The organism is Pseudomonas sp. J452, from assembly GCF_024666525.1.
Taxonomy (GTDB): domain Bacteria; phylum Pseudomonadota; class Gammaproteobacteria; order Pseudomonadales; family Pseudomonadaceae; genus Aquipseudomonas.
Map to the genome: position 1 here is coordinate 398,549 of NZ_CP088294.1, position 230,686 is coordinate 629,234.

Consider the following 230,686-nt stretch of genomic DNA (forward strand, 5'->3'; position numbering starts at 1 on the left):
AGGACGTCAGTTTCCCCGCCGAGGAGCACGGATTCTCCGCATGAACACCGTCAAGAGCGTACTCGAACTGCGCGCCGCCGTGGCGCGCGCGCGTGGCGAAGGCAAGCGCATCGCCTTCGTGCCGACCATGGGCAACCTGCACGAGGGCCATATCGCCCTGGTGGAGAAGGCCGGCCAACGCGCCGACTTCGTGGTCGCCAGCATCTTCGTCAACCCGCTGCAGTTCGGCCCCAACGAAGACCTGGCCAAGTACCCGCGCACCCTGCTCGCCGACCAGGAAAAACTGGTCGCCGCCGGTTGCCACCTGCTGTTCCACCCGGATGTAGAAGAGATGTACCCCAACGGCATGGACGGCCAGACCCTGGTCAGCGTGCGCGGGGTTTCCGAAGGCCTGTGTGGCGGCAGCCGCCCCGGCCACTTCGATGGTGTCGCCACCGTGGTGAGCAAGCTGTTCAACATGGTTCAACCGGATCTGGCGATCTTCGGCGAGAAGGACTTCCAGCAGCTGGCGGTAATCCGCACCCTGGTGCGCGACCTCAACATGCCGATCCAGATCATGGGCGAAGCGACCGTACGCGCCGCCGATGGCCTGGCCCTGTCGTCGCGCAACGGCTACCTGAACGAGGAGCAGCGCGCCAGCGCACCCGCCCTGTACCGCACCCTGAACCAGCTGGCCGAAGCCATCCGCGGTGGCCGACGCGACTTCGCCGAGCTCGAGAGCGAAGGCAAGGCCGCCCTCGGCGACGCGGGCTTTCGCCCCGACTACCTGGAAATCCGCGAAGCCGGCAGCCTGCGCGCGGCCAGCGCCACGGACAGCCAACTGGTGATTCTCGGTGCGGCGTTCATGGGCGCTACACGGCTGATCGACAACCTGGCTTTCGAGCTCTGAAGCCAGGCGATCTGTGACCTTGAACACTGTTCGGGGTTCGGGCAAACTCTGCCGCCGCCCGAGGTACTGACGAGGAAATTGCCATGCACGCCATCATGCTCAAGGCCAAACTGCACCGCGCCATCGTCACCCATGCGGTGCTCGACTACGAAGGTTCCTGCGCCATCGACGGCGAATGGCTGGACCTCTCCGGCATCCGCGAATATGAGCAGATCCAGCTGTACAACGTGGACAACGGCGAACGCTTCACCACCTACGCCATCCGCGGCGAGGAAGGTTCGAAGATCATCTCGGTCAACGGTGCTGCCGCGCACAAGGCCGGCGTCGGCCACCGCCTGATCATCTGCGCCTACGCCCACTACAGCGAGGCCGAGCTGGCCAACTTCCAGCCGCGCGTTCTCTATATGGGCGCCGATGGCGAGCTGAGCCACACCAGCAACGCGATTCCCGTACAGGTCGCCTGAGCCGGACCTGTAACGCTACACTGCAAGCCCGGAACCTTCCGGGCTTTTTTACAGGCCATTGAAAACGTTGGCGAGGCAGCCGAGGCTAGGCGAGAACGACCGAAAAAGCGCAGTTTACGCGCTGTAAATGAGCATTTTGAGGTCGTTCTCAACGACGAATCGGCAACGCAGATAGTTTTCAATGGTCTGTAAATGCTCGACAGCACACCGGCCGCATAACAAGGAAACAGCTGCCCATGGCGTACCACCAGCACCCGCTCGACGTCACCACCCTGCCCGCCTGGCAGGCCCTGCGCCAGCACCGCGAGGACATGCAGCAGTTCAGCATGCGCGATGCCTTCGCCAGCGACGCCAAGCGTTTCGAGCGCTTCTCCATGAGCACCAGCGGCCTGTTCCTCGACTACTCGAAGAACCTGATCAGCCAGCAGACCCGCGACCTGCTGGTCAACCTGGCCAAGGAAGCCGGCCTCGAACAGGCCATCGAGGCGCTGTTCAATGGCGAGCAGCTGAATGCCTCGGAAGGCCGCCCGGCCCTGCACACCGCCCTGCGCCGGCCGATCGGCGACTGCGTCAAGGTCGATGGGGTCAACGTGATGCCCGACGTGCACCGCGTGCTGCACCAGATGACCGACATAGTCGGGCGCATCCACAGCAACATGTGGCGCGGCTACAGCGACAAGACCATCACCGACGTGGTCAACATCGGCATAGGCGGCTCCTTCCTCGGCCCGCAGCTGGTCTCCGAAGCGCTGCTGCCGTTCACCCAGCACGGCGTGCGCTGCCACTACCTGGCCAATATCGACGGCAGCGAGTTCCATGAACTGGCCGCCAAGCTGAACGCCGAAACCACTTTGTTCATCGTTTCCAGCAAATCCTTCAGTACCCTGGAAACCCTGAAGAACGCCCAGGCCGCGCGCACCTGGTACCTGGCCCGCGGCGGCACCGAGGAGAAGCTCTACCGCCACTTCATCGCCGTCACCAGCAACAAGGAAGCGGCGATCGCCTTCGGCATCCGCGAGAAGAACGTCTTCCCCATGTGGGACTGGGTCGGCGGGCGCTACTCGCTGTGGTCGGCCATCGGCCTGCCAATCGCCCTGGCCATCGGCATGTCCAACTTCAAGGAACTGCTGTCCGGTGCCTACAGCATGGACACGCATTTCCGTAGCACCCCGTTCGACAAGAACATGCCGGTGCTGCTGGCCCTGCTCGGCGTGTGGTATGGCAACTTCTGGGGCGCGCAGAGCCACGCGATCCTGCCGTACGACCATTACCTGCGCAACATCACCAAGCACCTGCAGCAGCTGGACATGGAGTCCAACGGCAAGCGCGTGCGCCAGGACGGCAGCCCAGTCAGCACCGACACCGGTCCGGTGATCTGGGGCGGCGTCGGCTGCAACGGCCAGCATGCCTACCACCAGTTGTTGCACCAGGGCACCCAGCTGATTCCGGCCGACTTCATCGTGCCGGTGGTCAGCTACAACCCGGTGGCCGACCACCACCAGTGGCTGTACGCCAACTGCCTGTCGCAGAGCCAGGCGCTGATGCTCGGCAAATGCCGCAACGAGGCCGAGGCCGAGCTGCGCGCCAACGGCCTGAGCGAAGACGAAGTACAGCGCCTGGCGCCGCACAAGGTGATCCCCGGCAACCGCCCGAGCAACACCCTGGTCCTGGAACGCATCAGCCCGCGGCGCCTCGGCGCGCTGGTGGCGATGTACGAGCACAAGGTATTCGTACAGAGCGTGATCTGGGGCATCAACGCCTTCGACCAGTGGGGCGTGGAGCTCGGCAAGGAACTCGGCAAGGGTGTCTACCAACGCCTTACCGCCTGGGACGCCGCACCGGCCGAGGATGCCTCGACCCAGGGGCTGATCGACTTCTTCCGCGGCCGTCACCGCGGCTGAAAATCACCGGAAAAGCTATTGCGCTTGCCCATACGGCGTTGAAAGCCGACTCGGACTGCTCATTTACACACGTAAACTCCGCGTCCTCGTCGGCTTTCGCCTTGTCTGGCCTGCGCTCATAACGCTTTACCGGCGATTTTAGCCCCCCATCTTGTAGCCCGGATGCAATTCGGGATCGAGGCCGCCTGCTTCCCGCATTTCATCCGGGCTACGGCCGCACAGCGATAAAGGAAAGTCGCGCAGCACTTGAACCCGGCAAGGGCCTGGGTGCACCCTAGCGAGCACCGCGGACGGATAACAACAAGGACCCGCCATGTTCGAAATCAGCCTTCACCCGGTCAAGGATGACGTGCGCCAGCGCACCCACCTGGATAACGACGCCTATCTGCGTCTGTACCGCCAGTCCATCGAGCAACCCGATGCCTTCTGGGGCGAACAGGCCAGGCAGTTCCTCGACTGGTCCAAGCCCTGGGACCAGGTGCACAGCAGCGACCTGGCCAAGGGCCAGGCCGAATGGTTCAAGGGTGGCCAGCTCAACGTGGCGCACAACTGCATCGATCGCCACCTGGCCGAGCGTGGCGAACAGATCGCCATCATCTGGGAAGGCGACAACCCCAGCGAATCGGCACACATCACCTACAACAAGCTGCACAGCCATGTCTGCCGCCTGGCCAATGTGCTCAAGCAGCGCGGGGTGAAGAAAGGCGACCGGGTGTGCATCTACATGCCGATGATTCCGGAAGCGGCCTACGCCATGCTCGCCTGCACACGCATCGGCGCGGTGCACTCGGTGGTGTTTGGCGGCTTCTCCCCGGACGCCCTGCGCGACCGCATCCTCGATGCCGACTGCCGCACCGTGATCACCGCCGACGAGGGCGTGCGCGGCGGCAAGTATGTCCCCTTGAAAAAGAACGTCGACCAGGCCCTGCAGAGCTGCCCGGCCGTCAGCACCGTGGTGGTGGTCGAGCGCACCCAGGGCGAGGTGGATTGGGTGGAAGGCCGCGACCTCTGGTACCACGAGGCCCTGCGTGAAGTGTCCGGCGACTGCCCGGCCGAGCCGATGGACGCCGAAGACCCGCTGTTCATCCTCTACACCTCAGGCAGTACCGGCAAACCCAAGGGCGTGCTGCACAGCACCGGCGGCTACCTGCTCGGCGCGGCAATGACCCACAAGTACGTGTTCGACTACCACGAAGGCGATATCTACTGGTGCACCGCCGACGTCGGCTGGGTCACCGGGCACAGCTACATCGTCTACGGCCCGCTGGCCAATGGCGCCACCACCCTGATGTTCGAGGGCGTGCCGAACTACCCGGACGCCTCGCGCTTCTGGCAGGTGATCGACAAGCACCAGGTCAACATTTTCTACACCGCCCCCACCGCCCTGCGCGCGCTGATGCGCGAAGGTGAAGGCCCGGTGCAGAAGACCTCGCGCAGCAGCCTGCGCCTGCTCGGCTCGGTCGGCGAGCCGATCAATCCGGAAGCCTGGGAGTGGTACTACCACGTGGTTGGCGAATGCCGCTGCCCGATCGTCGACACCTGGTGGCAGACCGAGACCGGCAGCATCCTGATCACCCCGCTGCCCGGCGCCACCGACCTCAAGCCCGGCTCAGCCACCCGCCCGTTCTTCGGTGTGCAACCGGTATTGCTGGATGACCAGGGCAAGGAAATTGAAGGTGCCGGCTCCGGCGTGCTGGCGATCAAGGCCAGTTGGCCGAGCCAGATCCGCAGCGTCTACGGCGATCACCAGCGCATGATCGACACCTACTTCAAGCCCTACCCCGGCTACTACTTCACCGGCGACGGCGCGCGCCGCGACGAGGACGGCTACTACTGGATCACCGGCCGCGTCGACGACGTGATCAACGTCTCCGGCCACCGCATCGGCACCGCCGAAGTGGAAAGCGCCCTGGTCCTGCACGACGCCATCGCCGAAGCCGCAGTGGTTGGCTACCCGCACGACATCAAGGGCCAGGGCATCTACGCCTTCGTCACCCCGGTGCTCGGCGCGCAGCTCAACGACGCGCTCAAAGCCGAGCTGCTGGCACTGGTCAGCAAGGAGATCGGCAGCTTCGCCAAGCCGGAGCTGATCCAGTGGGCGCCGGGCCTGCCGAAGACCCGCTCGGGCAAGATCATGCGGCGCATCTTGCGCAAAATTGCCTGCAACGAGCTGGACAACATGGGCGATACCTCGACCCTGGCCGACCCCAGCGTGGTCGACGGTCTGATCGACAAGCGCCTGAACCGCTGAAACGCAGCGGCCCCTGCCGTAATGGAGGGGCCGCGACAAGGAAGTACGCTGTTGGAACTGATTCGCCGCCATATCGAAAGCCAGGTACTCAGCCTCACCGGCCTGGCCCTGGGCCAGATCGACTTCGAGCAACCAGTCGGTGACCCTGGCCTGTTCGGCCCCGACTCGGCGTGCTGGAAAGTCCATGGCGACTTCACCAGCATGATGATCGGTGGCATCAGCGCCCTGCTCCTGCAAGCCCTGCATCCCCTGGCCCTCGCCGGGGTGTGGGACCACTCGAATTTTCGCGATGATCTGCTCGGCCGCCTGCGCCGCACCGGCCAGTTCATCTCCGGCACCACCTACGGCAGCCGGCGCGACGCCGACTGGCTGATCGACAAGGTACGCACCATCCACCTGCAGGTGGTCGGCACCGCGCCGGATGGCCGCGCCTATGCCGCCAGCGACCCACAGCTGCTGACCTGGGTGCATGTGGCCGAAGTCTCCTGCTTTCTCAAGGCTCACCTGCGTTACCGCGACCCGTTGCTGAGCAGCGCCGAACAGGACCGCTACTACGCCGAAGTGGCCAGCATTGCCGAGCGCCTCGGTGCCGCAGACGTGCCGCACTCCTGCGCCGAGATCGAGCAGTACCTGGCCACCATCCGCCCGCAGCTGTTGTGCGATGAGCGCTCGCGGGAAATCCTGCGCATCCTGCAGGCCGCCCCGGCGCCCAGCGCGATTGCCGCGCCCATGGGCAAGTTGATGCTGCAGGCCGGTTACGACCTGCTCCCGGACTGGGCCCAACAGCAGTTCGGCCGCGCCTTCGGCCCCCTGCGCAGCCGCCTGATCCGGATAGCCGTCGGCCGCGTCGCCCGCCTGCTGCGCTGGGCCGTGCGCGGCGCCGCCGTACACCGCGCGCACCAGCGCCTGGGCCTAGCCATTCGCCGTTGAGCCGCCCGCCGCCGGAGTCGGACTGGTAAACTGCCCGCCCCTTATTTCGAGACGCCGCGCATGCACTCTCTCAATCAGGCGCTGCGCGCCGCTCTCGCCCAGCGCCAGGACCTGCTCGGTGAACTGCATGAGCAGGGCAGCGACTGCTATCGCCTGTTCCATGGCAGCCAGGAAGGCGCCCCCGGCCTCACCGCCGACCGCTACGGCCCGCAGCTGCTGGTGCAGAGCTTCCACCAGAGCCTCGAACGCGACGCCCTGCTCGACCTGCATGCGACCGTCCAGCAGCAACTCGGCCACGACCTGAAACTGGTCTACAACGACCGCTCGCAAGGCAATTCGCGCATCGACCGCAGCGACCCGGTATACCAGGCCGAACCGGCCGCCCTAGAAGACCAGATCGGCCATGAGTGGGGCCTCAACTACCGGGTGCGCGGCCGTCATCCGGGGCAGGACCCGCTGCTGTTCCTCGACCTGCGCAACGCCCGCGGCTGGGTCAAGGCGCACAGCGCCGGCAAGTCGGTACTCAACCTGTTTGCCTACACCTGCGGCGTCGGCCTGTGTGCCGCGGCCGGTGGTGCGAGCGAAGTGGTCAACCTGGATTTTGCCGAAGGCAACCTGGCGGTCGGCCGCGAGAACGGCCTGCTCAACCCGCAGCTACCACCCATGCAGTTCATCCAGTCCGACTACTTCCCGGCCATCCGCCAGCTGGCCGGCCTGCCGATCAGTGCGCGGCGCGGGCACAAGCTGCCGCATTACCCGCGCCTGGCGCAGCGCCAATTCGACCTGGTGCTGCTCGACCCGCCGGCCTGGGCCAAGAGCGCCTTCGGCACCGTCGACCTGCAGCGTGACTACCAGAGCCTGCTCAAGCCGGCGATCCTCGCCACCGCAGCCGATGGCACGCTGATCTGCTGCAACAACCTGGCGCGGGTGGCCATGGACGACTGGCGCGAGCAAGTGCTGCGCTGCGCGGAGAAGCTCGGTCGACCGGTGCGCGACTGGCAGGTGCTGCCGCCGGCGGCGGACTTCCCCTCGCACGATGGCCAGCCACCACTGAAGACCCTGATCCTGCACTTCTGAGACCAGCTTACGATCTCTCGCCGGGTGCACCGCGCACCCTGCAGGACTGCTCGGCGCAGCCCGACAGCGGTCTACTGCAGGTAGCTGAGCAGGGCGTGGCAGTCCACGGCGAAATGGTCGGCCAGTTCCGGCCAGGGGTTTTCGGCCAGGTTGACCAGCACACCGCAGGCCCCGGCGGCGCGGGCGCAGTCCAGATCGAAGCGGTAGTCGCCGACCATCACCAGTTGCTGCGGCGCCACCTGCCAGTGCCCGGCCAGCTGCAGCAGACCGCCGGGATGCGGCTTGGGCGGGGCTTCGTCGCGACCAACCACGTCGCTGCTGGCGAAACAATCACCGAGGCCGATCGCCTGCAGGGTCAGCAGCGCCAGCTCGTGGGCGTTGCGGGTGAGGATGCCGAGGCGGCAATCGCGCTGCTGCAGCTCGCGCACCAGCGCCACCGCTCCCGGCGCCGGCTGCGCGGCCAGGGCCAGCTCGCGTTCGTGTTCGAGCAGCCAGGCATGCTTGGCCGCTGCCTCATTCGCAGGCAGGGCGGCCAGGTGATGGAGGATGTCGTCGCTGACGGGGATCTCCAGGGCACGTTTGATTGCCTCGAAGTCGTGCACGGCGATGGTCAGGGTGCCGTCCATGTCGAACACCCAGTGCTGGCTACTGCGCAGCCTACCGACGCTCATGGCCGTAGGGCGGGTGAAACCCGCGTCCGCGAAGCGCGGATTTCACCCGCCCTGGCTGTCACTTCCAATCCTCGCGCAGGCGGGTCAGGCCTTCCTGGCTGACCGAAGCCACCAGTTGGCCGGCACGGTTGAAGATGCTCGCCCGCGAGAAACCGCGGGCATTGCCGGCCCAGGGGCTGTCCATCGCGTACAGCAACCAGTCGTCCATGCGCAGGTTGCCGTGGAACCACAGGGCGTGATCGAGGCTGGCGACCTGCATGAACTTCTGAAACACCGAGACGCCATGCGGCTGCATCGAGGTGGTCAGCAGATTGAAGTCACTGGCGTAGGCCAGCAGGAACTTGTGCAACTGCGGCTCGGCCGGCAGCGCACCGGCAGCACGGAACCACACGTGCTTGATCGGCTCGCACGGCGCGGGAGCGAAGGGGTTGATGCGCGTCACCGGGCGGATCTCGATCGGCTTGTCGCTGGTCATGCGCTCGCGCATGCGCTCCGGAATCAGCTGTGCCACCTGGCGCGCCAGCTCGGTTTCCGAAGGCAGGCCTTCCGGGCCGGGCACATCGGGCATCGGCAGCTGGTGGCTGAAGCCCTGTTCGTCGTACTGGAAGGACGCCGCGCAGGAGAAAATCGGCTGGCCCTTCTGGATCGCCGTGACCCGCCGGGTACTGAAGCTGCCACCGTCACGAATGCGCTCGACTTGGTACACCACCGGCAGGCTGGCATCGCCGGGGCGCAGGAAGTAACCATGCATGGAGTGCACATGGCGCGCTTCCTCCACCGTCTGGCTGGCCGCCGACACGCACTGGCCGAGGACCTGGCCGCCGAACAGCTGGCGAAAGCCGAGATCCTGGCTCAGGCCGCGGAACAGGTTTTCCTCGATCTGCTCCAGGCTCAGCAGGGCCACCAGATCTTCCAGCACTTGACTCATGATTCCCCTCCCTCGGGGCGACGCAATTCGGGGTAAGCCGGCTGCGAGGAGAGACGTTCATCCCACACTGCACGACCAATGGTGAAATGGTAAAGGCTTTGCCAGCGGCTGTCGGCCAGTTCGAGCAATTCATGCACCTGATCGTCGAAGAAACAGCCGATTCCGGTACCGGACAGGCCTGCCGCCTCGGCTTCCAGGTACAGCAACTGGCCGATCTGCCCGCATTCCCAGTACAGCCGTGGATAGTGCCAGGCGCCCTCGTCCAAGGCCTGGTCGAAGCGCGCCAGCATGGCCAGGGCCACGCAGCCGTCGCTGGCGATGTCCTGGCCACAGGACAGGAAGCCGGCCAGGCCACGGGCATCGCCGGTCAGCAGGCGGTACAGCGGCAGCTCGGCATGCGCGCGCTGCCAGGCGAAATCTGCACGCAGCCCCTCTGGCTGGGCTTGCCCGTCGCCCCGCGCCAGCCAGTACAGGCCGGGCTCCAGGCCCTGCACGCGGTGGACGAACAGCAGCAAATCGACCTGTGCCGGCGCGCCGAGCACGGCGAAGGGCACTGGCGAATTGCCCGGCAGCAGGCGGCGCAACCAGGCGAACAGCAGCTCGGCGTGAATGCCGCTACGGCCGTCGAAGGCCTGGGCGCTGCGCCGCCGGTGCAGGATCGGCCGCAGCGGCAGGCCGGGATTGTCCGTGGCCAGCAGGCCAGGCGCCGCCGCCCACTCAGCCGGCGGCAGTCCTGGCGCGCGGCACAGCGCCTGCACCCGCGCCAGCTCCGGCCAATCGCGGTAGTGGCGCGACAGCCGATTAGGCTGCCCGGCCAGTTCCAGCGCGGCCAGGCCGCCCAGCAGGCTGCTCGGCAACTTGAACTCGCCAGGCTGCGGCGGGCCGATCCACAGCAGGCAGTCGGCATGTTCGGTTTCGTGGAAGCCCTCGCGATCCAGGCCGAACAGGCCGTCCAGGCGACCTTCCGCCACCCCGCGCAGCAGGCGCACCTGCCAGCCGTGGATGGCGGCGGCGATGCTGATGCAGGCCAGGGCGTGGCCGAGGTCGTGCTGGCAGTAGCGATAGGCGCGCTCGCCGTACTTCCACGCCTCGCGCCAGGGGATGCTGGCCAGGCCGAGGAGGAAGCCACCGGGCGGCAGCGTCTCGGCCAACTGATTGGCCAGCACGGCCGGCAGCTCGGTGCGCAACTCCAGGGCATGCTGATCCGGTGCGTAATGGGCCAGCATGCCGGCCTCGCCCAGCACACCGGCGGGCAGCAGCAGGTAGGCCTCGGTCGGGTGCAGGTTGCCGGACGACGGATTGACCCGCAGCGCCCAGCGATTGCCGCCGGCCTCCTTCCAGGCCGACAGCGCCAGGCTGTCATATAGCAGTTGTGAGAGGCTGGCGCGGTTCAGTTCGGCTGGCGCGCCGAGCGGCTCGGCAAACACCGCGTCGTAGCCTGGCGACTCCTCCTGCGGGCGCTGCCACAGCTCGATCAGCCGCGCCCCGCCGTAGCGGCGGAACGGCGCCGGCTGGGTCGCCCAGTCGAGCTGGCCAGGCCCCGGCGCGTAGGCATCCGGGCGGTGCTTGCTGAGCTGGTGGTAGGCGCGTACGGCCTGTTCGGCATTCATCGGGCGACGGCTCCTTGAGCCAGTGACAAGGCCCACAGCATACTGCCTGCAGCGTGATCACGAGAGCCGCCCGATGCACCTGCCGCTGGTCTACCACGACGACTACAGCCCGCCCTTCCCTGCCGGCCATCGCTTCCCGATGGAGAAGTTTCGCCTGTTGCGCGATCACCTGGTGGACAGCGGCCTGACGGCCGACAGCGAGCTGCAGCGCCCGCAGATCTGTCCGCCCGAGGTGCTGGCCCTGGCCCACTGCCCGGCCTATATCGAGCGCTTTCTCGCCGGCGAGCTGACCGCGCAGGAGCAGCGCCGCCTCGGCTTGCCCTGGAGTGAAGCGCTGGCCCGGCGCACCGTGCGCGCGGTGGGCGGCTCACTGCTGGCTGCCGAACTGGCGCTGCAGCACGGCATCGCCTGCCACCTGGCCGGCGGTACCCATCACGCGCACTTCGACCACGCCTCGGGCTTCTGCATTTTCAATGACCTGGCGGTGGTAGCCCTGCATCTGTTGGAAAGCGGCCAGGCCGGGCGCGTGCTGATCTTCGACTGCGACGTGCACCAGGGCGACGGCAGCGCGCGCATCCTGGAAAACGTGCCCGACGCGATCACCGTGTCGCTGCACTGCGAGAAGAACTTCCCGGCACGCAAGGCGGTCAGCGACTGGGACATCGGCCTGCCGATCGGCATGGGCGACGCCGACTACCTCAAGGTGGTCAACGACAGCCTCGGCTACCTGCTGGCCCTCTACCAGCCGGATATCGTGCTGTACGACGCCGGCGTCGACGTGCACCGCGACGACGCTCTCGGCTACCTGCAACTGACCGACGCCGGTATCGCCGCCCGCGACGAGGCGGTGCTGCGCCATTGCCTGGAGCGCGAGATCCCGGTGGTCGGCCTGATCGGCGGCGGTTACGACAAGGACCGCGCGGCCCTGGCCCGGCGCCACGGCATCCTCCACCACAGCGCGGCGCGGGTGCTGCAGGCGCTGCGGGCCTGACCTTCGTGGCTAGCCGCCGGGCCGCCGGCATTGCTAGGATCGCCGCCTCACCGACAGGATGTTGCCCATGCCAGCCCAGCCCGCCACCGCCCAACACGTCTACTGCCGCTACTGCGGCACGGCCATCGGCCGGCTGGACAATCACTGCCCGGCCTGCAACGCCGGGCAGAACCTCAAGCCGCGCAACCAGCTAGTCGCCGGCCTGCTCGCCCTGTTTCTCGGTGGCCTGGGTATGCACCGTTTCTACCTGGGCCAGTGGTGGGGCATGTTTTACCTGCTGCTGTGCTGGAGCGGCATTCCCATGCTGCTCGCCCTGGTGGAGGCGATCACCTTCCTGGCGGCCGACAAGGACGACTGGAAAGAGCGCTACGGCCATACCGACGGCAGCAGCTGGTTGCTCGCCATCGTCAGCGTCGGCCTGCTGCTCATCGCCGTCGCGTTGCTGCTGGCCATCATGATCGTGACCCTGAACGATCCCGCCGCCCCTACCGACTTCAGCGAGCTGCTGCTGGAGCGGCCGGACTGACGCAGGCGGCCACCGATTGCTGATGTAGAATCGCCGCCTCTATCGCCGCTCGTCACTCGCCATGCCTGCAGTTACGCCTCCGCAATCGCCCACTGTCGCCATCATCGGTGGCGGCCCCGCCGGGCTGATGGCCGCCGAAGTGCTGGCCAATGCCGGCGTGCGCGTCGAGCTGTACGACGCCATGCCCTCGCTGGGGCGCAAGTTTCTCCTGGCCGGCGTCGGCGGAATGAACATCACCCACGCAGAGCCGAAAGCGGCGTTCATCGGCCGCTACCGCGAGCGCCGCGAGGAAGTCGCCAGCCTGCTCGCCGACTTCGATGCCGACAGCCTGCGTGCCTGGATTCATGGTCTGGGCATCGACACCTTCGTCGGCACCTCCGGGCGCGTATTCCCCAGCGACATGAAAGCCGCACCGCTACTGCGCGCCTGGCTCAAGCGCCTGCGCGAGGCCGGCGTGCGCCTGCACACGCGCAGCCGCTGGCTGGGCTGGAACAGCGATGGCAGCCTGCGCCTGCAGACCAGCGAGGGCGAACAGGCGATCCACGCCGACGCCTGCGTGCTGGCCCTCGGCGGCGGTAGCTGGGCGCGCCTGGGCTCGGATGGCGCCTGGGTGCCGCTGCTGGAACAGCGCGGAGTGAGCATCGCCCCACTGCAGCCGGCCAACTGTGGTTTCGAGGTGGCGGGCTGGAGCGCCCTGCTGCGTGACAAGTTCGCCGGCGCCCCGCTGAAGAACGTGACCCTGGCCCTGGCCGACGAGGCGCCGCGGCGCGGCGAGTTCATCCTCACCGCAGTCGGCGTGGAGGGCAGCCTGGTGTATGCCCTTTCGGCCGCCATCCGCGAGCAGATCGAGCAGACCGGCAGCGCCACCCTGCACCTCGACCTGCAACCGGATCGCTCGCTGGAGAAGGTCTGCCAGTTGCTGGCCAAGCCGCGCGGCTCGCGCTCCATGGCCAAGCACCTGCACAGCCAGCTGGGACTCGACGGGGTCAAGGCCGCGCTGCTGCGCGAGCTGACCAGCGCCGCGCAATTCGCCGAGCCGGACCTGCTGGCGGCGGCGATCAAGGCCCTGCCGCTGTGCCTGCTACGCCCACGACCGCTGGACGAGGCGATCAGCAGCGCCGGCGGCGTGCCCTTCGCCGAACTGGATCAGCAGCTGATGCTGCGTCAGCTGCCCGGGGTGTTCTGCGCCGGCGAAATGCTCGACTGGGAAGCGCCGACCGGTGGCTACCTGCTCACGGCCTGCTTCGCCAGCGGTCGTGCGGCCGGGCTGGGCGCCCTCACATGGCTAGAGAGCCAGACCGCCCCGTAGATACTGTTATTCAGCACAAGCTTTTGTAGGAGCCAGGGGAACGCCTAGTCCTTGCTGGCGATCAGCGGGACGCTGTCTGCCTATCGCCAGCAAGCTGGCTCCTACAGGATCAGGCCAAGGGGGGATGACGCCGTGTTCATCCACCACCAGGCCCGCACGCTGGATCGATAAAGCGCGATCCAGCCTACGCAGCTCCATAGATTTCTAGCGCGCATAAAAAACCCGGCAGTTGCCGGGTTCTTTAATTGTCTGCCACTCAGTACTCGGCATTGCCCTTGAGCTGAGCTTCGGCAGCCCTGGCCAGGTCCGGCGGCAGGAAGTCCTGGTCCGGGTTGTAGTCCGGCTTGAGGAAGCCGGACAGCGCATCCAGGTCGGACGGTGCCAGGGTGCCGGCGGCCTGTTTCAGGCGCAGGTTGTTGAGGATGTAGTCGTAGCGCGCATCGTTGTAGTTACGCACCGAGCTGTACAGCTGACGCTGGGCATCGAGCACGTCGACGATGTTGCGGGTACCGACCTGATAGCCGATTTCGGTGGCTTCCAGGGCGCTCTGGTTGGAGATGATCGACTGCTTGCGCGCCTGTACGGTTTCCACGTCGGTGTTCACCGCGCGGTGCAGGTTGCGGGTGTTCTCGACGATCTGCCGGCGCAGGCTCTCACGCTCCTGCTCGACCTGGGTCAGGGTCTGGTAAGACTCGCGCACTTGCGAGCTGGTCAGACCGCCGCTGTAGATCGGGATGTTCAGCTGCAGGCCGATGGTGGTCTGCTCGGCATCGCCGTCATAGACCGACAACGCGTCGTTGTTGTTGAAGCCCAGCGAGTCGTTGTCGCCCTTCTGGTACTGCGCCACGGCGTCGAGGGTTGGCGCATGGCCGGACTTGCGCTGGCGCAGGGTCTCCTCGGCTGCGTCCACCGCATAGTTGCTGGACTGCAGATTGAGGTTCTGCTGGGCGGCGGTATCGACCCAGGCCTTGGCATCGTTCGGCACCGGCACCAGGATCGGCAGGGTGTGCTGAATACCTTCGATGGCGGAGTATTCGTTGTTGGTCAGGGTGACCAGGGCCTGGAAGGCGTCCTGCACATTGCGCTCGGCGATGATGCGGTTGGCGCGCGAGGTGTCATAACCGGCCTGGGCTTCCAGCACATCGGTCTTGTCCGACAGGCCGACGTCGAAACGCTCGTTGGCCTGGTCCAGCTGGCGCTTGAACGCGGCTTCTTCGGCCTTGGTCGAGGCCAGGGTGTCCTGGGCGCGCAGCACCGCGAAGTAGGTCTCGGCACTCTGCAGGATCAGGTTCTGCTCGGTGGCCGACAGGGCCAGGCTGGCCTGTTCGTTGGTGGCTTTGGCCGCCTGGTACTGGAACCAGCGGTCGGCACGGAACAGCGGCTGACTCAGGCTGGCGCGGTAGGAGGTACCACTGCGCGAGGAATCCAGGTCACCGATAGTGCGATCGACCTGGGTGTCGGTGTTGGTCATGTCGGCGCCGGCGGACAGGTTCGGCAGCAGGCCAGCACGGGCCTGCGGTACCACTTCGCTGATGGCGCCGTAGTTGGCGCGGGCGGCGGCCAGGTCGGCGTTGTTCTTCACCGCCTCGTTGTACACGGTCACCAGACCGGTTTTGCTGCCAGCCGGGGCGTCAGCGGCCCAGGCCATTCCGGATGCGGCGGAAGCTACTGCGAGCGCCAGAGAGAGTCTGCGTAGCATGATCAATCCTAGATACGAGTGAATCGGGCAAGGCTAAGGGGGCGGCCCGCGGTGGTCAAGGCACAGCAGGCACGACGATAGCCTAGTTTGCAATAAGCTTTGTTGCTGGCTTGCAACAATACTCTACTCGTCGGTTTAGTTTGTCGTTTTTTTAACCCTGCCTAGCCCACTCAGGCGACCAGCGCATTGGTGTTCTCGCCGCCGCTTGATTAGACTGCCGACTGTTCTTGTCGGGGTGCCCAGAAGCATGGGCTGAGATCGGAAAGTTCCGGATCCCGTTGAACCTGATCAGGTTAAGGCCTGCGTAGGGAACAAGATGTACTCGCCACGGCGAGCCCCTCTCGGCACCGGCCCCGGTGCACCCGCGCTGCCCCTCCGCCCCAGGTTCGCTCCGACACCAGCCAGGAGTCAGCCGATGCGTGCCGAGCAAGCCAAGAATCTGAGTGAGAGCGCCCAGGTCGACCAGCAGTCGATCCAGCCCTTCCCCCGTTCGCAGAAAGTCTATGTGCAGGGTTCGCGCCCGGATATCCGCGTGCCGATGCGCGAGATCAGCCTGGACGTGACCTCCACCGCCTTCGGCGGCGAGATCAACGCCCCGGTCACCGTCTACGACACATCCGGCCCCTACACCGACCCAACCGTGCAGATCGACGTGCGCCAGGGCCTGGCCGATGTACGCAGCGCCTGGATCGACGACCGTGGTGACACCGAGAAGCTGCCGGGCCTGTCCTCCGAGTTCGGCCAGCGCCGCCTGAACGACGCCGAGCTGACCGCCATGCGCTTCGCCCACGTGCGCAACCCGCGCAAGGCCAAGGCCGGCGCCAACGTCAGCCAGATGCACTACGCCCGTAAAGGCATCATCACCCCCGAGATGGAATACGTCGCCATCCGCGAAAACATGAAGCTGGCCGAGGCTCGCGAGGCCGGCCTGCTCAAGGAGCAGCACGGCGGCCAGAGCTTCGGCGCCTCGATCCCGAAAGAGATCACCGCCAAGTTCGTCCGTGAGGAAATCGCCCGCGGCCGCGCCATCATCCCGGCCAACATCAACCACGTGGAGCTGGAGCCGATGATCATCGGCCGCAACTTCCTGGTGAAGATCAACGGCAACATCGGCAACTCGGCGCTGGGCTCTTCGATTGAAGAAGAAGTGGCCAAGCTGACCTGGGGCATCCGCTGGGGCTCGGACACGGTGATGGACCTGTCCACCGGCAAGCATATCCACGAGACCCGCGAGTGGATCATCCGCAACTCGCCCGTGCCGATCGGCACCGTGCCGGTCTACCAGGCCCTGGAGAAGGTCAACGGCGTGGCCGAGGACCTGACCTGGGAGCTGTTCCGCGACACCCTGATCGAGCAGGCCGAACAGGGCGTGGACTACTTCACCATCCACGCCGGCGTGCTGCTGCGCTATGTGCCGCTGACCGCCAAGCGCGTGACCGGCATCGTCAGCCGCGGCGGCTCGATCATGGCCAAGTGGTGCCTGGCGCACCATAAAGAGAACTTCCTCTATACGAACTTTGAGGAAATCTGCGAAATCATGAAGGCCTACGACGTCAGCTTCTCGCTGGGCGACGGCCTGCGTCCGGGCTCGATTGCCGACGCCAACGACGCCGCGCAGTTCGGTGAGTTGGAAACCCTCGGCGAGCTGACCAAGATCGCCTGGAAGCACGACGTGCAGACCATGATCGAAGGCCCCGGCCATGTGCCGATGCAGCTGATCAAGGAGAACATGGAGAAGCAGCTGGAGTGCTGCGACGAGGCGCCCTTCTACACCCTCGGCCCGCTGACCACCGACATCGCACCCGGCTACGACCACATCACCAGCGGCATCGGCGCGGCCATGATCGGCTGGTTCGGTTGCGCCATGCTCTGCTACGTCACGCCCAAGGAGCACCTGGGGCTGCCGAACAAGGATGACGTGAAGACCGGCATCATCACCTACAAGATCGCCGCGCACGCCGCCGACCTGGCCAAGGGTCACCCGGGCGCGCAGATCCGCGACAACGCGCTATCCAAGGCGCGCTTCGAGTTCCGCTGGGAAGACCAGTTCAACCTCGGCCTCGACCCGGACACCGCGCGCAGCTACCACGATGAGACCCTGCCCAAGGACTCGGCCAAGGTCGCGCACTTCTGCTCCATGTGCGGGCCGAAGTTCTGCTCCATGAAGATCACCCAGGAAGTGCGCGACTACGCCAAGGAGAACGGCCTGTCCGACGAGAGCCTGGCGGTCGAGGCCGGCTTCAAGGAGCAGGCCGAACGTTTCAAGGGCGAAGGCTCGGTGATCTACAAGCAGGTCTGATCCCAACCCCGGATGTGCGGCCACGCCAAGCGTGGACCGCCATCCGCAGGGTGCGCACCACAGCCTGCTGGCCTGGGTCTGCGGGTTGACCCTGCGCCATCAGCGGGACAAGGTCTAGTCGGCCATCGGCGCCACCCGCCGCATCAATGATCGAGAATCTGGTACTTCGCCGCCTGTTCGCCCATGACTTCATCACGCAGTTGGGCGATCCGCAGCCACAGGCGCTCCAGCAGCTGCGGATTGCGGGCCTGGAAATCGCGATTGAAAATCACGAAGTAGTCCTTGATCACGAAGGGCTGCGCCAGCTGCTCGATATCCTCGAAACCATGCTGACGAATGGCCTCGCTACCGGCCTCACGCAGGGTGACATAGCCCGCCAGGCGTCCAGCGCGCAGCTTTGCCAGGTTGCGCCGGGCACTGGGTTCCTCCTCAAAGGTAACGCCATGGGCCTGCAAATCCTTGACGATGGACCAGCCGCGGTTGACCCCCAGAGGCATATCCAGCCCGCTGAAACGCTGACCATCCCACTCCAGTGCCGAGCCGCGCAGGCGGAACAACACATAGGCCTGTGAACTCACACTGCGCGCGGAGTCGGCCACACCATCCTTGAGTGGATAGGCAAAGCGCGTCGCCCGCTCAGCGTTGTAGGAATACAGCAGCGCTCCGTCCTGGCGGCCAGACTCGACCGAGGCCAGCACCCGCAGGGTTGGGGCGCGTTTGAGGTGCAGCTGGCAGCCAATATCGTCCGCCGCACGCTGCACCAGTTCAATCGCAAGCCCAGGCTGCTCGGGGACGATCTCACTGTCGCCCATGATCAACGGCGGGATCGGGTCGATGCTGTAGGTCAGCGATATCTCACAGGCCTGGGCCTGAAAACAGCTTCCCAGACCAACGACAACCCCCAGTATCAGCGCACGCATAACATCCCCTTGCTTGAGCAACAGGCCTGAATGGCAGCAGGTTCATTTTCAGTGCACGGCTGCCAGAGCAGTCTAGTCAACAAGCCCGGCAAGGGCCCAGGGCGCGAAGAAGCACGCCCCGGCTATCCGGTTAGCCACGCCCGGGGAAGTAGAACGGCTTGAGAATGCCGTTCAGGCGCGGATAGGGAATACGCAGCTCCGGATGGCCGCTGCTGTAGGGGGCGATGCGCGCCACCTCGTACTTGAGCATCACCGCGCCAAAGGTCAGGGCAATGTTGTCGGTGCGTTCGAATGGCCAGCTGGCCTGGTAGTCGAGGTCCTGATCGAGGCCGTTGGCCTTGAGCCAGGCCTGGTGGGCCAGTTCGGCGGCCTGCCAGAAAGCCGGTTCTTCGCCGGGCAGGAGCATGTCCTGCAGGCTGAGCACGCGTTTGAGCCGGCGGTCGTAGTTCAGGTAGGCGCGCCCGGGGATGCCATGGGCGCCGCCGGTGAAGCGGTAGCTGGACAGCTCGATGATCAGCAGACGGCCATGCTGCTGCAGCACCTTGGCCTGCAGGTAGCTGCTCCAGCCCGGTTTGGCCGTAGCGAGGAAGTCGCGTTCGTAGCTGGCCAGCGAGCTCGGCGGCGGGTCGCCCGGCAGTTCGATGGTCAGCCCGAGCAGCTCGCGCTCGATCTGGGCCTGCAGCTCGGGCAGGTCCTTGGGCAGTTGCAGGTCGATATTCACCAGCGGACAGTCACTGCCCGTGCAACCCGGCATGCGGTGTTCCCAGGCCTCACGGCTGGTGGCCAGGGGCTGGCTGTCGCGTGCCGGCAGCAGGCCCTGGCAACCGGCCAGGAACAGGGTGAGGGCCAGCAGGCTGGCAAGGGTGATGGGGCGCATGGGTATTCCTTGGGCGACAACGGGCAGTTCGACTGTGCATACCGCCCGGTGTTCCCGACGGCGCGGGCGTCATTGTCGCCGCCCGCGCCCTTCCCTCCAAGCCCAACAGGTTTCCGCTCCTTAAACATGGAGGGGATTGCCCGCGCCATGCCTCGGCTCAGAAGCCGAAGTCGCGGCGCACCTGCAGATAAACCCGGTCGCGCTGGTCGAACTGGCCGTACTGGGTACGCTCGCCACCGCTGAAGCCAATGAACCCGGTCTCGACATACCACTGGTTCCATGGCCGATAGCCGAGGTTGGCCTTGAGCATGTGGCTGCTCTGCGTGTCGTGGTTGTACAGCCACAGCAACCCGGCATTCAGGCGCTGCTTGGACCAGTCCTTGAGCACGGCCGCCGAGGCCTCCCAGGTATTGCTCTGCTCCAGGCTGGACGGCGCATCGTGGCGATGGCTGACGGTGGCCTGCAGGTTCACCGTCCACTCGTTGCGGGTCATGTCGAGGCCGAGCAGCGCCGCCGATTTGGGCACGTTGTCGGCACCCGTGGGGGTCTGCAAGGGTTCGTGGAATAGGTGCACCAGGTCGCCACGCACCACCCAGTCGCCCGCCGGGCGGGCGAAGGAGGCACCGACCAGACTGCGCCGCCGCTGTTGCTCGACCTGCCGCCCTTCCTCGACCACGTACAACGGGTCGGGACTCAAGCCGTCGAACAGGTAGAAATCCAGGTCGGTGCCGTCGACCAGAGTCTTGCCGCGCCAGCCGATATCCGCCCGCTCGTGTTCGTCGTCCTCGGGCAGGCCTTGCGGTTGCCCGGCGACAGCGAAGTCGGCACCAGCCGGGGCGAAGCGGGTGGTTTTGCTGCGCGGCGCCAGCACGAACTGCTGTTCGAGGTTGTCGCCATAGACTTCCACCACCGCCATCGGCCGGGTCTGCCGGCCCAGGGAGTAGTCATCGATATAGGGCAGGAGGAACTCGCGCAGGTCCAGCGGGTTGAGCACGTCGACCAGGCGGAAATAGTCGCCACGGCCCCAGGCGATCTGCTGCTGGCCGAGGCGCCACTGCCAGCTGTCGCCGGCCCAGGTGACATACAGCTCGCGCAGGTCCTGGTCGGACTGCATGCGCTCTTCCAGCCGGCCGCCGGCATCGTCGTACTGGCTGCGATAACGCCCCAGCAGCACACTGTCGAGGGTCCAGTTGCCCTCGCTGATGCGGCTCTCCAGCATGGCTTCGAGGCGATGGCCGGAACTGCTGCTGCCGGTGGTGTCGTGGTGATAGCCGTCTTCCAGATGGCCGCGATTGCTCAGGGTGGCCGCGGCCAGCGGCAAGCTGGCCAGGCCGAGCAGGCCGATAAGCGCTGCACGCATCAACGGATCCCGTTGCGCAGGGCGCGCTCGCTGAAGTTCTGGTCGGCCAGGCCGAGGTTGTAGTCGGCCTCGGCGCGCACCAGGCGGGTCGAGCCACCTTCCAGCAGGTTGCTCATCCGCGACTCCTTGACCGTCCAGAAGCCCTCGATCTGCGCCACTTCGAGCACTTCGAAGGTCTTGATCTGGCGGCCGCCACGAAAGAACTCGTCGCGCAGGATCAGCCCGCGCTCACGGTCGACATACACCAGGCGACGGCTGTAGCCGGTGCGCGGGTTCTCCAGGCCGTCGGCGGTGGTCGCCTCGATCACCTGCACCGGGCGGCCCTGGTAGGTCTCCTCGCGCAGCAGCTGGTACTGGTAGTCATCGACGCGCATACGCTCGATGTCGGCGAAGGAGAAGTCGGTACCGAGGAACGGACCTTCCTTGGAGTTGGTGGCGATGCGCCGGGTCTTGCGCAGGGCCGGCAGGTAGAGCCACTGGTCGTCCTCGCGGGCCGCAGACTCGGCGTAGCTGTGCATGAGGATGCCGGTGCCGGCGGTGTCGCTGGGCGCGGTGAAATACAGGGTCGACTTGCGCTCCTCGCCGTACTCCTTTTCCAGCATCAGCAGCTGGCGTTCGCGGACGAAACCGTCGGCCATGGTCTGCACCAGGGTCACCGCCGAGCGGCGGTCGGCGCCTTCGTCGCGGTCACGCACCTCGCGCATGATGGTGGTCGGGTCGAGGCTGTCGGCCAGGGCCGGAAGGCTCAGCGCGAGGCCGAGGCTGTAGAGAAACATACGCATGGAAAACTCCTTAACGACAATCCACTGTCAGGTAACTGGTGGGGCTGGACGACCAGGTGGCCGTGCCCTCGATGCGGTAACCGGCGACGCTTGGCGCTGCCATCTGGCCGCGCCCGAGGGCGACCAAATTGAGGCGTTGCAAGTCCGGTCGGGCGAGGTCCTGCAGGTCGCGGCTGCGCAGGCTCTCGGCGATCAGGTAGAGCTGCGCCACCTCGTCGCGGCTGGCCGGCAGGCTGGCTTCGCCATTCAGCACGCGCTTGAGGTAGATCAGGATGTCCGCCGCCGAATAGGCCTGCAGACTCTGCTCACGCAGCGCAACGGTGCTGCGTTCGAGCTGTTGCAGGGTGGCGACCGGCTCCGGCTGCGCAGCCTCGGCCTGCAGCTGCCACTCGCTGAGGCTGAGGCCCTGCAAGGCGCCGCTGGCGTCTGCCTGCACCCGGCACTGGCCGCCGAAGTCGGTCGCCAGCTGGCGGGCATAACGGCGCAGCAGCTCGGCCTGCTCGGCCTCACTGTAGGGGTGCGCCAGGCGCAGCCAGAAGTGCGTCGCGTCATGCGTCGCCGTGACCAGGCGCGGGCCGAGCAGCGGATGCTGCTCGACCAGCCCGGCCAGGGTCTGCAGGCCCGCAGGCGTCAGCTCGCGAGTCTCGATCAGCCGGCGAAAGCGCACATCGTCGCCCTGCACGGCAATCGCATTAGTACTGGCCAGGCTGTCCAGGGCGCGAATCGGCGTGCGCCCCGCACCATCCTGCAGCGTCCACAGGTTCTGCGTGGCTCCCACCAGTTGCTGCAGGTGGGCGGCCTGGTACAGGTCGCCCCCCGGATACAGGGTCAGCGCCAGCCAATCCTGCGCGCCAGCCGGCAGGGCCAGGCACAGCAGCCAGAGCAGGTGCTTACGCATTGGCCGGCTCCGTCTGCTGGGCGGCGCTCGTCAGCGGCGCCTCACGGGTACCGACGAACACCGGCAGCACCAGCAGGGCGAACAACGCGCTGAACAGCATGGTCAGGGCGATAAACAAGCCCAGATTGACCAGCGACTGATAGCCCGACATGCACAGCACCAGGAAGCCCAGACCCAGTGCCAGGGTGTTGAGCAGAATCGGCTTGCCGCAGTGCTGCAGGGCATACTGGGTGGCTTCCTGCACCGTGCCCTGGCTATGGCGCATGGCAGCGATCACGTGGATCGCGTAGTCGATGCCGATACCGAAGGTGATCGCCGCGATGATCGAGGTGCCGATATCCAGGTCGGTATCGGTCAGCGCCATCAGCGCGCTGATGCCCACCAGGGTGAACAGCAGCGGCAACAGGGCGACGAAGCCCAGGCGGATCGAGAGGAACATGACCATGACCATTAGCACGATCAGCGCCGGCGACGACAGGATGCTGTTGATCTGCCCCCAGACCACCGCATCGGTAGTCGCTACCAGCACTTCACCGTAACCGGAAACCCGTACCGTCATGCCGGCCGGCAGCACCTGCTGGGCATAGGCCAGCACGTCCTGCTTCACTGCGCCGACCTCCGAGGAGCGGTCGGTATGCAGGATGGCCAGCACCCGGCCGTTCTGGAAGCGGCGGTCAACCACGTCGAACAGGTCGCGGCCGTTGGCGTTCTCGTAGAGCAGGAAGTACTGCGCCAACAGCGGCCCGCTGATGTCCGCGGGCAGGCGGTACTGCTCGGCGGCGAAACTGTCCTGGGTGACCTGGTGCAGGCGCTTGACGAAATCCGCCGCCGAGTAGGTGAAGCCGACTTCACTGCGTGCGCGCAGATGCTCCTGGATCTTGGCCACGGCCTGGATCAGTGCCGGGTCCTTGAAGGCGTCAACCTGCTGGCTCTCGATCATCACACTGATCGGCGTGGTCCCGCCGAACTTGGCATTGATCGCCGCGTCGTCCTGACGGATGTGGCTGTCCTCTTCGAAGTAACCGATCACCTGGTTGTCGACGCGGAGGTTCTCCACCACGTACCAGCTGCACAGCACGATCAGCACCAGCATGCCCAGCGCCAGCTTCTTGCCGTAACGGGTGAAGTGGCCGAGGCGGGCAATCATGCGGTCCAGCTTGTCGCTGACCAGCAGGCCATGACGCGGCGGCTCGGCCTTCCACAGGATGACGATGGCCGGCAGGAAGACGAGGGTGATCAACCAGGCGAAGAAGATGCCGAGGCCGGTGAAGATGCCGAACTCGCGGATGAAGGTGACGTCGGTCCAGACCAGCGAGAAGAAGCCGACCAGGGTGGTCATGCAGGTCACGAACATCGGCCAGAACAGCTGCTGCATCACGCTGAAGGCGGTGTCGATGCGCGCCTGGCGATCCGGGTTGGACGGCAGGTTGCGGTAGTAGTCGGCGAGGAAGTGAATGGCGTCGCACACCGCAATCGAGATGATGAACACCGGCATGATCGAGGTGATGATGTTCTGCTTCACCCCGCAGGCGGCCATCAGGCCGAGGGTCCAGATCAGGCTGAAGATGGCGATCAGCAACGGCGCCACCACGCCCTGCAGGCGACCGAAGCTGACGAACAGCACCAGCAGGATCACCAGCAGCACCGCCGGCAGCAGGGTCTGGTTGTCCTGCTCCATGTTCGACGCAGTTTGCGCGGCGATCATCGGCGGGCCGCTAAGGTAGATGCGGTCGTCGCTCTTGACCTGGTCGGTGATCGCGACAATGGCCTGGTAGGCCTGCAGCATGGCCGGCGAGTCATCCTGGGCGATGTTGAACTCGACCTGGATGCTGGTGGCGCTGCCGTCACGCGCTACCAGGCTGTCGAGGAACAGCGGGTTGCCCAGCGTTTCGTCACGCAGGGCCGCGAGGCCGGCCTGATCCTGCGGAACCCGCGGCATCAGCGGATGCACATCGAGGGCGCCATCGAGGGTCAGCATGTTCTCGATGGTGACCAGGCTGCGCACCTTGCGGATCGGCACCAGGCGCGTCTGCAGGCTGTCCAGCCAGGCTTCCTGGGTGTGACTGAGTGCACCGCTCTCGACCAGGCGCGCCTTCAGCGCGGCCAGGCGCGGCTGGTCGGCGGGCTCCAGACCGTCAGCGAGGATGGCGTCGACCTCGGCCTGCAGGCGCGGGTCGCTGCGCAGGGCCTGCAGCTTGTCGCTGTCAGCCGGCTGTACCAGGTCGATGGCCTGGAAGGCCCGGGTCAACTCGGCGACCAGCTTGAGGCTGGCGGGGTTGAAGATATTGCCCTGGGGGTTTTCCAGGGCAATGATGGCCTGCTCGCCGGTGTTGGAAAACAGCCGTTTGGTATCGCTGTCGGCCACCCGGCTAGGGTGGCTCTTGTCGATCATGTAGGGGGTGCTGTTGACCTCCAGGCGGCCCATCGCGACCACCGCCAGGGCGGAGATCAACAACAGCAGGCCGAGCATCAGCCAGGGCCGATGCAACATCCAGGAGAGCAGTTCGACTGCGCGCGCCTTCATGCCGCCGCTCCTTCGCCGGTGTAGGCGTCCAGGCGCAGGTCGTCCTTGGCCTTGCTACGGTTCTGCGCATCCGCCACCAGGTTGGCCCAGATCACCGTCTTGTGAATTTCGCTGGTGCCGCCGGCGAAGAACAGGCCGATGGAGTCGCGCAGCAGGCGCTCGTAGTGGTGGTCGCGGCGGTAGCCGTAGTTGCCGTGGATGCGCATGGCATTCAGGCAGGCCTCATGCATCGACTCGCTGGCCAGCACCTTGATGATCGAAGCGAGGGTCGAGCAGTCGCGGCCCTGTTCCAGTTCGGTCAGGCCGCGGCCGACCACGCTGCGCAGCAGCTCCAGTTGGGTGTAGGCCTGGACGATGTGGCCCTGCACGTACTGGTTGTCGCTGATCGGCCGGCCAAAGGCCTCACGCTTGAGGCTGTATTGCAGGCACTCGTCGATCACCGGCTGCATGCAGCCAACGATGGACACGCCAGTGAAGATGCGCTCGACCAGGAAGCCGAAGTACAGCACGCGCAGGCCCTGGCCCTCGATGCCGACCAGGCTGGCGGCATCCAGCGCCACGTCGTCGAAACTCAGGCTGCCGATCGGCGTGCCGCGGTTGCCCATCAGCTCGAACGGCGTGGATTGGGTAAGGCCCGGCTTGGCGGTCTCGGTGATGAAGCAGGAGATGGCGTTGGCACCGCCCTCTTCGAGGCGGGCGAAGGTCATGCAGATATCCGCCACCGGGGCGTTGGTGATGTTCCACTTCATGCCGTTGAGGCGGTAACCGCTGCCATCGCGGCGCGCCGCCAGCTTCAGCGAACGCACGTCGGAGCCGCAGCCCTGTTCGGTGATGGCGAAGCAGCCAATTTTCTCGCCACTGATCAGCGGCGGCAGCCAGCGCTGCAGTTGCTCCTCCGTGCCGTAGCTGATCAGCGCCGCCTGCACCAGAGCCACCTGGGCGACGAAAGAGACCAGCACGCCCATGTCCTGGCAGCCCTCGGAGAAGCCTTCCAGCGCAGCGGAAAATTCCCAGATGCCTAGGCCCTGGCCACCGTACTGCTTGGGCATGTGTACGCCGAACAGGCCGCTGCTACCCAGGGCCAGCCACAGTTCGCGGTCGAAGCCCAGTTCGCGATCGCGCTGGGACGAGGTGGGGCGCACCAGCTCGCGGCCGACGGTCAGGTAGTGGGCGCGGATGTCTTGCTGTTGTTCGTTCCAGATACCGTTCATGTTCATGCTCCTGTGTGCAGAGGGGTCTGCTGCTTGGCGGCGCGCAGCTGGGAAAGGAATTCGTCGCCTTCGAGTTCGATCAGCGCCTCGATCTGTGCCACCCGCTCGTGGTCGATGGCGTCCAGACGCAGCCAGAAGGGGTGCACCTCGCGGCCCTGATAGCGGTTGGCGTAGAGATGCTCGGCCGGGATGCTGGCGTCGCGTGCCGGCATCACCTGCGGGCGGAAGCCGAAGAAACCGAGGTTGCGCAGGGTGACCTGGCGCTCACCGTCACCAACCATCGCGACCACGCCGCTGTCGGCCTTGCACAGCAGGCGGCCGTAGGCGCTTAGCAGCAGCATGCCGGCCTTGGCCTCCAGCAGCGGATCGCCGATCTGCGCCTTGGTCACCCGACCGATCTCGCGCACCTGCTCCACCGGCAGCTCCTGCAGCTCGGTGATCTGTGCATAGAGGTCACGACCGAAGGCGGTCTCTACGCCAAAGGCCGGGCGCTGCGCGTCGTCGAAGCGCTTGCCGCGGGCAATCGGCGCCTTGAGCGTGGAATAGGCCAGCAACTGCTGGTCGCTCTCGCGCACCAGGACGATGTGCACGTCCTCCTGCGCCAGGTGCTCCAGCGGCTCGGCGTGCAGCTGGCGGCTGGAAGCCACCTGCGGGTTGATGAAGCCGACCTTGGCGTAGTGGACAAAGGCGAAACGCAGCAGCTGGCGGGTCAGGTTGTTATCCAGCTGGTAGTTGGGAATCGCGTAAGTGGCGATGCCGGCGCGGCGGTCGATGCAGAACTGCTGGTAGCTGCGCAGGCCGCCCAGCAGCGGCGCCTGGTAGTGCTTCACCGAACGCTCGAGGAAGAACGCATCGGGCCGCTCCGGCGGTAGCTGGCGCCACTGTGCCAGGGCCTGACGGCCCTGCTCCAGCAGGCGCTGGTGTTCGCGCTCGGCCTGGGCATCGCGGCGCCGGGTCAGTTCCCAGACGTCGACATAGATGGCCTCACGTACCGCGCGGCCATTGAGCAGATCGATGATCAACGCGGTGGCCAGGGTGCCGAACAGGTGGGCGGCGATGCCCAGCTGCGAGGTGTAGTCCTTGCCGGCCAGATGGCGATCCAGCTCGGCGTACATATCCAGCGGCACGCACTCCACCGGGATCAGATAGGAACAGGCCTGCATCGGATCGAGGGTGGCCACCTGCTCGGCGCTCAGCTGGTTATCCAGCACCGCCAGGTCCGGATTGCGGTAGTCGAACACCGGGATGTACTGCGCGGCGGCCATGTCGTAACCACAGACAACCGGTTTGTACTGACGCTGACAGACGCGGTGCAGCAGGTACTTCATTTCCAGGCCGGAGCGGCCGGTGACATCGATGGCGTCCACCACCACGTCGGCTTGGGCGACCATGGCTTCGACGTTGTCCGGCGTCACGCCGTGGCCGTGCAGCTCCAGCTTGATGTAGGGATTGATCTGGCGTACGCGCTCGGCAAATACCTCGACCTTGGTCCGGCCGATATCGCTGACCACCATGTTCTGCCGGTTGGCGTTGTTCAGCTCATAGCTGCCGTTGTCGGCCAGGATCAGGTGCTCGGCACCGCTACGCACCAGCAGCTCGATCACGCTGCCGCCGGTGGAGCCGCAACCGGCGATGAGGATCACCGCCTCGCGCAGGCCACACTGCTCGTCCGTGCTGATGAACCCGGCGTTACGCAGGGTAAGTTCGCGATAAAACTGATCGTGATCCAGGGGGGGGAGTGGGTGACTCATCGTGGCGTCCTGCGGAGTAAGGGAGGCGGGCATCCTATGCAGCGCTTTAATGGCACAACAAGGAGCAAAAAGCCTCCGCTGCCATTAACGACAAACACGACTAACTATATGTTTTTATTGATATTTTTATCTGTGATCACAGATGTTAGAGGTGCACAAACGACAACCGCCCCGAAATGGGGCGGTTTGTCATGCAATCGTCATCGAAAAAAGTGCTCGCGGAGGCTCTAGGACCTGCCCTAGCCCACGAGTTTGTGCAGATTATCCGGCACCGTGGTCAGCTCCCAGAGGAAGCTGTCGAGCTTGAAGGTGGACGTGCGGATTTTTTCCTCGATGTCGTGCAGCTCACGACAGACTTCCTGGTAGCGCTGTTCGCGGCGCACGGCGGCCAGGGCCTCGCTGATCCGTTCCGGCTGCGCGCCGATGTATTCGCGCACGCGTTTGCCGCCCTTCTGCGGGCGCACCAGGTAGAGGTAGCGCTGCTGGTGCCAGTAGGGCGTGGCGGCGATGCGCGGCGAGTCCTGCAGGGCCTCGAACTCGGCCAGCAGGTTCATGCGCAAGGATTTGAGGCTGTCGAGCTGCTCGGAGATACGCCAGACCTTCTGCCCCAGGCTCTCCTGGTCGCCGAGCTTGTCGGCATGGCTCTCGCGGTGGGAGATGTCGGTGATGGTCAGCAGGCTGCCGCGGTCGCGGCCGTCGACGCTGGGAATCGGCGCCGCGCTCATCTGCACCCAGCGCACCTGGCCGTCGCTGGCCTGGATACGCATGGGATAGCGCTCCGCCGACGGGCCCTGGCGGCGCTGCATCAGCACCACTTCCACCAGGTCGGCGGAGATGACCTGGGCCAACGGCCGGCCCAGAGCCTCGGCCGGCGAGTAGCCGAGGAAGTGCTGCATGAAGGGGTTCATGTAGGTGATGCGGCCGGAAGGGTCGAGGACCACCAGGCCCTCCTGGGCCTGCTCTACCAGGTTCTGGTAGCAGCGGGTGTCGCCAGTGCTGTAGCAACTGGCCACCTGCAACTGCGGCTCGGCGCCGAATTCGGCGTCGGTATAAGCCACCGGGATATCCGTGTCCGGATCGTATTGCCGGAGCAGATCGATCAGCTCTGCAGCGCGCATTCCCTACCTCCCCGTTGAAATCGATACCGACGGCCGCGAGTATACTCAGCGGCAGTCCATGAAAAAGTCTGCTATTTCCGATAATTGCTGAACAGCACGGCATATCGACGTCACACTAACTTGCTTGAATGGCCTGCAGGCGACAGCACTGGGCCGTAGCGTCAACCCTTGCCAAAGCGCGGTTGCCGCGCGCACATTCACCAGTAGCCCGCCGCTGGCGGCTGGATTTTCTGCAGGGCCGGGGCCCTGCCACGAGGGGGAATTGCATGTCACATGCCGATGTCGAGGTGCTCCAGCGCGAGACCTGCTTCAAGGGCTTCTATCGCCTGGACCGCCTGCATCTGCGCCACCGCCAGTTCGCCGGCGGCATGGGCCCGCAGCTCAGCCGCGAGCTGTTCGTGCGCCACGACGCCGTCTGCGTGCTGCCCTACGACCCGCAGCGCGACAGCGTGGTGCTGATCGAGCAGTTCCGCGTCGGCGCCATGGACAAGAGCGCCAACCCCTGGCTGCTGGAGCTGGTGGCCGGGCTGATCGACAAGGACGAGGAGCCGGAAGAGGTGGCCCGCCGCGAAGCCATCGAGGAAGCTGACCTGACCCTCGGCGCGCTGTGGCCGATCACCACCTACTACCCTTCCCCCGGCGGCTCCGACGAGCGCGTCTACCTGTATGTCGGCCGCTGCGACAGCCAGGGCGCCGGCGGCGTGCATGGCCTGGCCGAGGAAGGCGAAGACATCCGCGTGCATGTCTGGCCGCTGGAAGATGCCCTGCAGGCGGTCAAGGACGGGCGCATCAACAACGCCGCCAGCATCATCGCCCTGCAATGGCTGGCGCTGAACCGCGCGGAAGTGCGGGGGCTGTGGTCATGAACCTGCTGCGTGAGCGTTACCGGGTCGACCTGGTCGAACTGCAAGCCGCTTGCGAAGCCAACTATGCGCGCCTGCTGCGCCTGCTGCCGGACATGCGTGCGGCGCAGGGCGAGCGCCGCGTGGCCCTGAGCCAGGGCGACCAGTTGCTCGGCGTGCTGGTGCTGCAGGTGCTGGAAGCCTGCCCCTACACCACCACCCTGCAGGTGCGCCAGGAACACAGCCTGCCGTGGCTGCCGGTGCCCAAGCTGGAAGTACGGGTCTACCACGACGCGCGCATGGCCGAGGTGGTCAGCGCGGAAAACGCCCGGCGCTTTCGCAGCATCTACAGCTACCCGAATGCCGCCATGCACCAGCCGGACGAGAAGACCCAGCTCAACCTGTTCCTCGGCGAATGGCTCAGCCACTGCATGGCCTGTGGCCATGAACTGGCCAGCGTGCGCTGAGAGCCGACCTACGATCGCCTGGCCGTCGGCCAACGCACCGCCGCACACCGATCAATTTCTAGCCAGACACCCCCGAACACCCCGGCTTTCGCCGCAGAAACGCCCGGCAAACGTGGCAAATGTGACCCGTTCACGTTTGCCGGGTTTACCGAATCGCATTTCAGCCACCATAATCCTGAGAACCTGTTCAGGAGTCGCACCTTGTCGCGCCCCGCTACCCTTGCCCATGACCCCTCGGTGCTGATCGTTCAGCTCTCCGACAGTCATCTGTTTGCCGAAGAAGACGGCAAGCTGCTTGGCATGAACACCTGCGACAGCCTGCAGCGGGTGATCGAGCGCGCACGCGAAGAACAGCCGCACATCGACCTGATGCTGGCCTCCGGCGATCTGTCGCAGGATGGTTCGCTGGCGTCCTACCAGCGCTTTCGCGAGCTGACCGATCCGGTTGCGGCAAAGGCCCGCTGGTTCGCCGGCAACCACGATGAGCTGCCGAGCATGCGCGCCGCCTGCAAAGACAGCGATCGACTGGAGCCGATCCTCGACCTCGGCAACTGGCGCATCACCCTGCTCGACTCCTCGATTCCCGGTGCCGTGCCCGGCTTCCTCGGCGACGACCAGCTCGAACTGCTGGAGCAATCGCTCAACGCCGCGCCCGAACGCCACCACCTGGTGTGCTTCCACCATCACCCGGTTTCCATCGGCTGCAACTGGATGGAGCCGATCGGCTTGCGCAACCCGGATGCCCTGTTTGCCGTGCTGGCCAAGGCGCCGCAGGTCAAGGCCATCCTCTGGGGGCATATCCACCAGGAATTCGACCAGCAGCGTGACGGCGTGCGCCTGCTCGCCTCACCGTCCACCTGCGTGCAGTTCGCCCCCGGCAGCGAGGAATTCCAGGTCGACACCACGGCACCCGGTTACCGCTGGCTGCGCCTGCATGCCGACGGCCGGCTGGAGACCGGCGTGTCGCGGGTCACCGGCATCCAGTTCGTCGTCGACTACAGCGTCAAGGGCTATTGAGCCTGTAGGAGCCAGCTTGCTGGCGATCAACGAGCTATCCGTTGCATCTATGTGGCAGGTTAACCAGGAGGCCGCCAGCAAGCTTGCTCCTACGAAGAGCACCTGATCAGGCCGCTCCCTCGTCCAAACCATGTCTGTCAACGGTTGCAGCCTGCCGCCCCCGCTTGTAGCCTCCCCTCCCCATGACCAGCATCCTTTATATCCACGGCCTCAACAGCTCACCGGCCTCGACCAAGGCCAGCCAGCTGCTGCGGGTTGCCGAACACGGCGGGATCGCCCAGCACCTGCGCGTACCGGCCCTGCACCACCACCCGCGCCAGGCCATGGCCCAGCTGCAGGCGGCCATCGCCGAACTGGGCCGGCCGCTGCTGGTGGGCAGTTCGCTGGGCGGCTACTACGCCACCTACCTGGCTCAGCAGCATGACCTGAGCGCCCTGCTGATCAACCCGGCGGTACGCCCGCACCGGCTGTTCGGTGGCAAAGAAGTCGAGCAGACCAATCATTACAGCGGCGAAACCTGGCTGTTGACCCACGACCATGTGCAAGCCCTGGCCGAGCTGGAAGTGCCGCCCCCGCAGGACGCCCAACGCTATCGCGTGTGGCTGCAGACCGCCGACGAGACCCTCGACTACCGCCAGGCCGAGGATTACTACCAGGGCTGCAGCCTGGATATCCAGGAAGGCGGCGACCACAGCTACCAGGGTTTTGCCGGCCGCCTGCCGGAAATCCTCGAACTGGCTGGCTTCGACCGCTCAATCTGGCAAGATTTCGACTTTTCCACCCTTTGAGCCCGCCGGGCTGCCAACGCGCAGCCCGTCTAGCGCCCAGATCAACTGACGACAAGAGACCCCATGGCCCAGCAGACAGCTTGCACTCATACCCTTTTCTCCCTCGCGACGGAGGCCATTTCGCTACGGAGCAAGGAAGGAGGAGTGAGGTTTGGTGCGCCAAATGAACGACGACTGACACTGCGCCGTAGCGAAATGGCACCGTCCCTTCGGGTTGCGCCAGAAATTTCGCCATGCGGCGTTGCGGGACTTGCCAAGGGGATGCCATTGCCAGCGTCCCGCGCCTTGCCTGGCGAAATTTCTGACTGCAACGCGGGGGAGAAAAGGGTATGAGTGCAAGCTCTTACAACGCCGATGCCATCGAAGTCCTCTCCGGCCTCGACCCGGTGCGCAAGCGCCCGGGCATGTACACCGACACCTCGCGGCCCAACCACCTGGCCCAGGAAGTCATCGACAACAGCGTCGACGAGGCCCTCGCCGGCCACGCCAAATCGATCCAGGTGATCCTCCACGAGGACAACTCCCTGGAAGTGCTCGACGACGGCCGCGGCATGCCGGTGGACATCCACCCGGAAGAAGGCGTGCCCGGCGTCGAACTGATCCTCACCAAGCTGCACGCCGGCGGCAAGTTCTCCAACAAGAACTACCAGTTCTCCGGCGGCCTGCACGGCGTCGGCATCTCGGTGGTCAACGCGCTGTCGACCCAGGTGATCGTCACCGTCAAGCGCGACGGCAACGAGTACCAGATGAGCTTCGCCGACGGCTTCAAGGCCAGCGACCTGGCCGTGGTCGGCACGGTGGGCAAGCGCAACACCGGCACCAGCGTGCACTTCTGGCCAGACGCCAAGTACTTCGACTCGCACAAGTTCTCGGTCAGCCGCCTCAAGCACGTACTGAAAGCCAAGGCCGTGCTCTGCCCCGGCCTGGCCGTCAGTTTCGAGGACAAGGCCAGCGGCGAAAAAGTCGAATGGCTGTATGAAGACGGCCTGCGTTCCTACCTGGTGGATGCCGTCAGTGAATTCCAGCGCCTGCCCGAGGAGCCCTTCGTCGGCAGCCTGGCAGGCAATAAAGAGGCGGTGGACTGGGCCCTGCTGTGGCTGCCGGAAGGCGGCGACGCGGTGCAGGAAAGCTACGTCAACCTGATCCCCACCGCCCAGGGCGGCACCCACGTCAACGGCCTGCGCCAGGGCCTGCTGGATGCCATGCGCGAGTTCTGCGAGTTCCGCAACCTGCTGCCACGCGGGGTCAAGCTGGCCCCGGAAGATATCTGGGAGCGCATCGCCTTCGTCCTCTCGATGAAGATGCAGGATGCACAGTTTTCCGGGCAGACCAAGGAACGCCTGTCCTCGCGCGAAGCCTCAGCCTTCGTCTCCGGCGTGGTCAAGGATGCCTTCAGCCTGTGGCTCAACGGCCACCCCGAGCTCGGCCAGCAGCTCGCCGAGCTGGCCATCAGCAACGCCAACCGCCGCCTCAAGGCCGGCAAGAAGGTCGAGCGCAAGAAGATCACCCAGGGCCCGGCACTGCCCGGCAAGCTGGCCGACTGTGCAGGGCAGGACCCGATGCGCTCCGAGCTGTTCCTGGTCGAAGGGGATTCCGCCGGCGGCTCGGCCAAGCAGGCGCGCGACAAGGAGTTCCAGGCGATCCTGCCGCTGCGCGGCAAGATCCTCAACACCTGGGAAGTCGACGGCGGCGAAGTGCTGGCCAGTCAGGAAGTGCACAACATCGCCGTGGCCATCGGCGTCGACCCGGGTTCGGCCGATCTTGGCGAACTGCGCTACGGCAAGGTGTGCATCCTCGCCGACGCCGACTCCGACGGCCTGCACATCGCCACCCTGATCTGCGCGCTGTTCGTCCGCCACTTCCGCCCGCTGGTGGATGCCGGCCACGTCTACGTCGCCATGCCGCCGCTGTACCGCATCGACCTGGGCAAGGAGATCTTCTACGCCCTGGATGACGCCGAGCGCGACGGCATCCTCGATCGCCTGGTCGCCGAGAAACGCCGCGGCAAGCCGCAGGTCACCCGCTTCAAGGGTCTCGGCGAGATGAACCCGCCGCAGCTGCGCGAAACCACCATGGACCCCAACACCCGCCGCCTGGTGCAGCTGACCCTGGAAGACTTCGAGGGCACGATCGAGATCATGGACATGCTGCTGGCGAAGAAACGCGCCGGCGATCGCAAGAGCTGGCTGGAGTCGAAAGGCAACCTGGCCGAGGTTCTGGCGTGAGATTGAGCAGCGCCCTGCTCGGTCTGCTGCTGAGCGCCTCGCTCAGCGCAGCCGACGCGCCTGCAGTGGGCGAGCTCGAACTGCTCGCCGAGCATCCGCTGCAAGGCATGGACGGCGGCCATCTGTCCGGCCTGGCCCGCTGCGGCGACGAGTGGCTGGTGGTCTCCGACCGCGAGGACGACCGGCTATATCGCCTGCAGGTGCAAAGCGATGCCTGGCAAGCTCAGGCCGAAACCTTCAGCGCCCCGCCACCGCCCGCCAGCGGCCTGCCCTGGGGCCTGCGCGCACGCACCTGGGCGACCGGCCTGCTGCGCGGCGGCAACCTGGATTTCGAAAGCCTGACCTGCGACAGCGCCGGCAACCGCTACCTGCTCAGCGAAGCCCATGCCAGCGTGTTGCAGATCAGCCCGAGCGGCAGCGCCGACTGGCTCAAGCTGCCCACCACCCTGGTCCGTCAGGCCCGCGCCAGTGGCATGCTGCTGCACCACAACGCCCTGTTCGAAGGCCTCGCCATCGAGCCCAACGGCGAGCGTCTGTGGCTGGCCGCCGAACGTGAGCGCCGCGGCCTGTTGGTCCTGCACCGGCTGAATGGCAGCTGGCGCTGCACCGGCGGCTGCGTGCTGCTCAGCGAAGCAGGGCAACAGCCTTCGCTGGTCGAGCCGGACAGCGGCGCAACACAGCCCGTCGACTTCAGCGACCTGCAACTGTTCAACGGCAAGCTGTTCAGCCTGGAACGCGGCGCCCACCGCATCTGCCGGCGCAATCCCAATGATGGGCTGCTGGAGAAATGCTGGTCGTTCGCCGCCGCGGCCCTGACCGAGGCGCGCCGCTATCCGCAACCCTATGGCGCCGCCGAAGCCCTGTGGCTGGACGAAAGTAGCGCCTGGATCGGCCTGGACAACGATGGCCAGGCCCGCGGCGATGGCGAAAGCCGGCCCCTGCTCTGGCAGTTTGCCGCGCCCAAAGATGGCTGGAGCGCGCCATGAGCGAAGAGCGACCAGCCGGCCAGCGCGCCGGGCGTATCATGCTGATCTTCGCCTGGATCTTCGCCCTGGCGCTGGCCACCTACTGGTTCGGCAACTGGGAAGACCAGCGCGCCAATCCCAACCGCGCCCCGCAGTCACTGCATGGCGATGGCTATATCGAAGTGCGCCTGGCCAGCGGCCGTGGCGGCCACTACCTGCTGGACGGCAAGATCAACGGGCAGACCCTGACCTTCCTCCTCGACACCGGCGCCAGTGCCGTGGCGATTCCCGCCGAGCTGGCTGCCCGCTTGCAGCTGGAGCCCGGTACACCGGTGCAGATTCGCACCGCCAATGGCACGGTGACCGGCTCGCGCACGCGCCTGGCCTCGCTGCAACTGGGCGATATCCAGCTGCACGATGTGGCCGCGCTGATTACCCCCGGCATGGACGGCGACGAGGTGCTGCTCGGCATGAGCGCCCTCAAGCAACTCGAGTTTACTCAAAAGGGCGGCACCCTGGTGCTGCGCCAATCGACTTCACTGAAATGACCCTGAGGCACGCATGAGCGACTCCCTCGATTTGAGCCTGGAAGGCGTGGAACGACGTTCCCTCGCCGATTTCACCGAGCAGGCTTATCTCAACTACTCCATGTACGTGATCATGGACCGCGCCCTGCCGCACATCGGCGATGGCCTGAAGCCCGTGCAACGACGCATCGTCTATGCCATGAGCGAGCTGGGCCTGGACGCCGATTCCAAGCACAAGAAATCGGCGCGTACCGTCGGTGACGTGCTCGGCAAGTTCCACCCGCACGGCGACAGCGCCTGCTACGAGGCCATGGTGCTGATGGCCCAGCCGTTCAGCTACCGCTACACGCTGGTCGACGGCCAGGGCAACTGGGGTGCGCCGGACGATCCGAAGTCCTTCGCCGCCATGCGCTACACCGAGGCGCGCCTGTCGCGCTACTCGGAAGTGCTGCTGACCGAACTAGGCCAGGGCACCGTCGACTGGGTGCCGAACTTCGACGGCACCCTCGACGAACCGGCCACCCTGCCGGCGCGCCTGCCGAACATCCTGCTCAACGGCACCACCGGCATCGCCGTGGGCATGGCCACCGACGTGCCGCCGCACAACCTGCGTGAAGTCGCCGCCGCCTGCGTGCGCCTGCTCGACGAGCCGAGCGCCACGGTCGAGCAGCTGTGCGAACACATCCTCGGCCCGGACTTCCCCACCGAGGCGGAAGTCATCACCCCGCGCAGCGACCTGCTGAAGATCTACGAAACCGGCAAGGGCTCGGTGCGCATGCGCGCCGTGTACCGCGTCGAGGACGGCGACATCGTGGTCACCGCCCTGCCGCACCAGGTTTCCGGCGCCAAGGTGCTGGAGCAGATCGCCGCGCAGATGCAGGCCAAGAAGCTGCCGATGGTCGCCGACCTGCGCGACGAGTCGGACCACGAGCACCCGTGCCGCATCGTCATCATCCCGCGCTCCAACCGGGTGGATGCCGACGAGCTGATGCAGCACCTGTTCGCCACCACCGAGCTGGAGTCCAGCTACCGGGTCAACACCAACGTCATCGGCCTCGACGGCAAGCCGTCGGTGAAAGACCTGCGCACCCTGCTCACCGAGTGGCTGGTGTATCGCGTCGGCACCGTGCGCCGGCGCCTGCAGTTCCGCCTGGACAAGGTCGAGAAGCGCCTGCACCTGTTGGAAGGTTTGCTCACCGCCTTCCTCAACCTGGATGAAGTGATCCACATCATCCGCACCGAGGATTCGCCCAAGCCGGTGCTGATGGAGCGCTTCGGTCTCACCGAGATCCAGGCCGACTACATCCTCGACACCCGCCTGCGTCAGCTGGCGCGTCTCGAGGAAATGAAGATCCGTGGCGAGCAGGACGAGCTGGCCAAGGAACGCGCCAAACTGCTGGCCCTGCTCGGCAGCGAGACCAAGCTGAAGAAGCTGGTGCGCCAGGAAATCCTCGACGACGCCGAGAAGTACGGTGATGACCGTCGCTCGCCGATCGTCGCCCGCGCCGAAGCCAAGGCCCTCAGCGAAAACGAGCTGATGCCGACCGAACCGGTCACCGTGGTGCTCTCGGAAAAAGGCTGGGTGCGCTGCGCCAAAGGCCACGACATCGACGCCACCGGCCTGTCGTACAAGGCCGGCGACGGCTTCAAGACCGCCGCGCCGGGCCGTTCCAACCAGTTCGCCGTATTTATCGACAACACCGGGCGCAGCTACTCGCTGCCGGCGCACTCGCTGCCCTCCGCACGTGGCCAGGGCGAGCCGCTCACCGGCCGCCTGCAACCGCCACCGGGCGCCACCTTCGAGTGCGTGCTGCTACCGGACGACAACGCCCTGTACGTGATCGCCTCCGACGCCGGCTACGGCTTCGTGGTCAAGGGCGAGGACCTGCAGGCCAAGAACAAGGCCGGCAAGACCCTGCTGACCCTGCCCAACGGCGCACTGGTCGTGCCGCCCAAGCCGCTGGCCAACCGCGAGGAAGACTGGCTGGCGGCGGTGACCACCGAAGGCCGCTTACTGCTGTTCAAGGTCGCCGACCTGCCGCAACTGGGCAAAGGCAAGGGCAACAAGATCATCGGCATCCCCGGTGAGCGCGTGGCCAGCCGCGAGGAATACCTCACCGACCTGGCCGTGCTGCCCAACGGTGCCACCCTGGTATTGCAGGCTGGTAAGCGTACCCTGTCGCTCAAGCCGGACGATCTGGAGCACTACAAGGGCGAGCGCGGCCGGCGCGGCAACAAGCTGCCACGCGGCTTCCAGCGGGTCGACGCGCTGCTGGTCGAGGTACCCAACAGCTAAAAGCCTGTTTGCGATATTTCCGCCAGGCCATGGCCGGGACGTGAGCCGGTAGCCCGGACTTCAGTCCGGGGCACGTCAACCGGCTCCCGGACTGAAGTCCGGGCTACATCGCTGCCACTCAAAAGACCGTAAACAGGTTCTCTAAGAGGATCGAAGACATGGACGCCGCCACAGCCGAGCTGCGCTGGCAGGAGGACCCGCAGGGCCAGACGCACTTGTGCGTCAGCGGCCAGTGGACCCTGCACGCGCACAAGCCGGACCTGCAGGCGGTGTTCGATGCCTATTCGGCCGTAGGCGCCGAGCTGCCCGTGCGGGTCGCGGTCAGCGCCTGGGACAGCAGCCTGCTGGCCCTGCTGCGCCGCGTGCAGCGCCTGGCTGAGGAGCGTCAGCTCAGCCTGCACTGGCTGGAGCTGCCCGATGGCGTGGAACGCCTGCTGCAGATGGGCAGCGCCCACCCGATCAAGGCCGCCGCCAAAACCAGCGCCAGCGGCAATCCCCTGACCCGCATGGGCCAGGGTTTTCTCGACCTGCTGACCACCCTGGGCAACAGCTGCACCTTCCTCGGCGAAGTCTGCCTGGCTCTGCTGCGCCTGCTGCAGGGCCGCTCGCGCCTGCGCGCCGGCGATTTCTGGCTGGCCCTGCAGCAATGCGGCCCCGGTGCCTTGCCGATTGTCGCGCTGATCGCCAGCCTGGTCGGGCTGATCCTCGCCTTCGTCGGCGCAGCGCAGTTGGAGGCCTTCGGCGCCCAGCTGTACATCGCCAACATGGTGGCCATCGGCATGACCCGCGAGATGGGTGCACTGATGACCGCGGTGATCATGGCCGGGCGCACCGGCGCGGCCTACGCCGCCGAACTGGGCAGCATGCAGGCCAACGAGGAGATCGATGCCCTGAAGACCTTCGGCTTCCCGCCGCTGGACTTCCTGGTGCTGCCGCGCCTGCTGGCGCTGCTGGTGGCCATGCCGCTGCTGTGCGTGTTCGCCGACGTCCTCGGCATCCTCGGCGGCTTCATCATCGGTGCCGGGCTGTTCGACATCTCCGCCACCCAGTACCTCAACCAGAGCCTGGAGATGCTCAGCCTCACCGACTTCCTGCTCGGCATCTTCAAGAGCCTGGTGTTCGCCGTGCTAATCGGCCTGATCGGCTGTCATTACGGCCTGGCCAGCGGACGCAACGCCCAGGCCGTGGGCCAGGCCACCACCCGCGCGGTGGTCAGCATCATCGTCGCCCTGGTGGTCAGCGATGCGCTGATCACGCTGATCTGCACCCAGTTGGGGATCTGACATGAGCGAGCCCGTGCTGATCGTCGAACAGCTGGACGCCGGCTACGGCACGCGAGTGATCCAGCACGACCTCAACTTCAGCATCCAGCCTGGCGAAGTGTTCGTCATCATGGGCGGCAGCGGCTGCGGCAAGAGCACCGTGCTGCGCCACCTGATCGGCCTTCAGGCACCGCTCGCCGGGCGCGTGCTGTTCCACGGCGAGGACTTCTGGGCGCAGGACGAGGCGCGCCGCGCCGAGCTGCTGCAGCACTTCGGCGTGCTCTACCAGAACAGCGCGCTGTGGGGCTCGATGACCCTGCGCGAGAACATCTGCCTGCCGTTGGAAACCTACCGCCCCAACCTCGGCCGCGCCGAGCTGGATGAGCTGGCCGCGCTCAAGCTCAACCTGGTCGGCCTCGGTGGCTGCGACGAGCTGTACCCGGCCGAACTGTCCGGCGGCATGCGCAAACGCGCGGCGCTGGCCCGCGCCCTGGCCCTCGATCCGCAGGTGCTGTTCTTCGACGAACCCTCGGCCGGCCTCGACCCGATCAGCTCCAAGGCCCTCGATGAACTGATCCTGCAGCTGCGCGACAGCCTCGGCTCCAGTATCGTGCTGGTCACCCACGAGCTGCCGAGCATCTTCGCGGTGGCCGACACCTGCCTGTTCCTCGACGGCCAGAGCGGCACCCAGATCGCCCTCGGCGCCCCGCGTGAACTGCTGGCCAACGGCCCGCAGACAGTACAACGCTTCCTCGGACGCAACGGCACATTCCTCAAGGCGGAGGACGCATGAGCGAAACACGCAAACCCTTTCTGATCGGCAGCTTCCTGCTCGGCGGCCTGGTGCTGCTGGTGGCCGGCGCTCTGCTGCTGTCGCGGGACAGCTGGTTCAGCAAGCCCAACGAGTACGTGGTGTATTTCACCGGCGCCCTCGACGGCCTGGATGTCGGCGCCGACGTGACCTACCGCGGCGTGAAGATCGGCAGCGTGCGCGAGATCCGCCTGTCCTATGACCGCAAGCTCAAGGACGTGGTGATGCCGGTGATCATCCAGGTCGACCCGAAGAAAGCCGCCAGCCAGCGCGGTTTCGACCAGGTGGTCGAGCAGCTGATCAAGCGCGGCCTGCGCGCCCAGCTGCAGACCCCCAGCCTGCTGACCGGCAAGGCCATCGTTGCGCTGGACATGTTCCCCGAGCAGGCCGGCTACGTGTTCAGCCCCAGCGATGTCGACCTGCCCAGCATCCCCAGCGTGCCCTCGCGCATCGACCAGGCCGCCAATCTGCTGCAGGACCTGGCCAGAAGCCTGAGCGAAGTACCGCTGGGCGAGCTGATCGAGTCGGCTAACCGCACCCTGCAGGCGATCGAGAAGCTGAGCAGCTCCGATGACCTGCACCAGGGCCTGAGCAGCCTGTCCGCCACCCTGGCCAACCTCGACCGCCTGAGCCAGCGCCTGGAGCAGCAACTGCCCGGCCTGCTCGACTCGGCGCAGCGCAGCAGCGGCGAACTCAACGCCACCCTGGTGGAAATCCGCCAGGCCGCTGCCAGCACCCGGCAGACCCTGGAACAGGCCAACGGCTTGCTGCTCGATGGCCGCCAGAGCATCGGTCCGCAATCGACCCTGCAATACGAACTCGGCAACACCCTGCAGGAGCTCAGCCGGGCCAGCAAGGCCCTGCAACGCACGGCCGAGACACTGGAACAGCAACCGCAATCGCTGATCTTCGGGAAACCCCAGCCATGAGCCAACGCCTGCTGCCTTTCGTCCTCCTGCTGCTCGGCGCCTGCAGCAGCGCGCCACCCCAGCAGTTCTACCAGTTGCAGGGCAGCGCCACGCCGCCCACGCAGGGTGTCGATGGCCCGGCCGTGCTGCTCGGCCCGCTGCAGCTGGCCGACTACCTGCAACGGGAAAGCCTGATGCAGCGCCACAGCCTTCAGCGTCTCGACATCAGCGCCAGCGGCCGCTGGGCCGGCAGCCTGCAGAACGATATCGGTCAGCTGCTGCTCGCTACCCTGGCCAACGATCTGCAGAGCAGCCGCCTGGCACTCTATCCGGATCGCATCGGTTTCCCGGCGCAGGCGCAGATCATCCTGCATATCAGCCGCCTCGATTCAGGGCCGCAGCAGCCGGCGGTGCTGGAAGCTCGCTGGCGCCTGCTGGATGCCCGCGGCGAACAGCGCGCCAGCGACCTGCTGCACCTGCAGCAGGCCCACGACGGCAGCCTGGACGGCCAGGTGGCCGCACAGGGCCAGTTGGTCGAACAGCTCGGCCAGCAATTGGCCAAAGCCGTGCGCGCCCTGCCGGCAGCGCTGCTCGGCAACCCCGCTGCAGCGGCCCGCTGAGCAGCGCAGGCTGGAGTCCGGCGGCGCTTTGACGGATGATACGCGGCCGCAGGCAAACCCCTGCCCGCTCGCGTATGACTGCCGGCCGCCACCCGCGGCCCCCTGGGTGAAAAGATGACCGTGTTGCGCCTCCCCTTTGTTCTCCTGCTGACCGGCCTGCTCGGCCTGGCCGGCTGTACGGCGCATCAACCTATCCCGCTGTACCAGCTGGATGGCGGCAACCCTGGCGTACCGCAACAGACTCAGGGCCTGGCCGTGCTGCTCGGGCCGGTATCGATCGCCGACTACCTGCAGCGCGAAGCCTTCCTCCAGCGCCAGGCCGACGGCAGCCTGGTGCCCGCCGACGATGCGCGCTGGGCCGGCAGCCTGGCCGCCGATATTGACCAGCTCCTGCTGCGCCAACTGGCCGCCCGACTGGACAGCCAGCGCCTGGTGCTGGCCCCGAGCAATCCCGGTTTCAGCCCCGATGTGCAGGTGCTGCTGAGCATCAGCCGCCTGGATTCCGGCCCGCAGCACCCGGCCGTGCTGGAGGCCCAGTGGCGTCTGCTCGACCGCAGCGGCCAACTGCGCGACAGCCGCCTGCTGCGCCTGGAACAGGCCCACGCCGGTAGCCCGGCCGAGCAGGTACGGGCGCAGAGCCTGCTGCTGCAGCAACTGGTCGAGCAACTGGCCGGCGCCATCGAACCGCTGCGCAACCAGCCCACGGCGCAAAGCAAACCGGCACCAACGCCGCCAGCGCCGGTCAAACCCAAGCAGCAGCCGAAGATCCCCATGGTCGGCCCGACCCGCAGCAACACGGAAGTGCTGCGCTTCTGAGCCACCGATTTACCCAAGCTGTGCGGCTCTGCCTTTGCTAGTGTCGCGCCCGTTATAGAGCCTACGAGAACGTTAGCCATGGCCCGCAAGAAAGCCGCCGTCGATTTCGAACAATCCCTCGCCGACCTGCAGCAGTTGGTCGAGCGCCTGGAAGGTGGCGAACTGTCGCTGGAAGACTCGCTGACCGCCTTCGAACAAGGTATCGGCCTGACTCGCGACTGCCAGGCCGCCCTGGCCCAGGCCGAGCAGAAGGTACAGATCCTCCTGGAACGCGACGGCCAATTGGAGGAAGCCCCCTTCGACGCGGACGACCAGGCATGATCGCGACCTACCAGCAGCGCTGCCAGACCCGCGTCGACGCGGCCCTGGAAAGCCTTTTCGATGCCCCGCGCAGTGAACTGGCACGGCTCTACCAGGCCATGCGTTACAGCGTGGAGGGCGGTGGCAAGCGGGTACGCCCGCTATTGGTGTATGCCGCCTGCGAAGCCTTGGACGGCGATCTCGACCGCGCCGATGGCGCCGCCTGTGCGGTGGAGCTGATCCACGCCTACTCGCTGGTGCACGACGACCTGCCGGCGATGGACGACGACGACCTGCGCCGCGGCCAGCCGACCACCCACATCGCCTTCGATGAAGCCTGCGCGATTCTCGCCGGCGATGGCCTGCAGAGCCTGGCCTTCGAAGTGCTGGCCGACCCGCGCCGTAACCCGGCGGACGCCAACCTGCGCCTGTCCATGGTGCTCGGCCTGGCGCGCGCCGCCGGCCCGGCCGGGATGGTCGGTGGTCAGGCCATCGACCTCGGCTCGGTCGGCCAGCGACTCGACCAGGCGGCCCTGGAAGTCATGCACCGGCACAAGACCGGCGCACTGATCGAAGCCAGCGTGCAGCTCGGCGCCCTGGCCAGCGGCAAGGCCGACGAAGCGGTGCTGCGCTCGCTACAGGCTTACGCCCGCGCCATCGGCCTGGCGTTCCAGGTGCAGGACGACATCCTCGACGTGGAAAGCGATACCGCTACCCTGGGCAAGACCCAGGGCAAGGACGAAGCCAACCACAAGCCGACCTACCCGGCCCTGCTCGGCCTCGACGCCGCCAAGGCCTACGCCCTGGAACTGCGCGACCAGGCCCTGCACGCCCTGCGCCCGTTCGGCAGCAGCGCCGAGCCGCTGCGCGCGCTGGCCCGCTATATCGTCGAACGCCGCAGCTAAGCCACTTAACCCTAGCCCGGACAACATTCCCTGGATTGCATCCGGGCTACCGATTGCGCCGGTCGAACCTTGTTTGGGCAGTTCCCGGCGCTTCGGGTAAACTGCCGCATCTTTTGTACGCCTATAACGATCAGCCTGATGCCCACGACTTTCCACGAGATCCCCCGCGAGCGCCCTGCCACGCCCCTGCTCGACCGCGCCGAGACGCCGGTCGGCCTGCGCCGCCTGGCCGAGAGCGAGCTGGAAACCCTCGCCGACGAGCTGCGCCAGTACCTGCTGTACAGCGTGGGCCAGACCGGCGGGCACTTCGGCGCCGGCCTCGGCGTAATCGAGCTGACCATCGCCCTGCACTACATCTTCGACACCCCGGACGACCGCCTGGTGTGGGACGTCGGCCACCAGGCCTACCCGCACAAGATCCTCACCGGGCGCCGCGAGCGCATGGCTAGCCTGCGCCAGAAGGACGGCCTGGCAGCCTTCCCGCGCCGCAGCGAGAGCGAGTACGACACCTTCGGCGTCGGCCACTCCAGCACCAGCATCAGTGCGGCATTGGGCATGGCCATCGCGGCCAAGCTGCAGAACAGCCGGCGCAAATCGGTGGCCGTGATCGGCGACGGCGCGCTGACCGCCGGCATGGCTTTCGAGGCGCTTAACCACGCCTCAGACGTCAAAGCCAACATGCTGGTGATCCTCAACGACAACGACATGTCGATCTCGAAGAACGTCGGCGGCCTATCCAACTACCTGGCCAAGATCATCTCCAGCCGCACCTATTCGAGCATGCGCGAAGGCAGCAAGAAGATCCTCTCGCGCCTGCCCGGCGCCTGGGAGATCGCGCGCAAGGTCGAAGAGCACGCCAAGGGCATGCTGGTGCCCGGCACCCTGTTCGAGGAGCTGGGCTGGAACTATGTCGGCCCGATCGACGGCCACGACCTGCCCACACTCATCGCGACGCTGCGCAATATGCGCGACCTGGACGGCCCGCAGTTCCTCCATGTGGTGACCAAGAAGGGCAAGGGCTTCGCCCCGGCCGAGGTCGACCCGATCGGCTACCACGCGATCACCAAGCTGGAGCCGATCAAGGCTCCGGTTGTCGAAGCCAAGAAGCCGAGCGGGCCGAAATACTCCAGTGTGTTCGGCCAGTGGCTGTGCGACATGGCAGCGGCAGACCCGCGCCTGGTCGGCATCACCCCGGCAATGAAGGAAGGCTCCGACCTGGTGGCCTTCGCCGAGCGCTTCCCCGAGCGCTACTTCGACGTGGCCATCGCCGAGCAGCATGCGGTGACCCTGGCCGCCGGCATGGCCTGCGACGGCGTCAAGCCGGTGGTGGCGATCTACTCGACCTTCCTCCAGCGCGCCTACGACCAGCTGATTCATGACGTGGCCGTGCAGCACCTCGACGTGCTGTTCGCCATCGACCGCGCCGGCCTGGTCGGCGAAGACGGCCCGACCCACGCCGGCAGCTTCGACATCTCCTACCTGCGCTGCATCCCCGGCATGCTGGTGATGACGCCGAGCGACGAGAACGAACTGCGCCAGATGCTCACCACCGGCTACCACTTCGATGGTCCGGCGGCGGTGCGTTACCCGCGCGGTAGCGGGCCGAACACGCCGATCGACCCGGCGCTTGAGCCGCTGGCAATCGGCAAGGGCCTGGTGCGTCGGCGCGGGCAGAAAACCGCGCTGCTGGTATTCGGCGTGCAACTGGCCGAAGCGCTCAAGGTCGGCGAGACGCTGGACGCCACGGTGGTCGACATGCGCTTCGTCAAACCGCTGGACGAAGCCCTGGTGCGCGAACTGGCGGCCAGCCATGAACTGCTGGTGACCATCGAGGAGAACGCCATCATGGGTGGCGCAGGCTCGGCGGTCAGCGAATTCCTCGCCCAGCAAGGCCTGCTCAAGCCCGTGCTGCACCTGGGTCTGCCAGACAGCTACGTGGAGCACGCCAAGCCGGCGCAGATGCTCGCCGAATGCGGCTTGGACGAAGCCGGCATCGAAGCGGCCGTGCGCGCCCGCCTGGCCCAGCTCTAAGCACAGGGCCGGCGAGCGGGTTTCACCCGCCCGACTCTGTAGGAGCCAGCTTGCTGGCGAGCGCAGACCATCCGCCCTAACCGACGCATCCGCAGCCCGATGATCGCCAGCAAGCTGGCTCCTACAGGCGAGTTGGCGATTTACTTGAGCGGCGCTCATGTCGCCGCGAATCGAGCCCGCTTGTTTTTCATACAGCCACGCACTAAGGTGCGCGGCGTTTTTCATTTCCGCCACGGTGCGCCGCTGCTCTCAGCACGGCGTTAAACGGGAAGCCGGTGCGCTCCATCGAGGAGCCATCCCGGCGCTGCCCCCGCAACGGTAATCGACGGCAGGTTGCCACCTGCACGCTGACCATAAAAGCCACTGGAGTCATCCGGGAAGGCGGATCAGCGCGAGTCGAGAGCCCGGAGACCGGCCTTGGCGGATCGACTGGTGTTGCGGAGGGCATCACCGTCAAGCGCTGGCTACGGCCAGAGCTTGTCCTGCCCTTCTCAAAAGTCTGCCGACCTTTGAGGATTTATCGATGAAGTTGTCCCGCCTTTCCATTGCCGTGGCCCTGCTGCCTTGCACCCCGGTCTACGCCGCATCCAGCCAGGATGATGCGCTGAAGCTGTCGGAAACCCTGATCAGCGCCAACCGCGACGTGCAGCAACGCAGCGCCAGCAGCGCCGCCAGCACGGTGTTCACCCGCGCCGATATCGAGCGCCTGCAACCATCCTCGGTGACCGAGCTGCTCCAACGCGTGCCCGGCGTCCAGGTCACCGACAACGGCAGCGGCAGCCTGGCCAGCCTGTATATCCGCGGCACCAAGTCGGCGCAGAGCCTGGTTCTGGTAGACGGCATGCGCATAGGCTCGGCCAGCTCCGGCGACAGCAATCTGCAGCACCTCAATATCGAGCAGATCGAGCGCATCGAAGTGCTGCGCGGGCCGCGTTCGGCCATGTACGGTGCCGATGCCATCGGCGGCGTGGTGCAGATCTTCACCCGCCGCAGCAGCGGTGAAGGGTTCAAGCCATTCGTGCGCGTGGGCTATGGCAGCCGGGGTACCTGGCAGCGCAGCGCCGGCATTTCCGGTGGCGATGAGGCCACGCGCTTCAGCCTGGCCGGCAGCCTCGACGAGACCAACGGCATCGACCGTACCGGCACCTCCTACGAAGCCGATCAGGATCACGACGCCTACCGCAACAAGGCCTTCAGCCTGAGCCTCAGCCACAGTTTCAGCGACAACCTGGAAGCGGGCGTCAGCGTCCTCGACCAGCGCGGCCGCACCGAGTTCGACAACCCCTTCGGCCGCTTCGACATGACCACCTTCGAATCGGTGGAACAGGACCCGTACAGCGACTTCACCGTCAGCAGCGTCTCCAGCTACTTTGACGCCCAGCTCAACGACAGCTGGAACAGCCGCCTGGAAGTCGGCCACAGCGAGAACCGCGAAGAGAGCCTGGATAAACTCAGCGACGAGCGCGGCGTGTTCAACACCTACCGCGACTCGGTCAACTGGCTGAACACCCTGAGCCTGAGCGACAGCCACAGCCTGATGCTCGGTGCCGACTGGTACCAAGACCAGCTCAACAGCAACACCGCCTTCGCCGAGCAACAGCGCTGGAACCAGGCCGCCTTCATCCAGCACCGCTACGACGGCGAGCACTTTTCCACCGAACTGGGCCTGCGCCACGACAAGAACGAGCAGTTCGGCAGCGAAAACACCTGGAGCGGCGCCCTGACCCTGCCGCTCGACGAGCGCAACGACCTGATCGCCTCCTACAGCGAAGGCTTCCGCGCACCGACCTTCAACGACCTGTACTACCCGGACTACAGCAACCCGAACCTCCAGCCGGAACACTCCAAGAGTGTCGAGCTGCAGTGGCGCAGCCAACTGGCCGCCACCACCCGCCTGGAGGCCTCGGTCTACCGCACCGACATCGAAGATGCGATCGCCAACGACCAGGACTTCATCCCGCAGAACATCGCCAAGGCGCGCATCCATGGTTTCGAGGCCGCGCTGCAGCAGGAACTGTTCGGCTGGCAGGGCCAGCTGGGCGTGGCCTTCGTCGATCCGCGCGACCGCGACAGCGGCCACACCCTCAACCGCCGCGCGCGGCGCACCCTGAGCCTGGATCTGGATCGCAGCTTCGGCGATGTCGCCATCGGCGCCAGCTGGCAGGCCGTGAGCAGCAGCTACGACGACCCGGACAACCAGTACCAGCTGGCCGGTTATGGCCTGCTGGCCCTGCGCAGCAGCTGGCAGGCCACCCCCGAGCTGAAGCTGGAAGCCAAGCTGGATAACCTGCTGGACAAGGATTACAGCCGCTCGCTGTACGAGCATGAGGGTGAGCGCTACAGCTACAGCCAGGAAGGCCGCAGCGCCCTGATCGGCTTCGTCTGGACGCCGGAGCTGTAACGCAGCAGAGCCATATAGGGACGTCGCGCCGAGCAACGCTCGTCGGGCTTCGCCGCTACGCGCCAATCCAGCCTGGGCTAGAACGTAGGGCGGGTGCAACCCGCGTTGCCGATGACGCGGGCTACACCCGCTCTACCGTGCCTGGGCCAGCAACTCGCAAAGCTTCTCGGTGGCCGCCAGCATCTGAAAGCTGGGCCGTTCCAAGCCTTTGTCCGGCACCGCCCAGAGCTGCTGGCGACGGGTTGCCCTGAGTTGCGGCCAGGCCTGCCAGCTCTGCAGCTCGGCCACGCTGCCGGCGAGAATCACCGCCGGATCGCGTTGCAGCACCGCCTCGACGCTGACCTGCGGCGCCGCCAGTTGCAGCTCGGCGAAGACATTCTCGGCGCCGCACAGGCGCAGGGCATCGCTGATGATCTGGCCACCGCCGACGGTGTACAGCGGCTGGTGCCAGACCTGGTAGAACACCGGCAACGGCGGCTCGCGGCGATAGGTCTGGCGCAGGCGCTGCAGGCCGGCGCGGAAACGCTCGGCCAGCTCACGACCCTGGCGCTCGCGGCCGATGCGTGCACCGACTGCGGCGAACTGCTCGGCCAGCTCCTGCAAGTCATGCGGTTCGCCGATATGCAGGGGGATGCCGGTGCGGCGCAGTTGTTCGCGCTGGCTGGGCGTCACGCTGTCCGGCCAGAGCAGGATCAGATCGGGCTTGAGGCTGAGCAGGGTTTCCAGCTCCACTTGCTGGTAGCGCCCCAGTGAAGGCAGGCCAACCAGGGCCGGCGGGCGCTCGCCGGCATCCAGCACCCCGACCAGCAAGTCGGCCGCATCCAGTTCGAGCATGATCTCGGTCATCGACGGCGCCAGGCTGACCACCCGCTCCACCGCCGCCAGCGGCAAGGCACAGGCGAGCAGGCAGGCGCCGAGCAGCAGTCGCATCAGGCCAGCTGGCGAGGAATGCGGTACAGGCAGAGCAGCACCACGCTGCTCAGGGCGAGGAGGAACAGCGCTACCGCATGCAGGCCGGTGAACTGCGCCGCAGCGGCGATCCAGGCGGGAAGACCGGCAGCGAGAAAGGCCAGGCGCCGGCGCCGTGCCAGCTCGACCCAGGCCGCCGGCTCATCGGCGCTATCCAGCGCCTGCTGGGTGGCGATCAGCGCGCGCTTGTAGGCGGAGAACAGCGGCAAGGTGATGAACAGGGAAATCATCGCGGCAATGAACAGCGGCATTTCCAGCAGCGCCAGCACCGGCGGCTGGCCACCGAAGAAGAAGCCGAGGAGCAGCAGCGGCGCCAGAGTCAGGGCGAGCTGGCGCCACCATTCGCTGGCCAGCCGGCGGCGCACTTCGGCGCGCGTCACTCGGCCTCTTCCTGGTGCTGCAAGCCGAGCATATGGCCGAGCTTGCCGGCCTTGGTCGTCAGGTACTTGCGGTTGTGCACGTTGAGGCCGATTTCCAGCGGATGGCGCTCGGCCACGCGTACGCCGAAGCCTTCCAGGGCTTTGACCTTGCGCGGGTTATTGGTCATCAGCTTGATCGCGCTGATGCCCAGATGATCGAGCATCGGTTGGCAGATCGAATAGTCGCGCTGGTCGGCGGCGAAGCCCAGCCGCTCGTTGGCCTCGACCGTATCGGCGCCCGCATCCTGCAGCTCGTAGGCGCGGATCTTGTTCAGCAGGCCAATGCCACGGCCCTCCTGGCGCAGGTACAGGAGCACGCCGCGACCCTCTTTGGCGATGGCGCGCAAGGCCGCTTCGAGCTGGGCGCCGCAGTCGCAGCGCTGGCTGAACAGAGCATCGCCGGTCAGGCACTCGGAGTGCAGGCGACCCAGCACGGGAGCGCCATCGTTCACCTGGCCAAGGGTCAGGGCGACGTGCTCCTTGCCGGTCTCCTCATCGAGGAAACCGTGCATGGTGAAAGTCGCGAAAGGCGTGGGCAGCTGGGAGGCGGCGACGAAGACAACGGACACCGGGTGCTCCTGTTGAGTGTTCGGCAGAAAGGCCGGCATTGTACCAGCAGCACCCGCCGGGCTGGCAGCGTGAATTGTGCGGGATAAGGATCGAGCCATTCGATCGATCGCGCCCGCAAGCCGGCAGGCAAGCACTGTAGAAGCGAGCTCTGCTCGCGAAGCTGCTCCGCTGCCGGATTGCCAAGCAGAACTCGCTACTAAATCTTCGATTCCAGCAGCAGCACGCCATTCTCTTCGCGCCAGCGCACGCGACTGAGGAAGCTCATGCCGAGCAGCACTTCGGTCGGCGCATCGCCTTCCAGCACCACGCCCTCGACACCCAGCACTTCGATGCTGCCGACCTTGACCCGGTCGAGCTTGATCCGCCAGCCGCGCACATTGCCGCCCGCCGTGCTGGCCACCATCGGCCGCCCGACCACGCGATAGTCGATGCCCAGGCGGCGGGCCTGCCCCTCGTTCATCGCCACCGAAGTGGCGCCGGTATCGACGAGGAACTGCACCGGATAGCTGTTGAGCGAGCCCGCCACCCAGAAGTGATTGCCAATCCCCCGGGTGATGCTGAGCTGCTCAGTCTGCGGACCGGCACTACCGGCCTGATTGTACTCGCGCGTCAGGTTGAAGTTGCGCTGCACGCCATCCACCAGCAACACCGCGCCCTTGCTGTCGGCACTCAGCACTTTCACCCCACTGGGGCCGGTCTGGCCGGCCTTGACCAGTTTGCGCTGGCCATCGACGACCAGTACGGCGGCATTGGGAAACAGACCAACCACCTGCACCTGGGTCTCGGCATGCAACACGGCGCTCACCACCAGCAACAAACTGGCAATCAGCAACTCAAGGCGACGCATCGGTTTTCTCCATGTCCTTGTCGAAGGGGTACGGCTGCTGCCAGCGCTGGAACAGCGGACGCAGAGCATCGCTCTGCACCAGCTCGGCCATGCGCCGGTCGTAGATCTGCGCCAGCGCTTTACCGCGCGCAGTATCGGCAAAGCCGGGATACAGCGGCAAGCTTGTCAGCTCGGTTATGCGGAAGCGTTCCGGCTGCGTCGCCGTGCGCATGACATCTTCGACTTCGGTCAGGGCATCGATGTAGAAATCGGCATGGCCACGGTCGAGCATGCGCAGGATACCGCTGCGCCGCTCGACCTCCTGGAACTTGCCGAGCCCCGGCAGATAATCCTGATAGTCGTAGCCGCGCATCCAGACCAGACGGTAGCTGCCGAGCGTCTGCAGGGCCGGCAGCGGCTGGCTGGCCAGGCCCAGGGCGCTAATGAGGTCGGTGTCGTAATGCCACTGCGGATAGAGGATGTGTTCCGTCACTTCATCGTGGTAGGAACCGAGCCAGGCATCCGCCTCGCCGCGCTGCACCAGGCCGATGGAGCGGGAATAGGGCACGATCTGCAAGCTCACTTTGACCCCGGCCGGCTCGAATACCTGGCGCAGGATGTCCCAGGCCAGGCCACTGCCATCCGGATTGGTGTGCTCGGCCCAATGCTCGCTGACCAGCCGGATCTCGACCGGTACGCCCTCTTCGGCCTGCGCGATCGACAGGCCCAGCGACAACAGCAGCAAGCCCAGCCAGCAAACGCGCATGAACCCTCCTTACAGCCAGGCGACGCCCCAGACGATCAGCTGCATGCTCAACCAGGCGAATACGCCGGCCAGCACGTCATCCAGCATGATGCCCACTCCGCCATGCACGTGACGATCAATCCAGCTGATCGGCCACGGCTTGAGGATGTCGAAGAAGCGGAATACCAGGAAGCCTAGCAGGATCCAGTGCCAACCTTCAGGCACCAGCCACAGGGTGATCCACATGCCGACCATCTCGTCCCAGACAATGCCCTCGTGGTCATGCACCTTCATGTCCGTAGCGACCCGACCGCACAGCCAGAAGCCGAACAGCATGGTGATGCCCAGCAGCAGCCAGTAGCCCCAGTCCGGCAGCATCTGCCACAGCGGAATGAACGGAATGGCCACCAGCGAGCCCCAGGTGCCCGGCGCCTTGGGCATCAGCCCGGAGCCGAAACCGAAGGCCAGAAAATGCCAGGGATTGCGCCACACCTGCGGCGCCACACGAACCGAATCAGTCACCCGAACTCCCGAAATGTTGATAGCCCGCCCGTGGCGGTTGGATCAGCGCACCACTGTCATCCAGCAGCGCAACCCCGGTGCCGACCACTGCCTGGCCGATTACCACGGTCGCCGGCCAGGCCGCCTGCACGGCAGCCAGATGCTCGGGCGGCAGGGTAAACGCCAATACATAGTCGTCGCCACCGGCCAGCGCACAATCGCGCGCCGCCGTCCCGGCGATAGCTTGCAGGGCAGTCGACAGCGGCACGCGAGCCAGTTCGATATGCAAGGCCAGGCCGGAGGCGGCGGCGATATGCCCGCAGTCCGCCAGCAGGCCGTCGGAGATATCCAGCGCCGCCGTGGCCTTGCCGCGCAGCAGCAGGCCGAGCGCCAGTTGCGGCTGCGGCGCCCAGTAGCGCAGCAGCAGGTAGTCGACCTGTTCCCCCTGCTCTTGGCGCTGAGCCAGCACCAGCGGCAAGGCGCCGGCGGCATCGCCCAGCTCGCCGCCGACGCAGAGCAGGTCGCCGGGGCGGGCACCGCTGCGAGTCAGCGCCTGGCCGGCCGGCAGCCGGCCGAACACCGTGACGGTGAGGCTCAGCGGGCCACGGGTGGTATCGCCGCCGACCAGGGCCAGGCGACAGCCTTGCGCCATCTGCGACAGGCCACGGGCAAACCCCTGCAGCCAGGCTTCGTCCGCCTGCGGCAAGGTGATGGCCAGGGTGAAGCCCAGAGGAGTGGCGCCCATGGCCGCCAGGTCACTGGCCGCCACTGCCAGCGCGCGCTGGCCGAGCAGGAAGGGGTCGGGGGATGCGGGAAAATGCACGCTGGCAACCAGGGTGTCGGTAGACACCGCCAGTTGTTCGCCGGCTGGCAGTTGCAGCAGGGCACAGTCGTCGCCGATGCCCAGGGCGACTCCTTCGGCCGCCTGCGCACAAGGCGCGGCGGCGAAGAAGCGGCGGATTAGCTCGAACTCACCCACCCGGTTGCAGCCCGATCAGCGCTTGTGAGCGCTGACCTCGGCGGCACGCAGGGTAGGCGCGAGCTTGTCCAGCACGCCGTTGACGAACTTGTGTCCGTCGGTGGCACCGAACACTTTGGCCAGCTCGATACCTTCGTTGATCACCACGCGATAGGGCACGTCGACGCGGCTGCGCAGCTCCCAGGTGGACAGGCGCAGGATGGCCAGTTCGACCGGGTCCAGTTCTTCCAGCGGACGATCCAGGCAAGGCGCGATGGCCTCGTCGATCTCGGTCTTCTGGGTGGCCACACCGACGAGGATCTCGTGGAAGTAGCCGCCGTCGACGCCGCTGAAATCGTTGTCGACGCGGAACTGCGCTTCGATCTCGTTCAGCGACTGACCGGCCATGTGCCACTGATACAGGGCCTGCATGCCTAGGCTGCGGGCCACGCGGCGGGTTGCGATCTTGCCCTTGGCCTTGGGCTGCGGAGCGTCCTGGCTGTCGTCGTGGTTAAGGCTCACTTGGCCTCCAACTGCGCCAGCAGGCTGACCATTTCCAGAGCGGACAGAGCAGCTTCGGCGCCCTTGTTGCCGGCCTTGGTGCCGGAACGCTCGATGGCTTGTTCGATGGAGTCGACGGTCAGCACGCCGAAGGACACCGGCACGCCGTATTCCATGGACACCTGAGCCAGACCCTTGGTGCATTCACCGGCGACGTATTCGAAGTGCGGGGTGCCGCCACGGATGACAGCGCCGAGGGCGATGATGGCGGCGTACTCGCCACGCTGGGCGACTTTCTGGGTAACCAGGGGAATTTCGAAGGCACCCGGCGCGCGGATGATGGTGATGTCGCTTTCGCTCACACCGTGGCGCACCAGCGCATCAACTGCGCCACTGACCAGGCTTTCGACGACGAAGCTGTTGAAGCGGCCCACTACCAGGGCGTACTTGCCCTTGGGGGCGATGAAGGTACCTTCGATGGTCTTCAGGGTCATGGCGAGTCTCGTATGGCGTTAAAGAGCCAGTGCGCTAGTGGCAGCGCACTGTAAACATAGGATATGAACAGCCGATCGACAGACCGGCTTATTCAGCGGGCACGTATTCTACTACTTCCAGGTCGAAGCCGGATATCGCGTTGAACTTCATCGGCGAGCTGAGCAGGCGCATCTTGCGCACGCCCAGATCACGCAGGATCTGCGAACCGGCACCGACGGTGCTGTAGGTGGTCGGGCTGGCCGACTTATTCTCGGCACCCTGGCTACGTTCGAGCTGAGCCAGCAGCTCCGGACCGTTGATCGGATTGCCCAGCAGCAACACCACCCCGCTACCGGCCTTGGCCACCTCGGCCATGGCCGCACGCAGGCTCCAGCGCCCCGCCTGCTTGACCAGGAACAGGTCGCGCAGCGGATCGGCGTTGTGCACCCGTACCAGGGTTGGCGTCTCGGCGCAGATGCTGCCCAGGGTCAGGGCCATGTGCACGCTGTCATCCAGGGCATCGCGGTAGCTGACCAGGTTGAACTGGCCCAGCTCGCTGTCGATGGTCTGCTCGCTGACGCGCTGCACGGTGCGCTCGTGGATCAGCCGGTAGTGGATCAGGTCGGCGATGGTGCCGATCTTCAGGTTGTGCTCGGCGGCGAACACTTCCAGCTCCGGACGACGGGCCATGGTGCCGTCGTCGTTCATGATCTCGCAGATCACCCCGCTCGGCTCGAAACCGGCCATGCGCGCCAGGTCGCAGGCCGCCTCGGTGTGCCCAGCACGGGCCAGCACGCCGCCGGGCTGGGCCATCAGCGGGAAGATGTGACCGGGGCTGACGATATCGTCGGCCACCGCACTCCTGGCCACGGCGGCCTGCACGGTACGCGCGCGGTCGGCGGCGGAAATGCCGGTGGTCACGCCCTCGGCGGCTTCGATGGAGACGGTGAACTTGGTGCCGAAACCGGAACCATTGCGCGGCGCCATCAGCGGCAGCTTGAGCAGCTCGCAACGCTCGCGGCTCATCGGCATGCAGATCAGGCCGCGGGCGAAACGGGCCATGAAGTTGATGTGCTCGGCGGTCACGCATTCGGAGGCGATGATGATGTCGCCTTCGTTCTCGCGGTCCTCGTCATCCATGAGGATGACCATCTTGCCGGCGCGGATGTCTTCGATCAGTTCTGCTGCGGTATTCAGAGCCATGAGGGCTATTCCTTCAATTCGTTAGCGAGACGGGTTCAGAAAGCCGTGCTCGGCCAAGAAACCTTCGGTGATGCCACTGGCAGCGGGCTCGGCAGCCTTGTCACCGAGCAGCAGGCGCTCCAGGTAACGGGCCAGCAGATCCACTTCCAGGTTGACCCTGCGACCGGACTGGTAGTCGGCCATGATGGTCTCGACCAGGGTATGCGGCACGATGGTCAGTTCAAATTCGGCGCCATTCACCGCGTTGACCGTCAGGCTGGTGCCATCGACGGTGATCGAGCCTTTCAGCGCGATGTACTTGGCCAGCTCGCGCGGCGCACGCACGGTGAATTGGATGGCGCGGGCATTGTCCTCGCGCTTGACAATCTCGCCGACGCCGTCGACATGACCGCTGACCAGATGCCCGCCGAGGCGGGTGGTCGGCGTCAGGGCCTTTTCCAGGTTGACCCGGCTGCCGATCTTCAGGTCGATGAAGGCACTGCAGGCCAGGGTCTCGCGGCTGACGTCGGCCCAGAAACCGTCGCCCGGCAGCTCGACCGCAGTCAGGCACACGCCGTTGACCGCGATGCTGTCACCCAGTTTGACGTCGCCCAGGTCAAGTTTGCCGGTCTGCACGTACACGCGTACGTCGCCGCCCTTGGGCGTCAGGGCACGGATGGTACCGATGGATTCGATTATGCCGGTGAACATGCGTCCTCCCGGTGGGTGTTGCAATGCAGCATGGATGAACTCCTGTTTTGGTCAAAAACAGGGCAATGCCGATCGATAGGGATTTTCGCGGGCGCAGCAGACGGCACCCTGGGAGGGAATCCCGCTCTCTCTTTATCCGGACTATACCGTCGGCCCCGGAATCGCACCGGGTCTGCTGTCCCTTTCCCGTGGAAAGGCGCTCGCGGGCTAGACACTTAGCGTGCCATTACCGCCGGTGGGGAATCACACCCCGCCCTGAGAACGTTGCAGCCTTGGAGGGCTGCGGCCTGCTTTTTACCACAAAAGCGCGGCCTGCTGTAGGAGATTGCCCGCCGTCTTCGATGGAGCGCTGTCGCGCAGCAAACTCTGTAGGAGCCAGCTTGCTGGCGATGCTTTTGACCTGCCAGGATCGCCAGCAAGCTGGCTCCTACAAGCCTTCATGTAGATTCAATTTTTACATGCAAAACAATGAGTTACTTTGGCTTTATGAAAGCGAGCGCTTGGGTACCGCGATGATCCGCCAGTCGGCGCCGACTGCGCGGATCTCACGGATCTCCAGTTCCTGGGCCTCGGCCATGCGCGCCAGCGGCCAGTCGAGCAAGGGCCGCGCGCTGGAGCCGAGGAACTTCGGCGCGACGAACAGCTGGTACTCATCGACCAGCCCGGCGCGGGCAAACGCTCCGGCCAGGCGCGGCCCGGCCTCGACCAGCACTTCGTTGGCACCGCGACTGGCCAGTTCCATGAGCAGTTTGCGCAGGTCGACATGGCCATTGCTGCCCGGCACGGCGAGCAGCTCATGGCCGTCTTCGAGGAAGCGATCGCGGGCGGACGCGGCGGCGCAGGTGGCGACCAGCGCCGGCCCGGTCTTATAAAACGGCGCCGACAGCGGCACACGCAGGCGGCCGTCGACCAGCACGCGCAGCGGCGGCCGGCTGACTGCCAGGGCCGCCTGCTCGGCGCCCAGTCCCAGTTCATCGGGGCGCACGGTGAGGCGCGCCTGGTCGGTAAGCACGGTATCGGCGCCGGTAAGGATCACGCTGGCCCGCGCACGCAGGCGCTGCACCGCCGAGCGCGCTTCCGGCCCGGTGATCCACTGACTCTCGCCGCTGGCCATAGCCGTGCGCCCGTCCAGGCTCATCGCCAGCTTGACCCGCACGAACGGCAGGCCCTGCTCCATGCGCTTGATAAAGCCGGCGTTGAGCACCCGCGCCTCGGCCTCCAGCACGCCGCTGTGCACGGCGATGCCGGCGTGCATCAGGCGCAGCAGGCCCTTGCCGGACACCTCCGGATTGGGGTCCTGCATGGCTGCCACCACGCGGGCGACACCGGCCGCGACCAGCGCATCGGCGCAGGGCGGCGTGCGCCCGTGGTGGCTGCAGGGTTCCAGGGTGACGTAGGCAGTGGCACCTTGCGCCCGCGCGCCGGCCTGGCGCAGGGCATGTACTTCGGCATGAGGCTCGCCAGCGCGGGCGTGCCAGCCTTCGCCGACGACCTGCCCGTCACGCACGATGACGCAGCCGACGCGGGGATTGGGATGGGTGGAGTACAGACCCTTGCGCGCCAGTTCCAGCGCGCGGGCCATGAATAGCTGGTCGTTCGCGGTTCCGCTCATGGTTTCGCCGGCTCACGGGCCAGGCGATCGATTTCCTCGCGGAACTCGTTGAGATCCTGGAAGCGGCGGTAGACCGAGGCGAAGCGGATATAGGCGACTTCATCGAGCTTCTGCAGCTCGGTCATCACCAGCTCGCCGAGCACCAGCGACTTGATCTCGCGTTCGCCGGTGGCGCGCAGCTTCTGCTTGATGTGGGCGATCGCCTCTTCCAGGCGCTCGACGCTGACCGGGCGCTTCTCCAGCGCACGCTGCATGCCGGCGCGCAGCTTGTCCTCGTCGAACGGCTGGCGGCTGCCGTCCTGCTTGATCAGGCGCGGCATCACCAGTTCGGCGGTTTCGAAGGTGGTGAAACGTTCGCCGCAGGCCAGGCATTCGCGCCGGCGGCGCACCTGTTCGCCCTCGGCGACCAGGCGGGAGTCGATGACCTTGGTGTCGTTGGCAGCACAGAAGGGGCAATGCATGGCGGGAAACGGCCCTATGAAAAGGTGGCTCATGGTAGCGCATCCCTTTGCCAAGACAAGCCAGCGCCTTTGCGGTATACAGGCGCCCGCCCCAGCGCATCCCGCGCTAGTCTTGCCTGTATAAATGCCTTGCCGCCCAGGTTCGCCATGTCGATACGCTTGCTGCTTCCCCTGTTCAGTACCCTGCTGCTGGCCGCCTGCGCCAGTGCGCCGGAAAAACCCACGCCACCCGTCGCGCCGGCGCCAGCACCAGTCGCCGTGACCAAGCCGGCCGTCGTGGTCGAAGCGCCCCTGCCCAGCCATATGCGCGAGCTGCGCGGCAGCCTGCGCACGCCGCCAGCCGGCAGCGAAGTGGAGATGGCCCTGCTGGTGATCGACGAGCGCGACCGCCCGCAACAGCTGCTCGGCAGCCTGAAACTAAGCGGCAACGGCCAGCTGCTGCCGTTCCGCCTGCCATTCAACCCGGCGTACTTCCCCAGCGGCGCACGGGTCGAACTGCGCGCGCGCATCAGCCAGTCCGGGCGCCTGGTCCTGCGCCTGCCGCCGCAGCGCATCAGCCAGGCGCAGACGCAAAGCCTCGGCGAACTGCCATTGGTCAGCGCACCATGAAGGCTCCGGCAGTCCTGCAGGACGCCTTGCGACAGCTGCTCGGTGACGCACGCTTGGTGGCGGAAACTCTGCCCGGCACCGACCTCAAGCTGTGGCTGATCGATGCGGCGAACATGGACCGCTGCTTCAGCCCGGAAGAAACCCGCCTGATCCTCGAGGAGCCGCCCTACTGGAGCTTCTGCTGGGCCAGCGGTCTGGTGCTGGCACGCTGGCTGGCCGAACAGCCCGAGTGGGTACACGGCAAGCGCGTGCTGGACTTCGGCGCCGGTTCCGGCGTGGCCGCCATCGCCGCAGCCAAGGCCGGCGCCCTGGAAGTGGTGGCCTGCGACCTCGACCCGCTGGCCATCGAATCGTGCCGGGCGAATGCCGAGCTGAACGGGGTGGAGTTGAGCTACTCGCTGGATTTCTTCGCCGAGGCAGACCGCTTCGACCTGATCATCGTCGCCGACGTGCTCTACGACCGCGCCAACCTGCCGTTGCTCGACCATTTCCTCAGCCGAGGCCGCGAGGCGCTGGTCGCCGATTCGCGGGTCAAGGACTTCCAGCACCCGCTGTACCAGCGCCTGGGTATGCTCGAAGCCTGCACCTGGCCGGACCTGGCCGAGCCGGCGGAGTTTCGCCATGTCAGCCTGTATCACGCCCAGCGCTGATGGTGATGGTGATGGTGATGGTGTAGGAGCCAGCTTGCTGGCGATCCGCGGCAGCACAAGAGCATCGCCAGCAAGCTGGCTCCTACAAGAGCAGTCCGTAGCCCGGACGCAATCCGGGCTACTTGTATCCGTGCCGACACGCCCGCATTTATAGTTGCAGCCTTTCGCCTTCCCGAGATTCTTCCATGAGCGATACCCCCTACATCTTCGACATTTCCGGCGCCGCCAGCTTCGAACAGCTGGTGATCGAAAACTCCTTCCACAAGCCGGTGCTGGTGGACTTCTGGGCCGAGTGGTGCGCGCCGTGCAAGGCGCTGATGCCGCTGCTGGCGAAGATCACCGAGGAATACCGCGGCGAACTGCTGCTGGCCAAGGTCAACTGCGACATCGAGCAGGATATCGTCGCCCGCTTCGGTATCCGCAGCCTGCCCACCGTGGTGCTGTTCAAGGATGGCCAGCCGGTCGACGGCTTTGCCGGTGCGCAACCGGAATCGGCGATCCGCGAGATGCTCAAGCCGCATGTCGCCGAACCGGCGCCGGAAGCCGCCGACCCCATGGAAACGGTGCAGACACTCTTCACCGAAGGCCGTATCGGTGAAGCCGAGAGCCTGCTCAAGCAGGTCCTCACCGAGAACAACGAAAACGCCGCCGCGCTGATCCTCTACGCGCGCTGCCTGGCCGAGCGCGGCGAACTGGGCGAAGCCGAAGCGGTACTGAACGCGGTGAAAGGCGACGAACACAAGCAGGCCCTGGCCGGTGCCAAAGCGCAGCTGACCTTCCTGCGTCAGGCCGCCGACCTGCCGGACAGCGCCGACCTGAAAGCTCGCCTGGCCCAGGATGGCAACGACGACGAGGCGACCTACCAGCTGGCCATCCAGCAGCTGGCGCGCCAGCAGCACGAGGCGGCGCTGGATGGCCTGCTCAAACTGTTCGTGCGCAACCGCAGCTATGCCGAGGGCATCGCCCACAAGACCCTGCTGCAGGTGTTCGACCTGCTCGGCAACGATCACCCGCTGGTGACCCTATACCGACGCAAGCTGTACCAGGCGATCTACTGAGATGAGCACGCCCTTCCAGCTGCTACTGCGGGTGCGCTACGGCGAGTGCGATGCCCAGCAGGTGGTGTTCAACGCGCGCTATGGCGACTACATCGACGTGGCCGCCACCGAGTTCTACCGCGCGTTGTTTGGCAGCTATCAGTACCTGCTCGACCGGGGCCTGGACAGCCAGGTGGTGCGCATGACCACCGACTGGAGCTCGCCGGCGCGCTTCGATGATGTGCTGCTCATTCAGGTGCAGACCCTGCGCCTGGGCACCACCTCGTACAGCCTGCTGGTGGAAATCATCCAGCAGGCCGAGCAGCGCCTGGTCGCGCGCAGCGAAGTCACCTACGTGATGGTCGATGCGCAGAGCTTCGGCAAAACCGCCATCCCCGCCGACCTGCGCGCACAGCTGGAACACGGCGCGCCGGGCGTGCGGGTCAACCAGGCCGGCTGATTAAATCAACCGATCCAGCGATACAGCGGCGCTTCGGCGCCGCTTTCTATTTGCACCTGCGGGCAATGGCGCAGGCGCACCAGCAGACGCTTGCCGGCCGCGGAACTGCCGGCCAGGGCCGTCAGCTCGCCCAGCAATTGCGGGCCATCCAGACTGCCGGCGCGCTGCAGCAAATCCTGCGTGGCCTGCCACAGGCCGTCCTGAGCTTTTGCCACAGCCGCCACGGGCGCCGGTACCGGCGTGACGGCGCTGTCGCGAGGTAACAGCGCCGCCAGTTGCGCCCAGTCCTCCTGATCCATTTCCACTGACAGATCCACCGGCCACTCGCCGATTCGTCCCTTGATTCGCAGCATCGTCAATTCCTCACTGAATGCCGGGCATGCTGCCATGACGCCGCGAGCGCGCCAAACGGAGCTGGCCAAACTCGTCGAAAACCTGTTATAACATAACTACAAATTTATTCCTTCCGGAGCCTCCACATGCGCCATCTGCTGCTCGCCCTGCCCTTCGCCCTGCTGCCGCTGGCGCTTGCAAACGCTCAGAGCCATGAGCACGACCATGCCGAGCACGGCAGCCTCGACAAGCATGAACACGGCGTGGCCAGCCTGAATGTGGCGCTGGACGGCAACACCCTGGAAATCCAGCTGGAGAGCCCGGCGATGAATATCGTCGGTTTCGAGCATGCCGCCAGCAGCGCAGCGGACCAGGCCAAGGTCGCCGCCGTGCGCCAGCAACTGCAACAACCCCAGGCGCTGTTTGCCTTACCCATCGAAGCCAAATGCACGCTCAAGCAACATGAGTTGCAGGGCGCGCTGTTCGCCGCGTCCGCAGACGAGCACGAGCACGAGCACGAGCACGACGAGCATGGCGCCCACGAGCAGAGCGAGGAACAGGGCCACAGCGATATCAGCGCCCACTACCAGTTCGACTGCGCCACGCCTGCTGCTTTGCAAACCCTGGAGCTGGGCAGTTTCTTCGGCAGTTTCCCCGGAACCGAGAAGCTCGACGTGCAGCTGATCGGCCCCAGCGGCCAGCAGGGTGTGCAGCTCAGTCCGAGCAATACGCGCCTGACCTTCTGAGGGAGGCGGCTGCCTGGATGCAGGGACAGGGCCATTCACCCTCTCCCCAGCCCTCTCCCGTAAACGGGAGAGGGGGCAAAAGCGCATCGCCGCGGTTCGACGCCGCGCATCGCAATGCGAAAAAGATCATGCACAAACTCTTCTATACGATGCGCGACGCACCTGCAGCGCCGTCTACACCTGCTGCGGCAAACTCCCTATGCTGAGCACCTCGTCCGCCATTGGCCCGACCATGTCCGACCCACTGATCGAACTCAACGACCTCGGCTTCGCCTGGCCCGGCCAGGCGGAGTTGCTGGATATTCCCGGTTTCACTCTGCAACGCGGCGAGAGCCTGTTTCTCAAGGGCCCCAGCGGCAGCGGCAAGACCACCCTGCTCGGCCTGCTCGGCGGCGTGCAGCAGCCGGGGCGCGGCAGCGTGAAGCTGCTTGGCAACGAGCTCGCGCGGCTGTCCTCGGGCGCCCGTGATCGCTTCCGGGTCGACCACACCGGCTATATCTTCCAGCAGTTCAACCTGCTGCCGTTCCTCTCGGTACGCGAGAACGTCGAGCTGCCCTGCCGCTTCTCCCAGTCCCGCGCCGTACGCGCCAGCCAGCGCCATGGCAGTGTCGATGCAGCTGCCGCGGTATTACTCGAACACCTAGGACTGAAGGCCGAACTGCTGCCGCGCCGTGCCGACTCGCTGTCGATCGGCCAGCAGCAACGGGTCGCCGCCGCCCGTGCGCTGATCGGCCAGCCGGAACTGGTGATCGCCGACGAACCGACCTCGGCCCTGGATGCCGATGCGCGTGAGGCATTCCTCTCGCTGCTGTTCGCCGAATGCCGCGCCGCCGGCGCCAGCCTGCTGTTCGTCAGCCATGACCAGAGCCTGGCGCCGCTGTTCGACCGCGCCCTGTCGCTGGCCGAGCTGAACCGCGCCAGCCGCGTCGAGGAGGTCTGAGATGCATCTGATCCGCATCGCCCTGGCCAGCTTGGGCAACCGCCGCTTCACCGCCCTGCTCACGGTGTTCGCCATCGCCCTGTCGGTGTGCCTGCTGCTTGCCGTCGAACGGGTGCGCAGCGAGGCGCGCGCCAGTTTCGCCAGCACCATCAGCGGCACCGACCTGATCGTCGGCGCCCGTTCCGGCAGCGTGAACCTGCTGCTGTACTCGGTGTTCCGCATCGGCAATGCCACCAACAATATCCGCTGGGACAGCTTCGAAACCCTGGCCAAACACCCGCAGGTGAAGTGGGCCATCCCGCTGTCACTGGGCGACTCGCACCGCGGTTACCGAGTGCTCGGCACCGACACCGGCTACTTTGAGCATTACCACTACGGCCGTACGCAGCCGCTGCAGCTGGTCGAAGGCAAGCCGTTCGCCGACCTGTTCGAAGTGGTGCTCGGCGCCGAAGTGGCGCAGGCGCTGCACTACAAACTGGGCGACCAGATCGTCCTGGCCCACGGGGTCAGCACGGTCAGCCTGACCCAGCACGACGACAAGCCGTTCACCGTGGTCGGCATCCTCGCCCGCACCGGCACGCCGGTGGACCGCACCCTGCATATCTCCCTGGCCGGCATGGAAGCGCTGCATGTCGACTGGCAGAACGGCGTGCCGGCGCGCGGCGCGGGCAAGATCTCGGCCGAGCAGGCGCGTGAAATGCAGCTGCAACCCAAGGCCATCACCGCCGTTCTGTTGGGTCTGAAAAGCAAGATCGCCACCTTCACCGTGCAGCGCCAGGTCAACGAATACCGCGGCGAGCCGCTGCAGGCGATTCTCCCCGGCGTCGCCCTGCAGGAGCTGTGGAGCCTGATGGGCGTGGCCGAAAAGGCGCTGTTCGTGGTCTCGCTGTTCGTCGTGCTGACCGGGCTGATCGGCATGCTCACGGCCATCCTCACCAGCCTCAACGAGCGCCGCCGGGAGATGGCCATCCTCCGCTCGGTGGGCGCGCGGCCCTGGCATATCGCCGGCTTGCTGGTGCTGGAAGCCTTCGCCCTGGCCCTGGCTGGCGTCTTGCTGGGGCTGGCCCTGCTCTATCTCGGCATCGCCGCCAGCCAGGGCTATGTGCAGGCGCAGTACGGCCTGTTCCTGCCGCTCAACCTGCCCAGTGGCTATGAGTGGCGTCTGCTCGGCGCTATTCTGGCGGCCGCCCTGCTGATGGGCAGCGTGCCGGCCTGGCGCGCCTATCGGCAGTCCCTGGCCGATGGCCTGTCGATCCGTCTATGAGGTTGCCCATGCGTCGCCTGTTGTTTGCGCTGCTGTTGTCCTGCACTACCGCGCTGTGGAGCGCTGCTCCGATGGCCGCAGAACTGCGCGAGCTGACCTGGAGCGAGATGGTGCCCGCCGACGCGCCGCCACAGACTGCCCAGCCGGCTGCACCGCTGCACGACCTGTCGCAACTGGCCGACGCCCTCGCTGCAGAAAGCGGCCCCGCCGCCGCGCAGCAGTCGCCGGCGGCGCCAGTGGTCAAGGCACTCGACGGCCAGCAGGTGAAACTGCCGGGCTACATCGTGCCGCTGGATGTGACCGAGGAAGGCCGCGTCACCGAGTTCCTCCTGGTGCCCTACTTCGGCGCCTGCATCCACGTGCCGCCACCGCCCTCCAACCAGATCGTGCATGTCACCAGCGAACTGGGCGTGCTGATGGATGCGCTGTACCAACCGTTCTGGATCGAAGGCCCGCTCAAGGTCGGCCAGATCAGCAGCGACCTGGCCGAGGCCGGCTATCAGATGCAGGCCGAGAAGATCTATCCGTACGAGATGTGATCAAGGATGTGTCAGATTGACGCACCCCAACCGCTCAACAACACTCCAGCCTATTGAGCCAAGTCAAGAAGTGCCCCCATCAGGTTGGCTGACAATCCGCTCAGCCAACACCTATTCCTAAAACTGATTGGAGCACACCATGCGCAAGTCTCTGCTGACCGCATCCCTACTCGCCCTCGCCGTTTCCGCGCCGCTGGCCCAAGCCTTCGAAGCCGGTGACATCATCGTGCGTGCCGGCGCCATCACTGTTGCCCCGGTGGAAGACAGCAGCGAGCTGCAAGTCGGCGGCGCCGACGTAGCTGGCACCAAGGCCACCGTGGAAAGCGACACCCAGCTGGGCCTGAACTTCGCCTACATGGTCACCAACAACATCGGTATCGAGTTGCTGGCCGCCAGCCCGTTCACCCACGAGGTGGGGGTGAGAGGCGTAGACGCCGCACTGGGCACCCCTGCCGGCACCATCGATGGCCGCCTGGGCGAAACCAAGCAGCTGCCACCGACCCTGAGCGCCATCTACTACCCACTGGACAGCCAATCCGCCTTCCAGCCCTACCTCGGCCTGGGCATCAACTACACCGTCATGTTCGATGAAGACCTGAGCAGCCGCCAGGAAGCCAATGGCTTCAGCAATCTGGACATTGATGACTCGTGGGGCCTGTCCTACCAGGTAGGCATGGACTACATGCTCAGCGACAACCTGCTGCTCAACGCCCAGGTGCGCTACATCGATATCGACGTCACCGCGACCCTCGACCACAACACCCTCGGTGACGTTGAAGTGGACGTGGATATCGATCCTTTCGTGTACATGATTGGCCTGGGCTACAAGTTCTAAGAGCCCGCCAGTCGCGCAAGCAAAAAGCCCCGCCAAGTGCGGGGCTTTTTGCTTGCATCAATCGCCGCGCACTCAGCGCCCCAGCAGCCTGGCCAAGCCGTCCTGCAAGGGCGTCGCCGGGGCCAGCTGGAAGCGCTGGCGCAGCAGGTGGTTGTCCGCCCGCGAATGGCGGATATCGCCGGCACGGGCTGCGGTATGGGTCACCGCCGGCAGGCTGCCGAGCACCCCGCCAATCGCCGCGAGCAACTGGTTGAGGCTGATCGACTGGTTGTGCCCGACGTTCACCGCACCGCTCGCTACCTGCGCCTGAGTCAACGCCTGCACCAGCAGCGGCACCAGGTCGGCGACATAGAAGAAGTCGCGGGTCTGCTCGCCATCGCCGAATACGCAGATCGGTTCTCCGCTCAGAGCACGCTCGGTGAAGATGCTGATCACCCCGGAATAGGGCGAGGACGGATCCTGGCGCGGACCGAATATATTGAAGAAGCGGAAGATCGCCGGTTCCAGGCCATGCTGGCGCTGGTAGAAATCCAGGTAGAACTCGCTGGCCAGCTTGTCCGCAGCATAGGGCGTGAGCGGCGCCTTGGGCGTGTCCTCGCGCACCGCCACGCCTTCACCATTGTTGCCATACACGGCGGCGCTGGAGGCAAAGACCACACGACGTACGCCTGCTTCACGCATCGCTTCGCAAAGATTCAGGGTGCCGATGAAGTTGCTCTGGTGGGTGCTGACAGGGTCATCCACCGAGGCTTGCACCGAGGCCACTGCCGCCAGGTGGGCGACGGCCTGGCAACCAACCACCGCACGGCGCATCAGCGCAGCATCGGCAACATCGCCCTCGAGCAGCTCAAGCCGTGGATTATCCAGCGCCAGGTTGCTGCGCTGGCCGGTGGACAAGTTGTCCAGCACGCGCACTCGGTGGCCGGCGGCGAGCAGGGCATCGGTCAGGTGCGAGCCGATAAAACCGGCGCCACCGGTGACCAGGATCAGGGAATCAGACATGCGTTCTCAACTGTGTCGGTAATAGCGATCGAGCAGGGCCGGCAGGCCGGCCCGCCAGGCACGCGGCTTGATGCCGAAGGTATTGAGGATCTTCTTGCAGGCCAGTACTGCGTGCTGCGGCTCGTCGGCGGCATCCACCCGCGCGGCGTGAGCCTGAGGGCTGACTTCGAGCACCTGCAATTTATGCAGCGGCCGCGCCTCGCTGATGATCGCCTGGCCAAGCGCCAGCGGCGTGGTCGCCTCGTGGCCGCCGTAGTGATAGGTGCCCCACAGCGGAAACTGGCAATCGAGCTGCTTGAGCACGGCGATGATCACCCGCGCAGCATCGTCGACCAGGGTCGGATTGCCGCGCCGGTCATCGGCCATCAGCAGTTGCTGCTCCAGCTCGGCGCGGCGCAGGAAGCGCCCGAGCAGACCATCGGCACTGTCGTCGAGCAGCCAGCCGAAGCGCAGCAGCACATGCCGCGGACAGGTGGCCCGCACGTTCTGTTCGATACGGCGCAGGGCCTGACCGCGAATGCCCAGCGGCACCGGCTCGTCCTTCTCGCTGTAGGCCGTGGCCCGCGAGCCATCGAAGACCCGGTAGCTGGACGGTTGCAGGAGGACGATATTGTGGTGCTGACAAAGCTCGGCGAGGCGTTCGAGCGCACGCTCCTGCTGATTGAAACGCGCCTCGTCGACCGTCTCCGCCTGGAACCAGTCGAAGTAGTAGGCGAGATTGATCAGCGCATCGGGGCGCGTGTCATCGAGCAGTTGGGTGAGGCTGGCGACATCCCAGCCGCCCTCGGGTGGGCGTGGGGCAAGAAAGCCAATATCTTCCTCGGCCCCCAGGCGGATCAGCGCCTGCCCCAGGGCATTGCCGCCGCCCAGCAGCATCAGGCGCATGCGCATGGTGGTGCGGGTTACTCCAGTCACGAAAGGAACAGGCTGCAAGCAGCCAGACTGGCGGTATTTTGCGGGTTTTACCTGGGGTCGTCACCCGCAAACTGCGTTGCGCTGCGTCTTAGTCCACAGAAAGCCGCGGCAGAGCAGCCCTGCCCTGCCGCGGCGCCGCTGTTATTGCACCAGGAAGCTGCGGCTGACCCCGGAGAAGCTGGATATATCTCCGCTGCCCAGCGCCTTGCTGTCACCGTAATGTTTTAGGCGGTATTCGCCCGGCGCAGTGCCCTGGGGGATGGTCCAGCGCAGGGTGGCCTGCGAGGTGCCCCAGAAACCGTCCTTGCGCAGCCAGTGGTACTCGGTGCTCCAGTCATTGTCGCGAGCCACCGTCTGCCAGTTGCCGGCCACCTTGCGCTGCACTTCGAGGAAGGTGCCTTCGGTGCGCAGATTGTTGCGCGGGTGGCCGGTCCAGAACACCGCCTGCGCCGTGTCGCCAACACGATACTGGGCATTGACATCGCGGTCCACCTCACCGAATTGCATGCCCGCCGGCGGATTGTCGTAGAGCACAGGGGTAACGACGCTGAGCTGAGGGTAGATCAGTCTAGGGAGGGCGGGAAATTCCCAATCGTGCAGATCACGCGGCACCAGGGTGCTGACCAGCGCCTGCTGGTCGCGCAGTGCGACGGCCAGGTCATTGAACACCTGCTGGTAGGCCGCCAGGGTCCAGCGCCCGAAGTGGGTGGAGCCGCCCTCGTAGTGCTGCTTGTCGTACTCCTCGGCGGTGGTCACATAGCCGGCGTAGGCATTGGACATACCAGCCACCACCAGCAGCTGGTTGCTGCCGAGCACTCCGCGCACCGTCTCGCGCAGACGCCGCCCGGACATCACGGTGAACTCGCCGGGTACCGCGAGCAGGGCGAACTGACCGATGCGCAGGATTGATGCCGGCAATACTTCTGGGCTCCAAGGAATACCTGACGAGCCAGCTCTGCTTTGCACAAGGAGTATCGGCTTAGGTGCGTGGCAGGTGATTTCTTCCTTAGTCGGAGGAGCGAGGGATTGCATACGATCACGCCACTCTTGCGAAAAGGCGCCGTGGATACCCTCTTCAAATCCCATATTGGCACGGCCGTCCTCAGCACCGGCAGCGAAGGCATTGCCGAGGGCGGCGTTGCAGGTTTTCTGCGGCGGGCCGCCGGTGAACTCGGGGCGCACGCTGATCTTCGAGAAGTCATTGTACTGGTGGCGGAAATCCACACTGCCGGTGAGCTGCACGCTGGCATCGAGATACAGTTGCAGCGCCTTGTCGAACTGGCGGTCGCCGATAATCTCGGTATTGCGCAACTGATCATTGGTCGGCCCGGTGCCATCCAGGTTGAGGTTGGGCGTGGTATCGGCATGGTTGCTCTGGGCAAACGAGGCGACGAAGTCCGGATTGCCCTGAGCCCTGGCCCGCTCCTCGAAACGCCATTCGGCGCGGCCCTTGTTGTCGCTGGTGAGCAGGGTATTGCTATTGCTCATCGAAGTCGGATGCACGGCGAACCAACTGATCATGCCGGCGTCGCGATTGCCCTGGCGCAGGCGCAGCACCAGCATCTCCGGGTCCACCGAACTGCTATAACGCTGGCGTTCGGCCGCTGGATTGTTGTCGTAGGCCGGCTGCGAGCGGTTCTTACTGGCAGTGAGCAGTTCGCCGCGCTTGATCAGTACATGCCCGGGCCTCAAGTTTTCATGCGCCTCGGTGATGGCCTTAACGATGCCGTTGACCTGGACATCGAAGTTCTCCTTGACGAAGCCGAGGATGGTCATGTTGTACAGCGCATAGTGCGACTGACCGCCCGCCCCGCCATGGGTATGGGTGGCGCTGAGCACCAGGTTGTCCTGGGTGAAGCGCTTGTCGATAGCCTTGATACGCTCGACCACCGCCTGGTTGACCGACTGGAACAGCGCACCGGCATCCACATTGACGAACACCACGGCGGGCCCGTCGTCGGGTTCGGCGATGATGTAAGCGCGCGCATACTGGCGGTTATGGATGCCGCTGCTTTTCTGCTCGGGGTTGGCGTACCCAAACATGCCGACCTCGGCGGCGGCGCCGGTAATGTCATGTTTGCCGACGCCGACCAGGTAGTTGTCGCTGTACGCCTGCGCCCACGCAGGCAACAGGGCGCAGCAGGCCGTGAGGAATAACCGGGTCATTCTCCTTCTTGTCATCATGATTCAGCACCTTGAGCGAAACGCTCTGCAAGACTGCAAACGGGTGGCTTGAACTCAGCCGGTGGGTTTCTCAGTCGGCTCGGCTTGCGGCGGACAAAGCTCCGCCCTGCGGCAGGGCCGCAAGCTTGAACCACCAAGTTGGAAATGCATCAAGTACCCTCTCCCGTTCACGGGAGAGGGCTGGGGAGAGGGGTGTTGGCCAAGCCCTCTCCCCCAGCCCCTCTCCCACTTGTGGGAGAGGGGAGCAAGGCTACTGCGTACCTTTGCGGCGCAGGCTGGCCGGGGTGAAGTAGCTTTCCGGCGGCGCCGCCAGGAGGAACTGGCGCGGCGCCTTCTCGTTGTTGCGCAGACCGAGGGCCGAGTAGCTGCGTGCGATCAGGTCGTGGAACACCAGGTTGACCGGGGCGATGGTCGGCACCTCGTAGGCGTTCTTGCTGAACGCCAGGTTGACGTGCCACAGCTCGCCGCGGGCGTCATGGTTCTCCACCATCAGGGCGTACCAGCTGTCCTCATCCAGGTAGAAGCGGCGTTTGGCGTGCACATGGCGCTGGCCTGGGCGCAGGGTCGCTTCGACCACCCACACGCGGTGCATTTCCCAGCGGGTCAGCTCGGGGTTGAGGTGGCCCGGCTGGATCAATTCTTCCAACTTACGCCCCGGCTGCTCCATGGCGTAGTTGTGGTAAGGCACCAGCAGCGCCTGCTTGCCCAGCAGCTTCCAGTCGTAGCGGTCGGTGGCTCCGTTGTACATGTCGGTGTCGTCGGCGTAGATGCCGTCGATCGGCGTGTCGTAGGCCAGGGTCGGCGCGCGCCGTACGCGGCGCTGGCCGGGGTTGTAGATCCACGCCGAACGCGCCTCGGCGACCTGGTCGATGGGCTCATGCACCAGCAGCGCACGGCCGGCATCGCGCGAGGGCGGCAACAGCTCACTGGCGTAGGTATAGAGCTTGTTGTCCAGGCTGCCGGCATCCTTGCTCGGGCTGTAGTAGCTGGACAGCAGCTGGATGCGCTCGCGCAAAATCGAGTAGCTGCCGCTGGGAGTGACCTGGGCGGTGACCGCCACCTCGTCGATATAGCGACCCTGCCAGCGGGCGATGTGGTTCCAGATCGCCTCGCGGCCATCCGCCGGGATCGGGAAAGGCACGCCGGCATAGGCATTCAACAGGCCATTGCCGCCGTCGCCGAGGCTCGCCTGTTCGGCGTTCTTGCGGGTGTTGGCGTAGATATCCGGCGGCGCGGCGAAACTGCGGTGGCTGGGATAGACCGGCACCTTGAACGTCTGCGCATAGGTCTTCAGCAGCGCCTTGACCCCGGGGCTGAGGTTGCCCTCCTCGGCCGCCATGTTCTGCGCATCGATCACCCGCAGCGGCTGTTCGCCGGCAAATGGATCAACATGGAAACTGCCCGGCCCGGCGTAGCCGGCCGGGGCCTGGGTCAGGCCGCCGGTCCACTCGGGGATACCCTTGGCCGCGTCGCCCTGGCGCTCGGCGCCAAAGGGCGTGAGGGGGCCATCCAGCTGCGCCGCCTGCTCGGCGCTGACCTTGGCCTGGGCGGCCAATGGCAGCAGCAGACCCAGCGAAAGCAGGACGGAACGGGCACGCAAAGCATTTCTAGTCATTGTGGTTCCTGCCGTCAGAAGGAGTAGGTGACGTTGAGGGCGACGTGGTCGCGGTCAATCAACGCGTTGTCTTTGCGCGCGCCCCAGAACGAGGTGTAGGCGAGCTTGCCGCCTAGCTTCTGGCCGTACTTGCCGCCCAGTTCGAGGGTCGCCGACTTGCGTCCCTGGATGAAGTTCTCGTTGAGTGACGGCGAAGTGCCGGAGACGTCCTGGCGGAAGGTCAGGCCCGGCAGCAGATCGAGGTTGGGCCGCACGTCCTGGATCAGCCCGGAGACGTTCAGCGTGTAACCCCAGGCGAAGGAGTCCAGGTATTCGTAGTTGACCGTATCGAGCAGGCTGCCCGGCACATGGTTGAACGCCACCTCGCCGAGCATGATCAGGTCATCCAGGCCGAGTACCGGGCCGAAGGTGTGGATGGTCGAAACCGAGCCGGTATACAGCTCGTGGCGCTTGTACAGATCGATATTGCTGCGCGAGTCGTTGGCCGAGCCGTCACCGAACTCGCCCAGGTCGATGCTGCCGCCGCTCGCCCCACCCGCGCCCAGGGCATCACCGGCCAGTTGCTCCAGCTCATAGATCATCGAGGGCTCCAGCGGCGCGTTGGGCCGGTAAGCCAGCTCGCCGGCCACGCTGGTGTCGCCGATGGTGCCGGACACGCTGAGGCCGAACAGGCGGATGTCCTCGGGATAGATGAAGTCGTAGTAGGTGCTGTCGAGCAGGGCCAGGCCATCGACAGTCGAGTCGAGGCCAAAGCCGCACAAGCCGCTGAACTGCCCAGCCGTTCCGTTGCTACAAGCAAACGACTGGCCCTTCTGGATGCTCAGGAACGGCACCTTGCTGTGGTAGTTGAGGTAATACAGGCTGAACTCGGTGTTGTTCCACTCCTCGACCAGGTAGCGCAGGGCCACGCCGAACTGGCCGTCGTCGCGGGCGTCGTGCTCCTCACCATAACGGGCGCCAGCGACTATGCCGCTCTCGCCATTCAGCCCCGGCACCAGCTCGGCCAGGTCGCCCAGGTCATTGCGCAGATCGACCAGCACGCCGTTGCTGCCCTTGCCGAAGTAGTCCTGGTTGTTGAGGAAGGCACCGGTGGGGATCAGTTCGTGGCCTTTCCACTCCAGGCCGTAGAAGGCCTCGACGCTGAGTGCGTCGGTCAGGCCAAGCTGGCCGGAGATCATGTTGGTCGGCAGCAGAGCGTCCTTGAGGCTGGCGTTGGGCAACACCACTCGGCCGATGTCCACCGGGTTGATCACGTTGATCCCGTCGGCGTAGTAGATGCCCTCGCCCCAGTTGATCACCTGGCGCCCGAGTCGCAGGCTGGCCGGCATCTCGCCGATATAGCGGTTGGTGTAGAGGTAGGCGTCGAGCAGGCGCGAACGGTGGCCGGCACGGTTCTCCAGATCGGAGGGGTAACGCTCGTCACTGTCGGTGTTGTGGGTTTCGAAGCCATCGCTACTGGGGTCGTTGTCCATGATCTGGGTGTCGTACCAGGCCGTACCGCGGACGAACAGGCCGTCCTGCTCGGTGCGCACGTGCAGCTCCGAAGTCAGCTTGAACTCGTTGGAGACAAAGCCACGGTCGTAGTACTCGCTGCCATCGTTGTTGTTGGCAAAGATGTTCTGCCCGTTGCTGTAGATGCGCTCGGGACCGGTGGTGCGGTACACCGAGGTGTACTCGGCCACGCTTTCCAGCGAGGTGGTGACATTCGGCCCGGTATCGATCTCGAAGGCCTGGGCCTGCATCCCCCAGATCCCTATCCCGACTGCCAGCGCTATTTTGCTTTTGTTATGCATGCTGCTGCCCCCTAGTGGTGATGTGACGAAATTAGCCGAGTTGCGAGAACCTCCATGGGGCAGATTCGGACAAAAAACGATGCCGAAAGGGCCCCTCAACATCTTCTTCATGTTTGCCGCACGGCCCACCGCGCGGCGCGGCTACACCTGCCGGGCAAAAGCCTGCAAGCTGCTGGCGTAGACGAATTGCAGGGTCTTTTTTAGCTGCACCAGGGTGCGCGAGCGCTGCGGTTCGGGCAGCTCCAGGGCCAGCTTGGTCACCGAGCTGCCGGCCTCGCACAGCAGCAGCGCCAGGCCATGCACCAGCTCGGCATCGGCCGTCGGCTGGGCGGCGCAGATGGCGCTGCCGACCAGCTCGGCGGTGGCCAGGGTGTCGGCACTGTTCAGCGCACGCAGTTCCGGTGACGCGGCGACGCAGCCCCAGACCTCGACGAAGCCGGGATGGCTGACCTGGATATCCACCATAAGGTCGATCAGCCGTTCGATCAGCGCCCCCGGCGCCCCGTCGAGCAGCGCCAGATCGGCCTGCAGGCGCTCGCCGACGCTGCCGGTGTAGCGCTGCCAGACCTCCTGGACGATGGCCAGCTTGGTCGGGAAATACAGGTACAGCGAGGCGATCGGCAGGCCTACCTCGCGGGCGATTTCGCGCATCGACACCGCCTCGTAGCCGCGCGCGGCGATCAGTTCCAGGGCCACCGCAAGGATCGCCTCGAAGCGCGCCTGGCTACGCTCCTGCTTGGGTTCGCGACGGACCCGCGTTACCGGCGGGGTGCTTGACAAAGTTTTGTTGGCCACAGCATTCTCGAAAACATGAGCAATGCTTATGTTTTAGCGTGACTCTCACAAAATGGGAAGAGGCTGATGAATTTGAGGCGAGAACTGTGAGCCAAGACGAGCGCCTGGTACTGGCGGTAGACCTTGGCAGCTCCGGCTGCAAGACCGCGCTGGTCGGCCTCGATGGCCGGGTGCTGGCCTTCGCCTTCCGCCCGGTGAGCAGCCATGTGCTGCCCGGTGCCGGCGTCGAGCAGTGCCCGGAAGACTGGTGGCAGGCCTTTCTCGACAGCGCTGGCGAAGTGCTGCACGACAATCCCGGCAGCGCGGCAGAGGTGGTCGCCATCGCCTGCTCCTGCCAGGGCGAAGCCACCCTGCCGGTGGACCGCGACGGCAACCCGCTGGCCCGCGCCATGCTGTACATGGACATGCGCGGCCAGGCCGCCGTGCAGCGCCAGGTCGGTGGGCGCCTGCCGCGCGTGGCCGGCTACGACCCGCTGAAACTGTGGCGCTGGTTGCGCCTGACCGGCGGCGCCCCGGCGCTGTCCGGCAAGGACCCGTTCGGCCATATCGCCTTTATCCGCGAAGCAATGCCCGAGCTGTACGCGCGCACCGCCAAGTTCCTCAACGTCCTCGACTTCATGAACCTGCGCCTGACCGGGCGCACCGTCGCCACGGTCGACTCGGCCCTGACCACCTGGGGCACCGACAACCGCGACCCGGCCAATATCCGCTACGACGATGGCCTGCTGCGCCTGGCCGGTCTGCAACGCGAACAGTTGCCGGAACTGGTGCGCTGCAGCGACGTACTCGGCCCGCTGCGCCCGGTGGTGGCCGAAAAACTCGGCCTGCCCAGCGGCGTGCCGGTGGTTGCCGGCGCGGTGGACAACAGCGCCTCGGCCCTCGGTTCCGGCGCGGTGGCGGATAACGCCCTGCACCTGTACGTCGGCACCTCGTCGTGGATTGGCGCCCATGTGGCGCAGAAGAAAACCAACCTATTCAAGCAGATCGCCGCCGTGCCCTGCGCCCTGCCCAACCGCTACCTGATGATGGTCATGCAGTCGGCCGCCGGGGCCAACCTGAGCTTCCTGCGCGACCGCATCCTCTACGCCAAGGACGCCCTGCTGCAGGACGAAGCGCGCCCGGATGTGTACCGCATCCTCGACGAAATCGCCGCCGGCGTGCCAGCCGGCGCCCGTGGCCTGATCTACCTGCCCTGGCTGATGGGCGAACGCAGCCCGGTGGACGACGGCAACCTGCGCGCCGGCCTGCTCAATCTGAGCCTGGAGCACGCCCGCGAAGACATGGTGCGGGCCTTCCTCGAAGGCGTGGCGCTGAACACGCGCTGGATGATGGACGCGGTCGAAGGCTTCCTCGGCCAGGCGGCACGGGAAATCACCCTGGTCGGTGGCGGTGGCCAGTCCGATGTGTGGAGCCAGATCTTCGCCGACGTGCTGGGCATCACCGTGCACCAGCCAGAACAGCCAATCCAGGCCAACGCCCGCGGCGCGGCCTTCCTCGCCGGGGTCGGCATCGGCGCCATGCAATTTGCCGATATTCCGCAGCGGGTCGCACTGCGCCGCAGCTTCGAACCGAGCGCCGGCAACCGCCAGCGCTACACCGACAGCTACGCCACCTTCCGCGCCGCGCACAAGGCGCTGGCGCCGTTCTACGCCAGCCTGCACGGAGCCAAGCCATGAACCTCACACAACAGGCCTGCGAACAGGTGGTGCGCACCGCCGTGGCGCTGGCCGACCAGGGTTACCTGGCCGGGGTCGGCGGCAACCTGGCGCTGCGCATCGACGCCGAGCACTTTGCCGTCACCCCTTCGGCCAGCGACTACTACGCCATGGCCCCGGACGATATCTGCGTGCTGCGCCTGAGCGACCTCAAGCAACTCGCCGGCCACGGCAAGCCCTCGGTGGAAAGTGGCCTGCACGCCTGTATGTTCAAGGCTCGCCCGGATTGCCGGGCCAGCGTGCACACCCACCAGCCGGTGGCCAGCGCCTTCACCCTGCTCGACCGGCCATTGCCGATCACCGATGACGAAGCGCGTCGGCTGATCGGCGGCGATGTGCCGATGTGCGCCTACGCCCCCTCCGGCACCAGTTGGCTGGCCAGCAATGTCGGCAAGCGCGTGCGCTTCGACCTGAATGCCTACCTGATGCGCAACCACGGCGCGGTGTGCCTCGGCGCCAGCCTCGACGACGCCTGCCGCGTGGTGCGCCTGCTTGAGCAGGAAGCCGTGCGCTGGTTCCAGCGCGCCCTCGCCGCCCAGCCCGATAACCGCCAGTTCCAGCAGGCCCTGGCTGCGCTGAATTCCTAGCCCCGAATTATTAGAAGAGAACCCGCGATGAACGCCTCCACTCAGCCTGACCCGCAAACCTCCGGCATCTCCCACTGGCCGGACACCGACGCCATCGACACACGCCTCAAGGCGCTGATCAAGCAGCCGATCCGGCCGATCCGCCGGGAAAACATGGACAAGGTGCTCGGCTACTTCGACAACCAGTGCCAGGCCTCCAAGCGCCTCGCCGAACAGGCCGCAACGGTGATCCCCGGCGGCGTGCAGCACAACCTGGCGTTCAACTACCCGTTCGCCCTGGCGATGAAGAGTGCCCAGGGCGCGCACCTGGAAGACGTCGACGGCAACCGCTACATCGACTTCCTCCAGGCCGGCGGCCCGACCCTGCTCGGCAGCAACGATGCGGTGGTGCAGGCAAAGGTCATCGAGACCCTGCGCGACTGCGGCCCGGTCACCGGCCTGCTGCACGAGTACGAATTCAAGCTGGCCGAACTGGTGTGCCGCCATGTGCCGTCGGTGGAAATGTTCCGCATGCTCGCCTCCGGCACCGAGTCGGTGATGGGCGCCATCCGCCTGGCCCGCGCCTACACCGGCAAGAAATGGGTGATCAAGATCGGCGGCGCCTACCACGGCTGGAGCGACCAGCTGGTGTACGGCATGCGCATTCCCGGAACCGGGCGGCGTGAAGCCGTGGGCATCCCGCGCGGTGCCACGTCGCACACACAGGAGAGCTTTCCCAACGACCTTGCGGCGATTCGCCGGCGCCTGCAAATCAACCGCCTGCGCGGCGGCACCGCAGCGATCATCGTCGAGCCGCTCGGCCCGGAAAGCGGCACCCGCCCGGCGCGCAAAGACTTCAACGCCAACCTGCGCAAGCTGAGCGACGAGTTCGGCGCGCTGCTGATCTTCGACGAGGTGGTCAGCGGCTTCCGCGTCGGCCTGTCCGGCGCCCAGGGTTACTTCAATGTGAAACCGGACCTGACCATCTTCGGCAAGTGCCTGACCGGCGGCTACCCGATGGCCGGCGGCATCGGCGGGCGGCGCGAGGTGATGATGCTGCTGGCCGGCGGCATCGGCGGCAAGCAGACCAAGCGCGCCTTCGTCGGCGGCACCCTGACGGCCAACCCACTGTCCTGCGTAGCCGGCTACTACAGCCTGATTGAGATGGAGAAGCGCAACGCGCCCTTCCTCGCCGGTCGTGCCGGTGACCGCCTCACCGCCGGCCTGGCGCAGATCATCGAACGCCGCGGCCTGCCCTACGTGGTCTACAACCAGGGCTCGGTGGTGCACCTGCAAACCTCCGGTGTGCTGCTGCTCAACGTGCGCAACCCGATCCAGCTGCTGCGCGAGGTCAACCCGCGCAAGCACATGATGGAAGAGATGGGCGCCGCCTACATGGCCCACGGCCTGGTGACCCTGGCCGGCAGCCGCATGTACACCAGCGCCGCCGACACCGACGCGATCATCGACGAGGCGCTCAATCGCTTCGACGATGTGTTCGGGCTGGTCTGAGCCATGCACGACGAACTGCTGCAGGCCGGCGCGCGGATGAGCGCCAAGGGCTTTCTCAATGATGCAGGCGACAGCCTGTCGCTGCTGCTGCCGGGCACCGGGCGCATGCTCCTGCTGCTGGCGGGCGAGGCGCCGCGCGAAGTCGAACTGAACCAGGCCGCCACCGGCCTGGCCGCCCTGCACGCGCAGGTCTACCGGCTGCGTGGCGATGCCGGCGCGGCGGCCACCCTGAGCCCGTGCTGGAGCCTGCAACTGGGCGCGCTGAGCGAAGCCATGCCGTCGGTGTTCGACGAGCAGGCGCGGCATATCGGCCGCTCCTGGGCACCAGCCGTTGCCGGGCAACTGCCCGCCGTGCTCGCCGCTGGCGGCAACGCCGGGCTGGTCGACGGTCGCCTGCTGGCCGTCGGCGTCACGCGCAACCGCATGCTGTTCAATGCCGAACTGTTCGAGAAATGCGCCATGGCCTACGTGCTGGCGCGCCTCGGTGGTGGCCGGGTGAAAAAAGTACCGTGGTGGGTGCGCCTGATCGCCGGCCGGCGCCTGATCAAGGACCAGGCCAACGCCGCCACCCAGCACGCCGCCGGACAGGCATCCGCCGAGCTGGGGGCCTATTGAGTAGAGCAGGTGAAACCCGCGTGCAGGCTACGCCGGCTAACGCGGGTTTCACCCGCCCTACTCGATTGCATGGAGCCACTGCGGAAGCCCCCTCTCCCGTTTACGGGAGAGGGCTGGGGAGAGGGTGCTCGTAGGGTGGATGACGCTCTTTTTCATCCACCAATGTCCCGCTCGGTGGATCGGTGAAGCGTGATCCACCCTACGTGATGACGCCCCCTCTCCCACGCGTGGCAGCGGGGAGCTATGGCGCCGCGCAGCACGCTCGTGCTAACTATAAAAAACGGCCCACCCCGGTGGGCCGTCATAACAACAAGAACCAGGCGCTCGACGCCAGATAACGACCTCCTGCCGGAGCGTGCCCATGAAACCCATCGCCGACCCGCGCTATTCCGAGGCCTCCGCGCCGCCACATATCTCGCGCTTCCTCCTGCAGCACGTCGCCGCCATCGGCCGCGACCCGGCCCAGCTCTGCCGTGGCCTGGGCTTCGAGCCGGACGACCTGAAGAAGCCCGACTATCGCCTGTCCTACCGGCAGAGCTACCTGCTGGTGCGGCGCGCCCTGCAAACCCTTGACGACAGCGGCCTGGGCCTGACCGTGGGGCATCGGCAGACGGCCGTGTCCTGGGGTCTGGTGGGCATGGCCATGCTCGCCAGCCCGACCCTGGGCGAGGCACTCGACCTGGCCATCCGCTACCAGCGCCACACCGGCGCCCTGCTCGACTACGAGATGGAGCTGCGCGGCGGGCGCTGCCTGGTGTCCGCCAGCACGCGCTTCTTCGACCCGGAAGTGGCGGTGTTCTACCTCGAAGAAGCCTTCTCCAGCGCCCAGGCCATCGTCCGCCATCTGTCTGGCCAGGACCTGACCATCGACAGGATCGAACTGGAATACCCGCGCCCGCCACACTGGAAACGCTATGCGGAGATCTTCCGCTGCCCGGTCAAGTTCGGCGCCGGGCACAGCCTGATCGCCTTCGACGCGCGCTGGCTGCAACTGCCGCTGCCGACCCGCGACGACTACGTCGCCGCCGAGATCGCCACGCTGCTCGACAGCGCCCGCTGGGAGCAACACGGCAGTTCCGACCTGATCGAGACCATCCAGCGCGAAGTACGCAAGAACCTCTGCCGCCCGCCACAACTGGCCGAACTGGCGCAGCAGCTCAACCTCGGCGAACGCACCCTGCGCCGGCGCATCGATGAAGCCGGGCTGTCCTACCACGGCATCATCGACTCGCTACGCCGGGCCAAGGCCCTGGCCCTGCTCAGCCACCGCGACAGCCGGCTGATCGACGTGGCCAGCGAAACCGGCTTCAGCGACGTACGCAACTTCCGCCGCGCCTTCAAACGCTGGACCGGCGTGGCCCCGCGCGAAGCCCGCCGACAGATCCACCCGGCCTGATCCCCCTACCAACGTAGGGCGGGTGCAACCCGCGGGGAGCGCAACGCGGGTTTCACCCGCCCTACCCACTTGTCCGTTTCTGCCCCCTTTCGCGGCCATCTCGCCCCTGCTGGCCTCATCGACGCTTGGCTAACGTGGACTCATCGCCACTACCCAGAGCGGAGACTCCCGTGAGCACAGCGAACAACAACATTCAGGATTGCGGCGACGCCGTATGCATCATCGGCGGCGGCCCCGGCGGCCTGTGCATGGCCCGTGCGCTCAAGCGCCAGGGCCTGGACTACGAGCAGTTCGAACGGCACAGCGATGTCGGCGGCGTGTGGGACATAACCAACCCCGGCACGCCGATGTACGAGTCCGCGCACTTCATCTCCTCGCGTGACCTCTCGGGCTTCCTCGACTTCCCGATGCCCAAGCACTTCCCCGACTACCCGAGCAACCAGCAGATCCTCGAATACGCCCGCGCCTTCGCCCGTGCCTTCGACCTCTACGACAAGATCCGCTTCAACACCGCCGTCGAGCATGTGGCCAAGCGCGAAGACGGGCGCTGGCAGGTCACCCTCAGCAGCGGCGAGCAGCGCTGCTACCGCGCCGTGGTCTGCGCCACCGGCTGCAACTGGGACCCGAACATGCCGGAGGTCAAAGGCCAGTTCAACGGCGAGATCCGCCACTCGGTGACCTTCAAGAAGGCCGACGAATTCAACGGCAAGCGCGTGCTGATCATCGGTGCCGGCAACTCCGGCGCCGACATTGCCTGCGACGCCGCTACCCACGCCAGCAAGGCCTTTATCAGCCTGCGCCGTGGCTACCACTTCATTCCCAAGCACCTGTTCGGCCTGCCCGCCGATGAGGTCAGCGAGAAAGGTCCGCACCTGCCGATCTGGCTGGTGCGCCCGGTGTTCAGCCTGATCCTGCGCCTGATCAACGGCGACCTGACCCGCTTCGGCCTGCCCAAGCCGGACCACAAGCTGTTCGAGAGCCACCCGCTGATGAACACCCAGCTGCTGCACTACCTGCAGCACGGCGACATCCAGGTGAAACCGGACATCAGCCACTTCGAAGGCGACCATGCGGTGTTCAAGGACGGCAGCCGCGAGGCGCTTGACCTGGTGCTCTACGCCACCGGCTACAAGTGGAGCTGCAAATACGCCGCCGACTACTTCGAATGGAAGGGCGGCCGCCCGCAGATGTACCTGTCGATCTTCAGCCGTCAGCACCACAACCTGTTCGGCATCGGCTACCTGGAAACCAACTCCAGCGCCTACAAACTGTTCGACAACGAGGCCCACGCCGTCGCCTGCTACCTGCGCGACCAACTGCTGCGCCCCGAGCAGGCGCGCCAGTTCGAGCAGCTGATCGCCAACGACAACCCCGACCTGTCCGGCGGCATCAGCTTCGTCAAATCCCAGCGCCACGAGGTGTACCTGGAAGTCCACGCGCTCAAGACGCACCTGCGCAAACTGCGCCAGACCCTGGGCTGGGGCGAACTGGACGACGGCTACTACGCCACCCTGCGCAAGCACCCCGGCTTCCCGGCGGCGCCCCTGCAGCAGGCGCAGCACGCACTCTGAGTAGCCCGGACTTCAGTCCGGAATCCGCCCACCCCGGACTGAAGTCCGGGCTACTGGTAGCGCGCCATGGGCAACATGCCTGGCGGTCGTTAACAGGATATGAACCGGAGCAGTCCCATGAATGAAGTGGTAGTGATTACCGGCGCGGCCGGCGGCATCGGCCAGGCCATCTGCGCCAAGCTGATCCAGCGCGGCATGCGCCTGGTGCTGGTCGACATCCACGCCGAACGCCTGGCCCAAGTAGCCGCGCGCCTCGGCGAACAGGCCACCCCTTTCGCCGCCGACCTCACCGACCACGGCGCCCTGCAGCGCCTGATGGAAACGGTGGAGGAAAAATTCGGCCGCATCGACATCCTCATCAACAACGCCGCCATCACCACCGTCGAACCCTTCGACACGCGCTCGGTGGAAAGCATCGTCGGCGAGCTCAACATCAACCTGATCTCGCCGCTGGTGCTGACCCGCCTGGCCATCCCCCTGCTGCAACGCTCGGCCGATGCACGGGTGATCTCCACGGTATCCATCGGCGGCATCTTCCCGATGCCCGAGTCACCCATCTACAGCGCCAGCAAGTTCGGCCTGCGCGGCGCCATGCTGTCGATCGGCCTGGACCTGGAAGCCAAGGGCATCAAGGTCGGCTCGATCCTGCCGGCCGCCACCGAAACGCCGATGCTACAGAAAGAAGCCATCGACGGCGGCAACGCCCTGCAGTTCATGGACCCGCCGCAACAGCCGGAAGACGTCGCCGACCAGGTCCTGCTGATGCTCGACAAGCCCTGCCTGGAGCGCACGCCCAAGGCCAGCGAATCGTGGATCTCCAGCCTGGCCATGCTCTTCCCCAACCTGCTGCCACGGAGCATCCGCGTGTTCAAGAAACGCGGCGAAAAAGGCATGCAGCGCTACCTGGAATCCCTCGGCGAACGCGGCCTGGCGCAGCGGGTGGATGGGCGCTGGGAGTTGAAGTAGAAGGCTCCGAGGAGAACCAACAAGCCCGCGTTTGCGGGCTTGTTGGTTTCAGGGAGATTCGAGTTTCGTAGTGGGGAAGTATTTCAAGTCCTGACGCACCAAGAGTCAGCCCGACACCGCCGGCTCTGCTCCGATAAATGGCTGCGCCCGCGGGGCTTCACAATCACCGCACCGATGCTAATGTAGAGATTATTACCTAATCAGTATCTCCCTCTACATGAACAATTGGCTGTCCCTGATCATCGCCCTACCGACCGCTAACGCCACAGAGCGTATGCGCGCCTGGCGTGCCCTCAAGAGCAGTGGCGCTGCCGTGCTGCGCGATGGTGTCTATTTGCTGCCCGACAATTGCGCCTGCCGCGAAGCGTTGGAAGCTGTTGAGCGCGACATCCTGGGTAGCAATGGCACAGCCTTTCTGTTGCCCATCGATGATCCCCATGGCGAGCGCTTTATCGAGCTGTTCGACCGTAGCGAGGACTACACCAAGCTGCGCGTCGAGATCGAGGCGTATCAGGCCCAGCTGACTTCGGATAACGCCCTCGCCAGCACCAAGCAGGTACGCAAGCTGCGCAAGGCATTTGCTCAGGTGGCGGCCATCGACTTCTTCCCTGCGGCAGCGCGGCAACAGACCGACATGGCCCTCAAAACCCTGGAAACAGCCATCAGTCGGGCGCTGTCGCAGGATGAGCCGAGCAGTCACGATCAGCCTATCGAACAGCTTGATCGTCGCGACTACCAAGGCCGCCTCTGGGCTACGCGCAAGCGGCCCTGGGTTGACCGCCTGGCCAGCGCCTGGCTGATCCGCCGCTGCATAGATCCGACGGCCAGCATTCTCTGGCTGGACTCGCCCCGCGATTGCCCTGCCGAGGCGCTGGGTTTCGATTTCGACGGGGCAACCTTCAGTCACGTCGGCAGTCGCGTCACCTTCGAAACCCTGCAAGCCAGCTTTGCGCTGGTTGAGCCAGGTCTAAGCCGCATCGCGGCGCTGGTGCATTACCTGGATGTCGGTGGCGCTCAACCCACCGAGGCGGCCGGCATCGAGCGTGTACTGGCCGGCCTGCGCGAAACCATCGGCAACGATGACCACCTGCTGACCGCTGCCTGCGCCATCTTCGATGGGCTACTGGCGGCATTTGTAAAAGACGAGAGCCCTGATGAATGAGACCACACTGCCGCCTGTAGAACAGGATCTGCCGCGTACCGAGCCTGTCAGCTTGCTCCAGGCTTTTTTGTTCTGGCTAAAACTCGGTTTCATCAGCTTCGGTGGCCCCGCCGGGCAGATCTCGATCATGCACCAGGAGCTGGTGGAGCGCCGGCGCTGGATCTCTGAACGGCGTTTTCTGCATGCCCTGAACTACTGCATGCTGCTGCCCGGCCCGGAGGCCCAACAGCTGGCCACCTATATCGGCTGGCTGATGCACCGCAGCTGGGGCGGCGTGATTGCCGGGGTGCTGTTCGTGCTGCCCTCGCTGTTTATCCTGATCGCGCTGTCATGGGTCTATATCGCCTTCGGCGATGTGCCGGTGGTGGCTGGGCTGTTCTACGGAATCAAGCCCGCCGTAACCGCCATCGTGGTGCAGGCTGCTCACCGCATCGGCTCCCGTGCGCTGAAGAACAACTGGCTGTGGGCGATAGCTGCGGCCTCGTTCGTGGCGATCTTTGCCCTTAACCTGCCGTTCCCGCTGATCGTGCTGGGCGCTGCGGTGATCGGTTATTTCGGCGGGCGTTTCGCCCCAGAGAAGTTCAGCATCGGTGGCGGGCATGGCACTAGCAAGCAGTCTTACGGCCCAGCGCTGATCGATGACGACACCCCGACACCGGAGCACGCGCGCTTCCGCTGGCCACGCCTGGTCTTGCTGGCGGCGCTAGGCGTGGCGCTGTGGGCATTGCCCATGGGCTTGTTGACCGCCCTGTTCGGCTGGGAAGGCACGCTGACGCAGATGGGCTGGTTCTTCACCAAGGCCGCGTTGCTGACCTTCGGCGGCGCCTATGCGGTGCTGCCCTATGTCTACCAGGGCGCGGTCGGCCATTACGGCTGGCTGACCCCGACGCAGATGATCGACGGCCTGGCCCTGGGTGAAACCACCCCGGGGCCGCTGATCATGGTGGTGGCCTTCGTCGGTTTCGTCGGTGCCTATGTGCAGCAGGTGTTCGGTGCCGACCAAGCCTTCCTGGCTGGAGCCGTGGCCGCCAGCCTGGTCACCTGGTTCACCTTCCTGCCGTCCTTCCTGTTCATTCTCGCGGGCGGCCCGCTGGTGGAGTCGACCCACAACGAACTGAAGTTCACCGCGCCGCTGACGGCCATCACCGCCGCCGTGGTCGGGGTGATCCTCAACCTGGCGTTGTTCTTCGGCTACCACGTGCTCTGGCCGCAGGGCTTCGCGGGGACTTTCGACTGGCCTTCGGCGCTGATTGCCGTGGCGGCAGCGGTGGCCTTGTTCCGCTTCAAGCGTGGCGTGATCCAGGTGCTGGCGGCCTGCGCCCTGGCCGGACTGGTGGTGCACCTGCTGCAAAACTAAAGAGGTGAGCGATGAGCCGAATCTCCATATGCGAACTGACGGAATGGCAAGCCGCAGGGCGGATGCTCACTCTGCTGGATGGCCAACGACCCCAGCCCAGACTGAATACAATTTGCCCCCGAATACCCTGGGCCATGAAAATGGCTGCCTCGTTCAAGGAATTCGCCGCCATGGCCTCACCGGATAAACAGCAAAAACGTGCCCAGCGGGCCAAAGCCAAGGCCAAGCAGAACCGTTCGGGCAAGGCCAAGGTCAATGTCGTCCATCCGCTGCTGGCCAATCCGCTGATCAACGAGCCGTTCGATGATGTGGCAATCGATCTGAGCACCTTCGACTTCAAAGACATCGAAGAGCACGGTTTCGACCCGGCCGACTTCGACGATCTGTTCGAGGCGATGAAAGCCGCTGAAGGCATCAGCCTGCTGGCGATGTGTCTGGTGTTCCTGCAATACCCGGTGCTGGAGCTGGTGGTCGCGGAGGAAGCGGAAGACGCGGCCACCGACTTCATGATGGGCCTGCTGATCACCTATCGGGCAATTTTCCACGATGAAGACGAAGACACGGCCGTGGCGTGGATCGGCGGCGATGCCTTCCAGAATGCCTATAACGAAGCGTCGTTGATCCTGCAGAAGAAGCACGCCCGCGGCACCCCAGGCGCCCGCGCTTAGCCACGCAGCCCGAAGAAAAAGCCCGCCATTCGGCGGGCTTTTTGTTTTTCAGCCGAACGCGATCAGGCGCTCACATCCGCCCCGGTAACCACCAGCAAGCTCACGCACAAGCCTGCGCCCGTGTTTACAAACTCAAGCTCGCAGCCACAACGCTCGGCGATGGCCTTGACGATGGACAGCCCCAGGCCGCTGCCTTCGCCGGTGGAGTTGCGCCAGAAGCGTTCGGTCAACTGAGCGAGCTTGTCCGGGGCGACTCCAGGCCCGGCGTCGCGCACGCTGAAGCAGACCTTATCCCCGCGCAATTGCACGCTCAGACTGACTGCCGTGCCGGTCGGGGTGTGGCGCTGGGCGTTGTCCAGCAGGTTGCGCAAGGCGGCAATCGCCAGGGTTGGCGGCATCGGCAACAGGCGCTGCGCACTGGCATCGAGCAGCTGCAGCTCGATGGGAGGCTGACCCTGCTGTTGAGCATCGCCGATGGCCATCTGCGCCACTTGCTCGGCGCTGTATTGCAGGTTCTCGTCAAACGGCAGCCGACCCTCGACTCGCGCCAGTAGCAGCAACTGCTCCAGGGTCTGGTGCAGGCGGTCGGCGCCGGCTTCGGCGTTGGCCAGTGCCTGGCGGGCGGTCTCGCCCTCGGTCATGCTGGCCACCTGCAGGTGGGTTTTGATGGCGGTCAGCGGGCTGCGCAGTTCATGGGCGGCATCGTCGGTGAGCCGGCGCTCGCGCTCGATGGCCTGGGCGATACGCTGGAATAGCTGATTCTGGGTGGCCACCAGCGGTTGCAGCTCTTGCGGCAGGCCGTCGATATGCAGCGGCTCGATGCTATCGGCACTGCGCTGGGCCAACGCCTGGCGGATGCGGCGTAGCGGCGACAACTCGCGGCTGAGGCCAAACCAAAGCACCAGCAGGCTGCCGACCAATGCCAGCAGCACCGGAGCGGCGGCAGCCAGCAGAATGGAGCGCTTGAGGGTGTCGCGTTCGTCCAGTCGGTCGGCCGTGGTCACCCGCATATCGCCTTCGACCAGGGTGAAGGTGCGCCAGGTCAGATCACCAATGGTGCGCTCATGAAACCCCGTCTCCGCCATGCCCAAGGCGCTGTCCGGCGCGGCGCGGCTGCTGGCGAGGATCTCGCCGCGCACCGAGCTGATCTGGCAGGCGATGCCTTCGGGAATGCCCAACTGTTCGGTGCTCAGTGGCGTTCCTGATTCCCCCTGTTGTGGAGTCGGCAGCTGGGCCAGTAATCCGGCAACCATACGCGCCGAGGCCGCCAGGCGCTGATCGAGCGAGAGGGTCAGCTGGTTGCGCAGGTCGAACAACATCCACACGGCGGCCAGCGACCAGAGCAGGACAAAGGCCGAGCCGAGAATCAGGGTCAGGCGCAGACGCAAACTCATGGGGCGTTGCTCTCGTCAGGGGTGGTTGCATGCCCGGCCGGCCCCAGGCGGTAGCCCATGCCGCGTACTGTCTCGACGATGCCGTTGCCCAGCTTGCGCCGCAGGTGGTGGATATGCACGTTGAGCGCGTTGCTCTCGACCTCGCCGTCGAGGCCGTAGACCGCATCCTTGAGCTGTTCGCCGCTGAGCACGCGGCCCGGGCTGTGCAACAGCGCCTGCAGCAGCACCTGCTCGCGTCGCGACAGGTCGACCGGCTGCTCATGCAGAAACGCCTGGCAGGCCACCGGGTCGTAACGCAGCGGGCCATGTTCGACCTGCGGGCTGGCGCGTCCGGCGGCGCGGCGCAACAAGGCATGCAGGCGCGCGGCGAGCTCGCGCAGGTCGAAGGGTTTGACCAGGTAATCGTCGGCACCGTCCTGCAGGCCGGACACACGGTCGGCGACCGAGTCACGGGCCGTCAGCAGCAACACGGGCAAGGCCACACCGCGCTGACGCAGGCGACGCAGCAGGCTCAGACCGTCTTCATCGGGCAGGCCGAGGTCCAGCACCAGCGCGTCGAACTCCACCGTGCGCAGCAGCGCCTCGGCCTCGGCCGCGGTCGTCGCGTGCATTACGCGAAAGCCCTGGGCGGTGAGCCCGGCCACGACGCCGCTGGCGATCAGGGCATTGTCTTCAGTCAACAATATGTACATGGAACCGGTCCGTGGAGGAGATTGGAATATCCGTTGCCAGGATTAAACAGGCGTTATCGCTTGGCGCGAAATGATAACCGCCGGCTGCATTCACCGCCGATTATCACATCGTTAATCCTGACTTAACCGCCAACTGCGATGCTGCGCGCCTCGACATTCACAGACGTGGTTATGCATGCGGACGTTCCTGCTGTTTTCTCTGATGTGGGCCTGGCTACTGCAGCCGGTGCAGGCCTCCAGTTTTTCAGCCAACCCACTGCTGACGGGCAACAGCCAGCAGGCCGATTTTCTCCCCGCCGAGCAGGCATTCGACCTCAGCGTCGAACCCCAGGCCAATGGCGAAACCCTGCTGCGCTGGGACATTGCCCCCGGCTACTACCTCTACCAGCACCGCCTGCAGTTCAGCGGCCTGCCCGCCGGGGTCAAGCCCGAGCTGCCGCCTGGGCTGCCCTATAGCGATGAGTTCTTCGGCGACTCGCAGATCTACCGTGACCGCCTGGAGCTGATTCTGCCCGCCGGCAACACTGGCGAGGTTCAGGTCGGCTGGCAGGGCTGCGCCGATGCCGGGCTGTGCTATCCGCCGCAGACCCAGCAGATTGGCCTGCCTGGCAGCAACACGCCGAGCCAGCCAAGCAGCACGCTGGCCGAGGATCAAGCACTCGCCGGCAACCTGCAGAGCCAGACGATAGTCCTGAGCCTGCTGGTGTTCTTCGGCCTGGGCCTGCTGCTGGCCTTTGCTCCCTGCTCGTTGCCGATGCTGCCGATTCTCGCCGGCATTGTGGTGGGCAGCGGTGCCTCGCCGCGTCGCGGATTGGCGCTGGCCTCGGCCTATGTGGTGAGCATGGCGCTGGTGTATGCCGCGCTAGGCGTGGTCGCTGCCTTGATGGGCGCCAACCTGCAAGGCCTGCTGCAGCAACCCTGGCTGCTGGCCAGCTTCGCCGCGCTGTTCGTCCTGCTGGCCTTGCCGATGTTCGGCCTGTTCGAGTTGCAGCTGCCGGCGGCGCTGCGTGACCGTCTGGAGAATGCAGGGCGCAAACAGCAAGGTGGCAGCCTGGTGGGCGCCAGCATGCTCGGCCTGTTCTCCGGCCTGCTGGTCGGGCCGTGCATGACCGCGCCGCTGGCCGCTGCCCTGCTGTATATCGCGCAGAGTGGCGACGCGCTGCACGGTGGCCTGGTGCTGTTCGCCCTGGGTCTGGGTATCGGTACGCCGCTGGTGCTGCTGGTGACCCTGGGCAACCGCTTCCTGCCGAAACCGGGCGCGTGGATGGACCGGATCAAGGTGGTGTTTGGCTTCCTGTTCCTGGTGACCGCGTTGCTGGTGCTCCGTCCGCTGCTGGACGAGTCGATCTGGCTGGGCCTGTGGGGTGCGCTGCTGATTCTGCTGGCCACTGCCCTGCTGCAACTGGCGCGTCAGGTGCGTCAGCACACCAGCCTGAGCAAGGCCGCTGGCGCACTGCTGGGCCTCTGGGGCATGGCGATGCTGCTGGGTGCCGCCGGTGGTGCCAGCGACCCGATGCAGCCGCTCAAGGTGTTCACTGGCACTGCCGTTGCCGCTGCACCGAGCGCGCAGCACTTCATCGACCTGAACGAGCCGGCCGCGCTGGAGCGCGAGCTGGCCGCCGCCAAGGCCGAGGGCCAGTGGGTGCTGGTGGACTACTACGCGGACTGGTGTGTGTCATGCAAAGTCATGGAGAAAACCGTGTTTGGTAACCCCGAGGTGCAGGCCAGCCTGCAGGGCGTGCGCGTACTGCGCCCCGACGTAACCGAGAGCAATGCGGCGAGCCGCGCGCTACTTAGCCGCTTTGAAGTAATGGGCCCCCCCACGCTGCTGTGGATCGGTCCGAATGGTGAGGAACGCCGCTCGCAGCGCATCACCGGCGCGGTGGATGCCGAGCAGTTTCTGCAGATATGGACGACTACCCAGGAGCGTGGTTGATGTTAACGATCAATATCGGACCGCTGGCCCTCAGCACCGCCCATGTGCTGTTGCTGCTCAGCCTGCTGCTGGCGACTTTTACCGGCTGGTATGTCGGCCGGCGTAGCGCGGTAAACCCCGAGAAACAGCTGTTTCGCTTGCTGCTGGTGGCCATGCTGGTCGCCCGAGTGGCCTTCGTTGCAGTGTATTTCGAGCACTACCGCGAGCAACCCTGGCAGGCGCTGGATATCCGTGACGGCGGTTTTATCGCCTGGCCCGGTTTGCTGGCAGCCTTGCTGCTGGGTGCCTGGCTGGCCTGGCGCACGCCGGCCATCAGAACCTCGCTGGCCAGCGCGCTGGCAGTCGGTGTGCTGAGCTGGGGCCTGGGCAGCCTGGCCCTGCACGGCCTGGAGCAAGGCACGCGCTTGCCAGAGCTTTCGTTCAGGGACAGTAGCGGTGCCACCGTGGAACTTGAGGACTATGTCGGCAAGCCACTGGTGGTCAACCTCTGGGCCACCTGGTGCCCGCCGTGCCGCCGCGAAATGCCGGTACTGGCCGAGGCACAACGCGACAACCCGGAGCTGACCATCCTGTTCGTCAACCAGGGCGAAGGCCAGGGTGTGGTCAATCAGTATCTGGAGGCCGAAGCCCTGGGACTGGACAACGTACTGCTCGACAGCGGCGGCCGCCTGGGCCAGCACGTCGGCTCCATGGCCCTGCCCAGCACGCTGTTCTACGACGCCGAAGGTCGCCAGGTTGGCAGCCACCTGGGCGAACTCTCCCGCGCCAGCCTGGCTCGCGCGCTTGAAGTACTGAAGAAGGATCAATAAGCCATGAAGAAACTGCTCAATCTCCCCGTAATGATTTCAGCATTAACAATGCTGACCGTGCCTCTATTGCACGCCGAGGATTGGCCAGCTCCGATCAAAGCCGTCGAAGCGCGCGGTGCCGAAATCATCCAGCGCTTCGATGCTCCGAGCGGCTTGCAAGGCTATGCCGCGCGCTACAACGGCCAGGGCGTCGCCCTGTACCTGACTGCCGATGGCCAGCACGTAGTAGTCGGCAGCCTGCTCAATGCCCAGGGTGAAGACCTCTCGCAGCAGCCGTTGGACAAGCTGGTGTACGAGCCGCTGGCCAAGGAAATGCTCGGCAAGCTGGAGCGCAGCACCTGGATCGCCGACGGCAGCGCCAAGGCGCCACGCGTCATCTATATGTTCTCCGACCCCAACTGCCCCTACTGCAACATGTTCTGGAAGCAGGCGCGGCCCTGGGTCGAAGCCGGTGATGTGCAGATTCGCCATGTGATGGTCGGCATGCTGCGCCAGGACAGCGTCGAGAAGGCCGCCGCCCTGCTCAATGCCAAGGATCAACAGGCGGCGCTGCACGAGCATGAGTCCGCCGGCAAGGCCAGCACGCTGCAAGGGCTGAAGAAGATTCCAGCGGCGATCCAGCAGCAGCTCGACAGCAACCTTGGCCTGATGGCGGAGATGGGCGTAGCGGCTACGCCGGCGATTTTCTACCCGGACGAAAGCGGCCAGCTGCGCCAGCAGCGCGGTGCGCCAAGTCCGGATGTACTCAAACAGATCATGGGGCCGCGCTCCTGATCGCAACATCGCGCGCCGAGCGGTTTCGGTCGATAATCCGAGCCCCAGGCGCGTGGCAATAGAGTGCCCACACCTTAGTCAGAACGACTGACTCAATTTTTTTGTAATGGAGATACACCATGACAACTACTCAAACCCTGCAAGGCAAAATCGCTTTCATCCAGGGCGGTTCGCGCGGTATCGGCGCAGCCATCGTCAAGCGCCTGGCCGCTGAAGGCGCGGCAGTGGCCTTCACCTATGTGTCCTCCGCCGAGCGGGCCAATGCCCTGGCCAGCGAAGTGACTGGCGCTGGCGGCAAGGCCCTCGCCCTCAAGGCCGACAGTGCCGATGCAGCCGCCGTGCAACAGGCCATTCGCACTGCGGTCGAGCACTTCGGCGGCCTGGATATTCTGGTCAACAACGCCGGCGTGCTGGCCTGGGCCAGTACCGAAGAACTGACCCTGGAACAGCTGGATCACACCCTGGCGGTCAACGTGCGCAGCGTGTTCGTCGCCAGCCAGGAAGCCGCCAAACACATGACCGATGGCGGACGGATCATCAACATCGGCAGCACCAACGCCGAGCGCATCCCGGTGGCCGGTGGCGCGGTATATGCCATGAGCAAATCGGCGCTGGTCGGCCTGGCCAAAGGCATGGCCCGCGACCTGGGCCCACGCAACATCACCGTGAACAACGTGCAGCCCGGCCCGGTGGACACCGAGATGAACCCAGCCGATGGCGAGGGTGCCGAGTTCCTGAAAGGCCTGATGGCGCTGGATCGCTTCGGTAAGGCAGGTGAAATCGCCGGCTTTGTCGCCTACCTGGCCGGCCCGGAAGCGGGTTACATCACCGGGGCCAGCTTGATGATTGATGGCGGGTTTTCAGCGTAACCAAGCGCGCCGCAATTGCCTTGAGCAGAGCAGCCAGGCTCAATTAACGCTGACAGCGCCAACAAAAAGCCCGCCAAATGGCGGGCTCTGTTTTTCAGCCGAACGCGATCAGAAGCTCACATCCACCTTGGTCCACAAGGTGCGTCCCGGCTCGTCGATGGCGACCGGATCGGCCGGGTAGCCGAAACCGGCGTCGCCGGCCAGGTTGAGGTGCTCGGCGTAGTCCTTGTCGAACAGGTTATCCACACCGGTGCTGAGCTTGAGGTTGTCGCTGACGCGGTAGGCACCGTTGAGCGAGAGCACGCCGAAACCGGCGCTGCTGCCGAAGTCCTGGCCGACCACGTTGCCCTTGCCTGCGTCCACGCGGTTTTGCGCGGCAACCACGCGCCACAGGGCGCCGGCGCTCCAGGCATCGCGCTGGTAGCTCAGGCCCAGGCGGGTTTCCAGCGGCGGCATTTGCGGCAACGCTTCGCCGTCGCTGCTGTTCTTGCCCCAGGCATAGGCCAGGGTGGCGTCGGTCTTCCAGTTGTCGGTGAGGTTGTAGGCCACGCCCAGCTCGCCGCCCATGATGCGCGCATCGATGTTGTCGGCCTGGGAGCTGCTCATGCCCATCATGTCGGTGCTGTAGCTGAACAGGATGTAGTCGCGTACCTGGCCGACATAACCGGAAGCCCAAGCCTGCAGATCGGCGCTGGCGTATTGCACGCCAAAGTCGAGCTGGGTGGTCTTCTCCGGCTTGATCCCATCGAAGGCGTTGGCGCTGCCGGCCGGACCGGCGTCCGCAGAGAACAGTTCCCAGTAGTCGGGGAAGCGCTGCACATGGCCGAGGCCGGCGTACAGGGTGGTCGGCGAATCGGAAAGGTCATATTCGTAGCGAGCGAAGCCGCTGGGCAACGTATCGGCGCGAGTGTCGCCTTCGGTCGGGTTGGCAACCTGCATCATGCCGCTCCAGGCGCTGGCGCGGTAATCCTTGGTAGTGGCCCGATCCAGGCGCGCACCCGCCACCACGCGATTGCGCTCTGCGGCATACCAGGTGGCTTCGGCGAAGGCGCCGTAGTTATGGCTGACCGCATCCTTGTCCCAGGCAAACTGATCCGTATCGATGTAGGAGTCAGTCATCATGTCGTAATCGGAGTTGCGCCAGCGATGCTCGCTGCGTAGGGCGTCGACACCGGCGACCAGTTCCACGTCGGTCCACTTGAAGGTCGCGGCGAAGCGTCCACCGAGGGTACGGCGGTCGACCTGCGAGGCCATCGGCATGGGCATCATGCTGCTCGGATCGGGATCGCGCAGGCTGAAGTTGTCCATGATGTGGTCGGCGTAGTTGTAGTAGACCTGCGCCTCGAGCTTATCCAGCACGCCGCCCAGGTTGCTCTTCTCGAAGCGCAGGCCGAGGCTCTCGCGCTCGAACTGCGCTCCGTCCATGCTGCGCCCGGCGTAACGAGACTCGCCGTCGCCCTTGCCGGCGGTGAACTCGATCAGGGTGTCGGCGTCCGGGGTCCAGCCGATGGCCAGATCGCCGTTCCACTTCTTCCAGCGCGACGGCACCGTGTCACCGTCGCCATCCTCGTAGTCGTCGGCCTGCGCCTGGTTGCCGACAAAGCGCAGGTAGCCCTGCTCGCCGCCCACGGCGCCATCCAGCACCTTGTCGAAACGGCCGTTGGAGCCGGCCAGCAGGCTGGCATTCAGGCGGCTGCCAAGCTCGCCGAAACGTTCCGGCTCACGCTCGAACAACACGGTACCGGCCGAGGCTCCCGGCCCCCAGAGCACGGTCTGCGGGCCCTTGATCACGGTCAACTGATCGTAGGTTTCCGGCGAGATGTAGGAGCTCGGTGCGTCCATGCGGTAGGGGCAGGCACCGAGCATCATGCCGCCATTGGCGCGCAGGTTGATGCGCGAGCCAAACATGCCGCGCAGCACCGTGTCGCCATTGGTGCCGCCGCTGCGAATGGCGGAGAAGCCGGGAATGGTCTTCAGGTAGTCGGTGGCATCACTGGCCGGCACCGGCTGGCGGGCGTCCTTGGGATCGGCGATCACGGTCAGCGGCGAGCTCTGCTGCACGGCAGTGATCACGGTGGGCGCCAATTCGTTATTGACGATTTCTTCGGCCAGCACCGGGGCGGCCATGGCCAGGGTCAGTGCGGAAAGGACGAACGGCAGACGGCCGGCGCGCGCCGGCGAGAATACGGATGCGGTCATGGTGTTTCCTGAAAATTTGGGCAGCGCTAAACCCTCGATGGGAGGGCGAGTGATGGCGGTTTCAGGAAAACGCTGGTGGCGCCCGTCCAGGCGGCGCCACCAGGAACGGCGGACTGAGCGCCAGCAGTTCGGCGAAGCGCGGGCGCTGGGGTGACGGCGCCACCGCCGGCGCCGGTGGGCTGAAGGGGAAGGATTGCAGGCTGGCCCCGTGCGCGCCGCACTGCATGCAGGGCAGATGCTGACTGGCGGAGCTGTCGTCACCCTGCTCGCTCAGCTGCCACTGCACACCCTGGGATGTGCATAGCAGCATGAAGCCATCGGCACTCATCAGCGGCATGGCCCACAGCGGCATGCTCACGCGCAGCAGCATGCCCACCAGGGCAAAGGCGTAGAGCCAATCGCGGAAACTGCGGCTGAGTGGGTTCAAGGACGACATCCGTTTAGATCGGCGCATTCTAGCGGGCTGAGCGGCAGGCGCAGGGGGACACAGCGTCGCACCCGCCCGCGCTATGTGCGCCAACGGACAGACCAGCCCCGCCGCCGCCGCGCAGACTCACCAGAGCAACGCCGTGCCAGCCTCAGCGCTGGCGTCTTCCCCCGCGTCGCCGCTGCCTGCGTCTGCCGCAGGCCGTCGTCGCGCCCCGCCAAGGACACCATGGACAGTCAATGGACCCGCACCCTGAGCCGCCTATGGCGCAAACCGCCGCCGCCATTCGAGTATGAGCCGGTCCTGCGCGCTGAACTGTTCAGCGCCGAACAGATGGCCAGCCACGGCATCCACCTGGCTCGCCAGCATCGCCTGAGCCCCGGTTCGGCCAGTGACTCGCTGCTGCAGCGCCTGGCCGACAACAGCACCACCCTGGCCAGCAGTTGCGCCACCCTGAGCAGCGTGGCGCCGGCCGTGCGCCGGGCCACGCCGGCGGCGGAGTGGCTGCTGGACAACTTCTACCTGATCGAAGAACAGATCCGCACCGCGCAGAAGCACTTGCCCAAGGGCTACAGCCGCGAACTGCCGCGCCTGGCCAACGGCCCATCGGCCGGCTTGCCGCGGGTCTACGATATCGCCCTGGACACCATTTCCCATGGCGACGGGCGAGTCGACTGCGAGAGCCTGAGCCGCTTCGTCGAGGCCTACCAGAGCTGCGTGCCGCTGACCCTCGGCGAGCTGTGGGCGATCCCGATCATGCTGCGCCTGGCGCTGATCGAGAACCTGCGCCGCGTGGCCGCGCGCGTCATGGCCAACTGGAACGACCGCACCCTGGCCAACGAGTGGGCCGACCAGCTCACCGAAACCGCCGAGCGCGATGCCAAGAGCATCGTCCTCGCGGTGGCCGACATGGCCCGCTCCGCGCCGCCGATGAGCAGCTCGTTCGTCGCCGAGCTGGCGCGCCGCCTGCAGGGGCAGAACGCGGCGCTGATCCTGCCGCTGACCTGGATCGAACAGCTGCTCGGCGAGTCCGGGCAGAGCATCGAGCGCCTGGTGCAACTGGATGCCCAGCAGCAGGCCGCCGAACAGGTCTCCATCAGCAACAGCATCGCCAGCCTGCGCCTGCTCACGGCCAGCGACTGGCAGAGCTTCGTCGAGAGCCTCAGCCGCGTCGAACAGGTGCTGCGCGAAGACCCGGCGCAGGTCTACGTACAGATGGATTTCGCCACCCGCGACCACTACCGCCATGCCGTCGAACGCCTGGCTCGGCATTGCCCGCACAGCGAGGAAGACGTGGCGCACGCCGCGATTGCTCTGGCGGCTGACGCGGCCGCAGGCGACGCCACGGCCGTCAGCGCGCATGTCGGTTACTACCTGATCGGCCAGGGCCGCGCCGAGCTGGAACGCGCGCTCGCCGCCCGCGTGCCGCTGAGTGAAGCCTGGCAGCGCCTGCTGCGCCGTGCCCCGCTGACGATGTTCCTCGGCCCGGTGCTGCTGCTCACCCTGCTGTTCGCCTGGCCTTTTCTCGCCACCCTGCAACGCGGCGGTGCCCCCGACTACCTGCTGGTGCTGCTCGCCCTCCCCGCCCTGCTGATCAGCAGTCGCCTGGCCATCGGCCTGGTCAACTGGCTGGTGACCCTGACCGTCGCTCCGGAGATCCTGCCGCGCCTGGACTACAGCGACAGCATCCCGGCCCAGGCGCGCACCCTGGTGGTGGTGCCCAGCCTGATCGGCAGCAGCAGCGACATCGAGGAACTGGTCGAAGGCCTGGAAGTGCGCTTCCTCGCCAACCGCGACGACAACCTGCACTTCGCCCTGCTCACCGACTTTCTCGACGCCGCCAGCGCCGAACTGCCGCAGGACGCCGAGCTGTTGCAACTGGCCCGCCAGTTGGTCGAGGCGCTGAACCGCAAATACCCCTGCGGCGACTGCGAGCGCTTCTTCTTGCTGCACCGCCCGCGCCGCTGGAACCCCGCCGAGCAGCGCTGGATGGGCCATGAACGCAAGCGCGGCAAGATCGCCGAACTCAATGCGCTGCTGCGCGGGCGCGGCCAGGAACGCTTCAGCCTGATCGTCGGCGCGATCACGGAGCTGCCACCGGTGACCTATGTGATCACCCTGGACACCGACACCCAACTGCCGCGCGATGTGGCCCGTCAGTTCATCGGCGCCATGGCCCACCCGCTCAACCGCGCGCAGTACGACCCGCTGCAACGTCGCATCAGCGCCGGCTACGCGATCCTCCAGCCGCGGGTCGGCATCAGCCTGCCGAGCAGTGCGCGCTCGGCCTATGCCCAGCTGTTCGGCAGCGACGCCGGGATCGATCCCTACACCCGCGCCGTGTCCGACGTGTACCAGGACCTGTTCCAGCACGGCTCGTTCATCGGCAAAGGCATCTACGCCGTGGATGCCTTCGAGCATGCCCTCAGCGACTGCCTGCCGGACAACCGCATCCTCAGCCACGACCTGATCGAGGGCTGCTACGCGCGCTGCGGCCTGCTCAGCGACGTGCAGCTGTACGAGGAACACCCGGCGCGCTACAGCGCCGACGCCAAGCGCCGCCATCGCTGGATTCGCGGCGACTGGCAGTTGCTGCCCTGGCTGCTGCCGTGGACGCCGACCGCCTGCGGCACGCGGGAGCGCAACCGCCTGAGCGCCCTGGCGCGCTGGAAGATCTTCGACAACCTGCGCCGCAGCCTGGAACCACTGGCCTTCCTGACGATGTTGCTGTGGGGCTGGTTCGCGGTGGCCGGGGCGCTGCCCTGGACCCTGGTGGTGCTGGCCCTGGTGCTCACCCAGCCACTGCTCGCCTCGCTCCAGGAGCTGCTGCGCAAAGCCCACGACATGCCCCTGCACCAGCACCTCAGCGCTACCCTGCGCAGCACCGGCCTGCACCTGGCCCGTGCCCTGCTGGCGCTGGTCTGGCTGCCCTACGAGGCGCTGTGCAGTCTCGACGCCATCGCCCGCACGCTGTGGCGCATGCTGGTCAGCAAGCGCCGCCTGCTGCAGTGGAACCCCTCGCGGGAAGTCGAGCGCAGCAGCCGCAACGAACTGCCGGGGCTGTATCGCCTGATGGCCGTCGCGCCCGCGCTGGCCGTGCTGGTCGGCGCTGCCCTGCTGCTGGTGCGGCCAGAGGTGCTCGGCCTGGCCGGGCCCTTCCTGCTGGCCTGGCTGGCCGCGCCGGGGATTGCCTGGTGGCTGAGCCGGGCGACCACCCAGCGCCCGTTCACCCCGACTGCCGAGGAACTGCGCTTCCTGCGCGTACTGGCGCGCCAGACCTGGGCGTTCTTCGACGAGCATGTCGGCCCGGCGGACAACTGGCTGCCGCCGGACAATATCCAGCAAGCACCCAATCTGGTGGTCGCCCACCGCACCTCGCCGACCAATATGGGCATGGCCCTGCTCTCGCACCTGGCGGCCCATGATTTCGGCTACCTCAGCAGCGGCCGCCTGCTGGAACGCCTCGACCAGTCGCTGACCAGCATGGCCCGCCTGCAGCGCCACCGCCGGCACTTCTTCAACTGGTACGACACGCAGAGCCTGCAGCCGCTGCCGCCGCACTACATCTCCACGGTGGACAGCGGCAACCTGGCTGGCCTGCTGCTGACCCTGCGCCCCGGCCTGCTGGCCCTGGCCGATGCGCCGCTGCTGCAGCCGCGCCAGCTCGACGGCCTGGCCGATAGCCTGGCCGCCCTGCACGACTCGCTGGCCGCAGCTGCGTTGGAAACAGCGCCGCTGCAGGAATTTAAGAGCGAACTGGATGCCGCCTTCGCCGCACCGCCCGCCAGCGTCGACGCGGCCCTGCTGCGCCTGCAAAGCCTCAGCCGGCAAGCCGACGCCCTGAGCACCGCACTCAGCCTGCCCGCGACCAGCGATGCACAGTTCTGGCTGAACGCCCTGCAGGCGCACTGCCAGGACCTGCTGCGTGAACTGCTGACCTGCCAGCTGCCGGCCAGCAGCAGCGCCGCGCCGATCAGTACCTGGCGCCAACTGGCCGAGCTCGATGCCAGCCAATGGCCGCTCGCCGCCCAGGCGCGGGTCAGCGCCGTGCGCAATAGCGCCGGCGCGCGGCTGGCCCAGCTGACGCGCCTGGCCGAGCTGGTCGAAGACCTCGCCGACATGGACTTCAGCTTCCTCTATGACCCGCAGCGCGACATCTTCACCATCGGCTACAACGCCGACGAGCAACGCCTGGACGAGGCCTGCTACGACCTGCTGGCCTCCGAGGCGCGGCTGACCAACTTCGTGGTGATCGCCCAGGGCCAGTTGCCCCAGGAAGGCTGGTTCACCCTCGGCCGCCTGCTCACCAGCAACGCCGGGGTGCCGGTGCTGCTGTCCTGGTCCGGCTCGATGTTCGAATACCTGATGCCGCTGCTGGTGATGCCCAGCTACGCCGGCACCCTGCTGGAACAGACCTGCCGCGCCGCGGTGGCCCGACAGATCGAATACGGCAATCAGCTCGGCCTGCCCTGGGGCGTGTCCGAGTCGGGCTACAACACCCAGGACGCCCAGGGCAATTACCAGTACCGCGCCTTCGGCGTGCCGGGCCTGGGGCTCAAGCGCGGCCTTGGCGAAGACAGCGTGGTAGCGCCCTACGCCACGGCCCTGGCGCTGCTGCTGGAGCCCGACGCCGCCTGCAAAAACCTCCAGCGCCTGGCCGGCATGGGCCTGGCCGGACGCTTCGGCCTGCATGAAGCGATCGACTTCACCAGTAGCCGCCTGCCCCGTGGGCAGAGCGCGGCGGTGGTCCGTTCGTTCATGGCCCACCACCAGGGCATGAGCCTGCTGGCGCTGACCGCCCTGCTGCTGGAACGACCGATGCAGCGGCGCTTCGAGTCGGATCCGCAGTTCCAGGCCACCGCCCTGCTGCTGCAGGAGCGCGTGCCGAAAAGCGCCGCGCAGTATCTGCACGCGGCCAATGCCTCGGTCGCCGACACGGCGGCGCGGGTCAGCGAAACCAAGCTGCGCGTGTACAGCGATCCGGAGCGCAAACGCCCCGCCGTGCAGTTGCTGTCCAACGGCCGTTACCACGTCATGCTGAGCAGCGCCGGCGGCGGCTACAGCCGTTGCAACGAGCTGGCCGTGACCCGCTGGCAGGAGGACATCACCTGCGACAACTGGGGCCAGTTCTGCTACCTGCGTGATGTCGCCAGCGGCGCCTACTGGTCCAGCGCGCACCAGCCGACGCTGCAGCGCACCGAAAGCTACGAGGCGATCTTCACCGATGCCCGCGCCGAGTTCCGTGTGCGCGAACGCGGCTACGACTGCCACAGCGAGATCGTCGTCTCGCCGGAAGACGACATCGAGCTGCGCCGCCTGCACATCACCAACCGCGCCCGCGTGCGCCGCAGCATCGAGCTGACCAGCTACGCCGAAGTGGTGCTGGCCACGCCGATCAGCGATGCCCTGCACCCGGCCTTCAGCAACCTGTTCGTCCAGAGCGAACTGCTGCCCACGCTGCAGGCCATCATCTGCACCCGGCGGCCGCGCGCCAGCGAGGAAAGCGTGCCCTGGATGTGCCACCTGCTGGCCGCCCACGGCGTGGATATCCAGGCGATTTCCTACGAGACCGAGCGTGTGCGCTTTCTCGGCCGCGGGCGCAGCGTGGCCAACCCCGCGGCGCTCGACCCGAGCTGCGAGGCGCTTAGCGGCAGCTGTGGCTCGGTGCTCGACCCGATCGTGGCGATCCGCTGCCGCATCAGCCTGGAACAGGGGCAGACGGCGACCATCGACCTGGTCACCGGCCTCAGCCAGAGCCGCGAGGCCTGCCTGCAGCTGATCGACAAGTACCGCGACCGCCACTTGGCCGACCGCGTGTTCGACCTGGCCTGGACCCACAGCCAGGTGCTGCTGCGCCAGCTCAATGCCACGCCGGCCGACGCCCGCCTGTTCGAACAGATGGCAGCCGCAATTCTCTACGTCAACGCCTCGCTGCGCGCCGAAGCCGGCGTGCTCAGCGCTAACCGGCGCAGCCAGTCGGGCCTGTGGGGCCAGGCAATTTCCGGCGACCTGCCGATCGTCCTGCTGCAGATCGCCGACCCCGGCAATATCGAACTGGTGCGCCAGCTGGTACAGGCCCACGCCTACTGGCGGCAGAAAGGCCTGGTGCTCGACCTGGTGATATGGAATGAAGACCAGGCCGGCTACCGCCAGCATCTGCAGGACCTGATCCTGGCCATCGTCACCTCGAGCAGCGAAGCCCACCTGCTCGACCGCCCCGGCGGCATCTTCGTGCGCCCGGCGCAGCAGCTGTCCAGTGAAGACCGCTTGCTGATGCTGGCAGTGGCGCGCCTGGTACTCAGCGACAGCCGTGGCGGCCTGGCCGAGCAGGTGCATCGGCGCCGGGCGGAAGCACCCTTGCCACGCTTCGAGCCGCGCCTGCTGCGCTCGCCGCCGAGCAGCCTGCCGCCCATTGCCGCGGCGCCGGACCAGCCGCTCGGTGCCTTCAGCAGCGATGGCCGCGAATATGTGATCCACCTGGCGCCGGGACAGAGCACCCCGGCGCCCTGGGTCAATGTGCTGGCCAACCCGCAGTTCGGCACGGTGCTGTCGGAAAGCGGCGGCGCCTACACCTGGAGCGAGAACGCCCACGAGTTCCGCCTGACGCCCTGGCACAACGACCCGGTCGGCTATGCCAGCGACGAGGCGCTGTACCTGCGTGACGAGGAGAGCGGCCACTACTGGTCGCCCACCCCGCTGCCACGCCCCGGCAGCGGTGGCTACGTGACCCGGCACGGCTTCGGCTACAGCGTCTTCGAGCACGACGAGGACGGCATCCACAGCGAGCTGTGGGTGTACGTGGCGCTGGACGCGCCGATCAAGTTCTCCCGGCTCAAGGTGAGCAACCATTCGGGCCGCGCGCGGCGCCTGTCGGCCACCGGCTATGTAGCCTGGGTGCTCGGCGACCTGCGGCAGAAAACCGCCATGCACGTGGTCAGCGAAGCCGACCCGCAGAGTGGTGCGCTGCTGGCGCGCAACGCCTATTCCATCGAGTTCCCCGAGCGGGTGGCGTTCTTCGATGTGGATGCGCCGGTGCGCAGCGTCACCGCCGACCGCAGCGAATTCATCGGCCGCAACGGCAACCTGCAGGCGCCGGCGGCGCTGGCCCAGGTGCGCCTTTCCGGGCGCACCGGCAGCGGCCTCGACCCCTGCGCGGCGCTGCAGGTCGGTTTCGAGCTGGCCGATGGCGACAGCCATGAGGTGATCTTCCGCCTCGGCGCGGAACACAGCGCCAGCGCCGCCAGCCGCCTGCTCCAGCGCCTGCGCGGCAGCAGCGCGGCGGCGGCAACGCTGGCTGCGGTACAGGCCTACTGGCACACGACCCTCGGCGCGGTACAGATCAGCACCCCGGAGCCGGCCATCGATGTGCTGGTCAACGGCTGGCTGATGTACCAGGTGATCGCCTGCCGCTTCTGGGCCCGCAGCGGTTTCTATCAGTCCGGTGGCGCCTATGGTTTCCGCGATCAGCTACAGGACAGCATGGCCATGCTGCATGCCGACCCGGCGGCGGCGCGCCGTCATCTGCTGCTGTGCGCCGCGCACCAGTTCGTCGAGGGCGATGTGCAGCACTGGTGGCATCCGCCGCTGGATCGCGGCGTGCGCACCGGCTGCTCGGACGACTACCTGTGGCTGCCGCTGGCCACCAGCCGCTATGTGCAGCTGACTGGCGACCGCAGCGTGCTGGACGAGCCGGTCGGCTACCTCGAAGGCCGGCCGCGCAACGCCGGCGAAGAGTCCTATTACGATCTGCCCAACCGCTCGCCGCTGGTGGAAAGTCTCTACCAGCACTGCCGGCGCGCACTCGACTACAGCCTGCCGCGCGGCGCCCACGGCCTGCCGCTGATCGGCTCCGGCGACTGGAACGACGGCATGAATCGCGTCGGCGAGCAGGGCCACGGTGAAAGCGTGTGGCTGGGCTTCTTCAGCCATCAGGTATTCAGCCAGTTCGCCGGCATCGCCCGCCAGCAGGGCGATGGCGACTTCTCCCGGCACTGCCTGCAGCAGGCGGTCAGCCTGCGCAGCAACCTCGACCTGCACGGCTGGGACGGCGCCTGGTACCGCCGCGCCTACTTCGACGACGGCACGCCGCTGGGTTCGGCGAGCAACGACGAATGCCGCATCGACGCCATCGCCCAGAGCTGGGCGGTGCTCTCCGGCGCCGCCAGCCACGAGCACCAGCTCAGCGCCATGAACGCGCTGGAACAGCACCTGCTGCGCCGCGATGTCGGCCTGCTGCAGCTGCTCGATCCGCCCTTCGACACGGGCCTGCTCGACCCTGGCTATATCAAGGGCTATGTGCCGGGCGTGCGCGAAAACGGCGGGCAATACACCCACGCCGCCGTGTGGGCGAGCATGGCCTTCGCCGCGCTGGGCGACAGTCGGCGCGCCTGGCAACTGCTGCGCCTGCTCAACCCGGTCAGCCATGGCGAGAGCGCGGCCGGCATCGCCCGCTACAAGGCCGAGCCCTATGTGCTGGCCGCCGATGTCTATGGCGTGGCCCCGCATGCCGGGCGCGGTGGCTGGAGCTGGTACACCGGTGCGGCGGGCTGGATGTACCGGCTGGTCGTCGAGTCGCTGCTCGGCGTGCAGCGCCACGGCAACAGCCTGCGCATCCAGCCGGTGCTGCCCGCCGACTGGCCGGGCTTCAGCCTCGATTATCAACTGGGCGGCAGCCGCTATCACATCGACGTGCGCCAGACGGCCAGCGGGGTCGGTTCGGTGTACCGGGACGGGGTGCGACTGGACGGCCCGGACATCGCCTTGCTCGACGACGGCAACGCGCATCGGGTCGAGGTGCTGTACTGCGCCCAGCCGATCGACACACCGCTCGATCTGGTGCGCTAGCGCCTATGGGGTGCAGCGCACCGACGCGGCTTCTGCATAGCTGTCATGGTCGACTGAGCGTCAAACAGGAGAAACACGATGAGCCGAGAACTCGCCGATGTGATCAAGGGCAAATGGCATCAACTGGCCCGCCTCGCTCACATCGTCTGGGACGACCTGACCCTGGATGAGCTGCTCAAGTCCGAGGGTGATGCACAGAAACTGACCGCCCTGGTGCAGCAGCGCTACGACATGACCGAGCGCGAAGCCGAGAAGCAGGTGATCAGTTTCTTCGAGCGGCACCGCACCACTTAACGACCGACCGGAGGGCAGAACCTTCCCTGGAGCCCCACATGTTCTTCCCCTACTTCGTCGTCGCGCGCAGCTCCGGCAACATCATTCGCATCATCCAGCGCAGCAGCCCGCCCGGTGACAGCGATACGGTCATGAATGTGCACGCTTCGACCATGAGCCTGCACCGTTACCAGAGCCTGTTTGACGCCGGCCACGACCTGATCAGCCTGAAATCCGTGCTGCAGTAAGCTCATTTCGTGCAGGCAATAAAAAACCCGGCACTCCTGGGGAGTGCCGGGTTTATCTGACGCGACTGCTTGGTGCTTAGAACCTGTTCACGATCTTTTGGACTAGAGCCAGACAAGGCAAAAACAGGCGAGGAAGCGGAGTTTACGAGCTGTAAATGAGCATTCCGAGCCTGTTTTTAACGCGGTATGGCCGACGGACAGGAGATCGTGGAAAGGTTCTTAGAACGGGATGTCGTCGTCGAAGCTATCGTAGTCCGGAGCCGGTTGCTGCTGAGCGGCCGGCTGCGGCGCCGGGCGCTGCTGCGGGGCGGACTGCTGCGGGGCCGGACGCGACTGCTGCTGACGCGGGGCGTATTCACCGCCGCCTTCGCTGTTGCCACCACGGCCGCCGAGCAGCTGCAGGGTGCCGTTCATGTCGACCACGATCTCGGTGGTGTAGCGCTTGACGCCGTCCTTCTCCCACTCGCGGGTTTGCAGACGACCTTCGATGTAGCACTGGCCGCCCTTGCGCAGGTATTCACCGGCGATCTCGGCGAGCTTGCCGAAGAACACGATGCGGTGCCATTCGGTGCGATCCTGCTGCTGACCGGTCTGCTTGTCTTTCCAGCTGTCGGTGGTGGCCAGGGTGATGTTGGTCACCGCGTTGCCATTGGGCAGATAACGGGTTTCCGGATCGCCGCCGACGTTACCGATCAGAATGACTTTGTTTACCCCACGGGCCATTTTCGTTCTCCTAAGCTGAATGCGTAACCGGCGCCTCTTCGAGCTCCCGCTCGAACAACGCACGATCCAATTGTTGGGTGTCCACTTTGATGTACAGGGCCGCTTCCTCGGCGACAACCACGGCGTCACTGACGCCGGGGATGGCCAGCAGGCGCCCCACCAGTCCGGTATCGGCCAGGGCCGCGGTACTCAGCGGCCGGCGCAGACTGGTCACGTAAGGCGGCTCGCGCATAGTAGCAGCTATAAAAACCCAGAAAAGAGCCAGCAGCGCACATCCGACGAACACAGCGTCGAGGCCACCAATCTGGTACAGCCAGCCACCGAGGATGCCGCCCAGCGCCGCGCCGAGAAACTGGCTGGTGGAGTACACGCCCATCGCCGTGCCCTTGCCACCCGCCGGCGAGACCTTGCTGATCAGCGACGGCAGCGAAGCCTCCAGCAGGTTGAACGCGGTGAAAAACAGGATGATGCCCAGCACCAGCAGGCGCAGGCTGTTGCCGCACAGCCAGAAGAACAGTTCGCACAACAGCAGCACCAGCACCGCGCCGGTCAGCACGCGCTTCATCTGCCGTTTCTTCTCGGCGTAGATGATGAACGGCACCATGCCGAAGAAGCCGATGAGCAGCGCGCTGAGGTAGACCCACCAGTGCTCTTCCTTGGCCAGCCCGCCCTGCTCCACCAGCGCCAGCGGCAGGGCGATAAAACTGGCCATAAGGATGGCGTGGAGAACGAAGATGCCCAGGTCCAGACGCAGCAGGTCGGGGTTGCGCAGGGTCGGCCACAGTGCCTGCCTGGCCACCCCGGACTCGCGGTGCTGCAGGGTGCTGGAGGCACGCGGGACCATGCCGGCGACGATCAGGATGCCCAGCAGGGCCATGCCGGACGTGACCCAGAACAGCCCGGACAAGCCGTAGGCGCGGGTCAGCAGCGGGCCGGTGACCATGGCCACGGCGAACGACAGGCCGATGCTCATGCCGATCATGGCCATGGCCTTGGTGCGGTGTTGTTCGCGGGTCAGGTCGGAGAGCAGCGCCATCACCGCCGCAGAAATCGCCCCAGCGCCCTGCAGCACGCGGCCGGCAATCACTCCCCAGATGGAGTCGGCGGTGGCCGCCAGGGCCGCGCCGGCAGCGAAGATCAGCAAGCCGACGTAGATCACCGGCAGGCGCCCGATGCGGTCGGAGAGGATGCCGAAGGGAATCTGCAGCAGTGCCTGGGTCAGGCCGTAGGCGCCGATGGCCAGGCCGATCAGCAGCGGCGTGGCGCCTTGCAGATCCATGCCATAGGTGGCCAGCACCGGCAGCACCATGAACATGCCCAGCATGCGGAAGGCGAACACCAGGGCCAGGCCGCTAGCCGCGCGCGTCTCGCCGGCGCTCATGCGTTCGCTGTGCGGATCGTGCATCGATAAACCCCATGAAAACGAGGCGGCGATTCTATCAGCCGCAAGCCGTGCGGCACAGGCGTGACGCTTTGCCGCTAGGTGCTACGGAGCCGTATACTTGGCGGTTTCCAGGCGCCAAACGAGGCTGCTGTTCGTGGATAAGATTCTGATTCGTGGGGCGCGTACCCATAACCTGAAAAACATCGACCTGACCCTGCCGCGCGACAAACTGATCGTGATCACCGGCCTGTCCGGTTCCGGCAAGTCGTCGCTGGCCTTCGACACGCTGTACGCCGAGGGTCAGCGCCGCTACGTCGAATCGCTGTCGGCCTATGCCCGGCAGTTCCTGTCGATGATGGAAAAGCCCGACGTCGACACCATCGAAGGCCTGTCGCCGGCGATCTCCATCGAACAGAAGTCCACTTCGCACAACCCGCGCTCCACCGTCGGCACCATCACCGAGATCTACGACTACCTGCGCCTGCTCTATGCCCGCGTCGGTATTCCGCGCTGCCCGGACCACGACCTGCCACTGGAGGCGCAGACCGTCAGCCAGATGGTCGACCAGGTGCTGGCCCTGCCGGAAGGCAGCAAGCTGATGCTGCTGGCCCCGGTGATTCGCGAGCGCAAGGGCGAGCACCTGTCGGTGTTCGAGGAACTGCGCGCCCAGGGCTTCGTCCGCGCACGGGTCAACGGCAAGCTGTATGAGCTGGACGAATTGCCCAAGCTGGACAAGCAGAAGAAGCATTCCATCGACGTGGTGGTCGACCGTTTCAAGGTACGTGAGGACCTGCAGCAACGCCTGGCCGAGTCGTTCGAGACCGCACTGAAGCTGGCCGACGGCCTGGCCCTGGTGGCGCCGATGGATGAGGAGCCGGGCGAGGAAATCATCTTCTCCGCGCGCTTCGCCTGCCCGGTCTGCGGTCACTCGATCAGCGAACTGGAACCCAAGCTGTTCTCCTTCAACAATCCGGCCGGCGCCTGCCCGACCTGCGACGGTCTCGGTGTGAAGCAGTTCTTCGACACCCGGCGCCTGGTCAATGCCGAGCTGACCCTGGCCGAAGGCGCGATCCGCGGCTGGGACCGGCGCAACGTCTACTACTTCCAGATGCTCGGCTCGCTGGCCGCACACTATGGCTTCAGCCTGGAGGTGCCGTTCGAGGAACTCAGCCAGGAAGATCGCCAGGCCATCCTGCATGGCAGCGGCAAGGACAACGTCGAGTTCCGCTACCTCAACGACCGTGGTGACATCGTCAAGCGCGCGCACCCCTTCGAAGGCATCGTGCCGAACCTGGAGCGGCGTTACCGCGAGACCGAATCGACCACCGTGCGCGAGGAACTGGCCAAGTTCCTCAGCACCCAGGCCTGCCAGGACTGCCGCGGTACCCGTCTGCGCCGTGAGGCGCGGCATGTGTGGGTCGGCGAGCGCACCCTGCCCGCCGTCACCGGCCTGCCGATCGGTGATGCCGCCGACTACTTCGGCAGCCTGGCGCTGACCGGCCGGCGCGGCGAGATCGCCGACAAGATTCTCAAGGAAATCCGCGAGCGCCTGCAGTTTCTGGTCAACGTCGGCCTCGACTACCTGACCCTGGACCGCAGCGCCGACACCCTGTCCGGCGGCGAGGCCCAGCGCATCCGCCTAGCCAGCCAGATCGGCGCCGGCCTGGTCGGGGTGATGTACATCCTCGACGAGCCCTCCATCGGCCTGCACCAGCGCGACAACGAGCGCCTGCTCGGCACCCTGCGTCACCTGCGCGACATCGGCAACACGGTGATCGTGGTCGAGCACGACGAGGACGCCATCCGCATGGCCGACTACGTGGTGGATATCGGCCCGGGTGCCGGCGTGCATGGCGGGCGCATCGTCGCCGAAGGTACGGCGGCCGAGGTCATGGCCCACCCGGACTCGCTGACCGGCAAGTACCTGTCCGGACGGGTGAAGATCCGCTACCCGGCGCAGCGCACCCCGCGCAACAAGAAGCTGGCGCTGAAGATCAAGGGCGCGCGCGGCAATAACCTGCGCAACGTCGACCTGGAAATCCCGCTCGGCCTGCTCACCTGCGTCACCGGCGTGTCCGGCTCGGGCAAGTCGACGCTGATCAACAACACCCTGTTCCCACTGGCGGCCACCGCGCTGAATGGCGCCACCACCCTGGAGGCCGCCGCCCACGACAGCATCGACGGCCTGCAGCACCTGGACAAGGTGGTCGACATCGACCAGAGCCCGATCGGCCGCACGCCGCGCTCGAATCCGGCGACTTACACCGGCCTGTTCACCCCGATCCGCGAGCTGTTCGCCGGCGTACCGGAATCACGCTCGCGCGGCTACGGCGCCGGGCGCTTCTCCTTCAACGTCAAGGGCGGGCGCTGCGAAGCCTGCCAGGGCGACGGCCTGATCAAGGTGGAAATGCACTTCCTGCCGGACATCTACGTGCCGTGCGACGTGTGCAAGAGCAAGCGCTACAACCGCGAAACGCTGGAGATCAAGTACAAGGGCAAGAGTATCCACGAGGTGCTGGAGATGACCATCGAGGAGGCCCGCGAGTTCTTCGACGCGGTGCCAGCGCTGGCGCGTAAGCTGCAAACCCTGATGGATGTCGGCCTGTCCTACATCAAGCTCGGTCAGTCGGCGACCACCCTGTCCGGCGGCGAGGCACAGCGGGTCAAGCTGAGCCGCGAGCTGAGCAAGCGCGACACCGGCAAGACTCTGTACATCCTCGATGAGCCGACCACCGGCCTGCACTTCGCCGATATCCAGCAACTGCTCGACGTGCTGCACCGCCTGCGCGACCACGGCAACACCGTGGTGGTGATCGAGCACAACCTGGACGTGATCAAGACCGCGGATTGGCTGATCGACCTCGGCCCAGAAGGCGGCTCCAAGGGCGGCATGATCATCGCCACCGGCACCCCGGAAGAAGTCGCCGAGATGCCGCAGTCGCATACCGGGCACTTCCTCAAGCCGCTGCTGGAGCGTGATCGGGGCTAAACCCGCCGCGCAGCAAAAGGCCGGGCAATGCCCGGCCTTTTTTATGCGTGCTATTCGCTGCTTAGCGCAGACGCTCGCCAGAACAGCTGCCAGCCAATCCACACCTGCACACGCCTTTTCTGCAGACACAAAAAACCGGGCACTGGGCCCGGTTCTTCGCAGACCGTGAGGTCTTACTCGGCGTCTACTGCTGCACCAGCGACCGGACGGTCAACCAGTTCAACATAAGCCATCGGAGCATTGTCGCCAGCGCGGAAACCGCACTTGAGGATACGCAGGTAGCCGCCCTGACGGGTGGCGTAGCGCTTGCCCAGATCGTTGAACAGTTTGCCAACGATAGCTTTCGAACGAGTACGGTCGAAGGCCAGACGACGGTTAGCAACGCTGTCTTCTTTAGCCAGAGTGATCAGCGGCTCGGCAACGCGGCGCAGTTCTTTGGCTTTCGGCAGAGTAGTTTTGATCAGCTCGTGCTCGAACAGCGAAACCGCCATGTTCTGGAACATGGCCTTGCGGTGGGCGCTGGTGCGGCTGAGGTGACGGCCACTTTTACGATGACGCATGGTTCAATTCCTTACCAAACTTCAAGTTCGGTGATCGTGACGATCAGGCAGTCGCCTTATCGTCTTTTTTCAGGCTTGCCGGCGGCCAGTTGTCGAGACGCATGCCGAGGGACAGGCCACGAGAGGCCAGTACGTCCTTAATCTCGGTGAGCGACTTCTTGCCCAGGTTCGGAGTTTTCAACAGTTCTACTTCGGTACGCTGGATCAGGTCGCCGATGTAGTAAATGTTCTCCGCCTTGAGGCAGTTGGCCGAACGAACGGTCAGTTCAAGGTCGTCAACCGGACGCAGCAGGATCGGATCGATCTCGTCTTCCTGCTCAACCACGACCGGCTCGCTGTCACCTTTGAGGTCGACGAACGCGGCCAGCTGCTGTTGCAGGATGGTCGCAGCACGACGGATAGCCTCTTCCGGATCCAGAGTACCGTTGGTTTCCAGGTCAATGACCAGTTTATCCAGGTTGGTACGCTGCTCGACGCGGGCGTTTTCAACCACGTAAGCCACACGACGGACCGGGCTGAACGAGGAGTCCAGCTGCAGACGGCCGATGCTACGGCTTTCGTCTTCATCGCTCTGACGCGAATCAGCCGGCTCGTAGCCACGGCCACGACGCACGGTGAGACGCATGTTCAGAGCACCGTTGTCCGCCAGGTTGGCGATAACGTGATCGCCGTTGACGATCTCGACATCGTGATCCAGCTGAATATCGGCAGCAGTGACCACACCCGAGCCCTTCTTGGCCAGAGTCAGGGTGACTTCGTCACGACCGTGCAGCTTGATAGCCAAACCTTTCAGGTTCAGGAGGATCTCAATGACATCTTCCTGAACACCTTCGATGGCGCTGTACTCATGGAGTACACCGTCAATCTCGGCCTCGACTACTGCACAGCCAGGCATGGAGGACAACAGGATGCGACGCAGCGCGTTGCCCAGGGTGTGGCCAAAGCCACGCTCGAGAGGCTCGAGAGTGATCTTGGCGCGGGTCGAACTGACCACCTGAACGTCGATATGACGGGGGGTCAGGAACTCATTTACCGAAATCTGCATGGATGCACCTATTTTCTAGCCCTTACTTGGAGTAGAGCTCGACAATCAGGCTTTCGTTGATGTCGGCGGACAGATCACTGCGAGCCGGAACGCTTTTGAACACGCCCGATTTCTTCTCAGTGTCTACGTCTACCCACTCAACGCGACCGCGCTGGGCGCAAAGCTCGAGAGCTTGCACGATGCGCAGCTGGTTCTTCGCCTTTTCGCGAACTGCCACGACGTCACCAGCTTTAACCTGGTAGGACGGGACGTTCACGGTCGAACCGTTCACGGTGATCGCTTTGTGCGATACCAGCTGACGGGATTCGGCGCGGGTAGCACCAAAGCCCATACGGTAAATCACGTTATCCAGACGGCACTCGAGCAGTTGCAGGAGGTTTTCGCCGGTAGCGCCTTTACGGCTGGCAGCCAGTTTGTAGTAGCTGCTGAACTGACGCTCGAGCACACCGTAGATACGGCGAACTTTCTGCTTCTCACGCAGCTGGGTACCGTAGTCGGACTGACGACCACGGCGAGCGCCGTGCTGGCCAGGAGCCGATTCGATGTTGCATTTCGATTCAAGCGCGCGCACACCACTCTTCAGGAAGAGATCAGTGCCTTCACGACGAGACAGTTTGCATTTGGGACCAATGTAACGAGCCATTCTTCACTGTCTCCTATTACACGCGACGCTTCTTCGGCGGACGGCACCCGTTATGCGGGATTGGCGTCACGTCGGTGATGCTGGCGATTTTGTAGCCGCAGCCGTTCAATGCACGGACAGCGGATTCGCGACCTGGACCTGGACCCTTGACGTTGACGTCGAGGTTTTTCAGGCCGTATTCCAGGGCTGCTTGACCAGCACGCTCAGCAGCCACCTGGGCAGCGAACGGGGTGGACTTACGGGAGCCGCGGAAACCGGAACCACCGGAGGTAGCCCAGGACAGGGCGTTACCTTGACGGTCGGTAATGGTCACGATGGTGTTGTTGAAAGACGCGTGAATGTGGGCGATCCCATCAACCACTGTCTTTTTGACTTTCTTACGAGTACGAGCAGCAGGCTTAGCCATGACTTATTTCCTGTCGATTCGCGGGCGCAATTACTTGCGGATCGGCTTACGCGGGCCCTTACGGGTACGCGCGTTGGTCTTGGTGCGCTGACCGCGGACCGGAAGGCCACGGCGATGGCGCAGACCGCGGTAGCAGCCCAGGTCCATCAGACGCTTGATTTTCATGTTGATTTCGCGGCGCAGGTCACCTTCAGTGGTGAACTTGGCGACTTCGCCACGCAGCTGCTCGATCTGCTCGTCAGAGAGATCTTTGATCTTTACCGCCGGGTTGACACCGGTGACTGCACAGATTTTCTGAGCAGTAGTCCGACCAACACCGTAGATGTAGGTCAGCGAGATAACAGTGTGCTTGTTATCCGGAATGTTGACGCCTGCAATACGGGCCATTCAGTGGAACTCCAATTGACAGCTACCCACGCCCTGGAAGCCAAGAAATAGGGCGCGCGATATTAGCGCTGTAGTAACAAAGAATCAACCCGGCAGCGCACTAGCTGCCGGGCTCATTACGCGTAACTCACACTCAGCCTTGGCGCTGCTTGTGACGCGGCTCCGCGCTGCAGATCACGCGAACAACACCTTCGCGGCGAATGATCTTGCAGTTACGGCACAGCTTCTTGACCGATGCACGAACTTTCATCAGTAACTCCTAGAACCTTACGGACGCGATGTCAGCGGAGCATTCCGCCGCCATAACCCTTCAGGTTGGCTTTCTTCATCAGGGATTCGTACTGGTGCGAAACGAGGTGAGATTGCACTTGAGACATAAAGTCCATCACAACCACGACCACGATCAGCAACGAGGTCCCGCCAAGGTAGAACGGTACATTCGCCGCAACCACCAGGAACTGGGGCAGCAGGCAAACAGCCGTCATGTACAGAGCACCGAACATGGTCAAGCGAGTCAGCACACCATCGATATAGCGTGCAGATTGCTCACCCGGACGGATACCCGGAATAAAGGCACCGGACTTCTTCAGGTTTTCCGCTACGTCTTTCGGGTTGAACATCAGCGCCGTATAGAAGAAGCAGAAGAAAACGATCCCTGCACTAAACAGCAGAATGTTCAACGGCTGACCGGGAGCGATCGCCTGCGAAATATCCTGCAGCCAGCCCAGACCTTCGGACTGACCAAACCAGGAACCCAGCGAGGCCGGGAACAGCAGGATACTGCTGGCAAAAATGGCCGGAATTACGCCCGCCATGTTCACCTTCAGCGGCAGGTGGCTGGTCTGCGCAGCGAAGACCTTGCGGCCCTGCTGACGCTTGGCGTAGTGCACCGCAATGCGACGCTGGCCACGCTCAATGAACACCACGAAACCGATGATCGCTACCGCCAACAGACCGATGGCAATCAGGGCGAAGATATTGATATCGCCCTGACGAGCAGACTCGAAAGACTGCCCGATTGCCGACGGCAAACCGGCCACGATGCCAGCAAAAATCAGCATCGAGATACCGTTGCCGACACCGCGCTCGGTGATTTGCTCGCCCAGCCACATCATGAACATGGCGCCCGACACAAAGGTCGTCACCGCCACGAAGTGGAAGCCGAAATCAGTCGAAAACGCTACACCCTGACTCGCCAGACCGACGGCCATGCCGACAGCCTGAACGATAGCCAGGATCAAAGTGCCGTAGCGGGTGTACTGGCTGATCTTGCGACGGCCAGCTTCCCCTTCCTTCTTCAACTGCTCCAGCTGCGGGCTGACGACGGTCATCAGCTGCATGATGATCGATGCCGAAATGTACGGCATGATCCCCAGTGCAAAGATGCTCATCCGCTCCAGCGCGCCGCCGGAAAACATGTTGAACAGGCTAAGAATGGTCCCCTCATTCTGTCGAAACAGCTCGGCCAGCCGGTCAGGGTTTATTCCGGGCACCGGAATGTGCGCACCGATCCGATAGACGATGATCGCCAGGAACAGAAAACGCAGCCGAGCCCACAGCTCGGACAACCCGCCATTGCTGAGCGCTGAGAGAGCACCTTGCTTAGCCATTTAGTCCTCGAACTTGCCGCCAGCTGCTTCGATAGCCGCACGCGCACCTTTGGTGACGGCGATACCTTTCAGGGTAACCGCACGAGTAACCTCGCCGGACAGCATGACTTTCACACGCCGTACGTTTTGGTTAATCAGGTTGGCATCCTTCAGCGACTGCACGGTAACGACGTCGCCTTCCACCTTGGCCAGCTCGGAGGTACGCACTTCGGCGCGATCCATGGCTTTCAGGGAAACGAAGCCGAACTTCGGCAGACGGCGGTGCAACGGCTGTTGACCACCCTCGAAGCCCGGAGCGATGGTGCCACCGGAGCGGGAGGTCTGACCTTTGTGGCCGCGGCCACCGGTCTTGCCCAAACCACTACCAATACCACGACCCGGACGATGCTTCTCGCGACGGGAACCCGGCGCAGGACTCAGATCATTGAGTTTCATCGATTAACCCTCGACGCGCAGCATGTAGTAAGCCTTGTTGATCATCCCGCGATTCTCGGGAGTATCCAGGACTTCTACAGTGTGACCGATGCGACGCAGACCCAGACCCTTAACGCACAGTTTGTGGTTAGGGATACGACCGGTCATGCTCTTGATCAGCGTAACTTTGACGGTAGCCATTAGCGGATCTCCTCAACGCTCTTGCCGCGTTTGGCAGCAATGGACTGAGGGGACTGCATGGCCTTCAGACCCTTGAAGGTGGCATGAACCACGTTCACCGGGTTAGTCGAGCCGTAGCACTTGGCCAGAACGTTCTGCACGCCCGCCACTTCCAGCACAGCACGCATGGCGCCGCCAGCGATGATGCCGGTACCTTCAGAAGCAGGCTTCATGAACACGTGGGACGCGCCATGAACTGCTTTCATCTCGTACTGCAGAGTATTGCCACGCAGGTCGACCTGAATCATGTTGCGGCGTGCAGCTTCCATCGCTTTCTGGATGGCAGCAGGCACTTCGCGGGACTTGCCACGACCGAAACCGACGCGACCATTGCCATCACCCACCACGGTCAGCGCGGTGAAGGTAAAGATACGGCCACCCTTTACGGTCTTGGCAACACGGTTAACCTGAACCAGCTTCTCCGTGTAGCCATCGCTCTGCGCATCGTCACGGTTACCGCGATCGCGCTTTTGCTCGTTATTTGCCATAACTTAGAACTCCAGCCCGCCTTCACGAGCAGCATCAGCCAGCGCTTTCACACGGCCATGGTACTTGAAGCCAGAACGATCGAACGCAACCTGGGTAACGCCAGCGGCTTTCGCACGCTCAGCGACCAGCTGGCCAACCTTCTTGGCCGCGTCGACGTTGCCAGTGGCGCCGTCACGCAGTTCTTTGTCCAGAGTCGAGGCGGTAGCCAGGACCTTGGCGCCGTCGGCCGAAATGACCTGGGCGTAGATATGCTGGGAAGAGCGATACACGCAGAGGCGTACGGTTTCCAGCTCGCGCATTTTCAGGCGTGCCTTGCGAGCACGGCGCAGACGAGTTTCTTTCTTTACGCTCATTTGCTATGCCCTACTTCTTCTTAGCTTCTTTACGACGGACGACTTCGTCGGCGTAACGCACACCTTTGCCTTTGTACGGCTCTGGCGGACGGAAGTCGCGAATCTCGGCAGCCACCTGACCAACCATTTGCTTGTCGATACCCTTGATCAGGATATCGGTCTGGCTCGGGGTTTCAGCGGTGATGCCTTCCGGCAGTTGGTAGTCCACCGGGTGCGAGAAGCCCAGAGCAAGGTTCAGCACCTGGCCTTTAGCCTGGGCTTTGTAGCCCACACCAACCAGTTGCAGCTTGCGCTCAAAGCCCTGGCTGACGCCAATGACCATGTTGTTGACCAACGCACGAGTGGTACCGGCCATGGCACGGTTCTGCTGATCGCCATTACGCGCAGCAAAACGCAGCTCACCAGATTCCTGGGTCACTTCCACGGACGAATGTACATTCAGCTCCAGAGTGCCCTTGGCACCCTTAACCGAAAGCTTCTGGCCAGCGAGATTAATCTCGACACCTGCCGGTAGCTTGACGGGGTTCTTAGCAACGCGAGACATGCTTATCCCCCCTTAGAACACAGTGCAAAGCACTTCGCCGCCGACACCGGCAGCGCGCGCAGCGCGATCCGTCATCACACCCTTGTTGGTGGAGACGATGGATACACCGAGACCGCCGCGAACTTTCGGCAGCTGATCGACGGGCTTGTACTGGCGCAGACCAGGGCGGCTGACGCGTTTTACTTCTTCAATGACCGGACGGCCTTCGAAGTACTTCAGCTCGATGGACAGCTGCGGTTTTACGTCGCTGCTGATCTGATAACCCGCAATATAACCTTCGTTCTTCAGAACCTGGGCTACAGCCACCTTCAGCTTGGAAGACGGCATGCTTACGACGGACTTTTCAGCCATCTGGGCATTACGGATACGAGTTAGCATGTCCGCTAACGGGTCCTGCATACTCATGGGCTAGATGCTCCTAAACAAAAAGAACAGCCTTACGGCTGGAACCATCCTGAACCGGCGCACAGAATGCAGGCTCAGGAGAGCCGGACATTCTAGAGACCGATCAAAAATGAATCAAGCCCCAAAAGGGGCTTGATTCATAGAAAGACAAAGCCGGCACTAGGCCGGCTTCGCTTTTATTACCAGCTGGCCTTGACCAGACCCGGCACATCACCACGCATCGCAGCTTCGCGCAGCTTGATACGGCCGAGGCCGAACTTGCGGTACACGCCGTGCGGACGACCGGTGATGCGGCAACGGTTACGCAGGCGGCTGGCGCTGGCGTCACGCGGTTGCTTTTGCAGGGCTACCTGGGCTTCCCAACGCTGCTCCGCAGTGGAGTTAGGGTTGGCGATGACAGCTTTCAGCTCGGCACGCTTCTTGGCGTACTTGGCTACCGTTTGCTGACGCTTCAGCTCACGGTTTTTCATGCTCATTTTGGCCATGATCCAACTCCAATCAGTTGCGGAACGGGAACTTGAATGCACGCAGCAGAGCGCGGCCTTCGTCGTCCGTACGGGCAGTGGTGGTCAGGGTAATGTCCAGACCACGCAGCGCATCGATCTTGTCGTAATCGATTTCCGGGAAAATGATCTGCTCTTTGACGCCCATGCTGTAGTTACCACGACCGTCGAAGGACTTGGCATTCAGGCCGCGGAAGTCACGCACGCGCGGCAGGGAGATCGCGAGCAGGCGATCCAGGAATTCGTACATACGATCGCGACGCAGGGTCACCTTGACGCCGATCGGCCAGCCCTCGCGAACCTTGAAGCCTGCAATCGACTTGCGGGCATAGGTCACGACGGCTTTTTGACCGGTGATCTTTTCCAGGTCAGCAACAGCGTGCTCGATGACTTTCTTGTCGCCGATCGCCTCGCCGATACCCATGTTCAGGGTGATCTTGGTAACGCGCGGAACTTCCATCACGTTCGCCAGCTTCAGTTCTTCCTTCAGCTTGGGCGCGATTTCCTTCCGGTAAATCTCTTTCAGTCGTGCCATGGTGTTCTACCTATGATTCTCAAGCGCCAACCGGCTTTTGGGTGGACTTGAAGACACGAATTTTCTTACCGTCTTCAACTTTGAAGCCAACGCGGTCAGCCTTGTTGGTTTCATTGTTGAAAATGGCGACGTTAGAGACGTGCAGAGGCGCCTCTTTCTCGACGATACCGCCTTGAGCACCCAGCATCGGGTTCGGCTTGGTATGGCGCTTCACCAGGTTGATCCCACCAACGACCAGACGGTCGTCAGCGAGAACCTTGAGCACCTTGCCACGCTTACCTTTGTCTTTGCCGGCGATCACGATGATCTCGTCATCACGACGAATCTTTTGCATGACGGCTTCTCCTTACAGCACTTCGGGGGCGAGCGAGACGATCTTCATGAACTTCTCAGAACGAAGTTCACGAGTCACTGGCCCGAAGATACGGGTGCCGATCGGCTCTTGCTTGTTGTTCAGCAGAACAGCAGCGTTGCCATCAAAGCGGATGATCGAGCCATCAGGACGACGAACGCCGTGACGAGTGCGGACCACGACAGCGGTCATCACCTGGCCTTTCTTCACTTTACCGCGCGGAATTGCTTCCTTAACGGTGACCTTGATGATGTCGCCGATACCGGCGTAGCGACGGTGCGAACCACCAAGGACCTTGATGCACATAACGCGACGAGCACCGCTGTTGTCAGCGACGTCGAGCATGGATTGAGTCTGAATCATATAATTTCTCCGACCCCTAGTCCTTAGACTTCCACGGCACGTTCGACGACTTCGACCAGTGCCCAAGACTTGGTCTTGGCCAGCGGACGGGTCTCACGAATGGTGACCTTGTCGCCAATGCGGCACTGATTGGTTTCGTCGTGGGCGTGCAGTTTGGTCGAACGCTTCACGTATTTACCGTAGATCGGGTGCTTAACGCGGCGCTCGATCAGAACGGTGATGGTCTTGTCCATTTTGTCGCTGACGACGCGGCCAGTCAGCGTGCGGACGGTTTTCTCAGCTTCAGCCATGATTACTTACCTGCCTGCTGGGTGAGCACAGTCTTCACGCGAGCAATGTCGCGCTTCACTTGCGAGAGCAGGTGAGACTGCCCCAACTGACCAGTTGCTTTCTGCATACGCAGATTGAACTGATCGCGCAGCAGACCGAGCAGTTGCTCGTTCAGCTGCTGAACCGATTTTTCACGAAGTTCATTCGCTTTCATCACATCACCGTCCGCTTAACAAAGGAGGTGGCGAGGGGCAGCTTTGCAGCAGCCAGGGCGAATGCCTCACGCGCCAGCTCTTCTGGAACACCTTCGATCTCGTACAGAACCTTGCCCGGCTGAATCTGGGCTACCCAGTACTCGACGCCGCCCTTCCCTTTACCCATACGAACTTCGAGGGGCTTTTTGGTTACAGGCTTGTCCGGGAAAACACGGATCCAGATTTTACCGCCACGCTTAACGTGACGAGTCAGGGCACGACGAGCCGACTCGATCTGACGAGCAGTCAGGCGACCACGTGCGACAGCTTTCAGGGCGAATTCGCCGAAGCTGACTTTGCTACCGCGCTGAGCCAGACCACGGTTGTGGCCAGTCATCTGCTTGCGGAATTTTGTACGCTTGGGTTGCAGCATTTTGCGTACTCCTTACTTGGCAGCTTTTTTACGAGGAGCGGGCGCTTGTGGTTTCAGCTCTTCTTTGAGGCCACCGATGACCTCACCTTTGAAGATCCAAACCTTCACACCGATCACACCGTAAGTGGTGTGCGCTTCGTAAGTGGCGTAATCGATATCGGCACGCAGGGTGTGCAGAGGCACACGACCTTCGCGATACCATTCGGTACGGGCGATTTCTGCACCGCCAAGACGACCGCTCACCTGGATCTTGATGCCCTTGGCACCAATACGCATGGCGTTTTGTACGGCACGTTTCATGGCGCGGCGGAACATCACACGACGCTCCAGCTGCTGAGCAACGCTCTGTGCGACCAACAGACCGTCGAGTTCCGGCTTACGGATCTCTTCGATGTTGATGTGCACCGGCACACCCATTTGCTTGGTCAGGTCCTGACGCAGCTTCTCAACATCTTCACCTTTCTTGCCGATCACGATGCCGGGACGAGCGGTGTGGATGGTGATGCGTGCAGTCTGAGCCGGACGAGCAATGTCGATACGGCTTACGGACGCGCTTTTTAGTTTGTCTTGGAGATACTCACGAACCTTGAGGTCGGCAAACAGATAATCAGCGTATTGACGCTTGTCTGCGTACCAAACGGAGGTGTGCTCCTTGACGATTCCCAGGCGAATGCCAGTGGGATGTACTTTCTGACCCATCTGATCGACTCCGTTACTTGTCCGCAACCTTGACAGTGATATGGCAAGACCGCTTGACGATGCGATCAGCGCGGCCTTTGGCACGCGGCATGATGCGCTTCAGCGAACGCCCCTCGTTGACGAAAACGGTGCTGACCTTCAGGTCATCAACGTCTGCGCCTTCGTTGTGCTCGGCGTTGGCTACGGCCGACTCCAGCACTTTCTTCATGATCTCGGCGGCTTTCTTACTGCTGAAAGCCAGGAGGTTGAGCGCTTCGCCCACCTTCTTCCCGCGGATCTGGTCGGCGACCAAGCGGGCTTTCTGGGCGGAGATGCGAGCGCCCGACAACTTAGCGGCTACTTCCATTTCCTAACCCCTTAACGCTTGGCTTTCTTGTCCGCCACGTGCCCACGATAAGTGCGGGTACCAGCGAACTCGCCGAGTTTATGACCGACCATGTCTTCGTTCACGAGAACGGGGACGTGTTGACGACCGTTATGTACAGCGATGGTCAGACCGACCATTTGCGGCAGGATCATGGAACGGCGCGACCAGGTTTTAACCGGCTTGCGATCATTCTTTTCCATCGCCACTTCGACCTTCTTCAGTAGGTGAAGATCGATAAAAGGACCTTTTTTCAGAGAACGCGGCACTGTCGTATCCCTCTAGTTACTTGCGACGACGGACGATCATGTTGTCGGTGCGTTTGTTACCACGAGTCTTCGCGCCCTTAGTCGGGAAGCCCCATGGAGACACCGGATGACGGCCACCAGAGGTACGACCTTCACCACCACCATGTGGGTGGTCTACCGGGTTCATCGCCACACCGCGAACGGTCGGGCGAACACCGCGCCAGCGCTTGGCACCAGCTTTACCCAGCGAACGCAGGCTGTGCTCGGAGTTCGAGACTTCGCCCAGGGTCGCACGGCATTCAGCCAGTACTTTACGCATCTCGCCGGAGCGCAGACGCAGCGTGACGTAAGCACCTTCACGAGCAACCAGCTGAGCCGAAGCACCAGCGGAACGCGCGATCTGAGCACCTTTACCTGGCTTCAGCTCGATACCGTGAACGGTCGAACCCACCGGGATGCTGCGCAGCGACATGCTGTTGCCAGCCTTGATCGGAGCAGCGGAACCAGCGATCAGCTGATCACCAGCGCTCACGCCCTTCGGCGCGATGATGTAGCGACGCTCACCGTCAGCGTACTTCAGCAGAGCGATGTGCGCGGTACGGTTCGGATCGTATTCGATACGCTCGACAGTGGCTGGGATGCCATCTTTGTCGTTGCGACGGAAATCGACCAGACGATAGTGCTGCTTGTGACCACCACCGATGTGACGAGTGGTGATACGACCGTTGTTGTTACGGCCGCCAGTCTTCGACTTCTTCTCGAGCAGCGGAGCATGAGGAGCGCCTTTGTGCAGCTCCTGATTGACCACCTTGACCACGAAACGGCGGCCAGCGGAAGTCGGTTTGCATTTAACGATTGCCATGATGCACCCCTACCTTACTCAGCACTGCTGGCGAAATCGATGTCCTGGCCCGGCTGAAGAGCGATGTACGCCTTCTTCCAGTCGTTACGCTTGCCAACGCCGCGAGCGGTGCGCTTGCTTTTACCGAGAACATTCACGGTATTAACAGCGGCCACTTTCACGTTGAACAGGCTTTCGACGGCCTTCTTGATTTCCAGCTTGGTTGCATCAGTGGCAACCTTGAAAACGAATTGGCTCTTGCCGTCCGCCAGCACAGTGGCTTTCTCGGAGACATGCGGGCCAACCAGCACTTTAAATACGCGTTCCTGGTTCATCCCAGCAGCTCCTCGAATTTCTTCACGGCAGACACGGTGACCAGCACCTTGTCGTAGGCGATCAGGCTGACAGGATCGGAACCTTGAACGTCGCGTACGTCGACGTGCGGCAGGTTGCGCGCAGCCAGGTACAGGTTCTGGTCGACAGCATCGGACACGATCAGAACGTCGTTCAGACCCATGCCATTCAGCTTGTCCAGGAGAACCTTGGTTTTCGGTGCATCAACGGCGAAGTCTTCCACGACAACCAGGCGATCAGCACGCACCAACTCGGAGAGGATCGAGCGCAGAGCGGCGCGATACATCTTCTTGTTGAGCTTCTGGTCATGGTTCTGCGGACGAGCTGCGAAGGTCACACCACCGCCACGCCAGATCGGACCACGAGTGGTACCAGCACGAGCACGACCAGTGCCCTTCTGACGCCACGGACGCTTGCCGCCACCGGACACGTCGGAACGAGTCTTCTGCTGCTTGCTGCCCTGACGACCGCCAGCCATGTAGGCGACAACGGCCTGGTGAACCAGGGTCTCGTTGTATTCGCTGCCGAAAGTCGCGTCGGAGACTTCGATCGCCTGAGCGTTAGTTACATTCAATTGCATCTCAGCATCTCCCCTTAACCGCGAGCCTTGGTAGCCGGACGCACAACCAGATTGCCGCCAGTAGCGCCAGGAACGGCACCCTTGACCAGCAGCAGATTGCGTTCAGCGTCGACGCGCACAACTTCCAGGGACTGCACGGTCACGCGCTCAGCGCCCATATGACCGGACATTTTTTTGCCCTTGAATACACGACCAGGAGTCTGGCACTGGCCGATGGAGCCCGGGACGCGGTGAGAGAGGGAGTTACCGTGGGTATTGTCCTGACCACGGAAGTTCCAACGCTTGATGGTACCGGCAAAGCCTTTACCCTTGGATTCACCGGTGACATCCACCAGCTGACCAGCTTGGAACAACTCAGCGGTGATCTGATCGCCAGCCTGGTACTCGCCTTCTTCAAGACGGAATTCCCAGACACCGCGACCAGCAGCAACATTTGCCTTGGCAAAGTGGCCAGCCTGAGCCTTGGTTACGCGGGAAGCACGACGCTCACCAACGGTAACCTGCACGGCGCGATAGCCATCGCTTTCTTCAGTTTTGAACTGGGTGACGCGATTCGGCTCGATCTCAATGACCGTAACCGGAATGGAGACACCTTCTTCGGTGAAAATGCGGGTCATGCCGCACTTACGACCGACTACACCAATAGTCATGTTGTAAACCTCATGAGTGTACGGGGCTTTCACCCGCTATGGCCGCCCATTTCAGAGCGTTACACGACTAAAACCCCAAGGTTTTAGCCGAGGCTGATCTGCACTTCCACGCCAGCTGCAAGGTCGAGCTTCATCAGCGCGTCAACGGTTTTATCCGTCGGCTGGACGATGTCCAGAACACGCTTATGAGTGCGAATCTCGTACTGATCACGCGCGTCTTTGTTGACGTGCGGAGAAGTCAGTACGGTGAAACGCTCCTTGCGAGTAGGCAGAGGAATAGGACCACGCACCTGAGCACCAGTACGTTTCGCGGTTTCCACGATTTCCTGGGTGGATTGATCGATCAGGCGATGGTCAAAAGCCTTCAACCGAATACGGATTTGTTGGTTTTGCATTTTGACCTCAGACTCTATCTCTGCTATCCCCAACGGACGGACTACGCCCGTTAAAAGGAGGCGTGATTGTACGGATGCGCCCTGGGGGTGTCAACTTTTGTCCAGAAAACAGAAAAGGCCCCGAAGGGCCTTTTCCTTTACCGCGACAATCGATTACTCGACGATCTTGGCAACCACGCCAGCACCAACGGTACGGCCGCCTTCGCGAATCGCGAAACGCAGACCATCTTCCATGGCGATCGGCTTGATCAGGGTGACAACCATTTTCACGTTGTCGCCCGGCATTACCATTTCAACGCCTTCCGGCAGTTCGCACGAACCGGTTACGTCGGTGGTACGGAAGTAGAACTGCGGACGGTAGCCCTTGAAGAACGGAGTGTGACGACCGCCTTCTTCTTTGGACAGCACGTACACTTCAGCTTCGAACTTGGTGTGCGGCTTGATGGTGCCCGGCTTGGCCAGAACCTGACCACGCTCTACGTCGTCACGCTTGGTGCCGCGCAGCAGAACGCCGCAGTTCTCGCCAGCACGACCTTCGTCGAGCAGCTTGCGGAACATTTCAACGCCGGTGCAGGTGGTCTTGGTGGTGTCACGCAGACCAACGATCTCGATTTCTTCCTGGATCTTGACGATACCGCGCTCTACACGACCGGTAACTACAGTACCGCGGCCGGAGATCGAGAATACGTCTTCGATCGGCATCAGGAACGGCTTGTCGATGGCACGAACCGGCTCTGGGATGTAGCTGTCCAGAGTTTCAACCAGCTTCTTAACAGCGCTGGTGCCCATTTCGTTGTCGTCCTGGCCGTTCAGAGCCATCAGAGCGGAACCGATGATGATCGGAGTGTCGTCGCCCGGGAAGTCGTAGGTCGACAGCAGGTCACGAACTTCCATCTCAACCAGTTCCAGCAGCTCGGCGTCGTCAACCATGTCAGCCTTGTTCAGGAAGACCACGATGTACGGAACACCTACCTGACGGGACAGCAGGATGTGCTCGCGGGTCTGCGGCATCGGACCGTCAGCAGCGGAGCAAACCAGGATCGCGCCGTCCATCTGGGCAGCACCGGTGATCATGTTTTTGACGTAGTCGGCGTGGCCCGGGCAGTCAACGTGCGCGTAGTGGCGAACAGCCGAGTCGTACTCAACGTGAGCGGTGTTGATGGTGATACCGCGAGCTTTTTCTTCCGGGGCGCTGTCGATCTTGTCGAAGTCAACGCGAGCCGAACCGAATACTTCGGAGCAAACGCGGGTCAGAGCTGCGGTCAGGGTGGTTTTACCGTGGTCAACGTGACCGATGGTGCCTACGTTGACGTGCGGTTTGTTACGTTCAAACTTTTCTTTAGCCACGACAGTGAACTCCTTGCCTAAAGGGCTGAATCAGCCTTGTTTTTTGGTTACAGACTCGACGATGTGCGACGGAGCCGTATTGTATTTTTTGAATTCCATAGAGTAGCTCGCGCGACCCTGAGACATGGAACGGACGTCGGTCGCATAACCGAACATCTCACCCAGCGGAACTTCGGCGCGAATTACTTTGCCGGAGACCGTGTCTTCCATACCCAAGATCATGCCGCGACGGCGGTTAAGGTCGCCCATCACGTCACCCATATAGTCTTCAGGGGTAACAACCTCTACCGCCATGATCGGCTCAAGCAACTCACCACCGCCCTTCTGGGCCAGTTGCTTGGTTGCCATGGAGGCAGCCACCTTGAACGCCATCTCGTTGGAGTCGACGTCGTGGTAGGAACCATCAAACACGGTAGCCTTCAGGCCGATCAGCGGATAGCCGGCAACAACGCCGTTCTTCATCTGCTCTTCGATACCCTTCTGGATAGCCGGGATGTATTCCTTAGGAACCACACCACCCACTACTTCGTTCACGAACTGCAGACCTTCCTGACCTTCGTCAGCAGGAGCAAAACGGATCCAGCAATGGCCGAACTGACCACGACCGCCGGACTGACGAACGAACTTGCCTTCGATTTCGCAGTTCTTCGTGATGCGCTCACGATAGGAAACCTGAGGCTTACCGATGTTGGCTTCGACGTTGAACTCACGGCGCATCCGGTCAACCAGGATGTCCAGGTGCAATTCGCCCATGCCGGAGATGATGGTCTGGCCAGTCTCCTCATCGGTCTTGACGCGGAAAGACGGGTCTTCCTGAGCAAGCTTGCCCAGAGCGATACCCATTTTTTCCTGGTCGTCCTTGGTCTTAGGCTCTACGGCAACCGAAATAACCGGCTCCGGGAAGTCCATGCGAACCAGGATGATCGGCTTGTCAGCGTTGCACAAAGTTTCACCGGTGGTGACGTCCTTCATGCCGATCAAGGCCGCGATGTCGCCAGCGCGTACTTCCTTGATCTCTTCGCGGGCGTTTGCGTGCATTTGCACCATACGACCCACGCGCTCTTTCTTGCCTTTAACCGAGTTGACCACGCCGTCGCCGGAGGCCAATACGCCCGAGTAAACGCGAACGAAGGTCAAGGTACCCACGAATGGGTCGGTAGCGATCTTGAACGCCAGCGCCGCGAACGGCTCGTCGTCACTTGCGTGACGCTCCATTTCCTCTTCCTCGTTATCCGGGTTGGAACCCTTGATAGCGGGAATGTCGGTAGGAGCAGGCAGGAAGTCGATAACGGCGTCGAGAACCAGGGGAACACCCTTGTTCTTGAAGGAAGAACCGCAAACAGCCAGAACGATTTCACCAGCGATAGTACGCTGACGCAGGGCCGACTTGATCTCAGCAATGGTCAGCTCTTCGCCTTCCAGGTACTTGTTCATCAGCTCTTCGTTGGCTTCGGCCGCAGCCTCAACCATGTTGCTGCGCCACTGCTCGGCTTCTTCCAGCAATTCCGCCGGAATTTCCTTGCGCACAGGAACCATGCCCTTGTCAGCATCGTTCCAGTAGACAGCTTGCATGTTGATCAGATCGATCTGACCCTGGAAGTTGTCTTCGGAACCGATAGCCAGCTGGATCGGCACCGGAGTGTGACCCAGGCGCTGCTTGATCTGTCCGATCACGCGCAGGAAGTCAGCACCGGCACGGTCCATCTTGTTCACGTAAACAAGACGCGGAACGCCGTATTTGTTGGCCTGACGCCATACGGTTTCCGACTGCGGCTCAACGCCCGAGGTGCCGCAGAACACAACGACAGCGCCGTCGAGTACGCGCAGCGAGCGCTCTACTTCGATGGTGAAGTCAACGTGCCCCGGGGTGTCGATGACGTTGAAGCGATGCTCGTCCTTGTACTGCTTCTCGGAACCTTTCCAGAAAGCGGTAATGGCAGCAGAAGTAATGGTAATACCACGCTCCTGCTCCTGCACCATCCAGTCGGTGGTCGCGGCGCCGTCATGCACCTCGCCCATCTTGTGGCTTTTGCCGGTGTAGAAAAGCACACGCTCGGTGGTCGTGGTTTTACCCGCGTCCACGTGAGCGACGATACCGATGTTACGGTACCGGTTAATCGGTGTAGTACGAGCCATAAAGCCCTCGCAAATTTAGAAGCGCTGAAATTAGAAGCGGTAGTGCGAGAAGGCCTTGTTGGCTTCAGCCATACGGTGCACGTCTTCACGCTTCTTCACTGCGGCGCCTTTGCCTTCAGCAGCATCCAGCAGCTCGCCAGCAAGGCGCAGAGCCATGGACTTCTCGCCACGCTTACGCGCGTAATCCACCAGCCAACGCATGGCCAGGGCATTACGACGGGACGGACGAACTTCGACCGGAACCTGGTAAGTCGCACCGCCAACACGGCGGGACTTCACTTCGACCAGCGGAGCGATGGCGTCGAGAGCTTTCTCGAAGATCTCCAGGGGATCGCTGTTCTTGCGCGCTTTAACAGTTTCCAGGGCACCGTAAACGATGCGCTCGGCGACTGCTTTCTTGCCGCTTTCCATCACGTGGTTCATGAATTTGGCGAGAATCAGGCTTCCGTATTTCGGATCGTCCAGAATCTCACGCTTAGCTGCTACACGACGTCTTGGCATGATAAGCCCTCAAACGGTCTTCAGGTTAGCCCGGGACCATAACCATTCGGTTACGCCCGACCTTACTCTTATCGACTCAATAAAAAGAAAAATGGCGAACCGAATTACTTCGGACGCTTGGTACCGTACTTCGAGCGACCCTGCTTACGGTCTTTAACGCCGGTGGTATCCAGCGAACCGCGAACAGTGTGGTAGCGCACACCCGGAAGGTCTTTTACACGACCGCCACGGATCAGCACGACGCTGTGCTCTTGCAGGTTGTGACCTTCACCACCGATGTAGGAGGTGACTTCAAAACCGTTGGTCAGACGAACACGGCACACTTTACGCAGTGCGGAGTTCGGTTTCTTCGGCGTGGTGGTGTACACGCGGGTGCACACGCCACGACGCTGCGGGCAGTTCTGCAGCGCAGGAACGTCGGATTTCTCGACGATACGCTTGCGCGGCTGACGTACCAGCTGGTTGATAGTTGCCATCTACTAGCTCCACTGTTGTCTTTCGACGCTATTTATTACAACAAAAGCAAAATGGCAGAGCACAACGCCCTGCCAAATTTAGGGGTGCATGAGTCTAAAGAGACTGACGCCCCCAGTCAAGGCAACGCCCCGGACGATTGCTCGCCCAGGGCATCACTCTCAATTGCCGGAGTTCAGCGCTTCGGTCAGCGCTGCTTCCACTTCACTGGCGCTGACGCGCACCGGCTTGTCGGCTTCACGGCGACGCTTGCGCTCGCTGTGGTAAGCCAGACCGGTACCGGCCGGGATCAGACGACCCACCACCACGTTTTCCTTCAGGCCGCGCAGGTAGTCGCGCTTGCCGGTAACCGCCGCCTCGGTCAGTACGCGAGTGGTCTCCTGGAAGGAGGCCGCCGAGATGAACGATTCGGTGGACAGCGAGGCCTTGGTGATACCCAGCAGAACGCGGTCGAACCTGGAGACGAATTTCTCGTCCGCAGACAGACGCTCGTTCTCGCCGAGAACGTGGGTCAGTTCCATCTGGTCGCCCTTGATGAAGCTGGAGTCGCCGGATTCGGTGATCTCAACTTTACGCAGCATCTGACGCAGGATGGTCTCGATGTGCTTGTCGTTGATCTTCACGCCCTGCAGGCGGTAAACGTCCTGGATCTCGTTGACGATGTACTTGGCCAGCGCACTGACGCCCAGCAGACGCAGGATGTCGTGCGGATCGCTCGGACCGTCAGAGATAACTTCGCCGCGGTTCACTTGTTCGCCTTCGAAGACGTTCAGGTGACGCCACTTCGGAATCAGCTCCTCGTACGGATCGCTGCCATCGGTCGGAGTGATGACCAGACGGCGCTTGCCCTTGGTCTCTTTACCGAAGGCGATGGTGCCGCTGATTTCCGCCAGGATCGAAGCTTCTTTCGGACGACGCGCTTCGAACAGGTCGGCAACGCGCGGCAGACCACCGGTGATGTCGCGGGTCTTCGAGGTTTCCTGCGGGATACGGGCGATAACGTCACCGACCGCAATCTGCGCACCGTCAGCCACGCCGACCAGGGCGTTGGCCGGCAGGAAGTACTGAGCCGGTACGTCGGTACCTGGCAGCAGCAATTCCTTGCCATTGGCATCGACCATCTTGATCGCCGGACGAATGTCCTTGCCAGCGGCCGGACGGTCTTTCGGATCCAGCACTTCGATGTTGGTCAGACCGGTCAGTTCGTCGGTCTGGCGCTTGATGGTGATGCCTTCTTCCATGCCGACGAAGGTAACCACACCCTTCATCTCGGTCACGATCGGGTGGGTGTGCGGGTCCCACTTGGCGACGATGGCGCCAGCTTCGACCTTGTCACCTTCCTTCACGGAAATCACGGCACCGTACGGCAGCTTGTAACGCTCGCGCTCGCGACCGAACTCGTCAGCCACGGCCAGCTCGCCGGAGCGGGAAACCGCTACCAGGTTGCCGTCCACGCGCTCGACGTGCTTCAGGTTGTGCAGACGGATCGCGCCGCCGTTCTTCACCTGGACGCTGTCGGCAGCGGAAGTACGGCTGGCCGCACCACCGATGTGGAACGTACGCATGGTCAGCTGGGTACCCGGCTCACCGATGGACTGGGCCGCGATAACGCCGACCGCTTCACCGATGTTGACCTGATGACCACGGGCCAGATCGCGACCGTAGCACTTGGCGCAGATGCCGTAGCGGGTTTCGCAGCTGATCGGCGAACGCACGATCACTTCGTCGATGCTGGCACGCTCGATGAACTCGACCCACTGCTCGTCGACCAGGGTACCGGCCGGCACGATGACTTCGTCGCTGCCCGGCTTGAATACGTCCTTGGCAATTACTCGACCCAGTACGCGCTCGCCCAGCGGCTCGACCACGTCACCGCCCTCGATGTGCGGAGTCATCAGCAGACCGTGTTCGGTGCCGCAATCGACTTCGGTCACCACCAGATCCTGCGCCACGTCGACCAGGCGACGAGTCAGGTAACCGGAGTTGGCGGTCTTCAGTGCGGTATCCGCCAGACCCTTACGCGCACCGTGAGTGGAGATGAAGTACTGCAGTACGTTCAGACCTTCACGGAAGTTCGCGGTGATCGGCGTCTCGATGATGGAGCCGTCCGGCTTGGCCATCAGACCACGCATACCGGCCAGCTGGCGGATCTGCGCGGCGCTACCACGAGCACCGGAGTCGGCCATCATGTACATGGAGTTGAAGGACTCCTGCTCGACGGTATTGCCGTCACGATCGACAACCGGCTCTTTCGACAGGTTGGCCATCATCGCCTTCGACACTTCGTCGTTGGCCTTGGACCAGAGGTCGATCACCTTGTTGTACTTCTCGCCCTGGGTTACCAGGCCGGAGGCGTACTGCGATTCGATTTCCTTCACTTCCTCGGTGGCGGCGTCGATGATGCGCGCCTTCTCGTCCGGGATAACGAAGTCGTTCACGCCGATCGACACACCGGAGATGGTCGAATAGGCGAAACCGGTGTACATCAACTGGTCAGCGAAGATCACGGTCTCTTTCAGACCAACCACGCGGTAGCACTGGTTGATCAGCTTGGAGATCGCCTTCTTCTTCATCGACTGGTTGACCACGTCGAAGGGCAGGCCCGCCGGCACGATCTGGAACAGCAGGGCGCGACCGACAGTCGTATCGACGATGCGGGTACGGCGGGTAACCGAGCCGTCCTTCTCGTTGACCACCTCGTTGACGCGTACCTTGACCCGGGCGTGCAGGGAGGCTTCGCCGCCACGGAACACGCGGTCGACTTCCTGCAGGTCGGCGAATACGCGACCTTCACCCTTGGCGTTCACCGCTTCACGGGTCATGTAGTACAGACCCAGAACCACGTCCTGCGACGGTACGATGATCGGCTCGCCGTTGGCAGGCGAGAGGATGTTGTTGGTCGACATCATCAGCGCACGCGCTTCCAGCTGGGCTTCCAGCGTCAGCGGTACGTGCACGGCCATCTGGTCACCGTCGAAGTCGGCGTTGTACGCGGCGCAGACCAGCGGGTGCAGCTGGATCGCTTTACCTTCGATGAGAACCGGCTCGAACGCCTGGATGCCCAGACGGTGCAGAGTCGGCGCACGGTTGAGCAGGACGGGGTGTTCGCGGATGACTTCGGCGAGAACGTCCCAGACCTCGGGCAGTTCGCGCTCGACCATCTTCTTGGCAGCCTTGATGGTGGTCGCCATGCCGCGCATTTCCAGCTTGCCGAAAATGAACGGTTTGAACAGCTCGAGAGCCATCTTCTTAGGCAGACCGCACTGGTGCAGGCGCAGGGTCGGACCTACGGTAATCACGGAACGACCGGAGTAGTCCACGCGCTTACCGAGCAGGTTCTGACGGAAGCGACCTTGCTTACCTTTGATCATGTCGGCCAGCGACTTCAGCGGACGCTTGTTCGAGCCAGTGATGGCGCGACCGCGACGGCCGTTGTCGAGCAGGGCGTCGACCGCTTCCTGCAGCATGCGCTTTTCGTTGCGCACGATGATGTCCGGCGCCGACAGATCGAGCAGGCGCTTCAGACGGTTGTTACGGTTGATCACGCGGCGATACAGATCGTTCAGATCGGAGGTCGCGAAGCGGCCGCCATCCAGCGGAACCAGCGGACGCAGGTCCGGCGGCAGTACCGGCAGAACGGTCAGAACCATCCACTCCGGATGGTTGCCGGAGTCCTTGAAGGCTTCCATCAGCTTCAGGCGCTTGGACAGCTTCTTGATCTTGGTTTCCGAGTTGGTCTGCGGAATTTCTTCGCGCAGGCGGCCAATCTCGTGATCCAGGTCGATCGCGTTGAGCAGCTCGCGAACAGCTTCGGCGCCCATGCGCGCGTCGAAATCGTCACCGAACTCTTCGAGGGCTTCGAAGTACTGCTCGTCGTTCAGCAGCTGGCCCTTTTCCAGGGTGGTCATGCCCGGATCGATCACCACGTAGCTCTCGAAATAGAGCACGCGTTCGATATCACGCAGGGTCATGTCCAGCAGCAGACCGATACGGCTCGGCAGGGACTTCAGGAACCAGATGTGAGCAACCGGCGAAGCCAGCTCGATGTGCGCCATGCGCTCACGACGGACCTTGGCCAGGGCGACTTCCACGCCGCACTTCTCACAGATCACGCCACGATGCTTGAGGCGCTTGTACTTACCGCACAGGCACTCGTAGTCCTTTACCGGGCCAAAGATCTTGGCGCAGAACAGACCATCGCGCTCAGGCTTGAAGGTACGGTAGTTGATGGTTTCCGGCTTTTTCACTTCACCGAAAGACCAGGAACGAATCATCTCAGGCGAAGCCAGACCGATACGGATCGCATCGAACTCTTCCACCTGACCCTGGTTTTTCAACAGATTCAGCAAGTCTTTCAAGGCCTTTCCTCCTCACGGACCAGCGGCAACCCGGCCTTGGCCGGGCGCCGCATAGGCGGTGCGTGTTATTCGGTTTCCAGTTCGATGTCGATACCGAGCGAGCGGATCTCTTTGATCAACACGTTGAAGGACTCGGGCATGCCGGCCTCCATGCGGTGATCGCCGTCCACGATGTTCTTGTACATCTTGGTCCGGCCGTTCACGTCGTCCGACTTCACGGTCAGCATTTCCTGCAGGGTGTAGGCGGCGCCGTAGGCTTCCAGTGCCCAGACCTCCATCTCACCGAAGCGCTGACCACCGAACTGCGCCTTACCACCCAGCGGCTGCTGGGTAACCAGGCTGTAGGAACCGGTGGAACGAGCGTGCATCTTGTCGTCGACCAGGTGGTTCAGTTTGAGCATGTACATGTAGCCGACAGTGGTCGGACGCTCGAACTGGTTGCCGGTACGGCCGTCAGTCAGGCGCATCTGGCCGCTTTCCGGCAGATCGGCCAGCTTGAGCATGGCCTTGATCTCGCTTTCCTTGGCGCCGTCGAATACCGGGGTGGCCATCGGCACACCGCCACGCAGGTTCTTCGCCAGGTCGAGGATCTCGGTATCGGACAGCTCGTTCAGGTTCTCCTGACGACCACCGATCTCGTTGTAGATCTGCTGCATGAACTTGCGCAGCTCGGCGACCTTGCGCTGCTCTTCGAGCATGCGGTTGATCTTCTCGCCCAGACCCTTGGCCGCGAGGCCCAGGTGGGTTTCGAGGATCTGCCCGACGTTCATACGCGACGGTACGCCCAGCGGGTTGAGGACGATGTCGACCGGGGTGCCATTGGCATCGTGCGGCATGTCTTCGACCGGCATGATCACCGAGACCACACCCTTGTTACCGTGACGACCGGCCATCTTGTCGCCCGGCTGGATGCGGCGCTTGATAGCCAGGTAGACCTTGACGATCTTCAGTACGCCCGGTGCCAGGTCATCGCCCTGCTGCAGCTTGCGCTTCTTGTCTTCGAACTTGTCGTCGAGCATCTGGCGACGGTCGCTGATGTAGGCCTGGGCCTTTTCCAGCTGCTCGTTGAGAGCATCTTCCGCCATGCGCAGCTTGAACCACTGACCGCGCTCGAGGCCGTCGAGGTAAGCGTCGTCGATCACCGCGCCTTTCTTCAGGCCAGTACCGCCTTCGGCCTTGGCACCAACCAGGGCAGAACGCAGACGCTCGAAGGTGGCGCCTTCGACGATGCGGAACTCTTCGTTCAGATCCTTGCGGATCTCGTCGAGCTGCATCTTCTCGATGGACAGGGCACGCGAGTCGCGCTCCACGCCATCACGGGTGAAGACCTGGACGTCGATGACAGTGCCCTTGGTGCCGGTCGGCACACGCAGGGAGGTGTCTTTCACGTCACTGGCTTTCTCACCGAAGATCGCACGCAGCAGCTTCTCTTCCGGAGTCAGCTGGGTCTCGCCTTTCGGAGTGACCTTGCCGACCAGGATGTCGCCGGCGCCGACTTCGGCACCCACATAAACGATACCGGCTTCGTCCAGCTTGTTCAGCGCAGCTTCACCCACGTTCGGGATGTCCGCGGTGATTTCCTCTGGGCCAAGCTTGGTGTCACGAGCCACGCAGGTCAGTTCCTGGATGTGGATCGTGGTGAAGCGGTCTTCCTGGACCACGCGCTCGGACAGGCAGATGGAGTCTTCGAAGTTGAAGCCATTCCACGGCATGAACGCGACGCGCATGTTCTGACCCAGTGCCAGCTCACCCATGTCGGTGGACGGGCCGTCAGCCAGGATGTCGCTGCGCGAAACCTTGTCACCCTTGCTCACCAGCGGACGCTGGTTGATGCAGGTGTTCTGGTTCGAGCGGGTGTATTTGGTCAGGTTGTAGATGTCGACACCGGCTTCGCCAGTTTCAACTTCGTCGTCATTGACGCGAACCACAACACGACTGGCATCGACAGAGTCGATCACGCCGCCACGACGAGCCACGACGCAGACGCCGGAGTCACGGGCAACGTTGCGCTCCATGCCGGTACCTACCAGCGGCTTGTCTGCACGCAGGGTCGGTACAGCCTGACGCTGCATGTTCGAACCCATCAACGCGCGGTTGGCGTCGTCGTGTTCGAGGAACGGAATCAGCGAGGCCGCAACAGAAACTACCTGCTTCGGCGACACGTCCATCAGGGTGACGTCTTCCGGCGCCTTGACGGTGAACTCGTTCAGGTGACGAACAGCTACCAGCTCGTCGGTCAGCATGCCCTTGTCGTTCATGGTCGCCGAAGCCTGAGCGATCACGTGATCGGCCTCTTCGATGGCGGACAGGAAGACGATCTCATTGGTGACCAGACCGGCCTTGACCACACGGTACGGGCTTTCCAGGAAGCCGTACTGGTTGGTGCGCGCATACGCAGCCAGGGAGTTGATCAGACCGATGTTCGGACCTTCAGGGGTCTCGATCGGGCACACACGGCCGTAGTGGGTCGGGTGTACGTCACGGACTTCGAAGCCGGCACGCTCACGGGTCAGACCGCCCGGGCCGAGTGCGGAGACGCGGCGCTTGTGGGTGATCTCGGAGAGCGGGTTGTTCTGGTCCATGAACTGCGAGAGCTGGCTGGAGCCGAAGAACTCTTTCACCGCCGCCGCAACCGGCTTGGCGTTGATCAGGTCCTGCGGCATCAGGCCTTCGCTTTCGGCCATCGACAGACGCTCTTTGACCGCACGCTCAACGCGTACCAGGCCAACACGGAACTGGTTCTCGGCCATTTCGCCGACGCAACGTACGCGACGGTTACCCAGGTGGTCGATGTCGTCGACGATGCCTTTGCCGTTACGGATGTCGACCAGGGTCTTGAGAACCTCGACGATGTCTTCCTTGCTCAGCACGCCGGAACCTTCGATCTCGGTGCGACCGATACGACGGTTGAACTTCATGCGGCCAACAGCGGACAGGTCGTAACGCTCGGCGCTGAAGAACAGGTTGTTGAACAGGGTCTCGGCAGCGTCCTTGGTTGGCGGCTCGCCAGGACGCATCATGCGGTAGATCTCGACCAGGGCTTCCAGTTGGTTGCTGGTGGAGTCGATCTTCAGCGTGTCGGAGATGAACGGACCGCAATCGATGTCGTTGGTGTACAGGGTCTCGATACGGACAACCTGTGCCTTGACGATCTTGGCCAGCAGGTCGGTGGTCAGCTCGGTGTTGCACTCGGCAACGATCTCGCCGGTCGACGGATGCACGATGGCTTTCGCAGTGGTGCGGCCCAGCACGTAGTCGAGCGGAACTTCCAGCTCTTTGATGCCAGCCTTGTCGATCTGGTTGATGTGGCGCGCGGTGATACGGCGGCCCTGCTCAACGATGACCTTGCCCTTCTCGTCCTTGATGTCGAACGCGGCGATTTCGCCACGCAGACGCTGCGGCACCAGTTCCAGGTTGAGCGATTCGCCCTGCACGTGGAACACGTTGGTGGCGTAGAAGGCGTTGAGCACTTCTTCAGTGCTGTAGCCCAGCGCGCGCAGCAGCACGGAAGCCGGCAGCTTGCGACGACGGTCGATACGCACGAACACGCAGTCCTTCGGGTCGAACTCGAAGTCCAGCCAGGAGCCGCGGTAAGGAATGATACGCGCCGAGTACAGCAGCTTGCCCGAGCTGTGAGTCTTGCCACGGTCGTGATCGAAGAACACGCCCGGCGAGCGGTGCAGCTGGGAAACGATGACGCGCTCGGTACCATTGATGATGAAGGTACCGTTCTCGGTCATCAGGGGGATTTCCCCCATGTAGACTTCTTGCTCTTTGATGTCCTTGATCGCTTTGTTCGACGATTCTTTGTCGAAAATGATCAAACGAACTTTGACCCGCAGCGGTACGGCGAATGTCACGCCACGCAGCACGCACTCTTTGACGTCGAACGCCGGCTCGCCCAGGCGATAGCCGACATACTCCAGAGCAGCATTGCCGGAATAGCTGATAATCGGGAATACGGACTTGAAGGCCGCATGCAGGCCAACGTCGCGGAACTGCTCCTTGCTCGCTCCCGCCTGCAGGAATTCGCGGTACGAATCCAACTGGATGGCCAGGAGATACGGCACATCCATCACGTCCGGCAACTTGCTAAAGTCCTTGCGGATACGTTTTTTCTCAGTGTATGAGTAAGCCATCAGCGTTCCCCAGCTTGGTCACCTGCTTGTTTGGCTGCTCCCGACGGCAACAGCCAGAAAATCTTGCAAACCCTAGGTTTGCACCGCCCTCGAGCGGGTTTTCACGTTAGGGCGAAGGCCTACGCACATCGCCCATAACGGAAAAAGGCCGGTGGCAAAAGCCACCAGCCGCCAGCCTTAAGCGCAATGCTTGGGCTGTTGACGCAAGGTCGTCGCTTACTTGAGCTCGACTTTGGCGCCAGCTTCTTCCAGCTTCTTCTTGGCATCTTCGGCGGCGTCCTTGGACAGGCCTTCGGAGATGATCTGAGGAGCGGTGTCGACTTTCTCTTTGGCTTCTTTCAGACCCAGACCGGTCAGTTCGCGAACAGCCTTGATCACGTTGACTTTCTTCTCGCCAGCTTCGAGCAGAACAACGTTGAACTCGGTTTGCTCTTCAACAACAGCGGCAGCAGCAGCCGGGCCAGCAGCGGCAACAGCAGCGGTGACGCCGAAGGTTTCTTCCATCGCTTTGATCAGTTCAACAACTTCCAGAACGGTTTTCTGGCCGATGGCTTCGATGATTTGTTCGTTAGTCAGAGACATGACTATAAATTCCTGTATTGGGGTGACAGCCTACGCAGCCATCAAATTAAACATATGATTTTGAAAGTACTTTCGATGCCTTAGGCAGCGGCAGCTTCTTTCTGGTCGCGAACGGCCGCCAGAGTACGAGCCAGCTTGCTGGTAGCGCCTTGAATCACGCTCATCAGTCGTGCAATAGCTTCGTCGCGAGTTGGCAGCGAAGCCAACACGTCGATCTGGGTTGCTGCGAGGAACTTGCCCTCGAACGCAGCTGCCTTGATCTCGAACTTGTCGTTACCTTTAGCGAACTCTTTGAACAGACGAGCAGCAGCGCCCGGGTGTTCGTTGGAGAAAGCAATCAGGGTCGGGCCGGTGAAGGCGTCGTTGAGGACACTGTATTCAGTGTCAGCAACGGCACGACGGAGCAGGGTGTTACGTACGACACGCACGTATACGCCTGCTTCACGAGCCTCTTTACGGAGTCCGGTCATAGCGCCTACTGTCACACCACGGGCATCAGCCACAACAGCGGACAGGGCAACTTTGGCAGCCTCGTTGACTTCAGCGACGATGGCCTTCTTGTCTTCGAGTTTAATTGCCACGGGTAAAACTCCTGCTTGTTACCGTTTCATCTGGCCGAAGCCGGATGTCGTTTTGGTGTCTGATTCGGTAAGGAATCGGGAGCACCATCTGCGTAGGCTTGAGGTTTAAGGCTTGCGCCGCCTACGGTCTTGGATAGCCCCCGCCAGGCAGGGACCCCAATTTTTCAAGCCGGCGGATCGCTCCGCCAGCCAATGACTTACGCGTCGAGCGAAGCTTGGTCGATGACCAGACCCGGGCCCATGGTGGTGCTCAGGGTCACGCGCTTGACGTAGATGCCTTTCGAGGTGGACGGCTTCAGACGCTTGAGGTCCGACAGCAGGGCTTCCACATTCTGCTTCAGGTGAGCGGCTTCGAAGCCGATTTTGCCAACAGAGGTGTGGATGATGCCGTTCTTGTCGGTACGGAAACGCACCTGACCAGCCTTGGCGTTCTTAACGGCAGTGGCCACGTCCGGAGTCACGGTACCGACCTTCGGGTTCGGCATCAGACCGCGCGGACCGAGGATCTGGCCCAGCTGACCGACAACGCGCATGGCATCCGGGGAAGCGATGACCACGTCGTAGTTCAGGTCGCCGGCTTTCATCTCGGCAGCCAGCTCGTCCATACCAACCTTGTCAGCACCAGCCGCCAGGGCAGCTTCAGCGCCCGGGCCCTGGGTGAACACGGCGACGCGAACGGTCTTACCGGTGCCATTCGGCAGCACGGTGGCGCCACGCACAACCTGGTCGGATTTACGCGGATCAACACCGAGGTTGATGGCGATATCGAACGACTCGGTGAACTTGACGGCAGACAGCTCAGCCAACAGCTTGGCGGCGTCTTCGAAACCGTATTGCTTGCCGGCTTCGATTTTTTCAGCGATAGCCTTCTGGCGCTTGGTCAGCTTAGCCATTACACACCCTCCACGTTGAGGCCCATGCTACGCGCGGAACCGGCGATGGTACGCACGGCCGCATCCAGGTCAGCGGCAGTCAGATCGGCCTGCTTGGCCTTGGCGATCTCTTCCAGCTGAGCACGGGTAACGGTGCCAACTTTGACGGTGTTCGGGCGAGCGGAACCACTGGTCAGGCCGGCGGCCTTTTTCAGCAGAACCGAAGCCGGGGTGCTTTTGGTTTCAAAGGTGAAGCTGCGGTCGCTGTAAACAGTGATGATCACAGGAGTCGGCAGACCAGGTTCCATGCCCTGGGTACGGGCGTTGAACGCCTTGCAGAATTCCATGATGTTCACGCCGTGCTGACCCAGAGCCGGGCCAACGGGCGGCGACGGGTTGGCCTGAGCGGCCTTCACTTGCAGCTTGATATAAGCGGTAATCTTCTTAGCCATGAGCTACTCCAAATACGGGTTCAAGCGCCAAAAGAGGCTCCCCGGTTGATAACGCCTTTATCCCAGTGACGACAAAACCCCGCAGCCAATAGCTGCGGGGTACGGGATGATTTGTCCAGTTATGCCTTTTCGACCTGACTGAACTCCAGCTCCACCGGCGTGGAGCGACCGAAAATAAGCACGGCCACGTGGATCCGGCTCTTTTCGTAGTTAACTTCTTCGACCACACCGTTGAAGTCGGCAAACGGACCATCGACAACGCGAACAGTCTCGCCCGGCTCGAACAGCGTCTTCGGCTTCGGCTTGTCACCGCTATCAGCGACACGACGCAGAATCGCATCGGCTTCTTTCTCGGTGATCGGCGCCGGCTTATCGGCAGTACCACCGATGAAGCCCATGACGCGCGGCGTATCCTTGATCAAGTGCCAAGTCGCCTCGCTCATCTCCATCTGCACCAGCACATAGCCGGGGAAGAATTTGCGCTCACTCTTGCGCTTCTGGCCGTTACGCATCTCCACCACTTCTTCGGTGGGGACCAGAATTTCGCCGAAGACATCTTCCATGCCAGCCAGCTTGACACGCTCAACCAGTGAGCGCATGACATGCTTCTCGTAACCCGAGTAAGCATGCACAACGTACCAACGCTTAGCCACGGGACACCCTTAACCGACAATCATCGAAACAAGCCAGCCGAGCAGGGAATCAAGACCCCACAGAACCAGCGCCATGACCAGGACCACAGCCACCACAATCAACGTGGTCTGCGTGGTTTCCTGACGACTTGGCCATACAACCTTACGAATCTCTGTGCGCGCTTCTTTAGCCAGGCTAAAGAAAGCCTGACCCTTGGCCGTTTGCAGGGCTACAAAACCAGCAGCCACAGCAAGTACCAAGAGAACCAGCACACGATACAGGAGCGGCTCAGCCGAGAAGTACTGATTGCCGACCACACCAGCGACCACTAGAGCGACAACAACCAGCCACTTCAGCGAGTCAAAGCGCGAGTCTTTAGCTTCAGCTTTGGCATTCATGAGAACAACCCTGTAGAAGAAATGCCAGATCCACTTATTCAGGAATCTGGCAGGCCAGGAGGGAATCGAACCCCCAACCTGCGGTTTTGGAGACCGCCGCTCTGCCAATTGAGCTACTGGCCTAAAACGAAGTCAGGCCGACCATTATGCCGGCCTGACATAGCTAGATCAACCGATTACTCGACGATCTTGGCAACCACGCCAGCACCAACGGTACGGCCGCCTTCGCGAATCGCGAAACGCAGACCATCTTCCATGGCGATCGGCTTGATCAGGGTGACAACCATTTTCACGTTGTCGCCCGGCATTACCATTTCAACGCCTTCCGGCAGTTCGCACGAACCGGTTACGTCGGTGGTACGGAAGTAGAACTGCGGACGGTAGCCCTTGAAGAACGGAGTGTGACGACCGCCTTCTTCTTTGGACAGCACGTACACTTCAGCTTCGAACTTGGTGTGCGGCTTGATGGTGCCCGGCTTGGCCAGAACCTGACCACGCTCTACGTCGTCACGCTTGGTGCCGCGCAGCAGAACGCCGCAGTTCTCGCCAGCACGACCCTCGTCGAGCAGTTTGCGGAACATTTCAACGCCGGTGCAGGTGGTCTTGGTGGTGTCACGCAGACCAACGATCTCGATTTCTTCCTGGATCTTGACGATACCGCGCTCTACACGACCGGTAACTACAGTACCGCGGCCGGAGATCGAGAATACGTCTTCGATCGGCATCAGGAACGGCTTGTCGATGGCACGAACCGGCTCTGGGATGTAGCTGTCCAGAGTTTCAACCAGCTTCTTAACAGCGCTGGTGCCCATTTCGTTGTCGTCTTGGCCGTTCAGAGCCATCAGAGCGGAACCGATGATGATCGGAGTGTCGTCGCCCGGGAAGTCGTAGGTCGACAGCAGGTCACGAACTTCCATCTCAACCAGCTCCAGCAGCTCGGCGTCGTCAACCATGTCAGCCTTGTTCAGGAAGACCACGATGTACGGAACACCTACCTGACGGGACAGCAGGATGTGCTCGCGGGTCTGCGGCATCGGGCCGTCAGCAGCGGAGCAAACCAGGATCGCGCCGTCCATCTGGGCAGCACCGGTGATCATGTTTTTGACGTAGTCGGCGTGCCCCGGGCAGTCAACGTGCGCGTAGTGGCGAACAGCCGAGTCATACTCAACGTGAGCGGTGTTGATGGTGATACCGCGAGCTTTTTCTTCCGGGGCGCTGTCGATCTTGTCGAAGTCAACGCGAGCCGAACCGAATACTTCGGAGCAAACGCGGGTCAGAGCTGCGGTCAGGGTGGTTTTACCGTGGTCAACGTGACCGATGGTGCCTACGTTGACGTGCGGTTTGTTACGTTCAAACTTTTCTTTAGCCATCTTGACCGTCTCCCATCAATGAATTGAGCGAGTCACGCCGCCATTAAAACAAAGGCAGATATCTGCATATCTGCCTTTGTTGAAGTGGAGCTCTTGAGCGGATTTGAACCGCTGACCTCACCCTTACCAAGGGTGTGCTCTACCAACTGAGCTACAAGAGCGAAACACGTTGCGCAAACAGCAAACTTGGAGCGGGCAGCGGGAATCGAACCCGCATCATCAGCTTGGAAGGCTGAGGTTCTACCATTGAACCATGCCCGCGGAGCCTGCAACTCACGCGAAATTTGGTGGAGGGGGAAGGATTCGAACCTTCGAAGTCGTAGACGTCAGATTTACAGTCTGATCCCTTTGGCCGCTCGGGAACCCCTCCAAAACGAGGCGGCATTCTCAACTCATGCCACCCTACTGTCAAGCAATTTCTCAATAAAAACTTGAGGTTAGCAATTTCTGACAGCAACTCCGCAAGGGCCACCCTGCGAAGCGGGCGCCATTCTATGCAAACTAACGCAGGGTTGCAACGTCTTCGCACGGCATTAATTGATGTTGTAGGCCTTTAAAGTCAGAAGCCAATTGCTGCAGCAGGAAATCGTCAGCCAGGCGCCGACTTTGCGGGGCAATCCGCACCCAATAACTACGCTGGGCGCGAGGTAACTCACGCAACAACGGCTCATAACCGGCATCCGCCAAACGCCGCATGACACTCTGCGCGGAGTCGTCACGCGGGAAGATTCCCAGCGAAATGCCGTTGGCCAGATCGCCCTGAGTGATGATGTAACTGTCAATCTTGCGCGCCTGCAATTCCTTTAACTGACGCAGGGACGCCTGACGAGAAGCCAGGGGAGGCAAATACACCCAATAGTCCAGACCAGCCGTCGCATCGACAGCCCGCACCTCACTCTGGATATCCAGCGACATCAGGCGCTGTTCAACTTGGAGCGCCGCAGACTCTTGCTGAAAGCTACCCAGGAACAGACAGGTTTCAGTTACCCCCGCCGGCACCTCAGGCGCCACCACCTCACGCCGCGCCTGCGCCCTATCCGCCTCACTGAGCAGACGAATATTCTGCTGCTGCCCCCTATACAAGGACATCGGCTCGACTTCCTTGACCCGCAAAGGTGCCTGCTGCTGATGCCAGACGTAATAGAAGAGGTTGAGAACCAGCAGAAGCAGAAACAGCCAGCGCATAACGAACCTCAAGACAAGGGGCAGGCCAGCGCCAACCCAACAAAGACCAGATCAGAAACCAGGCGCGCCTGTGGCAGCATCTCGCGCACCAGGGAAGCGTCGCCTCCGGTGAGGAATACGCTAAAGCCCTCACCCCAGCGTTCACGGGCCAACTCCAGCTGCGTCAGCACAAAACCACGCAACATCAGCGAGCAGCCGCGCTCGACCGCTTCGGCAGTGGAACGCCCAGGCTGCAAACTGTGCAACGCCTGCGCAGCCACCGCATCGTCATAGCGAATACGTCGGGTATGCGTGCGCAACTGATTGCGCATCAATGGCACACCCGGGCAGATATATCCTCCTAGATGCTCACCATCGGCAGCCACAAAGTCCGAGGTGACCGCCGTCCCCAGATCGAGCACCAGGCAAGCCTGCCCCGAAAGGCGATAGGCACCGACAAGGGCCAGCCAGCGGTCCAGCCCCAGGCGCGCAAAGTCGCTGTAGCCATTGCGCACCCCGGCCAGCTCACGAACAGGCTGCGCCGAGCACACTACGACCGCAAACGCCTGCTCGAGACGCAGCTGCAGCGCAGCCGTTTCATCATCACTACGCACACTGACCAGGCGGCAATGCAGAGGACCCGGACCATCCACCTGACGCACCGCAGCAAGCAACTGCTCATCAGAATCCACCACTCCACCAGCCAAAGCCGGCTGCGACTCTGCCGCGATCAGGCGCCACTTGATAAAACTATTGCCGCAGTCCAGCTCAAGAATCATTGCGCAACCTCAGACTCAGCTCGCCACCACTGTACTGGCGCTCTTCACCAGCCACCTCCAGACGTAGCGCACCTTGTTTATCCACACCCCGCACAATCCCTTCGACCTGTTGCGGACCTGCACTCAGAGTCACCGCCCGCCCCTGCCAAAGATGCTCAGCCTCCCACTCGACACGCACACCTGCAAACCCTTGCGCCGCGTGCAGCGCCAGATAATGGGCCAGCCAACGATTCAAACAGAGCACCAGAGCAGTACGATCCACCAGCACACCAGATTGCTCACGCAGGGATGTCCACGGCTGATCAATGGCAACAGAAGCACCGGGCAACATATTCACATTAACCCCGACCCCCACCACCACCTGACAGATGCCGGCCGGATCCCCAGACAACTCCAGCAAGACCCCGGCAATTTTCCGCCCCGCTACCAGGACATCATTCGGCCACTTCAACCCCGCGTCGACACAACCAGACTCCTGCAGCGCTCGCAGCACCGCAATCCCCACGGTCAGACTGAGACCATCGAGCGAATAACTGCCACTCTCGATGCGCAAGCCCAAGCTGTAGTAAAGGTTCTCGGCGAACGGACTGACCCAGGCTCGCCCACGCCGTCCGCGACCACTCTCCTGTTTCTCCGCAAGAACCAGTAGAGGCGCCGGGCATCCAGCGGCAAGCTGACGCAATGCCTGCGCATTAGTCGAGTCAATTGAAGGGAAGACCTCTGCAGTCCAGTCGCAGGCAGCGCAAGCGTCGGCAATCAATGCAGGTTCAAGCAGCGACAGCGGCGAGGCCAAGCGATAACCACGACCACGCACACGAAATATATGCAGCCCCAGATCATCCTCCAGGCCCTGCAAACGCTTCCACACCGCACTGCGACTTACACCCAGCACACGCCCCAAGGCCTCACCGGAATGGAATTCGCCATCTTGCAGCAGCTGCAGCACATTCTGCATTCGAGTCTCGCCTAGCAAAGAGGCAGGCATGATAGCCATGCCATTCGCCCTTGCCTAGAAACGACTGCCCCGAACTTTTCTCGCGCGCAAAGCCAAACCCCCAACCCGTTTTCACGGATTGGGGGTTTGGGGATAGGAGCTTGACGATGACCTACTCTCACATGGGGAAGCCCCACACTACCATCGGCGATGCGTCGTTTCACTACTGAGTTCGGGATGGGATCAGGTGGTTCCAACGCTCTATGGTCGTCAAGCAATTCGGTTGCTGTCTCGGTGTTTAGTCGCTACAGCTAATTGGGTATGTGATATCAGTTGGTAGTGCGTGTTCAGGCAAATTTTCGGTTTGTCGACTTCTGTCGAGACACACAAACAGCAAATTGTTTGGGTGTTATATGGTCAAGCCTCACGGGCAATTAGTATTGGTTAGCTCAACGCCTCACAGCGCTTACACACCCAACCTATCAACGTCGTAGTCTTCGACGGCCCTTTAGGGAGCTCAAGGCTCCAGTGAGATCTCATCTTGAGGCAAGTTTCCCGCTTAGATGCTTTCAGCGGTTATCTTTTCCGAACATAGCTACCCGGCAATGCCACTGGCGTGACAACCGGAACACCAGAGGTTCGTCCACTCCGGTCCTCTCGTACTAGGAGCAGCCCCTCTCAAATCTCAAACGTCCACGGCAGATAGGGACCGAACTGTCTCACGACGTTCTAAACCCAGCTCGCGTACCACTTTAAATGGCGAACAGCCATACCCTTGGGACCGGCTTCAGCCCCAGGATGTGATGAGCCGACATCGAGGTGCCAAACACCGCCGTCGATATGAACTCTTGGGCGGTATCAGCCTGTTATCCCCGGAGTACCTTTTATCCGTTGAGCGATGGCCCTTCCATACAGAACCACCGGATCACTAAGACCTACTTTCGTACCTGCTCGACGTGTCTGTCTCGCAGTCAAGCGCGCTTTTGCCTTTATACTCTACGACCGATTTCCGACCGGTCTGAGCGCACCTTCGTACTCCTCCGTTACTCTTTAGGAGGAGACCGCCCCAGTCAAACTACCCACCATACACTGTCCTCGATCCGGATAACGGACCAGAGTTAGAACCTCAAAGTTGCCAGGGTGGTATTTCAAGATTGGCTCCACGCGAACTGGCGTCCACGCTTCAAAGCCTCCCACCTATCCTACACAAGCAAATTCAAAGTCCAGTGCAAAGCTATAGTAAAGGTTCACGGGGTCTTTCCGTCTAGCCGCGGATACACTGCATCTTCACAGCGATTTCAATTTCACTGAGTCTCGGGTGGAGACAGCGCCGCCATCGTTACGCCATTCGTGCAGGTCGGAACTTACCCGACAAGGAATTTCGCTACCTTAGGACCGTTATAGTTACGGCCGCCGTTTACCGGGGCTTCGATCAAGAGCTTCGCTTGCGCTAACCCCATCAATTAACCTTCCGGCACCGGGCAGGCGTCACACCCTATACGTCCACTTTCGTGTTTGCAGAGTGCTGTGTTTTTAATAAACAGTCGCAGCGGCCTGGTATCTTCGACCGGCATGAGCTTACGCAGTAAATGCTTCACCCTCACCGGCGCACCTTCTCCCGAAGTTACGGTGCCATTTTGCCTAGTTCCTTCACCCGAGTTCTCTCAAGCGCCTTGGTATTCTCTACCCAACCACCTGTGTCGGTTTGGGGTACGGTTCCTAGTTACCTGAAGCTTAGAAGCTTTTCCTGGAAGCATGGCATCAACCACTTCACGTTCTAAAAGAACGCTCGTCATCAGCTCTCAGCATTAAGCGCCCGGATTTACCTAAGCACTCTGCCTACCACCTTAAACTTGGACAACCAACGCCAAGCTGGCCTAGCCTTCTCCGTCCCTCCATCGCAGTAACTAGAAGTACAGGAATATTAACCTGTTTCCCATCGACTACGCATTTCTGCCTCGCCTTAGGGACCGACTAACCCTGCGTCGATTAACGTTGCGCAGGAAACCTTGGTCTTTCGGCGTGCGAGTTTTTCACTCGCATTGTCGTTACTCATGTCAGCATTCGCACTTCTGATACCTCCAGCAAGCTTCTCAACTCACCTTCACAGGCTTACAGAACGCTCCTCTACCGCATCACCTAAGTGATACCCGTAGCTTCGGTGTATGGTTTGAGCCCCGTTACATCTTCCGCGCAGGCCGACTCGACTAGTGAGCTATTACGCTTTCTTTAAAGGGTGGCTGCTTCTAAGCCAACCTCCTAGCTGTCTAAGCCTTCCCACATCGTTTCCCACTTAACCATAACTTTGGGACCTTAGCTGACGGTCTGGGTTGTTTCCCTTTTCACGACGGACGTTAGCACCCGCCGTGTGTCTCCCATGCTCGGCACTTGTAGGTATTCGGAGTTTGCATCGGTTTGGTAAGTCGGGATGACCCCCTAGCCGAAACAGTGCTCTACCCCCTACAGTGATACATGAGGCGCTACCTAAATAGCTTTCGAGGAGAACCAGCTATCTCCGAGCTTGATTAGCCTTTCACTCCGATCCACAGGTCATCCGCTAACTTTTCAACGGTAGTCGGTTCGGTCCTCCAGTTAGTGTTACCCAACCTTCAACCTGCCCATGGATAGATCGCCCGGTTTCGGGTCTATACCCAGCGACTAAACGCCCTATTAAGACTCGCTTTCGCTACGCCTCCCCTATTCGGTTAAGCTTGCCACTGAATATAAGTCGCTGACCCATTATACAAAAGGTACGCAGTCACCCAACAAAGTGGGCTCCCACTGCTTGTACGCATACGGTTTCAGGATCTATTTCACTCCCCTCTCCGGGGTTCTTTTCGCCTTTCCCTCACGGTACTAGTTCACTATCGGTCAGTCAGTAGTATTTAGCCTTGGAGGATGGTCCCCCCATATTCAGACAAAGTTTCTCGTGCTCCGTCCTACTCGATTTCATGACTAAGAGATTTTCGCGTACAGGGCTATCACCCACTATGGCCGCACTTTCCAGAGCGTTCCGCTAATCTCAAAGCCACTTAAGGGCTAATCCCCGTTCGCTCGCCACTACTAAGGGAATCTCGGTTGATTTCTTTTCCTCAGGGTACTTAGATGTTTCAGTTCCCCTGGTTCGCCTCTTGCACCTATGTATTCAGTACAAGATAACCATCTTATGATGGCTGGGTTCCCCCATTCAGACATCTCCGGATCAAAGGTTGTTTGCCACCTCCCCGAAGCTTTTCGCAGGCTACCACGTCTTTCATCGCCTCTGACTGCCAAGGCATCCACCGTATGCGCTTCTTCACTTGACCATATAACCCCAAGCAATCTGGTTACTGTCTCAAACGTGAAGACGACATTCGCCGAAAATTTGCATAGAGAACACGCAAATTTTACCTTGACTCGATATGCTGCCAGTGAAAGCAACACATCGGTCTACTTCTATCACATACCCAAATTTTTAAAGAACAGTTCTGGCGCAAAGACCAGAATTCAATGCTTCATACATAAGCATTCAATTCTAAGCTTTCAGCGATTCAAGAGTTAATGGTGGAGCCAAGGAGGATCGAACTCCTGACCTCCTGCGTGCAAGGCAGGCGCTCTCCCAGCTGAGCTATGGCCCCATCTACGGACTGGCCACATCCCTTGACAATTGGTGGGTCTGGGCAGATTCGAACTGCCGACCTCACCCTTATCAGGGGTGCGCTCTAACCAACTGAGCTACAGACCCAATCGTCTTACTCTCGGGTAATAACCCAATCGCTTTTCGCAAGTGAATCAAGCAATTCGTGTGGGAACTTATGAAGAAGCTGAAGTCTTCGATTAAGGAGGTGATCCAGCCGCAGGTTCCCCTACGGCTACCTTGTTACGACTTCACCCCAGTCATGAATCACTCCGTGGTAACCGTCCCCCTTGCGGTTAGACTAGCTACTTCTGGAGCAACCCACTCCCATGGTGTGACGGGCGGTGTGTACAAGGCCCGGGAACGTATTCACCGTGACATTCTGATTCACGATTACTAGCGATTCCGACTTCACGCAGTCGAGTTGCAGACTGCGATCCGGACTACGATCGGTTTTATGGGATTAGCTCCACCTCGCGGCTTGGCAACCCTTTGTACCGACCATTGTAGCACGTGTGTAGCCCTGGCCGTAAGGGCCATGATGACTTGACGTCATCCCCACCTTCCTCCGGTTTGTCACCGGCAGTCTCCTTAGAGTGCCCACCATAACGTGCTGGTAACTAAGGACAAGGGTTGCGCTCGTTACGGGACTTAACCCAACATCTCACGACACGAGCTGACGACAGCCATGCAGCACCTGTGTCTGAGTTCCCGAAGGCACCAATCTATCTCTAGAAAGTTCTCAGCATGTCAAGGCCAGGTAAGGTTCTTCGCGTTGCTTCGAATTAAACCACATGCTCCACCGCTTGTGCGGGCCCCCGTCAATTCATTTGAGTTTTAACCTTGCGGCCGTACTCCCCAGGCGGTCGACTTAATGCGTTAGCTGCGCCACTAAGATCTCAAGGATCCCAACGGCTAGTCGACATCGTTTACGGCGTGGACTACCAGGGTATCTAATCCTGTTTGCTCCCCACGCTTTCGCACCTCAGTGTCAGTATCAGTCCAGGTAGTCGCCTTCGCCACTGGTGTTCCTTCCTATATCTACGCATTTCACCGCTACACAGGAAATTCCACTACCCTCTACCGTACTCTAGCTCAGTAGTTTTGGATGCAGTTCCCAGGTTGAGCCCAGGGCTTTCACATCCAACTTGCTGAACCACCTACGCGCGCTTTACGCCCAGTAATTCCGATTAACGCTTGCACCCTTCGTATTACCGCGGCTGCTGGCACGAAGTTAGCCGGTGCTTATTCTGTCGGTAACGTCAAAGTAGCAACGTATTAGGTTACTACCCTTCCTCCCAACTTAAAGTGCTTTACAATCCGAAGACCTTCTTCACACACGCGGCATGGCTGGATCAGGCTTTCGCCCATTGTCCAATATTCCCCACTGCTGCCTCCCGTAGGAGTCTGGACCGTGTCTCAGTTCCAGTGTGACTGATCATCCTCTCAGACCAGTTACGGATCGTCGCCTTGGTGAGCCTTTACCTCACCAACTAGCTAATCCGACCTAGGCTCATCTAATGGCGCGAGGTCCGAAGATCCCCCGCTTTCTCCCGTAGGACGTATGCGGTATTAGCGTCCGTTTCCGAACGTTATCCCCCACCACTAGGCAGATTCCTAGGCATTACTCACCCGTCCGCCGCTCTCAAGAGATGCAAGCACCTCTCTACCGCTCGACTTGCATGTGTTAGGCCTGCCGCCAGCGTTCAATCTGAGCCATGATCAAACTCTTCAGTTCAATACTGCTTGGGTTTTGAGAAAACCCTAAACTTGGCTCAGCAATCGCAAATAAACTCTTTGAATTCACGAAGAGTTACTTGTGTTGCTGATAATCTTGCGACTAACAGTCTTACTCCACAAGCACCCACACGAATTGCTTGATTCAAGTTGTTAAAGAGCGTTTCGATTAAGTCTTTCGTCTCAACCGAGGCCGCGCATTCTACAGCAGCCTTTCTTTCTGTCAACCAGTTTCGAAGAATTTTTCGTTTCTTCTCAACTACTTAGGCTTCTTGGAAGTTAATTCCGATTTAGCCAACCCCAAAAACACCAGGGTTACATAAAAAGGAAAACCCCGTTCTCGTAAAAGAACGGGGTTTCCGGATAGGAGCTTGACGATGACCTACTCTCACATGGGGAAGCCCCACACTACCATCGGCGATGCGTCGTTTCACTACTGAGTTCGGGATGGGATCAGGTGGTTCCAACGCTCTATGGTCGTCAAGCAATTCGGTTGCTGTCTCGGTGTTTAGTCGCTACAGCTAATTGGGTATGTGATATCAGTTGGTAGTGCGTGTTCAGGCAAATTTTCGGTTTGTCGACTTCTGTCGAGACACACAAACAGCAAATTGTTTGGGTGTTATATGGTCAAGCCTCACGGGCAATTAGTATTGGTTAGCTCAACGCCTCACAGCGCTTACACACCCAACCTATCAACGTCGTAGTCTTCGACGGCCCTTTAGGGAGCTCAAGGCTCCAGTGAGATCTCATCTTGAGGCAAGTTTCCCGCTTAGATGCTTTCAGCGGTTATCTTTTCCGAACATAGCTACCCGGCAATGCCACTGGCGTGACAACCGGAACACCAGAGGTTCGTCCACTCCGGTCCTCTCGTACTAGGAGCAGCCCCTCTCAAATCTCAAACGTCCACGGCAGATAGGGACCGAACTGTCTCACGACGTTCTAAACCCAGCTCGCGTACCACTTTAAATGGCGAACAGCCATACCCTTGGGACCGGCTTCAGCCCCAGGATGTGATGAGCCGACATCGAGGTGCCAAACACCGCCGTCGATATGAACTCTTGGGCGGTATCAGCCTGTTATCCCCGGAGTACCTTTTATCCGTTGAGCGATGGCCCTTCCATACAGAACCACCGGATCACTAAGACCTACTTTCGTACCTGCTCGACGTGTCTGTCTCGCAGTCAAGCGCGCTTTTGCCTTTATACTCTACGACCGATTTCCGACCGGTCTGAGCGCACCTTCGTACTCCTCCGTTACTCTTTAGGAGGAGACCGCCCCAGTCAAACTACCCACCATACACTGTCCTCGATCCGGATAACGGACCAGAGTTAGAACCTCAAAGTTGCCAGGGTGGTATTTCAAGATTGGCTCCACGCGAACTGGCGTCCACGCTTCAAAGCCTCCCACCTATCCTACACAAGCAAATTCAAAGTCCAGTGCAAAGCTATAGTAAAGGTTCACGGGGTCTTTCCGTCTAGCCGCGGATACACTGCATCTTCACAGCGATTTCAATTTCACTGAGTCTCGGGTGGAGACAGCGCCGCCATCGTTACGCCATTCGTGCAGGTCGGAACTTACCCGACAAGGAATTTCGCTACCTTAGGACCGTTATAGTTACGGCCGCCGTTTACCGGGGCTTCGATCAAGAGCTTCGCTTGCGCTAACCCCATCAATTAACCTTCCGGCACCGGGCAGGCGTCACACCCTATACGTCCACTTTCGTGTTTGCAGAGTGCTGTGTTTTTAATAAACAGTCGCAGCGGCCTGGTATCTTCGACCGGCATGAGCTTACGCAGTAAATGCTTCACCCTCACCGGCGCACCTTCTCCCGAAGTTACGGTGCCATTTTGCCTAGTTCCTTCACCCGAGTTCTCTCAAGCGCCTTGGTATTCTCTACCCAACCACCTGTGTCGGTTTGGGGTACGGTTCCTAGTTACCTGAAGCTTAGAAGCTTTTCCTGGAAGCATGGCATCAACCACTTCACGTTCTAAAAGAACGCTCGTCATCAGCTCTCAGCATTAAGCGCCCGGATTTACCTAAGCACTCTGCCTACCACCTTAAACTTGGACAACCAACGCCAAGCTGGCCTAGCCTTCTCCGTCCCTCCATCGCAGTAACTAGAAGTACAGGAATATTAACCTGTTTCCCATCGACTACGCATTTCTGCCTCGCCTTAGGGACCGACTAACCCTGCGTCGATTAACGTTGCGCAGGAAACCTTGGTCTTTCGGCGTGCGAGTTTTTCACTCGCATTGTCGTTACTCATGTCAGCATTCGCACTTCTGATACCTCCAGCAAGCTTCTCAACTCACCTTCACAGGCTTACAGAACGCTCCTCTACCGCATCACCTAAGTGATACCCGTAGCTTCGGTGTATGGTTTGAGCCCCGTTACATCTTCCGCGCAGGCCGACTCGACTAGTGAGCTATTACGCTTTCTTTAAAGGGTGGCTGCTTCTAAGCCAACCTCCTAGCTGTCTAAGCCTTCCCACATCGTTTCCCACTTAACCATAACTTTGGGACCTTAGCTGACGGTCTGGGTTGTTTCCCTTTTCACGACGGACGTTAGCACCCGCCGTGTGTCTCCCATGCTCGGCACTTGTAGGTATTCGGAGTTTGCATCGGTTTGGTAAGTCGGGATGACCCCCTAGCCGAAACAGTGCTCTACCCCCTACAGTGATACATGAGGCGCTACCTAAATAGCTTTCGAGGAGAACCAGCTATCTCCGAGCTTGATTAGCCTTTCACTCCGATCCACAGGTCATCCGCTAACTTTTCAACGGTAGTCGGTTCGGTCCTCCAGTTAGTGTTACCCAACCTTCAACCTGCCCATGGATAGATCGCCCGGTTTCGGGTCTATACCCAGCGACTAAACGCCCTATTAAGACTCGCTTTCGCTACGCCTCCCCTATTCGGTTAAGCTTGCCACTGAATATAAGTCGCTGACCCATTATACAAAAGGTACGCAGTCACCCAACAAAGTGGGCTCCCACTGCTTGTACGCATACGGTTTCAGGATCTATTTCACTCCCCTCTCCGGGGTTCTTTTCGCCTTTCCCTCACGGTACTAGTTCACTATCGGTCAGTCAGTAGTATTTAGCCTTGGAGGATGGTCCCCCCATATTCAGACAAAGTTTCTCGTGCTCCGTCCTACTCGATTTCATGACTAAGAGATTTTCGCGTACAGGGCTATCACCCACTATGGCCGCACTTTCCAGAGCGTTCCGCTAATCTCAAAGCCACTTAAGGGCTAATCCCCGTTCGCTCGCCACTACTAAGGGAATCTCGGTTGATTTCTTTTCCTCAGGGTACTTAGATGTTTCAGTTCCCCTGGTTCGCCTCTTGCACCTATGTATTCAGTACAAGATAACCATCTTATGATGGCTGGGTTCCCCCATTCAGACATCTCCGGATCAAAGGTTGTTTGCCACCTCCCCGAAGCTTTTCGCAGGCTACCACGTCTTTCATCGCCTCTGACTGCCAAGGCATCCACCGTATGCGCTTCTTCACTTGACCATATAACCCCAAGCAATCTGGTTACTGTCTCAAACGTGAAGACGACATTCGCCGAAAATTTGCATAGAGAACACGCAAATTTTACCTTGACTCGATATGCTGCCAGTGAAAGCAACACATCGGTCTACTTCTATCACATACCCAAATTTTTAAAGAACAGTTCTGGCGCAAAGACCAGAATTCAATGCTTCATACATAAGCATTCAATTCTAAGCTTTCAGCGATTCAAGAGTTAATGGTGGAGCCAAGGAGGATCGAACTCCTGACCTCCTGCGTGCAAGGCAGGCGCTCTCCCAGCTGAGCTATGGCCCCATCTACGGACTGGCCACATCCCTTGACAATTGGTGGGTCTGGGCAGATTCGAACTGCCGACCTCACCCTTATCAGGGGTGCGCTCTAACCAACTGAGCTACAGACCCAATCGTCTTACTCTCGGGTAATAACCCAATCGCTTTTCGCAAGTGAATCAAGCAATTCGTGTGGGAACTTATGAAGAAGCTGAAGTCTTCGATTAAGGAGGTGATCCAGCCGCAGGTTCCCCTACGGCTACCTTGTTACGACTTCACCCCAGTCATGAATCACTCCGTGGTAACCGTCCCCCTTGCGGTTAGACTAGCTACTTCTGGAGCAACCCACTCCCATGGTGTGACGGGCGGTGTGTACAAGGCCCGGGAACGTATTCACCGTGACATTCTGATTCACGATTACTAGCGATTCCGACTTCACGCAGTCGAGTTGCAGACTGCGATCCGGACTACGATCGGTTTTATGGGATTAGCTCCACCTCGCGGCTTGGCAACCCTTTGTACCGACCATTGTAGCACGTGTGTAGCCCTGGCCGTAAGGGCCATGATGACTTGACGTCATCCCCACCTTCCTCCGGTTTGTCACCGGCAGTCTCCTTAGAGTGCCCACCATAACGTGCTGGTAACTAAGGACAAGGGTTGCGCTCGTTACGGGACTTAACCCAACATCTCACGACACGAGCTGACGACAGCCATGCAGCACCTGTGTCTGAGTTCCCGAAGGCACCAATCTATCTCTAGAAAGTTCTCAGCATGTCAAGGCCAGGTAAGGTTCTTCGCGTTGCTTCGAATTAAACCACATGCTCCACCGCTTGTGCGGGCCCCCGTCAATTCATTTGAGTTTTAACCTTGCGGCCGTACTCCCCAGGCGGTCGACTTAATGCGTTAGCTGCGCCACTAAGATCTCAAGGATCCCAACGGCTAGTCGACATCGTTTACGGCGTGGACTACCAGGGTATCTAATCCTGTTTGCTCCCCACGCTTTCGCACCTCAGTGTCAGTATCAGTCCAGGTAGTCGCCTTCGCCACTGGTGTTCCTTCCTATATCTACGCATTTCACCGCTACACAGGAAATTCCACTACCCTCTACCGTACTCTAGCTCAGTAGTTTTGGATGCAGTTCCCAGGTTGAGCCCAGGGCTTTCACATCCAACTTGCTGAACCACCTACGCGCGCTTTACGCCCAGTAATTCCGATTAACGCTTGCACCCTTCGTATTACCGCGGCTGCTGGCACGAAGTTAGCCGGTGCTTATTCTGTCGGTAACGTCAAAGTAGCAACGTATTAGGTTACTACCCTTCCTCCCAACTTAAAGTGCTTTACAATCCGAAGACCTTCTTCACACACGCGGCATGGCTGGATCAGGCTTTCGCCCATTGTCCAATATTCCCCACTGCTGCCTCCCGTAGGAGTCTGGACCGTGTCTCAGTTCCAGTGTGACTGATCATCCTCTCAGACCAGTTACGGATCGTCGCCTTGGTGAGCCTTTACCTCACCAACTAGCTAATCCGACCTAGGCTCATCTAATGGCGCGAGGTCCGAAGATCCCCCGCTTTCTCCCGTAGGACGTATGCGGTATTAGCGTCCGTTTCCGAACGTTATCCCCCACCACTAGGCAGATTCCTAGGCATTACTCACCCGTCCGCCGCTCTCAAGAGATGCAAGCACCTCTCTACCGCTCGACTTGCATGTGTTAGGCCTGCCGCCAGCGTTCAATCTGAGCCATGATCAAACTCTTCAGTTCAATACTGCTTGGGTTTTGAGAAAACCCTAAACTTGGCTCAGCAATCGCAAATAAACTCTTTGAATTCACGAAGAGTTACTTGTGTTGCTGATAATCTTGCGACTAACAGTCTTACTCCACAAGCACCCACACGAATTGCTTGATTCAAGTTGTTAAAGAGCGTTTCGATTAAGTCTTTCGTCTCAACCGAGGCCGCGCATTCTACAGCAGCCTTTCTTTCTGTCAACCAGTTTCGAAGAATTTTTCGTTTCTTCTCAACCGCTTGCGCTTCCGATCTGCTTTCGCTTCACATCAGCGGGAGGCGAATTCTACAGCGTTCAAACTCGCTGTCAACCACCTCTTTCAAGCTTCTTCAGCTCTTTCGAACCAAAGCACTAACAGGATCAAACCACCACCCTGTCAGCCCGGCGCATTCTACTCGAATCCGCCACCGCCGCAACCTTTATTTTCATCTAACTTCTTGTTTAGCAAGGAGTTTTCAGATCAGGCTGCGCCGGAAGAGGTGCGCATTATAGGCCCGCAGATTTCGCCGTCAACGCCTTTCTGAAACTTTTATTCAGCTTTCAGCGAGATACGTGCAAAGGCCTTCTTGCCAGCCTGGCAGACATGGGTCGAACCCAGTTTGAAGATAAAGGCGCGATCAACCACCTCGCCATCTACCTTCACACCACCAGAGCCCAGCAGATCACGTGCGCCAGCGGCATTCTTCACCAAGCTTGCCTTATTAAGGACGGAAGAGATCGGCATATCTTCAGCCGCCAGCAGTTCGACCTCTGGCAGATCTTCCGGCAGCTCACCATTCTTCATCCGGTTACCCGCAGAACGGTGCGCAGTGGCAGCAGCCTCCTCGCCATGGAAACGCGCGACCAGCTCTTCAGCCAGCTTGATCTTGATATCGCGCGGATTGGCGCCCTTCTCTATATCCACCCTGAACTGCTCGATCTCCCCCATGGAGCGGAAGCTGAGCAGCTCGAAGTAGCGCCACATCAGCGCATCGGGCATCGACACCAGCTTGTTGTACATGACGCCTGGCGCTTCCTGGATACCTATATAGTTGCCCAGCGACTTGGACATCTTCTTGACGCCATCCAGCCCTTCGAGCAGCGGCATGGTGACGATGCACTGCGACTCCTGGCCGTAGGCACGCTGAAGCTCGCGCCCCATCAGCAGGTTGAACTTCTGATCGGTACCGCCCAGCTCGACATCAGCGCGCAGCGCCACCGAGTCATAACCCTGCACCAGCGGATAGAGGAACTCATGGATGGCGATCGGCTGATTGCTGCTGTAGCGCTTATCGAAGTCATCACGCTCGAGCATACGTGCCACGGTGTATTGCGAGGTCAGGCGAATGAAATCGGCCGGCCCCATCTTGTCCATCCAGGTGGAGTTGAAAGCCACTTCGGTCTTCGCCGGATCGAGGATTTTGAACACCTGAGTTTTATAGGTCTCGGCGTTCTCCAGCACCTGCTCGCGAGTCAGCGGCGGCCGGGTAGCGCTCTTGCCGCTAGGGTCACCGATCATCCCGGTGAAGTCGCCGATCAGGAAGATCACCTGATGCCCCAGCTCCTGGAACTGACGCAGCTTATTAATAAGCACGGTATGCCCCAGGTGCAGATCCGGCGCCGTAGGATCGAAACCGGCCTTGATCCGCAGCGGCTGACCACGCTTGAGCTTCTCAACCAGTTCCGCTTCGACCAGAACCTCTTCCGCACCGCGCTTGATCAGCGCCAGCTGCTCTTCAACCGACTTCATGACAGGACTCGTCGCCACTCAAAAACAAAAGGGAACCAACCATACAAGATCACTGACCAATTACAAGCTCTGCGGCGGGGGCATGCCACTGGGCCGATGCAACGCCTGCAGGGTTGCCTATAGAGAAATTTGATTATATTTTAGTCAGTTAATGCATTCTTCCAAGAAACACCCTTAGCCATGACGCATTCTGTACCCAAAGCCCCGCCCTACCCGAGGAGCCACCTGCTGGCTGCCAGCGGTGTAGCTGCGCTGCTGAGCCTGGCCTTGCTGGTGTTCCCGTCGCGCGAAGTCGAGGCGAAGAAGACCTATTTGAATCTCGAGCTGGAAAATGGCTCCGAGCAACTGCTGCAGGAAAAGGATGATCTTCGACCAGGCCTGTCGACAGGCAATCAAGGCGACTCTCCATTTAATAGCGCCAGCCTGACCGAAAAAAGCAGCACCGAGGATGGTGCGAAGCAGAAAAGCCAGACAAGCCAACTCTCTCCTCCCTCCGATCCACTGCAAAAGACCGTAACCGTCGGCAATGGCGATACCTTGTCCACGGTTTTTGCCCAGGTAGGCTTGAGTGCCAACGACCTGCACGAAGCCCTGAGCAGCAGCAAAGACGCCAAGAAACTCAGCCGCCTCCGGATTGGTCAAGTACTGGATTTCAAGCTGACCGCAGATGGCAAGCTGGAGTCTGTACGCAGCAAGCTCAGCGACCTGGAAAGCATTGCCCTGAGCCGCACGGACAAGGGCTACAGCTTCAAGCGCGACCTGGTCAAACCAGACGTGCGCACCACCTACTCCCATGGCGTGATCAACAGCTCGTTGTTCCTCTCTGCCAAACGCGCCGGCCTGTCGCATAGCCTGACCATGGACCTGGCCAATGTGTTCGGCTACGACATCGACTTCGCCCTGGATATCCGCGAAGGCGACGAGTTCGAAGTCATCTACGAAGAGCACGTGGTGAATAACAAGCAGGTCGGCAACGGCAACATCCTTGCAGCCCGCTTCACCAACCGTGGCAAGACCTACACCGCGGTGCGCTACACCAGCAAGCAAGGCGTGACCAGCTACTACAACGCCGACGGCAACAGCATGCGCAAGGCGTTCATCCGTACCCCGGTGGACTTCGCCCGCATCAGCTCGAAGTTCTCCATGGGCCGCCGGCATCCGATCCTGAACAAGATCCGCGCGCACAAGGGCGTGGATTATGCTGCGCCACGCGGCACACCAATCAAGGCTGCTGGCGATGGCAAAGTGCTGCTGGCCGGACGCAAGGGCGGCTACGGCAATGCAGTGGTAATCCAGCACGGCAACAGCTTCCGCACCCTTTATGCGCACATGCAGGGCTTCGCCAAGGGCGTGCGCACCGGCGGTAGCGTGAAGCAGGGGCAGATCATCGGTTATATCGGCACCACTGGCCTGTCGACCGGCCCGCACCTGCACTACGAGTTCCAGGTCAACGGCCGCCATGTCGACCCGCTGAGCCAGAAGCTGCCGATGGCAGACCCGATTGCACGCAACGAGAAGCAGCGCTTCATGCAGCTGAGCAAGCCGCTGATGGCTCGTATGGACCAGGAAAAGTCCACACTCCTGGCCCAGAACAAGCGCTAAGCCGATGCCGCGCTACCTGGGGGTGATGTCCGGAACCAGTCTCGACGGACTGGACATCGCCCTGATCGAGCAGGATCAACGCCCCAACCTGCTCGCCACCCACTACATCCCCATGCCGACCGAACTGCGCAGTGAGCTGCTTGCCCTCTGCGCCCCCGGCCCGGACGAACTGGCCCGTGCCGCCGAAGCGGAGAACCGCTGGGCCAGCCTGGCCGCCCAAGGCATCGCCAGCCTGCTGGCCGCCGAAAAGCTGAACCCCAGCGATATCCGCGCCATCGGCAGTCACGGCCAGACCGTGCGTCATGAGCCGGCACGCGGTTTCACCATCCAGATTGGCAACCCGGCACTGCTTGCCGAGCTGACGGGCATCGACGTGGTCAGCGACTTCCGCCGCCGCGATGTAGCCGCTGGCGGCCAGGGCGCGCCCCTGGTGCCGGCCTTTCACGAAGCCCTGTTTGATGACGGCACACAGCGCCTCGCCGTGCTCAATGTCGGTGGCTTCAGCAACCTCAGCCTGATGGGCCAGGATCAGCCCGTACACGGCTTCGACTGCGGCCCAGGCAATGCGCTGATGGATGCCTGGATCCAGCAGCATCAGAACCAGACCTTCGACCGCGATGGCGCCTGGGCGGCCAGTGGCTGCTGCCATCAGGATCTGCTGAGCGCCCTGCTCGGCGATGCCTTCTTCCAGACTCGTGGGCCGAAAAGCACTGGCCGCGAACTGTTCAATCTGCCCTGGCTGGAGCAGCACCTGCGCCACCTGCCTGCAATAGAACCAGCCGATGTACAGCGCACCCTGCTGGAACTGACCGCACGCAGCATCGTCGACTCGCTGCAGCACGCCCAACAAGGCACTACGGAGCTTTTGGTCTGCGGTGGCGGCGCACATAATGGTGCGCTGATGACGCGCTTGCAGGAGTTGCTGCCCGACACCCGCGTGGCCAGTACGGCCAGTCGCGGCGTAGCACCGGACTGGATCGAGGCCATGGCCTTCGCCTGGCTGGCTCACTGCTGCCTGGAAGGCATTCCCGGCAATCGCCCGAGCGTGACGGGAGCCAAGGGCCTGCGCGTACTGGGCGCCTGGTACCCGGCGTAAAAACCAGCAGGCACAAAAAAGCCCGCGATTGCGGGCTTTTTCTTGGGCGGCGAACTCAGATCGAGAACGACGAGCCGCAACCGCAGGTGGTGCTGGCATTCGGGTTCTTGATCACGAAGCGCGAACCTTCCAGGCCTTCCTGGTAGTCCACTTCGGCGCCGACCAGGTACTGGAAACTCATCGGATCGACTACCAGGCTGACGCCTTCGCGCTCGACGATGGTGTCGTCATCCGCCACGTCCTCATCGAAGGTGAAGCCGTACTGGAAGCCCGAGCAACCGCCACCGGTGACAAACACGCGCAGCTTGAGGCGCTCGTTGCCCTCTTCATCGACCAGGCTCTTCACCTTGTTCGCCGCACCCTGAGTGAAGATCAGAGGGGTTGGAGTGAAGGTCTCGACGCTCATCTTGTTACTCTCCCGGCGCCAGGCGCCATGTTACCTACTGCTTGGGCAGCGATTATCCGCTTACCCGAGCAAATTGGTCAATTATTGTGCCGCGCCCCTCAGGGCATCAGCCCGGCATGGGCCAGCCCCAAACGCTCATCCAGACCGAAGAGAATGTTCAGGTTCTGCACCGCCTGGCCGGACGCGCCCTTGACCAGGTTGTCGATGGCCGACAGCACCACCACCAGTTCGCCCCCCTGCGGCCGGTGCACGGCGATACGGCAGACGTTGGCACCGCGCACACTGCGGGTTTCCGGATGGCTGCCAGCCGGCATCACGTCGACGAAAGGCTCGTTGGCATAGCGCTTCTCGAACAGCGCCTGCAGGTCCACGCCGCGATCGACAACCGTCGCGTACAGGGTGGCGTGAATACCGCGGATCATCGGCGCCAGGTGCGGCACGAAGGTCAGGCCGACCGGGCCGCCAGCGGCGCGGCGCAGGCCCTGACTGATCTCCGGCAGATGCCGGTGGCCCTTGACCGAGTAGGCCATCATGCTTTCGCTGGTCTCGCAGAGCAGCGAGCCCACCTTGGCGCCACGCCCGGCGCCGCTGACGCCGGAGGCGCAGTTGGCGATCAGGCGGCTGGGATCGGCCAGGCTGGCTTCCAGCAGTGGCAGTAGACCGAGCTGGGTAGCCGTCGGGTAGCAGCCGGGGACGGCGATCAGGCGCGCGCCCTTGATGGCTTCCCGATTGACTTCCGGCAGGCCGTAGACCGCCTCGGGCAGCAGATCAGGCGCACCATGGGGCTGGCCGTACCAGTGCGCCCACTCCTCGGCATCCTGCAGACGGAAGTCGGCGGACAGGTCGATCACCTTGGTGCCGGCGTCGAGCAACTCGCCCGCCAGGGCATGGGCCACGCCATGCGGGGTGGCGAAGAACACCACGTCACAGGCACCCAGGGTGGCCACGTCCGGCACACTGAAGGCCAGGTTGTCGTAGTGGCCGCGCAGGTTCGGGTACATGTCGGCAACCTTCACCCCGGCCTCGGAGCGCGAGGTGATGACGGCCACTTCAGCCTGTGGATGCTGGGCCAGCAGGCGCAGCAACTCTACCCCGGTGTAGCCTGTGCCGCCGACGATACCGACCTTGACCATCACTCAACCCTCGAAGCCAACCCAGAAAGGCTGCCGATGATAAAGCCCGCCGGGGCTGCGGCCAACCTCGAGGGTGACGTATGGACAGCGCTTTCTCTACTATCGGCAGTATTCAGTCGCTGTCGGGAAGCATTCGATGCTCTATCTCTGGGTCAAAGCCCTACACATCATCGCCTTGGTCTGCTGGTTTGCCGGGCTGTTCTACCTGCCCCGGCTGTTCGTCTACCACGCCATGAGCGAGGACGAGGCCAGCCAGCAGCGCTTCTGCGTGATGGAGCGCAAGCTGTACCGCGGCATCATGACCCCATCGATGATTGCCACCGTGCTGTTCGGTGGCTGGCTGCTCTACCTCAACCCGGCCTGGCTGCAGATGGGTTGGCTGCATGCCAAGCTGCTGCTGGTCGCCGTACTGATCGGTTATCACCATGTGTGCGGCGCCCAGCTCAAACGCTTTGCGCGCAACGAGAATGCCCGCAGCCACGTGTTCTATCGTTGGTTCAACGAAGCGCCGGTGCTGCTGCTGTTGGCCATTGTCATCTTGGTGGTGGTCAAACCCTTCTGAGAACCTGCTTACAATCTGCTGCGCGCCGGCCATACCGCGTTAAAAATGGCCTCGGGATGCTCATTTACAGCTCGTAAACTCCGCTCCCTCGGCCATTTTTGCCTTGCCTGACTCTAGCTCGCGAGATCGTAAACAGGCTCCACGCCACCCAGGCATAACAACAAGAGGAAACCCCATGTCCCTGCCCGCCCTGCTCGACCAACGCCTGCGCCTGCCCGTGGTGGCTGCGCCGATGTTCCTGGTATCGACCCCGCCACTGGTCCTGGCCTGCTGCAACAACGGCGTGGCAGGCAGCTTTCCCGCCCTCAACCAGCGCGACAGCGGCGGCTTCAAGGCCTGGCTGGAAGAGATCGAGGCCGGCCTGAACGCCGATGCGGCGCCCTATGCGGTGAACCTGATCGTGCATGGCAGCAACCCACGCCTGCAGGCCGACCTGGCGATCTGCGTTGAGCACAAGGTACCGCTGGTGATCACCAGCCTGGGCGCGGTCAAGGAAGTGGTGGATGCCGTACACAGCTACGGCGGCCTGGTGTTCCATGACGTAACCACACGCCGCCATGCGGAGAAAGCCGCCGAAGCCGGGGTCGACGGGCTGATCGCGGTGGCGGCCGGCGCTGGCGGACATGCCGGGACCTGGAGCCCGTTCGCCCTGATCGCCGAGATCCGCCAGTTCTTCGACAAGACCCTGCTGCTGGCCGGCTGCCTCAACAATGGCCACGAAATCCTCGCCGCCCAGCTGCTCGGCGCCGACCTGGCCTACCTCGGCAGCCGCTTCATCGCCACCCGCGAGAGCAATGCCGATGAGGCCTACAAGCAGATGATCCTCGGCGCACGGGCTGCCGACATCGTGCATACCCCGGCAGTCTCCGGGGTACCAGCCAGCTTCATGCGCCAGAGCCTGGAACTGGCCGGCTATGACCTCAAGCGCCTGCAGGACAAAGGTGACATCAACTACGGCGAGAAGCTCAAGCCGATGGACGAGGAAGCCAAGGCCTGGAAGACCGTCTGGTCGGCCGGCCAGGGGGTTGGCGGCATCAGCGACGTGCCGACGACGAGCGAGCTGATCGCCCGCCTGGATGACGAGTACCGCCGTGCCCAGGGCCAGGCCGGGCAACTGGCACAACGCTGGCCGCGCTGAGCAACAAATTGCGCACGGGGCGCTTGTTCGCCCCCGTTGAAATACTTAGGCTCAAGGCACCCCAATAAACCGACAGGGACGCACGCATGACCAACGCACGCTACAAGATCGTGTTTACCGGCGAACTAATGCCCGATGCGGCAGCAGATACCGTGAAAGACAATCTGGCCCGCCTGTTCAAGAGCGACCGCAGCAAGATTGAAGCCCTGTTCAGTGGTGCGGCCGTGGCGCTCAAGCGCGATCTCACGGAAGCCGACGCCGACAAGTACCTGGCAGCGCTGCAACAGGCCGGCGCACGGGTGCACAAGGAAAAGGACCAGACTGCCAACTTGAGCCTGGTGGAAACCGATGATCATCGCCCGGCCAGCGAGCCTGTAGCAGGTGACGCACGCATGAGCTGCCCCAAGTGCGGCCATGAACAGGCCAAGGCCATCGAGTGCACGGCCTGCGGCATCGTCATCGAGAAGTACCTGGCACGCCAGGCACAGCTTGCGGAAAACCCGCCGCCCGCGCCGCTCGCCCTAGCGCCCACCGGCGATGTCAGCGAGGCCTCGCCCTACGCCACGCCCAAGGCGCAGGTCGCTGAACAGCTGCCGGAGTTCGGCGAGCTGAAGGTGTTCAGCGTCAATGGCCGGATCGGCCGTGTGCGCTACCTGGCCTGGTCGGCAGCGATCTTCTTCGCAGCGCTTGGCCTGTACCTGATCTCAGCACTGGCCATGGCCATTTCCCCAATCGTGGGCGGCATCCTCATGGCGGCCATCGTTATCCCCGCCGTGGTGGTCAGCGTGCAGATTGGCGTACAGCGCCTGCATGACATTGGCTGGTCCGGCTGGCTACTGCTGGTGAACCTGGTACCGGTAGTCGGTGGCGTATTTGCCCTGATCATGCTGGTCGTACCCGGCACGGCCGAGGCCAATCGCTATGGCCCACCGCCGCCGCCGAACAGCACCGGCGCCAAGGTCCTGGCATTCACCTGGCTACTGGTACCGATTCTCGGCATCCTCGCCGCCATCGCCATTCCGCAGTACCAGCAGTACACCCAGCGCGCCGCCGAGGCACAGATGGAAATGCCCAGCGCCGTAGAATCACAGGAATAATCCGCTCACCGACCAGGACGGCCCATGCCCACCTATGCACTGATTACCGGGGCCTCCAGCGGCCTCGGCCTGGCCTTGGCCGAGGCCCTGGCGCGCAAGGGGCGCAACCTGATCCTGGTGGCCCGTCAGCGTGAGGCACTGGAAAGCCTCGCCTGCGAGCTGAGCCAGCGCTTCGGCATCGAGGCTCTGTTCCGCGTCTGCGACCTGGCCGAGCCCATGCGCCTGACCGGCCTGATCCAGGAGCTGGAACAGGGCGAGCGGCGCATCGATCTGCTGGTGAACAACGCCGGCATCGGCAGCGCCGGCCTGTTCATCGAGCAGGACTGGGGCCGTGAGCAGGAACTGATCGAACTCAACATCCTCGCCCTCAGCCGCCTGTGCCACGCCATCGGCAACAGCATGGTGCAGCAAGGTGGCGGGCAGATTCTCAATGTCGCCTCACTGGCGGCCTTCCAGCCCGGCCCGCTGATGAGCAACTACTTCGCCAGCAAGGCCTATGTGCTGAGCCTGTCAGAAGGTCTGCGCCACGAACTGGCGCCATACGGGGTGAAAGTCTCGGTGCTGTGCCCGGGCCCGGTGGCCACACCGTTCTTTCGCAACAGCCTGCTGCGCAGCGAACCGCTGGCCAGGCACAAACTGCTGGCCGACCCGGAAGAAGTGGCGCTGCTGGCGATCCGCGGCCTGGAGAAGAACCGCGCGATCATCATCCCCGGCTGGCGCAACCGCCTGATCCCGCTCCTGCTGCGTCTGGCGCCACGCGCCCTGGTACGGCATATCACGGCCAAAACCATTCGCCCGCTGCTGCCGCGCCAGGCCTGAACTAGCCGGCTGTTGAAAAACGTTGGCGAGGCAGCCAGCGCAAGGCGCTACGTTAGTAACAGCCTCCGGCTGGTCAAAACGGCGAAAAAGCGCAGTTTACGAGCTGTAAATGAGCATTTGATTCGCTTTGCTCACCCCTCCGGGGCCGCACTAAAGCGCGTTCAGCTTTCAGCTGTGAGCCTGTTTTAAACGCCGCGATGGCAACGCAGGTAGTTTTTCAACTGCCTGCTAGCCGGCGTTGACCGTACGCCCAGCAGCCCAGGCGCGCAGCGCCTCCAGCTTCTCGGCCATCACCACCGAGAGAGGCGCGGTGCTCTGGATATTGTGCAGCAGCAAGCCCTGATCCACGCTTTGCTGGCGCGCCTGCGCCGCATACAGGGCACTGACCACCACCTGCTCGATCTCGGCACCGGAGAATCCGGCGCAGGCAGCCGCCAGCTCGTTCAGGTCGAACAGCTGCGGATCCAGCTCGCGGCGGCGCAGGTGGATGGCGAAGATATCCGCGCGCACTGCCGCATCCGGCAAATCGACGAAGAACAGCTCGTCGAAACGGCCCTTGCGCACCAGCTCCGGCGGCAGGCGGTGGATGGCGTTGGCCGTAGCGACCATGAACACTGGCGCCTTGCGCTCGGCCATCCAGGTCAGCAGGGTACCCAGCACACGCTGACTGACGCCCTCGTCGTGATCGCCGGCAGACAAGCCTTTCTCCAGCTCGTCCATCCACAGCACGCAAGGCGCCATCTGCTCGGCCAGCTTGAGTGCCTCGCGTAGGTTGCGTTCGGTTTCGCCGAAGAACTTGTTGTACAGGCTACCGAAATCCAGACGCAGCAACGGCAAGCCCCACAAGCCGGCAACCGCCTTGGCCGCCAGGCTCTTGCCGCCACCCTGCACGCCGACCAGCAGCATGCCCTTGGGCATGTCCGGACCTTTGCCGTTGAGGAAGATGTCCTGGCGCTCGCCCAGCCAGCGCTTGAGGTTGCTCAGGCCGCCGACTTCGGCGAACTGCGCGGTGTCGTATTCGAAGCTGAGCACACCCTCCAGGTCGAGCAGCTGGAACTTGGTCTTGTTCAGCTCCGGCAGGTCTTCCTGGGTAATCGCACCGTCGTCGCAGATCACATTGCGCGCCAGGGCGCGGGCCTCGGCGTGACTCATGCCGCGCAGGTTCTTCACCACCTGCTGCAGGGTGCGGTTGTCGGTGCGTACCCGTGCGCCGCGATTGAGCTCACTCCAGCGCGTGGCTTCGTCACGGACGATGGCCAGCAGTTCCTCTTCGCTGGGCAGAGCCAGGGTGAAGCGCGCGGCATAGCGCTGCACTTCGGCGGGCAGCTTGAGGGTGTGGGAAACCAGCACCAGGGTGGGCTTGTGGCTGGCCTCGCTCATGGCGATTTCCTTGAGCAGGCGCACCAGCTTGGGGTTGTCGGCGAGGAACGGATGCAGGTCGCACATCACGTACAGGTTGGGCTGCGGGTCATGCTTGATCAGCTTGAGCGCGGTATCCGGCTCGAAGCTCTCGCCAGCACCAGCCGGCTCGCCACCGAAGCCCAGGCGCTGCAGACCCTCGGTCACCGCCCAGGTGAACAGGCCGAGGCCACGTTTGACCGCCAGGCTGGTGAGCGTCTCCAGCACGCGCTTTTCGTCCCAGGACTCGATGACCACCAGTTTGACCCTGGAATCGAGCACCAAGCCCAGATCATGAATATCGTTCTTCACCCTCACTCCTTGTGACCCCGCCAGGCTGGCCGGGATAAATACGCGCCATTACACTCGCAGAATACCGAAACCCGCAGGAGGAATACCCGTGGACTGTCTGTTCTGCAAGATCGTCGCCGGGCAAATCCCCGCGCGCAAGATTTACGAAGACGATCAGGTGCTCGCCTTCCACGATATCGGCCCGCAAGCGCCGGTGCATTTCCTGGTGATCCCCAAACGCCATATCGCCACCCTCAATGATCTCGGCGAAGACGACCGCCCGCTGGCCGGACATATCCTCTTCACCGCCCAGCGCCTGGCCAGGGAGCTGGGCTGCGCGGAAGGCTTCCGGGTGGCGATGAACTGCAACGAGCTGGGCGGGCAGACCGTCTACCACATCCATATGCATGTGCTGGGGCAGCGGCAGATGCACTGGCCGCCGGGTTGATCGGCAGCCCTCGACTGCGGCCTCTTGTCGCCGGTCATTTTTCTGCCCAAGGGTTCAGGTAAACTGGCCCGCATGCTTTCCGTGGAGGTGGTCATGACCAGCGAACGCCAGTTTTCCCCCGTTGACCGTCTGTTGATGCAGGCCGATGCCGCCATGCGCACCCTGCTGCCGTTCAGCGGCGCGCCGACGCGACCGTCGCCGGCCATCGTGCAGAACGAAGCGGCCATGAGCGAAGAAGACACCCGTCATGTGGCAGGGCTGATGCGCATCAACCACACCGGCGAGGTTTGCGCCCAGGCGCTGTACCAGGGCCAGGCGCTGACCGCCAAGCTGCCGCAGGTGCGCAAGGCCATGGAGCATGCCGCCGATGAAGAAATCGACCACCTGGCCTGGTGCGAGCAACGCATCCGCGAACTGGGCAGCCATCCCAGCGTGCTCAACCCGCTGTTCTACGGCTTGTCCTTCGGCGTCGGCGCGGTGGCCGGACTGATCAGCGACAAGGTCAGCCTGGGCTTCGTCGCCGCCACCGAGGATCAGGTGGTCAAGCACCTGGACGAGCACCTGGAGCAGATCCCCCACGACGACGCCAAGACCCGCGCCATCCTCGAACAGATGCGCGAGGACGAGGAACACCACGCCACCAGCGCCATCGAGGCCGGCGGCCTGCGCTTCCCGGCACCGGTCAAGCTGGGCATGAGTCTGCTGTCGAAGGTGATGACCAAGAGCACCTACCGGATATAAAGCTGCAGACATGAAAAGGGCGCCAATCGGCGCCCTTTTTCGTTGCGGGAAACTCAGCGCGGCATATTGCGCGCGTAGAAGATCTCCAGCATCTCATGACGCACTTTCTCTTCCACCTGCTGGCGCTGCTCGGCGGTCAGGTTGCTGGCCGCGTCGCCAAACAGGTAGTTGTCCAGCTTGAAGTTCTTCAGCAGCATCTTGGTGTGGAACAGGTTCTCCTGGTACACGTTGACGTCCGTCATCTGGTACGCGTCCTGGGTGTCGTCGGAGAGGTAGTTCTGGATCGAGTTGATCGCGTGGTCGATGAAGTGCTTCTTGCCTTCCACGTCACGGGTGAAACCGCGCACCCGGTAGTCGACGGTGACGATGTCCGAGTCGAACTGGTGGATCAGGTAGTTGAGCGCCTTCAGTGGCGAGATCACTCCACAGGTCGACACGTCGATGTCCACGCGGAAGGTCGCAATGCCCTCGACCGGATGGATTTCCGGGTAGGTGTGTACGGTGATGTGGCTCTTGTCCAGGTGCGCCAGGATGGTCTCCGGCAGCGGCCCTGGCGACTCCTCGATCTGGCTGGCGGTGGGCTCCACCGGCTGCTCGGAGATCAGGATGGTCACGCTGGCGCCTTGCGGGTCGTAGTCCTGACGGGCGATGTTCAGGATATTGGCGCCGATGATGTCGACAACATCGGTGAGGATCTGCGTCAGGCGCTCGGCGTCGTACTCGGTGTTGATGTACTGGACGTAGGCCTGCTGGTCTTCCGGCGTTTCCGCGTAGCAGATGTCATAGATGTTGAAGCTCAAGGTCTTCGTCAGGTTGTTGAACCCGTGGAGCTTGAGTTTGCTTTTCACCGTTGGAGATTCTCTTTGTGGATGCGGCTCTGCCGCGTGATCGAGCATGCCCGTCAGCTGCGAACGACTCAGCTGCGTAGGACGGTTAACACCTCTTCGCGATGGCGATTATGGGTAGAGTTTGGGGCACTGTCCGGCCCCGAAAAAGGCCGCGCATTATGCAGAGCGACGGAGTCGACTGCCATAGTTTGCGCGGCCTTTATGATGCACGGATGTCAGGCACTCAGTTCGATGATTTCATAGTCGTGGGTAATCTCCACGCCGGCCCGGCCAAGCATGATCGAGGCCGAGCAATACTTCTCTGCCGACAGCTCCACCGCGCGTTTGACCTGGGCTTCCTTGAGACCACGGCCTTTGACCACGAAATGCAGGTGAATCTTGGTGAACACCTTGGGGTCTTCGTCGGCGCGCTCGGCTTCGAGGAAGGCTTCGCAGCTCTCCACCGGCTGGCGCGACTTCTTGAGGATGCTGACCACATCGAAGTTGCTGCAACCGCCCAGGCCGAGCAGCACCATCTCCATGGGGCGCACGCCGAGGTTGCGACCACCGGCTTCCGGCGGGCCATCCATCACCACCACGTGGCCGCTGCCGGATTCGCCGAGGAACATCGCCTCGCCGGCCCATTGAATGCGCGCTTTCATTGCCAGGACTCCACTGCCAGAAAAGGGCGCGTAGCTTAGCACAGGGCTTTGTGACGCCCGCCTCAGGCGCAATGGCCGAGTTTAGTGACAGCCAGTGTTAGCTACGTCGCAAATCGGCTTGCCGCACCAGTCTGGTCTGTTAAGCTGGCCGTGGATAACTGGCACACTTGTTCAGATAACTAATAAAAAAATCGCCTGTTGGACAAAGGCTTACTCTTTTTTCTTCGGGACTCGAGCATGGTCGCTATTACCCTTACACCGAAAATCAAGAATCTCGACAAGCTCCTCGCACATTGTCATCGCCGTCGCTACACCGCTAAAAGCACCATCATCTATGCGGGCGACCGCTGCGAAACCCTGTTTTTCATCATCAAAGGCTCGGTCACCATCCTTATCGAGGACGACGACGGCCGCGAAATGATCATTGCCTACCTCAACTCCGGCGACTTCTTCGGCGAGATGGGCCTGTTCGAGAAGGAAGGCAACGAGAAGGAACGCAGCGCCTGGGTACGGGCCAAGACCGAATGCGAAGTGGCAGAGCTGAGCTATGCCAAGTTCCGCGAGCTGACTCACCAGGACCCGGAAATTCTCTACGCCCTCGGCAGCCAGATGGCCGATCGCCTGCGCAACACCACGCGCAAGGTGGGTGACCTGGCTTTCCTCGACGTCACCGGCCGCGTGGCGCGCACCCTGCTCGACCTGTGCAAGCAGCCGGACGCCATGACCCACCCGGATGGCATGCAGATCAAGATCACCCGCCAGGAAATCGGCCGCATCGTCGGCTGCTCCCGCGAGATGGTTGGCCGTGTACTCAAGTCGCTCGAAGAGCAAGGCCTGGTGAATGTCAAAGGCAAGACCATGGTGGTCTTCGGCACTCGCTGATCGGGGCGGCTGCGCGTCGGCCAGGCGTCGCTGGGAAAGGGCTCGGACAGTGGCTTGCCACTGAACGCCCAGAGGGCGGCCCCGCAGGGGCGAGCGAAGCGAGTCTGCTCATTTACTACAGCAAACTCCGCGCCCTCGCCCCTTCCCCGCCTAACCTGGCTCTAGCTCGCCAGCCTCGACAAATAAAAAAACCCGCCAATTGGCGGGTTTTTTTCATGGCTGTCGATCAGTCCGGATCGGCGCCCAGCACCACGCGCTTGCCGTCCGGGAAGAACAAGCGTTTGAGCTCGGCACCCGGCTCCTCGGCGCGCATGAAGGCTTCGCCGACCAGGAAGGCATACACCTCGCTGATCTCCATCAGCTCGACATCGGCGCGGTTGAGGATGCCGCTCTCGGTGACCACCAGGCGGTCACGCGGGATGCGCGGCAGCAGGTCGAGGGTGGTTTCCAGGCTGACTTCGAAGCTGTGCAGGCTACGGTTGTTGATCCCCACCAGCGGCGTATCCAGGGTATTCAGCGCACGTTCCAGCTCATCGCCGTCGTGCACTTCCACCAGCACGTCGAGGCCGACGTCCTTGGCCACGCTGGCCAGCTCGGCCATGCGTGCATCGTCCAGGGCGGAGACGATCAGCAGCACGCAGTCGGCGCCCAGGGCGCGGGCTTCGACGATCTGGTAGGGATCAATCATGAAGTCCTTGCGGATCACCGGCAGGCTGCAGGCGGCGCGGGCCTGCTGCAGGTATTCGTCGGCGCCCTGGAAGAAATCGATATCGGTGAGTACCGACAGGCAGGTAGCGCCGCCGGCTTCATAGCTCTTGGCGATCTCGGCCGGGACGAAGTGCTCGCGCAGCACGCCCTTGCTTGGCGAAGCCTTCTTGATCTCGGCGATCACCGCCGGCTGCTTGCGCGCCGCCTGCTCCAGCAGCGCGCGGGCGAAGCCACGCGGGGCATCGGCAGCACGTGCCAACGCCTCTACGTCGGCAATGCTGACGCGCGCGCGGCGTTCGGCTACTTCCTCGGCCTTGCGCGCGAGGATCTTCTCCAGCACGGTGGGAATGCTCACGCTTCGTTCTCCTGCTTGAACACGGCGGTGAAGGACACCAGTTCGTCGAGTTTTTCCCAGGCCAGGCCGGTATGCAAGGCGTCCTGCGCCAGCTGCACGCCTTCGCGGAAGCTGGTCGCATGGTCGGCGGCATACAGCGCTGCGCCGGCGTTGAGCACGATCATGTCGGCGGCCTTCTGGCCATTCTCGGTCTTGCGCTTGCCCAGCGCATCGCGGATCAGCGCCAGGGATTCCGCGGCATCATTCACGGTCAGACCGATCAGGCTCTGGCTCTTGATGCCGAAGTCTTCCGGCTGCACGCGGTACTCGCTGACCACGCCGTCCTTCAGCTCGGCGACATAGGTCGGTGCGGCCAGGCTGACTTCGTCCAGGCCATCCTGCGCATGCACCACCAGCACATGCTGGCTGCCCAGGCGCTGCAGCACTTCGGCCAGCGGCCGGCAAAGGGCCTGGCTGAATACGCCGAGCACCTGATGCTTGACACCCGCCGGGTTGGTCATTGGACCGAGCATGTTGAAAATGGTGCGCAGGGCCAGCTCGCGACGCGGGCCGATGGCATGCTTCATCGCGCCATGATGGGCCGGGGCGAACATGAAGCCGACCCCCACGCTCTCGACGCAACGCGCCACCTGCTCCGGTTTGAGATTGAGGTAGACCCCGGCCGCCTCCAGCAGATCGGCACTGCCGCTCTTGCCGGACACCGCACGATTGCCATGCTTGGCCACCCGCCCACCCGCCGCAGCGACCACGAAGGCGGCGGCGGTGGAGACGTTGAAGATGTTCATGCCGTCGCCACCGGTACCGCAGGTGTCGACCAGGCGCTCGGCGTTGATTTTCACCGGCGAAGCCAGCTCACGCATGACCTGGGCGGCGCCGACGATCTCGTCGATGGTCTCGCTCTTCATGCGCATGCCCATGAGGAACGCGCCGACCTGCGCATCGGTGCACTGGCCGGTCATGATCTCGCGCATCACGTCCTGCATCTCGGCCGTGTTCAGGTCGAGCTGGTTGACCACCCGGTTGAGGGCTTCCTTGATATCCATGTCAGCGCACCCCGCCGGTCTGTTTGAGGAAATTGGCGAACAGTTCGTGGCCCTGCTCGGTGAGGATGGATTCCGGGTGGAACTGCACCCCCTCGATATTCAACGTCTTGTGGCGCAGGCCCATGATCTCGTCGACGCTGCCGTCGGCATGCTGGGTCCAGGCGGTCATTTCCAGGCAGTCCGGCAGGGTCTCGCGCTTGACCACCAAGGAATGGTAGCGAGTCACGGTCAGCGGCTGGTTGAGGCCGGCGAACACACCCTTGTCCTCATGGAACACCGGGCTGGTCTTGCCGTGCATCACCTGGCGGGCGCGCACCACGTCGCCGCCGAAGGCCTGGCCGATGCTCTGGTGGCCCAGGCACACGCCGAGGATCGGCAGCTTGCCGGCGAAATGCAGGATGGCCTCGATGGACACCCCGGCTTCGGTCGGCGTGCACGGGCCGGGCGAGACCACGATGCGCTCGGGTTTGAGCGCCTCGATCTCGGCGATGCTCAGCTCGTCGTTGCGGATCACATGGACGTCGGCGCCCAGTTCGCCCAGGTACTGCACCACGTTGTAGGTAAAGGAGTCGTAGTTGTCGATCATCAGCAGCATGTTGGAAGCTCCCTTACTTTACGGACTGTTCGGCGAGGCTGACCGCGCGGAACATGGCGCGACGCTTGTTCAGGGTTTCTTCCCACTCCAGGGCCGGCTGCGAGTCGGCGACGATGCCGGCGCCCGCTTGAACATGCAGTTCGCCGTCCTTGATCACCGCCGTACGAATCGCAATCGCGGTGTCCATGTTGCCGTTCCACGCCAGGTAGCCCACGGCGCCGCCGTAGACCCCACGCTTGACCGGTTCCAGCTGGTCGATGATCTCCATCGCACGCACCTTCGGCGCACCACTGAGGGTGCCGGCCGGCAGGATGGCGCGCAGGGCGTCCATGGCACTCAGGCCTTCCTTGAGGTGACCGGTGACGTTGGAGACGATGTGCATGACGTTGGAATAGCGCTCGATCACCATCTGCTCGGTAACCTTCACCGAGCCGGTGGACGACACGCGGCCGACATCGTTGCGCCCCAGGTCGATCAGCATCAGGTGCTCGGCGATCTCCTTGGCGTCGGACAGCAGGTCTTTCTCCAGCTCCAGGTCGGCCTCTTCGGTCGCACCACGCGGGCGGGTGCCGGCGATCGGCCTTACCGTGACCAGATTGTCCTCGACCCGCACCAGCACTTCCGGCGAACTGCCGACCACATGGAAGTCGCCGAAGTTGAAGAAGTACATGTAGGGCGTCGGGTTGATGCAACGCAGCGCGCGGTACAGGTCGATCGGCGCGGCCTGGAAGGGGATCGACATGCGTTGGGAGATCACCACCTGCATGCAGTCGCCGGCCAGGATGTATTCCTTGATCGCCAGCACCGCGGCTTCGTAGTCGTCGCGCTTGAAGCTGGAGACGAAGTCCGGCTCGGCACCCGCCGGCGCGGCCAGGTCGACGCCCAGGCGCGGAGTGATAGGCCTGCGCAGCTTATCCAGCAGCTGAGCCAGACGGGCCTGGCCCTGCTCGTAGGCATCGGCCTGACTCGGGTCGGCGAGGACGATGGCGTGCATCTTGCCGGCCAGGTTGTCGAACACCACCACCGCGTCGGAGACCATCAGCAGGATATCCGGGGTGCCCAGCGGGTCCGGATTGGGGCTGGCGCCGAGCTTGGTCTCGACGTAGCGCACGCTGTCGTAGCCAAAGTAGCCAACCAGGCCGCCGTTGAAGCGGGGTAGGCCGCTCAGGGTCGGTACGTTGTAGCGGGCTTTGAACTGCTCGACGAAATCCAGCGGGTCGGCGCAGTCGTCATGCCGCTCGACCTCGACCCCGTCGACACTGACGCTGACCTGGTGGCCATGGGCGCGCAGCACGGTACGCGCCTGCAGGCCGATGATGGAGAAACGCCCCCACTTCTCGCCGCCCTGCACGGATTCCAGCAGGTAGGTATTGGGCGCGTCGGCCAATTTCAGGTAGATCGACAGCGGCGTGTCGAAGTCGGCGAGGGTTTCGAAGGCAAGCGGAATGCGGTTGTAGCCGTCGGCGGCCAAACGCAGGAATTCGTCGCGGGTCATGATGGAATCAGCCTTGTGGCCGGAGGCCCGATGGCCTCCGGAAATCAAACAGTAGGGGTACGCAACACACGCCGGCGGGCCGGCCACACTCGATCAGGCGCGCCAGCGCCAACGGGCCAGGGCCTTGAGGATCTTCATGTTGGCTCGGCCGAGCCAGTGTTTGCGGGGAGCCACCACGGTGCGATCTCTTGGCTGCGGGTGTGCGGAAGGATTAGCCGACATTAGCTTAGCGTCCGCCTCGAAGCAACCGTCGGGGAGCAGCTGGCGCAGATCGTCGAGCACCGCCGCCGGGGCTTCTTCGGCGATCGGCCGGCCGTGGTTGTAGCCATAGCTCAGCGCCACACAGGGCACGGCGGCGGCGCGGGCGGCCAGCACGTCGTTGCGCGAGTCGCCAACGAACAGCGCCTGCTGCGCCTCGACGCCGGCCAGGCGCATCACGAACAGCAGCGCCGCCGGATCCGGTTTCTGCTGCGGCAGGGTGTCGCCACCGATGATCCAGCGGAAGTAGCGACCCAGTTTCATCTCGTCCAGCAGCGGGGCGACGAAGCGCTCTGGCTTGTTGGTGATCAGCGCCAGCTCCACGCCCTGCTTCTTCAGCCACTTGAGGGTGGCGGTGACGCCGGGATAGACGCTGCTGAGCTGATGGCTGCCGGCATAGGCCTGGTTGAACAGCTCCAGTGCCTGCTCGGTCTCGGCCTCACCGACAGCGGAGTGTTCGATGGCGCCGGCCAGGGCGCGGCGCACCAGCACCCGTGCGCCGTTACCGACCCAGTCGCGCACCCGTTCGATACCCGCGGCCGGGCGACCGAGGCCGTGCAGCATCTGGTCGATGGCGGCGGCCAGGTCTGGCACCGAGTCGACCAGGGTGCCGTCCAGGTCGAACATCACCAGGCGCGGTAGCTTGCCGTCGAACAGCCCGTGGAGCAGGGTCACCCACGCACCTGAGCCAATTCGGCACGCATGGCGTCGATCACGGTCTTGTAGTCCGGCTGGTTGAAGATCGCCGAGCCGGCGACGAAGGTGTCGGCGCCCGCCGCGGCGATGGCGCCGATGTTCTGCACGTTGACCCCGCCGTCGATCTCCAGGCGAATGTCGCGGCCGCTGGCGTCGATCAGCGCACGGACTTCTTTCAGCTTGTCCAGGGTCCCGGGAATGAACTTCTGCCCGCCGAAGCCGGGGTTGACGCTCATCAACAGGATCATGTCGACCTTGTCCATCACGTACTTGAGCACGTCCAGCGGGGTGGCCGGGTTGAACACCAGGCCGGCCTTGCAGCCACCGTCACGGATCAGCTGCAGCGAGCGGTCGATGTGCTCGCTGGCCTCAGGGTGGAAGGTGATGTAGCTGGCGCCGGCCTCGATGAAGTCGCCGATGATGCGGTCGACCGGCTTGACCATCAGGTGCGCGTCGATCGGCGCGGTGATGCCGTACTTGCGCAGCGCCGCGCAGACCATCGGGCCGATGGTCAGGTTGGGCACGTAGTGGTTGTCCATCACGTCGAAGTGGACGATGTCGGCGCCGGCGGCGAGCACCTTGTCGACTTCCTCACCCAGGCGGGCGAAATCGGCGGATAGAATCGACGGGGCGATGGCGAAGGATTGCATGGTGGCCTCAGGGCGGAATCACGATGGCGCGATTGTAGCCTGAGTCGCCGGCCGAGGCAGTTGTCGTATGTCAGGCCGTGGCTGCGACCTTGGTCGCAGCCGTTTTCAGCTGGGGTTGGCGGTACGCATCTTCTCGCTGCGCCCGCGCAGCCACTCCAGGGTCAGCAGCATGACAATGGAGAAGCCGATCAGCAGGGTGGCCGCGGCGGCAATGGTCGGCGACAGGTTCTCGCGGATGCCGCTGAACATCTGCCGTGGCAGGGTGGCCTGCTCGGGCCCAGCGAGGAACAGGGTCACCACCACTTCGTCGAACGAGGTGGCGAAGGCGAACAGCGCACCGGAAATCACCCCGGGCGCGATCAGCGGCAGGGTCACCCGGCGGAACGTCGTCAGCGGCGAGGCGCCCAGACTGGCCGCGGCGCGCACCAGGTTGTAGTTGAAGCCCTGCAAGGTGGCCGACACGGTGATGATGACAAACGGCACGCCGAGCACGGCATGCACCAGGATCAGCCCCAGGTAACTGTTGCCAAAACCCATGGGGGCGAAGAACAGGTAGCTGGCGACCCCAACTATGACCACCGGCGCCACCATCGGCGAGATCACCAGGCTCATTACCAGGGCCTTGCCGCGGAACTCGCCGCGGGTCAGGCCGATCGACGCCAGGGTGCCGAAGACCATGGCCAGCACGGTGGCCGCCGGAGCGACGATCAGGCTGTTGGTCAGCGCGCGCATCCACTCGGCCGAGCCGAAGAAGTCCTCGTACCAGCGCAGGGAAAAGCCCTGCAACGGATAGACCAGGAAGCTGCCGGAGTTGAACGACAGCGGAATGATCACCAGCACCGGCAGGATCAGGAACAGCAGCACCAGCGCGCACAGACTGCGATGGGCCCAGAACCAGGCGCGTTCGATGGGGGATTTGTAGGGGCTCAGCATCTGCATTCTCCAATCAGTCTCTAGCGGGGCAATGCCCCTCTCTCACCTGCTTTGCTCCCCTCTACCGCTTGCGAGAGAGGGGCCGGGGGAGAGGGCTGCGTTGGCAACTCCCCTCTCCCGCCCTGCGGGCACCCTCGGCTTTGGCATCCTGCGTCGCCCTATCTCCTGCATCCTTGCAGTCGTCTCCCCCGGAGGGGCGAGGGTCATCAGCCGGCCTGCTACGCAGGCCTGTTTATCCAAGTCGCAGGCGGCTCGCGCCTACCAGCCAGCTGTACACCACGTAGAGCAGCATGGTGGCCAGCAACAGCAGGCCGCCGAGGGCCGTGGCCATGCCCCAGTTGATGGTGGTGTTGGTATAGAAGGCGACGAAGTAGCTGATCATCTGGTCGCTCGGGCTGCCCAGCAGCGCCGGGGTGATGTAGTAGCCAATCGACAGGATGAACACCAGCAGGCAACCGGCGCCGACGCCGGCCAGGGTCTGCGGGAAGTACACCCGCCAGAAGCTGGCGAAGGGGTGGCAGCCCAGCGAGATGGCGGCGCGCATGTAGGTCGGTGAAATGCCCTTCATCACGCTGAAGATCGGCAGAATCATGAACGGCAGCATGATGTGCACCATCGCCACGTAGACCCCGGTGCGGTTGAACACCAGCTGCAGCGGCGCATCGATGATGCCCATGGCCATCAGCGCACTGTTGATCAGGCCGCCCGACTGCAGCAGCACGATCCACGCCGCCACCCGCACCAGGATTGAGGTCCAGAACGGCAGCAGCACCAGGATCATCAGCAGGTTGCTGGTACGGGTCGGCAGGTTGGCCAGCAGGTAAGCCAGCGGGTAGGCCAGTATCAGGCAGATGGCGGTGATCACCAGGCTCATCCAGAAGGTACGGGCGAAGATATCCAGGTAGATGGCCTGATCCGGGGTGGCCGGGGCCAGTTCGCCGAGGTCGTCGATGCGGTGATCGAGGGCCGCCAGCAGGTAATAAGAGGTAAAGGCACTGTCGTTGCGGCGGATCACCTGCCAGTAGGCCGGGTCGCCCCAGCGCTCGTCGAGGGCTTCCAGGGCATCCTTGTACGAGGCCGGCTCCTGCTTGAACGGCAGCGCGCGGCCGGTCTTGGCCATCAGGCTGCGGTAGCCGGCCAGCTCCATGTTCAGGCGCTTGGACAGGTCGCCAATGGTCTGGTTCTTGCGCGCCTCGGCCAGGTCCAGGCTGAAGGCCTTGTAGGCGGCCTCTTCCGGCAGGCCACGGCCATCCCAGGCGGCAATCGCCTCCACGGTACGCGGCAGGCTGCGCACCACCTCCGGGTTCCCCACGCTTTTGTAGAGCAGGATGCCGATCGGCAGGATGAACACCACTACGAGGAACACCAGCAGTGGCAGGATCAGGCCCTGCGCCTTGAGGCGGTTGATCCGCTCGGCACGCGCCAGCTTCTGCTTCAACGTGAGGCCGGCGAATTCGGTGAGGGCGACGGTTTCGGCCATTGCTAGCTCCGCTAAATCTGGCCGCACAGGGCGGCGGAAAAAAGAGATGGGGCGGCGCCCCAGGCGCCCGCCTCATCCCAGACCCTCTCCCGCAGGAGAGGGGTATTGCAGGTAGTGCCTGACTTACTTGGCAGCCCAGGCGTTGAAGCGCTGTTCCAACTGCTCGCCGTAGTCAGCCCAGAAGGTCACGTTCATGGCCACCTGGTTGGCGATGTTTTCCGGGGTGGTCGGCATGTCGACCAGCAGGGTCTTGTCGAGCAGCTCAACGGCATTCTTGTTGGCCGGGCCATAGGCGATGTTCGACGAGTAGACCTTCTGCTGCTCCGGCTGCACGCTGAAGGCAGCGAAGGCCTTGGCCGCGTCGAGATCCTTGGCACCCTTCGGGATGGCCCAGGAGTCGAAGTCGTAGACACCACCGTTCCACACCACCTTCAGGTTGCTCTCCTTCTGCACGGCGGCGATGCGGCCGTTGTAGGCGGAGCTCATGACCACGTCACCGGAGACGAGGAACTGCGGCGGCTGGGCGCCGGCTTCCCACCACTGGATGTGCGGCTTGATCTGGTCGAGTTTCTTGAAGGCGCGATCCTGGCCTTCCTGGGTGGCGAGCACGCTGTAGACATCTTTCGGCGCCACGCCGTCGGCCATCAGGGCGAATTCCAGGGTGTACTTGGCGCCCTTGCGCAGGCCGCGCTTACCCGGGAACTTGCTCACGTCCCAGAAATCGGCCCAGCCGGTCGGGGCGGCGGCGAGTTTGTCGGCGTTGTAGGCGAGCACCGTGGACCACACGAAGAAGCCCACACCGCAGGGCTGCACGGCGCCGTCGATGTAGTTGGCGGCATCGCCGAACAGGGCTGGGTCGAGTTCCTCGAACAGGCCTTCGTCACAGCCGCGCGCCAGTTCCGGCGACTCCACTTCCACCAGGTTCCACGACACGCTGTTGGTGTCGACCATGGCTTTGACCTTGGCCATCTCGCCGTTGTATTCGCCGGCGATCACCTTGCCTTTGCCGGCCGCTTCCCATGGCTGGTAGAAGGCCTTGGTCTGTGCCTCCTTGTTGGCGCCACCGAAGGAAATCACTGTCAGGTCGGCGGCCATCGCCTGGGCTGCGCCGAGCAGGCCGAGGGCCAGAGCGCTGTGGCGGAAGATGCTGCGGATATTGCTCATTGTTGTTGTCTCCACTGTGCAGGGTTGGTTATTGCGCTACAGCACTCATTCCGCCATCAGCGGATCGAGCGCGCGAACGTGTTCCACATGCCAGCCAAGCGGCACCACATCGCCCACGCCCATGGCGGGATCGAGCTCGGCAATCGGCTGTTTGACGAAGAAGTCGGGCTTGCCACACACCTCCATGCGGATGCGCACGTGGTCGCCCAGGTAGATGAACTCCACCACCCGCCCGGAAAAACGGTTGGCGCACTGCTCGCTGGCACCGTTGAGGCGCACGCGCTCGGGGCGGATCGACAGGGTCACCGGCTCACCCGGGCCGCCGACGTTGACCGCCAGCGCCTCGATCTTCTCGCCACGCGCCAGACCGACCACGCAGCGCTCGCCGTCGCGGCTGAGCAGCTGGCCGCTGATGCGGTTGTTCTCGCCGATGAAGTTGGCCACGAAGGTGTTCTTCGGCGCCTCGTAGAGGTCACGCGGCGGGGCGATCTGCTGGATCTCGCCCTGGTGGAACACCGCCACCCGGTCGGACATGGTCAGCGCCTCGCCCTGGTCGTGGGTCACGTAGACCACGGTCACGCCCAGACGCTGGTGGATGTGTTTGATCTCCATCTGCATGTGCTCGCGCAGCTGCTTGTCCAGCGCACCGAGCGGTTCGTCCATCAGCACCAGCTGCGGCTCGAACACCAGCGCGCGGGCCAGCGCCACGCGCTGCTGCTGGCCGCCGGAGAGCTGCGCCGGGTAGCGGTTGCGGAACTTGTCGAGCTGCACCATCGACAGCGCGCGCTTGACCCGCTCGCTGCAGTCGGTCTTGTTCATGCCGCGCACGGTCAGCGGGAAGGCCAGGTTTTCGGCCACCGTCATGTGCGGGAACAGGGCGTAGTTCTGGAACACCATGCCGATGTCGCGCTTGTGCGGCGGCACGTTGTTGATCGCCCGGCCACCCAGCAGGATCTCGCCGGCGGTGGGCGTCTCGAAGCCGGCCAGCATCATCAGGCTGGTGGTCTTGCCCGAGCCGGACGGCCCGAGCAGGGTGAGGAATTCGCCTTTGCGAATATCCAGGTTGAGGTCTTTGACGATCAGGTTCTCGCCGTCGTAGCTCTTCTGCACGCCACGAAAACTGACCAGTACATCGTTGGAAGCATTCTCGGCCATCACCACACCCGTGTTCTTGTCTGCCATGGCTACAGACTAGAGAGGCGGGGGCGCCGCGCAAATCGGGCGGTATGACTGATTGCTATAAGGCTAGAGGAAAGCGCGATGTAGGGATCGCCCTACAAGGGGCAACTGCAATGGGCGGAGCGTCGAACTACCCCAGAACCTGTACTGGACCTCGGAAACTCCCCTCTCCCACTTGTGGGAGAGGGGCTGGGGGAGAGGGAAATGGCCAACGTACCCTCTCCCCAACCCTCTCCCGTAAACGGGAGAGGGGGGCAAAGCGCTCCGCATCGGGACCTACACAGGCGATGTGCCTCTCAAACCAGCTTGTGCTCCATCGCGTACTTCACCAGGTCGGCCACCGAGTGGCTGCCGAGCTTCTGCATCAGGCGCGCCTTGTGGGTGCTGACGGTCTTGCTGCTGATCGACAGGTGCAGGGCGATCTCGTTGACCCCCTCGCCCTGCACCAGGCGCTCGAACACCGAGAACTCGCGCTCGGACAGCTGCGCATGGGGCGGCCGCGAATCGGTCAGGCCGACCTCGAAGACCATGCGGTCGGCCAGGTCTGGGCCGATGTAGCGCCCACCCGCGGCGACCTTGCGGATGGCGGTGAGCAGCAGCGCCGGGTCGCTGTCCTTGGTCGCATAGCCGGCCGCACCGATCTTCAGCGCGCGGGCGGCCATCTGCGCCTCGTCGTGCATGGACAGCACCAGTACCGCCGGCGGGTTGCTCAGCGCACGAATCCGCGGAATCGCCTCCAGGCCGTTGACCCCAGGCATGGAGATATCCAGCAGCACCACTTCGCAGGGCGTGTGGCGCAGGGTTTCCAGCAGCTGTTCGCCGTTGCAGGCCTCACCGACCACCTGCAGGTCCTTGGCCAGGCCGATCAGCTGCTTGATGCCCTCGCGGACGATGGTGTGGTCTTCGGCTACCAGTACTCGAATCACGCGACTTCCTCTTGTTCATCCAGTGCCACCCGCACGCTGAGGGTCACGCCCTCGCCCGGCTGGCTGTCGATCTGCAGCGTACCGCCGAGCATCAGCACCCGCTCGCGCATGCCGACCAGGCCAAACGATTGCGCGCGCGCCGCCTGCGGGTCGAAACCCTGGCCATCGTCGCTGACGCTCAGGCACAGCTGGTCGCCCTCCACGCTCAGGCGAACGGCCACAGTATGCGCCTGGGCATGGCGCAGCACGTTGGTCAGCGCCTCCTGCAGCACGCGGAACAGACCGATTGCCTTGGCGTCGGAGAGTGCCGGCAACTGCTGCTCAGGCACCTCGACCAGGCAGGGGATCTGGCTGCGCGCCTCGAAACGCCGCGCCTGCCATTCGATGGCCGAGGCGATGCCGGCGTCGAGGATCGGCGGGCGCAGCGCGGTGGCCACGTCACGCACCAGCTGGAACAGGTTGGCGATCAGCTTCTTCATGCTCTCCAGACGCTCGCGCAGGCCGCCGTCCAGCTCGCCGTAGGCCAGCTCGCACATCGAGGTTTCCAGCTTGAGCACGGTGAGCACCTGGCCCAGCTCGTCGTGCACCTCGCGGGCGATGCGCGCCTTCTCCTCCTCACGCACACTCTCCAGGTGCGCCGACAGGTCGCGCAGCTGGGCACGCGATTCGGCCAGTTGCAGCTCGATCTGCTTGTTCTCGCTGATGTCCCAGACCATGCCGTCCCACACCACGTGCTCGCCTTCCAGGCGGCGGGCGCGGGCCTTGATGTCGGCCCAGCGCTGGCGACCATCACGGGTGAGGATGCGCCCCTGCCACTGCCAGTCACTGGCCGCCGCGATGGCCGAGTCCTGGGTGGCGTGATAGAGAGCCCGATCGTCCGGGTGGACCAGGCTGCGAATGCCGAAATCGGCCGCCTTGATCTGCGCCGGCGGATAGCCAACCAACTGCTCGCTACCCTCGCTGATATAGGCAAAGTCCACCGGCGCGCCAGGCAGCGGGCGCTCCAGGCGAAACACCAGGCCCGGCACGTTGCTGGCGATGCCCTTCAGGCGCGCCTCGCTTTCCTCCAGGGCGGCGTGGGCGCGGCGGCGCTCGGTGACATCGGTGATGTACACCACCAGGTACTCGGCGTCGCGAAAACGCAGGAAACTCAGCGATACATCCGCCGGCATCAGACTGCCGTCGGCGCGCAGGCAGTTGCTCTCGAAGCTCAGCGCGGCCTCGTCACGCGAGCGCACCCGGCGCCACAGGTTGAGCCAGCGGTCCATGCTCAGCTGCGGTTCGATCAGTTCCAGCGGCCGCTCGACCAGCGCCTCGCTGCGGTAACCGAGCATCTGCGCCACCGCACGGTTGGCGTAGCGGATGTGGCTGTCCCAGTTGACCCAGAGGATGCCCACTGTGCTGTGGTCGATGGAGAACTGGGTCAGGCGCAAGGCCTCCTCCGCCGCTTCGCGCAAGGCCAGGGCCTGGCGCGCGTCGAGCAGGCGATGCTCCAGACGCGACCGCTGGCGACGCAACACGGCCAGCAGGGCCAGGCTGACCAGCAGCAGGGTGCCGAGCAGCAAGCTGAGGTTGCGCCAGAAGCGCGGCGAGTCTTTGATGCCCGGCTTCTGCGCGGTCAGCCAGCGGCTCTGCAACTGCTCCAGGGTCTGCGCCGGCAGGGCACGCAGGGCCTCATCGATGATCGTCGCCAGTTGCGGCCAGTCGCGCCGGGTGCCGATGCGCAGCAGTTGCGGCAGGCCGACATCGCCAACCACCTGCAGGGTGGCGAACTCGCTTTCCTGACTCAGTCGGCTGAGCTGCGCCTGATCGACCACAGCGAAGCGCGCCTGCTGTTCCAGCACTGCCTGCAGCGCCTGGCGATCAGACGGCTGCGCTAGCAGCTTGAGGTTGAAATAGTTGCTGCGCAGGTAGTCGGCCACGCTGCTGGGCATGCGCGTGGCGATCACATCCGTGGCGCCGAGCTGCTCCAGCTCGATAGCCACGGTGCCCAGGCGCTCGCCCACCAGCAGATGCGGAATGCGCAGGTAGGGGTCGGAATACAGCCACTGGCGCAGCCCCGCCGGGGTCTGGCTGAGGCCAGGAGCGAGATCGACCTTGCCGGCGCGCAGGGCCTCCTCCAGCGCCTGCTGATCGGGGTAGCCACGCCAGCTGAACTGCACCGGCAGGCTCTTGCCCAGCGCCTCGAACAGCTCGACATTCAAGCCACTCAGTTGCTGCTGGCGCCGGGTGAACTCGGCATAGGGCGCCTGCAGCACCACGCCGACGCGCAGGCGTGGGTGCTCGGCCAGCCAGGCACGCTGACTCTCATCCAGCGCCAAGCCGTTGCCAGCCGCTGCCGCCCACAACCAGGGTGAGAGCAACACCAGCAACCCGCCAAACAGCACTTGCCTTATCTGCACATCAATCGCCTGTCAGTCGGATTTTCATCGCCATACCTTACTCCGGAGCCACGGCTGCCAGGCAAGCCACACCTGACAAATCGCGGGCGAGCGCTTAGTCTGCTGGAATCAGCCGCCATGCAGATGTCTGTGATGCCCAACCTCCTGCGCCCGACACTTATCGCTGCCTCTATTGGCCTTAGCGCGCTCCTCGCCAATCCCGCGCTGGCCGAAGAAGCCCCGGCGACAACAGCGCCAGCCGCTGAAGAAACGGCACCGGCGGCAGACGCTGCAACGCCACCCGCCGATGCCCCGGCGACCGAGCGAGCGCCCCTGGAAGAGCGCAGCGTCGAAGCGGCCAGCGGCCTCGAACGCCAACTGCCGCAAGACGAGCAACAACAGCTGAAGGCAGGCGACGAGACCTTCCTGGCACTGTGGAAACCCGCCAATGTCGGCGAGCCGACTGGCGTGGTGATTCTGGTTCCCGCCAGCGGGGAGAGTGCAGACTGGCCGCAGGCCATCGGCCCGTTGCGCAGCAAGCTGCCGGATGCCGGCTGGAGCAGCCTCAGCCTGACCCTGCCGGATCTGCCACAGCTCGCGCCGGCGGTGGCGCCAGTGACAGTCGACACCGCCACGCCGCCCAGCGCGCCGGCGGATGCCGCCGCAACGGATAACCAGGAGGCCGCGGATAGCGCCAGCGCAGATGCGGCGGCAGATGACTCTACGCAGCCGGCCACCCCGGACAGCAGCGCCACAGCACCAATCCCGGTTGTTGACCCGGCGCCGCGCATCTTCGCCCGCATCCAGGCGGCCATCGCCTTTGCCGAACAGCAGCAGGCGAAAGCCATCGTGCTGCTTGGCCATGGCGACGGTGCCTACTGGGCCGCCCGCTTCATCGCCGAGCAGAAGCCGCCGCTGGTGCAACACCTGCTGGTGGCCGCACCGGCCTTGCCGGAGGGAATGACGCCACCCTTGGAAGAACTGCTGCCGGAGCTGCAACTGCCCACTGGCGACTTCTTCTACAAGGACCAGAGCAGCGACCGCAGCGCCGCCACCCGCCGTCTGCATGCGAGCAAGCGCCTGCAGCACAAGGCCTATACCCAGGTAGCGCTGAAAGCCCTGCCGGGTAACCCGAGTGCGGAACAGGAACAGCTGTACCGCCGTATTCGGGGCTGGCTGGACAAGGCGTTGCCGGCGAAGAAATAAGTCTGAGCCGTTAGCGAAAACCACGACGCGAGCGAATCAGCTCATAGGCCTGATGCAGCTCGCTGGTGCGCTCGGTGGCCGCGCGAATCTGTGCGGAGCTGGCACCGCCGCCAGCCAGCTTGTCCGGGTGATGCTGGCTAAGCAGCTTGCGGTAGGCGCGCTTGATCGCCGCGGGCTCACTGCTGTTCTTTACCCCGAGCAGACGCAAGGCCGCCTGGTAGTCGCCGGGAACCGGGTCGGCCACCCGCCGGCTCGGCTCATATTCGTCGGCCAGGGCATTCAGGTCGTCACGCGCCCAGCCCAACCAACTGCCCCATTGCTGGATCAGCTCATACTCCTGCTCGCTGACCCGGCCATCGGCCCAGGCCATGCGCCAGCAACTGCGCAGCAGCACTTCGGCCCGCTCGGGACGCCGCCGCAAACCCTGCAGATGCTCCTCGAAGCTGTCCGTCATCAGCTTGCCACGGCCGAAAGCCTCCATCGCCCGCTGCCGCGCCGTCTCGCCTAGGCGCAGACGCTGCATCTCCTGCCTTGCCGCGTGGATATGCACCTGCAGCACGCGACCACCGCACTTGGCCAGACGCCCGAGGAGCATGAACAGCAGCTCATCGTCATCCAGCCGCGGCGGCCAGAACAGGGCACGCAGGCTGGCCCAGGAGTGCAGTTTGAGGCGCCGATCGAGCACCTGGCCGAGCAGGCCACCAAGCAAGGCGCCCGGAATGCTGGCCAGCGCCCAGCCGGCCAGCACCCCGAGCACGGTTACCGGCCAGAACATATCAGTGCCCCGCCGCCAACAGCTGCTCGACCTCGGCCAGGCGCTCGTGGGTGCCTACATCCACCCAGCGCCCGTGGAAGTGCTCGCCCGCTACCTGGCCATCCGCCATCGCCCGACGCAGCAGCGGCGCCAGCTTGAATGCACCGGGCTGGCAACCGGCAAACAGTTGTGGATGCAGCACGGCAATCCCGCTGTAGGTCAGGCTCGGCTGGCCGGCGACGGCATCGCTGACGCGGCCATCCTGCAAGTGGAAGTCGCCGGACGGGTGATGAGCCGGGTTATCCACCAGCAGCAGATGGGCCAGCCCCGCCAGCGGCCGGCGCACCTGGGCGAAGTCAAAGTCGCACCAGATATCGCCATTAACCACCAGAAACGGCGCGTCACCCAGCAGCGGCAGGGCGCGGAAGATACCGCCGCCGGTTTCCAGCGGCTCGCCTTCGGCGGAGTAGCGGATGCTCAGGCCGAAACGCGCGCCGTCGCCCAGGTAGTCCTCGATCTGCTGGCCCAGCCAGGCGTGGTTGATCACCAGCTCACGAAAACCGGCCGCCGCCAGGGCACGCACATGGAACTCGATCAGCGGTACACCGCCGGCGCGTACCAGCGGCTTGGGGGTGTGCAGGGTCAGCGGACGCAGGCGCTCGCCCTTGCCGGCAGCCAGGATCATCGCCTTCATGCCGGTTGGCTCTCCCGCTGCGGCAGGCTGGCGAGCAGCTCGCCGAGTACCGCCAGTTCGGGACGGCGCGCCAGCACCGCTTCTATATAAGTGAAGAAGCGCGGCACATCGCCCAGGTACTTGGGCTTGCCGTCGCGGTGGCAGATGCGCGCGAAGATGCCAATGACCTTGAGGTGACGCTGCACGCCCATCAGGTCGCTGGCGCGGTGGAACGCAGCGAAGTCCACCGGCAGTTCGATGCCGGCCTCGCCCGCCAGTTGCCAGTAGCGCTGCAGCCAGGTCAGCACGCGCTCTTCCGGCCAGCTGAGGAAGGCATCCTTGAACAAGCTGGTCACGTCGTAGCTGACCGGGCCATGCACCGCATCCTGGAAGTCCAGCACGCCCGGGTTGGGCTCACTGAGCATCAGGTTGCGCGGCATGTAGTCGCGATGCACCAGCACCCGCGGCTGAGCCAGGGCGCTGTCGACCAGCAGATCGCACACCTGCAGCCACTGCGCCTGTTGCGCGGCATTCAGCTCGACGCCCAGGTGACGCTGCAGATACCAGTCGGGGAACAGCTGCAGCTCACGGCGCAGCAAGGCGTCGTCATAGGGCGGCAGCTGGCCGTCGACCGGCAGTTTCTGGAATGTCACCAGCGCCTGCAGGGCCTGCTCGAACAGTGCATCGGCATTGTCCGCATTGAGCACTTCCAGCCAGGTCTGCCGGCCGAGGTCATCGAGCAAGAGGAAGCCGCGCTCGACATCGGCGGCGAGGATGCGCGGCACGTGCACGCCAGCCGCGGCGAGCATGCCGGCCACCTTGACGAAGGGCCGGCAGTCTTCCTGCGGTGGCGGCGCATCCATGACGATCAGCGTGCGCCCGGCCCCCTGCCAGCGGAAATAACGGCGAAAACTGGCATCGCTGCTGGCCGGAGTGAGCTCGGCAGCGGGCACAGGGCCCCAGCCTTCGGCAGCGAACAACGCGGGCAAACACTGCTCCAGCCAGCCCTGCAGCAGCTGGAAGCGTACATCTTGATCAGGCATTACAAGGGTCTCCGACGGCGCTAGCCGTTGCGCGGGTCATGCTTTATTATCCAGCATCTTTTTTCGCCCATCGAGAGGCGTGCGGCCCCCGCGGGTCGAAGGCGCGCAGGAAGCCCGGACTAACAAGATGGCAGTAAAAATCCCCGTGTTCCGTAAAAAATTCCCACTGCTGGTCACCGGCAGCCTGCTGGCCATGCAGCCAGTAGCCACTCCTTTGGTTATTGCCGCCGAGCAGTTCGACTGCCAGGCCTCCACCTCCGGTGGCTGGGCCTGTACGCCGAAAGCCGACAGCAGCGCCCAGTTGCCGCGCCCGCAGCATACCGCGACTGCGGTCAGTGCGGTCTCCGGCTCCGCGAAGTCTGCCGACGGCGAAAGCGCTGGCGAGCAAGCGCAGACCGTACTGGTTACTGAAAGCGAGGGCAAAGGCCTGAGCAGTCGCAGCGCGGACTACAGCCATCTCGACTGGGTGCCGCGCGACAAGCTGTCCGCCGCCCAGCTGGCCGAAGTCGGCCCTTACTGCGCCGGTTCCTATGTCGAACCCCTGCGCCCGGGCATGAGCGACGACACGCCAATGGACGAGGCGCCGATGTTCGTCTCCGCCAAGGCCTCGCGCTACGCCCAGGAAACCCAGACCGCCACCCTCGCCGGTGACGTGGTGATCCGCCAGTCCGGCATGCAGATCGAGGCCGACGAGGCCAACCTGCATCAGACCGAGAACCGCGGCGAACTGGTTGGCAACGTGCGCCTGCGTGACCAGGGCACCCTGGTGGTCGGCGACCGCGCCGAGATCCAGTTGGACAACGGCGAAGCCAAGGTCGAGAACGCCGAGTACGTGCTGCACAAAGGCCACGTGCGCGGCAGCGCGCTGTACGCCAAGCGCGAAGACAGCGCGATCATCCGCCTCAAGGATGGTACCTACACCCGCTGCGAACCGGGCAGCAACGCCTGGAACCTCAAGGGCAACAACATCAAGCTGAACCCGGCCACCGGTTTCGGCACCGCGACCAACGTGACGTTGCGGGTGAAGGACATTCCGGTGTTCTACACCCCCTACATCTATTTCCCGATCGACGATCGCCGCCAGTCCGGCTTCCTCGCCCCGAGCATTGGCTCGTCGGACGACACCGGTTTCCTGCTGGCCACCCCGTACTACTTCAACCTGGCGCCGAACTACGACGCGACCCTGTACCCCACCTACATGAGCAACCGCGGCTTGTTGCTGGAAGGTGAAGGGCGCTACCTGACCAAGAGCAGCGAAGGCCAGGTCGGCGGCGCCTGGCTGGATGACCAGGAAGACGAGCGCAAGCTGCAGTCCGAGTACGAAGACCAGCGCTGGATGTACAACTGGCAGCACAAGGGCGGCCTCGACTCGCGCCTGCTGGCGGAAGTCGACTACACCGACATCAGCGATCCGTACTACTTCCAGGATCTCGACAGCGACCTGGAGGTCAGCCGCAGCACCTTCGTCAACCAGCAAGGCGCACTGACCTACCGTGGCGACAGCTTTACCGCCCGCCTCAATGCGCATGCCTACGAGCTGGCGACGGTCACCGACATCACGCCATACGACCGCCTGCCGCAGATCACTTTCGACGGTGCCCTGCCCTTCCAGCCGGGTGGCCTGAACTTCGCCTACCAGACCGAGTTCGTACGCTTCGATCGCGACCTGCGCAGCGGCAACTTCAGCGATGAAGATGGCAACCTGGAGCCCTGGTACGACACCCGGATCAAGGGCCTGGCCCGCGCCAATGGCGACCGCGTCCACCTGGAGCCAGGCGTCAGCCTGCCGCTGAACTGGACCTGGGGCTACGTCAAGCCGACCATCAAGTACCTGCAGACCAATTACGATCTGGATCTGGATCAGCAAGGCGAAAACACCCTGCTCGCCGATCAGGAATTCAGCAGCAGCCAGAACCGTGGCGTTGGCCTGTTCAGCCTGGACAGCGGCCTGTACTTCGACCGCAATACCTCGCTGTTCGGCACCAACTACCGCCAGACCCTGGAGCCACGCCTGTTCTACCTCTATGTCCCCGAGGAAGACCAGACCGATATCCCGGTATTCGACACCGGCGAATCGACCTTCAACTACGCCTCGCTGTTCCGCGAAAACCGCTTTACCGGCAAGGATCGCATCGGTGACGAGAACAAATTGTCGCTGGGCGTGACCAACCGTTGGATCGAGTCGAACGGCTTCGAACGGCAGCGCTTCAGCATTGGTCAGGCCATCTACTTTGCCGACCGCGAAGTGCAGCTGCCAGGCATCGACTACAGCACCCGTGACGATGCGCAAGCCAATGTCTCGCCGTACGCACTGGAATATCTGTACCGCTTCAACCGCGACTGGCGCTTCTCGTCCGACTTCAACTGGGATCCGGATAGCAGCAGCACCCGCTCGGGCAGCGCGATGTTCCACTATCAGCCGGAAGCCAACCCGAACAAGGTGGTCAACGTCGGCTATCGCTACCGCAACGACGCCGTGCGTTACGACCAGTCCACCGGTAACTGGGTAGTAGGCGGGGGCGACTTCGGCACACCCGGAAGCGCTAACTACATCAAGGACTACTACAAGGTCGACCAACACGACTTCTCGGTCATCTGGCCAGTCGTGCCGCAGTGGAGCGCCATTGCTCGCTGGCAACATGACTACAACCAGAACCGTACTCTCGAAGCCTTCGGTGGTTTCGAATACGACAACTGCTGCTGGAAACTGCGCCTGATCAACCGTTACTGGGTCGACTACGACGAATACAGTCTGAACCCGAGCCAGAATGATCAAGCCGACCGCGGTATCTTCCTGCAGATCGTCCTGAAAGGGCTCGGTGGCGTGGTAGGTAACAAAGCGGAAAGTTTCCTCGACCAAGGTATCCAGGGTTATCGTCAACGTGAAGATCAAGCTTTCTGATTGCCTGCGCCCGCTGCTGCTGGGCGCCGCTTTTCTCGGTTCTGCAGTACAGGCCGAGGTTCAGTCCCTCAACCGCGTGGTCGCCATCGTCGATAACGATGTGATCATGCAAAGCCAGCTGGACACCCGTGCCCGCGAGGTGCAACAAACCATCGCCAAACGTGGCGCGCAGTTGCCACCGGCCGATGTGCTCAACCAGCAGGTACTCGAACGTCTGATCGTCGAAAACCTGCAATTGCAGATCGGCGACCGCTCCGGCATCCGCATCACCGACGAAGAACTGAACCAGGCGATGGCCAGTATTGCCCAGCGCAATAACCTGACCCTCGAGCAGTTCAGCGCCGCTCTCAATCGTGATGGCTTGTCCTTCAATGATGCGCGCGAGCAGATTCGTCGCGAGATGGTTATCAGCCGCGTACGTCAGCGCCGTGTCGGCGAACGCATCCAGGTTACCGACCAGGAAGTGAAGAACTTCCTCGCCTCCGACTTGGGCAAGATGCAGCTATCGGAAGAGTTCCACCTGGCTAATATCCTGATCCCGCTACCTGAGGGCGCCTCGCCGGAAGCCATCCAGGCGGCAGCGCGCAAGGTCAGCGAAGTCTATGACCAACTGCGTAGCGGTGCCGACTTCGCCCAGTCGGCCATCAGCCACTCTGCCAGTGAAAACGCCCTGGAAGGCGGCGAGATTGGCTGGCGCAAGGCGGGCCAGCTGCCACCGCCACTGGATGGGCTGATCAGCGCGCTGGCGCCTGGTGAGATCACCGAGCCGATTCGCACACCCAACGGTTTCATGATCATCAAGCTGTTGGAAAAACGCGGCGGCAGCAGCGTGGTCAGTGATGAGGTGCATGTGCGCCACATCCTGATCAAGCCCAACGAGATTCGCAGCGAAACCGAAACCCGCCGCCTGGCCGAGCGCCTGTATGAGCGGATCGTTTCCGGTGAGGATTTTGCCGAGCTGGCGAAAAGCTACTCCGAGGATCCAGGTTCCGCGCTGAATGGTGGCGACCTCAATTGGATTGACCCCAGCACCTTGGTACCCGAGTTCCGCGACGTGATGGCCAAGACCTCCAGCGGCGAGCTGTCCAAGCCGTTCAAGAGCCAATACGGCTGGCACGTCCTGGAAGTGCTCGGCCGCCGCGCCACCGACAACAGCGAGAAGTTCCGCGAGCAGCAGGCGATGAACGCCCTGCGCAATCGCAAGTACGACGAAGAGCTGCAGGCCTGGCTACGCCAGATCCGCGACGAGGCCTACGTCGAAATCAAGCTCTGATCGGGCTTGCTGTAATTCCCAAGCCCGGCACTGCCGGGCTTTTTTCGCCACTACCTTTCAGCGTAGAGTGTTGGCTTGCGTCACCACGACCAACACCACCCAGAAGAGAGCCTGCCAATGACCAGCGCCCAACTTTTCGCCCTGACCCCTGGTGAGCCTGCCGGCATTGGCCCGGATCTGTGCCTGCTGCTGGCCCGCGCCGCCCAGCCCCAACCCCTGGTCGCCATCGCCAGCCGTGAACTGCTGAGCGAACGGGCAGCCTTGCTGGGCCTGCAGATCGAACTGCTGAGCGCAGCACCTGGCCACTGGCCGAGCCAGCCTGCACCGGCCGGCAGCCTGTATGTCTGGGATACCCCACTGCAAGCCAAGGTTAAGCCCGGTCAGCTCGACGCCAGCAACGCCGCCTATGTACTGCAGACCCTGACCCGCGCCGGCCAGGGCTGCCTGGATGGCGACTTCGCCGGGATGATCACCGCGCCAGTACACAAGGGTGTGATCAACGAAGCGGGCATCGCCTTCTCCGGGCATACCGAATTCCTCGCCGAGCTGACCCACACCGAACAAGTGGTGATGATGCTCGCCACCCGCGGCCTGCGCGTAGCCCTGGTGACCACCCACCTGCCGCTTAAGGATGTCGCCGCCGCCATCACCGCCGAGCGCCTCGCGCGGGTCGCGCGCATCCTGCATGCCGACCTGGTAGATAAATTCGGCATCGCCCAGCCACGCATCCTGGTCTGCGGACTCAACCCCCACGCTGGCGAAGGCGGCCATCTGGGCCGTGAGGAAATCGAGGTGATCGAACCGACCCTCGAACGGCTGCGCGGCGAAGGCCTGAATCTGATCGGCCCGCTGCCGGCCGACACCCTGTTCACCCCCAAGCACCTCGACCACTGCGACGCGGTGCTGGCCATGTACCACGACCAGGGCCTTCCGGTACTCAAGTACAAGGGCTTTGGCGCAGCGGTCAACGTCACCCTGGGTCTGCCGATCATCCGCACCTCGGTCGACCACGGCACCGCCCTCGATCTGGCCGGCAGCGGCCAGATCGACAGCGGCAGCCTGCAGGTGGCGCTGGAAACCGCCTACATGATGGCCACTAGCAGGAGCTGAGCCGAGCAGGCAGCCCGGCTTGCCTACGGCCTGCCCCGGCAATGCTGTTAAACTGCCGCTCTTTGCATGCGCTTTGAGCGTGCGGCTTGAAGCCTGGAGCTGTCCCGATGTCCGAATACCAACACCGCGCGCGCAAGCGTTTTGGCCAGAACTTCCTGCATGACGCCGGGGTGATCCACCGCATCCTGCGCGCCATCCACGCCCGCGAAGGCGAGCGCCTGCTGGAGATCGGTCCAGGCCAGGGCGCCCTGACCGAAGGCCTGCTGAGCAGCGGCGGCCAGCTCGACGTGATCGAACTCGACCTCGACCTGATCCCGATCCTGCAGAGCAAATTCGGCCATCTAAGCAACTTCCGCCTGAACCAAGGCGACGCGCTGAAGTTCGATTTCAACCGCCTCGAAGCCGCACCGCACAGCCTGCGCGTGGTCGGCAACCTGCCCTACAACATCTCCACGCCGCTGATCTTCCATCTGCTGGATAACGCCCCACTGATCCGCGACATGCACTTCATGCTGCAGAAGGAAGTGGTCGAACGCCTGGCCGCCGAGCCGGGCGGTGGTGACTGGGGCCGCCTGTCGATCATGGTGCAGTACCACTGCCGCGTGGAGCACCTATTCAATGTCGGCCCCGGCGCGTTCAATCCGCCGCCCAAGGTCGACTCGGCCATCGTCCGCCTGGTGCCGCACGACGTGCTGCCCTTCCCGGCCAAGGATCACCGGCTGCTCGAGCGCGTGGTGCGCGAAGCCTTCAACCAGCGCCGCAAGACCCTGCGCAACACACTCAAGGGTCTGCTCAGCAGCGCCGAGATCGAAGCCGCCGGCGTCGATGGCAGCCTGCGCCCGGAGCAACTCGACCTGGCCGCCTTCGTGCGCCTGGCCGATCAGCTCGCCGCGCAACCCAAGGTCCAGGCGCAGGACTAAACTGCATTTTCAGCTTGTCGAGTTACCATTCATGTCCGATCCGCGCTACCAGGTCGACGTCAGCGTCGCCACCCGCTACCTGCCGGAGCAATCCAGTCCGGAGCAGAACCGCTACGCCTTCGCCTACACGGTGACCATCAGCAACAACGGTCAGGCCGCAGCCAAGCTGCTCAGCCGCCACTGGATCATCACCGACGGCGATGGCCGCGTGCAGGAAGTGCGTGGCGCCGGCGTGGTTGGCCAGCAGCCGCACCTGCAGCCAGGCGAGAGCCACACCTACAGCAGCGGCACGGTAATGGCGACCAAGGTCGGCAACATGCAGGGCAGTTACCAGATGCTCGCCGACGACGGCAAACGCTTCGATGCCACCATCGCCCCCTTCCGCCTGGCCATGCCCGGGGCCCTGCACTGATGGCAACCTACGCCGTCGGTGACCTGCAGGGCTGCCTGCAACCGCTCAAGTGTCTGCTCGAACGGGTCGCCTTCGAGCCGAGCAAGGATCGCCTGTGGCTGGTCGGCGACCTGGTCAACCGCGGCCCGCAGTCGCTGGAAACCCTGCGGTTCCTCTACGCCATGCGCGACTCGCTGGTCTGCGTGCTGGGCAACCATGACCTGCATCTGCTGGCCGTGGCGCACAACATCGAGCGCCTGAAGAAGAACGACACCCTGCAGGAAATCCTCGACGCGCCAGATCGCCAGGACCTGCTCGACTGGCTGCGCCAGCAGAAGCTCATGCACCATGACGCCAAGCGCGACATCGCCCTGGTACATGCCGGTATTCCGCCGCAGTGGACCGTGGAAAAGGCCCTGAGCCGCGCCGCCGAAGTCGAAGAGGCCCTGCGCGACGATGCCCGCCTGCCGCTGTTCCTCGACGGCATGTACGGCAACGAACCGGCCAAGTGGGACAAGGATCTGCATGGCATCACCCGCCTGCGGGTGATCACCAACTACTTCACGCGCATGCGTTTCTGCAAGTCCGACGGCACCCTCGACCTGAAGAGCAAGGAAGGCGTCGGTACCGCCCCACCCGGTTACGCCCCCTGGTTCAGCTACCCGCAGCGCAAGAGCCGCGGGCGCAAGATCATTTTCGGCCACTGGGCGGCGCTGGAAGGCCAGTGCGACGAACCCGGCCTCAGCGCCCTGGACAGCGGCTGCGTGTGGGGCGGAGCCATGACCCTGATGAATATCGACAGTGGCGAACGCCACCGCTGCGACTGCCCGGAGAACACCCCATGAGCGAATTCAAACGCATCCCGCCAGAACAAGCCCAGACCCTGCGCGAACAAGGCGCCGTAGTGGTCGATATCCGCGACCCGCAGAGCTTCGCCAACGGCCATATCAGTGGCTCTCACCATCTGGACAACCACTCGCTGGCCGACTTCATCGCCAAGGCCGACTTCGACCAGCCGCTGATCGTCACCTGCTACCACGGCAACTCCAGCCAGAACGCGGCGGCCTACCTAGCGCACCAGGGTTTCGCCGAGGTCTACAGCCTGGATGGCGGTTTCGAGCTGTGGCGCAGTCAGTACCCTGCTGAAGTCGCGCAAGGCACCAGCGAGTAAATTTTTTCTGCGTGGCGCAACCCCGCGCCGCGCCTGCTCCCCAGGGCTTTGCCGACGAGCGGCAATATCCTGTCACCCTTACGCCATCCTTGCGCCTGCCGAATCCGAACTACTCTTAAGTCGAGGCCATCCAAAAGGGAGAGCCGGCACACCGGTTCCGGGCCATCGGTAGCGTTTTTTGGTGTTCTGGGGGTTTCTAACGGCCGACGCGTCGACCTCCTCTGCACCCGCCCGAATGACCCTTGCCGGCTCCATGCAGCGAGCGAGGTGCAGTTATGAGTATATTCAGCCACTTCCAGCAACGCTTCGAATCGACCCGCCAGGAGGAATATTCCCTTCAGGAATACCTCGAACTGTGCAAAGCGGATCGCAGCGCCTACGCCACGGCATCCGAGCGTCTGCTGATGGCTATCGGCGAGCCGGAGCTGATCGATACTTCGAGCAACTCTCGGCTGTCGCGCATCTTTTCCAACAAGGTGATCCGTCGCTACCCGGCCTTTGCCGACTTCCACGGCATGGAAGAGTGCATCGACCAGATCGTCTCCTACTTCCGCCATGCCGCTCAGGGCCTGGAAGAGAAGAAACAGATCCTCTACCTGCTCGGCCCGGTCGGCGGCGGCAAGTCGTCGCTGGCAGAGAAGCTCAAGCAGCTGATGGAAAAAGTGCCCTTCTACGCGATCAAGGGCTCGCCGGTATTCGAGTCGCCGCTGGGGTTGTTCAATGCCAGTGAAGACGGCGCCATCCTCGAAGAGGACTACGGCATCCCGCGGCGCTACCTCAACAGCATCATTTCACCCTGGGCAACCAAGCGCCTGACCGAGTTCGGTGGCGATATCAGCCAGTTCCGCGTGGTCAAGCTGTACCCCTCGATTCTCAATCAGATTGCCGTGGCCAAGACCGAACCGGGCGACGAGAACAACCAGGACATCTCCGCGCTGGTCGGCAAGGTGGATATCCGCAAGCTGGAGGAATTCCCGCAGAACGACGCCGACGCCTACAGCTACTCGGGCGCCCTGTGCCGGGCCAACCAGGGCCTGATGGAGTTCGTCGAGATGTTCAAGGCGCCGATCAAGGTCCTGCACCCCTTGCTCACCGCCACCCAGGAAGGCAACTACAACAGCACCGAAGGCCTCGGCGCGATTCCCTACAGCGGCATCCTGCTAGCCCACTCCAACGAATCCGAGTGGCACAGCTTCCGCAACAACAAGAACAACGAGGCGTTCATCGACCGCATCTACATCGTCAAGGTGCCGTACTGCCTGCGCGTCACCGACGAGGTGAAAATCTACGACAAGCTGCTGTTCAACAGCTCGCTGGCCAAGGCCCACTGCGCCCCGGACACCCTGAAGATGCTCGCCCAGTTCTCGGTGCTGAGCCGCCTGAAGGAGCCGGAAAACTCCAACATCTATTCGAAGATGCGCGTCTACGACGGCGAGAACCTCAAGGACACCGATCCCAAGGCCAAGTCGATCCAGGAGTACCGCGACACGGCGGGCGTGGATGAAGGCATGAACGGTCTGTCGACCCGCTTCGCCTTCAAGATCCTGTCCAAGGTATTCAACTTCGACCCGCACGAGATCGCCGCCAACCCGGTGCACCTGCTGTATGTGCTGGAGCAGCAGATCGAGCAGGAACAGTTCCCCGCCGAAGTACGCGAGCGTTACCTGCGCTTCATCAAGGAATACCTGGCGCCGCGCTACATCGAGTTCATCGGCAAGGAGATCCAGACCGCCTACCTGGAGTCCTACAGCGAGTACGGACAGAACATCTTCGACCGCTACGTGCTGTACGCCGACTTCTGGATCCAGGACCAGGAATACCGCGACCCGGAAACCGGCGAGATCCTCAACCGCGTGGCCCTCAACGAGGAGCTGGAGAAGATCGAGAAGCCGGCCGGAATCAGCAACCCGAAGGATTTCCGCAACGAGATCGTCAACTTCGTGCTGCGCGCCCGTGCCAACAACAACGGCAAGAACCCGACCTGGCTCAGCTACGAAAAGCTGCGCGTGGTGATCGAGAAGAAGATGTTCTCCAACACCGAGGATCTGCTGCCGGTCATCAGTTTCAACGCCAAGGCGAGCAAGGAGGATCAACAGAAGCACAACGACTTTGTCACCCGAATGGTCGAACGTGGCTACACCGAGAAGCAGGTGCGCCTGCTGTCCGAGTGGTATCTGCGGGTTCGCAAGTCGCAGTAACCCGTTGCCGGCGCGGCAGTCGCTGCCGCGCTGGTCGCCGCGTGTCCGCTGGGCGCGCGTGCAACGAACCGGCGCATAGCCTCGCGAGCTAGAGCAAGACGCGCAGCAGGCTATGGCAGGTTCTAAGGAGATGTCATGAGCTATGTGATAGACCGGCGCCTGAATGGCAAGAACAAGAGCACGGTGAACCGCCAGCGCTTCCTGCGGCGTTACCGTGACCACATCAAGAAGGCCGTGGAGGAGGCCGTCAGCCGGCGCTCCATCACCGACATGGAGCACGGCGAACAGATCAGCATTCCCGGCCGCGATATCGACGAGCCGGTGCTGCACCATGGCCGCGGCGGCAAGCAGACCACCGTGCACCCCGGCAACAAGCAGTTCAGCGGTGGCGACCATATCCCCCGCCCCTCCGGCGGTGGTGGCGGTCGTGGTGCCGGCAAGGCGAGCAACTCCGGCGAAGGCATGGACGAGTTCGTCTTCCAGATCACCCAGGAGGAATTCCTCGACTTCATGTTCGAGGACCTGGAGCTGCCCAACCTGGTCAAACGTCACCTGACCGGCAGCGACACTTTCAAGACCGTGCGCGCCGGCATCAGCAACGAAGGCAACCCGTCACGCATCAATATCGTGCGCACCCTGCGCTCGGCCCATGCGCGGCGCATCGCCCTGTCCGGCAGCAGCCGCGCCAAACTCAAGCAGGCTCTGGCCGAGCTGGAGCGCCTGAAGCTGGAAGAGCCGGACAACTTCAGTGACATCCAGGCGCTGGAAGAGGAAATCAGCAAGCTGCGCGTGCGCATCAACCGCGTACCGTTTCTCGACACCTTCGACCTCAAGTACAACCTGCTGACCAAGCAGCCCAATCCCAGCTCCAAGGCGGTGATGTTCTGCCTGATGGATGTGTCCGGCTCAATGACCCAGGCCACCAAGGACATCGCCAAGCGCTTCTTCATCCTCCTGTACCTGTTCCTCAAGCGGAACTACGACAAGATCGAGGTGGTGTTCATCCGCCACCACACCAGCGCCAAAGAGGTCGACGAGGAAGAGTTCTTCTACTCGCGGGAAACCGGCGGCACCATCGTCTCCAGCGCGCTGAAAATGATGCAGGAGATCATGGCCGCGCGTTACCCGATCAACGAGTGGAACATCTACGCCGCCCAGGCGTCGGACGGCGACAACTGGAATGACGATTCGCCGATCTGCCGCGATATCCTGATCAACCAGATCATGCCGTTCGTGCAGTACTTCACCTACGTCGAGATCACCCCGCGCGAACACCAGGCGCTGTGGTTCGAGTATGAACAGGTCGGTGAGAGTTTTGCCGACACCTTCGCCCAGCAGCAGCTGGTCTCGTCCGCCGACATCTACCCGGTGTTCCGTGAACTGTTCCAGCGCCGCCTGGTGACCTGAGGGGAACCGCGATGACCACATCCGAGAAAAAACGCCAGCCGATCTCCATCGGCTCGGAATGGACTTTCGAACTGGTGCGCCAGTACGACCGCGAGATAGCCCGCATCGCCGAGCGCTATGCACTGGATACCTACCCCAACCAGATCGAGGTGATCACCGCCGAGCAGATGATGGATGCCTACGCCTCCGTCGGCATGCCGCTGGGTTATCACCACTGGTCCTACGGCAAGCACTTCCTCGCCACCGAGAAGGGCTACAGCCGCGGGCAGATGGGCCTGGCCTACGAGATCGTGATCAACTCCGATCCGTGCATCGCCTACCTGATGGAAGAGAACACCATGTGCATGCAGGCGCTGGTGATCGCCCACGCCTGCTACGGCCACAACAGCTTCTTCAAGGGCAACTACCTGTTCCGCACCTGGACCGACGCCAGCTCGATCATCGATTACCTGGTGTTCGCCAAGCAGTACATCATGCAGTGCGAGGAGCGCCACGGCATCGACGCGGTGGAAGACCTGCTCGACTCCTGCCACGCCCTGATGAACTACGGGGTCGACCGCTACAAGCGGCCCTACCCGATCTCCGCCGAAGAGGAACGCCGCCGGCAGAAGGACCGCGAGGAGCACCTGCAGAAGCAGATCAACGACCTCTGGCGCACCATCCCCAAGGGCGCCAGCAAAGGCCACGACCAGGACAACAAGCGCTGGCCGGCCGAGCCGCAGGAAAACATCCTGTACTTCCTCGAAAAGCACGCGCCGCTGCTGGAGCCCTGGCAGCGCGAGGTGATCCGCATCGTGCGCAAGATCGCCCAGTACTTCTACCCGCAGCGCCAGACCCAGGTGATGAACGAAGGCTGGGCGACCTTCTGGCACTACACCCTGATGAACGACCTGTACGACGAAGGCCTGGTGACCGATGGCTTCATGATGGAGTTCCTCCAGTCGCACACCAGCGTGATCTACCAGCCCGGCTTCGACAGCCCCTATTACAGCGGTATCAATCCCTACACCCTGGGCTTCGCCATCTACTGCGATATCCGCCGTATCTGCGAACACCCCACCGAAGAAGATCGCCACTGGTTCCCCGACATTGCCGGCAGTGACTGGCTATCGACCCTCAAGTTCGCCATGGCCAACTTCAAGGACGAGAGCTTCATCCTGCAGTTCCTCTCACCCAAGGTGATCCGCGACCTCAAGCTGTTCAGCGTGATGGACGACGACCAGCAGGACGACATGCTGGTGCCGGCCATCCACGACGAGCCGGGTTATCGCATCATCCGCGAGACCCTGGCCGCCCAGTACAACCTGGGCAACCGCGAACCCAATGTGCAGATCTGGAGCGTCGACCGCCGCGGCGATCGCTCGCTGACCCTGCGCCACCAGCAGCACGACCGCAAACCGCTAGGCGAGTCCACCGGCGAAGTGCTCAAGCACCTGCACCGCCTGTGGGGCTTCGACATCCACCTGGAAGTCCGCCAGGGCGAACAGGTGGTCGGCATGCAGCATGTACCGCCGCGCAACGAGCAGGATGCCGACAACGAGTACCCGCGCCTGGATCTGGTGATTCCGCCGATCTGAGCCCCAGCTCGAGCACGCAAGCCCGTACCGGCAGGCAGCAGGTACGGGCTTTTTCGCTTATCCTCCGCGGCAACGGAGGAGTGATTCCATGCAGATCTATAAAGTCGGCGGCGCGGTGCGTGATCGCCTGCTCGGCCGGCCCATCACCGATATCGACTGGGTGGTGGTCGGCGCCGATGCGCAGAGCATGCTCGACCAGGGCTATCGGCCGGTGGGCGACGACTTCCCAGTGTTCCTCCACCCGCAGAGCAGCGAGGAATATGCGCTGGCCCGCACCGAGCGCAAATCCGGCCAGGGTTACGGCGGCTTCACCTTCTACGCCAGCCCGGACGTGACCCTGGAAGACGACCTGATCCGCCGCGACCTGACCGTCAACGCCATGGCCGAGGACGACCACGGCCAGGTGATCGACCCCTATGGCGGCCAGCACGACCTCGCCGCGCGGGTGCTGCGGCATGTCTCCCCCGCCTTCGCCGAGGACCCGCTGCGCGTGCTGCGGGTGGCACGCTTCGCCGCGCGCTATGCACCGCTGGGCTTTGTCGTCGCCCCGGAAACCCTGGCCCTGATGCGCCAACTGGCCGAATCCGGTGAGCTCAAGGCACTCACGGCCGAGCGCAGCTGGAAGGAAATCTCCCGCGCCCTGCTGGAACCGTGCCCCGAAGTGTTCATTCAGGTGCTGCGCGACTGCGCCGCCCTGGCCGAGTTGCTGCCGGAAGTCGACGCCCTGTTCGGCGTACCGCAAACCGCCACCCATCACCCGGAAATCGACACCGGCATCCATAACTTGATGGTGTTGCAGCAGTGTGCCCGCCATCAGCAGCCGCTGAGCGTGCGCTGGGCCTGCCTGCTGCATGACCTGGGCAAGGGCACCACGCCGCCAGCCGAATGGCCGCGGCATATCGCCCACGAAACACGTGGCCTGAAGCTGATCAAGGCGGTGAACACGCGCTGCAAGGTACCGCGGGACTGCGCCGAGCTGGCGCTGTTGGTCGGCGAATACCACACCCACGGCCACCGCGCCCTGGAGCTGCGTGCGGAGACCCTGCTCGGCTTGCTGCAGAGCTTCGACGTCTACCGCCGCCCGCAGCGTTTCGAGGAATTTCTCGCCGCCTGCGAGATGGATGCCCGCGGCCGTCTCGGTTTCGAGGACCGCGACTACCCACAAGCCGCCTACCTGCACGGCGCCATGCAGGCCGCCCGTGCGGTGGCAGTGCAACCGCTGCTGGAGCAGGGAATTCAGGGTGCGGAACTGGGCGAGGCACTCAAGCGCGAGCGGCTGAAAGCGCTCAAGGCCTACAAGGCAAGCACCCACCCCCTGTAGGAGCGAGCTTGCTCGCGATGCTTTGGGGTTGTCTTGATCGCGAGCAAGCTCGCTCCTACACGGGTGCCGGATAGTCCTGTAACAGCTGTGCCGGGGTTAGTTCCAGCTCGCCCCAGCGGAACGCCACCGGACGCAGCTGCTGGTCGATCTGCGCTGCCGCCCAGAGCTCGGCGAATGAGCTGCCGGTCAGCGGATGCCGGCTTTCCGGCACCAGCAGCGCCAACGGCCAGAGCACGAAGGCATTCTTGAGGATTTCCGCGCGCGGCAGGATCAGCCCATCGAAATTGCCGACCAGCTCGTCGTACAGCAGCACATCGATATCCAGCGGCAGGCCCTTGCGATTGGGCGCATAGCGGCCATTGTCGGCCTCGATAAACTTCAGCCGGCGATCCAGCTCGGTCAGCGGCAGGTCGGTGCGCGCACTGACCACCAGATTGAAGAACGGCCCGCTCTTGATCCCCACCGGCGCACTCTCGAATACCGGCGAGCACTGCAGGTCGTGGACAAACCCGGCCAGCGCGTCGAGCCCGGCACACAGGTGCGCCTCGCGCTCGATATTGCTGCCCAGGCCCAGCAAGATCCGGCTCATGGCTGGCTGCGCTCGATTTCCACACCCACTGCCCGGGCCGCCGGGTTGGCGCCGGGCTTGGTCACCTTGAGGCGCAGCCAGGGCATGCCGAACTCGCGCAGCAGGCTGGCAGCCAGGTGCTCGGCAAAGGTCTCCACCAGCTCGAAGCGGGCGGCGCTGGCGAACGCCTGCACATGCTGGTTCACCGCCGCATAGTCGAGTGCCTTGCTCAGGTCATCGCCGGCTGCGGCCGGGCGGATATCCCAGGCGAAGGTCAGGTCCAGCCGCAGGCACTGGCGAATGCCGCGCTCCCAGTCGTAGGCACCGATCAGGGTGTCGACTTCCAGACCTTCGATAAAGACTTTGTCCAAGCACTTAACTCCACAGCACGACAAGGAGTGCGTCCCGCCGCTAGAATCGGGGCTCACTCGCCCCGGAATGGATACCATGTTCTGGCTGTTGGTACTGCTCGCCTACCTGCTCGGCTCGCTGTCCTTCGCCATCCTGCTCAGCCGCCTGAGTGGTGGGCCGGATCCTCGCGTCAGTGGCTCGGGCAATCCCGGAGCGACCAATATGCTCAGGGTGGCGGGCAAGAAGCTGGCCATCATCACCCTGCTCGGCGACCTGTGCAAAGGCCTGTTGCCGGTACTGATCGCCAGTCTGCTAGGGTTGAATATCCAGCAACAAGCCTGGATCGGTCTGGCTGCCGTGATTGGCCACCTTTATCCACTGTACTTCCGCTTCAAGGGCGGCAAAGGCGTGGCCACGGCTGCCGGCATGCTGCTCGGCCTGTATCCGCCGGCGGCCCTGCTGGCCCTTGCCACCTGGGCATTGACCTTCATCCTCACCCGAACCAGCTCGCTCGCCTCACTGATCGCCACGCCACTGACCTTGCCATTGCTGGCCTGGCAACAACCGGCAGCCCTGCTGCCGATGTGCGTGCTGACCGGGCTGATCGTCTGGCGCCACCGTAGCAATTTACGCGACCTGTTTGCCGGGCGCGAACGGCACTTCTGAATCCATCGCCGACAGCGGCCTCAGATGGCCGGCAACTGCTCCATCGGCCAGCGCGCCTGCACACCGATGGCCGGGCCATCCTGCTGGCCGGCCAGCAGGCGCTGGCAGCCGGCGTAGGCGATCATCGCGCCGTTGTCGGTGCAGAAGCGCGGCCGCGCATAGAACACCTGACCCTTGAGCTCACCGAGCATCTTCTCCAGGGACTGGCGCAGCGCCTGGTTGGCGCTCACGCCGCCGGCGATCACCAGGTTATTCAGACCGGTCTGCTTGAGTGCGCGCCGGCACTTGATGGTCAGGGTGTCGACCACCGCCTGCTGGAAGGCCAAGGCCACGTCCGCACGGGTCTGCTCGCTCTGGTCGCCCGCCTCGCGGCATTGCAGCCAGGTATTGAGGGTGAAGGTCTTCAGCCCGCTGAAGCTGAAATCCAGCCCGGGGCGATCGGTCATCGGTCGCGGGAAGGTGAAGCGCCCCGGCGTCCCGACTTCGGCCAGGCGCGCAATCTCCGGGCCGCCCGGGTACTGCAGGCCCATCAACTTGGCCGTCTTGTCGAACGCCTCGCCAGCGGCATCATCCAGCGACTCGCCGAGCAGCTGATAGCGGCCAATGCCATCGACCCGCACCAGCTGGGTATGGCCACCGGACACCAATAAAGCGACGAACGGGAAGGCCGGCGGCTGTTCTTCCAGCATCGGCGCCAGCAGATGGCCTTCCATATGGTGCACACCCACCGCCGGAATGCCCCAGGCAAAGGCCAAGGCCTGGGCGCAGGAAGCACCAACCAGCAAGGCGCCAACCAGGCCAGGACCCGCGGTGTAGGCGATGGCCTCGATCTGCGTGCGCTCTACGCCGGCCTCTGCCAGCACTTCACGGATCAGCGGCAGCATGCGCTTGACGTGATCGCGCGAAGCCAGCTCCGGCACGACACCGCCGAACACCCGATGCTGCTCGATCTGGCTGAACAGGGCATCGGCCAGCAGGCCGCGCTCGCTGTCATACAGAGCGACACCGGTTTCATCGCAGGAGGTTTCCAAGCCCAGCACCAGCATGGGTTCGCGCCTTTAATACAGAGGGAATTCGAAGGCGCGCATAATAATCGCCGTCCTACAGCCCGGCCAGCGCTTTTCGATCAGAGGCTTTGCATTCTGTGGCGCTTGGCGTTAATATCCGCAGCCCTTGAAAACCGACGTATTCCCGTGCCCTAGCCGGATCGCGTCGTCCATTCGGTAAAACAGTGAAGGTACGACCTGGATGCCAGCCGTCAAAGTTAAAGAGAACGAACCCTTCGACGTAGCTCTGCGTCGCTTCAAGCGCTCCTGCGAAAAGGCCGGTGTATTGGCCGAAGTGCGCAGCCGCGAGTTCTATGAGAAGCCAACCACCGAGCGCAAGCGCAAGGCAGCAGCCGCTGTTAAGCGTCACGCGAAGAAAGTGCAGCGCGAACAGCGCCGCCGCGAGCGCCTGTACTGAGTTATCAGTCACGCCGCAAAGGTTTCCGCATGGCCCGGCTCACGCCGGGCTTTGCATTTTCAGGCTCCACCTGACTCCGCTTCGCCACTCGGCGATGACCGGAGTTTTTCGTTTATGCTCCCGCCTCTGGCACCAGCACACTGACGACCCCATGGCCGGCCTGATCCCACAACCCTTTATCGATGACCTGCTCAACCGCACCGACATAGTCGAGGTGGTGAGCTCGCGCATCCAAATAAAGAAGACCGGCAAGAACTACAGCGCCTGCTGCCCGTTCCACAAGGAAAAGACCCCGTCTTTCAGCGTCAGCCCGGACAAGCAGTTCTACTACTGCTTCGGCTGCGGCGCTGGCGGCAACGCGCTCGGCTTCATCATGGACCACGACAACCTGGACTTCCCCCAGGCCATCGAGGAACTGGCCAAGCGCGCCGGCATGGACATCCCGCGCGAGGAAGGCGGGCGCGGCGGACACAAGCCACGCCAGCCGACCGATTCACCGCTCTATACGCTGCTGACCGCCGCCAGCGACTACTACCGCCAGGCCCTGAAGAGCCATCCGACACGCAAGGCCGCGGTGGACTACCTCAAGGGGCGCGGCCTGTCCGGCGAGATCGCCCGCGACTTCGGCCTCGGCTTCGCCCCGCCCGGCTGGGACAACCTACTCAAGCACCTGGGCGGCGACAACCTGCAGCTGAAGGCGATGATCGACGCCGGCCTGCTGATCGAGAACACCGAAACCGGCAAGCGCTATGACCGCTTCCGCGACCGCGTGATGTTCCCCATCCGCGACAGCCGCGGGCGGATCATCGCCTTCGGCGGCCGGGTGCTCGGCGACGACAAGCCCAAGTACCTGAACTCGCCGGAAACCCCGGTATTTCACAAGGGCCAGGAACTCTACGGCCTGTACGAGGCACGCAAGAACAACCGCGACCTCGACGAGATCATGGTGGTTGAGGGCTATATGGACGTCATCGCCCTGGCCCAGCAAGGCCTGCGCAATGCCGTGGCCACCCTCGGCACCGCCACCAGCGAAGAACACCTCAAGCGCCTGTTCCGCATCGTACCCAGCGTGTTGTTCTGCTTCGACGGCGACGCCGCCGGGCGCAAAGCCGCCTGGCGCGCCCTCGAGTCGACCCTACCAAGCCTGCAGGATGGGCGCCGCGCGCGCTTTCTGTTCCTCCCGGAAGGCGAGGACCCGGACAGCCTGGTCCGCGCCGAAGGCACCGACGCCTTCCGTGCGCGCATCAACCAGCACGCCCAGCCGCTGGCCGACTACTTCTTCCAGCAACTCTGCGAAGAAGCCGACCCGCGCTCCCTGGAAGGCAAGGCCCACCTGGCAACCCTGACCACCCCGCTGATCGAGCAGATACCCGGCAACAACCTGCGCGCCCTGATGCGCATGCGCCTGGGCGAAATCACCGGCCTCACCGCCGAAGCCCTGGCACAGATGACACAACACGCGCCCGCCGCCAGCCCTAGCAGGGCCGAACACGAATACGCGCCAGCCGCCGAACACTATTACGACGCCCAGCCGGACTACGGCGATATCGCCGACTACGCCAACCATATCGAGCCACCGGCCGACGGCGGCTTCGAGCAGAAAAAGAACTGGAAGAAAGGCGAAGGCAAGCCGTGGAAAAAGGACGGCAGCTGGAAGAAAGGCGGTCGCGACGACCAGCCGCGCACACCGCGCAAGGCCGTCAGCGTCGAGTCACCCACACTGACCGCCCTGCGCACCCTACTGCACCACCCGACACTGGCGCAGAAGGTCGAAGATGTCAGCCATTTCGCCGCCGAAGACGACACCTACGCCCAATTGCTGGTCGCCCTGCTCGGCGCTCTGCAGAAAAACCCGCAGCTGCGCTCACTGCAGCTGATCGCGCGCTGGCACGGCACCACCCAGGGCCGCCTGCTGCAGGCCCTGGCGGAAAAGGAATGGCTGATCGACCAGGACAATCTTGAAAAGCAGTTCTTCGACACCATTACTACACTTGCCCATAACCAGCTGCAGAAACGACGCGAGCAACTCCTGCGCAGCGTCATGCAAAAAAGCCCCAGTAAACTGACCGAGGAAGAAAAGACTCTACTGCGCGAGCACTTCAGCCGCCCTTCTTCCTCAAGCGACAAGAGCTCAACTGGCGCCTGAGCCCCTTAATCAGTTATAATCCTCGGCTTGTTTTTTGCCCGCCAAGACCTTCAATGGATAGGGTGTTATGTCCGGAAAAGCGCAACAACAATCTCGTTTGAAAGAATTGATCGCCCGTGGTCGTGAGCAGGGTTACCTGACTTACGCGGAGGTCAACGACCACCTGCCGGAGGATATTTCCGACCCGGAACAGGTGGAAGACATCATCCGCATGATCAACGACATGGGGATCAACGTATTCGAGACTGCCCCGGATGCGGATGCCCTGTTGTTGGCCGAGGCCGACACCGATGAAGCTGCGGTAGAGGAAGCTGCAGCCGCCCTGGCGGCCGTAGAGACCGATATCGGCCGCACCACCGACCCAGTGCGCATGTATATGCGTGAAATGGGCACCGTGGAGCTGCTGACCCGCGAAGGCGAAATCGAAATCGCCAAGCGCATCGAAGAAGGCATCCGTGAAGTCATGGGCGCTATCGCCCACTTCCCGGGCACCGTCGACAGCATCCTCGCCGACTACCAGCGCGTCACCAGCGAAGGTGGCCGCCTGTCCGACATTCTCAGCGGTTACATCGACCCCGACGACGGCAGCCTGCCGGCTGAAGAAGTTCCGGTCGACCTGAAAACCGCCGCCCCGGCTGCTGAAGCCGCGGAAGACGAAGAAGAAAGCGACGGCGACGACGAGGAAGAAGAAGGCGATGGCGGTCCGGATCCGGAAGAAGCCCTGCGCCGTTTCACCGCCGTCTCCGAGCAGCTGGAAAAAGCCCGCAAGGCGCTGAAGAAGCATGGCCGCAGCAGCAAGCAGGCGATCGCCGAATTGCTCGCCCTGGCCGAGCTGTTCATGCCGATCAAGCTGGTGCCCAAGCAGTTCGATGCCCTGGTCGAGCGCGTACGCGGCTCGCTGGAGCAGGTTCGTGCCCAGGAACGCGCCATCATGCAGCTGTGCGTGCGTGATGCCCGCATGCCGCGCGCCGACTTCCTCAAGCTGTTCCCTGGCAACGAAATCGACGAAACCTGGGCTGCCGGCCTGGCCAAAGGCAAGGCCAAGTACGCCGAGGCCATCGGCAACCTGCAGGCCGACATTCTGCGCTGCCAGCAAAAGCTGATCGCCCTGCAGAACGACACCAGCCTGACCATCGCCGAAATCAAGGACATCAACCGCCGCATGTCCATCGGCGAAGCGAAAGCGCGCCGGGCGAAGAAAGAGATGGTCGAGGCCAACCTGCGCCTGGTTATCTCCATCGCCAAGAAGTACACCAACCGCGGCCTGCAGTTCCTCGACCTGATTCAGGAAGGCAACATCGGCCTGATGAAGGCGGTGGACAAGTTCGAATACCGTCGCGGCTACAAGTTCTCGACCTACGCCACCTGGTGGATTCGCCAGGCGATCACCCGCTCGATCGCCGACCAGGCGCGCACCATCCGGATTCCGGTGCACATGATCGAGACGATCAACAAGCTCAACCGCATCTCTCGTCAGATGCTGCAGGAGATGGGCCGCGAGCCGACTCCGGAAGAGCTGGGTGAGCGCATGGAAATGCCCGAGGACAAGATCCGCAAGGTATTGAAGATCGCCAAAGAGCCGATCTCCATGGAAACCCCGATCGGCGACGACGAAGACTCGCACCTGGGCGACTTCATCGAGGACTCCACCATGCAATCGCCGATCGACGTGGCGACCGTGGAAAGCCTCAAGGAAGCCACCCGCGAAGTTCTGGCCGGCCTCACCGCGCGTGAAGCCAAGGTCCTGCGCATGCGCTTCGGCATCGACATGAATACCGACCACACCCTCGAGGAAGTCGGTAAGCAGTTCGATGTGACCCGCGAGCGGATCCGCCAGATCGAAGCCAAGGCGCTGCGCAAGCTGCGCCATCCGACGAGAAGCGAGCACCTGCGCTCCTTCCTCGACGAGTAAATCAGAACCCCCCGGCCAAAACCGGGGGTTTTGCTTTATCCCCCACGGAATGCAGGGCTACACTGAAAATTCCACCTTGCTGCGGAAGCCGCCTGCATGTCGCGTCTGCTGGCCATTCTCCTGTTGTGTCTGGCGTACTGGGCAGCCCCGGTGCACGCGCTCACCCTCAGCCCAGACGAACAGGCCTGGCTGGCCAACCATCCGCAGGTGCGCCTGGGCGTTGATGCTTCCTGGCCGCCCTTCGAATTCCGCGACGAGCAAGGCCGCTATCAGGGGCTCAGCGCCAGCTATGTCGAGCTGATCGAACAACGCCTGCATATCGCCATGCAGCCCGTGGAGCCGCGCAGCTGGAGCGAGGTTCTGGCCAGCGCCAAGAGTGGCGAACTCGACCTGCTCCCCGGCGTGATGTCCACGCCCGAAAGACAGAAGGACCTCGCCTTCACCCGCCCCTACCTCGACTTCCCCATCGTCATCATCGCCCACCATGACGGCCCGCAGCCGCGCACCCTGAAACAGCTCTATGGCCTCAAGATTGCCGTGGTCAAGGACTATGCCCCGCACGAGCTGCTGCGCACGCGCCATCCGGATCTCAACCTGCTGCCACTGCCCAGCGTCAACGCGGCCCTGCAAGCCGTCGCCACCGGCCAGGCCGACGCCCTGATTGGCGACCTCGCCTCCAGCGTCTGGAGCATGCGCCAGCTCAAGCTCGAAGGCCTATATGTCAGCGGTGAAACGCCCTACCGCTATCAACTGGCCATGGCCGCCCCGCACAGCAACGCGGTACTGATCGGCATCCTCGACAAGCTGTTCGCCGAACTCAGCGCAGAGGAAGTCGAAGCCCTGCAAAAGCCCTGGGTTGGCGGCATGCTGGATGGCCGACAAAGTTGGCAGCAAGCCGTGCTCTATGGCCTCCCGGCCCTGCTCGTCGTCCTGCTGATCCTCGCCGCCGTGCTGCGCGTGAACCGCCGCCTGAGCCAGGAGATCCAGGGCCGACAAGCGCTGGAACTGCAGCTGCGCAGCAGCGAGCAGCACTACCGCGGCCTGGTCGAAAGCCTCAATGCCATCGCCTGGGAGATGCGCATGGAGGATTACTGCTTCACCTATGTCTCGCCACACGCCGAGCGCCTGCTCGGCTACCCGCTGCACGACTGGCTGGAGCCGGGCTTCTGGCAACGTACCCTGCACCCGGATGACGCCGAGAATGCGCTCAACTACTGCATCAGCGAAAGCCAGGCCGGCCACGACCACAGCCTGGACTATCGCATGCTGGCCGCCGATGGGCGGGTGGTGTGGATTCGCGACATCGTCACGCCCATCCAGCAAGGCGCCAAGCTGATCCTGCGCGGCCTGATGATCGACATCAGCGAAGCCAAGCATGCCGAACACGCACAACAGCTGTCGGAACAGAAGTTCGCCTCGGTCTTCCACAACTGCCCGGACATCCTGGTCATCGCCCGGCGTAGCGATGGGGTATTGCTGGCACTCAACCAAACCTTCGAACAGCAACTCGGCATCAGCGCCAGCGAAGCCATCGGCAAGACCGCCACCCAACTGGACATCTGGGGCGTGCCCGGCGCTGGCACGCAACTGCTCACCCGCCTGCAAGAGGACGTCCTGAACAACCTCGAGATGCCCTTCCGGCGGCGCAACGGCGAGCTCTTTATCGGCCTGCTTTCGGCTCAGCCCGTGCAGCTCGATGGCAGCCCGGCACTGGTGGTCGCGGTGCGCGATATCACCGAACTGAAACGCACCCAGCAGCAACTGCAAGCGTCCGAAGAGAAATTCGCCAAGGCGTTCCATGCCACTCCAGACGGCATGCTGATCACCCGCCTGGAGGATGGCCGCATCCTCGAGGCCAACGAAGGCTTCACGCGCATCACCGGCTATGACATTCAGGAGGCCATCGGCCGGACCACCCTGGAGCTGGCCATCTGGAGCTCGACTGCTGACCGGGAGCGCCTGGTAGAACAGGTTCGCACGCACGGCCAAGCCCGGGACTTGCTGGCCTGGATACGCATCCGCGATGGCCAGTTGCGCCTCGCCGAACTATCCGCCCAGCCGCTGATGATCGACGACACCCCCTGCATGCTGACCATGGCCCGCGACATCACCGAGCGCCAGCAGATGCAGGAGCGCCTGCACCAGGCGGCGACCGTCTTCGAGAACACCGCCGAAGGCGTGATGATCACCGACACCGAGCAGCACATCACCGCGGTCAACCGCGCCTTCAGCATCATTACCGGCTACAGCGAGGCGGAAGCCCTTGGCCAGACCCCGCGCCTGCTCGCCTCCGGCCAGCATGACAGCGCCTTCTATGCCGCCATGTGGCACCAACTGGCGGCCGAAGGCCACTGGCAGGGCGAGATCTGGAACAAGCGCAAGAATGGCGAGTTGTATCCGGAGTGGCTGACCATCAGCGCCGTACGCAACCAGGCCGACGACATCACCCACTTCGTTGGCGTGTTCGCCGACATCAGCACCCTCAAGCATGCCCAGGCCCGGCTGGACCACCAGGCGCATCACGACCCCCTGACCGGTCTGCCCAACCGCCTGCTCTTCGAAACCCGCCTGGCGACCGCACTCACCGATGCGCTCGCCGACAATCACCAGGGCGCCGTGCTGTTCCTCGACCTGGACCGCTTCAAACACATCAATGACAGCCTCGGTCACCCGGTCGGCGACGCCCTACTGAAAAGCATCGCCCTGCGCCTGCGCGAACAACTGCGCGACATCGATACCGTGGCGCGCCTGGGTGGTGATGAGTTCATCGTCCTGCTGCCCGGCCTGCAGCAGGCAAAGCATGCCGAGCGCGTCGCCAGCAAACTGCTGAGCTGCTTCAGCGCGCCCTTCCAGGCCGACACCCATGAGTTCTTCATCAGCGCCAGCATCGGCATCAGCCTGTTCCCCATCGACGGCAACGATGTCGCCACCCTGGTGAAGAATGCCGATGCGGCCATGTACAGCGCCAAAGCCAAGGGCCGCAACCGCATCGAACTCTACACGCGCAACCTGACCTTCCAGGCCAACGAGCGCATGACCCTCGAACACGAACTGCGCCGCGCCAGCGAGCGTGGCGAGCTGAGCCTGCACTACCAGCCGAAGATGTGCCTGCGCAGCGGCAACCTGGTCGGCGCAGAGGCGCTGATCCGCTGGAGTCATCCGGTATTCGGCGACATCCCGCCCGATCGCTTCATTCCGCTGGCCGAAGAAAGCGGGCTGATCCTGCAGATCGGTGACTGGGTATTGCAGGAAGCCTGCCGGCAGATGCACGAATGGCAAAGCCAACACGCGCCCTTCGGCCCGCTCTCGGTCAACCTGTCCGGCAGCCAGCTCAGCCAGCCACAGCTGACCGAACGCATCGCCAACACCCTCAGCGACTTCGGCCTGGATGCCTGCTACCTGCAACTGGAAATCACCGAAGGCTTCATCATGACCCAGGCCGAGGAAGCACTGGGCGTACTGCACGAACTGAAGAGTCTGGGCCTGCAACTGGCCATCGACGACTTCGGCACCGGCTACTCCTCGCTCAGCTACCTCAAGCGCCTGCCACTAGACATCCTGAAGATCGACAAATCCTTCGTCCGCGGCCTGCCCGGCGACCCGGACGACGCCGCCATCACCCGCGCCATCATCGCCCTGGGCCGCAGCCTGCAGATGACCGTGATCGCCGAGGGCGTGGAAACCAAGGCCCAGGAGATCTTCCTCACCAGCGAAGGCTGCGAACAGATCCAGGGCTACGTGGTCAGCCGCCCGCTCTCGGCCGAGTCCTTCGCCAACAACTTCCTCGGCCCCTTGCCGATTGGCAGCAGCGAAAAGGCACCGGTATAATCCGCCGTCCTTCTGGGGGCCTATAGCTCAGTTGGTTAGAGCAGAGGACTCATAATCCTTTGGTCCACGGTTCGAGTCCGTGTGGGCCCACCATATGAAACAACGACTTAAGCCCACCACCTTGGTGGGCTTTTTCGTTTTCAGCCATTTTAGTCCCCGCTTTAGTCCCCACATCTCATCTCTGCTCCCGCTTTCACCGCCCCCTCAACGCCTCACCCCGCCTTTGCTGCGAGCTAAGCATCACTCTATGGCCTCTCAATCCTGCCCCGCCTGGAGACTCTGAAGACGCCGCTAGGCGATTACTTCGGCTTCTTATAGATTGCTTAGCTTGGCAAAGCACCGAAGGGAATCTCATGGCTGACGAGTTTGATGTCCAAAGCGATCTAGGCTCTCTGTGGCATCGCTGGGACCCGCATATCCATACGCCCGGTACTGCTCTGAACGACCAATACACAGGGCCAGATCCCTGGGAGGAGTTCCTCAGTGCCATTGAAGCCTCAAGCCCGCCCATTCGTGCCCTGGGCATCACCGACTACTTCGGCATTGAGCGCTACGAGCAGGTCGTTGACCTAAAAAAACAGGGCCGGCTGCCAGGCGTTGGCCTGATTTTCCCCAACGTCGAACTGCGTCTGGGCATCGAGACGGCGAAGGCATCCGCAGTCAATATCCATCTGCTGTTCTCACCGCATGATTCGGATCATGTTGAGCGTATTAAGCGCTTCCTGCTGGAGTTCGAGTTTCCTCACCTGGGGGAGACCTATCGGTGCCATCGCGACGACCTCATCCGCCTGGGTCGCACTCACAAGGCACAGCTGACAAACGACGATGCAGCGCGATCCGAAGGTGCCAACCAATTCAAGGTAACTTTCGATCAACTTAAGCTGGCGTTGTCGAAGAACGAATGGGTCAAAAAGAACACCCTCATCGCTGTCGCGGGCGGAGAAAAAGATGGCTCATCTGGACTGCGCGACGCGACGGCCTCATTCGCAGCGCAGCGCAAGAATATCGAAGGTCTGGCGCATATCGTCTTCAGCGCGAATCCGAAGCAAATCCGGTTCTGGCTCGGCAAAGAGTCAGCCTCGGTCGAAGAGCTCGAAAGTCAGTACAACGGCTGCAAACCGTGCTTGCATGGGTCGGATGCACATTCTGCCGCCAAGGTAGGCCAACCCGATGGTGACCGCCGATGCTGGATCAAGGGCGACCTGACATTCGATTCGCTGCGCCAGATCTGCATCGAACCTGAAGAGCGGGTTTTTGTTGGTGCCGAGCCTCCGCGCGGTGCGCTGGATAGCCATGCAATCAAGTCAGTGTCCGTCACAAACGCGCCGTGGATCGCGAATGGCGCCGTAGCACTGAATGCGGGCCTAGTTGCCGTGATTGGCGCACGGGGGTCCGGCAAGACCGCACTGGCAGATTTGATCGCGGCCGGCGGCCTTGCGCTTTCCCCCCATCTGAACGAGCGATCTTTCATCCATCGGGCGAAACAACACCTCACCGACAGTGAAGCCGAGTTGCACTGGGCATCCGGAGAAAAGACCGGAAACCAGCTCACCGATACCGACATGGAAGACTATCTGGCCAGCCCGTATGTTCAGTACCTGTCGCAACAGTTTGTTGACCAGCTCTGCTCGGCGGAAGGCTTAGACGACGCTCTGGTCGCGGAGATCGAGCGAGTAATTTTCAATGCGCACCCGCTCACCGAGCGCCAGAGTGCCGACTCATTTATGGAACTGCTGAATATTCGGCTGGATTCCTCACGCCAGATGCGGGAACGCCAGCAGCAGGCGCTGACTAGGGCATCCGCCGACCTCACCGATGAGCGCGTTAGGAAGGACGGCCTCAAGACACTAGAGAAGGATCGCGACGAGAAGAAACGCGCTATTGATAAGGACAAAACTGATCGTGACGCCCTGATCCCCAAGGGCAATGAAGAACGGGCCAGACGTCATGAACAAATCTCCCTTGCGGTCGATGCGAAACGGCAGCAAGTGGATCAAGCTACACGTAAGCATCAAACCCTGCTCCACCTGCAAAACGACGTGCGTGATTTCCGGTCCAGGCAAGCGCCGGCAATCCTCGCCGACCTTAAGAGCGATCGCGAGAATGCCGGTTTAAGCGCCGCTGACTGGGATGCCTTCAAACTCGACTATGTAGGCCCAGTCGACTCGCTTCTGACCGAACACATCAAACAGGCGAGCCTTTTGATTGCTGAGCTGCAGGGTCCCGCGAATACCGATCCGGAGGTTCAGGCGAACCCTGATCCAGCAGTCGCACTTATTTCCTCGGACTCGAGCCTTGCCGATCAGTCTCTCTCCTTGCTGGAACGAGAGCTGGCTCGCATACGCGCACTGGTTGGCGTCGATGCGCAGAACGCCAAGCGCTTCACCACCTTGTCTGACAAGATCACCAGGGCAGAGGCTGCACTTAACAAAGTGCTCCAGCAGATTGAGCGCGCCCAAGGTGCCGACGAGCGCATACGAGTACTGGTCGACGCACGTCGCACGGCATATGCAGCCATCTTCGAGGCCATCGTCGAGGAAGAAAATGAGCTAGTAGATCTCTATGGGCCCATCAAGTCTCGCATTGAAGGGGCTGCCGGCTCTCTATCAAAGCTCTCGTTCTCGGTACGTCGAGTCGTCGATCTACCTGGATGGGCAGCCAAAGGTGAAAGCCTACTGGACTTACGCACCAACGGCCCCTTCAAAGGACGCGGCGAATTGTTGCGATCCGCGCGCGCCGGACTTCTATCGGCTTGGTCGACCGGTGACGCCACCCAAGCTGCCGCAGCCTTACTAGACTTCGTTAAAGCCAATGAGTCGGCGCTCAGGGCTCACATGCCTGAGAATGCTGACTTCCGCGCCTGGGCGCGCGATATCTCCGACTGGCTTTACAGCACCAATCACATCAATGTCGGATATGGCCTGCAGTATGACGGCGTCGATATCGAACAGTTGTCGCCCGGCACACGCGGCATCGTGTTGCTATTGCTGTACCTGGCCATTGATGCGGAAGACGACCGGCCGCTGATCATCGACCAGCCCGAGGAAAACCTGGACCCTCAGTCGATCTTCCAAGAGCTGGTACATCGTTTCCGTGATGCTAAAAAGCGGCGTCAGATCATCATCGTGACGCACAACGCCAACTTGGTGGTTAACACTGACGCGGATCAAGTGATCGTGGCTAAGTGCGGGTCGCATAGACCTGGCAAATTACCGCTCATTACCTACGTGAGCGGTAGCCTCGAAAACCCGCTCATTAGGCAGCACGTCTGCGAAATCCTAGAAGGTGGTGAGCGTGCTTTCAAAGAGCGCGCCAAACGACTGCGGGTTTCAATCTGAACCCGATCGCCGGAGACCTTGATGGGGCCGCCCCATCAAGCCGGTCACAGCATGACGTATGTTGGCACCACCATCTGAGTGTGCTCTTTGAGATCTAGCTGTCCGGGGCGATTCACTGAGGTCGACTGCGGCTTATCAAACCCTGGATAGCAACAGCGACTTTACCCAGAGCATCAATAACTCCGTCCATAACAAAATCTAAAGCTCTTCCATAGCCTGCATTGACAGTTGCTATATCGAAACCAAGTTGCTGCAGGGTGCTCAGGCACCGCTCCATAGCCTCGTGAGCATCAGCGATTCTGAGATCGTTATTCAAGAACAAGGGGGCCATGGCTTCATTGCGATCATTCCAGCCCTCGGGCTCGCTACCTGAAGCGAAGGTATCGCTCGCCTCCTCATGAACGTTCAGTCTTTCGATGACATTCAAAAGTGCCTGCAAAAGCTTGAGACTTCCGAGGTCTTTGACCGCCGCTCTCGGACACCCAGCATGCTCTAACAATGACTTGAGATAGCCGTTTGGAACGCGCTGCCAGACCTCATGCAAACTCTTGCAGCGAGCGAGGAACATCTGTTGTGTCATGTCCAATGGTGCCACTTGGGCAAGGCGACTGAGCGCTGGATAGGCCAACCAACCATTTGCCGCCACCTCTGTACGCTGGAAACCTGTCAGCTCTTCTGCCGACTTGTTCAGACCCACGGCTCTACCTAGTGCAGAAAGGCCGTCGCCCAACTGTAAAAGCACATCGAGCAGCCGCTGCACCTTCGCAACAACATGCTCTTCATTCAGGTCCACATGCGCTAAGTCGGCCGGATCAACCGCAAATGATCGGGCATGCACTATCTCGCGATCAGGCTTCGCTTTGTAAAGCTCACGCATCGGCACTTGGAGCAGGTTTCTCCCAACCCGCCGACAAGCTGTGAAACTCCACTGCCCTCTGTATGAAGGACTGCAATGCCACTGCCCCCAAACATAAGCAGGCACCGAGTCATAAAAAGCACTCTCCTCATATCTCTTTAGGAACCGATCATCGAGATAGACCGGATCATTCCCCACCAATGCGTTTGCTCGTGCGTGAGTCATAGGCTGGGCATGACCTGGCCATAGGATGCCCTCAGCAGTTTGCTCTGGACAGAGCTCTGGCGTTACCGCCTCAACTGAGGCCCAAAGCTGTAGTAGGAGACCTCCCTTATGCTCGCGGATGTCTAACTCGTACCAGGCGACACCTTCGGTAGGCTTGCAGCCTACATGAGACTTTCCTCCCATAACCGCTCGCACCTCGGGGACATCCGGTAGCTGGGCTGAGTAGTAAAAAACTCGCACACCCCGGGCACCGCGTAGCCAAAGATAGCGACGGAGGTACTCATTCGACATGCGCCAACTTACGGGCCTCTTCAAGTTCCAGTGATATTCACTGGACACCTCTCCCTCGGCCACACCAAATTCTGGAAGCCCTAAGTCATCAAAGACAAGACTCTGATGCTCGTTACCAACGCAGCGAGGGGTCAATCCGAGTGCCATCCAAACCTTCTCCGCGAGGTTGAAGGTGTAGAAGGAGCCATCACCCCATGACGCCACAATGTAATCGTACCCTGAGATGGAGGGCGTAAAACTCGCAGAACAGCCAAACACCTCGCCTGCGGGAACAGAGTACTCAACGACGCCACTAGCACCTTCGTCCAGGACCTCAAGCGGGACATCCTGACCGACAGGAACCACGGCCATCAGTAAATGAAGATGCTCGGCCTCCATCCCATCCGGATCACTCTCGTAGAGTGACGCTACCTCCACCATCTGCCTCGGTGACATACCTGCTGGTGCCAAGAGCTGTTTCAACCGTTCTGGCAGACAATCCAAAGGAAGTGGAAAGGCCTCTAAATAATTAATAGTCATTGCGTATCAACTAGCCCCTTCATTATCACCCGCCCCCGGTTCACCAAATCGCTCACGGTACAGTTGAGCCCCAAGCGCCATGACCTCCAGATCATTCTTCCCGACGTCCGTAGCGGATCTGACTACCAGTTTTCTCTTCATGATCGCCATCTCAAAGAGAAGCTCTGGCTGCCCATCTTTAAGAATCGCCGGTAGAAGAAGATAGGCACCCACCCTTTTAAAAGCGCCCAAGAAACGCGACAAATTGGCATCGCTGGCAGCTTCCATAGTCTGCATTCGCGAAACTATTGTGTGTGCCTTCCGGTTCGACGGCTCCTCTGTCTCAGGTGGGCTCGAGGTAATTAGGAGCCGGTAATGTGCCGGGTGCTCACGGGATATCCCCTGTATTACCGCCAGGTAGATTTCTTCATTTAGATCGGCACTTCCTATGCGCTCACGCCAGCGGGCAAAGATTTTGGTGGCCGCCCCCGCATCGGTGAACATCAGCGCCAACGCCGGCGGGGCATTGCGAGCAAAATCAGCGACGAAGACTCCTCGCCAGCCAGCCTGATCCCAAAGATGGACATCAATGACCGACCGTACCCCGAGTTGGCGGTGATCGCTCAACGAGTCGGGCGAAATCAGGGTTTCCTCATCGACCTCGGCGGTTTCATCGCTACGCACCGTTAGGGGGACACGTTTAATCACAGGCCGTGTGGGCTCAAGAGCAAACTCTGTATTCGCCATGTCAGACCACGCAGTGATCGTGGAAAAGGAGTGATTGAATAGACGCTGTCGGCTGTTGCCGACCGTCACGATCATGGCAATCCGATCCAGCACTGCTTCGCTCTCGAACAGCTGATCAAGGGTGGTCTCTAGGTCAGGAACATGGCAGGTCGCGGCAAAGATGGTGGCCGCCAGATGGATCAGCGTCTGCTGAACTTCTTGTGTTCGAGCGTGCGAGCTCGCCGCCAGCCCGCTAGGCCACGTCACCGTAGCAGTCATGTCCTCTTCATTCACACTGAATCCAGGTGCCGCATTCTGGCCGGTCTCCTGAACGGTAATTCTGAAACACTCGGTGTGAGCAGCGACTCTGAGTTGGAGAGCAGTGGCAAAAAGAGCCTCAATAGTGCCTAAGATGGCCTCTGCCAAGGGAATTGATGTCTCAGTGCATGGATGTTGAATCGAAACCAGCATGCCCTGCACCCGTGAGACGAGATATTGCGATGTTCCCTCATTGAAAATCACGGGGTAATCGGTATTGCTGCCAGCTGGCTGACTGGCAATCTGGGAGAAAAGCTCAGCAACCTGCTCGAACGTCTCCTGCTCAGGGATGGTCCCTTCCTCTCGCAGCTTCGCCTCGTGGCCAAGAACATAGAGCAGAGCATTTCGGCTATGCATCAAACCCAACCGTTCCAGCACCTCAGGTAGTTGAGTGACTCGCCGGAGATTATTCTCATTTAAGTTCACAAGTTGGCAGGTGAGGATCAGATCCAACTCTCCCAGGCGTTTCCTGACTCGCTCCTGGGATTGATCATCGAGCGGTAGCCCGTTCGCACAGCCATGTACCAGCCGGACCGCCTCCAGCAGGTCGGGTAGATGACGGAGCTCGACAGTAATCCAGACTAGGATCATTAATGTCGGAACAATCGATGCGGGAAGGTCATGGTCTTCGTCAGCAGCAATAAACATCGATGCAATCGCAAAAATGCAACTGGCGCGTGCTGCCCATAGAAGCCCCGCACTACGATATGCCAAGGCGAGAAGCTGTGATGCTTCAATCAGAGCTTCGGAGTACTCCTTCTTAGTCAATTGTCGGACTGCCTTGCCTAGCAGCCGAATCATCTCGAAGTTGTCCTTGAAGTCGAGCTGCCTTGCCCGCTTCAGAAGTACCAGAGCTCCCTGCGCCTCGCCCGTACGCTCGGTCACGAACGCAGCCATTTCATCAACCAGCGCAGCGTAGCCAGGGTCATTGGCTGCGGCGTTGCCGAAAACCTCGATCAAGTTTGTTAACCGCTCCGCGGAAAACTCGCCTAGACCTCGCGCCTGCCGAAGCACTTCTGAGAACTGCGGCCAGAGCTCAACTAGTAGTTGCTGGTCATCAGCCAATGCGGCTCGATTAACGTCAAGGACAAGCATTGATGTCCTTGCTTCCAAAGCGTGATTCGGCCGCTCTAGCTCGGCCGCCATCAAGGTCAATTTTTCGCGTAGACGACGAACACGCTCATCGAGCTGAGCCTCCTCAGCTGTCAGGTGCTGATGAATTACTGAGTTGAAAAGCAACTGGGCCAAATTGCAAAGCAGCTCAAGGTTCTTGGCATGGCCGGTATCCAGAACCAACTGCTCGAATGCCTCGTACCCCTCATTCATCAAAGCTATATCATCGAACCACCAAAAGGCCGTCCAGAGTTTTTCGTAGTGGGCCTCAAGCTTCTGACGGTGATTGCCGTAGCGTGCAGCCAAGCGGATGGCTCTTTCAAACCGACCATCTGTTTCTGTCCGAGGACGCTCCAGGTTACGGGACAGCTTGGCAGCTACAAGCGCTTCCGTCGCTCGTTGCATTTCCATTCCCTTGAACTCACCGGGACGTGCGAGCGACTGCTCAAGCTCTTCTAATTGTTGGTTACGCGAGTAGTCGGACGGCCCCAGACGGCGACTGTCGGCCACCTCTTGCCCGACATGCAGGTAGTGGTAGGCCAAGTCTCTATGGTCATGATCAATGACCTTATCAACGATCCAACTGCGGTCCAGGATCGTAACGATGACTCCGTACAGTTTTGAGAGCTCATCCTCCAATTGCGCGCGTTTTTTGGCGGGTGCAAATTGTGCCGTAACGCAGATAATTTTCTTGTATCCGCGCTGAGTTGCAACAATTCCAGCGACATCACTGCGTACCTTTTCCGCCCATTTCTTTTTCGCGCTGAACGCGAAGGCCCAGCGTTCCTGGCCGGCCGCAATATTGCCAATGTAAGTATGCTCGGCGAGCTCCTCGGCAACAGGATAGGTCTCTGCATCCGCCTTGCTATCACCTCCTCCTTCAGGCCCCGTGGATGGCTTGAGGTTGGGACAGATCATCCGTTCGCACAGTTTTCGACAAAATATCTCGAAGTCATGCATCTCATTGCGCGAGGTGATGCTTTCCAGACAGTACTCAAGCATTTTGGCGTCCAACAGGTAGGACACTCGATCAGCACTATCGGAGTAAAACTCCGGACGCAGCTGCCGCATAAAGTGCGAAGGCGATAATCTTGAATCTTGCTCCATAGCCATTGCCAGCCCCTAACCGTCCAGAGTCATATCATTCAAACTGAAGCCTAACTTCCTCGATAACAGCGTGAGCCGCCGCAACAAAAACGTCCATATCTATCTCGCGAGATTGATGATAGTGCGCCCGCCGCATACTTCTTATCCCAAAATCCATTTCCGCCTGCTGCCAGTAGCCATCCTTTGAGTGCTCAAAAATCACAGAACCCACAGCATATTTTCCAGCTTCACCATCGAGATTCACATGATGAAATATATTGCTAAAATCAACCAACTTTTCATCTTTAGTTGCAATCCATGAGTCTTGTTTTACACCATCAAGACCGTGCTCATCCATAGAGTTTGCCGCTTGAAGAAGCAATAAATCACTTGCCCCATTAAAGGCGATTGCCAACACCTCAGAAGGACTACGAGGAGATTTATTATCACGCGTTTTCAAAAAATTACCCCTAATTCTCCTTCTAATATCAATAACTTCCCTACAATCAGCGGGAGGCTCAGCAAAACAGTACTTTGCAATTTCAATCTCCGCCGCACTTAAAATATCAACCTTGCTCTCCAAGCAATCTAGATACGCCTTGAATTTATCAATAGGTTTACCATGGTTCTTTTTATCAACCAGATTCAAATATGCAATACACGTGAACGGCACCGCCATAACTGCTTGCGATTCGGGAGAAAGATCCTCAAAACCATAACCATCACTAGCTGCCTTGAAAATGGTTCGCGTGCTATTCGGGGTATCAACAAACCCAGGCAGATGTGCAGACAAAAAGGACTCGTAGTACTCTCTCGACCTATTAGCCGCCTCAGGCGGCATTTCCTTTAGCGCTAACCCGGGAGAAATACAAATACTCTTGGGCGGGCATCTCTGCAACAAACTAATCAAATTATGCAAGCCTTGAGCTTTTACAGACGACCATTTATTTCCATTTTTTACTACCTTCTCCATGCTTATAAGAATATTGGTATCCAAAGACAATGAAGTTTCAATTCCTCTTGCGTGATTTCGCGCCACCACAACTGGATCTAGCCTCTCCTCGCCACCTAAACTTCTACTTGGCTTAATAAACAGAGTTCTTTTTTCCATATACCCTACTTAAATTCTGAATTTCGAAAAGTGGCGGTGATTGAAGGTACTGCAGCTGGAGAGGCGGGTACCAAGCCATACCTCGAGGGAGGCCACCGCATGCTGTATGGCCAACAGGTGCCGCCAACAAATACTGTACGCACATACAGCAAAAAGCAACTACCCCCATTTTCAATCACTGCCAAAACACTCCCACATCCGAACTCCATAGCCGAGTGACGAGACGAGACTTGAATGAGCAGAGAGCAAGCTCGTATGATTGATGCAGGCTGGATCGGAGCCTGCTGCCCACCTAGGCAAACCCGAATGGGACGATTCTCTTCTTACTTAATGCGTTTGGGATTCCCTGTGCGGATCTCGGCAGTGGGCACCGGCACTCCGCGAACAGAGGAGCCTTTACATGCAACGCATTTACTTGATCCCGCAAGAAGCCATCTCTCGCCTTAAGCAACGTGCTCGCCGCATGAAGCGAGAAAAAGATATCCCGCATCACGAAGCTCTTGAGATCACAGCCAAGGCCGCTGGATTTGATAACTGGCATCAGGTCGCAGAAGCTGCGGAGAAGTGCAAGCCGATTGAGGATGCATACCACCGAGGATTTCTGCTGGCTTTCGACCCATCAGAAGTGCTTGACACAGAGGATGAAGACTCGCCTCTCAAGTGGGAGCCTTATGCTTTCAACCTTCTGCAAGATCGACTGTTTGAAAACTATGCCAGTCAGCTTGACGAAGAAGATCCTGATGAAAGACCTATTTCGGAGACGCTAGATCCGAGTGATCTCCAAGAGTACTTCAGCGATGACTGGGGCAGCATGTACTTCTTCCGACTGAAGCGCTCCAACCAAGTGACCACAATCGAGCAACTCTTGTCGCTCGTGAGCAAGAACTCGTTTTGGCCTCCACGCTTCGTCTTCTCCAAGGGAAAACTGGTGGATACCTATAGGCAACCAGCGCTGAACGCCAACGGTGAAGTTGTGGGCATTCGCTTCTAACGGCAAACAGCCTTAAGTCTGGCCGTGTAGACGCCTACGCAAAACAGCTGCCTGGGTTTAATCATTGATTTGAGAACAAAAGCTAGGCTGGCAATAATTCTTCACGCAAGATTAAAAGCTCCCGCGGCGCGTCGATGCCGATACGAGCGGTTCGGTCGCTGAGCTCTACGACATCAATGTAAATGCCGCCGGACCTTAGATCATCCAACAGCGCCGCCTCGTCGGCACCCTCCTTAATGCTTAAGCAAAGCCGTTCTCCTTGATGACGCGCGAGCACGAGATAACCCATTGTGTTGCCCTCCTTGGATAATGGTTCAAGGAGGTTAGCGCGTTGCGAGAAAAGCGCCATCGGGCCTATGGATTGCACTTCTCATGCTTGTGTTTCATGCATCGGATACCGACAGGTAAAATGACTTGTTCGGAACGGGCAGCAGGCCCATGTTCTCGGTCGCTGAAGTAGTCGCCCACTGCCTCTCCTTGCTGGAATGGCAAGATCAGTCTTGATGCAATGACGCTTGCCGGCGCTCTTCTTTCTTGACCTCCTCCTGAAACGCCTCATCCAACAAGCTAGGGCGCTTCCTCCAGGGCTTGCGGTCGGGCTCAGGCTGCGCCGCATAGGTCACGACTTCCCCGCCGTAAACCGCCTCAAACCGTTGCTTCTGGCGCTCAAGCTCAGCGCGCAGTTCGTCTTTCGTCATGCTCTGCCCTGAAGATTCGGATGATCTGAGATTGCCACACCTTCCGGCCGCCCAGCTTAGGGACCAAGTGGCGATTCACAACTTGGCTGCTTCCTACGGTGAAGGCAATCCAAGACGTGCGGTGCTGATTGGCGACCCTAGCTGAGGAGTGGAGAGAGAAAGTGACGAACGAACACGCCTGTACTTGGCTTCCGGGTAAAATCCATCGTTCCTAAAAGAGCAATCATGGCCTCGGAGGCAGGGAGGCACCGAACCATTAATCGACGATTATTTCCTCTTAGATCATTCACAAACCATTGAACTACTTGACTCGCATAGCCCCGTCTCCGATATTCAGGAGCTATTATCAGCATATGAAGCTCCATTTCCGCAGGTTCTGGACATGCTCGTAAAATAACAAACCCCACAGATTCACGACCAACAACGAGCATCTGCAAAATCACACCCACTTGCTGCCTTGCTCTATAAGAGTCGACCGATAGGCGTAACTGCTGCATGTATGAGTCGACCGCCGTGGGAGTGTCCAGGCCTGTAAAGTGACCGTTACGCGCCTCCGTCATAAGCAGTGCTCGCACAGTCGATAAATCCACATCCGAAGCCTCGCACAATTGCAACTCCGTCTTCCTGCGCCTAAATAAACTAAAAATAGCCCACATACTTTCTTTCCTACTCGCCAAAATTAATCGTCTGACAGATATAAATCAACGAGATAGTGATAGAAGTGAATGCCACACCCCTGAATACTTCTTACTTCGTGATAGCAACTCAAATGCGATTCACGAATCAAGTCATTCGCTGCATGACCTTTGCACCTTGTATCAAACCCTTCATAGTCGATACTATTAATATGCAACTGATAGTCCATACATAGCTTATTAAAATCCGGACTAGCCACATAAACCACAACAATTATCGGGCTCGCACCAACCGAATTGTATCCCGCTACTTTATTTAGGTGCTCATTAATAACTGTTGTATTGAGCCCCTGAACTCGAAAGGCCTCAAGAAGCGAAACACGATTTGAATCACCGTCAAAAATCCAACCATCCCCTTCCCCTACACCTTTCCCTGAGGCGGACTTACCCGCCCTGGACTGATCAGCAACAGTCCACTTTAAATAATTCAAGCGATGCCTAAGAATTGAAACAAGCCAATCGTTGATCATGTCCTCATCATCAAGCGGGATAGTTTTTCCACCACCTACTTTTTTACGCTGCAAATTACTCTTGCGACTCAATAGCTCGCGCACCGCCAATTCTGTATTTTTGGAGATAAATTTCTCAACAGTGCAATCATTTCCAGCTATTACACGACATTGCTGCCGAGCATCCATTGACCCTATTTGCCTCCAAACAATACCCGCTTGATCGTGTGAAGATCTTGCGAACAACTCGAGAGTATACGGAGATCCACTTATCTTAATGAAGTTCTCATTATTCAGTGCATCCTCTAGTTCTTCGAGTCTCTTAGACTCCGAGGCAGGACACTCCCCATGATGCTCTTTAACTGCGGCCAAGTGTGCCAATGCATCCTCTATACGACCAGTTGCTCGTAGGTGCTCGCACCAAAGCGGAGCCAACTCAAAGGAGTTACGCTGGTGTGAAGATGCCCCTTTCCAGAACTGCTCAAACGTATCCGGATCATTAGCACGCTTTAGGAGAGAAAGCACCTCATACACATCAGGCATCCCAAGTTCCACGTGCCCAAGATCTTGGTAAACCTCCAGCCAACTAGCATACAAACGCCTATAATGTGACGGGCTGACCTGCTCGCTTGACGCATCAGACAAAGCCATATGCGCCTTTATTACTCCGGTAGCATATTGGATCTGCTTCTTCTCTTTCAGCAATAACTCAAAAAATGCTAATGCCTTATTAGCATCCACCTGAAGATAAGCCAGTGCCAACAAGTATCTTTTGAATCGCCCCATTTCATTGGCATACGTTGCATCATCCCCTTTAACTTGATACGCCTTCAATGCTTCAACTCGCTCCTCCACTGAGTTATAACTGGACTCAAAAATATCCTTTAGCTCAATCTGCGTTTCTAAGGAATCGAATTCTTTCTGGAATGACTTATGTGCATTCTCTCTTCCAAGCTTCAATAGCCTAGCCACCAATCCTGAAAGACCAATATTGGCAGCCATAGCAATCATCTTTGAAATTTCTGGAGCAGAATATATTTTCTCCTCAGACAGATCCCTAGCATCGATCACTTCTTGAATTTGAGACTTCCTCGATAACGAGTTGGTTCCAACGTACATTTTGAGCAAGCAACTCAGCGGCGCTTCATTTTTTGAAATATTTACAAGCCGCTTAAACTCATCATCTCCAAAAATATTTGCCTTCTCACACAAGTCCTTCCAAAGCCGAATCCTGCTATACGAGGACTCATCAACAAGATTCTCAAATACACCTGAGAGTCGATCAGCGCCAAATCCATACGAAGCAGTAAGTGATAATATCGCTTCAACCAAGTCAACTTTGACCTTTGAATGCAACTCACTGGCATACAAACTCAAGAGAAGCCTAATATGGGTACGCACAGCAGACAGGAAACCACTGCGAAGATTCGAATCTTTAGGAATTTCCTTTATTTCAAAATCATCAAATGCGAATATAAGCTTGCGCCTTGAAGAGGCTTTCGCGTGCTTAACAAGAAACTCCCAGCCCAACTCTTCGAATGCCTCTGGGTCGTCGCTCGAATTGCACCTAAAGCTCACCCTATATCGTAAAACATCTAAATAGCATTCGATTAAATATTCGACAACCCTTTCTATCTCTGCCTTGCTACCCTCGCCGCCTATTGACGACTGCTTAGAATCCAACACATCTAAGCACCAAAATAACAGCACCCACTGACCGAGAGGAATTTCTCCATCTTCATATCGCTTACCGCGCGGGCTAGCCATAAACAGATTTGCCATATGATGACACTCATGCCTGATTAGGCTAACCTCACCAACAGTATTTACAGAAAAATATCTTATGCTTTCAACAGCCAACTTCAGCTGAGGAATTAATGTTTCCCGAATAGACGTCGATTTTGAGGAAAAGCCCAGCTCCCTGTCTGAGATCCAAACTATAAGCTCACCAATGTTCTGCAGCACATCGACTACATTTCCCTCATGCACATTACGATAATGAGAGCCTACGTAGATCTCTAATGCCTGTGTCCAAGCTAAATTCCACCATAGTCGCTCATAATCCACCTGTTCAGATAATCCCCGCCCTGACCGCTGCAGTTCATTTGATATTCTGACAAGCCCTAAATGATTAGTGCTTAAGTTTGAAAGCAAATAACAGAGATACTTTGGCGCAGATATTCCACTTACCAGAACACCCAGCAACCGCGGCGACTTATTTGACAGTTCAAATAGCCTCCTCGTAATTGGGAAACTGCTATTCACGTTATATAAATTTCGTTCACCACTTACTATAGCCCATACAATATTATGCACCATTCCGTAGTGACCACTATGCCTTTCAGCTTCCATCCACCATTGATAAGCCTCAAGCAATCCTTCGCGCGGCTTTTTAAGCAATCGAGCAATTACACCTGCCAATGGCTCTAAATCAAGCTGCTCGTAGTACTGCGGCGGACTATCGTTCCTGCCATCTGAGCCGAATGCCACCACCCTGCCCATCTCGACAATTGATCCAATCCGATTGACGTCTAATGCGATATCAGCAGCAATTTTATCCCAACTTTCGAACAGCGAATCATCAGCCTCTACATATTTATATGCCGCCTCCAGAAACTCATCGCGCTCATCATTCCCCGAGAATTCCATATCAAATACATATGACACATCTGAAGCCATGACTATTTTGGAAAGCCATACTTTAAAGACCTCCAACCCAGGCTTACTCTCCGCCTTCAATATTCGCCACAAGTTCAGCGCCACACCAGGAATGTCTTGCCTCTCCAGTGAAATCTTGTAGCCCCCTTCAATGGGAGCCAGGCTAGTACTGGCCTGCATAAATGTAGATACTGATACATCTGAGCTCTGCAACCTCAAGTGCGGCGCCACGCAACCTATTCCATATCTAATCTCATACAGAGTTCGTAACGCATCCAACTGCCCCTTTAATTTCTCCGGCATATCTGGAGATGACTCTACGTGACGAATAATTTCAAGCCTATCGTTTCGAAATTTAATTACTCGTGCACTCTCCAGCTCTTGCATAGATACCCTGGCACGAACAGAGAGCAATCCTCCATCGCCTACAGGCCAAGGCTCTCCATCCTCCAAAATACATCTGACCATCTCTCTACTGAGCTCAGCTGGATATACTTTCGCGCGACTTATCAGCGCTGCAATTTCACGATGCGTATAACATTGCTTGAAACTTTCATTTTTATGTAGCTCCCGGTATAGGCTTAATTTTTTTTCCAAATCTTCAATAAGACTATACTGAGTCATAGCTGAAACCCTGATCGCTGAAGTCTTTCGGTAAGGATGATGTTTTGGCTGTTGCTGTGGCCGATGCTTACTTTTCGCTAAGTACCTGCATTCACGCATGAAACCGGCTGTTCCCACGGATGGCAAGCTACTTGTGGCAGCTCGATGCCACCCTGCCGTCGAATGCAGGTCTATTTTGATTGGATCTCGGCTTCCCCGGACGGGGTTTGGCAAGAACCGAGTTCATTACTAGCTGCAGGCTAAGTCGATAACCTCGCGCCCCACCTTACAGGTGCTAGCTGATAGCCAAACCCAGCCCCCAAATTGGCCATGTCTCCTATGAGGCGGCGCACGGGCTATTCAATGGATTGATGGGTTGCACGGTGGCGGGTGGACTCCTGATCTGGCGCTATGCGCCAACCCCGGATTAAGGCAGTTAAGGTTGGCCAGAATGAACTAGAAATTTCGGCAAGAAACCCCGAATCTATTGGCCTGCACGCCAGATTTGCGGACGCCTATATCTAGATGGTCCATTCAAGGTAAGCAAATCTGCAGCCTCATCCACTACCTGGAGCGTTACGAGATGGCTGCATTCATTAGCTTGGTAGAGAAAGCACTAACTACCGATCCTCTAACTTTGGCGCTTTGCTGCATCTTGGTACTCAGCTGCGGACTCGCAGCAGTTGCCTGGAGATCTAAATGAGCGATCGGAGCCAATGGGCAAAGCTCCCTATCCGCTGGGTGCATAAAGGTGGTCTAGGCAGGTTCACTGGTCGCGCCATAAGGAAGGTGCCGGTAGCCATGCCTTTCATGCCGCACGGACTCGAGGTCGAGCGCGAGGTCGATGTTGAGGCCCTGCGCAACGAATGCATCGCAGCACTACGGCTGTATCTGGTGCTGTGCTGCAGGGCCGACTTTGGGACAGGGGTCGCCCATGTCACGTACCCACAGCTGACATGCCTCGCCAAAATGTCTAGGGCGGTGATAGCGAGGTCATTCAGCAGGCTTGAGCAAGAGGGCTTGATAGAGCGCCAAGCACAGGCCACAAAGAGCGGCACGTCCGTAAGGATTGTTGGTTGGAATGACGAGTACGCCTGGGGAAAGATCCCGAAGCTTCATCTCCATGACGGTGGCAGCGATCGGATGCTATTACTGGCTGAATTCAACTACTGCAAATCCAGCCTAGATGCGCTGAAGGTCTTAATCGCCATACTTTCCCACCGCGATAAGTCTCGGGCAGGCATTGCGCGGTTGAGTTACGACGCGCTATCCAAAATAACTGGTGTGCCCCGATATCGGGTCGCGGACGCGATCACCAAGCTGTATGACATGAACCTCATCTCCTTCAGGCAGGGTGATTTTCGAGATATGGATCCGATGGACAGGACAAATCGCTACTTGGTCAGAGGATTGGGAAGCTATTGGCCGGAGGAAGACGCGGAACAAGCTGATCTTGCTGTCGGAGCTCCAGCTGCCCCCCAAAAGCCAAGTAAGAAGGAGTTGAAAGCCGCTGTCGACTTCGTGAAAGCCGGTGGTTAGCTGGGGTTGGTCAGTTCCAGAAAGGCCTGCCTTCCCAGCCTTGAACCAGACCCAGCACGCTCGGAGCGCAGCCGGCCTTTGCCATAGTGGCCAAGGGAAGCGTTGCCATCACTTGCTTGAACTTGTCATTCCAGTTTGAGCTGGGATCGATCGCGTGCATCAGCGCCTGGGCCACGACGGCCCGCGAAAAAACCCGACCTCGATCAACTTGTGGCGGGAATTCGGCTTGAATGGCGTTCGCATATTTTGGGGCATTCGATGTGATCGAGGTGTTCCACAAGCGGCTATGGTGAGCACACAGGTTTCTGAGGAGAGTGAGACTCTTCAACCAGGATGTGATCACACTCTCGTCATAGCCAAAGCAAGCTGCGATGCTTTTGCGGTGATCGAGATGGAGGCCAGCCAAGAGCTTGGATAGCTGCCCGATGCTCATCGCTTCCAGGACTGCCCAAATGGGCGGGAGCGACGGGGTGTTGTAGGTGCTGTAGTAGTGCTTCATCGGCAGATTTTCTCTGAGGCCCACTACGTTCCTCAGGAAGTTGCGGTGATCATCACCACTCTCAAAGTGGATGGCATCAAGATAAAAATGCGGCCCGCAAGTGCGGTCGTTCGCCAAAGTGTTGGCGATAGCGGCACGGAAGGCGACCTCGATGCGCTCAATCGCATCCAGGCAAACAAGTCGCAGCTCACGGTCGAAATTGTAGAGCGCGAGAATGTCGTCGAAACGAACACCTGGATGGAATTGTTTCGCTGCGTCTTGGAGTGGACGCATGTAGATCAGCAGGCGGTAGTAGCCGATATAAGTAAGCGCCTGCAGTGCAAGAGCGGATTGGCCTCGCGTGGTCAGGCCTTTGGCTCGCAGGTGTTTAAGAAGGGCTTTCGGGGTCTTCGCCGGCTTGGCGTAAACGACGGGGGTTAGCGGCATGCCGAAGCGTCCTGCTGGCTTTTTCTCGCAGAAAAAACTAACCCCCTGGTGCGCAGTACGGGACAAGTCCCGCCCGAGGCGTGGGGGTTATTCTTGAGATCAATCCTAATCGGGCTTGACGGTGTCGTCAACCTTTGACGTATCGCCACTTAGAGCGGTCTGACTGTCGGCTCTGGTGCGTCCTGTACACATAGCGGGGCCTCGCGCTTACACGGGCGGAAGGACTGAGGAGTACATCGGCCCAGTGTAATTGATCGGCTCACCGTTGATATCCTCAGCCATGCGGTTCTTCGCGTCCACCCAGTCTTGGAGCAAATCGACACGCTCATTGATTAGAGGGTGATTCTCCGAAGATGCTGCGACCAGGAACGCGATCGCCTGGCCTACCTCTACGCAGACCAGTAACGCGAAGTTTACGTGCCAGCTATTCTGACCATAAACGCCAGTCAGCTCGAAACTGTGAAAGTCCTCTCCAAGCGGACCGGAGTCCTCCAGGTGATCAATCACTGACTTCCGGTTGGGGTGAGCGCCGAAGTCGATCGAGGCCTCATA

Annotated in this window: 200 protein-coding genes, 9 tRNA genes, 6 rRNA genes and 3 riboswitches (2 of these 218 cut by a window edge); of the genes, 85 read left to right on the top strand and 130 right to left on the bottom strand. The window is 62.4% G+C overall.

The genetic code is table 11. The annotated features are described in order from the left end of the window. The 7 genes from panB to LRS11_RS01870 form a co-directional block, all read left to right on the top strand. Positions 1–44, top strand: partial view of a 3-methyl-2-oxobutanoate hydroxymethyltransferase gene (panB, locus tag LRS11_RS01840; RefSeq protein WP_260495282.1) — the 3' portion only. Its footprint begins 757 nt before the window's first position; the window shows 44 of its 801 coding nt (coding positions 758–801); the start codon falls outside the window, past its left edge; its stop codon occupies positions 42–44. Next, the gene (panC, locus tag LRS11_RS01845; protein ID WP_260495283.1) at positions 41–889 is read left to right on the top strand and encodes a pantoate--beta-alanine ligase; all 849 of its coding nucleotides are present in this window, start codon (positions 41–43) and stop codon (positions 887–889) included. Before panB ends, panC begins: the two co-directional genes overlap by 4 nt. A gap of 83 nt (positions 890–972) precedes the next feature. Further along, positions 973–1,353, top strand: a complete 381-nt coding sequence (gene panD, locus LRS11_RS01850) for an aspartate 1-decarboxylase (protein WP_160082471.1) — start codon at positions 973–975, stop codon at positions 1,351–1,353. Positions 1,354–1,589: 236 nt separating this feature from the next. After that, positions 1,590–3,254, top strand: a complete 1,665-nt coding sequence (gene pgi, locus LRS11_RS01855; RefSeq protein WP_260495284.1) for a glucose-6-phosphate isomerase — start codon at positions 1,590–1,592, stop codon at positions 3,252–3,254. A 313-nt stretch (positions 3,255–3,567) separates the two neighbouring features. Next, complete coding sequence (acs, locus tag LRS11_RS01860) at positions 3,568–5,505, top strand: acetate--CoA ligase (RefSeq protein WP_260495285.1); 1,938 nt, start codon at positions 3,568–3,570, stop codon at positions 5,503–5,505. A 51-nt stretch (positions 5,506–5,556) separates the two neighbouring features. Next, positions 5,557–6,435 carry an oxygenase MpaB family protein gene (locus LRS11_RS01865; protein ID WP_260495286.1) on the top strand — a complete coding sequence of 293 codons (879 nt, stop codon included), beginning with the start codon at positions 5,557–5,559 and terminating at the stop codon, positions 6,433–6,435. A 60-nt stretch (positions 6,436–6,495) separates the two neighbouring features. Then, positions 6,496–7,512 carry a class I SAM-dependent rRNA methyltransferase gene (locus LRS11_RS01870; RefSeq protein ID WP_260495287.1) on the top strand — a complete coding sequence of 339 codons (1,017 nt, stop codon included), beginning with the start codon at positions 6,496–6,498 and terminating at the stop codon, positions 7,510–7,512. Positions 7,513–7,583: 71 nt separating this feature from the next. On the opposite strand, the gene LRS11_RS01875 is transcribed toward LRS11_RS01870, so the two are convergent. From LRS11_RS01875 to LRS11_RS01885, 3 genes are read right to left on the bottom strand one after another with little or no spacing between them, the layout of a single operon-like run. Further along, positions 7,584–8,183, bottom strand: coding sequence for an HAD family hydrolase (locus tag LRS11_RS01875; protein ID WP_260495288.1), 600 nt, complete (start codon positions 8,181–8,183; stop codon positions 7,584–7,586). Between the two features lie 58 nt (positions 8,184–8,241). Continuing rightward, positions 8,242–9,111, bottom strand: a complete 870-nt coding sequence (tesB, locus tag LRS11_RS01880) for an acyl-CoA thioesterase II (RefSeq protein WP_260495289.1) — start codon at positions 9,109–9,111, stop codon at positions 8,242–8,244. After that, positions 9,108–10,721 (bottom strand): SagB/ThcOx family dehydrogenase, encoded by a 1,614-nt coding sequence (locus tag LRS11_RS01885; protein WP_260495290.1) that lies wholly within the window; start codon positions 10,719–10,721, stop codon positions 9,108–9,110. The genes tesB and LRS11_RS01885 overlap by 4 nt, the downstream gene beginning before the upstream one ends. Positions 10,722–10,794: 73 nt before the next feature. Between LRS11_RS01885 and LRS11_RS01890 the strand changes: the two genes are divergently transcribed. From LRS11_RS01890 to LRS11_RS01900, 3 genes are all read left to right on the top strand, one after another. Beyond that, positions 10,795–11,712, top strand: a complete 918-nt coding sequence (locus LRS11_RS01890) for a histone deacetylase (RefSeq protein ID WP_260495291.1) — start codon at positions 10,795–10,797, stop codon at positions 11,710–11,712. Between the two features lie 67 nt (positions 11,713–11,779). Further along, on the top strand, positions 11,780–12,238 hold the full coding sequence (locus LRS11_RS01895) for a TM2 domain-containing protein (RefSeq protein ID WP_260495292.1): 459 nt from the start codon (positions 11,780–11,782) through the stop codon (positions 12,236–12,238). 61 nt (positions 12,239–12,299) lie between these two features. Beyond that, positions 12,300–13,547 (top strand): TIGR03862 family flavoprotein, encoded by a 1,248-nt coding sequence (locus LRS11_RS01900; protein ID WP_260495293.1) that lies wholly within the window; start codon positions 12,300–12,302, stop codon positions 13,545–13,547. A gap of 256 nt (positions 13,548–13,803) precedes the next feature. On the opposite strand, the gene LRS11_RS01905 is transcribed toward LRS11_RS01900, so the two are convergent. Continuing rightward, entirely contained in the window at positions 13,804–15,246 is a 1,443-nt protein-coding gene (locus LRS11_RS01905) for a TolC family outer membrane protein (RefSeq protein WP_260495294.1), read from the bottom strand. Positions 15,247–15,467: 221 nt separating this feature from the next. Then, positions 15,468–15,574: riboswitch (TPP riboswitch) on the top strand. Between the two features lie 87 nt (positions 15,575–15,661). Between LRS11_RS01905 and thiC the strand changes: the two genes are divergently transcribed. Beyond that, positions 15,662–17,545 (top strand): phosphomethylpyrimidine synthase ThiC, encoded by a 1,884-nt coding sequence (gene thiC, locus LRS11_RS01910; protein WP_260495295.1) that lies wholly within the window; start codon positions 15,662–15,664, stop codon positions 17,543–17,545. 143 nt (positions 17,546–17,688) lie between these two features. On the opposite strand, the gene LRS11_RS01915 is transcribed toward thiC, so the two are convergent. From LRS11_RS01915 to LRS11_RS01955, 9 genes are all read right to left on the bottom strand, one after another. Next, positions 17,689–18,465: a substrate-binding periplasmic protein gene (locus LRS11_RS01915; protein ID WP_260495296.1), complete on the bottom strand. Its 777-nt coding sequence runs from the start codon at positions 18,463–18,465 to the stop codon at positions 17,689–17,691. Between the two features lie 130 nt (positions 18,466–18,595). Continuing rightward, positions 18,596–19,342 (bottom strand): DUF3298 and DUF4163 domain-containing protein, encoded by a 747-nt coding sequence (locus LRS11_RS01920; RefSeq protein WP_260495297.1) that lies wholly within the window; start codon positions 19,340–19,342, stop codon positions 18,596–18,598. Positions 19,343–19,499: 157 nt separating this feature from the next. Beyond that, on the bottom strand, positions 19,500–20,702 hold the full coding sequence (locus LRS11_RS01925) for a DUF1302 family protein (protein ID WP_260495298.1): 1,203 nt from the start codon (positions 20,700–20,702) through the stop codon (positions 19,500–19,502). Then, positions 20,702–21,484 (bottom strand): outer membrane lipoprotein-sorting protein, encoded by a 783-nt coding sequence (locus LRS11_RS01930; RefSeq protein ID WP_260495299.1) that lies wholly within the window; start codon positions 21,482–21,484, stop codon positions 20,702–20,704. Before LRS11_RS01930 ends, LRS11_RS01925 begins: the two co-directional genes overlap by 1 nt. Before the next feature lie 10 nt (positions 21,485–21,494). Continuing rightward, on the bottom strand, positions 21,495–22,382 hold the full coding sequence (locus tag LRS11_RS01935; protein WP_260495300.1) for a hypothetical protein: 888 nt from the start codon (positions 22,380–22,382) through the stop codon (positions 21,495–21,497). Beyond that, complete coding sequence (locus LRS11_RS01940) at positions 22,375–24,906, bottom strand: efflux RND transporter permease subunit (protein ID WP_260495301.1); 2,532 nt, start codon at positions 24,904–24,906, stop codon at positions 22,375–22,377. Before LRS11_RS01940 ends, LRS11_RS01935 begins: the two co-directional genes overlap by 8 nt. Next, entirely contained in the window at positions 24,903–26,117 is a 1,215-nt protein-coding gene (locus LRS11_RS01945) for an acyl-CoA dehydrogenase family protein (RefSeq protein ID WP_260495302.1), read from the bottom strand. The genes LRS11_RS01940 and LRS11_RS01945 overlap by 4 nt, the downstream gene beginning before the upstream one ends. Before the next feature lie 2 nt (positions 26,118–26,119). Beyond that, positions 26,120–27,868 carry a ThiF family adenylyltransferase gene (locus LRS11_RS01950; RefSeq protein ID WP_260495303.1) on the bottom strand — a complete coding sequence of 583 codons (1,749 nt, stop codon included), beginning with the start codon at positions 27,866–27,868 and terminating at the stop codon, positions 26,120–26,122. Between the two features lie 239 nt (positions 27,869–28,107). Next, positions 28,108–28,986 (bottom strand): PAS domain-containing protein, encoded by an 879-nt coding sequence (locus tag LRS11_RS01955; RefSeq protein WP_260495304.1) that lies wholly within the window; start codon positions 28,984–28,986, stop codon positions 28,108–28,110. Positions 28,987–29,252: 266 nt separating this feature from the next. Here LRS11_RS01955 and LRS11_RS01960 point away from each other — a divergent pair, with 266 nt between their 5' ends. The 17 genes from LRS11_RS01960 (at position 29,253) to LRS11_RS02040 (ending at position 48,167) form a co-directional block, all read left to right on the top strand. Next, the gene (locus tag LRS11_RS01960) at positions 29,253–29,852 is read left to right on the top strand and encodes an NUDIX domain-containing protein (RefSeq protein ID WP_260495305.1); all 600 of its coding nucleotides are present in this window, start codon (positions 29,253–29,255) and stop codon (positions 29,850–29,852) included. Then, on the top strand, positions 29,843–30,295 hold the full coding sequence (locus LRS11_RS01965) for a DUF1249 domain-containing protein (protein ID WP_182834455.1): 453 nt from the start codon (positions 29,843–29,845) through the stop codon (positions 30,293–30,295). The genes LRS11_RS01960 and LRS11_RS01965 overlap by 10 nt, the downstream gene beginning before the upstream one ends. Positions 30,296–30,496: 201 nt before the next feature. Beyond that, the gene (gene cpdA / locus LRS11_RS01970; RefSeq protein ID WP_260495306.1) at positions 30,497–31,312 is read left to right on the top strand and encodes a 3',5'-cyclic-AMP phosphodiesterase; all 816 of its coding nucleotides are present in this window, start codon (positions 30,497–30,499) and stop codon (positions 31,310–31,312) included. Positions 31,313–31,494: 182 nt separating this feature from the next. Next, on the top strand, positions 31,495–32,100 hold the full coding sequence (locus LRS11_RS01975; RefSeq protein WP_260495307.1) for a YqiA/YcfP family alpha/beta fold hydrolase: 606 nt from the start codon (positions 31,495–31,497) through the stop codon (positions 32,098–32,100). Between the two features lie 329 nt (positions 32,101–32,429). Continuing rightward, a complete protein-coding gene (parE, locus tag LRS11_RS01980; protein WP_260495308.1) occupies positions 32,430–34,325 on the top strand; it encodes a DNA topoisomerase IV subunit B in 1,896 nt (631 codons plus the stop codon). 2 nt (positions 34,326–34,327) lie between these two features. Continuing rightward, positions 34,328–35,311: an esterase-like activity of phytase family protein gene (locus LRS11_RS01985; RefSeq protein WP_409519797.1), complete on the top strand. Its 984-nt coding sequence runs from the start codon at positions 34,328–34,330 to the stop codon at positions 35,309–35,311. Then, positions 35,308–35,838, top strand: coding sequence for a TIGR02281 family clan AA aspartic protease (locus LRS11_RS01990; protein ID WP_260495309.1), 531 nt, complete (start codon positions 35,308–35,310; stop codon positions 35,836–35,838). The genes LRS11_RS01985 and LRS11_RS01990 overlap by 4 nt, the downstream gene beginning before the upstream one ends. A 13-nt stretch (positions 35,839–35,851) precedes the next feature. Then, positions 35,852–38,113: a DNA topoisomerase IV subunit A gene (parC, locus tag LRS11_RS01995; protein WP_260495310.1), complete on the top strand. Its 2,262-nt coding sequence runs from the start codon at positions 35,852–35,854 to the stop codon at positions 38,111–38,113. A 158-nt stretch (positions 38,114–38,271) separates the two neighbouring features. Further along, on the top strand, positions 38,272–39,396 hold the full coding sequence (locus LRS11_RS02000; protein WP_260495311.1) for an ABC transporter permease: 1,125 nt from the start codon (positions 38,272–38,274) through the stop codon (positions 39,394–39,396). A 1-nt stretch (position 39,397) separates the two neighbouring features. Continuing rightward, complete coding sequence (locus LRS11_RS02005) at positions 39,398–40,168, top strand: ABC transporter ATP-binding protein (protein ID WP_260495312.1); 771 nt, start codon at positions 39,398–39,400, stop codon at positions 40,166–40,168. Beyond that, positions 40,165–41,115, top strand: a complete 951-nt coding sequence (locus tag LRS11_RS02010; RefSeq protein ID WP_260495313.1) for an MlaD family protein — start codon at positions 40,165–40,167, stop codon at positions 41,113–41,115. Before LRS11_RS02005 ends, LRS11_RS02010 begins: the two co-directional genes overlap by 4 nt. Then, positions 41,112–41,714 carry a membrane integrity-associated transporter subunit PqiC gene (locus LRS11_RS02015; protein ID WP_260495314.1) on the top strand — a complete coding sequence of 201 codons (603 nt, stop codon included), beginning with the start codon at positions 41,112–41,114 and terminating at the stop codon, positions 41,712–41,714. Before LRS11_RS02010 ends, LRS11_RS02015 begins: the two co-directional genes overlap by 4 nt. Before the next feature lie 114 nt (positions 41,715–41,828). Next, the gene (locus LRS11_RS02020; protein ID WP_260495315.1) at positions 41,829–42,530 is read left to right on the top strand and encodes a membrane integrity-associated transporter subunit PqiC; all 702 of its coding nucleotides are present in this window, start codon (positions 41,829–41,831) and stop codon (positions 42,528–42,530) included. A gap of 78 nt (positions 42,531–42,608) precedes the next feature. Continuing rightward, positions 42,609–42,851: an exodeoxyribonuclease VII small subunit gene (locus LRS11_RS02025; RefSeq protein ID WP_173203240.1), complete on the top strand. Its 243-nt coding sequence runs from the start codon at positions 42,609–42,611 to the stop codon at positions 42,849–42,851. Continuing rightward, positions 42,848–43,735: a (2E,6E)-farnesyl diphosphate synthase gene (ispA, locus tag LRS11_RS02030; protein ID WP_260495316.1), complete on the top strand. Its 888-nt coding sequence runs from the start codon at positions 42,848–42,850 to the stop codon at positions 43,733–43,735. The genes LRS11_RS02025 and ispA overlap by 4 nt, the downstream gene beginning before the upstream one ends. Before the next feature lie 138 nt (positions 43,736–43,873). After that, positions 43,874–45,766, top strand: a complete 1,893-nt coding sequence (dxs, locus tag LRS11_RS02035) for a 1-deoxy-D-xylulose-5-phosphate synthase (protein WP_260495317.1) — start codon at positions 43,874–43,876, stop codon at positions 45,764–45,766. A gap of 216 nt (positions 45,767–45,982) precedes the next feature. After that, positions 45,983–46,201, top strand: a riboswitch (cobalamin riboswitch). A gap of 88 nt (positions 46,202–46,289) precedes the next feature. Then, the gene (locus tag LRS11_RS02040) at positions 46,290–48,167 is read left to right on the top strand and encodes a TonB-dependent receptor domain-containing protein (RefSeq protein WP_260495318.1); all 1,878 of its coding nucleotides are present in this window, start codon (positions 46,290–46,292) and stop codon (positions 48,165–48,167) included. 132 nt (positions 48,168–48,299) lie between these two features. On the opposite strand, the gene LRS11_RS02045 is transcribed toward LRS11_RS02040, so the two are convergent. The 13 genes from LRS11_RS02045 to nrdR form a co-directional block, all read right to left on the bottom strand. Continuing rightward, positions 48,300–49,097, bottom strand: a complete 798-nt coding sequence (locus LRS11_RS02045; protein ID WP_260495319.1) for a cobalamin-binding protein — start codon at positions 49,095–49,097, stop codon at positions 48,300–48,302. Beyond that, a complete protein-coding gene (locus tag LRS11_RS02050) occupies positions 49,097–49,516 on the bottom strand; it encodes an MFS transporter (RefSeq protein ID WP_260495320.1) in 420 nt (139 codons plus the stop codon). Before LRS11_RS02050 ends, LRS11_RS02045 begins: the two co-directional genes overlap by 1 nt. Continuing rightward, the gene (gene ribA / locus LRS11_RS02055) at positions 49,513–50,124 is read right to left on the bottom strand and encodes a GTP cyclohydrolase II (protein ID WP_173203225.1); all 612 of its coding nucleotides are present in this window, start codon (positions 50,122–50,124) and stop codon (positions 49,513–49,515) included. Before ribA ends, LRS11_RS02050 begins: the two co-directional genes overlap by 4 nt. 197 nt (positions 50,125–50,321) lie before the next feature. Beyond that, on the bottom strand, positions 50,322–50,972 hold the full coding sequence (locus LRS11_RS02060) for a TIGR02281 family clan AA aspartic protease (protein WP_260495321.1): 651 nt from the start codon (positions 50,970–50,972) through the stop codon (positions 50,322–50,324). Continuing rightward, positions 50,959–51,717: a substrate-binding periplasmic protein gene (locus LRS11_RS02065; RefSeq protein WP_260495322.1), complete on the bottom strand. Its 759-nt coding sequence runs from the start codon at positions 51,715–51,717 to the stop codon at positions 50,959–50,961. Before LRS11_RS02065 ends, LRS11_RS02060 begins: the two co-directional genes overlap by 14 nt. A 9-nt stretch (positions 51,718–51,726) precedes the next feature. Next, the gene (locus LRS11_RS02070) at positions 51,727–52,218 is read right to left on the bottom strand and encodes a phosphatidylglycerophosphatase A (protein ID WP_260495323.1); all 492 of its coding nucleotides are present in this window, start codon (positions 52,216–52,218) and stop codon (positions 51,727–51,729) included. Next, positions 52,211–53,176: a thiamine-phosphate kinase gene (gene thiL, locus LRS11_RS02075; RefSeq protein WP_260495324.1), complete on the bottom strand. Its 966-nt coding sequence runs from the start codon at positions 53,174–53,176 to the stop codon at positions 52,211–52,213. The genes LRS11_RS02070 and thiL overlap by 8 nt, the downstream gene beginning before the upstream one ends. Before the next feature lie 15 nt (positions 53,177–53,191). Beyond that, positions 53,192–53,677 (bottom strand): transcription antitermination factor NusB, encoded by a 486-nt coding sequence (gene nusB / locus LRS11_RS02080; RefSeq protein WP_260495325.1) that lies wholly within the window; start codon positions 53,675–53,677, stop codon positions 53,192–53,194. After that, positions 53,674–54,150 (bottom strand): 6,7-dimethyl-8-ribityllumazine synthase, encoded by a 477-nt coding sequence (ribE, locus tag LRS11_RS02085; RefSeq protein ID WP_182834479.1) that lies wholly within the window; start codon positions 54,148–54,150, stop codon positions 53,674–53,676. Before ribE ends, nusB begins: the two co-directional genes overlap by 4 nt. Positions 54,151–54,238: 88 nt before the next feature. Then, entirely contained in the window at positions 54,239–55,333 is a 1,095-nt protein-coding gene (ribBA, locus tag LRS11_RS02090) for a bifunctional 3,4-dihydroxy-2-butanone-4-phosphate synthase/GTP cyclohydrolase II (protein ID WP_260495326.1), read from the bottom strand. 21 nt (positions 55,334–55,354) lie between these two features. Then, complete coding sequence (locus LRS11_RS02095) at positions 55,355–56,023, bottom strand: riboflavin synthase (RefSeq protein WP_260495327.1); 669 nt, start codon at positions 56,021–56,023, stop codon at positions 55,355–55,357. A 119-nt stretch (positions 56,024–56,142) separates the two neighbouring features. Further along, positions 56,143–56,290, bottom strand: a riboswitch (FMN riboswitch). 217 nt (positions 56,291–56,507) lie between these two features. Further along, on the bottom strand, positions 56,508–57,635 hold the full coding sequence (gene ribD, locus LRS11_RS02100; protein ID WP_260495328.1) for a bifunctional diaminohydroxyphosphoribosylaminopyrimidine deaminase/5-amino-6-(5-phosphoribosylamino)uracil reductase RibD: 1,128 nt from the start codon (positions 57,633–57,635) through the stop codon (positions 56,508–56,510). Continuing rightward, complete coding sequence (gene nrdR / locus LRS11_RS02105; RefSeq protein ID WP_160488971.1) at positions 57,632–58,096, bottom strand: transcriptional regulator NrdR; 465 nt, start codon at positions 58,094–58,096, stop codon at positions 57,632–57,634. The genes ribD and nrdR overlap by 4 nt, the downstream gene beginning before the upstream one ends. A 147-nt stretch (positions 58,097–58,243) precedes the next feature. On the opposite strand from nrdR, the gene LRS11_RS02110 reads away from it, so the two are divergent. From LRS11_RS02110 to LRS11_RS02125, 4 genes are all read left to right on the top strand, one after another. Further along, positions 58,244–58,705, top strand: a complete 462-nt coding sequence (locus LRS11_RS02110; RefSeq protein ID WP_260495329.1) for a YbaY family lipoprotein — start codon at positions 58,244–58,246, stop codon at positions 58,703–58,705. Next, positions 58,702–59,355 carry a methyltransferase gene (locus LRS11_RS02115; RefSeq protein WP_260495330.1) on the top strand — a complete coding sequence of 218 codons (654 nt, stop codon included), beginning with the start codon at positions 58,702–58,704 and terminating at the stop codon, positions 59,353–59,355. The genes LRS11_RS02110 and LRS11_RS02115 overlap by 4 nt, the downstream gene beginning before the upstream one ends. 185 nt (positions 59,356–59,540) lie before the next feature. Further along, positions 59,541–60,413, top strand: a complete 873-nt coding sequence (gene trxA / locus LRS11_RS02120) for a thioredoxin (protein WP_260495331.1) — start codon at positions 59,541–59,543, stop codon at positions 60,411–60,413. A gap of 1 nt (position 60,414) precedes the next feature. Then, complete coding sequence (locus tag LRS11_RS02125; RefSeq protein WP_260495332.1) at positions 60,415–60,852, top strand: acyl-CoA thioesterase; 438 nt, start codon at positions 60,415–60,417, stop codon at positions 60,850–60,852. A gap of 5 nt (positions 60,853–60,857) precedes the next feature. On the opposite strand, the gene LRS11_RS02130 is transcribed toward LRS11_RS02125, so the two are convergent. After that, positions 60,858–61,205, bottom strand: coding sequence for a hypothetical protein (locus tag LRS11_RS02130; protein WP_260495333.1), 348 nt, complete (start codon positions 61,203–61,205; stop codon positions 60,858–60,860). A 126-nt stretch (positions 61,206–61,331) separates the two neighbouring features. On the opposite strand from LRS11_RS02130, the gene LRS11_RS02135 reads away from it, so the two are divergent. The 5 genes from LRS11_RS02135 to LRS11_RS02155 all read left to right on the top strand — a co-directional run bounded on the left by LRS11_RS02135 (position 61,332) and on the right by LRS11_RS02155 (position 65,509). Continuing rightward, positions 61,332–61,931 (top strand): DUF2796 domain-containing protein, encoded by a 600-nt coding sequence (locus LRS11_RS02135; protein WP_260495334.1) that lies wholly within the window; start codon positions 61,332–61,334, stop codon positions 61,929–61,931. Between the two features lie 232 nt (positions 61,932–62,163). Further along, positions 62,164–62,871, top strand: a complete 708-nt coding sequence (locus LRS11_RS02140) for an ABC transporter ATP-binding protein (protein WP_260496846.1) — start codon at positions 62,164–62,166, stop codon at positions 62,869–62,871. Position 62,872: 1 nt separating this feature from the next. After that, on the top strand, positions 62,873–64,135 hold the full coding sequence (locus tag LRS11_RS02145; protein WP_260495335.1) for an ABC transporter permease: 1,263 nt from the start codon (positions 62,873–62,875) through the stop codon (positions 64,133–64,135). Positions 64,136–64,143: 8 nt separating this feature from the next. Then, on the top strand, positions 64,144–64,674 hold the full coding sequence (locus LRS11_RS02150) for a DUF3299 domain-containing protein (protein WP_260495336.1): 531 nt from the start codon (positions 64,144–64,146) through the stop codon (positions 64,672–64,674). Positions 64,675–64,813: 139 nt separating this feature from the next. Beyond that, positions 64,814–65,509 carry an OmpW family protein gene (locus tag LRS11_RS02155; protein ID WP_260495337.1) on the top strand — a complete coding sequence of 232 codons (696 nt, stop codon included), beginning with the start codon at positions 64,814–64,816 and terminating at the stop codon, positions 65,507–65,509. A 72-nt stretch (positions 65,510–65,581) separates the two neighbouring features. Here LRS11_RS02155 and LRS11_RS02160 read toward each other — a convergent pair whose 3' ends face one another. The 6 genes from LRS11_RS02160 to LRS11_RS02185 form a co-directional block, all read right to left on the bottom strand. After that, a complete protein-coding gene (locus tag LRS11_RS02160; protein ID WP_260495338.1) occupies positions 65,582–66,511 on the bottom strand; it encodes an NAD-dependent epimerase/dehydratase family protein in 930 nt (309 codons plus the stop codon). A gap of 6 nt (positions 66,512–66,517) precedes the next feature. Then, positions 66,518–67,402 carry a sugar nucleotide-binding protein gene (locus LRS11_RS02165; protein ID WP_173211588.1) on the bottom strand — a complete coding sequence of 295 codons (885 nt, stop codon included), beginning with the start codon at positions 67,400–67,402 and terminating at the stop codon, positions 66,518–66,520. Between the two features lie 165 nt (positions 67,403–67,567). After that, positions 67,568–69,592, bottom strand: a complete 2,025-nt coding sequence (locus LRS11_RS02170; protein WP_260495339.1) for a neutral/alkaline ceramidase — start codon at positions 69,590–69,592, stop codon at positions 67,568–67,570. A 268-nt stretch (positions 69,593–69,860) separates the two neighbouring features. Further along, the gene (locus LRS11_RS02175; protein ID WP_260495340.1) at positions 69,861–71,225 is read right to left on the bottom strand and encodes a DUF1329 domain-containing protein; all 1,365 of its coding nucleotides are present in this window, start codon (positions 71,223–71,225) and stop codon (positions 69,861–69,863) included. A 14-nt stretch (positions 71,226–71,239) separates the two neighbouring features. Further along, complete coding sequence (locus tag LRS11_RS02180) at positions 71,240–73,018, bottom strand: DUF1302 domain-containing protein (RefSeq protein WP_260495341.1); 1,779 nt, start codon at positions 73,016–73,018, stop codon at positions 71,240–71,242. Between the two features lie 141 nt (positions 73,019–73,159). After that, entirely contained in the window at positions 73,160–73,813 is a 654-nt protein-coding gene (locus LRS11_RS02185) for a TetR/AcrR family transcriptional regulator (RefSeq protein ID WP_260495342.1), read from the bottom strand. An 86-nt stretch (positions 73,814–73,899) separates the two neighbouring features. Between LRS11_RS02185 and LRS11_RS02190 the strand changes: the two genes are divergently transcribed. The 10 genes from LRS11_RS02190 to LRS11_RS02235 all read left to right on the top strand — a co-directional run bounded on the left by LRS11_RS02190 (position 73,900) and on the right by LRS11_RS02235 (position 85,341). Beyond that, entirely contained in the window at positions 73,900–75,489 is a 1,590-nt protein-coding gene (locus LRS11_RS02190; RefSeq protein ID WP_260495343.1) for an FGGY-family carbohydrate kinase, read from the top strand. Further along, on the top strand, positions 75,486–76,115 hold the full coding sequence (locus LRS11_RS02195) for a class II aldolase/adducin family protein (protein WP_260495344.1): 630 nt from the start codon (positions 75,486–75,488) through the stop codon (positions 76,113–76,115). Before LRS11_RS02190 ends, LRS11_RS02195 begins: the two co-directional genes overlap by 4 nt. Positions 76,116–76,142: 27 nt before the next feature. Next, complete coding sequence (locus tag LRS11_RS02200) at positions 76,143–77,606, top strand: aspartate aminotransferase family protein (protein ID WP_260495345.1); 1,464 nt, start codon at positions 76,143–76,145, stop codon at positions 77,604–77,606. A 3-nt stretch (positions 77,607–77,609) separates the two neighbouring features. After that, a complete protein-coding gene (locus tag LRS11_RS02205) occupies positions 77,610–78,221 on the top strand; it encodes a hypothetical protein (RefSeq protein WP_260495346.1) in 612 nt (203 codons plus the stop codon). Positions 78,222–78,582: 361 nt separating this feature from the next. Beyond that, positions 78,583–79,617: an AraC family transcriptional regulator gene (locus LRS11_RS02210; RefSeq protein WP_260495347.1), complete on the top strand. Its 1,035-nt coding sequence runs from the start codon at positions 78,583–78,585 to the stop codon at positions 79,615–79,617. Between the two features lie 170 nt (positions 79,618–79,787). Beyond that, positions 79,788–81,188 carry an NAD(P)/FAD-dependent oxidoreductase gene (locus LRS11_RS02215; RefSeq protein ID WP_260495348.1) on the top strand — a complete coding sequence of 467 codons (1,401 nt, stop codon included), beginning with the start codon at positions 79,788–79,790 and terminating at the stop codon, positions 81,186–81,188. A gap of 117 nt (positions 81,189–81,305) precedes the next feature. Next, the gene (locus tag LRS11_RS02220; protein WP_260495349.1) at positions 81,306–82,154 is read left to right on the top strand and encodes an SDR family NAD(P)-dependent oxidoreductase; all 849 of its coding nucleotides are present in this window, start codon (positions 81,306–81,308) and stop codon (positions 82,152–82,154) included. A 217-nt stretch (positions 82,155–82,371) separates the two neighbouring features. Further along, positions 82,372–83,316: a chromate resistance protein gene (locus tag LRS11_RS02225; RefSeq protein WP_260495350.1), complete on the top strand. Its 945-nt coding sequence runs from the start codon at positions 82,372–82,374 to the stop codon at positions 83,314–83,316. Then, complete coding sequence (gene chrA, locus LRS11_RS02230; protein ID WP_260495351.1) at positions 83,309–84,673, top strand: chromate efflux transporter; 1,365 nt, start codon at positions 83,309–83,311, stop codon at positions 84,671–84,673. The genes LRS11_RS02225 and chrA overlap by 8 nt, the downstream gene beginning before the upstream one ends. A 170-nt stretch (positions 84,674–84,843) precedes the next feature. Beyond that, positions 84,844–85,341, top strand: coding sequence for a hypothetical protein (locus tag LRS11_RS02235; RefSeq protein ID WP_260496847.1), 498 nt, complete (start codon positions 84,844–84,846; stop codon positions 85,339–85,341). A 62-nt stretch (positions 85,342–85,403) separates the two neighbouring features. On the opposite strand, the gene LRS11_RS02240 is transcribed toward LRS11_RS02235, so the two are convergent. Together LRS11_RS02240 and LRS11_RS02245 are read right to left on the bottom strand one after the other, a co-directional pair. After that, positions 85,404–86,735 carry a sensor histidine kinase gene (locus LRS11_RS02240; RefSeq protein ID WP_260495352.1) on the bottom strand — a complete coding sequence of 444 codons (1,332 nt, stop codon included), beginning with the start codon at positions 86,733–86,735 and terminating at the stop codon, positions 85,404–85,406. After that, positions 86,732–87,427 (bottom strand): response regulator transcription factor, encoded by a 696-nt coding sequence (locus LRS11_RS02245; RefSeq protein WP_260495353.1) that lies wholly within the window; start codon positions 87,425–87,427, stop codon positions 86,732–86,734. The genes LRS11_RS02240 and LRS11_RS02245 overlap by 4 nt, the downstream gene beginning before the upstream one ends. Before the next feature lie 175 nt (positions 87,428–87,602). On the opposite strand from LRS11_RS02245, the gene dsbD reads away from it, so the two are divergent. The 4 genes from dsbD to LRS11_RS02265 all read left to right on the top strand — a co-directional run bounded on the left by dsbD (position 87,603) and on the right by LRS11_RS02265 (position 91,815). Further along, a complete protein-coding gene (dsbD, locus tag LRS11_RS02250; protein ID WP_260495354.1) occupies positions 87,603–89,363 on the top strand; it encodes a protein-disulfide reductase DsbD in 1,761 nt (586 codons plus the stop codon). Then, complete coding sequence (locus tag LRS11_RS02255; protein WP_260495355.1) at positions 89,363–90,172, top strand: TlpA disulfide reductase family protein; 810 nt, start codon at positions 89,363–89,365, stop codon at positions 90,170–90,172. Before dsbD ends, LRS11_RS02255 begins: the two co-directional genes overlap by 1 nt. 3 nt (positions 90,173–90,175) lie before the next feature. Continuing rightward, positions 90,176–90,946: a thiol:disulfide interchange protein DsbG gene (gene dsbG / locus LRS11_RS02260; protein WP_260495356.1), complete on the top strand. Its 771-nt coding sequence runs from the start codon at positions 90,176–90,178 to the stop codon at positions 90,944–90,946. A 119-nt stretch (positions 90,947–91,065) separates the two neighbouring features. Beyond that, a complete protein-coding gene (locus LRS11_RS02265) occupies positions 91,066–91,815 on the top strand; it encodes a 3-oxoacyl-ACP reductase family protein (RefSeq protein WP_260495357.1) in 750 nt (249 codons plus the stop codon). A 108-nt stretch (positions 91,816–91,923) separates the two neighbouring features. Here LRS11_RS02265 and LRS11_RS02270 read toward each other — a convergent pair whose 3' ends face one another. After that, the gene (locus LRS11_RS02270; protein ID WP_260495358.1) at positions 91,924–94,014 is read right to left on the bottom strand and encodes a TonB-dependent copper receptor; all 2,091 of its coding nucleotides are present in this window, start codon (positions 94,012–94,014) and stop codon (positions 91,924–91,926) included. 61 nt (positions 94,015–94,075) lie between these two features. After that, complete coding sequence (locus tag LRS11_RS02275; RefSeq protein ID WP_260495359.1) at positions 94,076–94,441, bottom strand: hypothetical protein; 366 nt, start codon at positions 94,439–94,441, stop codon at positions 94,076–94,078. 228 nt (positions 94,442–94,669) lie between these two features. Here LRS11_RS02275 and LRS11_RS02280 point away from each other — a divergent pair, with 228 nt between their 5' ends. From LRS11_RS02280 to LRS11_RS02290, 3 genes are all read left to right on the top strand, one after another. Continuing rightward, positions 94,670–103,285, top strand: a complete 8,616-nt coding sequence (locus LRS11_RS02280; protein WP_260495360.1) for a GH36-type glycosyl hydrolase domain-containing protein — start codon at positions 94,670–94,672, stop codon at positions 103,283–103,285. A gap of 78 nt (positions 103,286–103,363) precedes the next feature. Then, entirely contained in the window at positions 103,364–103,579 is a 216-nt protein-coding gene (locus LRS11_RS02285) for a CsbD family protein (RefSeq protein ID WP_260495361.1), read from the top strand. Between the two features lie 38 nt (positions 103,580–103,617). Further along, positions 103,618–103,806 (top strand): hypothetical protein, encoded by a 189-nt coding sequence (locus LRS11_RS02290; protein WP_173203113.1) that lies wholly within the window; start codon positions 103,618–103,620, stop codon positions 103,804–103,806. A gap of 219 nt (positions 103,807–104,025) precedes the next feature. Here the strand turns inward: LRS11_RS02290 and LRS11_RS02295 are convergent, their stop codons facing one another. Then, the gene (locus LRS11_RS02295) at positions 104,026–104,529 is read right to left on the bottom strand and encodes a single-stranded DNA-binding protein (RefSeq protein WP_173203066.1); all 504 of its coding nucleotides are present in this window, start codon (positions 104,527–104,529) and stop codon (positions 104,026–104,028) included. A gap of 10 nt (positions 104,530–104,539) precedes the next feature. Next, positions 104,540–105,934, bottom strand: coding sequence for an MFS transporter (locus tag LRS11_RS02300; protein WP_260495362.1), 1,395 nt, complete (start codon positions 105,932–105,934; stop codon positions 104,540–104,542). A gap of 133 nt (positions 105,935–106,067) precedes the next feature. On the opposite strand from LRS11_RS02300, the gene uvrA reads away from it, so the two are divergent. Beyond that, a complete protein-coding gene (uvrA, locus tag LRS11_RS02305) occupies positions 106,068–108,902 on the top strand; it encodes an excinuclease ABC subunit UvrA (protein ID WP_260495363.1) in 2,835 nt (944 codons plus the stop codon). 173 nt (positions 108,903–109,075) lie between these two features. Here uvrA and rplQ read toward each other — a convergent pair whose 3' ends face one another. The 59 genes from rplQ to tyrS all read right to left on the bottom strand — a co-directional run bounded on the left by rplQ (position 109,076) and on the right by tyrS (position 156,168). Further along, positions 109,076–109,462, bottom strand: a complete 387-nt coding sequence (rplQ, locus tag LRS11_RS02310; RefSeq protein WP_160347644.1) for a 50S ribosomal protein L17 — start codon at positions 109,460–109,462, stop codon at positions 109,076–109,078. Positions 109,463–109,505: 43 nt separating this feature from the next. Beyond that, positions 109,506–110,507 (bottom strand): DNA-directed RNA polymerase subunit alpha, encoded by a 1,002-nt coding sequence (locus tag LRS11_RS02315; protein ID WP_173203060.1) that lies wholly within the window; start codon positions 110,505–110,507, stop codon positions 109,506–109,508. A gap of 22 nt (positions 110,508–110,529) precedes the next feature. Next, the gene (gene rpsD / locus LRS11_RS02320) at positions 110,530–111,150 is read right to left on the bottom strand and encodes a 30S ribosomal protein S4 (RefSeq protein WP_173203058.1); all 621 of its coding nucleotides are present in this window, start codon (positions 111,148–111,150) and stop codon (positions 110,530–110,532) included. Between the two features lie 16 nt (positions 111,151–111,166). Then, a complete protein-coding gene (gene rpsK, locus LRS11_RS02325) occupies positions 111,167–111,556 on the bottom strand; it encodes a 30S ribosomal protein S11 (RefSeq protein ID WP_068829030.1) in 390 nt (129 codons plus the stop codon). Between the two features lie 30 nt (positions 111,557–111,586). Beyond that, on the bottom strand, positions 111,587–111,943 hold the full coding sequence (gene rpsM, locus LRS11_RS02330; RefSeq protein WP_068829029.1) for a 30S ribosomal protein S13: 357 nt from the start codon (positions 111,941–111,943) through the stop codon (positions 111,587–111,589). Between the two features lie 133 nt (positions 111,944–112,076). Then, positions 112,077–112,193: a 50S ribosomal protein L36 gene (gene rpmJ, locus LRS11_RS02335; RefSeq protein WP_002555468.1), complete on the bottom strand. Its 117-nt coding sequence runs from the start codon at positions 112,191–112,193 to the stop codon at positions 112,077–112,079. A gap of 31 nt (positions 112,194–112,224) precedes the next feature. Continuing rightward, positions 112,225–113,553 (bottom strand): preprotein translocase subunit SecY, encoded by a 1,329-nt coding sequence (gene secY / locus LRS11_RS02340; protein ID WP_173203051.1) that lies wholly within the window; start codon positions 113,551–113,553, stop codon positions 112,225–112,227. After that, complete coding sequence (rplO, locus tag LRS11_RS02345) at positions 113,554–113,988, bottom strand: 50S ribosomal protein L15 (protein WP_260495364.1); 435 nt, start codon at positions 113,986–113,988, stop codon at positions 113,554–113,556. A 3-nt stretch (positions 113,989–113,991) separates the two neighbouring features. After that, complete coding sequence (gene rpmD, locus LRS11_RS02350) at positions 113,992–114,168, bottom strand: 50S ribosomal protein L30 (protein ID WP_003186033.1); 177 nt, start codon at positions 114,166–114,168, stop codon at positions 113,992–113,994. Next, entirely contained in the window at positions 114,168–114,695 is a 528-nt protein-coding gene (rpsE, locus tag LRS11_RS02355; RefSeq protein ID WP_173203049.1) for a 30S ribosomal protein S5, read from the bottom strand. Before rpsE ends, rpmD begins: the two co-directional genes overlap by 1 nt. Before the next feature lie 3 nt (positions 114,696–114,698). Continuing rightward, the gene (gene rplR, locus LRS11_RS02360; RefSeq protein ID WP_021219603.1) at positions 114,699–115,049 is read right to left on the bottom strand and encodes a 50S ribosomal protein L18; all 351 of its coding nucleotides are present in this window, start codon (positions 115,047–115,049) and stop codon (positions 114,699–114,701) included. 10 nt (positions 115,050–115,059) lie between these two features. Continuing rightward, entirely contained in the window at positions 115,060–115,593 is a 534-nt protein-coding gene (gene rplF, locus LRS11_RS02365) for a 50S ribosomal protein L6 (protein WP_173203048.1), read from the bottom strand. 12 nt (positions 115,594–115,605) lie between these two features. After that, complete coding sequence (gene rpsH, locus LRS11_RS02370; RefSeq protein ID WP_160489004.1) at positions 115,606–115,998, bottom strand: 30S ribosomal protein S8; 393 nt, start codon at positions 115,996–115,998, stop codon at positions 115,606–115,608. A gap of 179 nt (positions 115,999–116,177) precedes the next feature. Further along, a complete protein-coding gene (rpsN, locus tag LRS11_RS02375) occupies positions 116,178–116,483 on the bottom strand; it encodes a 30S ribosomal protein S14 (protein ID WP_173203046.1) in 306 nt (101 codons plus the stop codon). Between the two features lie 13 nt (positions 116,484–116,496). After that, the gene (rplE, locus tag LRS11_RS02380) at positions 116,497–117,036 is read right to left on the bottom strand and encodes a 50S ribosomal protein L5 (RefSeq protein WP_260495365.1); all 540 of its coding nucleotides are present in this window, start codon (positions 117,034–117,036) and stop codon (positions 116,497–116,499) included. Positions 117,037–117,055: 19 nt separating this feature from the next. Continuing rightward, positions 117,056–117,370, bottom strand: a complete 315-nt coding sequence (rplX, locus tag LRS11_RS02385; protein ID WP_173203042.1) for a 50S ribosomal protein L24 — start codon at positions 117,368–117,370, stop codon at positions 117,056–117,058. A 12-nt stretch (positions 117,371–117,382) separates the two neighbouring features. After that, on the bottom strand, positions 117,383–117,751 hold the full coding sequence (gene rplN, locus LRS11_RS02390) for a 50S ribosomal protein L14 (RefSeq protein ID WP_003289207.1): 369 nt from the start codon (positions 117,749–117,751) through the stop codon (positions 117,383–117,385). A gap of 23 nt (positions 117,752–117,774) precedes the next feature. After that, entirely contained in the window at positions 117,775–118,041 is a 267-nt protein-coding gene (gene rpsQ / locus LRS11_RS02395) for a 30S ribosomal protein S17 (protein WP_173203040.1), read from the bottom strand. Between the two features lie 2 nt (positions 118,042–118,043). Then, positions 118,044–118,235, bottom strand: a complete 192-nt coding sequence (gene rpmC, locus LRS11_RS02400; protein WP_160082934.1) for a 50S ribosomal protein L29 — start codon at positions 118,233–118,235, stop codon at positions 118,044–118,046. Beyond that, on the bottom strand, positions 118,235–118,648 hold the full coding sequence (gene rplP / locus LRS11_RS02405) for a 50S ribosomal protein L16 (protein WP_160082936.1): 414 nt from the start codon (positions 118,646–118,648) through the stop codon (positions 118,235–118,237). Before rplP ends, rpmC begins: the two co-directional genes overlap by 1 nt. Positions 118,649–118,660: 12 nt before the next feature. After that, positions 118,661–119,347: a 30S ribosomal protein S3 gene (rpsC, locus tag LRS11_RS02410; protein WP_160082938.1), complete on the bottom strand. Its 687-nt coding sequence runs from the start codon at positions 119,345–119,347 to the stop codon at positions 118,661–118,663. Between the two features lie 13 nt (positions 119,348–119,360). Then, positions 119,361–119,693: a 50S ribosomal protein L22 gene (gene rplV / locus LRS11_RS02415; RefSeq protein ID WP_003103908.1), complete on the bottom strand. Its 333-nt coding sequence runs from the start codon at positions 119,691–119,693 to the stop codon at positions 119,361–119,363. Between the two features lie 11 nt (positions 119,694–119,704). Then, positions 119,705–119,980 (bottom strand): 30S ribosomal protein S19, encoded by a 276-nt coding sequence (gene rpsS / locus LRS11_RS02420; protein ID WP_173203038.1) that lies wholly within the window; start codon positions 119,978–119,980, stop codon positions 119,705–119,707. A gap of 16 nt (positions 119,981–119,996) precedes the next feature. Then, positions 119,997–120,821, bottom strand: a complete 825-nt coding sequence (gene rplB / locus LRS11_RS02425; RefSeq protein ID WP_173203036.1) for a 50S ribosomal protein L2 — start codon at positions 120,819–120,821, stop codon at positions 119,997–119,999. 14 nt (positions 120,822–120,835) lie between these two features. After that, positions 120,836–121,135 (bottom strand): 50S ribosomal protein L23, encoded by a 300-nt coding sequence (rplW, locus tag LRS11_RS02430; protein ID WP_160082942.1) that lies wholly within the window; start codon positions 121,133–121,135, stop codon positions 120,836–120,838. Next, a complete protein-coding gene (rplD, locus tag LRS11_RS02435) occupies positions 121,132–121,734 on the bottom strand; it encodes a 50S ribosomal protein L4 (protein WP_173203034.1) in 603 nt (200 codons plus the stop codon). Before rplD ends, rplW begins: the two co-directional genes overlap by 4 nt. 14 nt (positions 121,735–121,748) lie before the next feature. Beyond that, positions 121,749–122,384: a 50S ribosomal protein L3 gene (gene rplC / locus LRS11_RS02440; protein ID WP_173203032.1), complete on the bottom strand. Its 636-nt coding sequence runs from the start codon at positions 122,382–122,384 to the stop codon at positions 121,749–121,751. Between the two features lie 83 nt (positions 122,385–122,467). Next, on the bottom strand, positions 122,468–122,779 hold the full coding sequence (rpsJ, locus tag LRS11_RS02445) for a 30S ribosomal protein S10 (protein ID WP_013789756.1): 312 nt from the start codon (positions 122,777–122,779) through the stop codon (positions 122,468–122,470). 153 nt (positions 122,780–122,932) lie between these two features. Further along, on the bottom strand, positions 122,933–124,126 hold the full coding sequence (gene tuf / locus LRS11_RS02450) for an elongation factor Tu (RefSeq protein WP_173203010.1): 1,194 nt from the start codon (positions 124,124–124,126) through the stop codon (positions 122,933–122,935). A gap of 30 nt (positions 124,127–124,156) precedes the next feature. Next, complete coding sequence (gene fusA, locus LRS11_RS02455) at positions 124,157–126,262, bottom strand: elongation factor G (RefSeq protein ID WP_260495366.1); 2,106 nt, start codon at positions 126,260–126,262, stop codon at positions 124,157–124,159. A 30-nt stretch (positions 126,263–126,292) separates the two neighbouring features. Next, a complete protein-coding gene (gene rpsG / locus LRS11_RS02460) occupies positions 126,293–126,763 on the bottom strand; it encodes a 30S ribosomal protein S7 (RefSeq protein ID WP_173203028.1) in 471 nt (156 codons plus the stop codon). Positions 126,764–126,867: 104 nt separating this feature from the next. Then, positions 126,868–127,239, bottom strand: coding sequence for a 30S ribosomal protein S12 (gene rpsL / locus LRS11_RS02465; RefSeq protein ID WP_021217014.1), 372 nt, complete (start codon positions 127,237–127,239; stop codon positions 126,868–126,870). A gap of 159 nt (positions 127,240–127,398) precedes the next feature. After that, complete coding sequence (rpoC, locus tag LRS11_RS02470) at positions 127,399–131,595, bottom strand: DNA-directed RNA polymerase subunit beta' (protein ID WP_260495367.1); 4,197 nt, start codon at positions 131,593–131,595, stop codon at positions 127,399–127,401. A gap of 65 nt (positions 131,596–131,660) precedes the next feature. Then, the gene (gene rpoB, locus LRS11_RS02475; RefSeq protein WP_260495368.1) at positions 131,661–135,734 is read right to left on the bottom strand and encodes a DNA-directed RNA polymerase subunit beta; all 4,074 of its coding nucleotides are present in this window, start codon (positions 135,732–135,734) and stop codon (positions 131,661–131,663) included. Between the two features lie 216 nt (positions 135,735–135,950). After that, positions 135,951–136,316 carry a 50S ribosomal protein L7/L12 gene (rplL, locus tag LRS11_RS02480; protein WP_173203022.1) on the bottom strand — a complete coding sequence of 122 codons (366 nt, stop codon included), beginning with the start codon at positions 136,314–136,316 and terminating at the stop codon, positions 135,951–135,953. 80 nt (positions 136,317–136,396) lie between these two features. Continuing rightward, positions 136,397–136,897, bottom strand: coding sequence for a 50S ribosomal protein L10 (rplJ, locus tag LRS11_RS02485; RefSeq protein WP_173203020.1), 501 nt, complete (start codon positions 136,895–136,897; stop codon positions 136,397–136,399). A 197-nt stretch (positions 136,898–137,094) separates the two neighbouring features. Continuing rightward, entirely contained in the window at positions 137,095–137,790 is a 696-nt protein-coding gene (gene rplA, locus LRS11_RS02490; RefSeq protein WP_260495369.1) for a 50S ribosomal protein L1, read from the bottom strand. Beyond that, positions 137,790–138,221, bottom strand: coding sequence for a 50S ribosomal protein L11 (gene rplK, locus LRS11_RS02495; protein ID WP_183088797.1), 432 nt, complete (start codon positions 138,219–138,221; stop codon positions 137,790–137,792). The genes rplA and rplK overlap by 1 nt, the downstream gene beginning before the upstream one ends. A 119-nt stretch (positions 138,222–138,340) precedes the next feature. Next, positions 138,341–138,874 (bottom strand): transcription termination/antitermination protein NusG, encoded by a 534-nt coding sequence (gene nusG, locus LRS11_RS02500; RefSeq protein ID WP_260495370.1) that lies wholly within the window; start codon positions 138,872–138,874, stop codon positions 138,341–138,343. A gap of 9 nt (positions 138,875–138,883) precedes the next feature. Beyond that, positions 138,884–139,252 (bottom strand): preprotein translocase subunit SecE, encoded by a 369-nt coding sequence (gene secE / locus LRS11_RS02505; RefSeq protein ID WP_260495371.1) that lies wholly within the window; start codon positions 139,250–139,252, stop codon positions 138,884–138,886. Between the two features lie 47 nt (positions 139,253–139,299). Beyond that, positions 139,300–139,375 (bottom strand) — tRNA-Trp (locus tag LRS11_RS02510). Between the two features lie 53 nt (positions 139,376–139,428). After that, the gene (gene tuf, locus LRS11_RS02515) at positions 139,429–140,622 is read right to left on the bottom strand and encodes an elongation factor Tu (protein ID WP_173203010.1); all 1,194 of its coding nucleotides are present in this window, start codon (positions 140,620–140,622) and stop codon (positions 139,429–139,431) included. A gap of 85 nt (positions 140,623–140,707) precedes the next feature. Continuing rightward, positions 140,708–140,783: transfer RNA gene (locus LRS11_RS02520), tRNA-Thr, on the bottom strand. 26 nt (positions 140,784–140,809) lie between these two features. Next, a tRNA-Gly gene (locus LRS11_RS02525) sits at positions 140,810–140,883 on the bottom strand. A 24-nt stretch (positions 140,884–140,907) separates the two neighbouring features. After that, positions 140,908–140,992: transfer RNA gene (locus LRS11_RS02530), tRNA-Tyr, on the bottom strand. A 131-nt stretch (positions 140,993–141,123) separates the two neighbouring features. Then, on the bottom strand, positions 141,124–141,807 hold the full coding sequence (locus tag LRS11_RS02535) for an SPOR domain-containing protein (protein WP_260495372.1): 684 nt from the start codon (positions 141,805–141,807) through the stop codon (positions 141,124–141,126). Between the two features lie 8 nt (positions 141,808–141,815). Next, positions 141,816–142,565 (bottom strand): pantothenate kinase, encoded by a 750-nt coding sequence (locus LRS11_RS02540; protein WP_260495373.1) that lies wholly within the window; start codon positions 142,563–142,565, stop codon positions 141,816–141,818. Beyond that, complete coding sequence (birA, locus tag LRS11_RS02545; RefSeq protein WP_260496848.1) at positions 142,555–143,520, bottom strand: bifunctional biotin--[acetyl-CoA-carboxylase] ligase/biotin operon repressor BirA; 966 nt, start codon at positions 143,518–143,520, stop codon at positions 142,555–142,557. The genes LRS11_RS02540 and birA overlap by 11 nt, the downstream gene beginning before the upstream one ends. Positions 143,521–143,658: 138 nt before the next feature. Then, positions 143,659–143,774 (bottom strand): 5S ribosomal RNA (gene rrf / locus LRS11_RS02550). 138 nt (positions 143,775–143,912) lie between these two features. After that, positions 143,913–146,804: ribosomal RNA gene (locus LRS11_RS02555) — 23S ribosomal RNA — on the bottom strand. 236 nt (positions 146,805–147,040) lie between these two features. Further along, positions 147,041–147,116: transfer RNA gene (locus LRS11_RS02560), tRNA-Ala, on the bottom strand. Between the two features lie 30 nt (positions 147,117–147,146). Then, positions 147,147–147,223 (bottom strand) — tRNA-Ile (locus LRS11_RS02565). Positions 147,224–147,316: 93 nt separating this feature from the next. Then, a 16S ribosomal RNA gene (locus LRS11_RS02570) occupies positions 147,317–148,853 on the bottom strand. A gap of 368 nt (positions 148,854–149,221) precedes the next feature. After that, positions 149,222–149,337, bottom strand: a 5S ribosomal RNA gene (gene rrf / locus LRS11_RS02575). A gap of 138 nt (positions 149,338–149,475) precedes the next feature. Beyond that, positions 149,476–152,367, bottom strand: a 23S ribosomal RNA gene (locus tag LRS11_RS02580). Between the two features lie 236 nt (positions 152,368–152,603). Next, positions 152,604–152,679, bottom strand: a tRNA-Ala gene (locus LRS11_RS02585). 30 nt (positions 152,680–152,709) lie between these two features. Then, positions 152,710–152,786, bottom strand: a tRNA-Ile gene (locus LRS11_RS02590). Positions 152,787–152,879: 93 nt separating this feature from the next. Continuing rightward, a 16S ribosomal RNA gene (locus tag LRS11_RS02595) occupies positions 152,880–154,416 on the bottom strand. Together the 16S, 23S and 5S rRNA genes with 4 tRNA genes alongside form the textbook arrangement of a ribosomal RNA operon. Before the next feature lie 552 nt (positions 154,417–154,968). Then, positions 154,969–156,168: a tyrosine--tRNA ligase gene (gene tyrS / locus LRS11_RS02600; RefSeq protein WP_260495374.1), complete on the bottom strand. Its 1,200-nt coding sequence runs from the start codon at positions 156,166–156,168 to the stop codon at positions 154,969–154,971. Between the two features lie 180 nt (positions 156,169–156,348). Here tyrS and LRS11_RS02605 point away from each other — a divergent pair, with 180 nt between their 5' ends. Further along, a complete protein-coding gene (locus LRS11_RS02605; protein WP_260495375.1) occupies positions 156,349–157,770 on the top strand; it encodes a peptidoglycan DD-metalloendopeptidase family protein in 1,422 nt (473 codons plus the stop codon). A gap of 4 nt (positions 157,771–157,774) precedes the next feature. Further along, entirely contained in the window at positions 157,775–158,866 is a 1,092-nt protein-coding gene (locus tag LRS11_RS02610) for an anhydro-N-acetylmuramic acid kinase (protein WP_260495376.1), read from the top strand. A 55-nt stretch (positions 158,867–158,921) separates the two neighbouring features. Here LRS11_RS02610 and erpA read toward each other — a convergent pair whose 3' ends face one another. After that, on the bottom strand, positions 158,922–159,272 hold the full coding sequence (gene erpA / locus LRS11_RS02615) for an iron-sulfur cluster insertion protein ErpA (RefSeq protein WP_260495377.1): 351 nt from the start codon (positions 159,270–159,272) through the stop codon (positions 158,922–158,924). Positions 159,273–159,370: 98 nt separating this feature from the next. Then, positions 159,371–160,405, bottom strand: a complete 1,035-nt coding sequence (argC, locus tag LRS11_RS02620; protein WP_260495378.1) for an N-acetyl-gamma-glutamyl-phosphate reductase — start codon at positions 160,403–160,405, stop codon at positions 159,371–159,373. A gap of 136 nt (positions 160,406–160,541) precedes the next feature. Between argC and hemJ the strand changes: the two genes are divergently transcribed. The 4 genes from hemJ to LRS11_RS02640 all read left to right on the top strand — a co-directional run bounded on the left by hemJ (position 160,542) and on the right by LRS11_RS02640 (position 164,021). Beyond that, a complete protein-coding gene (gene hemJ / locus LRS11_RS02625; protein WP_260495379.1) occupies positions 160,542–160,967 on the top strand; it encodes a protoporphyrinogen oxidase HemJ in 426 nt (141 codons plus the stop codon). Between the two features lie 175 nt (positions 160,968–161,142). After that, positions 161,143–162,105 (top strand): nitronate monooxygenase family protein, encoded by a 963-nt coding sequence (locus LRS11_RS02630; protein ID WP_260495380.1) that lies wholly within the window; start codon positions 161,143–161,145, stop codon positions 162,103–162,105. An 86-nt stretch (positions 162,106–162,191) separates the two neighbouring features. After that, a complete protein-coding gene (locus LRS11_RS02635) occupies positions 162,192–163,202 on the top strand; it encodes a DUF805 domain-containing protein (protein WP_260495381.1) in 1,011 nt (336 codons plus the stop codon). A 24-nt stretch (positions 163,203–163,226) separates the two neighbouring features. Further along, entirely contained in the window at positions 163,227–164,021 is a 795-nt protein-coding gene (locus LRS11_RS02640; protein ID WP_260495382.1) for an SDR family oxidoreductase, read from the top strand. A gap of 228 nt (positions 164,022–164,249) precedes the next feature. On the opposite strand, the gene LRS11_RS02645 is transcribed toward LRS11_RS02640, so the two are convergent. Then, on the bottom strand, positions 164,250–165,731 hold the full coding sequence (locus LRS11_RS02645) for an AAA family ATPase (protein WP_260495383.1): 1,482 nt from the start codon (positions 165,729–165,731) through the stop codon (positions 164,250–164,252). Between the two features lie 88 nt (positions 165,732–165,819). On the opposite strand from LRS11_RS02645, the gene LRS11_RS02650 reads away from it, so the two are divergent. Beyond that, positions 165,820–166,158, top strand: a complete 339-nt coding sequence (locus tag LRS11_RS02650) for a histidine triad nucleotide-binding protein (RefSeq protein ID WP_260495384.1) — start codon at positions 165,820–165,822, stop codon at positions 166,156–166,158. Between the two features lie 93 nt (positions 166,159–166,251). Continuing rightward, a complete protein-coding gene (gene coq7, locus LRS11_RS02655) occupies positions 166,252–166,899 on the top strand; it encodes a 2-polyprenyl-3-methyl-6-methoxy-1,4-benzoquinone monooxygenase (RefSeq protein WP_260495385.1) in 648 nt (215 codons plus the stop codon). A gap of 53 nt (positions 166,900–166,952) precedes the next feature. On the opposite strand, the gene speD is transcribed toward coq7, so the two are convergent. Together speD and LRS11_RS02665 are read right to left on the bottom strand one after the other, a co-directional pair. Further along, positions 166,953–167,747: an adenosylmethionine decarboxylase gene (gene speD, locus LRS11_RS02660; RefSeq protein WP_260495386.1), complete on the bottom strand. Its 795-nt coding sequence runs from the start codon at positions 167,745–167,747 to the stop codon at positions 166,953–166,955. Between the two features lie 215 nt (positions 167,748–167,962). Then, positions 167,963–168,388 carry an OsmC family protein gene (locus LRS11_RS02665; RefSeq protein ID WP_260495387.1) on the bottom strand — a complete coding sequence of 142 codons (426 nt, stop codon included), beginning with the start codon at positions 168,386–168,388 and terminating at the stop codon, positions 167,963–167,965. Between the two features lie 237 nt (positions 168,389–168,625). Between LRS11_RS02665 and crp the strand changes: the two genes are divergently transcribed. Then, complete coding sequence (gene crp / locus LRS11_RS02670) at positions 168,626–169,270, top strand: cAMP-activated global transcriptional regulator CRP (RefSeq protein ID WP_260495388.1); 645 nt, start codon at positions 168,626–168,628, stop codon at positions 169,268–169,270. Between the two features lie 226 nt (positions 169,271–169,496). Here the strand turns inward: crp and trpC are convergent, their stop codons facing one another. The 12 genes from trpC to LRS11_RS02730 form a co-directional block, all read right to left on the bottom strand. Then, positions 169,497–170,333 (bottom strand): indole-3-glycerol phosphate synthase TrpC, encoded by an 837-nt coding sequence (gene trpC / locus LRS11_RS02675; protein ID WP_260495389.1) that lies wholly within the window; start codon positions 170,331–170,333, stop codon positions 169,497–169,499. After that, entirely contained in the window at positions 170,330–171,376 is a 1,047-nt protein-coding gene (trpD, locus tag LRS11_RS02680) for an anthranilate phosphoribosyltransferase (RefSeq protein ID WP_260495390.1), read from the bottom strand. The genes trpC and trpD overlap by 4 nt, the downstream gene beginning before the upstream one ends. Position 171,377: 1 nt before the next feature. Beyond that, positions 171,378–171,971 carry an aminodeoxychorismate/anthranilate synthase component II gene (locus LRS11_RS02685; protein WP_182833070.1) on the bottom strand — a complete coding sequence of 198 codons (594 nt, stop codon included), beginning with the start codon at positions 171,969–171,971 and terminating at the stop codon, positions 171,378–171,380. Positions 171,972–171,984: 13 nt separating this feature from the next. After that, positions 171,985–173,466 carry an anthranilate synthase component I gene (gene trpE / locus LRS11_RS02690; protein WP_260495391.1) on the bottom strand — a complete coding sequence of 494 codons (1,482 nt, stop codon included), beginning with the start codon at positions 173,464–173,466 and terminating at the stop codon, positions 171,985–171,987. 93 nt (positions 173,467–173,559) lie between these two features. Continuing rightward, positions 173,560–174,351, bottom strand: coding sequence for a phosphoglycolate phosphatase (locus LRS11_RS02695; RefSeq protein WP_409519798.1), 792 nt, complete (start codon positions 174,349–174,351; stop codon positions 173,560–173,562). A gap of 44 nt (positions 174,352–174,395) precedes the next feature. Continuing rightward, a complete protein-coding gene (gene rpe / locus LRS11_RS02700; protein ID WP_260495393.1) occupies positions 174,396–175,070 on the bottom strand; it encodes a ribulose-phosphate 3-epimerase in 675 nt (224 codons plus the stop codon). Between the two features lie 105 nt (positions 175,071–175,175). Continuing rightward, the gene (locus LRS11_RS02705) at positions 175,176–176,003 is read right to left on the bottom strand and encodes an ABC transporter permease (RefSeq protein WP_260495394.1); all 828 of its coding nucleotides are present in this window, start codon (positions 176,001–176,003) and stop codon (positions 175,176–175,178) included. 232 nt (positions 176,004–176,235) lie between these two features. Continuing rightward, positions 176,236–177,483 (bottom strand): ABC transporter permease, encoded by a 1,248-nt coding sequence (locus LRS11_RS02710; RefSeq protein ID WP_260495395.1) that lies wholly within the window; start codon positions 177,481–177,483, stop codon positions 176,236–176,238. Positions 177,484–177,606: 123 nt separating this feature from the next. Then, positions 177,607–178,647, bottom strand: coding sequence for an ABC transporter substrate-binding protein (locus tag LRS11_RS02715; protein ID WP_260495396.1), 1,041 nt, complete (start codon positions 178,645–178,647; stop codon positions 177,607–177,609). A gap of 45 nt (positions 178,648–178,692) precedes the next feature. Further along, the gene (locus LRS11_RS02720) at positions 178,693–179,802 is read right to left on the bottom strand and encodes an ABC transporter ATP-binding protein (RefSeq protein ID WP_260496849.1); all 1,110 of its coding nucleotides are present in this window, start codon (positions 179,800–179,802) and stop codon (positions 178,693–178,695) included. Between the two features lie 320 nt (positions 179,803–180,122). Then, positions 180,123–180,752: a response regulator transcription factor gene (locus LRS11_RS02725; protein ID WP_260495397.1), complete on the bottom strand. Its 630-nt coding sequence runs from the start codon at positions 180,750–180,752 to the stop codon at positions 180,123–180,125. Further along, entirely contained in the window at positions 180,749–183,118 is a 2,370-nt protein-coding gene (locus LRS11_RS02730) for a PAS domain S-box protein (RefSeq protein WP_409519799.1), read from the bottom strand. The genes LRS11_RS02725 and LRS11_RS02730 overlap by 4 nt, the downstream gene beginning before the upstream one ends. 168 nt (positions 183,119–183,286) lie before the next feature. Between LRS11_RS02730 and LRS11_RS02735 the strand changes: the two genes are divergently transcribed. Then, entirely contained in the window at positions 183,287–184,339 is a 1,053-nt protein-coding gene (locus LRS11_RS02735) for an alpha/beta hydrolase family protein (protein WP_260495398.1), read from the top strand. Positions 184,340–184,349: 10 nt separating this feature from the next. Here LRS11_RS02735 and LRS11_RS02740 read toward each other — a convergent pair whose 3' ends face one another. From LRS11_RS02740 to LRS11_RS02750, 3 genes are read right to left on the bottom strand one after another with little or no spacing between them, the layout of a single operon-like run. Continuing rightward, positions 184,350–185,114 carry a TerB family tellurite resistance protein gene (locus tag LRS11_RS02740; protein ID WP_260495399.1) on the bottom strand — a complete coding sequence of 255 codons (765 nt, stop codon included), beginning with the start codon at positions 185,112–185,114 and terminating at the stop codon, positions 184,350–184,352. A gap of 1 nt (position 185,115) precedes the next feature. Beyond that, a complete protein-coding gene (gene murU, locus LRS11_RS02745) occupies positions 185,116–185,787 on the bottom strand; it encodes an N-acetylmuramate alpha-1-phosphate uridylyltransferase MurU (protein ID WP_260495400.1) in 672 nt (223 codons plus the stop codon). Further along, positions 185,784–186,809, bottom strand: a complete 1,026-nt coding sequence (locus LRS11_RS02750; protein WP_260495401.1) for an aminoglycoside phosphotransferase family protein — start codon at positions 186,807–186,809, stop codon at positions 185,784–185,786. The genes murU and LRS11_RS02750 overlap by 4 nt, the downstream gene beginning before the upstream one ends. A 127-nt stretch (positions 186,810–186,936) precedes the next feature. On the opposite strand from LRS11_RS02750, the gene LRS11_RS02755 reads away from it, so the two are divergent. The 11 genes from LRS11_RS02755 to LRS11_RS02805 all read left to right on the top strand — a co-directional run bounded on the left by LRS11_RS02755 (position 186,937) and on the right by LRS11_RS02805 (position 201,079). Continuing rightward, on the top strand, positions 186,937–189,711 hold the full coding sequence (locus LRS11_RS02755; protein WP_260495402.1) for an LPS-assembly protein LptD: 2,775 nt from the start codon (positions 186,937–186,939) through the stop codon (positions 189,709–189,711). Continuing rightward, positions 189,692–190,984: a peptidylprolyl isomerase gene (locus LRS11_RS02760; protein ID WP_260495403.1), complete on the top strand. Its 1,293-nt coding sequence runs from the start codon at positions 189,692–189,694 to the stop codon at positions 190,982–190,984. The genes LRS11_RS02755 and LRS11_RS02760 overlap by 20 nt, the downstream gene beginning before the upstream one ends. A 117-nt stretch (positions 190,985–191,101) precedes the next feature. Further along, positions 191,102–192,094, top strand: a complete 993-nt coding sequence (pdxA, locus tag LRS11_RS02765; protein WP_260495404.1) for a 4-hydroxythreonine-4-phosphate dehydrogenase PdxA — start codon at positions 191,102–191,104, stop codon at positions 192,092–192,094. Positions 192,095–192,201: 107 nt separating this feature from the next. Next, complete coding sequence (gene rsmA, locus LRS11_RS02770; protein ID WP_260495405.1) at positions 192,202–193,014, top strand: 16S rRNA (adenine(1518)-N(6)/adenine(1519)-N(6))-dimethyltransferase RsmA; 813 nt, start codon at positions 192,202–192,204, stop codon at positions 193,012–193,014. A 31-nt stretch (positions 193,015–193,045) separates the two neighbouring features. Beyond that, positions 193,046–193,426, top strand: a complete 381-nt coding sequence (gene apaG / locus LRS11_RS02775; protein WP_260495406.1) for a Co2+/Mg2+ efflux protein ApaG — start codon at positions 193,046–193,048, stop codon at positions 193,424–193,426. Further along, positions 193,426–194,250 carry a symmetrical bis(5'-nucleosyl)-tetraphosphatase gene (locus tag LRS11_RS02780; protein WP_260495407.1) on the top strand — a complete coding sequence of 275 codons (825 nt, stop codon included), beginning with the start codon at positions 193,426–193,428 and terminating at the stop codon, positions 194,248–194,250. The genes apaG and LRS11_RS02780 overlap by 1 nt, the downstream gene beginning before the upstream one ends. Further along, positions 194,247–194,576, top strand: a complete 330-nt coding sequence (gene glpE / locus LRS11_RS02785) for a thiosulfate sulfurtransferase GlpE (RefSeq protein WP_260495408.1) — start codon at positions 194,247–194,249, stop codon at positions 194,574–194,576. The genes LRS11_RS02780 and glpE overlap by 4 nt, the downstream gene beginning before the upstream one ends. A 275-nt stretch (positions 194,577–194,851) precedes the next feature. Beyond that, on the top strand, positions 194,852–196,774 hold the full coding sequence (locus LRS11_RS02790; protein ID WP_260495409.1) for a PrkA family serine protein kinase: 1,923 nt from the start codon (positions 194,852–194,854) through the stop codon (positions 196,772–196,774). A 135-nt stretch (positions 196,775–196,909) separates the two neighbouring features. Beyond that, positions 196,910–198,181 carry a YeaH/YhbH family protein gene (locus tag LRS11_RS02795; RefSeq protein WP_260495410.1) on the top strand — a complete coding sequence of 424 codons (1,272 nt, stop codon included), beginning with the start codon at positions 196,910–196,912 and terminating at the stop codon, positions 198,179–198,181. Between the two features lie 11 nt (positions 198,182–198,192). Continuing rightward, positions 198,193–199,758 carry a SpoVR family protein gene (locus tag LRS11_RS02800; protein WP_260495411.1) on the top strand — a complete coding sequence of 522 codons (1,566 nt, stop codon included), beginning with the start codon at positions 198,193–198,195 and terminating at the stop codon, positions 199,756–199,758. Between the two features lie 88 nt (positions 199,759–199,846). Beyond that, positions 199,847–201,079 (top strand): multifunctional CCA addition/repair protein, encoded by a 1,233-nt coding sequence (locus LRS11_RS02805; protein ID WP_260495412.1) that lies wholly within the window; start codon positions 199,847–199,849, stop codon positions 201,077–201,079. Between the two features lie 55 nt (positions 201,080–201,134). Here LRS11_RS02805 and folK read toward each other — a convergent pair whose 3' ends face one another. After that, positions 201,135–201,668, bottom strand: coding sequence for a 2-amino-4-hydroxy-6-hydroxymethyldihydropteridine diphosphokinase (gene folK, locus LRS11_RS02810; protein WP_260495413.1), 534 nt, complete (start codon positions 201,666–201,668; stop codon positions 201,135–201,137). Beyond that, positions 201,665–202,018 (bottom strand): dihydroneopterin aldolase, encoded by a 354-nt coding sequence (gene folB / locus LRS11_RS02815; RefSeq protein ID WP_260495414.1) that lies wholly within the window; start codon positions 202,016–202,018, stop codon positions 201,665–201,667. Before folB ends, folK begins: the two co-directional genes overlap by 4 nt. A gap of 76 nt (positions 202,019–202,094) precedes the next feature. Here folB and plsY point away from each other — a divergent pair, with 76 nt between their 5' ends. Then, a complete protein-coding gene (gene plsY / locus LRS11_RS02820; protein WP_260495415.1) occupies positions 202,095–202,664 on the top strand; it encodes a glycerol-3-phosphate 1-O-acyltransferase PlsY in 570 nt (189 codons plus the stop codon). A 20-nt stretch (positions 202,665–202,684) separates the two neighbouring features. Here plsY and tsaD read toward each other — a convergent pair whose 3' ends face one another. Next, positions 202,685–203,710 (bottom strand): tRNA (adenosine(37)-N6)-threonylcarbamoyltransferase complex transferase subunit TsaD, encoded by a 1,026-nt coding sequence (gene tsaD, locus LRS11_RS02825; RefSeq protein ID WP_260495416.1) that lies wholly within the window; start codon positions 203,708–203,710, stop codon positions 202,685–202,687. A 202-nt stretch (positions 203,711–203,912) separates the two neighbouring features. Here tsaD and rpsU point away from each other — a divergent pair, with 202 nt between their 5' ends. The 6 genes from rpsU to LRS11_RS02855 all read left to right on the top strand — a co-directional run bounded on the left by rpsU (position 203,913) and on the right by LRS11_RS02855 (position 215,352). Next, positions 203,913–204,128 carry a 30S ribosomal protein S21 gene (gene rpsU / locus LRS11_RS02830; protein ID WP_021702507.1) on the top strand — a complete coding sequence of 72 codons (216 nt, stop codon included), beginning with the start codon at positions 203,913–203,915 and terminating at the stop codon, positions 204,126–204,128. 151 nt (positions 204,129–204,279) lie between these two features. Then, positions 204,280–206,274 (top strand): DNA primase, encoded by a 1,995-nt coding sequence (gene dnaG / locus LRS11_RS02835; RefSeq protein WP_260495417.1) that lies wholly within the window; start codon positions 204,280–204,282, stop codon positions 206,272–206,274. A gap of 67 nt (positions 206,275–206,341) precedes the next feature. Beyond that, positions 206,342–208,186: an RNA polymerase sigma factor RpoD gene (gene rpoD, locus LRS11_RS02840; RefSeq protein ID WP_260495418.1), complete on the top strand. Its 1,845-nt coding sequence runs from the start codon at positions 206,342–206,344 to the stop codon at positions 208,184–208,186. 96 nt (positions 208,187–208,282) lie between these two features. Beyond that, on the top strand, positions 208,283–212,014 hold the full coding sequence (locus tag LRS11_RS02845) for an EAL domain-containing protein (protein ID WP_260495419.1): 3,732 nt from the start codon (positions 208,283–208,285) through the stop codon (positions 212,012–212,014). A gap of 16 nt (positions 212,015–212,030) precedes the next feature. Continuing rightward, positions 212,031–212,107, top strand: a tRNA-Ile gene (locus tag LRS11_RS02850). 260 nt (positions 212,108–212,367) lie between these two features. Beyond that, positions 212,368–215,352 (top strand): TrlF family AAA-like ATPase, encoded by a 2,985-nt coding sequence (locus tag LRS11_RS02855; RefSeq protein WP_260495420.1) that lies wholly within the window; start codon positions 212,368–212,370, stop codon positions 215,350–215,352. A gap of 112 nt (positions 215,353–215,464) precedes the next feature. Here the strand turns inward: LRS11_RS02855 and LRS11_RS02860 are convergent, their stop codons facing one another. The 3 genes from LRS11_RS02860 to LRS11_RS02870 form a co-directional block, all read right to left on the bottom strand. Then, a complete protein-coding gene (locus LRS11_RS02860; protein ID WP_260495421.1) occupies positions 215,465–217,243 on the bottom strand; it encodes a hypothetical protein in 1,779 nt (592 codons plus the stop codon). Positions 217,244–217,249: 6 nt separating this feature from the next. Then, complete coding sequence (locus tag LRS11_RS02865; protein ID WP_260495422.1) at positions 217,250–220,405, bottom strand: tetratricopeptide repeat protein; 3,156 nt, start codon at positions 220,403–220,405, stop codon at positions 217,250–217,252. Positions 220,406–220,520: 115 nt separating this feature from the next. After that, the gene (locus tag LRS11_RS02870) at positions 220,521–221,576 is read right to left on the bottom strand and encodes a hypothetical protein (protein WP_260495423.1); all 1,056 of its coding nucleotides are present in this window, start codon (positions 221,574–221,576) and stop codon (positions 220,521–220,523) included. Between the two features lie 400 nt (positions 221,577–221,976). Here LRS11_RS02870 and LRS11_RS02875 point away from each other — a divergent pair, with 400 nt between their 5' ends. Beyond that, positions 221,977–222,567, top strand: coding sequence for a hypothetical protein (locus tag LRS11_RS02875; RefSeq protein WP_260495424.1), 591 nt, complete (start codon positions 221,977–221,979; stop codon positions 222,565–222,567). Positions 222,568–222,649: 82 nt separating this feature from the next. On the opposite strand, the gene LRS11_RS02880 is transcribed toward LRS11_RS02875, so the two are convergent. The 4 genes from LRS11_RS02880 to LRS11_RS02890 all read right to left on the bottom strand — a co-directional run bounded on the left by LRS11_RS02880 (position 222,650) and on the right by LRS11_RS02890 (position 227,691). Further along, a complete protein-coding gene (locus LRS11_RS02880) occupies positions 222,650–222,856 on the bottom strand; it encodes a carbon storage regulator (RefSeq protein WP_176443234.1) in 207 nt (68 codons plus the stop codon). 205 nt (positions 222,857–223,061) lie between these two features. Then, entirely contained in the window at positions 223,062–223,265 is a 204-nt protein-coding gene (locus LRS11_RS02885) for a hypothetical protein (protein WP_089361190.1), read from the bottom strand. 137 nt (positions 223,266–223,402) lie between these two features. Beyond that, on the bottom strand, positions 223,403–223,921 hold the full coding sequence (locus LRS11_RS22400) for a GNAT family N-acetyltransferase (protein ID WP_409519773.1): 519 nt from the start codon (positions 223,919–223,921) through the stop codon (positions 223,403–223,405). A gap of 23 nt (positions 223,922–223,944) precedes the next feature. Beyond that, entirely contained in the window at positions 223,945–227,691 is a 3,747-nt protein-coding gene (locus LRS11_RS02890; protein WP_260495425.1) for a hypothetical protein, read from the bottom strand. Between the two features lie 678 nt (positions 227,692–228,369). Here LRS11_RS02890 and LRS11_RS02895 point away from each other — a divergent pair. Beyond that, positions 228,370–229,209 carry a hypothetical protein gene (locus LRS11_RS02895; protein ID WP_089361193.1) on the top strand — a complete coding sequence of 280 codons (840 nt, stop codon included), beginning with the start codon at positions 228,370–228,372 and terminating at the stop codon, positions 229,207–229,209. A 10-nt stretch (positions 229,210–229,219) separates the two neighbouring features. Here the strand turns inward: LRS11_RS02895 and LRS11_RS02900 are convergent, their stop codons facing one another. Further along, on the bottom strand, positions 229,220–230,134 hold the full coding sequence (locus tag LRS11_RS02900) for an Abi family protein (protein WP_260495426.1): 915 nt from the start codon (positions 230,132–230,134) through the stop codon (positions 229,220–229,222). Between the two features lie 207 nt (positions 230,135–230,341). Next, positions 230,342–230,686, bottom strand: the 3' portion of a protein-coding gene (locus tag LRS11_RS02905; RefSeq protein WP_089361195.1) for a hypothetical protein. It continues 444 nt past the right edge of the window; only the last 345 of its 789 coding nucleotides appear in the window; its start codon lies off the right edge, out of view — the gene reads right to left on this strand; the stop codon is at positions 230,342–230,344.

Coding starts and splice junctions, on each gene's coding strand:
- LRS11_RS02135 (WP_260495334.1), top strand. CDS start 61,332: ATGCGCCATCTGCTGCTCGCCCTGCCCTTCGCCCTGCTGCCGCTGGCG.
- LRS11_RS01945 (WP_260495302.1), bottom strand. CDS start 26,117: ATGAACGGTATCTGGAACGAACAACAGCAAGACATCCGCGCCCACTAC.
- panD (WP_160082471.1), top strand. CDS start 973: ATGCACGCCATCATGCTCAAGGCCAAACTGCACCGCGCCATCGTCACC.
- LRS11_RS02630 (WP_260495380.1), top strand. CDS start 161,143: ATGTCCCTGCCCGCCCTGCTCGACCAACGCCTGCGCCTGCCCGTGGTG.
- LRS11_RS02170 (WP_260495339.1), bottom strand. CDS start 69,592: ATGACCCGGTTATTCCTCACGGCCTGCTGCGCCCTGTTGCCTGCGTGG.
- LRS11_RS02200 (WP_260495345.1), top strand. CDS start 76,143: ATGAACGCCTCCACTCAGCCTGACCCGCAAACCTCCGGCATCTCCCAC.
- tuf (WP_173203010.1), bottom strand. CDS start 140,622: ATGGCTAAAGAAAAGTTTGAACGTAACAAACCGCACGTCAACGTAGGC.
- LRS11_RS02790 (WP_260495409.1), top strand. CDS start 194,852: ATGAGTATATTCAGCCACTTCCAGCAACGCTTCGAATCGACCCGCCAG.
- LRS11_RS02845 (WP_260495419.1), top strand. CDS start 208,283: ATGTCGCGTCTGCTGGCCATTCTCCTGTTGTGTCTGGCGTACTGGGCA.
- tsaD (WP_260495416.1), bottom strand. CDS start 203,710: ATGCTGGTGCTGGGCTTGGAAACCTCCTGCGATGAAACCGGTGTCGCT.
- rpsL (WP_021217014.1), bottom strand. CDS start 127,239: ATGGCAACTATCAACCAGCTGGTACGTCAGCCGCGCAAGCGTATCGTC.
- LRS11_RS01870 (WP_260495287.1), top strand. CDS start 6,496: ATGCACTCTCTCAATCAGGCGCTGCGCGCCGCTCTCGCCCAGCGCCAG.
- LRS11_RS02860 (WP_260495421.1), bottom strand. CDS start 217,243: ATGACTATTAATTATTTAGAGGCCTTTCCACTTCCTTTGGATTGTCTG.
- LRS11_RS02870 (WP_260495423.1), bottom strand. CDS start 221,576: ATGGAAAAAAGAACTCTGTTTATTAAGCCAAGTAGAAGTTTAGGTGGC.
- rplE (WP_260495365.1), bottom strand. CDS start 117,036: ATGGCACGACTGAAAGAGATTTACCGGAAGGAAATCGCGCCCAAGCTG.
- LRS11_RS02165 (WP_173211588.1), bottom strand. CDS start 67,402: ATGCGCATGCGCCTGATGCTGCTGGGCGGCGGCAATGCCCTGGGGCAG.
- LRS11_RS02540 (WP_260495373.1), bottom strand. CDS start 142,565: ATGATTCTTGAGCTGGACTGCGGCAATAGTTTTATCAAGTGGCGCCTG.
- rpsD (WP_173203058.1), bottom strand. CDS start 111,150: ATGGCTCGTTACATTGGTCCCAAATGCAAACTGTCTCGTCGTGAAGGC.
- LRS11_RS01940 (WP_260495301.1), bottom strand. CDS start 24,906: ATGAAGGCGCGCGCAGTCGAACTGCTCTCCTGGATGTTGCATCGGCCC.
- rpmD (WP_003186033.1), bottom strand. CDS start 114,168: ATGGCTACCGTCAAAGTTACGCTGATCAAGAGCATGACCGGTCGTATC.
- LRS11_RS02005 (WP_260495312.1), top strand. CDS start 39,398: ATGAGCGAGCCCGTGCTGATCGTCGAACAGCTGGACGCCGGCTACGGC.
- rpsU (WP_021702507.1), top strand. CDS start 203,913: ATGCCAGCCGTCAAAGTTAAAGAGAACGAACCCTTCGACGTAGCTCTG.
- LRS11_RS02265 (WP_260495357.1), top strand. CDS start 91,066: ATGACAACTACTCAAACCCTGCAAGGCAAAATCGCTTTCATCCAGGGC.
- rpsK (WP_068829030.1), bottom strand. CDS start 111,556: ATGGCTAAGCCTGCTGCTCGTACTCGTAAGAAAGTCAAAAAGACAGTG.
- LRS11_RS02150 (WP_260495336.1), top strand. CDS start 64,144: ATGCGTCGCCTGTTGTTTGCGCTGCTGTTGTCCTGCACTACCGCGCTG.
- LRS11_RS02130 (WP_260495333.1), bottom strand. CDS start 61,205: ATGCTGCGAATCAAGGGACGAATCGGCGAGTGGCCGGTGGATCTGTCA.
- dsbG (WP_260495356.1), top strand. CDS start 90,176: ATGAAGAAACTGCTCAATCTCCCCGTAATGATTTCAGCATTAACAATG.
- dxs (WP_260495317.1), top strand. CDS start 43,874: ATGCCCACGACTTTCCACGAGATCCCCCGCGAGCGCCCTGCCACGCCC.
- LRS11_RS02740 (WP_260495399.1), bottom strand. CDS start 185,114: ATGTTCTGGCCGGTAACCGTGCTCGGGGTGCTGGCCGGCTGGGCGCTG.
- rplP (WP_160082936.1), bottom strand. CDS start 118,648: ATGCTGCAACCCAAGCGTACAAAATTCCGCAAGCAGATGACTGGCCAC.
- LRS11_RS02880 (WP_176443234.1), bottom strand. CDS start 222,856: ATGGGTTATCTCGTGCTCGCGCGTCATCAAGGAGAACGGCTTTGCTTA.
- LRS11_RS01990 (WP_260495309.1), top strand. CDS start 35,308: ATGAGCGAAGAGCGACCAGCCGGCCAGCGCGCCGGGCGTATCATGCTG.
- LRS11_RS01890 (WP_260495291.1), top strand. CDS start 10,795: ATGCACCTGCCGCTGGTCTACCACGACGACTACAGCCCGCCCTTCCCT.
- crp (WP_260495388.1), top strand. CDS start 168,626: ATGGTCGCTATTACCCTTACACCGAAAATCAAGAATCTCGACAAGCTC.
- rplX (WP_173203042.1), bottom strand. CDS start 117,370: ATGCAAAAGATTCGTCGTGATGACGAGATCATCGTGATCGCCGGCAAA.
- LRS11_RS02710 (WP_260495395.1), bottom strand. CDS start 177,483: ATGGCCGAAACCGTCGCCCTCACCGAATTCGCCGGCCTCACGTTGAAG.
- folK (WP_260495413.1), bottom strand. CDS start 201,668: ATGAGCCGGATCTTGCTGGGCCTGGGCAGCAATATCGAGCGCGAGGCG.
- ispA (WP_260495316.1), top strand. CDS start 42,848: ATGATCGCGACCTACCAGCAGCGCTGCCAGACCCGCGTCGACGCGGCC.
- LRS11_RS01895 (WP_260495292.1), top strand. CDS start 11,780: ATGCCAGCCCAGCCCGCCACCGCCCAACACGTCTACTGCCGCTACTGC.
- LRS11_RS02855 (WP_260495420.1), top strand. CDS start 212,368: ATGGCTGACGAGTTTGATGTCCAAAGCGATCTAGGCTCTCTGTGGCAT.
- LRS11_RS02635 (WP_260495381.1), top strand. CDS start 162,192: ATGACCAACGCACGCTACAAGATCGTGTTTACCGGCGAACTAATGCCC.
- rplV (WP_003103908.1), bottom strand. CDS start 119,693: ATGGAAGTAGCCGCTAAGTTGTCGGGCGCTCGCATCTCCGCCCAGAAA.
- rpsE (WP_173203049.1), bottom strand. CDS start 114,695: ATGGCAAATAACGAGCAAAAGCGCGATCGCGGTAACCGTGACGATGCG.
- LRS11_RS01905 (WP_260495294.1), bottom strand. CDS start 15,246: ATGCTACGCAGACTCTCTCTGGCGCTCGCAGTAGCTTCCGCCGCATCC.
- rplQ (WP_160347644.1), bottom strand. CDS start 109,462: ATGCGTCATCGTAAAAGTGGCCGTCACCTCAGCCGCACCAGCGCCCAC.
- LRS11_RS02695 (WP_409519798.1), bottom strand. CDS start 174,351: ATGTTCGACCTGGACGGCACCCTGGTCGACTCGGTGCCAGACCTGGCC.
- LRS11_RS01930 (WP_260495299.1), bottom strand. CDS start 21,484: ATGCGTATGTTTCTCTACAGCCTCGGCCTCGCGCTGAGCCTTCCGGCC.
- rplA (WP_260495369.1), bottom strand. CDS start 137,790: ATGGCTAAGCTGACCAAGCGCCAGAAGGCTATCGCTGAAAAAATCGAA.
- LRS11_RS02715 (WP_260495396.1), bottom strand. CDS start 178,647: ATGAGCAATATCCGCAGCATCTTCCGCCACAGCGCTCTGGCCCTCGGC.
- rplF (WP_173203048.1), bottom strand. CDS start 115,593: ATGTCTCGCGTTGCTAAGAACCCCGTCAAGCTACCGGCAGGTGTCGAG.
- fusA (WP_260495366.1), bottom strand. CDS start 126,262: ATGGCTCGTACTACACCGATTAACCGGTACCGTAACATCGGTATCGTC.
- LRS11_RS02875 (WP_260495424.1), top strand. CDS start 221,977: ATGCAACGCATTTACTTGATCCCGCAAGAAGCCATCTCTCGCCTTAAG.
- secE (WP_260495371.1), bottom strand. CDS start 139,252: ATGAATGCCAAAGCTGAAGCTAAAGACTCGCGCTTTGACTCGCTGAAG.
- birA (WP_260496848.1), bottom strand. CDS start 143,520: ATGCAGAATGTGCTGCAGCTGCTGCAAGATGGCGAATTCCATTCCGGT.
- rplC (WP_173203032.1), bottom strand. CDS start 122,384: ATGACTATTGGTGTAGTCGGTCGTAAGTGCGGCATGACCCGCATTTTC.
- hemJ (WP_260495379.1), top strand. CDS start 160,542: ATGCTCTATCTCTGGGTCAAAGCCCTACACATCATCGCCTTGGTCTGC.
- rplD (WP_173203034.1), bottom strand. CDS start 121,734: ATGCAATTGAATGTAACTAACGCTCAGGCGATCGAAGTCTCCGACGCG.
- rpsQ (WP_173203040.1), bottom strand. CDS start 118,041: ATGGCTGAAGCTGAGAAAACCGTCCGCACGCTGACTGGCCGCGTCGTC.
- rpoB (WP_260495368.1), bottom strand. CDS start 135,734: ATGGCTTACTCATACACTGAGAAAAAACGTATCCGCAAGGACTTTAGC.
- LRS11_RS01935 (WP_260495300.1), bottom strand. CDS start 22,382: ATGCGTAAGCACCTGCTCTGGCTGCTGTGCCTGGCCCTGCCGGCTGGC.
- LRS11_RS02060 (WP_260495321.1), bottom strand. CDS start 50,972: ATGCGTCGCCTTGAGTTGCTGATTGCCAGTTTGTTGCTGGTGGTGAGC.
- LRS11_RS02885 (WP_089361190.1), bottom strand. CDS start 223,265: ATGACGAAAGACGAACTGCGCGCTGAGCTTGAGCGCCAGAAGCAACGG.
- murU (WP_260495400.1), bottom strand. CDS start 185,787: ATGAAGGCGATGATCCTGGCTGCCGGCAAGGGCGAGCGCCTGCGTCCG.
- apaG (WP_260495406.1), top strand. CDS start 193,046: ATGTCCGATCCGCGCTACCAGGTCGACGTCAGCGTCGCCACCCGCTAC.
- LRS11_RS22400 (WP_409519773.1), bottom strand. CDS start 223,921: ATGTGGGCTATTTTTAGTTTATTTAGGCGCAGGAAGACGGAGTTGCAA.
- rpsM (WP_068829029.1), bottom strand. CDS start 111,943: ATGGCCCGTATTGCAGGCGTCAACATTCCGGATAACAAGCACACTGTT.
- LRS11_RS02175 (WP_260495340.1), bottom strand. CDS start 71,225: ATGACTAGAAATGCTTTGCGTGCCCGTTCCGTCCTGCTTTCGCTGGGT.
- rplO (WP_260495364.1), bottom strand. CDS start 113,988: ATGAAACTCAATGATCTGAGTCCTGCGCCGGGTTCCCGTCGCGAGAAG.
- ribD (WP_260495328.1), bottom strand. CDS start 57,635: ATGAGCGGAACCGCGAACGACCAGCTATTCATGGCCCGCGCGCTGGAA.
- acs (WP_260495285.1), top strand. CDS start 3,568: ATGTTCGAAATCAGCCTTCACCCGGTCAAGGATGACGTGCGCCAGCGC.
- LRS11_RS02240 (WP_260495352.1), bottom strand. CDS start 86,735: ATGAGTTTGCGTCTGCGCCTGACCCTGATTCTCGGCTCGGCCTTTGTC.
- LRS11_RS02610 (WP_260495376.1), top strand. CDS start 157,775: ATGCCGCGCTACCTGGGGGTGATGTCCGGAACCAGTCTCGACGGACTG.
- LRS11_RS02900 (WP_260495426.1), bottom strand. CDS start 230,134: ATGCCGCTAACCCCCGTCGTTTACGCCAAGCCGGCGAAGACCCCGAAA.
- rpe (WP_260495393.1), bottom strand. CDS start 175,070: ATGCAATCCTTCGCCATCGCCCCGTCGATTCTATCCGCCGATTTCGCC.
- LRS11_RS02255 (WP_260495355.1), top strand. CDS start 89,363: ATGTTAACGATCAATATCGGACCGCTGGCCCTCAGCACCGCCCATGTG.
- LRS11_RS02140 (WP_260496846.1), top strand. CDS start 62,164: ATGTCCGACCCACTGATCGAACTCAACGACCTCGGCTTCGCCTGGCCC.
- tyrS (WP_260495374.1), bottom strand. CDS start 156,168: ATGAAGTCGGTTGAAGAGCAGCTGGCGCTGATCAAGCGCGGTGCGGAA.
- LRS11_RS02780 (WP_260495407.1), top strand. CDS start 193,426: ATGGCAACCTACGCCGTCGGTGACCTGCAGGGCTGCCTGCAACCGCTC.
- LRS11_RS02270 (WP_260495358.1), bottom strand. CDS start 94,014: ATGACCGCATCCGTATTCTCGCCGGCGCGCGCCGGCCGTCTGCCGTTC.
- LRS11_RS02195 (WP_260495344.1), top strand. CDS start 75,486: ATGAACCTCACACAACAGGCCTGCGAACAGGTGGTGCGCACCGCCGTG.
- LRS11_RS01875 (WP_260495288.1), bottom strand. CDS start 8,183: ATGAGCGTCGGTAGGCTGCGCAGTAGCCAGCACTGGGTGTTCGACATG.
- LRS11_RS02805 (WP_260495412.1), top strand. CDS start 199,847: ATGCAGATCTATAAAGTCGGCGGCGCGGTGCGTGATCGCCTGCTCGGC.
- rpsJ (WP_013789756.1), bottom strand. CDS start 122,779: ATGCAAAACCAACAAATCCGTATTCGGTTGAAGGCTTTTGACCATCGC.
- dsbD (WP_260495354.1), top strand. CDS start 87,603: ATGCGGACGTTCCTGCTGTTTTCTCTGATGTGGGCCTGGCTACTGCAG.
- dnaG (WP_260495417.1), top strand. CDS start 204,280: ATGGCCGGCCTGATCCCACAACCCTTTATCGATGACCTGCTCAACCGC.
- coq7 (WP_260495385.1), top strand. CDS start 166,252: ATGACCAGCGAACGCCAGTTTTCCCCCGTTGACCGTCTGTTGATGCAG.
- LRS11_RS02025 (WP_173203240.1), top strand. CDS start 42,609: ATGGCCCGCAAGAAAGCCGCCGTCGATTTCGAACAATCCCTCGCCGAC.
- pgi (WP_260495284.1), top strand. CDS start 1,590: ATGGCGTACCACCAGCACCCGCTCGACGTCACCACCCTGCCCGCCTGG.
- LRS11_RS02125 (WP_260495332.1), top strand. CDS start 60,415: ATGAGCACGCCCTTCCAGCTGCTACTGCGGGTGCGCTACGGCGAGTGC.
- LRS11_RS02705 (WP_260495394.1), bottom strand. CDS start 176,003: ATGCTGAGCCCCTACAAATCCCCCATCGAACGCGCCTGGTTCTGGGCC.
- rpsN (WP_173203046.1), bottom strand. CDS start 116,483: ATGGCCAAAATGAGCATGAAAAACCGTGAGCTGAAGCGTCAGCAAACG.
- nrdR (WP_160488971.1), bottom strand. CDS start 58,096: ATGCATTGCCCCTTCTGTGCTGCCAACGACACCAAGGTCATCGACTCC.
- LRS11_RS02685 (WP_182833070.1), bottom strand. CDS start 171,971: ATGCTGCTGATGATCGACAACTACGACTCCTTTACCTACAACGTGGTG.
- LRS11_RS02300 (WP_260495362.1), bottom strand. CDS start 105,934: ATGCACGATCCGCACAGCGAACGCATGAGCGCCGGCGAGACGCGCGCG.
- LRS11_RS02155 (WP_260495337.1), top strand. CDS start 64,814: ATGCGCAAGTCTCTGCTGACCGCATCCCTACTCGCCCTCGCCGTTTCC.
- rplW (WP_160082942.1), bottom strand. CDS start 121,135: ATGAACCAGGAACGCGTATTTAAAGTGCTGGTTGGCCCGCATGTCTCC.
- LRS11_RS02220 (WP_260495349.1), top strand. CDS start 81,306: ATGAATGAAGTGGTAGTGATTACCGGCGCGGCCGGCGGCATCGGCCAG.
- rpsG (WP_173203028.1), bottom strand. CDS start 126,763: ATGCCAAGACGTCGTGTAGCAGCTAAGCGTGAGATTCTGGACGATCCG.
- LRS11_RS02015 (WP_260495314.1), top strand. CDS start 41,112: ATGAGCCAACGCCTGCTGCCTTTCGTCCTCCTGCTGCTCGGCGCCTGC.
- LRS11_RS02755 (WP_260495402.1), top strand. CDS start 186,937: ATGGCAGTAAAAATCCCCGTGTTCCGTAAAAAATTCCCACTGCTGGTC.
- LRS11_RS02605 (WP_260495375.1), top strand. CDS start 156,349: ATGACGCATTCTGTACCCAAAGCCCCGCCCTACCCGAGGAGCCACCTG.
- rpsC (WP_160082938.1), bottom strand. CDS start 119,347: ATGGGTCAGAAAGTACATCCCACTGGCATTCGCCTGGGAATCGTCAAG.
- LRS11_RS02180 (WP_260495341.1), bottom strand. CDS start 73,018: ATGCATAACAAAAGCAAAATAGCGCTGGCAGTCGGGATAGGGATCTGG.
- parE (WP_260495308.1), top strand. CDS start 32,430: ATGAGTGCAAGCTCTTACAACGCCGATGCCATCGAAGTCCTCTCCGGC.
- ribBA (WP_260495326.1), bottom strand. CDS start 55,333: ATGGCTCTGAATACCGCAGCAGAACTGATCGAAGACATCCGCGCCGGC.
- LRS11_RS01955 (WP_260495304.1), bottom strand. CDS start 28,986: ATGCGCGCTGCAGAGCTGATCGATCTGCTCCGGCAATACGATCCGGAC.
- LRS11_RS02095 (WP_260495327.1), bottom strand. CDS start 56,023: ATGTTCACCGGCATAATCGAATCCATCGGTACCATCCGTGCCCTGACG.
- argC (WP_260495378.1), bottom strand. CDS start 160,405: ATGGTCAAGGTCGGTATCGTCGGCGGCACAGGCTACACCGGGGTAGAG.
- tesB (WP_260495289.1), bottom strand. CDS start 9,111: ATGAGTCAAGTGCTGGAAGATCTGGTGGCCCTGCTGAGCCTGGAGCAG.
- rplK (WP_183088797.1), bottom strand. CDS start 138,221: ATGGCTAAGAAGATTACCGCTTATATCAAGCTGCAAGTGAAGGCCGCT.
- rplR (WP_021219603.1), bottom strand. CDS start 115,049: ATGAGCGTAAAGAAAGAAACTCGTCTGCGCCGTGCTCGCAAGGCACGC.
- LRS11_RS02115 (WP_260495330.1), top strand. CDS start 58,702: ATGAAGGCTCCGGCAGTCCTGCAGGACGCCTTGCGACAGCTGCTCGGT.
- LRS11_RS02235 (WP_260496847.1), top strand. CDS start 84,844: ATGGCCTCACCGGATAAACAGCAAAAACGTGCCCAGCGGGCCAAAGCC.
- LRS11_RS02245 (WP_260495353.1), bottom strand. CDS start 87,427: ATGTACATATTGTTGACTGAAGACAATGCCCTGATCGCCAGCGGCGTC.
- LRS11_RS02045 (WP_260495319.1), bottom strand. CDS start 49,097: ATGCGACTGCTGCTCGGCGCCTGCCTGCTCGCCTGTGCCTTGCCGCTG.
- LRS11_RS02640 (WP_260495382.1), top strand. CDS start 163,227: ATGCCCACCTATGCACTGATTACCGGGGCCTCCAGCGGCCTCGGCCTG.
- parC (WP_260495310.1), top strand. CDS start 35,852: ATGAGCGACTCCCTCGATTTGAGCCTGGAAGGCGTGGAACGACGTTCC.
- LRS11_RS02665 (WP_260495387.1), bottom strand. CDS start 168,388: ATGAAAGCGCGCATTCAATGGGCCGGCGAGGCGATGTTCCTCGGCGAA.
- rpmJ (WP_002555468.1), bottom strand. CDS start 112,193: ATGAAAGTTCGTGCATCGGTCAAGAAGCTGTGCCGTAACTGCAAGATC.
- LRS11_RS02890 (WP_260495425.1), bottom strand. CDS start 227,691: ATGACTCAGTATAGTCTTATTGAAGATTTGGAAAAAAAATTAAGCCTA.
- LRS11_RS01925 (WP_260495298.1), bottom strand. CDS start 20,702: ATGCGTGCAGCGCTTATCGGCCTGCTCGGCCTGGCCAGCTTGCCGCTG.
- LRS11_RS02010 (WP_260495313.1), top strand. CDS start 40,165: ATGAGCGAAACACGCAAACCCTTTCTGATCGGCAGCTTCCTGCTCGGC.
- rpoD (WP_260495418.1), top strand. CDS start 206,342: ATGTCCGGAAAAGCGCAACAACAATCTCGTTTGAAAGAATTGATCGCC.
- LRS11_RS02065 (WP_260495322.1), bottom strand. CDS start 51,717: ATGCGCGTTTGCTGGCTGGGCTTGCTGCTGTTGTCGCTGGGCCTGTCG.
- rsmA (WP_260495405.1), top strand. CDS start 192,202: ATGTCCGAATACCAACACCGCGCGCGCAAGCGTTTTGGCCAGAACTTC.
- LRS11_RS02800 (WP_260495411.1), top strand. CDS start 198,193: ATGACCACATCCGAGAAAAAACGCCAGCCGATCTCCATCGGCTCGGAA.
- LRS11_RS01900 (WP_260495293.1), top strand. CDS start 12,300: ATGCCTGCAGTTACGCCTCCGCAATCGCCCACTGTCGCCATCATCGGT.
- LRS11_RS02020 (WP_260495315.1), top strand. CDS start 41,829: ATGACCGTGTTGCGCCTCCCCTTTGTTCTCCTGCTGACCGGCCTGCTC.
- rpmC (WP_160082934.1), bottom strand. CDS start 118,235: ATGAAAGCGAATGAACTTCGTGAAAAATCGGTTCAGCAGCTGAACGAG.
- LRS11_RS02720 (WP_260496849.1), bottom strand. CDS start 179,802: ATGGCCGAGAATGCTTCCAACGATGTACTGGTCAGTTTTCGTGGCGTG.
- LRS11_RS02000 (WP_260495311.1), top strand. CDS start 38,272: ATGGACGCCGCCACAGCCGAGCTGCGCTGGCAGGAGGACCCGCAGGGC.
- plsY (WP_260495415.1), top strand. CDS start 202,095: ATGTTCTGGCTGTTGGTACTGCTCGCCTACCTGCTCGGCTCGCTGTCC.
- trpD (WP_260495390.1), bottom strand. CDS start 171,376: ATGGATATCAAGGAAGCCCTCAACCGGGTGGTCAACCAGCTCGACCTG.
- panC (WP_260495283.1), top strand. CDS start 41: ATGAACACCGTCAAGAGCGTACTCGAACTGCGCGCCGCCGTGGCGCGC.
- LRS11_RS01915 (WP_260495296.1), bottom strand. CDS start 18,465: ATGCGTGCGCTGATACTGGGGGTTGTCGTTGGTCTGGGAAGCTGTTTT.
- rplB (WP_173203036.1), bottom strand. CDS start 120,821: ATGGCAATCGTTAAATGCAAACCGACTTCCGCTGGCCGCCGTTTCGTG.
- LRS11_RS02295 (WP_173203066.1), bottom strand. CDS start 104,529: ATGGCCCGTGGGGTAAACAAAGTCATTCTGATCGGTAACGTCGGCGGC.
- rpsH (WP_160489004.1), bottom strand. CDS start 115,998: ATGAGTATGCAGGACCCGTTAGCGGACATGCTAACTCGTATCCGTAAT.
- trpE (WP_260495391.1), bottom strand. CDS start 173,466: ATGACCCGCGACGAATTCCTGCGTTTGGCCGCCGACGGCTACAACCGC.
- LRS11_RS02795 (WP_260495410.1), top strand. CDS start 196,910: ATGAGCTATGTGATAGACCGGCGCCTGAATGGCAAGAACAAGAGCACG.
- LRS11_RS01920 (WP_260495297.1), bottom strand. CDS start 19,342: ATGCGCCCCATCACCCTTGCCAGCCTGCTGGCCCTCACCCTGTTCCTG.
- LRS11_RS02735 (WP_260495398.1), top strand. CDS start 183,287: ATGCCCAACCTCCTGCGCCCGACACTTATCGCTGCCTCTATTGGCCTT.
- LRS11_RS02285 (WP_260495361.1), top strand. CDS start 103,364: ATGAGCCGAGAACTCGCCGATGTGATCAAGGGCAAATGGCATCAACTG.
- LRS11_RS01885 (WP_260495290.1), bottom strand. CDS start 10,721: ATGAATGCCGAACAGGCCGTACGCGCCTACCACCAGCTCAGCAAGCAC.
- LRS11_RS02290 (WP_173203113.1), top strand. CDS start 103,618: ATGTTCTTCCCCTACTTCGTCGTCGCGCGCAGCTCCGGCAACATCATT.
- LRS11_RS02225 (WP_260495350.1), top strand. CDS start 82,372: ATGAACAATTGGCTGTCCCTGATCATCGCCCTACCGACCGCTAACGCC.
- LRS11_RS02750 (WP_260495401.1), bottom strand. CDS start 186,809: ATGCCTGATCAAGATGTACGCTTCCAGCTGCTGCAGGGCTGGCTGGAG.
- trxA (WP_260495331.1), top strand. CDS start 59,541: ATGAGCGATACCCCCTACATCTTCGACATTTCCGGCGCCGCCAGCTTC.
- LRS11_RS01950 (WP_260495303.1), bottom strand. CDS start 27,868: ATGAGTCACCCACTCCCCCCCCTGGATCACGATCAGTTTTATCGCGAA.
- secY (WP_173203051.1), bottom strand. CDS start 113,553: ATGGCTAAGCAAGGTGCTCTCTCAGCGCTCAGCAATGGCGGGTTGTCC.
- LRS11_RS02315 (WP_173203060.1), bottom strand. CDS start 110,507: ATGCAGATTTCGGTAAATGAGTTCCTGACCCCCCGTCATATCGACGTT.
- rplL (WP_173203022.1), bottom strand. CDS start 136,316: ATGTCTCTGACTAACGAACAAATCATCGAAGCCATCGGCCAGAAAACC.
- LRS11_RS02160 (WP_260495338.1), bottom strand. CDS start 66,511: ATGTCTGATTCCCTGATCCTGGTCACCGGTGGCGCCGGTTTTATCGGC.
- LRS11_RS02110 (WP_260495329.1), top strand. CDS start 58,244: ATGTCGATACGCTTGCTGCTTCCCCTGTTCAGTACCCTGCTGCTGGCC.
- LRS11_RS02205 (WP_260495346.1), top strand. CDS start 77,610: ATGCACGACGAACTGCTGCAGGCCGGCGCGCGGATGAGCGCCAAGGGC.
- LRS11_RS02280 (WP_260495360.1), top strand. CDS start 94,670: ATGGACAGTCAATGGACCCGCACCCTGAGCCGCCTATGGCGCAAACCG.
- erpA (WP_260495377.1), bottom strand. CDS start 159,272: ATGAGCGTCGAGACCTTCACTCCAACCCCTCTGATCTTCACTCAGGGT.
- LRS11_RS02145 (WP_260495335.1), top strand. CDS start 62,873: ATGCATCTGATCCGCATCGCCCTGGCCAGCTTGGGCAACCGCCGCTTC.
- rplN (WP_003289207.1), bottom strand. CDS start 117,751: ATGATTCAGACTCAATCCATGCTCGACGTCGCTGACAACAGCGGTGCT.
- ribE (WP_182834479.1), bottom strand. CDS start 54,150: ATGACCCTGAAGACCATCGAAGGTACCTTCATCGCCCCCAAGGGCAAG.
- LRS11_RS02040 (WP_260495318.1), top strand. CDS start 46,290: ATGAAGTTGTCCCGCCTTTCCATTGCCGTGGCCCTGCTGCCTTGCACC.
- LRS11_RS01960 (WP_260495305.1), top strand. CDS start 29,253: ATGTCACATGCCGATGTCGAGGTGCTCCAGCGCGAGACCTGCTTCAAG.
- LRS11_RS02895 (WP_089361193.1), top strand. CDS start 228,370: ATGAGCGATCGGAGCCAATGGGCAAAGCTCCCTATCCGCTGGGTGCAT.
- chrA (WP_260495351.1), top strand. CDS start 83,309: ATGAATGAGACCACACTGCCGCCTGTAGAACAGGATCTGCCGCGTACC.
- thiC (WP_260495295.1), top strand. CDS start 15,662: ATGCGTGCCGAGCAAGCCAAGAATCTGAGTGAGAGCGCCCAGGTCGAC.
- LRS11_RS02210 (WP_260495347.1), top strand. CDS start 78,583: ATGAAACCCATCGCCGACCCGCGCTATTCCGAGGCCTCCGCGCCGCCA.
- glpE (WP_260495408.1), top strand. CDS start 194,247: ATGAGCGAATTCAAACGCATCCCGCCAGAACAAGCCCAGACCCTGCGC.
- LRS11_RS02535 (WP_260495372.1), bottom strand. CDS start 141,807: ATGCGCTGGCTGTTTCTGCTTCTGCTGGTTCTCAACCTCTTCTATTAC.
- pdxA (WP_260495404.1), top strand. CDS start 191,102: ATGACCAGCGCCCAACTTTTCGCCCTGACCCCTGGTGAGCCTGCCGGC.
- LRS11_RS01975 (WP_260495307.1), top strand. CDS start 31,495: ATGACCAGCATCCTTTATATCCACGGCCTCAACAGCTCACCGGCCTCG.